Genomic DNA, 230,686 nt, shown 5'->3' on the forward strand with positions numbered 1-230,686 from the left:
AAACCCATTTTCCGCAGCGTTTCTATCTGGAAGTGCAGCGCACCGGCCGCGACGGTGAAGAAAGCTATCTGCACAAAGTGGTGGCACTGGCCGACGGTTCGCAAACGCCGGTGGTCGCGACCAACGATGTCCGCTTTCTCAAAGCCGATGATTTCGAAGCGCATGAGGTGCGGGTTTGCATCAATCAGGGCCGAGTGCTCGATGATCCGCGCCGGCCGCGCGAGTATTCGGCGCAACAATACCTGCGCACGCCAGCCGAAATGGCCGAGCTGTTCAGCGACTTGCCCGAGGCCATTGAAAACACCGTCGAGATCGCCAAGCGCTGCAATGTGACCTTGCAGCTCGGCAAATATTTTTTGCCGGAATTTCCGGTGCCGGATGGCTTCACCATCACCGATTTCTTTGCCCATGCCGCCCGTGAAGGCCTGCAGCAGCGTCTGAACACGGTGCTCACCTATGTCGACACCGGCGAGAAGCGTAAGCAGTATGCCGACCGGCTGGAAATCGAAATCGGCGTAATCAGCAAGATGGGCTTCGAAGGCTACTTCCTGATCGTCGCCGACTTCATCAAATGGGGCAAAAGCAATGGCGTACCGGTCGGCCCCGGCCGGGGTTCCGGTGCCGGTTCGCTGGTTGCGTATTCACTTGGGATTACCGATCTGGATCCGCTGCCTTACGACTTGCTGTTCGAGCGCTTCCTGAATCCGGAGCGGGTGTCGATGCCCGACTTCGACGTCGACTTCTGCATGGAAGGACGCGATCGGGTGATCGACTACGTGGCGCAGAAATACGGTCGCCATGCGGTGTCGCAAATCATCACCTTCGGCACCATGGCGGCGAAAGCGGTGGTCCGCGACGTCGGTCGCGTCATGGGCCAACCCTATGGCATGGTCGACAAGATCGCCAAACTGATTCCGCTCGAACTGGAAATGACGCTGGACAAGGCGTTTGCCCAGGAAGAAGAGCTGCGCAAGCGTTACGAAAACGAAGAAGACGTGCGCGCCATCTGGGACATGGCACTGAAACTCGAAGGTCTGACCCGTAACGCGGGCAAACACGCCGGTGGTGTCGTGATCGCGCCCAGCGATTTGACCGATTTTGCCCCGCTGTATTGCGACGAAGCCGGTCAGGGCCTGGTGGTGCAATTCGACAAGGACGATATCGAACAGGCGGGCCTCGTCAAGTTCGACTTTCTCGGTCTGAAAACGCTGACGGTGGTGGATTGGGCCGTGCAGATGATCAACGAGCGGCGAGCGCGAACGGGCGAAGCGCCGGTCCAGATCGAGCATATCCCACTGACTGACAGCAAAGTCTTTGAGCTCTTGAAAGCAGCCAATACCGGTGCGGTGTTCCAGCTGGAATCGACCGGCATGCGCAAGCTCATTGCCAAGCTGAAACCGAGCCGGTTCGAAGACATCGTCGCGCTGGTGGCGCTGTACCGTCCGGGTCCGCTTGAGTCCGGCATGGTCGATGACTTTATCAAACGGAAACACGGAGAAGAGCCCGTTGCGTATCCGCATCCGGACTATCAGCATGAATGGCTGAAGCCGGTATTGGAGCCCACCTACGGCATCATTCTGTATCAAGAGCAGGTCATGCAGATTGCCCAGGTGCTCGGCGGCTACTCGCTCGGCGGCGCCGACTTGTTGCGCCGGGCAATGGGCAAGAAAAAGCCGGAAGAAATGGCCAAGCAGCGCGAGTTCTTTCAGGACGGCGCGGCCAAGCAGGGCATCGATGCCGATCTGGCGGCGCAGATTTTTGATTTGATGGAAAAATTCGCCGGTTACGGTTTCAACAAATCGCACTCGGCCGCATACGCGCTGGTGTCGTACCAAACGGCGTGGCTGAAGACGCATTACCCGGCCGAGTTTTTTGCCGCGACCATGTCGGCCGACATGCACAACACCGACAAGGTGGTCGGCCTGATTGACGACGCCACCGGCAACGGCATGCGAATCGTGCCGCCGGATGTCAATCACTCGCAGTTCAAGTTCACCGTTGGCGATGCCCGCACCGTCATTTATGGCATCGGCGCGATTCGCGGAGTCGGTGAAAACGCTGTAGAAAACATTATTGTCGAGCGCGAAACCAACGGTGCTTATCAGCACTTGTTTGATTTTTGCGCCCGGGTGGATCTGCGCAAGGTGAACCGGCGAGTGCTGGAAGCGCTGATCAATGCCGGCGCCATGGACAAGCTTGGCCCGAGCCGGGCAGTGATGCTGGCCTCGCTCGATGAAGCGATCAAGGCGGCCGAGCAGGCCGGCCGGGACAAGCAAAGCGGCCAGAATGATTTGTTCGGCGGCGGCTTTGGCGCTGCCAGCGCGGTTGCCGAACCGTTGCCGCCCAACTGGGTTCAGGTGCATTCGACCAGTGAAGAAGATCAGCTGCGGCTGGAAAAGGAAACACTGGGCCTGTATCTGACCGGCCACCCGATTGACCGCTATCTTGGCGAGCTGAAAAATTTCTGTTCCGTGCGGCTCAGTGAAGTGGCACCGACCCGGCGCGGCGAAAATGTCACCGTTGCCGGTTTGCTGATCGGCATTCGGGTGATGCAGAACAAGTCCGGCGCGCGCTGGGCCATTCTGACCCTGGATGACAAAAGCGGTCGGCTGGAAGCCAAAATTTTTTCCGAGCTGTACGAAAAGCACAAACATCAGCTGGTTGAGGACAAGGTGCTGGTACTCGAAGGCGAAGTGTACGAAGACGAGTACCTCGGTCGACCCTCAATGACTGTGCGCGGCTTGCTTGATATCGCCGAGGCCCGCGCCCGCTATGCCCGTCGGCTGGAGCTGGGCTTGAATGGCTCGCGGCTGTCGCCAGACCGACTGATCAGCTTGCTGCGCGATTTCGGCCCCGGCAGTTTTCCGGTGTTGGCCGAGTATCGCAATGGCGAGGCCAGCGTCCGGGTCGTGCTCGGAGACGATTGCAAGGTCTTGCCTCGCGATGAGTTGCTACAACGGTTAAAGCAGTTAGACGGTTGCGAGCGAGTGGAAGTGGTTTATCACTGAAACGGCTGCCGGTTTTTGCAGGTGAACCATCGCTGTTAAGCTTATGCCAAACTTTCCCGCGCTATGCTGGTGGCAAGCGAGGCTGCATCTGAGCCCCATTGGAAATTTGAGCTGCCATGACTGTAATGACTAGCAAACCAAGTATTCGCACCGTCTGGAACCGTCTGCAGTTCTCTCTATCTGTGACCGGCGTCAGCTTGTTTGCCGCCGCGTTCATGGCGGTCGTTGGCAATGCCGCGCTGTGGCAATCGGTGCTGACGCTGATGCCCTTGTCTTTTGCCAATTTCGGCTTCCTGCTGGCCGAGGCGGTTTTTCTGTTGGCGACCATCCATCTGTTTATCGCGCCGTTTGCGCTGCGCTGGCTGCTGAAGCCGGTACTGATCGTGCTGTTTTTCTCGACCGCATCAGCTGCTTATTTCATGGATGCCTACGGCACCATCATTGACAGCTCGATGATCCAGAATGTGGTCGAAACCGATGTCAAGGAAGCGACCGAGCTGCTGACCCTCCGGCTGGTCGTGTATCTGCTGCTGTTCGGTTTGCTGCCATCACTGCTGCTGCTGCGCACGACCATCCGTTTTCCGACCCTGGCCAAGGCGCTACTCGGTCGAGTCATTGCCATCGTGCTGACTGTGGCGGCCATCGCGGGAGCCATCGCCAGTCATTACAAGGATTTCTCCCTGATCGGGCGCGAGCACAAAGAGCTGCGCATGTTGATGAATCCGGTCTATCCGATTTACGCGGTGGGACAATTCCTGTTTGCCAGCGAAGCCGGGCCGGCCGTCATCGAGAAAATTGGCGAGGATGCGACGCGAGCCCGCGCCGCATCGGGTCACGAGCGCAAGATGCTGGTGTTTTTTGTCGTCGGTGAAACCGCCCGCGCGGCCAATTTTTCACTCAATGGCTATGACCGCGAAACCAATCCGGAATTGGCCACGCTGCCGCTGCTGAATTTCAAGACGACCTATTCCTGTGGCACCACGACCGCGATTTCGGTTCGCTGCATGTTCTCCAATCTGGGCCGGGACAATTTCAATCGCGACAAGGCGGATGCCCGCGAAGGTGTGCTCGATGTGCTGCAACGGGCCGGCGTTGCCGTGCTCTGGCGCGACAACAATTCCGGTTGCAAGGGCGCTTGTGATCGGGTTGCCAACGAGGCGCTGGATACCTTGCAGTTGCCGGAGCTTTGTCACGACGGCGAGTGCTTCGATGACGTGTTGCTGCACCAACTGCAGGACAAGCTCGATGCCGCGACCACTGACACCTTCATCGTCATGCACCAGAAAGGCAGTCACGGCCCGGCCTACTACAAACGGACGCCGGCGGAGTTCAAACGCTTCCTGCCCGAATGCACTGATGCCAATGTCCAGAACTGCGATCGGCAGAGCATCATCAATGCCTATGACAATACCCTGCTGTACACCGATCACATTCTGGCCAGCCTGATTGCAGTACTGCAGAAAAATGCCGCGAACTTCGACACGGCTTTTGTCTATGTCTCGGATCACGGCGAGTCGCTCGGGGAAAACAATCTGTATCTGCACGGCTTTCCCTACGCCATTGCGCCGGAAGAGCAGAAGCGGGTACCGCTGCTGATGTGGTTCTCGCCGGGCATTGAAAGCCGGTTGGGCCTGGACCGGGCCTGCCTGCAGAAGCGGGCCGAGCAACCCGCCTCGCACGACAACCTGTTCCATTCCTTCCTGGGTCTGTTCGATGTGCGGACCAGCGTCTACAAGGCCGAGCTGGATCTGTTCGCCGGCTGCCGGACGTCACCCGTACCATAAGCCGGTTGGCGACCGCCGCTGGTGGTGGCGGTGGCTCAGGGCTCGGATCCGTGTCGACAACGAGGTCCTGGCCCGTGCAATTTGCCTGCAGACGGGGCGACCGGCGCCGGTTTCGGTGCCGAATCTGCCGCCAAATTGAGCAAAACCCGGCCAATTCTGCGCCAGATGTGACCGAAACGGCGGCCAGACCGGTGGTCAGATGGTTCCCCCGGACGGCCGCTGGTAGACTACGCGCCTTGTCCGCCAGGTGGCGGGGCCGGATGATCTGATCTGCCATGAGCCTTAACTTTCTCGACTTCGAAAAGCCGATTGCCGAACTGGAAGCCCGTATTGAGGAGCTGCGCCAGCTGGGTGACGACGGCGAAATCAATATCAGCGAAGAAATCGACCGTCTGCGCAAAAAGAGCGTGCAGCTGACCAAGCAGGTGTTCGCCAACCTCGATGCCTGGCAGATCGCCCAAATGGCGCGCCATCCGCAGCGGCCCTACACGCTCGATTACCTGAACGAATTGTTCACCGACTTCGACGAATTCTGCGGCGACCGCGCGTTTGCCAACGATCCGTCCATTGTCGGCGGTACCGCGCGTCTGGCTGGTCGGCCGGTGATGGTGATTGGCCACCAGAAAGGCCGCGACACCAAGGAAAAAATCCGCCGCAATTTCGGTATGCCGCGGCCGGAAGGCTATCGCAAGGCATTGCGGCTGATGCAGCTGGCGGAAAAATTCAAGCTGCCGATCATCACCTTCATCGACACCCCCGGCGCCTACCCGGGCGTGGGTGCCGAAGAGCGCGGCCAATCGGAAGCGATTGCCCGCAACCTGAAAGTGATGTCGGAATTGAAAGTGCCGGTGGTCTGCACCGTGATCGGTGAAGGCGGTTCCGGCGGTGCGCTGGCCATCGGTGTCGGTGATCGGGTCAACATGCTGCAATATTCAACCTACTCGGTGATTTCGCCGGAAGGTTGCGCCTCGATTTTGTGGCGCAGCGCCGAAAAAGCGCCGGAAGCGGCTGCGGCGATGGGCATTACCGCCAAACGCTTGAAAGAGCTGAAGTTAATCGACGCCATCGTCGAAGAGCCACTGGGCGGCGCCCATCGCGAACCGCGCAAAATGGCGCAGACGCTGGCCGAACAACTGCTCGGCGATCTGGCGGCGCTCGACAAGTTGTCGGAAGGGGAATTGTTGAGCCAGCGTTACCAGCGTCTGATGAGCTTCGGCGTTTTTGCTGAGGCGTCGTAAAACCGCGCGCGCTAAAACGGAAGCAGGAACATGAACAACGCCCCGGCTGATGCCTTCGCTTCAGCGCTCGGGGCGTTGTTGTTTCCGGCCTCGGCAACACCGGCCGCCGCGGCATCAATCGTCGCCAGTTCTGCCGCGACAGAGTCTGTCATTACTAAGTCGGCTTTTACTGAATCCGCATTTACTGAACCATCGCCCCGACCCACCGCACTCGTTGTCGCACTCAGCGGCGGCTGTGACTCCATTGTCTTGCTGCAATTGGCTTGGGCCTATGCGCGCCGGCATGAGCTGCCGCTGCGCGCCATTCACGTCAATCATCAGCTGCAGGCCGCGGCAGCCGATTTTGCCCGTCATTGCGAACAGCGTTGCCATGCCTTGCATGTGCCACTGCAGATGTTGACGGTCGAGGTCGTGCGCACCGATAAGGGCCTGGAAGCCGATGCCCGTGCCGCTCGCTATGACGCGTTCGCGCAGTCGCTGCAGGCAGGTGAAGTTCTGCTGCTCGGCCACCATGCCGACGATCAACTGGAAACCCTGATGTTGCAGTTGCTGCGTGGCGCTGGCCCGCATGGTCTGGCCGGCATGCCGGTGCAGGCGCGCTGCGGCGCCGGCTGCTTGTATCGGCCGTTGCTGACGGTGCGCCGCGCGGCCATTCGCGAACTCGCCGCGCAACAGCAATGGCCATGGATTGAGGACCCGAGCAACGCCGATCACAGGCTGGCGCGCAACCGCTTGCGTGCCGAGCTGATGCCAGTCTTGCTGGCGCAGCGTGAGGGTGCTGCCGAGGTGCTGCTGCGCGCGGTGCAATGGCAAGCGGAAAGCGCCACATTGCTGTCGGATCTGGCTGCGCTGGATGCGCGCGCTGTGCAATATCCGAATGGCAATCTGTCGCGCCAGCGGTTGCTGACTTTGGCGCCGGCACGTCAAGCCAATCTGCTGCGTGGCTGGCTGCAACAGCAGCAGTTGTCAGCGCCGAATGCCGACAAGCTGCACAGTTTTCTTAGCCAGTTGCCAACCGCATCGGAGCGGATCCAGCTGCGCTGGGGCGAACACGAGTTGCGCATGGCGGCGGATCAGATTGTCGCGCTGCCGGCGTTACCGATGCCGTCGACCGCGGAATTGGCTTGGCAGGCAGGCGATGCGTTTGCGCAATCGGATGCGCTCGTGCTGCCGATTGGTTTGGGGGTGTTGCGCTGGCAATTGCTGTCTTCACAGCCGCCGTTGCCGATACCGGATCAGACTGAATCCGCACCGGCATTGCCGGCACTGATGTTACGGGCACCGCGCACCGATGAGCGCGTCACTGTGCGTTGGCAAACGCCGGGTTTGAAAGTGGCGCTGCACCGGCGCGCTGGTCGCCGTGAACTGAAAGATATTTTTCAGGAACAACGGGTGCCAGCCTGGTTGCGGCCGTACTGGCCCAAACTCTTTTATAACGACGAGCTGGTGGCCTTTCCCGGTTTGCTGATTACTGAGGCTGGCTGGCCGTCAGATAGCCAGTCACAAGAAAGCCAGCCAACATATTCAATGTCCGGTCAATTGCAATTGCAGGGGCCGCTGTTCACGCTGGCCGCGCGGCTGCAAACGCCGGATGCGGCGCCCCGCTGAGCAGGGCGCCGGCCTGTTCGGCCGGCATCGGCGCACCAAACAAGTAACCCTGACCAAACTCGAAGTTCATCGCCTGCAGCAATTGCAACTGGGCGCTGGTTTCGACGCCTTCTGCAACCAGTTTCAAACCGAGATTGCTGGCCAGCAGCCGGACCCCGCTCAGCAGCTGCAGACTTTTCTGGTTGCTGCTGATCTGCTGAACAAACGAGCGATCGATTTTGACGGTGTTGAGCGGAAACTGGTGCAGATAATTCAGTGACGAGTAGCCGGTGCCGAAGTCATCGAGCAGAATCTCGATGTGCATTTCCTGCAACCGCTGCAGGAAATGCTGGGCCATATCAAAATGCTGAATCAACAGGCTCTCGGTGATTTCCAGCTTCAGGGCCTGCGCTGGCAACTCACTCTCATCGAGAATGTCGTGCACGTGGCTGAGAAAATCGCGCTGCGCCAGTTGCCGTCCCGACAGATTGACGCTGATCGACAGTTCGGTGCCGGTTTGTTGTCGCCAGGCATGTAGCTGGGTGGTGGCATCACGCAGCACCTGCAAGCCCAGATCGTTGATGAGGCCGGTTTCTTCTGCAACCGGAATGAACAATGCCGGTGACAACAGACCTAGCTCCGGATGCTGCCAGCGCGCCAGTGCTTCAAAACCATGAATGCTCTGGCTCAGCAAATCGTAAATGGGTTGGTAATAGACCACGATTTCACCGCGGCCAATGGCGTGGCGCAAATCGGCTTCCAGCTTCAACCGGTTCAGCGCATCCTGGTGCAGGCTCTTGTCAAAGAAGCAATAACGGTTTTTGCCTTGCGCCTTGGCCTGGTACATCGCAGCGTCGGCGTCGCGAATGACCGCGTCAGCCGCGTTGTAACCGACCTGGCTGGTAGTGATGCCGATGCTGGTGCTGGTGTAGAGCCGCTGGCCTTCGAGCAGGTAAGGGGCGGCGATACTGCTCAGAATGCGCTTGGCGATTACCTCGATGTCGGCAATGGTCTGGATGTCGTCGAGCAAAATGCAGAACTCGTCACCGCCGAGCCGGGCGACGGTATCGCCGGCGCGAACGCATTGTTCCAGCCGGTGCGAGACTTCACACAGCAACTTGTCGCCACTCAGATGACCAAGGCTGTCATTGATGATTTTGAACCGATCCAAATCCAGAAACAGCAGGGCATAGCTGAGCTTCTTGCGGCGCAAATTGCGTTGGATAGTGTGACCGAGGCGCTCGTGCAGCAGCGCCCGGTTCGGCAACCCCGTTAGCACGTCATGATGGGCATCGTGCGCCAGCTTTTCATTGATGACCTTGCGCTGTTCCAGCAAGTGTTCCAGCACGCTGTTGGTGTTGGCGAGTGCCTGGGTGCGTTCGGCGATGCGCCGCTCCAGCTCATCGTTGATGGTCTTCAATTCATGATGGGCGGTGCGCAGCGAGTCGGCATCCTGCCGGCGTTGCAAGGCCGTTGCTACATGCGAGGCGACAAACTCCAGCAGATCGGCGTCCTTGGCGGTAAAACGCGCGGACGGATCGTGACTTTGGACAACAATGGCACCGCGCGCCACGCCATCCATGATGAGCGGCACCCCGAGCCAGGCGGCCGGCCCTTTGCCGGCGTCATAAAGCGCCGGTTGGCGCGGCTTCATCTCGGCAGCGGTCAGTATCAGCGGCTTCTGCGTGCGCAGCACTTCGGCAGTAAAAAGTGAGGAGTCATGCATGTCATCCGCGGTCAGCGTGATCACTCCGGGATTTTGCAGGTATTTGTCGACCAGATATGGCAAGGTCAATTCGCTGCGCACCGGATCGTACAGCGCGATGAAAAAATCGCGGGCATTGATTAGCTGGTTGACGATGGTGTGCACCGAGGCATAGAAGCTGTCGAGCGCGGTTGCCGTCTGGCTCTGTTCGGCAATTTCGTAGCAGGCTTCGCGCACCTGCTCGCTGCGCTGGCGCTCCAGCACCTGTTGCTGCAGCTCATCCAGCGTTTGTCGCAACTCGTGGGTGCGCTCTTCGACCTTTGCTTCCAGCGCCCGGTTGCTGTCCGCGAGGCGTTCATCGGCCTGTTTGCGCTGCACGGCAGTCGCGACATGGCCGGAAATGAACATCAGCAACTTGCGATCGCTTTGCCGATAACGCCGGTTGCGATCATAGCTCTGTACAACCATGGCACCGAGCGTGCGATTGCCGACCTTGAGCGGGCAGCCGAGCCATTCAATGCAGTCCGAACCGACATGGCCGATTTCACCGGATGCGTGCAGCGCTTCCATGACCGTCTCATCGGCGAACACCGGTTTGCCCAGGCGAAGCACATAGCCGGTCAGCGTGCCGTGCAACTGCGAGATGGGCACGTTCTGCATGGCGTCCTGATAGCTCTGATCGAGCGAGTCGACCATGTAGGCGAGGCTGAACGTTGAGGCGTCAGCGTCATACAGCGCGATGAAGAAATTTTCGGCGTACATCAGCTGGCGCATGATGTCATGCAGCGACTGGAAGAATTGCGCCATCGGACTGTCGGCGGCGGTGATATCGGCAATGCGGTACAGCGCGGCTTGCAACTGCGCCGAGTAGCGTCGGCGGTCGGCGATGCGCTCCAGCCGTTCGGCCCGGCGACGGACCGTCACCAGTTCCTGGCGAAGCTGTTCGAGCTCGTTGTTGTCGGTCATTGTTTTTGGGTCTGCGAGTCGGGAAAAAGGTGTTGGCTGGGGGGCCTTCGTTTTGGCGTCCTGACCACGCCATCCTTCTGCCGCGTCCTGCGCAGGAGACGCTGAATTCAGCCGGGTTCGACCGGCTCGAAGAAGCGCAGGATGTCATCGCGCTGGCGCATGCCGTCTTCGTAACCCAGCTTGATCAGCTCCTGGGTATAACCGGATTCGAATAGCAGATAGGACAGGATGGTTGAACCGGCGCGGCCGCTGATCCCGACCCGGCGGAAGAAGAAACGGGCCGTGCGTGGCAACTCGCGGGCAAACTTGCCGGACAGCGCCGACAAATCTTCGCTCGGCGAAATCACCAGCGTCTCGACCGGTTTCAGATTGATGCCATTGGCGGCACGGACATCGGCCGGAATTTTCGAAATGGTGTTGTTGATCCGCTGCAGCCGTTCGAGATCGCTGTCGAGCGAATCGATGAACACGCTGTCGAGCACATGACCGGCAATTTCGGCCAGCGTCGGATAATTTTTGGCGACCACCCGGCCACGGCTTTCATCGCGCACCGGGTCCACCCCGACCACCATGACCCGGCTCGCGCCCAGATGCAGGGCCGGGCTGATTGGCGCCAGAAAACGCACGGCGCCGTCACCAAAATATTCGCGATTGATTTTGACTGCCGGAAAGACCAACGGAATGGCGCTCGATGCCATCAGGTGTTGCAGCTGCAGGCGGGTGCGGGCGCCGGCGCGGCGATAGCGGCGCCAGGTTTCCAACTCGGAATGGCCTTCAAAGAAGCTGACCGACTCGCCGGAGTTGTAACCGGAGCAGGTGACCGATACCGCGTACAAGTGGCCGGCGTTGATGGCCGGAGCAATCTCCTGAAACGGCACCACCTTGCTGAGCAGATCACGCAGCGGCGTGTTGTCGAGCAGGCTCAGCGCCGGTACGGTTCGCTGCCGGCCGCGCAGTACCGCGCCCATCCAGCGCAAGGAATTGGCGCTCATGCCGAGAAAATCAGAACGGTAGATATGGTCGGCGTGAAAGTTGGCCCAGACATGTTCCAGCCGGCGCATGCCGATCCGAAACCGGGAGGCGTAACAGGCCAGCACGCTGGCATTGATGGCACCGGCCGAGGTGCCGCAGATAATCGGAAACGGAACGGTCTTGTGGTCGGGCAACAATTCGCTGACTGCTTTCAGCACGCCCACCTGATAGGCGGCCCGGGCGCCACCGCCGGTGAGCACCAAGGCTGTACGATTGGCTTGTTGCGTCATGTTGTTCTGATTTTCCTGAGCCTATGACTAGTGTAGCTGGCGTTGGCAGAACAACAGATCGGATGCGCGGAAAAGCGTGGTGGCTTGACTCAGGGCTGACGTGCGGTGGTTTGTATCGCGGCGGTGCCGGCGGCCAGCGGCGCGCTGACTTTGTGACCTCCGGCGGTGGTGACGGTGCGGCGGTCCTGCACGACAAACCAGTGATTGTAAAACGCGTCCAGCACCCGGCTCGGGTACCAGCCCTGGCCATAGGAGCCGTTGTAACGCGCCAGCGCCGGCGCCAAGCGTTCCCGTTCCTTGGCCAGATAAATTTTCAGGATGGCGCAGCCATAGCGCAGGTTGGTGTCGATATCGAACAGGTTGTCGGTCGGTTCGCCGATTTCCTCGCGCCAGAATGGCATCACCTGCATCAGGCCGCGGGCCCCGGCTTTGGAAATGGCAAAGCGATCAAAGCGGCTCTCGACATCAATGACCGACAGCACCAATTGCGGGTTCAGGCCAAACTCGGTCGCGATGGCATGAACCCGACGCAGCACATGCAGCCGTTCGGTATCGGGAATTTTTGGTGCCCGTTTGTTGAGTCGGCCGGTCATGTCGACCAGCCAGACCTGGGCTTCGTATTTGTCGCTGAAATTATGTTGTTCGGTCAGCGCGGTTTTGATCTGCGCCCGCACCTCGTCGCTCGGACGTTCCTGCTGACCGGCCAGCACCGGCAACGGCATGGCCATGGCAGCGGCCAGCAGCAGACCAGCGACACGGCTGACTACACGGCCGACCCTGCGGCAGCGCGATAAGCGCGACCGCATGGCAGCGGCGGGCACCCGGTTAGCGGGTGCTCGATAACCGGGATCCCGGTTACGGGGCCAGTGCGGTTTTGAGCTGGGCAACAACGCCATCAAGCGCGACATGCTGGGGCTCTTTCTCACGACGGGACTTCAGTTCGACCTTGCCTTCGGCCAGGCCGCGCTCACCAATGACGATACGGTAGGGAATGCCGAGCAGGTCGGCGTCGGCAAACATCACGCCGGCGCGTTCGTTACGGTCATCAAACACCACCTCGATGCCGGCATTCTGCAGCTCCGAGTATAGTTTGTCCGCGGCCGCGCGCACGGTTTCGGAACGGCCGAGGTTCATCGGTGCCAGCACCACCTGCCACGGCGCCAAGGCCACCGGCCAGACGATACCGTTATCGTCGTAGTGCTGCTCAATGGCGGCGGCAACGATGCGCGAGACACCAATGCCGTAACAGCCCATCGGCATCACCACTTGCTTGCCCTGCTCATCGAGCACGGTCGCTTTCATGGCGGCGGAATAGCGGGTGCCCAGCGCGAAGATATGGCCGACTTCGATCCCGCGCTTGATGGTCAGCGTGCCTTTGCCATCCGGCGCAGCATCGCCTTCAACCACGTTGCGGAAATCGCCGACGCTGTGGATGACGGCGTCACGCTCCCAGTTGCTGCCGGTGTAGTGGTAATCCGAATCGTTGGCGCCGCTGATGAAATCGGCGAGCACTGCTGCCTCGCGATCGACCAGGACCGGAATCGTCAGTCCGGAGGGACCAATCGAGCCCGGCTCGCAGCCGAGTTTTTCCTTGATCAGTGCATCCGGTGCCAGCTCGACATCGGCGCCGAGCAGCGGATGCTTGGCGCATTTGATCAGGTTCAGTTCGTGATCGCCGCGCAGGCAGACGGCAACCAGATGGCGGCCTTCGCCTTCGCCGGTGGCTGCGCCTAGCAAAACCATCGTTTTCACGGTTTGTTTGGCATCGACCTTGAAGAACGCTGCCACGTCGCTGATCGATTTGACGTTCGGGGTGTGCACGCGGGTCAGCGCCTGCGTTGCGGCCGGACGGGTTTGCGTCGGTGCCAGCGCGCTGGCGAGCTCGACGTTGGCGGCGTAATCGCTGGCCGACGAAAACGCAATCGCATCTTCACCGCTCGATGCCAGCACATGGAATTCATGCGAGGCGTTGCCGCCAATGGCGCCGGTGTCGGCCTGCACGGCGCGGAAGTCGAGGCCCAACCGGCGGAAAATTGCCGAGTAGGTTTGGTACATCAAATCGTAAGTCTGTTTCAGCGACTCATCGTTGACGTGGAAGGAGTAGGCATCCTTCATCAGGAATTCGCGCGCGCGCATGACGCCAAAACGCGGCCGCACTTCGTCACGGAATTTGGTCTGGATCTGATACAGGTTCAGTGGCAATTGCTTGTAGCTGCGCACTTCGTTGCGCACCAGATCGGTGATCACTTCTTCATGGGTCGGGCCGAGCAGGAAGTCGCCTTGCTTGCGGTCTTTGATCCGCAGCAGTTCCGGGCCGAACTTGGCCCAGCGGCCGGATTCCACCCACAGCTCGGCCGGTTGCACCACCGGCATCAGCACTTCAATCGCGCCCGACTTATTCATTTCCTCGCGGACGATGTTCTCTACCTTGCGCAGTACCCGCAGCCCGGTCGGCAGCCAGTTGTACAGGCCGGAGGCGAGCTTGCGGATAAGGCCGGCGCGCAGCATCAGCTGGTGGCTGATGAGCTCGGCATCGTTCGGGGTTTCACGCAGAGTGCAAAGCGGGTACTGGGACAGGCGCATGGTGGGGGATGAGGTCCGTGGTGGTTATTGTCCGCCGGCGAGGCCGAGGGGCATTGTCAGGAGAATAGCCGGCGATTCTAGCAAGGCGGGCAGGCCGAGGGCAGGTTTGCTGCGCCGCTTTGCGCGTTCTGGCGACTGCGATGGCCGATCCGGCTTGCGCCTGGGTGAAAAAGGCGGATTGGGAACGGTTGAATGCTCGACAAGGTGCCTGACCACGACATCACCGTTCGGGCTGGTAACGGGCGGCAAACGCGATCGCCGATGCCGCGACCGGCAAAATACCGACCGCCGCGCCATCTGAGCACTTTTCATCCATTCCCCACCCCTTTAGAATCCGCGCCCCGACCCCACCTGAAGGGGCAGGCACCGTTGTTGACCAACCGTTCCTGAAACGGGTTCTGGGAAAACAGGTTCTGAGATTAAGAGGTTCTGCCATGCCGATTTATGAGTACCGTTGCACCAGCTGTGGCCACGAACTGGAAAAGCTGCAGAAAATGTCGGATCCGGAACTGACCGATTGCCCGGCCTGCACCACGCCGAACCTGAAGAAGCTGATTTCGGCAGCAGGATTCCAGCTCAAAGGCAATGGCTGGTACGCCACCGACTTCAAGGGCGCGCCGAAAAAGGCCGCCGGCGCCGAAACGGACAAGCCGGCAGCGGCCGGCGGTTGCGGTGCGCCTGCCTGCGCAACGGCCTGTGCGGGCGGTAGCGACAGCGTCAACTGAGTCGCTGGCGACACATTCGCCTGACCCGGCGTAACGTAAAAAAAGAGCGGCCTTTGCAGTCGCTCTTTTTTTTGCGGCGACTTTTTTGGCGGGGGTAAGGTCGGTGACGACAGATGCCATGGCCGCAGGTGCGGGAAATTTCTGCCCCGAAGACGTGTTCCGTTGAGGCTGGCTGCAGTGAGCCTGGCTTCGGCAACTGGAGGCTGAAAGCCGCGCGGGACATCACCGGGCCCGACCTGAATACGAATTCAGCGGCCGGGGATATGAATCTCATGCATATCAGCGCATAAAGTTTCGCTATACCCCTTCATTTAAACAGGAATTCTTGCTATTGCTGCACGGCAACAGCATAAACATCCACTACAGCCGCCCATGCTGTTGCATCGACCCGTGATGGAGACCGGTCATGCAGCTCGACAACGTCGGTAGCGACCAGCGCTACACCCCCCACCAGCAGCCGCTTTACCAGCCGCTCTATAACCCGCGTGACGAACGCGATAACTGTGGCTTCGGCCTGATCGCCGACATGGCCGGCAAAGCCAGCCATGAACTGCTCGCGACCGCGCTGACCGCGCTCGCCAATCTTTCTCACCGTGGCGCTATCGGTGCTGACGGCAAGACCGGCGACGGCTGCGGCATTCTGATGGCGCTGCCGGATGCTTTTTTTCGCCAGCACGCCGCTCAGGCACATCTGCATCTGACCCCGCAATTCGCGGTCGGCATGGTTTTTCTGCCGACCGAGGCCGAAGCAGCCAAGCGCTGCCGTGACGAGCTGACCAAACAGCTGCGTCAGGAGCTGCTGACGGTCGCCGGCTGGCGCGAAGTGCCAACCGATCCGTCGGTGCTCGGTCAGATCGCGCTCGGCAGTCTGCCGCGGATCGAGCAGGTGCTGGTCAACAGCCCGGCCGGTTGGAGCAAGCACGATCTGGAGCGGCGTTTGTACATGGCGCGCCGGCGCAGCGAAAAAGCCTTGGCCGAGCACAAGGCGTTTTACGTCTGCTCGCTGTCGGGTCTGGTCATTGTGTACAAAGCGCTGGCGATGCCGGTCGACCTGACCACCTTCTACCCGGATCTGAAAAATCCGCGACTGACCACCACCATTGCGCTGTTTCACCAGCGGTTTTCCACCAACACCACGCCGCAATGGCGGCTGGCCCAACCGTTCCGGTTTCTCGCCCACAACGGCGAGATCAATACCATCTCCGGCAACCGCGCCTGGGCGCGCGCGCGCGGCGCGAAATTTGTCACGCCACTGATTCCGGATTTGCAGACCGCCGCGCCGTTTGTCTCGGAAGACGGTTCCGACTCCATGTCGCTCGACAACATGCTCGAGGTCTGCCTCGCCGGCGGCATGGACATTTATCGCGCGCTGCGTTTGCTGGTGCCGCCGGCCTGGGAAAACCGCGATGACATGGATCCGGACCTGCGGGCGTTCTACGAATTCAACGCCGGCCACATGGAGCCCTGGGATGGCCCGGCCGGCATCGTGATGACCACCGGCCGACATGTCGCCTGCACGCTCGATCGCAACGGTTTGCGGCCGGCGCGTTACGTGATCACCGACAACGGTTGGTTGACGCTGTCATCGGAAGTCGGCGTCTGGGATTACTCGCCGGAAAGCGTCATCGAAAAAGGTCGGGTCGGCCCCGGCGAAATGCTGGCGCTCGATACCGAAACCGGCGAGCTGTGGCGCTCGGGCGCCATTGATCTGTTGCTGAAAGAGCGGCATCCGTACCGGCACTGGCTGGAACACAACAGCCACGCCGTCAAAATCCCGGATGAAGATCGTTTTGGAGAACCGGCGTTTCAATCTCAGCAATTGAAGCGCTGGCAAAAACTGTTCGGCATCAGCCGCGAAGAACGCGAAAGCGTGCTGCGGGTGCTGGCCGAGCAGGGCCAGGAAGCAGTCGGCTCGATGGGTGACGACACCCCGCTGGCGGTGTTGTCACAGCAATCGCGCTCCATCTTCGACTACTTCCGTCAGCAGTTTGCCCAAGTGACCAATCCGCCGATTGATCCGCTGCGCGAAAGTTATGTCATGACGCTGAACACCCGACTCGGCTCCGAGCACAACGTGTTCTGCGAAGCCACCGGCGAAGCGCAGCGCTATGTGCTGCAGTCACCGATTCTGTCGCACGGCGTGTTTCGTTTTCTGACCAGCGCTACTCGCGCCAAAGGCCGGGTGCTGTCGTTGACCGCAACGCTGGATGAGTCGCTCGACGCGGCGCTCGACCGGTTGGTCACCACCGCCGTGGACGCGGTGCGCAGCGGCACCGTGATGCTGGTGCTGTCGGATCGCGAGCAGCATGCCGAGTTCTATCCGATTCCGGCGGTGCTCGCCTGCGGCGCCATCCACCAGCGGCTGATCGCCGATGGTCTGCGCGTCGATGCCAACCTGATTGTCGAAACCGCCAGCGCACGTGATCCACATCAGTTCGCGGTGCTGATTGGCTGCGGCGCAACCACGGTCTACCCGTGGCTCGCTTACGCCGTCATTTCCGATCTGGCGGAATCCGATCAGGCCGGGTCTTCTCACCGTGAAGCGGCATTGACCAAATACCGCAAAGGCATCGAGAAGGGCTTGCTGAAAATCCTGTCCAAGATGGGCATCAGCGCCATTCAAAGCTATCGCGGTGCCCAGCTGTTTGAAGCAATCGGTTTGCATGCAGAAATCGTCGAGCGCTGCTTCCCGGAAGTTGCCTGCCGGATTCAGGGGGCTACCTTCGCCGATCTGAAAGACGATCTGCTGCGTCTGCACAAGCAAGCCTGGGACGAACGGGTGTCGTTGAATGCCGGCGGTTTGCTGAAGTACCAACACGGCGGCGAATACCACGCCTGGTCGCCAGAGGTGGTGCAGACGCTGCAGCAAGCAGTCAGCAGCGGTGATGAAGAAGCCTATCAGCGTTATGCCGCGCTGGTGAACCAGCGGCCGGTCGCGATGCTGCGGGATTTGTTGCAACTGCGCGAGGACATTGTCAACGCGCCGGTTGATCCGCAAGCGCTTAGCACCGTGCAGAACGAGAGCAGCATCCTGCGCCAGTTCGATTCGGCCGGCATGTCGATTGGCGCGCTTTCACCCGAGGCGCACGAGACGCTGGCCACTGCAATGAACCGGCTCGGCGGCCGTTCTAATTCTGGTGAAGGGGGCGAAGATCCGAAGCGTTACGGCACCGAGCGGGTGTCCAAAATCAAGCAGATCGCCTCGGGCCGTTTTGGCGTGACGCCGGCGTATCTGATGAGCGCTGAGGTGCTGCAGATCAAAATCGCCCAGGGCGCCAAGCCGGGCGAGGGCGGTCAGTTGCCGGGCGATAAAGTCAGTGCCGAAATCGCTGCGCTGCGTCACGCCACGCCAGGTATTACCCTGATCTCGCCGCCGCCGCATCACGACATCTATTCCATTGAAGATTTGGCCCAGCTGATTTTCGATTTGAAATCGATCAATCCGAAAGCACTGGTGTCGGTGAAGTTGGTTGCCGAAGCCGGTATCGGCACCATCGCCTGCGGCGTGGTCAAGTGCGGCGCTGATCTCATCACCATCTCCGGCTACGACGGCGGCACCGGCGCTTCGCCGCTGACCTCGGTCAAATACGCTGGCGGTCCGTGGGAACTGGGGCTGGCCGAAGTGCAACAGGCGCTGGTTGCCAACGGTTTGCGTGATCGGGTGGTGCTGCAGGTCGATGGCGGTTTCAAGACCGGGCTCGATGTGGTCAAGGCGGCGATACTCGGTGCCGACAGTTTTGGTTTTGGCACTGCACCGATGATCGCCATGGGCTGCAAATACCTGCGCATCTGCCATCTGAACAATTGCGCTACCGGTGTGGCCACGCAAAACCTGACGCTGCGCAAACAGCACTTTGTCGGCACCGCCGAGAAAGTGATGAATTTCTTTCGCTTTGTCGCCACTGATACCCGGCAATGGCTGGTACGGATGGGCGCCAGCGATTTGAAATCGCTGCAAGGCCGCACCGATCTGCTCAAGATTGTCGTTGGCCAAACCGACAAGCAGCAGCATCTGGACATGCGGCCGGTGCTGGCGAAAATCGAATCGCCGGTTTACTACCCGAAGCCGGAGCGGCCGCCATTTGCGCCGGAGTCGCTGGATTTGAATGCCCAGATCATCAGCGAGCTGAAACCGCTGCTGGACGGCTCCGAACCGATCCGCCGCCATTACCGCATCCGCAATCGCGATCGCAGTGTCAGCGCCGCGCTCGCCGGCGAACTGGCCAGCCGTTACGGCGATGCCGGCTCACCGTTGCCGATTGCCCTGCAATTTCGCGGCAATGCCGGCCAGAGCTTTGGCGTCTGGAACGCCGCGGGTGTGGAGTTGCATCTGATCGGCGATGCCAACGATTACGTCGGCAAGGGCATGGCCGGTGGCCGCTTGATTTTGCAGCCGCCGGATAACAGCCGTTTCATTGCCGAACAAACGCCGATCATGGGCAACACCTGCTTGTATGGTGCTACAGGCGGCGAACTGTTTGCCCGTGGTCGTGCCGGTGAGCGCTTTGCCGTGCGTAACTCCGGCGCGGTTGCCGTGATCGAAGGCTGCGGCGCCCACGGTTGTGAATACATGACCGGCGGCGTGGTGGTCGTACTCGGCCGCGCGGGCAAAAACTTTGCTGCTGGCATGAGTGGTGGTCTGGCGTTTGTGCTGGATCAGGACGGTGACTTCAACCGCCGGGTCAATGCCGAACTGGTTGAAGTGATCCCGCTGGCGGAAGTGCATATGCCGGGCTTCTCGCAATACCTGCGCGGCCTGCTGGAAACGCACGCCAAGTACACCGGCAGCCGCATCGGCGCTGCGCTGGCGCGCGAATTCGGTAGCGCTGTGCGGCAATTCAAAGTGGTCAAGCCGCGGCAGTTTGCCTTGCATACCCTGCTGCCGGCACAGAGCAATAAAGTGAAACTGGAGGTGGTGGCATGAGTGTGCTCGACTTTCTGGAGAGCCCGCGCACCGAGCCGGGCAAGCTGCCGTTGCTGGAGCGGCAAAACGGTTTTCGCGAAATTTATCGCGCATTTGTCAACGAAGAAGCGGTACAGCAATCGACCCGTTGCCTGTCTTGCGGCAATCCGTATTGCTCGTGGAAATGCCCGGTCCATAACGACATTCCCGGCTGGCTTGATCTGGCGGCCAAAGGCCGTATCTGGGAAGCGGCCGAGCTCGCTCACGAAACCAATTCGCTGCCGGAAATCTGTGGCCGGGTCTGCCCGCAAGATCGCTTGTGTGAAGGCGCCTGCACACTGAACACCGGCTTCGGTGCGGTGACCATCGGCTCAATGGAAAAATGGATTGTCGATAACGCCTTTGCCCAAGGGTGGCGGCCGGATCTGTCGCATGTTCGCAAGACTGGCAAGCGTGTCGCGATTGTCGGTTCCGGCCCGGCTGGCTTGTCCTGTGCTGATGTGCTGGCCCGTCATGGCGTGGAAGCGGTGGTGTTTGACAAGCAGGACGAGATCGGCGGCCTGCTGATGTTCGGCATTCCGGAATTCAAGCTGGAAAAGCGCGTGGTGCGCCAGCGCCGTGAAATTTTCGAAAGCATGGGCATCCGTTTTGAGCTCGGCTGCGAGATTGGTCGCGATGTTGCCATCGAGAAACTGTTGCTGGATTTTGATGCAGTGTTTTTGGGGCTCGGCACCTACAAGTCCGTCAGCGGAGGTTTTCCCGGCGAGCATTCTGCTGAGGTGCATGCGGCGCTGGATTATCTGATTGGCAATATCCGCCATCATCATCAGCTTGCCGCGCAGGACAAAGGCTTTATCGATTTGCGCGGCCAGCACGTGCTGGTGCTTGGCGGCGGTGACACTGCGATGGACTGCGTGCGTACGGCCGTTCGCCAAGGCGCTGCGCAAGTGAGCTGCGTTTACCGCCGCGATGAAGCCAGCATGCCGGGCTCGCGCAAGGAAGTGGCCAACGCGAAAGAAGAGGGCGTGCAGTTTCTATGGAACCGGCAACCGCAAGCCATTCTGACCGATGCCAGTGGCAAGGCCCGCGGCGTCGAAGTGAAAGTGGCGGACACCGGTGCGGTCGAAGCGCTGCAGGCCGACGCCGTGATCATCGCCTTTGGTTACCAGCCAAACCCGCCGGATTGGCTGCGCCCGCTCGGTGTGCAACTGGACGGCAAAGGTCGGGTGCAAGTTGCCAGCCAGCTGCCGTTCCAGACCGCCAACGCGAAAGTATTCGCCGGCGGTGATATGGTGCGCGGCGCCGATCTGGTGGTGAATGCGGTGGCCGAAGGTCGGTCTGCAGCGAAGAGTATTGTTCAGATGCTGGGTGTGTAGGTTTTGGTAGGAGCGAGCTTGCTCGCGATGGCTCGCCGTATCGCGAGCAAGCTCGCCCCTACAAAGCAACCCTAGGATGGGATCTGTTCTCGCACGTCCTGTGCGCCACGGCATTTGTGCATTCCTGCAAGGCAAAGCGCAGCGGGCCCACCATTCCCCACATCTGACTGCGGCGGCTCCGCTACGCTTGAGCCGCCCTACCTCACTCTTTTGATCGAAGTGCTGGCCGGGAAATGTTTTGACATCTGTCGTAAACATATCCCGACCGTTCGGGCTCAGTTCGTGACCCAATACACACCACTAGTTCCTTTATCCCACAAAGCTTCAAGCTCAGGATGTTCGTTTCTAATGGTTTTCACTCTCTCTTGATTCCACTTCACATCAGTCACATAGGTCACCATTAACAGCGATGAACGAACTGACTGAAACTTCAAATAAAGCTTGCCGTCTTGAATTAGAAAGTCCGTTGTCGAGACTGCATCATCCGCCTGTCGCGTCACCACATGCTCCCCAATTTTCAGCGATGTCGGAGAGAGGACGGCCCTGTAAACCTCTACCTCACGACCAATCGGAACGAAAGTCAGGGAAACAAGCAAGAGCGAAAGCATGGTTATGTAGGTGAACTTTGCTTTCATCTAACGTTCCTCATAGCCTGCGTCTCACCACGGCGAAATGCGTCTTTGAAGAAATCAAACATAACTTGGCTATGGGGCCGGCAGTTGCCTGTCGGGCCATATCAGGCCTTAAAGTCGCTGCTCCACGTATCGTGGAAATGTTTGATAGCTCAAACCAACGTAACCAACTCCATTTCCACATCACACTTCACAATCTTCGCACTGTGATGCCAGTCGCCCAAAACAATCCGCTCCGCCGCTTTGCCGCGCAGGGTAAAGCCATGGACCGCCGGCCGGTGGGTGTGGCCGTGTATGCAGTGCCAGACATCGTGCCGGGCCATGTGCAGTTCCAGCGTTTGCGGGTTCACGTCGGTGATGTATTCGGCTTTGTTTTGCTGGCTGTCGTGGCTCTTGCGGCGCAGATCGGCGGCGATGGCTTTGCGTTCGGCCAGCGGTTTGGCGAGAAAAGCCTGCCGCCAGGCCGGTGAGCGGACCATTTCGCGAAAATGCTGGTAGTCCATGTCATCGCTGCAGAGCTGGTCGCCGTGCAGCAGCAGGGTACGTTGGCCGGCGAGTTCAACGACGGTTTCATCAGCCAGCAAACGGCCGCCGCAGCTGTCGGCAAAGCCTTCGCCGAGCAGGAAGTCGCGGTTGCCATGGACAAACGCGAGTTTGCCACCGTGATCGGCAAAAGCGCGGAAAGTGGCCATCACCTTGGCGTTGAAGGCGTCGTCATCATCATCGCCAACCCAGGCTTCAAACAAGTCGCCCAGCACATACAAGGCCTGCGCCTTGCTGGCTTTCTCGTGCATGAAGCGGAAGAAAAGGGCCGTCGAGTCGGTGGCTTCTTCACACAGGTGCAAGTCGGAGATCAGGTAGGTCGTCATGGTTTTCGTCCGCACAAAATAATCGCGCCCACCGAAGTGGGCGCGCCGTACCTTATTCAGTGACAGTGACCTTTTCAATCACCACATCGTCAACCGGCACATCCGAGTGACCACCGCTGCGGCCGGTGGCGACAGTCTTGATCTTGTTGACCACGTCCATGCCGTCCTTGACCTGACCGAATACGCAGTAGCCCCAGCCTTGCACCGATTCCGATTTGAAATCGAGGAAGTCGTTGTCTTTGACGTTGATGAAGAACTGCGCCGAGGCCGAGTGCGGTTCGCTGGTGCGGGCCATGGCGATGGTGCCGGTCTTGTTCGAGACGCCGTTGTTGGCTTCGTTCTTGATGGTGGCCTTGGTCGATTTCTGGTTCATGCCCGGCTCAAAGCCGCCGCCCTGGATCATGAAGCCGTTGATGACGCGATGGAAAATGGTGTTGTTGTAATGGCCCGAGCGGCAGTAGTCGAGGAAATTGGCGACCGTGATCGGGGCCTTGTCGGCGAACAGTTCGAGGGTAATGTCGCCGTGATTGGTGTGCAGCGTGACCATGTTTTCACCTGTTTGGGGTTGGGAGTCCGGTTGGGGCCGGAATGGGGTGCCAGGGTTAGTGGCAGGTTAAAGAAACGCGTCGGGGCTGGGTTGGGACCCGGTGGCCAGCTAGAATGGCCACCCCGCATGGGCGCATATGATAAACCGGGATGGGCGATTCGTCCGCAGTCCGGCCATCATTCGGGCCCGCCGCCGCGGATTTTCATGCCAGCCCCTTAGCCAGGAACCGGACCGATGTTGCAGCTTTTCAATACCCTGACCCGCCAAAAAGAAGACTTCAAACCCATGCAGGCCGGCAAGGTCGGCATGTATGTCTGCGGCGTCACGGTCTATGACTACTGCCATATCGGCCATGGCCGGACCTATGTCAGCTTTGATGTCATCGCTCGTTACCTGCGCTTTTCCGGTTACGACGTGACCGTGGTGCGCAACATCACCGACATCGACGACAAGATCATCAAGCGCGCCAACGAGCGCAGCACCGACTTCTCGGCGGTGGTCGAGGAATTCACCCAGGCGATGCACGATGACTTTGCCGCTCTGGGTATTCCGAAGCCGGATATCGAGCCGCGCGCCACCACCACCATTGCCGAAATCATTGCGATGAACGAGACGCTAATCGCGCGCGGCATGGCCTATTCGACGCCGTCTGGCGATGTCTATTACCGGGTCAACAAGTTTGCCGATTACGGTCGCCTGAGTGGTCAGAGTCTGGACGATCTTCAATCTGGCGCCCGGGTTGAGATTGGCGAAGAAAAAGAAGACCCGCTCGATTTCGCGCTGTGGAAAGCCGCCAAGCCGAACGAGCCGAGCTGGGATTCGCCGTGGGGCAAAGGCCGGCCGGGCTGGCATATCGAATGCTCGGCGATGAGCAAGAAATGCCTTGGAGAACATTTTGACATTCACGGCGGCGGTTCGGATCTGCAGTTCCCGCACCATGAAAACGAAATCGCCCAGAGCGAAGGCGCCAACGGCTGCAAATTCGTCAATTACTGGCTGCACACCGGCATGGTCCAGGTCGATGCGATCAAGATGTCGAAAAGCCTCGGCAATTTTTTCACCATCCGTGAAGTACTGAAAGAATACGAACCGGAAGTCGTGCGTTTCTTCCTGCTGTCCGGCCATTACCGCAGCCAACTCAATTACAGCCAGGAAAATCTCGATGCCGCCGCCGGCGCGTTGGAGCGTTTCTACACCGCGCTGCGCGGTGTGCCGGTGGTGACTGAGCTCGCCGGTGAGGAATACGAGCAGCGCTTCCGCCACTCGATGGACGATGACTTCAACGTCCCGGAAGCCATGGCGGTGCTGTTCGATCTGGTCCGCGAAATCAACCGGTTGAAAACCAGCGACATGGACCTGGCCGCACAACTCGCAGCAATGCTGCGCCGCTTGAGTGGCGTGCTCGGTATCGCCCAGCGCGATCCGGAAGTCTACTTCAAGGCCGGCGCCGGCGATGATGCCGCCCGCATCGAAGCACTGATTCAGGAACGACTCGACGCCCGCAAAGCCAAAAACTTTGCCCGCGCTGATGAGATCCGCAAACAGCTGACAGCAGAAGGCATTGTGCTGGAAGATGGCGCGAATGGGACGAGCTGGAAGCGGGCGTAAGCATCCCTCGCGTTATTCGGACAAAGAGAAGGGTGCGCCACGCGCGCCTTTTCTTTTTCGATACGCGACGAGCATTTCGAGCGAACAAAGTCGGATGGTGCGCATGGCACACCCCACAAGAGATGGCATGGCCAACAATGAGCAAGGAGTAACGCTGATGCAGGAACAACGCCACGACTTTACCGAGCCATTGCGTGCGCCGCTCGCCGCACTGGGGCTGGCGCTGATCATTATCGGAGCCTTTCTGCTGATTTACATCGGCTATCTGGTCTATCAGATCATCAATCATCCGGAAGACGTGCGCATTGTCGCGTTTCTGTTGGAACAGGTCCGGCTGGAAGATAAAGCGATATTCGGCATGGCGGCCGATCAGGCTTTTGAGGTCAACTGGTCGCAATCGCTGCGGACTGTGATGTTTATCTTCATTGGTGTGATGGTATTGAGCGTGCTGGCCAGCATTCTGAAAACCTTGATCGCTGCCGGTGTCCAGATTTTGCGGCTGGCAACTGGTCAATCCGAGCAGGACAAGAAGGCAAATGCCAAGTCGTATCAGAGCGATGCGATCGACCGCGGAAACTGATTCCCCTCCTTTTTAAGGAGTGGCTAGGGGTGGTTGCGGAGGTTGAAAGCGATTTGCTCTGATTAGGGAAGCTCTGATTAAGTCGTCAACTACCGTTCGTGGTGAGCTCGTCCCGCAAGGGGATTTCCTGCGGTCATCGAACCACAGAAAGCCGATATTTCAGCGTAATTCTGTTCACCCTTCGACAAGCTCTGGGCGAACGGAGACTTAATCAGAGTCTCCTTAGCTTGTTGCGGGCTGAGCTCAACCACCCCCAAACCCCTCCTTGACAAGGAGGGGGGTAAAAAGGCGCCATTGGCGCCTTTTTTATTTGTCTTGATTGCTGGTTTTGATAAAGACCGGAATCAAGTCTGGGTCAGCATCAGCTCGATACGACGGTCTTTCTCTTCCCAGATGCCGTTCAGCCAGGCTTGAAAACGGATGCGGTAGTCCTTGTCGTCTTCGTAGTTGCCGAGCAGTTCGCCGGTAATTGGCAAGCTGCGGACATGCACGCGAATATCGGTGACCTTGCCACAGAGAAAATCCCAGAAGCTGTGGCTGGCTTCCGGATAGACGATGGTGACATCGAGAATGCGGTGCAGCTGTTCGCCCATGGCGGTGAGGACAAAACCGGCGCCGCCGGCTTTCGGCTTCAGCAAATGTTTGAACGGCGACTGGGTCTGAGCTTTCTTTTCCGGGGTGAAGCGGGTGCCTTCTACGAAGTTCATGATGGAAACCGGCATGGTGCGGAATTTTTCGCAGGCCTTGCGGGTGGTTTCCATGTCTTTGCCTTTCATCTCCGGGTGCTTGGCCAGATAGCTTTTGCTGTAGCGCTTCATGAACGGAAAATCGAGCGCCCACCAGCCAAGGCCGATCACCGGCACCCAGATCAGCTCCTTCTTCAGAAAGAATTTCATGAATGGAATGTGGCGGTTGAAGATTTTCTGCAGCACCAAAATATCGGCCCAGCTCTGGTGGTTGGAAATCACCAGATACCAGTCATCCAGCTTCAGCGCATCGACGCCCTCAACGTGCCAGCGGATTTTCTTGGTCAGTGCGTGAATGCCGTTATTGATGCTGATCCAGGCCGTGGCCAAGCCGTTCAGCAAGCGATTGCACAGAATCCGGACCGGGTTGAGCGGCAGACATAGCTTGACCAGCGCAATGGTGAACAGCGGGGCACAGATAAGCAGGGTGTTCAGCGAAATCAGTAGCATCGAGACGATGCCTTTGATGGGGCCGGGCAGAAAACGGAGCATGTGCGACTCTAAAAGGGCTGTTGAGTAACTATTTGCAGATAGGAGAATATGGTTCGATTTCCCTTAGCTGCATCATTCGCTTCTTATAATCGATATTCTTTGTGATTCTATCCCATCTCTCATATCCGGTGGAAAATTGTCCTCTCGGAGTAGAAAGAAAGTCGAGCATGGCTGGAATGTCTTCTTGAATAACCAGATTCATATCCAGGCTATCGAGATGATGTAGAACCTCGCGGCATACGGAATTGTCTTCATCCTCTTCGTCATCGACTTCAAGATCGCTTGGCCAATAGCGCATCTCAGCCCATTCATGGACTTCGACGGCCGAGAGATCGCCGCGCCCCCAAGCCGCCAGAATGTCAGCGACGTCCGCTCTTGAGACAAAAATACTCATTTGATTCAGCGGTCGCCCGTTTTCAGCACTTCGCCCACTTTCAGCACCTTCAGTACGTTGGTGCCGCCGCCTTCGCCGATGACATCGCCCTTGGTCAGGATGACCATGTCGCCGTCATCAAGCCAGTGGTGGTCGCGAAGATAATTGATAACGGCGCGATTGACCTCGTCCGGCGCCGACTTGTTGTAATCAAACAAATGCGGGAAGACGCCGCGGTACAGCGCCATGCGGCGGCAGGTCGACAGCCGGCGGCTGACCGCGAAAATCGGAATGCCGGAGCGGATGCGCGACATCCAGATGGGCGTTGCACCGGATTCGGTCAGCGAAATGATGGCCTTGATCGGCATGTGGTTGGCGAGGTACATGCTCGCCATCGCGATGCCTTCCTCGACATTCTTGAACTTGTCATCCATCCGGTGCCGCGACAGCTTGGAGCGCGCTTGCGACTCGGCGCCAAGGCAAACTCGCGCCATCGCTTCGATCACTTTCGGCGGGTTCTTGCCGACCGCGGTTTCCGCTGACAGCATCACGGCATCGGTGCCGTCCAGCACGGCGTTGGCGACGTCGAAGACTTCGGCCCGGGTTGGGATGGGGCTGTCGATCATCGACTCCATCATCTGGGTGGCGACGATGACGCCGCGATCCAGATGGCGGGCCTGGGCAATCATGTGCTTTTGCACGGCCGGCAATTCGGCGTCACCGATTTCGACACCGAGATCGCCGCGCGCCACCATCACGGCATCCGAGGCGCGAATGATTTCGTCGAGATTTTGCAGCGCCTCGACCCGTTCGACTTTCGCGACCACGCCGGCGCGCGAGCCAGCTTCCAGCAGCAGCGAGCGGCATTCGTCGATATCGTCGGCGCTGCGCGGAAAACTCATCGCAACGAAATCGGCTTCCAGTTGCGCCGCCGTCTTGATGTCCTGCTTGTCTTTGTCGGTGATGGCTTTGGCCGACAAGCCGCCGCCCTGACGGTTGATGCCTTTGTTGTTCGACAGCGCGCCACCGGCGACCACCGTGGTGTCGATGCGGGCGCCGTTGACGCTGTCCACCTTTAAGACGATGCGGCCATCATCGAGCAGCAGAATATCGCCGCTGCGGACATCACCGGGTAATTCCTTGTAATCGATACCGACTTGGGTATCGTCACCGTCTTCCTTGCCGAGGCCGGCATCCAGGGCAAAACTCGCGCCTTCAACCAGCGTCACCGATTTGTTCTTGAACCGCGAAACGCGAATCTTCGGCCCTTGCAAATCCACCAGAATCGCGACGAAGCGTTTGGCTTCATCGGCCAGTCGGCGCACCAGATCCACCCGCTTGGCGTGATCCTCAATCGAACCGTGCGACATGTTCATTCGCACCACGTCGACGCCGGCGCGGATCATTTCGCGCAGAACGTCTTCACTGGTGCTGGCAGGGCCAAGGGTGGCGATGATTTTGGTACGGCGTGCGGCAGGGTGGGACATGGTGTGAAAGTCGCTCTTGTTGTTCGCAATGGTGTGGGCCCGAGCCGCTGTTCAAGCGCGGTCATCGGCACACGAAGTGGCGGCAAGCATAGCGGCTGGCTGGTGCGGACAACAATGCGCAAGCGCCGGATTCGTCATGACAATCGTATGCAATGACGAGAGCGCGCTGGCGTGGCGGCAATTGTCAGCGCGGCACGCGACGCGGCGCTGACAACTGGTCCGCTGTGTTGGGTGATGCGCTTATTTGTGCAATTCGACGCAGGCGTGCAGCGTGTTCTGCAGCAGCGTTGCCACTGTCATCGGGCCGACGCCGCCCGGTACCGGCGTGATCCAGCCCGCCCGCTCTACGGCCGTGGCAAATTCGACGTCGCCGCACAGCTTGCCGTTGTCGAGGCGGTTGATGCCGACGTCGATAACGATGGCGCCCGGTTTGATCCATTCTCCTTTGACGAAGTTGGGCCGACCAACGCCAACCACCACCAGATCCGCGCGGCCGACTTCTTCGGCCAGATTCTGGGTCTTGCTGTTGCAAACGGTGACCGTACAGTCGGCCAGCAGCAATTCCAGCAGCATCGGCCGGCCGACGATATTGGAGGCGCCGACCACGCAGGCTTTCAGTCCGCGCAGGTTGACGCCGGTTTCGCGGATCAGCGTCATGCAGCCATAAGGCGTGCACGGGCGCAGCAGCGGCCGCTTTTGCGCCAGCCGGCCAAAGTTGTAGGGGTGGAAGCCGTCAACGTCTTTGTCGGGGCGAATGCGCTCGACCACGGTGTCGGCGTCGATCTGGGCCGGCAGCGGCAGCTGGACCAGAATGCCATCGACGGTCGGGTCGGCATTGAGTTTGTCGATCAGGGCAAGCAGCTCGGTTTGCGGCGTGTCGATGGCGAGGTTGTACTCGAACGAGACAAAGCCGGCTTCTTTGCAGCGTTTGCGCTTGGCGCCGACGTAGACTTGCGAAGCCGGGTTGTCACCGACCAGCACGACGGCCAGTCCGGGGGCCCGTTCACCATGGGCCAGGCGGGCACTGACTTGTTCGGTGATGGTCTGTTGCAGGCGGTCGGCGACGGCTTTGCCGTCTATCAGTTTGGCGGTCATGGGCGATGGGGAGCGGCAAAAAAGGGCGGCCATTGTCGCAATTTTGGCCAAGTTTCCCAAGCGGCAAAGCCGCATTCCGCGGCGGTTCCGGCAAATTGACGGGGGCAGGTCACGCCTGTATCATGCCGCGCTCGCCGAACACGGCGTGGTAAAAATCGCGACGATTTTCGGGGAATAGCGCAGCTTGGTAGCGCACCTGTTTTGGGTACAGGGGGTCGTGGGTTCGAATCCCTCTTCCCCGACCATTATCGCGGTAGTCAGCAGCCGTTACGGCGCTGACAGCCAGCATTTCCGGGCATTCAGGACGACTGAACGTCCGGAACGGTAGTAAAAGGTGTCGAACCGTCCGTTTTGCGCTCGTAGCTCAGTTGGATAGAGCATCGGCCTTCTAAGCCGAGGGTCGCAGGTTCGACTCCTGCCGGGCGCGCCACTTCGCGTGGCTCGGCATGTAACGGTAAGCCGTTCCGTTACAAGCAGTTCTGTAACAAGCAGTTCTGTAATAAGTAGTAGTGCAGTACAAGCCGTACCGTTTGATGGTGGGTGTAGCTCAGTTGGTAGAGCCCCGGATTGTGATTCCGGTTGTCGTGGGTTCAAGTCCCATCACTCACCCCAGTTTCCGAAGATTGGTCCTCGGGCCGGTTTTCCGGGTCGTTAGCTCAGTTGGTAGAGCAGCGGACTCTTAATCCGTAGGTCGAGTGTTCGAGCCACTCACGACCCACCAAAATTAAGAAACCTGACCGTGATCCTGCGGTCAGGGGCAGTACATGCCATCCCATATCCGGTCCCGTGGCGTTTCTGGCCCATGACCGCCAGCAGCGCACAGGTCCGGAAGTGTCGGGTCGCAGCGAAAGTGGCGAAATTGGTAGACGCACTGGATTTAGGTTCCAGCGCCGCAAGGCGTGAGAGTTCGAGTCTCTCCTTTCGCACCATTTTGTGTTGAATACCAAAAGTCTTCTGCATCGCGGCTGCTTCGGCGTTGTGATCAGAGCAACAGCCGGCCCTCGTCCGGCCGTTGGTATTTGTGGTTTTTTTCGCCGTGTGTTGCCGAACAAATTTGGTCCAAGCCAGATCGATGCAACGCACGGGTTCTGAACACTGCGGTCGACCGGGTCGATCGCTGAACGGGGAGTAATACCATGCAAGTTTCCGTGGAAGTACTGAACGGGCTCGAGCGCCGCGTCACCATCGGTGTGCCGGCAGAGTCGATCGAGTCGGAAATCAGCAAGCGCCTGCAACAGCTGTCGCGCAGCCAGCGCCTGCCGGGTTTCCGTCCGGGCAAGCTGCCGATGAACGTGGTCAACCAGCGTTGGGGCGATACCGTGCGTCGCGAAGTCTGGGGCGACACCATGCAGCGGTCGTTCTATGAAGCCGTGATGAAGGAAAAGCTGAATCCGGCTGGCAATCCGCGCATCGAGCCGAAAAAGCTGGAAGCCGGCAAAGATGTCGAATTCGTCGCCACCTTTGAAGTCTACCCGGAGTTCACTGTTGCCGGTCTGGACAAAATCGCGGTGGAAAAACCGATCGCCGATGTCACCGACGCTGACGTCGAGACCATGCTGGAAACGCTGCGCAAGCAACGGTCAAGCTGGGCTGTCGTTGAGCGCGCCGCGAAAGACGGCGACCAAGTGACGATCGATTTCGTTGGTACCGTTGATGGCCAGGCCTTTGAAGGCGGCAGCGCCAACGGCGTCAAGGTTGTGATCGGTTCCAACAGCATGATCCCGGGCTTTGAAGAAGGCCTGGTTGGCGCCAAGGCTGGCGGCAGCGTCGAACTGAACGTGACCTTCCCCGAAGATTATGGCAATGCCGATCTGGCCGGCAAAGCCGCGGTGTTCAAAGTCACCGTCGGCAGCATTTCCGAGCAGAAATTGCCGGAACTGGATGACGCCTTTGTGGCGCTGTTCGGCCTGAGCTCAGGCGGTGTCGATGCGCTGAAAGTCGAGGTGCGCAAGAACATGACCCGCGAACTGCGGCAAGTGATCAAGAACAAGATCAAAGCCCAGGTCATGGACGGTCTGGTCAAGGAAAACAGCATCAGCCTGCCGACCGCGCTGGTGGATCAGGAAATCGAGCGGCTGCGTCAGCAAGCCAACCGCGAACTCGGCATGGCTACCCGCAAGAAAGATTTGCCGGAGCTGCCGGCGTCGCTGTTCTCGGATCAAGCCAAGCGTCGGGTCAGCCTGGGCCTGATTGTTGGCGAAGTGATTCGTGCCAACAAAATCGAGGCGGATGGCAATCGCGTTCGCACCGCAGTCGAAGACATCGCGTCGGCCTATGAAACGCCGTCCGAAGTCGTCAACTGGTATTACGCCAACAAGCGTGAACTGGCCCAGATGGAAGCGCTGGTGCTCGAAGATCAAGTGGTTGACTTCGTGCTGGCCAAAGCCCAAGTCACTGAAAAGCAAGTCTCTTTTGACGAGTTGATGAACAAGCGCCAGTAATCACTGGGCTTTTCATATGCATAAGAACCCCGGCTGCTGGTGACGGCATCCGGGGTTCGCTATCATGGCCTTTAATGTTTGGGGTTCGGCACCATTATCGAGGGCGTCGACCATCGACCTATTCGGTCGACCAGCTCCGCCGCTAGCGGAGCGGCTGACCACAACAAGGAATGCTCATGATTCGCAACGGTATGTCGCAATTGCCCCCTGAAATCGCCCAGCTGGTCCCGATGGTTGTCGAACAGACCGCCCGCGGTGAGCGTGCTTTCGACATTTATTCCCGGTTGCTGAAAGAGCGGATCATTTTTCTGACCGGCCCGGTCGAAGATCACATGGCCAATCTGGTGGTGGCACAGCTCCTGTTCCTTGAAGCGGAAAACCCGGACAAGGACATCAGCCTGTACATCAATTCGCCGGGCGGCGTCATCACGGCCGGCATGTCGATTTACGACACCATGCAGTTCATCAAGCCGGATGTCTCGACCCTGTGTATTGGCCAGGCCTGTTCGATGGGCGCGTTCCTGCTGGCTGGCGGCGCCAAGGGCAAGCGGCACTGTCTGCCGAACGCCCGGGTCATGATTCACCAGCCGTCCGGTGGCGCTCAGGGTCAGGCGACTGACATTGAAATTCACGCCCGGGAAATCCTGAAAATGCGGGAGAATCTGAATCAGCTGATGGCCGAACACACTGGTCGTTCATTGGCGGAAATCCAGCGCGATACCGAACGCGACTACTTTATGAGCGCTGAAGAGGCACTGGAGTACGGTTTGGTGGATTCGGTGCTGAACAAGCGCTGATACCGGCTTCATGTGGCCGGCTCGCCAAGGGCCGGGCCACGGCCGACGGCGGGTTCACAGGCGTCTGGTCCACAGATGCCTGGTCCAATGGTGTCGGGCCCACAGGTGTCTGGTTCACAGGTTTATAAGCTGCTCCGAGCAGGAAACTGCTCAGGCGGGCTAGAATCCAATTATCAGGACGCGCCTCCCGAGCGCGTCCGCCGGATTAGAGGTAGCTATGGCTGAGAAGCGTTCTGGCGGCAAGGATGAAGGCGGCAAGTTGCTGTATTGCTCCTTCTGCGGCAAGAGCCAGCACGAAGTCCGCAAACTGATTGCGGGCCCGTCAGTTTTTATTTGCGACGAGTGCGTCGAGCTGTGCAACGACATCATCCGGGAAGAGGTGCAGGACACGACCTCGAGCTCGGACAAGCCGCGCTTGCCGTCACCGAAAGAAATCAAGAAGACCCTCGACGAATACGTCATCGGCCAGCCGCATGCCAAGAAGGTGCTCGCCGTTGCCGTGTACAACCACTACAAGCGTCTGCAAGGTGGTGGTCACAAGAAAGACGAGGTTGAACTTGGCAAGAGCAACATCTTGCTGGTTGGCCCGACCGGCTCCGGCAAGACGCTGCTGGCCGAAACGCTGGCGCGCTTGCTCAACGTGCCGTTCACCATTGCCGATGCCACCACGCTGACCGAAGCCGGTTACGTTGGTGAAGATGTCGAGAACATTATTCAGAAACTGCTGCAGAAATGCGATTACGACATCGAGAAGGCGCAGCAGGGCATTGTCTACATCGATGAAATCGACAAGATTTCCCGCAAGTCGGAAAACCCGTCGATTACCCGCGATGTGTCCGGTGAAGGCGTTCAGCAGGCGCTGCTGAAACTGATCGAAGGCACGGTGGCTTCGGTGCCGCCGCAAGGTGGTCGCAAGCATCCGCAGCAGGAATTCCTGCAGGTCGACACCAAGAACATTCTGTTCATCTGCGGCGGCGCGTTTGCCGGCTTGGACAAGGTGATTCGGGATCGCTCCGAAAAAGGCGGCATCGGCTTTGGTGCCGAAGTGCGCAGCAAGGACGACAAGAAGAACGTTGGCGAAGTGCTGAAAGCGGTCGAACCGGATGACTTGATCAAGTTTGGTTTGATTCCGGAGTTCGTCGGTCGCTTGCCGATTGTCGCGACGCTGGAAGAGCTCGATGAGCCAGCCCTGATCAAGATTCTGACTGAGCCGAAGAACGCGCTGGTCAAGCAATACCAGAAACTGTTCGACATGGAAGGCGTGCAGCTGGAGTTCCGCGAAGAAGCGCTGGGTTCGGTGGCCCGTCAGGCGATGGCGCGCAAAACCGGTGCCCGCGGCCTGCGTTCGATTCTGGAAGGCACCTTGCTCGACACCATGTTTGATCTGCCGAGCCTGGAAAACGTCTCCAAGGTGGTCATTGATTCGGCGGTCATTGCTGGCGACAGCAAGCCCAAGCTGATTTACAACAATGACAGCCTGCCAAAGGCCGCTTCCGACCAATAAGCTCGCTTTTTAAACAGCGCGGCATATTTACGGTCAGATGTAAGCTCATACTCAAGGCATGGCGTCATGGCTTCAAAGCGCCCGACCGGGGGTCTTCCCGGTCGGGCGTTTGTCCATTTGAGCGCAACGCATCGCGTTGCCGTATAAGGATCTGGCCAAATCGTTCTTGGCCGGGGCGCAATTAGTCCGTATTTACCGTTGAAGGCCATAAAAGCGGCCCCATATACTCGTCACCTGTAGTTAAGTTCAAGGCCGATCTGGCACCCCGCCACGTCGGTTTTCCTGCCCGGAAGCCCAGATGACCGCCAGCAATGAAGTGTTAGAACTGCCAGTCCTGCCTCTGCGCGATGTGGTGGTGTTCCCGCATATGGTGATCCCGCTGTTTGTCGGCCGGGAGAAATCGGTGCAGGCGCTTGAAAGCGCCATGAAGAGCGACAAGCAGATTCTGCTGGTCGCACAGCGCGAAGCCGCGGTCGATTCGCCGGCGGCGAAAGACGTTTACCTGACCGGCTGTGTCGCCACCATTTTGCAGATGCTCAAATTGCCGGATGGGAACGTCAAGGTGCTGGTCGAAGGCGTTCAGCGCGCCCGCGTGCTGCGCTACGTCGATGGCGCCGACATGCTGTCGGCCGAAGCCGAGTACCTGAGCCCGGATCAGCCGAACCCGAAAGAAGAAGAAGCACTGATGCGCTCCACCATCGGCATCTTCGAAAATTACGTCAAGACCGGTCGCAAAGTGCCGCAGGAAATCGTGCAGGCGGTATCGAGCCTGGAAGAGCCGGCCCGACTGGCTGACACCATTGCTGCCCACTTGGCGCTGAAAGTCGCCGACAAGCAAAAAATCCTGGAAATCGATCGGGTCAGCGAGCGGCTTGAGCACTTGATGGCCTTGATGGAAGGCGAAATCGAGCTGATGAATGTCGAGAAGCGCATTCGCGGCCGGGTCAAGCGCCAGATGGAAAAGTCGCAGCGCGAGTACTACCTGAATGAGCAGATGAAAGCCATTCAGAAAGAACTTGGCGACATGGACGATGGCCAGAACGAATTCGAAGAACTCGAGAAAAAGATCGACAAGGCCGGTATGAGCAAAGAAGCGCGTGCCAAGGCCGATGCCGAACTGAAAAAACTCAAGATGATGTCACCGATGTCGGCCGAGGCGACCGTGGTTCGCGGTTACCTCGAATGGATGTTGCAGGTGCCATGGAAAAAACGCAGCAAGGTCTCGCACGATCTGGTGCGGGCGCAGAAAATCCTCGACGAGGATCACTACGGTCTGGAAGACATCAAGGAGCGCATCCTTGAGTATCTTGCCGTGCAACAGCGGGTCAAGAAAGTCAAAGGTCCGGTGCTCTGCTTGGTCGGCCCGCCGGGTGTCGGCAAGACCTCGCTCGGTCAGTCGATTGCGCGCGCCACCGGTCGCGAGTTCATTCGCGTGGCCTTGGGCGGCGTCCGTGACGAAGCCGAGATCCGCGGTCACCGCCGGACCTATATCGGTTCGATGCCGGGCCGGGTCATTCAGAAACTGGCCAAGGTTGGAGTCCGCAATCCGCTGTTCCTGCTCGATGAAATCGACAAGATGGCGATGGATTTTCGTGGTGACCCGGCGTCGGCCTTGCTGGAAGTGCTGGACCCGGAACAGAACCACACCTTCAATGATCATTACCTCGAGGTGGATTTCGATCTGTCCGAGATCATGTTCATCTGCACCGCCAACTCGATGAAAATTCCGGCGCCGCTGCTGGATCGGATGGAAGTCATCCGTATTCCGGGCTACACCGAGGACGAGAAGGTCAATATTGCCGAGCGTTACCTGCTGGCCAAGCAGCGCGATGCGGTCGGCATGAAAGCTGAAGAGTTTGATCTGTCCACGTCGGCGATACGCGACATCATCCGCTTCTACACGCGTGAAGCGGGCGTGCGTAACTTGGAGCGGGAAATCGCCAAGATCTGCCGCAAGGTGGCCAAGCAACTGATCCTGAAGCCGGGCAAAGGCAAGCTGACGGTTAGCGAAAAGCAGCTGGAAAAATACCTCGGCGTGGCTCGTTTTGATTACGGCAAGGCTGGCGAGAAAGATCGAATCGGCGAAGTCACCGGTTTGGCCTGGACCGAAGTTGGCGGCGAACTGCTGTCAATTGAAGCCGTAACCGTCACCGGCAAGGGCAAAACCACATTCACTGGTTCGCTTGGCGATGTCATGCAGGAATCGATCAAGGCCGCGATGACCGTCGTTCGCAGCCGCGCCGATGTGCTGGGGATTGCGCCGGACTTTTACGAGAAGTTCGATGTCCATGTCCACGTGCCGGAAGGCGCTACGCCAAAAGATGGTCCGTCGGCCGGTATTGCCATGTGCACGGCGCTGGTCTCCAGTCTGACCGGTATTCCGGTCAAGGCTGACGTTGCAATGACCGGTGAAATTACCCTGCGCGGCGAGGTATTGCCGATTGGTGGTCTGAAGGAAAAGCTGCTGGCGGCACACCGCGGTGGCATCAAGACAGTGGTCATTCCAAAAGACAACCGTCGCGATCTCAAGGACATACCGAAGCAAGTGTTGAAAGAGCTCGAAGTTCATTGCGTGCAGTGGATTGACGAAGTCTTGACGCTGGCGCTGACGCGGCAACCGGAACCGCGCGTTGCCGTGACCGAAGCGGCAGCAGCAAACAAGGATGCCGCTGCAACCGGTGAGATTCAGGCGCACTAAGTTGTGCGTTGGGTTCAGTTACAGAAACGCCTTCCGAGTTTGAACGTCACGACGCACCGCAACAGCGCTAGCTGTTGCGGTGCGTATTGTTTTTATACCGATTCAGTGCCGATTTTTTCACCAGTGTCACAGCCTTCCGGGTTATTGCTTGACACTGATTTTGGCCAGTTGGTATAAATGCGCCCCCGCAGCGGGCGGCGTGCAGCTCTTGGCTTCAAGAACACGCAGTTTTTCATGACAGGCCAAAACTTGCCCAGTCTGACAACGACACTAGCACCACGCAGATTCAAGAACGCACCCAGACCCGGAACCCGTCCGGCTTTGAGGTTTGCAAGGGGAACGCATGAACAAGACTGAACTGATTGACGCCATCGCCGTTGGCGCCGATATCTCCAAAGCCTCCGCCGCTCGTGCGTTGGACGCCATGCTCGACGCCGTGACCGATGCCCTGCGCAAAGGTGATCAGGTCGCGCTGGTCGGCTTCGGTACCTATGTCGTCAAAGAGCGGGCAGCTCGCACCGGCCGTAATCCGCAAACCGGCGCCGAAATCAACATCGCTGCTGCCAAAGTGCCGGGTTTCAAGCCGGGCAAAGCACTGAAAGACGCTGTCAACGAGTAAATCGTAGCGTTGTGATGTTTTGACCTGACGCAAGTCAGGACTTCTGCCACAGGCATGACCGGTTCGCCGCGTTATGCCGGGGCAGGAGATGCAGTAACCGACCGACCGAGATTTGGGCGTTTAGCTCAGCTGGTAGAGCATCTCCGTCACATGGAGGGGGTCGGGGGTTCGAGTCCCTCAACGCCCACCAAATCTCGCTGTCGTTATGGCTCAAGCCATGACTTCAGCCGGTCCGGTCTGTCATTTCACAGGTATGCCATGCCGCTGCCCGGAAATGTCGTTCGTATCTGGAGCGGTAGTTCAGTTGGTTAGAATACCGGCCTGTCACGCCGGGGGTCGCGGGTTCAAGTCCCGTCCGCTCCGCCAACCTCCTTAAGTTGTCCCAGCCGTCTTCGTTTTCACTACCCCTTCGCTTGTTTGATGAACCTGACTGGCCGATGGCCTTCGTTGGGCGGCTATTGGTCGCTTTGTCGGCTGCGGCCCGAGCCTCCGGCAAAACAGGACGAAAGTTGCCCGTTTGAGCCGCGCAGCCACGGCCTTGTCACGGTGCCGATATCGGCGGTTTTGCTTTAAATCCCCGGGCCTTTGCGCCACAATGCGGCGCTTGTCGCGGCTGGCACGTCGGCCCGATGCTTTGCCGTCAGTTGCAAAACTGGCTTGTAACAACAAGAGAGAACTCCACTCATGATGGATCGATTCCGCGAGGGCCTCGGTGGCCCACTCGCCTGGGCGTTTCTGGTCGTTGTCGTTATCAGTTTCGTGTTTTCCGGGGTCAGCAATTTTCTGGTGTCGTCTGACGGCGACAAATTGGCTGAAGTCGGTGGCGCCAAAATCGGTCGCGCTGAGTTTGATCAGGCCTATCAAAGTGCCCGTGCGCGTTACGGCGAGATGTATGGCCAGCTTTTCAACACCGAAGAAAAAGAACAGGACTTTCGCCGCAATGTGCTGGACCAGCTGATCACCCAGAAAGCGCTGGCGCAATCGCTGGACAAGCTGAATTTCCGGATCAGCAAGAATCGTCTCAAAGATCAGATTCAGTCGATGGCGGCGTTCCAGACTGACGGCAAATACGACGAGACCAAAGCCAAGATGTTGCTGGCGCAAAATGGCTATACGCCGGAGCGTTTCAGCAGCCAAATGGAAAAAGACATGGTCGCCACGCAAATGCTGCGTGGTTTGGCCGACACGGCCTTTTCGCTGAACAGCGAAACCGAGCGTTTCTATCAGCTGGAAAATGAAAGCCTGAGCGGTCGTTTCGCCCGGGTGCCGGTAACCGCTTTTGCGCCGACCGAAGCACCGGCCGATGCCGAGATCGACGCCTATTACAACGGCCATACCGGCGACTTTGCGGTGCCGGAAAAACTCGACCTGCAATACCTTGAGCTAAATGCGAGCGATCTGGCGGGCCTGGTTACGGTGGCCGATGCCGATCTCGAAAGCTATTACCAGGAACACAAGAGTGAGTTCAGCCGTGCTGAGCGACGCAAGCTGGCTCACATTCTGTTCACAGTGCCGGAAGGCGCCGATGCGGCCGCTGAAGCGGCGGTTCGCAGCCAGGCAGAAGCCGTGCTGACGAAAGCGCAGTCCGGTGAGGATTTCGCAGCGCTGGCCAAAGCCAATTCGGCCGACGAAATCAGCAAGAATCAAGGCGGTGAACTGGGCGTGATGGAAAAGGGCGCAATGGATCCGGCGTTTGATGATGCCGCTTTTGCCCTGACCACCGCGCAGCCGGTGTCCAGTCTGGTTCGTACCTCATTCGGTTTCCACATCATCAAATTGCTGGGTATCGAAGGCGGTGAGCAGCAGACGCTGGACAGCGTCCGCGAGCAAGTCCGGACCGCGGTGCATAACCAGAAAGTGGCCGATCTCTTTGCCGAAAAAGAGCAAGCCATGAATGAAAAGGGTTTTGAAGCATCCGACAGCCTCGATGAAGCGGCTGCCGCCACCGGTTTGACCGTGAAAGAAACCGGCATGTTCGAGCGCAGTGCGCCTACCGGTATCGCGGCTCAACATGCGGTGATCGAAGCGGCCGTCAGCGACGATGTGCTGAACCAGCGCCGCAACAGCGCGCTGATCAGCCTTGGCGATCAGCATTCGGTGATGATCCGGGTTAAAGATTATCAAGCGGCCAGCACCAAACCGCTGGCTGATGTGCGCAACCAAATCGTTGCCGTGCTGAACGAGCAACGGGCCAAAGCAGCGGCGAAAGCCTTTGGTGATGAGTTGCTGGCCAAGCTGAAAGCGGGTGAAGAAGTCGGCACCCTGCTGGCCGAAAAAAATGCCAACTGGCAGGGTTTCGAGGCGGTCACCCGTTCGGCGGCGTCACCGGATCCGATCGTTCGCGAGCAATTGTTCAAACTGCCGCGACCGGCTGACAAACCCTCGCTTGCCGGTATCAGTCTGGCTGGTGGTGATTTCCTGTTGGCCGAGCTGCAAAAAGCCAGCTTGCCGGCCCTTGATGGCCTTGATGCGGCCAAGCGCACCCAGTATCAGGAACGGCTCAGCCGCGCCGCTGGCGAAGCTGAGTACATGGCCTATATCAAATGGCTTAAAGCCAATGTCGACATCGACTATTTCGACAGCAAGCTGAAAGCGCCGGACGCAACAAATTAAGCGCGAACGCGCTGCAAAAAAAAAGGACCGCAATGCGGTCCTTTTTTTCAGCCAATGATGACCAAAGCACGCCGCATGACCTTTGTCGGGGCCGTTGGGGTGCCGTGATAGCGTGTCTCCGTGTTGGCGCAGAAGAGTCACCGGTGATGGCTTGCTGACGGATTTTGGGCCGAGCTTTCGGCAAACAAGAAGAGCAGCCAAACCAAGCGAGCCACCAAAGAAAAAGGCGAGCCGAGGCTCGCCTTTATTCTTGCTGGCCTGCGCTTATTCTGCAGATTCCAGTTCCGGCATGCTGATGAAGTGATAGCCGTTGTCGACATGCACCACTTCGCCGGTCACGGCGGCGGACAAATCCGAGCACAGGAAGGCGGTAACGTTACCGACGTCTTCGATGGTGACGTTGCGGCGCAGCGGACAAACCTTCTCGTAGTAGGACAGCATCTTGCGGAAGTTTTTCACGCCCGATGCGGCCAAGGTGCGGATCGGGCCGGCCGACACCGCATTGACGCGAATGCCGCGCGGGCCAAGGCTGGCGGCCATGTAACGGACGTTGGCTTCGAGGCTGGCCTTGGCCACGCCCATGACGTTGTAGTTCGGCAGCGCGCGTTCGGCACCAAGGTAGGTCATGGTGACCATCGAGCCGTTCGGCCGCATCATGTCACGGGCGACTTTGGCAACAGCGGCAAAGCTGTACGAGCTGATGTCGTGGGCAATGCGGAAACCTTCGCGGTTGACGCAATCCAGGTAATCGCCTTCGAGCTGGCCGTTCGGCGCATAGGCGACCGAGTGCACCAGCACATCAAAACCATCCCAATGCTTTTTCAGGTTGGTGAAAAACTCGGTGATGCTTTCATCAGTCGCGACATCACACTGATAGGAAATGCTGGAACCGAATTCTTTGGCGAAGTCATCGACCCGGCCTTTCAGCTTGTCATTCTGGTAACTGAACGCAAGTTCGGCGCCTTCACGGCGCATCGCTTCGGCAATGCCGTAAGCAATGGAACGATCACTGGCAAGGCCGATAATCAGCGCGCGTTTGCCGGCAAGAAAACCCATGACGAAATCCTCAGGATGCAAGGGAAGCACGCAGTGTAACACAGCACCTGGCGCGACCCTTTTCCTGACTGGTCCGAACAGGTTATGCGAGCCTTTGCCGCGCCGCCGGTTTCAGAACGATCGGGCAGCTGGCCGCGCGTTACAGCGCGCCGGTCTTGTGGCAGCTGACCAGCTGTTGATCGAGCCAGCGTGGGGTCGGGCGCTCGCGCCGGCAGCGTTCATCCGCGTGCGGGCAGCGGCGGGCAAACGGGCAACCGATGCCAGCGTCGACGCTGGTGGCAAGTTCACCGCGCAGCGGTGTGACCGGCACCTGCAAGGCCCGCTGCACGACCGGGCTGCTGGCTATCAGGGCGCGGGTATAGGGATGTTGTGGGTGGCGGAAAATGGCCGTGGTTGGCCCGAGCTCCATCACTTCGCCGGCGTACAGCACCAGCACCTGATCGCTGATGGTTTTAACCACGCCCAAGTCGTGCGAGATGAACACGAACGACAGGTTGCGAGCTTCTTGCAGATCCATCAGCAGGTTCAGAATTTGCGCCTGCACCGAGGCATCGAGCGTCGACACCGGCTCATCGGCAATGATGAGTTTGGGTTGCAGCAAAATTGCGCGGGCGATGGCAACCCGCTGACGCTGGCCGCCGGAAAACTGGTGCGGGTAGTGGTGGCGGTGGTCAGCGGGCAAACCGACGCTGGCCAAGGCTTCGTGAATGCGTTCCTGACGCTGACGTGGTCCGAGCTGGGCCAGATGCTGTAAGGCCTGATCGAGCTGGGCGCCGACGGTGACCCGTGGGTTCAATGAGGCAGACGGATTCTGGAACACCATCCGGATATCGCGGCGTAGTTGTCGCAGCGCGTCGTCTTGGCGGCCAACGATGCTGCTGCCATTGAGCAGAATGTCGCCAACGCTGGGTGTTTCCAGTCCGACGAGCTGGCGCGCCAGCGTGGATTTGCCGGAGCCGGACTCGCCGACCACCGCGATGGTCTGGCCGCTCTCCAAGGTGAATGACACGTCGCGCAGCGTGGTTTGCCAAAGCGGTGCGCGCAGCAGGCCGCGGCTGATCGGATAGCGCTTGCCGAGTTCGGTCACCGTCAACAGGCGCGCGGTCATCGCTTGTTCCCCGGTTTGTTGGCGTCCGACGCGTCGTGACTGGCGCCGAGCGGGAACAGGCAGCGGTAACGGTGCTGGGCGTCATCGGACATCGGTACGCTGTGCACACATTCGCGCGCGGCGCGTGGGCAGCGAGGCCCAAAATAGCAACCGACCGGCAGGTTCAGCATGCTTGGCTTGGCGCCGCGCAAAGCCACCAGTCGGCGATGCGGCTGATCGAGTTTGGGCAGACTGTCGAGCAGTGAGTGAGTGTACGGATGCAGCGGTTGCAGAAACACATCGTCGGCATCGCCGCTTTCGACCACCTGACCGCAATACATCACGGTGATGCGCTGGACGTTGCGGGCGAGCAGGGCAATGTCGTGGGTGATCAGCAGCAGACCCATGCCGCGTTCAGCGTTGAGTTTCAGCAGCAGTTCGAGCAGCTGCGCCTGAATGGTGACGTCGAGCCCGGTGGTCGGCTCATCGGCAATGAGCAGCGCCGGTTCGCAGGCCAGCGCTAGCGCGATCATTGCGCGCTGGTTCATGCCGATGGAAAACTGGTGCGGATAACTGGCCAGTGCCGGCGCAATATTGTGAATGCCGACTTGATGCAGCAAATCGGCCGCGCGTTCGCGCCGTTCGGCCCGGCCGCCACCGTGGTGCAGCTTGATGACTTCATCGAGCTGGGCGCCGATGGTGAAACTCGGATTCAAACTGGACTGGGCATCCTGAAAAATCACCGACGCGTATTTGGCTTGCCAGCGCCGGCGTTCACCGGCGGAAACGCGCAGCAAATCCTTGTCGTTCAGACTCAGGTGATCGCAACGCCAGCGGGTCGCGACCGGATCGAGCAGGCCGAGCACGGCCAGCGCTGCCAAACTTTTTCCCGAGCCGGATTCACCGACCAAGCCATGCACTTCGCCCGGCGCCATTTGCAGCGAGAAGTTGTCCACCACCCGGATATCGCCATACAAGCCCGGAAATTCAATGGACAGATTTTCCACCCTGAGCAGACTCATGGATTGGCTCCGCGTGGATTGACGGCGTCACGCAAGGCATCGCCAACCAGATTGGCGCACAACACGGTCAGCAAAATGGCCAGCCCCGGCAGCGTGACCGTCCACGGCGCGACCTGAATGAAATCGTGTGCCGAGGCCAGCAGATTGCCCCATTCCGGAATCGGCGCGGCTGCGCCAAGGCCAAGAAAGCCGAGCGCGGCAATGTCGAGCACCGCAGTGGAAAAAGCCAGCGTGATGCGAACGACAATGGGCGCCGCGATATTCGGCAACAGCGTTTGCAGGTACAGCGAGGTGGCGCCGGCACCGTCGAGTTTGGCAGCGGCGACGTAATCCTTGCCGAGCTCTTCGTGCAGACCGTCATGACTGGCGCGGAAGAAATGCGGCACCAGCGCCACGGCGACCGCGATGACGCTGACGGTCATGCCGCTGCCGAGCACCAGCGCCAGCAGAATGGCCAGCAGCAGCGATGGAAAGGCCAGCAGCACATCCATCAGTCGTTTCAGCAACAGCTCGACCAATCCGCGTGACAACGCGGCAATCGAACCCAGCACCACGCCAATGGCCAGTGCCAGCAACATCGCCAGTGTTGCCGAGCCCATGGTCAGACGCGCGCCGTGCAGCAGGCGCGACAACATGTCACGGCCCAGATCGTCGGTGCCGAGTGGATGCGCCGAGACGCCGCCCGGTTGCCACATCGGCGGCAGCAATTGAGCGTGTGGATCGGCCAGCACCGGGTTGAACGGGCTGAGTGCCTGACCAAGCAGGGCAAACAGCAAAATCACCGCCAGCCCAAACAACGCCGGCAATGCGGCGGGATGGGCCGCGAACCGTTGCAGCAAACGCGTGTTCATCGATGGCCTCCACTGCGTTGCAACGGATTGAGCCAGAGACTGAACAGATCCATGACAAAGTTGATCACGACCAGCACCAGGGCCAGCAACAGACCGCCGGCTTGCACGCTGGCGTAATCGCCACGGGCCAGCGCATCGAGTAACCATTTGCCGACACCGGGCCAGGTGAAAATGGATTCGATCAACATCAGGCCGGTTATCAGTGTCGAAAATTGCAAAGTCAGCACCGCCAATACCGGTTGACTGGCATTGCGCAGGGCATGCACCCAGACAAGCCGCCACTCCGGAATGCCCTGGCCGCGCGCCATTCGAATGTAATCGGTTGCCAGCGCCTCGGTCATGGCGGTGCGGGTGACCCGGGTGATGATCGCCATCGGCAGCAGCGCCAGCACCAGCGTCGGCAGCACAATGTGATGCAGGGCATCGATGAACGCTTCGAACGCGTAGTCATCGCGAGCGAGCCAGGTATCGATCAAGATAAAACCGGTGCGCGGTTCGACATCAAACAGAAAACTGATGCGGCCGGAGACCGGGGTCCAATCCAGCGTCAGTGAAAACCACAGCACCAGTAATAGGCCCCACCAGAATACCGGCACCGAATAGCCAACCAGCGTGAACGCGCCGACCAGGCGATCAAACCAGTCATTGCGCCGGCGCGCGGCCGCAACGCCGGCCGGAATGCCGACGGCCACCGCCAGTACGATGGCGCTGATCAGCAATTCCAGACTGGCCGGCAGCACACTCAGGAAATTCCGCAAAACGGATTCGCCGGTGCTACTAACACCAAAATTACCGTGCAACACCTGCCACAGGTGTTGTGCGAAGCCGGCGAACGACGCCGGGATGCTGCCTGCGACCTGATGGCTCAACAAGTAGCAGCCCAACACCACACCGAGTGCGGTGATAAGCAACGCCAGTATTTGCCGTCCGAGCAAGGCGATCATGGCCGCCGCTCCGCGCGCTGAAAGTAGACGCCGCCGTTGGCGGCCTGACGCAAGCCAATGATGTTTTGTCGGGCCACCAGATATTGTGCGGAGTGGGCAATGGTCAGCCACGGCGACTGTTCCTTGAACAGCCGCTGCGCTTCGGCATACAAGGCGTCGCGTGCGACAGGATCGCGGTTGGCGCGCGCCTCGGCCAGCAGTTGATCGAAGTGTTCGTTGCACCAGAACGCCCGATTGGAACCGAGATGCACCGCGGCGCACGACAGCAACGGCGTCAGAAAATTGTCCGCGTCGTTCAGATCGCCGCTCCAGCCGAGCAGCACGCTATCGTGTTCGCCGAGTCGCAACCGACGCAGAAAATCGCGCCACTCGTAACTGACAATGCGCACGTTGACACCGATCTGTCGCAAGTCGTCCTGAATCAGTTCGGCCATCTTGCGGGCATTCGGGTTGTAGGGGCGGCTAACCGGCATCGCCCAGACATCGAGCGTGAAGCCGTTTTCGTAGCCCGCTTCCCGCAGCAGCGCGCGCGCCCGCTCCGGATCGTGGCGAAAATCCTGCAGCGCCGGATCGTGACCGGGCACGGTCGGTGGCACCGGACTCTTGGCGACTTCGCCGGCACCGAAATACACCGCATCCAGAATCGCCGAGCGATTGACGGCGTAACTCAAGGCCTGACGGACGCGGGGGTCGTTCAGCGGTGGCCGGCGAGTATTGAATGCCCAGTAACTGACATTGAGGCCGGGCTGGCTGTACAGCTTCAGCTTGCTGTTCTGCCGGATCAGCGACAAGTGCGCTGGCGACGGCTGTGCCATCACATCGCATTCGCCGGCGCGCAGTCGTGACAGCCGCAGACTGGTGTCTGGCGTGATGGCAAACACCAGCCGCTTCATCTTGGCGACGCCAGCGTAGTAATCGGGATGCGCCTCATAACGAATGAACGCACCGGGTTCGTAGCGCACCAGCTGGAACGGCCCGGTGCCAACTGGCAGCTGATCGAGCTGTTCCATTTTTCCTTGCTGCTGCAATTGGTCGGCGTATTCCGCCGAAAGAATGGAGGCAAACTCCATCGACAACATGGTCAGGAAGGTGGCGTTGCGTTCGGTCAGCTGGAATTCCACTTCATCGTCGCTGCGCTTGATGACAGCAGCGAGCAAGCGACTTAGTCCGGAATTTTCGAAGTAGGGATATTCGCCGCCGGAAACTGCGTGATAGGGATGATTGCCAAGCCATTGCCGCTCAATGCTGAACAGCACGTCATCGGCATTAAGAAAGCGGGTCGGGTGGAACCAGGGCGTTTGATGAAAGGCGACGTTGGCGCGCAATTTGAACCGCCAGCGAGTGCCATCGCGCGACACCTTCCAACTTTCGGCCAGCGCCGGCTGTGGCTCATTGGTGTCCGGATCGAGCTCGACCAGCCGATCATAAATTGTGTGAGCACTGGCATCGTAAGCGGTGCCTGACGTGGTGACTTGCGGATTGAAGGTATCCGGACTGCCTTCCGAGCAATAGACCAGGCCGGTAGCCCGCACCGATTGCTCGCCACCGGTGCAAGACGCGAGTAGTACGGTCAAGCCCAAGCTTAAACCCAGGTTCAAACCCAAGCGTGCCAGTGATGATCGCTTCGATCCGGGCGGCCATGATTTAAGAATCGTTGACCCGGAAGTTGTCGACTCAACACGTACTGATCGAACCATCAGCCCTCATCCTTCAGCAGCTGGTATTTTTTCAAATAGCCGCGTAATTGATGATAGGTCAGTCCGAGCAGCTCGGCGGCTTTTTTCTGATTGAACTGGCCTTGCTGCAAGGCTCGCTTTATCAAGCCGATCTCGTGTTGTTCGGTGACCTGTTTGAAGTCCAATGGCAGCGCCGTGCCATCACTCGTGCTCGGCGCCGGGCTGTTGCCGGTCGTCATTGCCGCCGGCGGTGTCAGCCGTGGTCGCCACGGCGAGGTGAATGGATCGAAATCCATTTTGCTGACCATGCGATCCGGCGCGCAGCGATAGACATTGCGCTCGACCACGTTCTTCAGTTCGCGGACATTGCCCGGCCAGCTGTAATCCAGCAACTGCTGCTCAGCCGCTTTGCTGAAGCCGGCAAAATAATCGCGACCGAGCTCCTTGGTCATGGCAACGGCGAAATGCTGGGCGAGTTTCAGAATGTCGTCCGGGCGCACCCGAAGTGGCGGCAAGGTGATGACGTCAAACGCCAGACGGTCCAGCAGGTCGTAGCGGAACCGGCCCTGCTGGGCCAGTGCTGGCAAATCTTCGTTGGTCGCGGCGATCAAACGGACATTGGCCTTGATGGACTGGTTGCCGCCCACCCGTTCGAATTCACCGTACTCGATGACGCGCAGCAGCTTTTCCTGGACCCGGGCCGAGGTGTTGGCCAGTTCATCCAGAAAAAAGCTGCCGCCGTCGGCCAATTCAAAGCGGCCGAGATGGCGCTTGGCGGCGCCGGTAAACGAGCCGGCTTCGTGACCGAACAATTCGGTTTCCAGCAGGTTTTCGTTGATGGCGGCGCAATTGAGTTTGAGGAAGGGCTGATCCCAGCGACGGGACAGATAATGCAGACGCGCCGCCACCAGCTCCTTGCCGGTGCCGCGCTCGCCAATCACCAGCACCGGTTTGGCCAGCGGCGCGACCAGCGAAATGTGTTCCAGCATTTCCAGGAACACGGCTGATTCGCCGATCAGGTTGTGCGCCTGCGCACGCTCCGCCATCGAGGCCTAAGTCCTTGTTGGTCGAATTGGCCAAAGGGTGGCGTGTTATACCGCAGCAGCGAATCACTGGCCAGAGTGAGCAGAAAAAATACTCGGCAAAACAACTTGTTAGCTTTTGGCATGCCAGTTGTATAAGAATTGCTGTTTCGGGGATAGCTGAACCCGGCATTCGGCCAGTTGGGTCGATTGGCGAGATGCCGGATTTGACGAATACGCCTGATCTGGCGTCGGGGTCTGAACCGGCCAAACGCAGGCGCAGACTGGCGCGGCGCATTGAACTCGGCGGTTGCTGGTGTTGATGATCGAAAGCGGTAGCGGTTTCATGAGGAAGGCACAATGGGGATTTTTTCCCGCTTCAGCGACATTGTTGGCAGCAACCTGAACAGTTTGCTCGAGCGGTCCAACGATCCGCAGAAGACCATCCGCCTGATCATTCAGGAGATGGAGGACACCTTGGTCGAGGTGCGAACCACATCGGCGCGGACCATTGCCGAGCGCAAGGAACTCGAGCGCCGGTTGCAGCGCGGTCGCGATGACGTGCTCGACTGGGAACAGAAAGCCGAACTGGCGCTGCGCAAGGGCCGCGAAGATCTGGCCAAGGCCGCACTGATGGAGCGAGCTCGCGTCGAAGACAGCCTGAACGAGTGGCGCCAGCGCTTGCCGCTGTACGACGAAACGCTGACCCGCCTGACCACCGAAATTGGTCAGCTGCAGGACAAACTCGACGATGCCCGCGCTCGCCAGGCGGGCCTGACCACGCGGCATCAGGCGGTCGATTCGCGCTGGAAAATTCGCCGTCAGCTCGATCAGGAGCCGGTGACGCAGGAAAATTTCACCGCTTACGAACGCGAAGTCGACCAGAAAGAAGCGCATCTGGAAGCCCATGATTTGGGCCGTCGCAAAACCCTGGCCGAAGAAATCGAAGAGCTGGCCGCGAAAGATCGCATCGATCAACAGCTGGCCGCGTTGAAAGCGCGCATGGCTGGCGAAACCAAAGAGTCCTGATCCGATCTGCAGATCGCGATCACGGCAGGGCTGGACAACCGCGCGGACGTAACCACCGTCGCGCAAACGAAGGCGTAAGGCGCAAAACGCAATGGAAGAATTTTTCGGAGTCGCTCTGGTCGTGCTGTTCGGCACCCTGTTTGGACTGGTGGTGCCGCTGTGGCTGATCTTGCATTACTGGAGCAAGCGGCGGGCACCGGTTGAACCGAGCTTCGATGAACAGGCGCGGTTGCAGCGGCTGAGCCAGATCGCTGAACGTCTGCAGCAACGGGTCAGTGCGCTGGAGGCCATTCTGGATGCGCAATCTCCCGGCTGGCGCGACAGCCATGCCGATGCGTCGCCCCTGCGGGACACCGGCAACCGAGGTGGTCATGGCCGCTAACCGTCCGCGCGAACTGTATCGCGATCCGGCCCATGGCAAAGTCGCCGGGGTCTGCGCCGGCATTGGCCAGTATTTCGGCTGGCCGGTCTGGCCGATTCGTTTTGCGGTTGTGTTATTGGCAGTGTTCACTCAGGTGTTTCCGCTGGTGGCCGCTTATCTGATTGCCTGGTTCATCCTCGACCCGGTCAGCAAGTTCGATGCCCCGGGGTTGCGCGGTCAGGTCGACGGCTGGGTCATGCAGACCAAGCGGCGCTGGGACGAGGGCAGTACCGAACCGGTTCGGCCGCCGACTGACCGCGAGCCACAGGCGTCAGCTGGCGAAGCCGCGGCGCCGTCTGAGGCACAACAAACTGCCCGGCACCAGCCAACCCGGCCCCAAACCGTCCCAAGCGCGCCCAGCACGCTCGTCGGGCTGGAGTTCTACTTTGGCGAGTTGGAGCGTCAGGTTCAGGCCATGGAGCGCCATGTTACCGAGCCGGCCTTTGTGTTGAGACAGCAGTTCAAGTCACTGTAAACCTACCGATGCCGTGGTGCGCCACGTCCACATTCCCGTGGCGCACGGACGAGCATGCCGGCATTTGCTCGTGGTCAGCGCACTGGGTGCGCCGCCACATCCAAATTTCCGATTAGTTCCTTCCATCTGCTCTGACCAGATGGTCGGCGATCGCACAGCTCGGTCTGCAGCTGCTCATTTAATAGCCGGGAATGGGCAATAAGCACAACAGAACCAACGGCCGATGATTGCCATATTGGTGCGTCGCAGCATTCGATCGCCCAACCCGTTCAATCCGTGCAAGCCTGCATCAGTTCTCAGTTTGCGTTACGGAAGCCCGTCACCGCGACCGAGAAGAGCCCCGAAATTGCCCCTTTCCCGCAGCCGCCTGCCGCTCAATAAATGTGCAGACTACCGCAGGAAAACCGGGATTTTTCGCATTGACACACTTTGTAAAAACCTGTTGACCGTCGAAAACCCTTGTAGTTAGTATCGGCCCCGGACAGATCAGGCCGTGTGGCCTGGACCCGCTTCATTCGCATTGGCGAACCATAACGCCGAGCGCATGTTGCTTAGTGAACCCTCACACACCCAGGGAGAACGACATTGAGTACTCTACGTAATAATCCGCTGGCCAAAGCGATTCGCTTTGCGCTCATCGGTGGTGCTGCTGTTGCCGCCATCAGCCCGGTTTTCGCGGCTGACGAAGAAGGCAAAGAAGACGAGCAGCGTATTGAAGTGACCGGTTCGCGCATCAAGCGTTCCGATGTCGAAGGCGCTCTGCCGGTTACTGTTATCGACCGCGAAGCGATAGATATGAGCGGTGATGTTTCTGTTGCGGAAGTTTTGCGTAACAGCACATTCAACTCCTTTGGTTCTTATCGCCCGCAATCGGGTAGCTCATTCGGTAGCGCTGCAACCGTTAGTTTGCGTGGTTTGGGTTCGGACCGTACGTTGGTTCTGGTTGACGGTCGCCGTACTTCGAAGTCGCCGTTGATTGGTTCGTCGTCAGACTTGAACAGTATTCCGCTTGCCGCTGTTGAGCGCATCGAAATCCTGTCGGATGGCGCGTCAGCTGTGTACGGTTCGGATGCCATCGGTGGTGTTGTCAACATCATCACTCGTAAAGATTTCAATGGCGTTGAATTCCGTTTCGGTGAAGGCCGTCCGACTGCTGAGGGCGGTGATACCGAAGAAAGTTCGATGGTGTTTGGCATCTCGGGCGACAAGGGCAACATGATTGCCGGTGTTTCCAAGAACCAACGCGACATCGTATTCCAGCGTGATCGTGAGTGGTCCAAAGGCGGTGCCTCGACTTTCGGTAACAACTGGCGTGAAATTCTGCCGTCGGGTGCCGAAGGCGCATACCGTGGCTCGGTTAACACAATTGCTGAATGTAATGCAATGCCGGGCTTCTCACATAACGAGCAAGTCGGCGATAACTCACGTTGCTTGTATGACTTCACATTCGTTGCTGCTGACGAAGCGGAAGTTGACACCACCGCCGCTTTTGTCAAAGGCCGTTATGAAATCAATGACGACTGGTCGATTTACGCCAATACCAGCGTAACCCGCATCGGCTCGTTCGGTCGTTATGCCCCGGCACCGTCGGTTCTGTTTGTTGAAGCTTCTAACCCGTTCAACCCGTTTGGCCGCGACATGTATGTTCGTCACCGTTACGCCGCTCTGGGCAACCGGGATGACAAGGGCGACGCCAACGTTTACGACCTGCTCGTCGGCGTGGAAGGCACTATTGGTGCTGTCAGCATTGATGCTGGTATTCGTCGTAATGACTTCCAGTCGTACAGCATCGGTAACGGCTATGTTGTCGACAACCTTGCTGCTCAAGCCGTGGCTGCTGGTGACTACAACTTCGTAAACCCATACTCGAACGATGCCGTGACACTTGCTGGCATGAAGGCGACGACGCTGCGCGACAGCTTCTTCAAGACCAACGAAGCCTATGTCAACGCCAGTTTTGATTTGTTCGAAATGGCTGGTGGTACCGCCAGCATGGTGGTCGGCGTGGAAACGCGCAACGAAGACTATCAAGATCGGTACGACTCATTGCAAGAGGGTGGTCAGATTGGTGGTTCGGCTGGTAACTCCGCCGGTAAAGATCGCGATGTTGACGCCGGCTACTTTGAAGTCTTGCTGCCGTTGTTCGACAAGTTTGAGTTGGACATTGCTGGCCGTTATGACAAGTACTCCGACTATGGCAGCGACACCGCGCCGAAAGTCTCGGTCCGTTATCAAGTGCTTGAAGAGCTGACTCTGCGTGCGTCATATGGCGAAGGCTTCCGCGCCCCGTCTCTGCCGCAAATCAGCCAAGCGCGTAGTTACTCTGCTGACTTTGTTAACGACCCAGCTACCTGCGTATTTTCTGGCCTGATTTTCGATTTCAACCAGAACCGCTGCGAAAACAACGCAGGTGTTGCCCAGGCTTTGCAAGTTGATGCGTACAGCGAAGCCAACCCAGAGCTGAGTTCTGAACAGTCCAAGCAGTTCTCGATTGGCGTGGCATGGGAGCCGACCGACTGGCTTAACATGACTGCCGATTATTGGGATATCAAGCTGACTGACCGTATCGCCTCGTTTGATACCGCTGCACTGGTCGATCGTATTCGTGCTGGTCTAGCACTGCCAGCAGGTCTGTCAATCGAGCGTTTGGACGTCCAAGGTTGCGATGTAAACGGCAACCCGGTTGCTACTGGCCCGGATGGCGTTATCAACGACTGTGATCCGATCGTGCAAGGCAACACCGGCTCGGCAAACTCCGGCGACATCCACATGAACGGCTTGGATATTTCGTTGAATACCAAGTTTGACTTCGGTGCTGCTGGTCGTTTGGAGAACTTGCTGAACATCAACTGGTCGAAGACACTGGAAGTTGACGGTGGTGAAAATCTGATTGGTTTTGTCAGCGGTGACACGGCTTATCCGGAATACCGCGGACTGTTGGCCAACCAGTATTACTTCAGTGATTTCATGTTCTCTTGGAACATCAACTACATCTCTGATCTGCCGGGTTTGGGTGATGATGGTGAAGAAACTCAGCCGGACTGGGTCACTCATGACGTTCAAGTTAGCTGGAACGCACCGTGGAATGGCCAAATTGTGGTCGGTGTGACCAACGTTACCGATGAAGAGCCGAACCTGAGCGACAACGCGTCGCGCGGCTTCAACTTCGATCTGTATGATGGTTATGGCAAAGTCACATACTTCCGCTACAGTCAGACTTTCTGATTGATCGGTGTATGTAAAAAAAGGCGGGCGAAAGCCCGCCTTTTTTTTCAATTCTGCATGGATTGAGGTGGAGCAGGCCCGACTTTCAGCAAAGCCGAAATAAGGGAAAATATCGATTGCGAGAGCAGGGCTACTTGACCTCTAAAGATCGTTGACAACTTCCTGAAACTATCAATTAAGGCGTCCAATTCCCAAAATTTTATGGTGACACAAAGATGGAGCACTGGACTAGCTATTGGCAGCATACAGAAAGCCTAAACAGTTTTGAGCATGGCAATCAGGCATGCCAGTATTCCGGGGAAATAAGGCGATATTGGGAAGCTCAAATTTGGCCATTGGCAGATAACTCTACCATTGTTGATATCGGCACTGGTAATGGGGCAATCGCATTCATTGCCGCTGCTGCCGCGGCGGCTAGGCAGGCAAATATAAAAATTTTCGCTATCGATCCAGCAGAGATAGCTCCCAGAGCGCGCGTGGAAAAAAATTTGGAGCTTGGATCCCTGCTAAGTAGCATCAGATTTTTTCCGAAAACCTACGCTGAGTCACTACCATTCAATAATCGCAGTATTGATTTAGTAACTAGCCAATTTGCCTTAGAGTATTCAAGATTGGGTGAGTCGATAGCTGAATGCTCACGCGTGTTAAAACCTTCAGGAAAGATTAGATGTATTACTCACAGTTTAGAGTCTGAAATCGTTCAAAATTCGATAGTTGGTCAGCGAGTATTATCCCATTTGATAGATGAGATCCCCTTTTTTTCCACCGCAGAATATTTACTGGAGTTAATAGGGAGCGCATATGCAGTTGGTGGCGTACAGCGGTTAAAGCACGATAATGCCGCAAATAGGGCACGAAGGGATTTTAATAATCTAATGAAGGACCTTGATGCAAAGTTCCAAACCGATTCAGAGCGTGACTGGCTGGAATCTATCGTGCTAAACGTTTTGCAATTATTGAAACTGTCTGAATCATTTACTTTGTCTGAGAAACTAGATTCATTGAGTAAGATAAAACAAGCGAATGTGTTATGCCTATCACGACTTTCAGAGCAAGTATCTGTTGCAATGAGTGAATCACGATTAAGTGAACTTTTTTCAATATGTTCAGCACACTCATTGGAGATGTGCGAATTTCCCTTTTTTGTCGACGGAATGTTATTCGGGCATGTTATCGAGATCGAAAAGGACAACCGGTGAACGACAGATTGTGTTGAGAGCGTATGCACCCGCCAGTTGGCTGCCAAAAGCGAGGTGGCCATAGAGTCCCTAGTGGGTTATGGTTTGAGTGTCGAAACTCATCTGTAACTGCGAGGCCTCTCAATGACCATCAAACAGAAAGTAGCACGTCGCAAGCTTAGTTTGTTGGAGTTGGCCAACGACCTGCATGTACAGTGATCGCTATCACCTGACACCCATCCTTGGCGGGTGTTTTCATTCAAGTAGCTTTTGGCCGATTGCCCACCTCCGTGATTAGCGGTGATGGCGGTAGGTCTTTTACAAATACCTCTATTCGGCATTTTGTCTTTCCTGTTGCGCCGTTGATGGGGTCGTTCGCGGTTGTAATAAACCACGCAGCCAACTAGATCGCGTTGCATGTCTTCGACCGATTCATACCACTTGCTCGACCCTGAATGCGGAACAGCTCATTAAGCAATGTACGGTGCAGCCGCTCAACAAAGCCGTTGCTTTGCGGTCGCCGGACTTTTGCGATGCGGTTTTCGATGTTTTCCAGTTGCGGAAACAGATCACAGTTATGGTTGGCGGGCCAGCCACATAACTCGCGGCTGTTGTATCCGAGCACGGGTTCGATGCGGGCTTGGTGTTTCTCGAAGACGGGCAGTAGATCAGTGTCCAGCACGTGCACAGCCGTCACGGGCATCTTGCTTGTGTGGAGCCAGCCAAAGGTATCGGCAAGGTGTGGGGTAATTACCCTCGAAAGCACCCGCCAGGGGCGGGTGTCAGGTGAGAACAATTACTTTAGGGGCGTATCAATATTCTGACCAGCTCAGGTGAGCTACCTTGTCACCCATTTGACTCATAATACTGGGCAGCAATATGAAGAGCGGTAAATGCAGCCCTTTCCGCCGTACTTAAATTAGGGTTCCATATGTCAAAAATTAACACGGCTCTTGTTTCGCTACTGTGATTCCATGCTTCGTGCTCAAACGAGTCATCAAAGACTAAGCACTCCCCTTCAGTCCATGTCCTTTGCTCGGTACCGACCCTGATTGCACCGCAATTGAAAGGAACAATAAGTGGAAGATGAACGATTAGTCGCCCATTGACTGCTCCGTGGTGTGCCTTTATTTGAGTTTGAGGCGCTAAAATCGAAAACATAATCTCTGGGCCGTAACCTGAAATTCGCATCAAATCTAGAGATTCTAGTACCTGCCACGTTTTTGGGCATCGTTGAACATTCTCATCTTGTATTTGACCATTTCGGCAAAAATGATAGGTTGACCATGCCCGAGAGTGATTCAGGTCCTTCCATGTGGTTGCTGCCCTGCTTGAGCTTGGATGGTTGATGTACGGCGCGAGGCCGACATCAGCTTGCAAGACCTCGATAAGCTCTGCTTTTATCGTCTTGAATGCACTCTCAAGATGCGCAAGCTGTGGAATTTCATTGCGTTCATAGAACATCTTAGGAGGTAAATTGGGCACATAAAATAGACCCGGAAGCCACATTGGGTGAGAAAATGAAGGTTTTTCCTTACCTACAAAAAAATCGGCGCATTGCCGAATTCGACTTACCGCGGCTCTTCCAAATTCTTCGTATACTGGTTGTAAATGTTTTTCAATGCAAGCATCCAATCCTATTCTCACCTTTGATGATGCGTGCGCTAGCATAGAACGGTTTTCGATAGAAAGGGTTGTGCTATCCCGCGTCTCCGCGAGGCGAAGTGCAGTAATGAAGTCGCGTCGTGATGCCTGCAATCTATTGAGCTTTTCGAGAAGCAATCCTCGGTGCAGGCGAGCTTCCAAATGGTTCGGACGCAGTGAAATAAATTGGTCTAGCTTTACGCACGCTTCCTGCCATCTGGCGCAACCGGAATATGCCATTGCCAGCTTTAGTAATATGTCAGGAGAATTGTTGTTAGTTGCAATCAACTCCAGGAACGCCAACGCTTTAGGGAACTGTTGTCGGTGCATCGCTATTTCTGCAGAAAACAGTAATAGCGAGTGATTTTCCGGGGCAATTCTCTTTAGCTCCAAAAACTTCTTCGCAGCTTCATCGAGTTTGCCTTGCTTCCACAACAGATTTGCTTCTCCTTCGAGCAATGCTTGAGGTTGATTTTTCATTTTCCGGCAAAACCCTTTTTAAGCCCGGTGCCAATTTGTCTAGGCTACCTGACTATTAACAAGAATGACTTTTGTGGTCATTTCGGGAGGTTATAGTTTTGTTTATATTACCATTGAAGAGGTTCTGAAAAGTTTGCTAGTGCCTTGTTTTGCTTAAAACCATGTAGGCTGAATTCAAAGTCCCCACAGGCTGCAATCTGCAGAGTTCACATTGACTTACAAATCGACACCGACTTATATTCGCAGCCCTGCCGCCGGGTTGGGGGACCTGGTGGGGCGGCCTATGGCCTGTCCTGTCTCGGACCTTGTGTCCATCCCCCTCCGTTTTGGTAGTACACCCGCATAGAGGTCAAACCACCCAGGCGGGGACCGGATCTCTTCACAACTGTCGGAAACAAACATGCCTATGCCTATCAAGAGCAGTTGGCTGGCCGTGGCCCTCGTGGCCGGTGCCTCCAGCATCATGAGCGGTGCTCTGCTGGCCGCTGGCCCGCTGGACGCTTCCCTGTCATTGGAGAAGCAAATCAGCCGGGCCGCTGCAGAGAGCCAGAAGACCATTGACAGCCTGGCCGAACAAAAGGCGGACATGGCTGGTGAATACAAAGCCGCCCTGCAGCGTATCGACAGCTTGAAGGCCTACAACGCCCAGCTGCGTGAGCTGGTCAAGAGCCAGGAAACTGAAAAAGGCTCAATGAAGCAGGAAATCATCAGCGTGGACGACACCGAAAAGGGTCTGATTCCGCTGATGTCACAAATGATTGATACGCTCGACCAGTTCGTCCAGCTGGACGTGCCGTTCCTGGCTGAAGAGCGCACCAAGCGCGTTGCCAAGCTGCGCACCAACATGCAGCGTGCCGACATCTCCATCTCGGAGAAATACCGGCAGATCCTTGAGGCCTACCAAATCGAAGCCGACTACGGTGTTGCGGTTAGCACCTACGAAGGCAAGATTGGTTCGGGTGCTGATGAGAAGACCGTCCGCTTCCTGCAAATGGGCCGGGTTGCTTTCCTGTACCAAACCCTTGATGGCAACCAAGCCTTTGTTTGGGACCGGGAAGCCAAGGATTGGGTCCAGTTGGGTGGCGATTATGCCGCTGCCGTGACCCAAGCCATCCGCGTCGCCTCCAAACAGGCCGCACCTGACCTTATCAAGCTCCCGATTTTTGCCGCGGAGGCAGCGCAATGAAGCGTTTTCTGACTACTCTCGCCGCTGGCGCCTTGATGGCCTCCACCGGCGTTTACGCTGCCGCCCCGAAAGCGGTATCGCTTGACCAACTGCTGGACATGGTCCGCAAGGCCCAGTCGGCAGAAAGCGAAGTAAACAAGAAGCGCGAAGCGGAATTCCGCCAAGCGCGTGACCAGCAGGCGGCTTTGCTGAAGTCGGTACAGGGTGATCTGAATGCCCTGGAAAACGAAGGCGACCGTCTGAAAGCCCAGTTCGAAGCCAATGAAAAAGAATTGGCTGTCCTGGAAGAGCAGAAGAACGCCCGTGTCGGTAACCTTGGCGAAATGTTCGGGGTTGTCCGTGAGCGCGCCGGTAACGCCGCCGCCTCGATTGGTCGTTCCTATGTCAGCGCCCAATTCCCGGGTCGTGAGAAGTTCCTGGAAGGCATGGCGCAGTCCAAGGCGCTGCCGAAGCTGGATGACCTGAAGCAACTCTGGCTGGAGTTGACTCAGGAAATGACCCAGCAAGGCAAGGTCGTTCGCTTCAATGCGCCGGTGGTGCTGGGTAATGGCTCGACCGAAGAGCGCGAAGTGGTTCGGGTTGGCGCGTTCAACCTGATTTCGAACGGCGAATACCTGATTTATAGCCCGGAAACCAAGCAAATCACCGAGCTGGCTCGTCAGCCTGCAGGTCGCTTCCTGGATTCTGTTGCTCCGTTTATCAAGACCACCTCGGGCTTCACCGACCTGTATGTTGACCCGTCACGCGGTCCGCTGCTGACCGTCGTTGTGCAAGAGCCGACCTTTAAAGAGCGTCTGGATCAAGGCGGTACGGTGGGTTGGGTCATCATGGTGATTCTGGCTCTCGGTACCCTGCTGATTATCTATCGCATCATTGCGCTGACGTTGGTTGGCAGCAAGATCATGGCTCAGGTCAAGAATCCGACCCCGGGCAATAACCCGCTCGGTCGTATCATGGCGGTGTATGCAGCCAACAAGTCAGCCGATGTGGAAAATCTCGAGCTGAAGCTTGATGAAGCGATCATGAAAGAAGTGCCGAAGCTGGAAGCCGGTATTGGCATCATCAAGGTGTTTGCCGCTCTGGCGCCGCTGCTCGGTCTGCTCGGTACGGTGACCGGTATGATCGACGTGTTCCAGAAGATCACGATGTTCGGTGCAGGCGATCCGAAACTGATGGCCGGTGGTATTTCGACCGCGCTGGTCACCACCGTGCAAGGTATCGTGACCGCAATTCCGTTCGTGTTCATGCACGCGGTGCTGTCGTCGAAGAGCAAGGCCTTGGTGCAAGTGCTCGAAGAGCAAAGCGTCGGCCTGATCGCTCAGCATAACGAAAAGTAAGGAGCCTCCAGCATGTACGCGCTGACGGGGCTGTGGGAAAAAGTCCTTCGTTTCACTGAAACCGGTGGCCCAGTTATCTGGGTCATCGCAGTGGTCCTGTTCCTGATGTGGACAATGATCATCGAGCGTTGGGTTTACCTGCAGTTCATCTATCCGAAAGAAGCGCGCCAGCTGATCGCCCAATGGCACGCGCGCCAGGACACCACGTCCTGGCACGCGCACCGGATCCGCGATGCGTGGTTGAGCCAAGCATCGGTTCGCCTTAATGCCCGGATGACACTGATCAAGACCCTCGTCGCCATCTGCCCGCTGATCGGGCTGCTTGGTACCGTGTACGGGATGATCGGGGTGTTCGAAGCGTTGGCGCAGCAAGGTTCCGGCAACCCGCGTCTGATGGCTGGCGGTATTTTCCGCGCCACCATGCCGACGATGGCGGGTATGGTCGCGGCGATCTCCGGCTTGTTTGTGGTTTCGTATATCGACGGCATGGCACGTAACCGTGCGGACCAGCTGGCCGATAGCATGCCGCATCACTAATCCAACGCTGAGACAGAAGGCATGGCCAGAAAGCAACGCGGGCAGACTGAAGACGCCCAGATCGACATGACGCCGATGCTGGACGTCGTCTTCATCATGCTCATTTTCTTCATCACGACTGCCTCCTTTGTCAAAGAGTCAGGCGTGAACATTCAGCACCCGAAGGCGCGTTCTGCTGAGGCGCGGCCGGAAGCCAACATTTTCGTCGGCATCAGTGCTGAAAACACCATCTGGATCGACAAGCGACCGGTTGAAGCCAACGCCGTGCGCAGTGCGGTCGAACGACTGAAGCAAGAAGTTCCGGTGGGTTCGGTTGTGATTCAGGCAGACAAGCGTTCAAAAGCCGGTGTTGTCGTGCATGTGCTTGACCAGGTTCGAGCAGCCGGCATTGCCGACGTAACAGTCGCGGCGGCGCGGGAGTAAGCGATGAACAGACTGTTGCTAGGACTTTTTGGCGGTGCGGTGGTTGCGTTCGCCTTGCTGTTGATGATGGCGGGTCTGGTTACCTTTGGTGAGTCGACCATTGACCAGAGCCAGCGAGTGGTCGTCGAATTCGGGGTAGTCAAGTCCGAATCGGAGATCAAGGAAAAAGAACGCCGGGTTCCGCGCAAGCCGGAGGCGCCGAAAACGCCGCCGCCGCCGAGCGCTGAGCGGATGCAAAGCAGTGAAAAGCCGGTCGCTACCATGGTTGATCTCAAGCTGGATACTTCGGCGTTGGGCGCGGGCGATGGCCCTGCACTCGGCGGCGTGGTTGGCGGTGCAGTCAATCTGCTTACCGGCACTGGCGGTGTTGGTGCCGGTGATGGCATGGCGATTCCGATTGCTACCTTGGCCCCTCGTTATCCCACTGAGGCGGCACGTGATGGTGTGCAAGGCTATGTCTGTTTCAAGTTCACCATTCAGCCAGATGGCTCGGTAGGTGACTTGGATGTATACGACGCCAAACCCCGTCGGGTGTTTGATCAGGAAGCCCGTCGGGCCATCCAGAAATGGAAATTCCGCCCTGCAATTGTCGACGGCAAACCGGTCGCACAGCCCGGCGCCAAGTACTGCATGGACTTCAAGCTGGATGAAGAAGGCTGATAGTCCAGGAGATATGGCAAATGTTGATTAAAGTAAAAAAAGCTGCCGTCGCCTGCGCACTGCTTGGTCTGTTCGCATTTGCTGGTTCGGCATCGGCAGCTTTGGAAACCCGTTACACCGCCAATTGCAAACCGCTGTCGCCAGAAACGGTGGAGGCCGGCAAGGAAAAGCGCAAGCTCGGTCTGACCGACGAGTACGTCTACAAGCAGATGCAAAAGGCGCAAGACCCGCTCGGTCGTGAAGCCTATGACGAAGCGTTGGCGATTTTGTTGCCATTGATTGAGCGTTCAGAGAATAAACCTTACGAGAGCGCTTGGGTGCGCATGCAGATTTCTTTTGTCTATGCCAACAAGAAGGCGTGGCCGAAAGCGATCGAAATGGCGAAAGCGGCTATTGATAAGCAGGCGCTACAGGAAGCTCAGGAGCTGCAGCTTCGGCAGAACTTGGTGTACTTCTACCTGTCGGCTGAAAATAATGCCAAGGCTCTGGAAGCGGCGCAGGAGTATTTCAAGTACGCGGTGGCGCCAAAGCCGGATATGTATGCGTTGCTGGGTAGCATCTATTTCCAGCTGAATCGGTACCAGGATTCGATTTGCCCAACCTTTCTGGCCGTGACCAAGGCGCCAACTGCCAAAAAGCCTTGGCTGCAGTTGCTTGCCTCAGCCCATATGGAGCTGAAAGATCTCGAAGGAACGGGTATCGTTTTGCGCGATATGCTTGATAAGTTTCCTGATGACAAGAATCTTTGGCTGCAGCTCTCTTCAATCTATTTGCAGCAAGAGAAAGATGCCGATGCACTTGCCATTCTGGATTTGGCATACATGAAAGGGCATGTGGATCAGGAGGGGCACCTGAAAAATCTGGCGGGGCTCTACGCTAATTCAGGGGTGCCGTTCAAAGCTGCGCAGATTCTGGAAAAAGGTATTGCCGCTGGCCATATTCCAGCAAATGAAAAAAATTGGCGTTCGATCGGCCAGAACTTCGGTGCTGCCCGGGATGATGCCAAGGCAATTGCTGCCTATGGTGAAGCCGCGAAGTTTGCTGCTGACGGTACTTATTTCCAATACCAAGGTGAGATTTACTCGCAGAACGAGAAATGGCCGGAAGCGGTTGCTGCGTTTACCAAGGCGCTTGAGAAAGGCGGCCTGAAAGACCCGGGTCGGGTGTATCTGAACCTCGGTATCGCGCAGTACAGTCAAGGTAAAGTGCAACCGGCGTTGGCCAATCTTGAAAAAGCGACCCAGTACGACAAGTCGCGCAGCAATGCGGCTTCTTGGATTGCCTTTATCAACAGCAAGCGCGTAGCCAGCGAGTAAGTTAGTTCTGTAAGCTGTTTCAGTTGTCCGTTTAATAAAAAACCCCGCGCCAGCGGGGTTTTTTATTGGCCGTGCCATACTGGTGTAAAGCAGGATTTACACTGGTGCGAGCATGGCGAAAACGGTCGAAGAGTGGGTGGCGCATATCGCCAAGGCTGAGTTGCCGGCGTTCGGTCAGACGCTTCAACAAATCGCCACCTTGAACGAGTTCATGCTGAGCCATGCGGCGGAACTGACCCGGGTCATTCTGCGTGACCCGACCATGACCGCCAAAATCCTGCGCTTGGCCAATAGTGTGTACTTCAATCCCTCGCAAAAGCGCATCAATACCATCAGCCGGGCGGTCATCGTGCTCGGCTTCCAGACGCTCCGCTCCATCTGTGTTGCCACCCTGTTGCTGGATGAGCTGCTGAGCCGGGATACCGGCCCGCAGCTCGGCAAGGAGGTGGCGGATGCCTTTCACGCCGCCATGCAGGCCCGCGAATTGGCCTTGCTGCGCAAAGAACCTAACGTCGAGGAGATTTTCATTGCGGCGTTGCTGTCGCGCATTGGCGAGATCAGCTTCTGGGCCTGCGGTGGCGATGCTGCCAGCAAAGTGCAGCAGCAGCTGACGGCCGGGGTGGCGCCGGATGAAGCAGAAGACAACGTGCTGGGCTTCCGCTTGCGCCAGTTGACCGTGGCTTTGGCACAGGAGTGGCGGGTCAGCGACACCCTGCTTTCGAGTTTGCGCAGTCGGGATGCCAGCCCCGGCGCACAGTGCGTTGCCAATGCATTCGATGCCATCAAGCTGGTGCCGGCGGTGCTGGACAACAAGGTGAAACCGGAACAGCTGCAGACGTTGATGAGCTTTACCGGCAAAAGCGAGGCCGAGATTCGCCAGCATCTGCAGGCGGCTGGCGAGCGGGCGGCTGATGTGCTGAAGGCCTGCGGGGCAGGTCAGCTGGTGCGTTATGTCCGGGCCGATGCCCAAGCTCAGGAAGAGCCTGTCGATGCTGCAGCGGAGGGTTTTAACGGGGAACCGGACCTGAAACTGCAGTTGGCTATCCTGCGTGAGTTGAACACGCTGGCCAGCAGCAAGACCGACATTAACTTGGTGTTGCAACTGGTGCTGGAAGGCCTGCATCGCGGTGCCGGTTTGCCGCGGGTGTTGATTGCCTTGCTCAATCCGCCGCGCAGCGAATTGCTCGGCAAGTATGTGGTTGAGTGGCCGGTCAGCAATATTTTGGGTCGATTCCGGTTTGTTCTGAATGATGTCCCGGTATTGCAGGCGATTGTTCAGGGCCAGACCCTGTGGGCGTGGCGCGACAGTGATCGGCACGCCTTCACGCTGGTGCTGAAGCAAAGTGGCGCTGCCGATTGTCTGCTCGGTCCGCTGTCGGTCAACGGCAAGGTCATCGGCATTGTTTATGCCGACCGGGGGGAACAGGCCTTGTCGGCCGCGGATCAGGAAGCATTTGAACTGTTTGTCAGCCAGGCGGCGTTGTGTCTGCGGGCGCCCACCAAATAGCGTCGCGACCAGTGGTCCACCGACAAAAAACGCGGCCTCGGCCGCGTTTTTTGTTTCAGTGAAATTAGCCGCCAAAGGCCTCGCTTTGATCAATATAAACCGTCAGTTTCTGGCCCGGCTTCAGTACGCGGTCGTGCGGCCAATTATTCCAGCGGCCCAGATCGGCAATTTTGACGCCGAACTGTTGGGCAATCCGGGCCAGTGAATCGCCGCTACGAACGGTGTAGCGAACCTTGCGATTGCCCAGATTCGGATTGCTGGCCGTGCTGTCTTCGACGCTGGCCACTTTGCTGCTACCCACATTGTTGCTAACCACATTGCTGCTGGCGCGGCTGCCGCTGACTTTCAGCACTTGGCCGACCCGCAGCGATGACTTTGCCGTCAGCTCATTCAATGCCAGCAAATCATTCAGGCTCATTTGATGGCGGCGGCTGATGGACCACAGCGTGTCGCCTTGTTGAACCTGATATTCCGTTGCCCGTTCGGCATGAGCGGCAACCCGGTTCAGTTCAGCTTTCTGGCGCGGATTCAGATTCGCCAGCACCGTGCCCGGTGCTTCGGTCTTGCTGCCGGCTTTCGGGATCAGCAGTTGCTGGCCAACCCGGATATTGTTGCCTTTCAATTTATTGGTTGAGCGCAGCAGATCGGCACTGGTGCGGAATTGCTTGGCGATTTTGCCAACGTTGTCGCCGGCCTTGACGGTGTAGCTGGCCCACTTCACCCGCTCATCGACTGGTGTGTTGCGCAATGCTTCGGCAAAGCGTTCGGCATTGGCGATTGGCACCAGCAATTCATGCGGACCTTTCGGGTCGGTGGCCCAGCGATTGAATTGCGGGTTGAGTTGATAGAGCTCATCTTCTGGCGTGCCGGACAACTCGGCGGCCAGCGCCAGATCGATTTGGCTGTCGACTTTGATGCGCGCGAAATACGGCTCGTTCGGAATCGGCTGAAAGCGCAACGCAAACCGGTCCTGCTCGCGCAGCAACTGGCCCAGTGCCAACATTTTCGGCACGTAGGCGCTGGTTTCCTGACGCAGTTTCAGTGACCAGAAATCGGTCGGTTTGCCGGCGCGGCGATTCTTTTCCACCGCCCGCATGATATTGCCTTCACCGGCGTTGTAGGCCGCCAGCGCCAGCAACCAATCGCCACCAAACATCTTGTTCAGGCGGGTCAGGTAATCGAGCGCGGCGTCGGTGGAACGCAATACATCGCGGCGGCCGTCTTGCCACCAGTTCTGCTCCATGCCGAAACCTTTGCCGGTTTTGGGCATGAACTGCCAGATGCCGGAGGCGCGGCTACGCGAATAGGCGTACGGGTGAAACGCGCTCTCGACGATGGGCAGCAGCGCCAGATCCATCGGCAGGCCGCGGGCATCAATCTGCTCGACGATGTAATGCATGTAACGGCCGGCACGTTGCGAGACCCGATCCATGTATTCCTGGTTGCGTTCAAACCAGGCGCGCTGGGCCAGCACATCATCGTTTTCAACGGTTTCAAATTGCAGGCCGAAGCGGATGCGCTCCCACAGATCGGTGACCGGCACCGGCGTGATGTCAGTGCTTGGCAGCTCGACCACCGCATCGTCAGCGGTGGCAGGGGAAGGGGTGGCGGCGACGTCAGCGACCGGCTCGGAGCTCGGTGCTGGAGTGGTGATACCCGCGACGATACCAGCGGTGCTGGTAGCCGTGTCGGTAGCGAGGTGTTGGCAGCCATTCAGCACAAGCAAGCTGAAGGCGGCCCAGAGGCCTCGGCGCATGTGTCGTCTCCCGTCTATATGAACAGCTTATCGGTTGCGGATGAGCAACTGGCACAGGCGCCCAGCACGATGCTGAGGCGACCGGGCGCTATGGTAGGAAGACGGTCATCAGGCTGTCAAAGTTTTCGCCCTTGGCCGACCGGTCAAAGTTCACAGACTCATGTACCGAAACTGACCGGTGTACTGGAAACTGACCGGTCTACTGAAAGGTAGCAGGGCGTTCACGGTTGCCGTCAGCTGAACCGGTTCTTCCAGGCACGTAGCGCGGTAAAGCAGCTTAGCGCGTCGACCGGCAGCTCTCCTGTCTCGCGGCCGACCGCGGCCTGCAGCGCAGGCTCATGGCAACGCAGGAAGGGGTTGGTCCGGCGCTCTTCGGCCAGCGGTCCCGGCACCGTGGGCTGCTGCTGCGCGCGCAGCGCCAGCACCTGCTGCTCGCGCTCACGCAGGCCGACATGCGTGGGCTCAACGGCGCGGGCGAAGCGCAGGTTGCTGGCGGTGTATTCGTGGCTGCAATAGATGAGTGTTTCCGCGGGCAGCGCAGCCAAGGTCTGCAGGGATTGCCAGAGCTGCTCAACGGTGCCGGTAAAAACCCGGCCGCAGCCGGCCAGAAACAGGGTGTCGCCACAGAACAGCCGGCCCTCGCCATAAAAGGCAATGTGCTCGCGCACGTGCCCAGGCACGGCCAGCACCTGCAGTTCCAGCGCCAGCGCCGGCAGCGTCAGCGTCTCGCCGCCGATGAAGGCATGGTCGCATTCGGGCAGGCGGTCGATGGCTGGTCCGTAAACCGTGGCGCCGGTGATGGCCTTGAGTTCGGCCACGCCGCCGATGTGGTCACGATGGTGGTGAGTGACCAGAATGCTGTCGAGAACCAGCTGATGCTGCTGCAAAAACGCCAACACCGGCGCCGCGTCGCCCGGATCGACAACGGTCACCCGGCGCTCGCCCGGCCGTTGCAGCAGCCAGAGGTAGTTGTCGTGAAATGCCGGAATTCCGGTAACATGCAGCATCGTGATCGTTCTCGTAGCGACTCGCGCAATCATGTTGGCAGAGACGTTGGCAACACACACCGCCGCGCCTTGCGCAGTAGCGCGTGTAATGACGCGCGTAACGACTCGGGTGGTTGGGACCGCTGTGACAGTCTGACACAGGTGCGCAAACCATGAACGCGTCCAGCACGGACCTCAATGCAACAGCTGACTGCCCCTGGCAACAGCTGCCGGCCGGCGCCGAACTCAAGCGCGCGCTGGAAGCCGAGCTCGCTGAGCATTTGCAGTGTGCGTTCGGCTACCACCTGCTCAGCCTTGGTCGCTATGCCAGTACGCTGGATCTGGCGGCCTGTCCGGTTCGGCACCATTGGGCGCTGGAGCGCGATCGGGGCCATCTGCTGGCGCAACCGGAAGCGTTGCCACTGCAGACCGACAGCATCGACGTCGCCCTGTTGCCGCTGACGCTGGAATTCAGCCCCGATCCGCATGCGCTGCTGCGTGAAGTACAACGCGTGCTGATCGGTGATGGCCATTTATTAATCGCCGGCTTCAATCCCTGGAGTCTGTGGGGCGCTCGCCGGTTGCTGTCGGGCCGGCCACTGCCAGCCAAGCACGCGCCGTGGCAGGCCCGTTTTCTGTCGGCAGGCCGGGTGTCGGACTGGTTGCAGTTGCTCGGTTTCGAAATCAACGCGACCTGCCATCACCATTACTTGCCGCCGCTGCGTAGCGAGGCCTGGCAACGACGCTGGCGCTTCATGGACCGAATCGGTCAGCGCGCCTGGACCAATGCCGGCGCCATGTATGTCATCGCGGCGCAAAAACGGGTGTTGCCGTTGACCCCGATACGGCTCGCCAAACGGCGGCTGATGGCGCTACCGGTGGCCGGCGTGGTAACGCCGTCGCCACATCGGGAGCCGGCGCTACGCGTGGTGCGCAAGTAAATTGACATAACGAGAGCTAAAGAAATGCACCGGACAAAATCCGATAACCAACAAGTAGATCAGGAATGCATGTAGAAATTTTCACCGACGGTGCCTGCAAAGGAAATCCCGGGCCCGGCGGTTGGGGTGCCTTGCTGCGTTACGGCAAGCATGAAAAGTCGCTGTGTGGCGGCGAGCTGCTGACCACCAACAATCGCATGGAAATGCTGGCGGCCATTGAAGCGCTGCGGGCCTTGAAGAAACACTGCGACGTCAAGGTCACCACCGACTCGGAATACCTGCGCCGCGGCGTCACCGAGTGGATGGCCGGTTGGCAGCGCAATGGTTGGCGAACCTCGGACAAAAAGCCGGTTAAGAATCAGGACCTCTGGCAACTGTTGGCGGAAGAAATCAAGCGTCACCAGATTGCTTGGCATTGGGTGCGTGGCCATCAGGGTCATGCTGAAAACGAACATGCCGATCAATTGGCCAACCGCGGCGTTGAGCTGGTGCTGGCTGCCGGAGCCAATGTCCCGGTTACCGAGGTGACACTCAACGCGGTTTGATGCTGAGTGTTTCCAAACCGAGTTGGCCCACGCGGAATCGGCCGTTTTATCCAGATTAATCAGAGCACAGTAGATGACCCGACAAATCATTCTCGATACCGAAACCACCGGTCTCGAACCCGACAGTCACCGTATCATCGAAATCGGCTGCATCGAGATCGTCAATCGGCGACCGACCGGCAATCGCTACCACCAATACCTGAATCCGGATCGGGAAATCGATGCCGGCGCCATCGCGGTGCATGGTCTGTCCAACGAATTTCTGGCGGACAAACCACGTTTCAACGACATCGTTGACGATCTGCTGAGCTTCATCAAAGGCGCAGAGCTCATCATCCACAACGCGCCGTTTGACGTCGGCTTTCTCAATGCCGAATTGAAGCGCAGCGGTGAATCCTTCGGTGTGGTGCTGGACCACTGCACGGTACTCGACACGCTGGCGCTTGCGCGCAAGCTGCACCCCGGCCAGAAGAACAGCCTCGACGCCTTGTGCAAACGCTACGACGTCGACAACTCGCATCGTGATCTGCACGGCGCGCTGCTCGATGCCGAGATTCTGCTCGACGTTTATCTGCGGATGACCGGTGGCCAGGGCAAGCTCGCGCTCGGTGGTCAGGATGGCGCCGGAGGCGGCCAGGCCGGTGCTATTCGCCGGCTGCCCAGTACGCGTGCCCGGCTGCCGGTGCTGCAGGCAACCGAACAGGAACTGGCGGCGCATGAAGCGCGGCTGGCGGCGCTCGACAAAGCCTCCGGCGGCAAGACCCTGTGGCGCAAGCTGTAATCCTCACTCGGATATAAAGCGTCTCTTCAACTGACACGGCAAACGGGAAGCGACCAAAAAAGCGGCAGCCAGCCCTGTCTTTTTGCCGTCGCTGCCGACGTCACCATGCTCATGCTTATCTGAAGCTGTTCGAATGCCGGGCTGATCTCCGTAGAACTACGCATGAGATTGCTACCAAGCTGTGGCTTAATACCCTGTGTTCAAGACGAGTTTGTCGGCCGTTGAGACCGCTTGCCGGGTACAGTCACGCACGAAGTTTCACCCGGTCTCCTGACACCATGCGCCACAAACCGAGCACACCACTAAAAAGTCACGCCACGCGCAATAGACAGGAACCACTCCGTGCAGGCAAATGAGCGTCAGTCAGGCATTGCAAAACCGCTACATCCGGTAGTGGTCTCGCTGCTTTTTCTGCTGTTCTATGTTGGCCTTGATGGCATCAGCTATTGGCACCCGATTGCTCCCGTTGCGATCACCCCGTGGAATCCGCCACCGGGTCTCAGTATCTGTCTGCTGCTGCTGTTTGGCATGCGTTATACCGGCCTGCTGTTGCTCGCTGCGCTGTTGGCAGAATGGTGGGTCCGGGATTTGCCGGCGTCGCTGCCAGTTCTGCTGCTGGCCAGTGCCACATTGGCCGGCGGTTATGCGGTCACGGCGCATGTGCTGGCGCGACTGCTGCCGGAGCGTCAATTACTGACCAGTCTGCAACTGACCCGATTCGTATCCGTCGTGGCTCTGGCGAGTTTGTTGATTGGCTGCACGTTCGTTGCGGTCTTTCATGTTGCCGGAGTGTTGAGTACCGAGCAGATCGGCGAGGCCGTCCTGCAGTTCTGGGTCGGCGACGTGATCGGCATTCTGGTGGTGGTGCCGCTGATTCTGAGCTACTGGCAGCGTGAGGAGCGGTCGCACTGGGCGCTGCCGGATCGGCTCTGGTTGCTGATTTTGCTGGCCTTGCTCTGGTATGTCTTTGCGCTCGAGAGTACCGACGAGTTTCGTCATTTCTATTTGCTGTTTGTGCCGCTGATTGCGCTGGCGCTGCGGCAGGGCTTGGCGGGTGCGACCGTGGCCGTTGCCTTGACCCAGGTTGCGCTGATTGTGCTGATGCGACCGCGGGATCCGTCTGCCGAGACCATTCGCGGTTTGCAGCTGTTGTTGATGGCCTATGCCGTCACCGGGCTTTATCTCGGTGTGGCGATCAGCGAGCGCCGTCGGACTCAGCAGTTGCTGTTGCAGCAACAGCTTGCGTTGTCGCGCGCCAACCGCATGGCAGCGGTGAGTGAATTGGCATCGGCGCTGGCCCATGAATTGAATCAGCCGCTATCCGCCATTGCGCTCTATGTTCGGGCGTGTCAGCGCATGCTGGCTGATGCCGCATCGGTTACCGAAGTCGATGCAGTCATGAATCGGATCGGCGCCGAAGTGCAGCGTGCCGGTGCTGTGGTCCATCGCCTGCGTGAGTTCTTTCGCAGCGGCGGCCTGACGCTGACCTCGCAATCGGTCAATGACCTGATCACCCGGGTCGTTGCCGCAGAGCGGCCACGTTGCCAGAGTCTGTCGATCGGTCTTGAGTTGGAACTGGCGGCCGATGTGCCGAATCTGTTGGTCGACGCCATTCATTTGCAGACCGTCATTGATAACTTGCTGCGCAATGCGCTTGATGCGCTGAGCGGTCGCAGCGGAGGTGTGTTGCGGGTGACATCCCGCTACGAGCACGGAATGGTGGACATTGTGGTCGAAGACAATGCGGGCGGCGTGCCGGAACTGTTACGGCCCCATTTGTTTGAAACCCTGACCACCAGCAAACCCGAGGGTCTCGGCCTCGGGCTTGCCATCAGCCGACAATTGATCGAAGCCCATGGTGGCCAACTGCGCTATGAAGCGCTCGCGCAAGGCTCCCGTTTTCGTATCAGTCTGCCGGCAACGCCGGCGGTATGAGCCGTAGCGAAAGCGAATGATGCCGGGAACAACATGAGATTGAGAGCAAACCGATGTCAGTAAAATCCACAATCTATGTCGTTGATGACGATGCCGGTGTGCGCGATGCCTTGTCGCTGCTGCTGACCTTGCATGGTTACGCGGTGCGCAGCTTCGCCAGCGGCCAATTGTTTCTGGAGTCGATGACGGCCAGCAGTCAAGGCATCATCATTCTGGATTTGCGGCTCGGTGACAGCGATGGTTTGGCGATATTGAGTCAACTGCAACAGACCGCGGCGCAGCTGCCGGTGATCATGCTGACCGCCTACGGTGATGTCGCGACTGCCCGCAATGCCTTACGCGGTGGTGCCGCCGATTTTCTGGAAAAGCCGGTTGACGAAGAACAGTTGATCCACAGAATCCAGGAGCTGGAGCTGGAGCAGGGGCAGAACTCGCGTCGTGAACCCCGCCGACGGCATGATGAATTGCGCGGCATCCGGGAACGGCTGACGCCGCGTGAGCTCGACATCCTGAATCATTTGCTTGAAGGCGGCACTGCTCGTGAAATCGCCGCGACGCTCGGCATCAGTGCCCGGACGGTCGAGGCGCATCGTGCGCATATCATGGAAAAATTTGGCGTTTCACGAATTCCCGATTTGCTGCGGCTGTTGTTGCAACCTGGCTCCGGCAACAGCGGCTGACGAGGACCTGCTCGTCACGCCGTATAGGTAGATCTACTCAGGTAATCCATCCGATGCTACCGCGGGCTCGCTTGCGTACGATTACGGCCATGCGAGCTTGCGGTGCGCCGCCGGGCCTGTCACGGCGGTGTTGCCGGCCTCCCTTGCTCGCATTCCTATTCCATCTGAATGTGAACGAGGTCTGCCATGTCTGCGGTCATGGAAGCAGTGCCAACCGGTGTCAGCGGCAAGTTGCTGGACAGCTTTCTGGGCAATGCCCCGCTTTGGTACAAGCAAACCATCCTGGTCTTCCTGGCGGCCAACGTCGGGTTGTTTCTGGCATTTGGTCCGTTGGTGGCGTCATGGGCCGTACTCGCTGAATTCATTTTTACTTTGGCGTTGGCGCTCAAATGCTTCCCCCTGCAGCCCGGTGGTTTGCTGGCTTTGCAGGTGGCCTTGCTCGGCCTGACCACGACCGATGCGGTGTACAAGGAAGTCGAACACGGCTTGCCGGTATTGCTGTTGGTGATCTTCATGGTGGCAGGCGTGCATTTTCTGCGCGACTTGCTGTTCCGGTTGATCAATCACGTGTTGCTTGGTATCCGCTCGCGCATCGTCTTGAACTTTGCGACGGTAAGTTTTGTCGCGGTGTTGTCGGCCTTTTTGGATGCGCTGACCATTTTGGCCGTGCTGATTGCCGTCGCTGCCGGCTTCTACCAGGTCTATCACCGGGTGATCTCGCGCCATGGTGCCGGTGACGACTGGGATCTGGACGATGCCGATGTCGAGCAAAAATTTCAGCAGGATCTCGAGCAATTCCGCGGCATGCTGCGTGCGCTGTTGATGCACGGCGCCATTGGCACCGCCATTGGTGGCGTTTGCACGCTGATCGGCGAGCCGGAAAATATCGTGATTGGCTCGGTAGCTGGTTGGAGTTTTGCCGAATTCTTTGTCCAAGTCGCGCCGGCCACGATGCCAACGTTGCTGGCTGGCCTGCTGACCTGTCTGGTCGTCGAAAAATTCAAGCTGTTTGGCTATGGCGTTGAGTTGCCCGCCAGTGTTCGCGCCATTCTGGCAGAGGAAGATCGCAAGGCTCGTGCCCAGACTACCGCACGTGACCGACTGATGCTGATTGCCCAGGCCGTGATTGCCGTGCTGATGGTGCTGGCGCTGGCGTTGCACGTTGCGGAAATCGGCTTGATTGGTCTGGCGGTCATCGTTCTGGTGACGGCCATTGCCGGCATCACCGAAGAACACAAGCTGGCCGAAGCCTTTTCGCCAGGCTTGCCGTTTGCGGCGTTGCTGCTGGTCTTTTTTGTTCTGGTGGCGATGATCGAAAGTCAGCACATGTTCAAACCCATCATCGACTGGGTGCTGACCTTGGATGGCACCTCCCAGATTGTGATGATTTTTCTGACCAACGGTTTGTTGTCGGCCATCAGCGATAACGTCTTTGTCGCGACCATCTACATGGATCAGCTGATAGTACCGTTCGAGCAGGGCATTACCTCGCGTGAGCTGTTCAATGCCCAGTCCGTTGCGGTGGTGATGGGTACCGGCATTCCGAGCATGTCGACACCGAACGGCCAGGCCGCTTTTCTGTTGTTGTTGACCTCGCAAATTGCACCGCTGATACGGCTCGGTTACGGCCGGATGGTGTGGATGGCGCTACCGTATTTTGTCGTCACCTCAATAGTGGCCGGCATTTCCATGCTGTGGCTTTTATAGGGCAACGCTGCCCGTGTTGGAAACGTCCGCCTTGCGGACAGGAGGTTGTCATCATGAAAACGGCAGTCTTCACCGTGCTTCTGGGCACGCTCGCCGCTGTGCTCGGGTCGTCGCCGGGACTGGCTGAGTCCTGTTCGCCGGCACCGAAAGCAAACTGTGCCGGGGCCGATTTGTCCTTTGCCGATTTACGCGGACGCGATCTGACCGGCATTGATTTGCGCAAGGCCAAACTGGACCATGCCCTGCTCAATGGCGCCATCTTGCGTGACGCCCTGTTGAGCGAAGCTGTGTTGGACTATGCCCAGTTCTCCAATGCCGATCTGCGCGCGGCAAAACTGGATGGCGCGCGTTTAAACGGCGCTCATTTCAACCGCAGCTTGCTGACCGGCGCGGATTTGCGTGGGGCAAGCGGCACCGGGGTCGATTTTGAGTACGCCGACCTGGAGTCGGCGGATCTGCAGCTGGCCGCGCTGCCGCGCGCCGATTTTCTCGGTTCCGATCTGGCGCAGGCCAATATGAAACAAGGCCAGTTTCAGAAAGCCCGGTTTGCCACAGCCAATTTGAAGCTTGCGCAGCTGACCGATGCCGACGTGGCCGGTGCCCAGTTTGCCGGCAGCTTGCTGAAAGCGGCCATCTGGACCAATGGTACCGAATGTGGCGCGCGCAGCATTGGCCGTTGTGACCGGAGCACCGAACCCGCGCTCGTGGCGACCTTGCCATGAGCGAATGCTTGAATGGTCAGGCCAGCCAACTCAGCCGCTAAGGCGTTGGCAGGTCAGGATTGCACTCCGTTTTGGCCCGGCCTCGCCCGGGCCTTTTTCTTGCTGCCGCCATCTTGTTGTGACCGGGTTGTCAGTAACCCCGTCACGGTACTTGTCAAGGGGCTTGCTGCGGCTTGAGCGCCGGTTTGCCCATGGTATAGTTGCGCGGTTTTTTCTCCGTATAACTACGCATAGAAGGGGGCGTAATGGAAGCCGGTAGCGCAATTGATACCGCCAAACACGTGCTCGGCTCGGCCGGCATCATTCTGGCGATTGGCAGCATCTGCGGAGCGTTCGCCAACAAAATCAAAATTCCGGACATCGTTCTGTATCTGTTGATCGGCATGGCAATCGGCCCGGCAGGTTTTGGTTTTATTGATATTTCCGCCGACTCTGCGCTGAACCAAATTATCCTGCTGTTCGGTTCGGCCTATATCCTGTTTGACGGCGGCGCCACCGTGCGCTTGAAAGTCCTGAAAGAGGTCTGGATCACGCTGTTGATCATCGCGACCATCGGTGTGCTGATTACCGCTGCCGTGGTTGGTGTGACCTCCTATTACGTGCTGGACATTCCGGTGATTGCCGCGCTGCTGCTCGGTTGCACCATTGCGTCGACCGACCCGGCGACCTTGGTGCCGGTGTTCAAGCAGGTGCCGGTCAAGGAGCGGGTGGCTCAGACCGTCATGAGCGAGTCGGCGTTCAATGACGCCATGGGTGCGATTGCGGTATTCGCCGTGCTGGCGGTCGCCATGGGCGGCGGTGAGTTCTCGATCAGCAAGAGTCTTGGTGGCCTGCTGTATGAAGCCGGTATCGGAACGATTATCGGCGGCATCCTCGGCTATTTGGCATTGGTTCTGATCGCGCACCAACATTACGCGTTCCTGCGTGAGCATCTGCCACTGGTGACGCTGATGTCGGTGATTGCGGCCTATCTCGGCGCATCTGGCATTCACGCCTCTGGCTATATGGCTGTGTTCATTTTCGGCCTGATGATCGGCAATCGCGAAGTGTTCGGTTTCAAACTGGAGCACCACGAAGAAGAAGGGCTTGAGGACTTCATTGGCACGACGGCGCTGATCATGCGCATGTTTATTTTCGTCCTGCTGGGTTCACAGGTCGACTTCGGTTTGCTGAACCAATATGTGGTTGGTGGTTCGATCGTGGTCGGGGTGTTCATTCTGGTGGCGCGGCCGTTGACCGTGTTCCTGTGTGCCGGTGTTGATCGCCGTGCCAAGTGGAGCATGAATGAGCTGCTGTTCATGTGCTGGACCCGTGAAACCGGAGTCATTCCGGCTGCGTTGGCGGGTTTGCTGGTCGGCATGAAAGCCCCGTACGCCGAGTTGATCGCCGCCGTGACCTTCCTGGCGATTTTGTTCACCATCCTGATTCAGGCGACCACCACGCCGTGGTTGGCGCGCAAGCTGGGCCTGTTGCTGGAACAGCAGAAAGCCTGATGGGTTATCCGTGTTGGTAGCTGCAGCAACGCAGCGAAACAAAAAGCGGCCTGCGGGCCGCTTTTTGTTTGCCGATGATTCCGTCGAGCGACATTCAAGGGTTTGCAGTAGACAGGGGACGGCAAAACCGCAGCAGCGTGTAGCCGGCCACGGCCGCCATCAGCGAGCCCATCAAAATGCCGAGCCGGTCGGTGCCTGGCGCGTGAACGCCGCCCGCCTGAAACGCTAGCGAAGCAATGAACAGGCTCATGGTAAAGCCGATGCCGCACAGCATGCTGACGCCGATCATATGGCCCCAATGACAACCGGCCGGCAGCGGCGCCACGCGCAGCAGTCGCACTACTGCGACCGACAGCAAAACGCCGATGGTTTTGCCAAGTACCAGACCGAGCGTGATGCCGAGCGGGACCGGCGCCAGCAGATCGCGAAAGCCCAAGCCCAGCAGGCTGACACCGGCATTGGCGAAACCAAAAATCGGCACAATCAGATACGCCACATAAGGGTGCAGTTGGTGCTCCAGTTGTTCCAGTGGCGAGCTTTCTGCGGTCGATGGCGCGTTGCTGTCCTTCAGCGGAATGAACAGCGCGGTAATGACCCCGGCCAGCGTGGCGTGCACGCCGGATTTCAGGACAAAAATCCAGAACAGACTGCCGATCAGCAAATAGGGGCCAGTGCGACGCACCCCGGTGATATTCAGGGTCGCCAGCGCAGCGATGCACAGGGTGCTCAGCAGCAGATGCAGCAGCGACAACTGACCGCTGTAGAAAATGGCGATGACGACAATGGCCAGCAGATCATCGATCACCGCCAGCGCCAGCAGGAACAGTTTCAGCGCCGGCGGCACCCGGTTGCCGAGCAGCGACAGCACGCCAAGCGCAAACGCGATATCGGTGGCCGTTGGGATCGCCCAGCCGGCCATGCTGACCGGATCACTGCGATTGATGGCGAGGTAAATCAGTGCCGGAGCAACCATGCCGCCGATTGCCGCCACGCCGGGCAACAACAGCTGCTGCGGCGAGCGCAACTCGCCGACCAGCAATTCCCGTTTGAGCTCAAGGCCGACCAGAAAAAAGAACACCGCCATCAGGCCATCGTTGATCCACAGCAGCAGCGGTTTTTCCAGTTGCAGTGTGCCGAGCCGGATTTCCAGCTCGATTTGCAACAAGCCGTCATAGATTGGCGCTAGCGAGGAGTTGCTGATTGCCAGCGCCAACACCGCGGCGGCCACCAACAGCAAACCCGAGGCCGCTTCGAGCGCAAGAAATTGGCGTATGAGTCGGAGTGGCATGGTGGATTCCTGATTGGCGTTACGCTGGCGATGTTGTCTTGTCCCGACGCCCAGCTCATCGGCGTTTGTGCAGGTCACCGGACCCCGCTCATACGATGGTAGTCGGCAATCGGGTCAGGTGGCGTCGAATTCGGCAGTCGCCTTCATCAGCTTGTGTCGGTGCCTGCTGGCGTCGGCAGCGGTTACGCCACTTGCGCTGCCGCTTTTGTCCGGGTCAACTCGTTTCAAGGCGGGTGATTGCAACCAACGATCAATGCGATTACCGACAATGTCAAACGGTGCCCCGTTCGCAGGTCAACTTTCCGGTGCACCGGGCGTCGCGAAAGCCTGACGGCTACGGCGATGGTGACGGTTACCGCATGGTTGGCGTCAGTGATTATCGCGCCAGCGCGCGCAGCTGACATCGACCACGTCGGCCAGCGTTTTGCCGTTTGCAACCAAGGCACGGATGCGGCGGGAGTCGTTGTCGGTTTGACCGGCCAGTGTTGCCAGCCGGTCCAGATTGGCTTGCGTATCGAGACTTTTGCTACTTGCTTGCAGATTATCCAGCGTGCGCAACAAATCGGTTTTCAAGTCCAGCTTTTCCTGGCTGAACGGATTGACCAGCGTGGCGCGATAGCCATGTCGACAGGCCTGAAACAGATTGTGGCGATGGACCAGTTGCAATGCATCCGGCATGGGCTGCCAGGCTTGTTCAAGCAATTGTTTGGCGAGCGTCTGTGCATAGGCGGCCAGATCGATCGCGCGCTGAATGCTCAGCGGCGTATCCGCGATGCGGATTTCAACGGTGCCGAACTCCGGCTTGGGCCGCACATCCCAATACAAATCCTTGATGCTGCTGGCGACGCCCAAGCGTTGCAGATCAGCGAAGTACTGATTGAACGCCTGCCAGTTGCGCAGTGACGGCATGTGGCCAGCGAGCGGGAAGGTCCAGACTGCCGCGAGTCGGGCGCAATCGAGTCCGGTATCAATGCCAAGGTGGTAGGGCGATGATGCTGCCAGTGCAACAAAGTGCGGAATGTAGCGGAGCAGCTGCTGGCTCAAATACACCGCGGCATCGCCATTGGGTACGCCGATGTGAATGTGCTGACCAAAGACGGTAAAGCGACGGGCGAGGTAACCATAGTCATCAGCCAGCTGGGCAAACCGTTCGCCGGGGTAAATCTCCCGATCAGCCCAGTGCTGGAAGGGGTGGGTGCCGCCGCCGGCGATGCCAATATCGAGGGCGGTACAGTGCTCGACCAGCACATCACGCAAAGCGAACAGCTCGGTTTGCAGGCCGTCAATGTGGCTCTGCTTTGAGCTGTTCAGCTCGATCATCGAGCGGGTGATTTCCGGTTTGAACAAGGCGTGCTGCGGATGGTGCTGCAGCTGGGTCAACAGCTCGGGTGCGGCGGGGGTGAGATCGCGGCTTTGCTTGTCGATGAGCTGCAGTTCCAGTTCGACGCCAAGCGTGAGAGGGGCTGAGGCAGTAAAGGTGAGCATGGGCCCTCCGCGAGGTGAATGTTTGCTGTTATTGGTTCACTTGTTCCAGTCGACGTGAGCAATAATTATATTTGGACAAACTATATTTGTGTCAAGCAAAATGCGGTCCAGCTCGGCTGCTGCGGTGCGGCACGTTGCCAAATAAAGCCCTTTGCGATTCGGCCAAAGCCCGCGAAAATGGCATGCCAGCGCTGGATTTGCCCGCACCATGCCGGAATGCACCATGACCGCCAGTTCTCCCTCCGAAGCCGCCACTTTGACCGCTGTCGACCGCAGCGGCAGCGCCGCCACGGCGTCCGATGCCACCGAAGTGCTCCGTTGTTTTCGGCTCATATTCGGTAATGCCCGGCAGCACTTTCGCTATATCGAAGACAGTTGCGGCCTGGGCGGTGCCCAGATTTGGGCGTTGGGGCTGGTTCGGGCCCGGCCGGGCATCCGGGTCAGCGAACTGGCCGATGCCATGAGCGTGCATCAGACCACGACCAGCAATCTGGTGGCGGGCTTGAGCCGCAAGGGCTTGCTGCGTCGGGAGCGGGCCGAACGCGATCAGCGGGTCGTGCGCCTTTACATTACCGATGCCGCGGCGGCGTTGCTGCTGCGCTCGCCGGGGCCGGTCGAAGGCATTTTGCTGCAGGCCCTGCGGCATATGGATGAATCGAATCTCCAGCAACTCAATGCTGTGCTGCAACAAGTGCTCGCACACATGCAGACCATCAACCCTGCCTTGGCGGATATTCCGCTGACGGAACTCTGAGCCCCAGCCCGGCGCCTTGCTTATCGATTGCTTGCTGAGCCAGCCTTTGTTACTAATAGCGCCGGTCCAACCAGATTGCGGCCTCCCTCCGCTGTAACGCCGTTGCAGCCGCTGGTCCGACAACGAGAACGATTAATCATGAATAAACCTGCGCGTGCCCAGAGTCCGGCAGCCTTCGCTGAGCAGTACATTGTTGAATCCATCTGGCAGGGCAAGTTTGCTCCCGGCACCATTCTTCCGGCCGAGCGCGAGCTGTCGGAATTGATTGGTGTGACACGCACGACCTTGCGCGAAGTGCTGCAACGTTTGGCGCGTGATGGCTGGCTGACCATTCAGCACGGCAAGCCGACCCAGGTGAACGATGTCTGGCATACCGCGGGTCTGAATATCATCGATACCCTGACCCGGCTCGACGATGAAAATTCGCTGCAACTGGTCGATCAATTGCTGGATGCTCGCACCAGTCTGAGCAGCGTTTATATTCGCGCTGCCGCCAAACGCAACAAAGAGGCGGTGTTGCAGTTGCTGGCCGAAGCCGAGCAGGTCAGCGATGACGCCGAAGGCATTACCCAGTTTGACTGGCGTATGCATCACACGCTGTCGCGGCTGTCGATGAATCCGGTTTATACCTTGGTGCTGAACGGTTTCCGCAGCATTTATTATCGGGTCGGTCGCTTTCATTTTCAGCGCGCCGATGCCCGGGAACAGGCGCGAGCTTATTACCGTGCGCTGGCTGAAGTCATTCGCCGTGAAGATCTGAACGGCTTGAATTCGGTGATCTGGGCACACGGCCGCGACAGCGGCCGACTCTGGCAAGAAGTGCGAGCGAAACTGACCTCGGTGCATGATTTGCCGGTGACCGGCAACTGAAGTTTCACGAATAAATAAAAAAGCGGCCATGGGCCGCTTTTTTATTTGGTGGAAAACACGTGCTCAGGCGCTGGCGCGCTCCTTGCTGCTGTGCTCGCTGATCGTGGTCAAGGTCTGGACATTGCCTTTGCTGTCTATGGTGTCAAGGCGCACATCAAAGCCCCAGAGCCGGTGCAGATGGCGCATGACTTCTTCGTAACCTTCCGCCAATGGCACGTCATTGTGCGGGGTGTGGCGCAGGGTCAGGCCGCGGTTGCCACGAACATCGACATTCCAGACCTGGATATTCGGTTCATTCATTGACAGATTGTATTGGTTGGACAACGCCTGCCGGATGGCTTTGTAGCCGGCCTCATCGTGAATGGCCGTAATGCCGAGCTCGGCTTCGGTTTCATCATCAAGCACGGCGAACAGCCGGAACTGTCGCATCAGCCGCGGCGACAGAAACTGGGCGACGAAACTCTCATCCTTGTAATTGCGCATCGCGACATCCAGTGTTTTTTGCCAATCGCTGCCGGCAATATCCGGGAACCAGTGGCGGTCTTCTTCATCCGGATGCTCACAAATGCGCTTGATGTCCATGTACATGGCAAAGCCAAGGGCATAGGGATTGATGCCGGAAAAATACGGACTGTCAAACGGTGGCTGATAAACCACGTTGGTGTGCGAGTGCAGAAACTCCATCATGAAGCCTTCGCTGATCAGGCCTTCATCGTAGAGCCGGTTCATGATGGTGTAATGCCAGAACGTTGCCCAGCCCTCATTCATGACCTGGGTTTGCCGCTGCGGATAAAAATACTGGCCAATCTTGCGGATGATGCGAACGATCTCGCGCTGCCATGGCTCCAGCAAAGGCGCGTTCTTCTCGATGAAGTAGAGAATGTTTTCCTGCGGCTCTTTCGGAAAGCGGACTGCTTCTCTGGCTTCGGCTTTCTCGCGGGCGTGAGGGATGGTGCGCCACAGATCGTTGACCTGCGATTGCAGAAAGGCCTCGCGTTCCTGCTGCCGGCGCTGCTCCTCGCGCAAACTGATCGGGTGCGGCCGTTTGTAGCGATCGACGCCGTGATTCATCAGGGCATGACAGGAGTCGAGCAAGCCTTCGACGGCATCGAGGCCGTAGCGTTCTTCGCAATCGGCGATGTAATTCTTGGCAAACAGCAGGTAGTCGATGATCGCTTCGGCGTCGGTCCAGGTCCGGAACAGATAATTGCCTTTGAAGAACGAGTTGTGACCATAACTGGCGTGGGCGATGACGAGGCATTGCATCATCATCGTGTTTTCTTCCATCAGGTAGGCAATGCAAGGGCTGGAGTTGATGACGATTTCATAAGCCAGCCCCATATGGCCGCGTTTGTATTGCTGCTCGTTGGAAATAAAATGCTTGCCGAACGACCAGTGGCTGTACCCCAGCGGCATGCCGACGCTGGCGTAGGCATCGAGCATCTGTTCGGCGGTGATGATCTCAATCTGGTTGGGGTAGGTGTCGAGGCCGTAGTCGCCGGCAATGCGGGCGATCTCCTTGTGGTAGGCCTCGATGAGGTCAATGCTCCATTCCGAAGCGGTAGTAAGAGGCTGGCGCTTGCCGGAGTGTGCGGGATGGTCGCTCATGGGCTTCAGGCCTTCTGCCGTTTGAACAGCTCGCGGAAGATCGGGTAGATGTCGGTCGCTTCCTTGATTTGCTGCATGGCGAAATTTCGGAACTGCGGCGTCAGCTCGGCGTAGTGCTCCCACAGGCTCTGATGGTTGCGCTGGGTAATCTCGATGTAAGAGAAGTAGCGCACCTGCGGCAGGATGGATTGTGCCAGCAAGTCCTGGCACACCGGCGAGTCATCGCCCCAGTTGTCGCCATCGGAGGCTTGCGCAGCGTAGATATTCCAAAGCTGCGGTGAATACCGGGCCCGGATGATTTCATCCATCAGCTTCAACGCGCTGGACACTACGGTGCCGCCGGTTTCCTGTGAATAGAAAAATTCCTTTTCGTCCACCTCCTTGGCCTGGGTGTGGTGGCGGATAAACACAACCTGGACATTCTTATAGGTCTTGGTCAGAAATAGATACAACAACAGGAAGAACCGTTTGGCCATGTCCTTGGTGGCTTGATCCATCGAGCCGGAAACATCCATCAGGCAAAACATCACCGCCTGCGTGGTTGGTACCGGCTGTTTGACGAAGGCGTTGAAACGCAGGTCAAAGGTATCGATAAAGGGCACTCGTGCGATCCGTTCACGCAATGCCTCGATGCGCGCGCGCAGCGCCCGGGTCTCGCTGTCATCCTCGTCGGCATGTTCCTTGGCTTTTTCTTCCAGCTCGCGAAGTTCGCTGCGGGCTTCGCCGCTCAGCGCCATGCGCCGGGCCAATGCGCCGCGCAAGCTGCGGACGATATTCAGCGTCGCTGGCACGCCATCGGTTTTGTAGCCAGCCCGAACCGTGCGGAACTGCTCGGTCTTTCTCAGTTGGGCGATATCAAGATTCGGCAATTCCAAATCTTCGAACAGCAGATCCAGATATTCGTCGCGCGACAATTCAAATTTGAATTCGTCCTCGCCTTCGCCGGAGTCGCTGGCGCGGCGACCCTGGCCGCGGGCTTCGCCATTCAGCGGCCGCTTGACCCGATCGCCGCTGACAAACTCCTTGTTGCCCGGATAGATGCGCTCACGCACGCCACCCTGGCCGCTACGGAATGTCGGTTCGCGGGTGTCTTTGGACGGGATGGAGACATTTTCACCGGTATCCAGATCGGTGACGCTACGCTTGTTCAGCTGTTCGGAAACCGCTTTCTTGATTTGACTCTTGAAACGACGGATAAAGCGCTGCCGGTTGACAGTGCTTTTGTTCTTGCTCCATTGCCGGCGGTCCACCAGACGTGACACGGTGTTTACCTCGCAGGTTCCGCCTGCGCATCCACGGAAGCGCAGGCGGCCAGACAGGTCTTGCTTACGTCATTGCGCTGGCCAGACTCAGCTGGCCTTTCTGACCCGCAAATACCATTCGCACAGCAGCCGAACTTGTTTCTCGGTGTAGCCTTTCTTGACCATCCGGGAAACAAAGTCCTGATGTTTCTTCTGGTCCTCTTTCGAGGCTTTGGCGTTGAACGAGATGACCGGCAGCAAATCTTCGGTATTCGAGAACATCTTTTTCTCGATAACGGTCCGCAGCTTTTCATAGCTGGTCCAGTTGGGGTTGCGGCCGCCATTGTTAGCGCGGGCGCGCAGCACAAAATTGACCACCTCGTTGCGGAAGTCTTTCGGGTTGCTGATGCCGGCCGGCTTCTCGATTTTCTCCAGCTCTTCGTTCAAGGCGCCGCGATCAAAATTCTCACCGGTTTCCGGATCCCGGTATTCCTGATCCTGAATCCAGAAGTCGGCATAGGTGACATAGCGGTCGAACAGGTTCTGGCCGTACTCGGAATAAGATTCGAGATAGGCCGTCTGGATTTCTTTGCCAATGAACTCGACATACTTCGGCACCAGAAAGCCCTTGATGTGCTCAATGTACTTCTCGTAGGTCTCCTGCGGGAACTGCTCGCGCTCCAACTGGGTTTCCAATACATACAACAGGTGCACCGGGTTGGCTGCGACTTCGCCATGATCGAAATTGAAGACCTTGGACAGGATCTTGAAAGCGAACCGGGTTGACAGGCCGTTCATGCCTTCATCGACACCGGCGTAGTCACGATACTCCTGATAGGACTTGGCTTTCGGGTCGGTGTCTTTCAGTGATTCGCCGTCGTAGACCCGCATCTTGGAATACAGGCTCGAGTTCTCCGGCTCTTTCAATCGCGACAACACCGAGAACTGCGCCATCATCTGCAGGGTACCGGGGGCGCACGGCGCGCTGTCCAGATCGCTGTTGCTAAGCAGCTTTTGGTAAATGCGAACCTCATCGGACACCCGCAGGCAGTACGGCACCTTGACGATGTAGACGCGATCGAGAAACGCCTCGTTGTTTTTGTTGTTGCGGAACGCCTGCCATTCCGATTCATTCGAGTGCGCCAGAATGACGCCGCTGAAGGGCAGGGCAGACAAGCCTTCAGTGCCGTTGTAATTGCCTTCCTGGGTGGCGGTCAGCAAGGGGTGCAATACCTTGATCGGCGCCTTGAACATTTCGACAAATTCCATGATGCCCTGATTGGCGCGACAGAGCGCACCAGAATAGCTGTAGGCATCGGGATCATTCTGGGCGAAACGCTCCAGCATGCGGATATCGACTTTGCCGACCAGCGCCGAGATGTCCTGATTGTTCTCATCGCCCGGCTCGGTTTTGGCAATGGCGATTTGATCGAGCACTGATGGCTTCAGTTTCACGACCCGGAATTTGCTGATATCACCACCGAATTCATGCAGGCGTTTCACCGCCCACGGTGACATGATGGTGCTCAGATAGCGCTTCGGAATGCCGAACTCGTCTTCCAGAATGCGGCCATCTTCTTCCGGATCAAACAGCCCCAGCGGTGATTCATAAACCGGCGAGCCTTTGATGGCATAGATGGGGCAGCGCTCCATCAGTTTCTTGAGCTTTTCTGCCAGCGAGGATTTGCCGCCACCGACCGGGCCGAGCAAATACAGAATCTGTTTCTTTTCTTCCAGACCCTGCGCGGCATGTTTGAAGTAAGACACGATTTGTTCAACCGTATCTTCCATGCCATAGAATTCGTTGAAGGCGGGATAGCGGGCGATGACGCGATTGGAGAACAAACGCGACAAACGAGAGTCGGTCGAGGTGTCGGTCATCTCGGCTTCCCCGACAGCTTTCAACATGCGTTCGGCCGCATTGGCGTAGGCCATGCGATCTTGCTTGCACAGCTCCAGATATTCCTGAAGGCTGTACTCGTCCTCTTTTGCTTCCTCGTAACGTGAGCGGTAATGCTGGAACAGGCTCATGACGACCTCCACGGTGTCGACGCGCCGGGCAGCGCGTGCGTGCCTTGGAACAAGTGTAGTTCGCGCTGGTACTGACGACCGTCATTCGCAACAAAGGTTCATGTTTCGGCCACTTGCGGTGGTTTTCGGGCCGATCGGCGGCAAAGTCTGTTTTGTGTTGCGCTGCAGCATGAAACGAATGAAAAAGCCCGCTTTTCTAACTGGTCAGTGGTCTTGTGAGTGGACGGATGAGCGGTTAGGATTGGCCCAGCTCTCTTGCGCATGCCGCCCTTTACCAAGGCAGTGCTGACGGCACGCATCCTGGATGCAACAACGACAATAGTGGAACAGCCTTACTGGGAGAATTCCATGAATAAACACCTGCTTGGATTGGCTTTGGTCAGCGCGCTCGGATTGGCCGGGTGCGGTGGAGGTGACGGCCCGGCCGACCCGCAGATTCCGTCAACTGATGGAGTTGGCCTCAGTGCGGGAGCCCCGATTATCGAGTTTGAGACGACAGATTCGAATAGTGATGGCTATTTGATCCCGCTGCCCAATGACCTGCTGTTCGCCGGAACCACAGACCTTACGCTGAACATTTCGGGTGTAAGCGATGCGGATATTGGAGGGGCTAATGGCACCAAGAGCATTCAGGCCCAGTTGAACAAGCAAGACGGCTGGTCTGCGACAGCGCCGTTTATCGTCAAGGTGCGCAGTAGTGTTGGCGCCAGCCTTGATGCAAATACGCTGGCCGACAGCGTTCACATCTTTAAGGTGACTTTGCATCGTCCAGGTGCAATCAATCCAGATGCCCCGATCTCTACCACCAATCCGAAAGTTCCGACCGGCCCGGTAACTGCCATCGAGAGTGAGCTCGCGCTGGGGACGGATTTCGCTGTTGGGCTCGCCGCGGAAGATACGAATAACCGGACAATCCGCATTTCGCCATTGAAGCCGTTGACACCGCAAGCCAGTTACATGGTGGTCATTACTAACGCGCTGAAAGACTCCAATGGTAAGACTGCCACGGCTGACGTTACCTATGCCGTGGGCAAGAACACCACGCCGCTACCTGACACGGCCTCGGCCAGACCGCTTCAGATCATGGTGAATGCCCAAGAGGCTGCGGCTGCGGCGGCTGGAATTGACGCTTCGACTATCGCGGTTTCCTACGTGTTTACGGTGCAGTCGGTCAATGAGGAGTTGAGCGCGGTATGGGCTTTCACCAATAACCTGTTCCCGGGTGTCACTAATCCGTTCCCGTATGCCTTGAATTTTACTGGCGCGATCACCGTTCCGGGTACCATGCTGGGCCTGCCAGCCAATCTTGCCACCTTCCGGCAAGCGAGCTTGGCATTGCCCTATTACCTGACGGCCAGTGCCAACGTGGGCAATACCACACCGGTGGCGACTGCTGGTGGTGCAATGAACGTCGACAACGGCGTCTCGCACGACCCGAATGGCATCACCAAGAACTGGAATGCCCCGGCAACAATCAACTTGGGTGGCGGTCCGATACCGAATCCGCTCGGCACCAACCTGTCGTACGCCAATCCGCTGCCAAGCCCGACTGGTCTGGAAACCATTCCTGTTCTTATGTCATTGCCGGGACCGGGCTGCACCAAGCCGGATAGCGGTTGGCCGGTAACCATTTTCCAACACGGTATCACCAGCAACCGCACCAGCATGATCCCGCTCGCGGCCGCGCTGGCAGCGCCGCCGAGCTGTCAGGTCACAGTTGCAATCGACCTGCCGATGCATGGCCTGCGCGCCTCGGGTGATTACCTTGCGGACACGGTCCCGGACAATACGACGGCCAGTCTTGCCGGCGTGTTTTTCGCTGGTCACTCGACGGTTGACAGCAACGGCGCCTTGCGTGAACGGCTGATGGGTATTGATCTGCTGAGCAACACGAGTGGTGCGCCGGGCACGGCACCAGATGGCCGGGTTGACAGTTCAGGCTCCTGGTTCATCAACCTGCAATACCTGCTGGCAACTCGTGACAACTTGCGTCAAGGTGCTGCTGACTTGTTCGGTTTGACCCGGGCGCTGACCACAGCGAACTTGGATATCGACGGCGTTGCCAACGGCACCGATGTCGATGCAGCCAAGATTTCGTTCGCCGGCCAGTCCTTGGGTTCGATCGTCGGTACGACGTTCGCCGGTGTCGATCCGAAGGTGAAGGTTGCAATGCTTTCTGTGCCGGGTGGCGGCTTGGCCAAGCTGCTGGATGGTTCGATGGCCTTTGGTCCGCGCATCCGCGCCGGCTTGGCGGGCGCGGGTACTGTTGCCGGCACGGCGGCCTACGAGCAGTTCTTGTGGTCCGCACAGACCTTGGTCGACAGCGGTGATCCGATCAACACTGCCGCGCGCCTGAATGCCCGTGCGATTCCGGTTCTGGTTCATGAAGTGGTGGGTACGGCAGGTTTGCTGCCTAGCGACCTCGTGGTGCCGAACAATGTGATTGCCGGTACCTATCCGAACCCGGTCACCAGCTCGCCCTATACCATCTATGTCACCGGTCCGCTCGGTGGTACGGATCCGCTGATTGCGACGCTAAGTCTGACCAAGCTGAGTGCCGACACGTCCGATCTCGAAGGCATTCGTGGCTATGTCCGGTTCACCCGCGGTGCTCACTCGTCGCTGCTGGCGAACGACACCACGCTTGATCCGGATGTCGGTACTGGCGCGGCGCCGGTGCGTAAGGAAATGCAGCAGCAAGCGGTGACGTTCATTGCTAGCCAAGGTACCTCGGTACCCGCAACTGAAGGTACCGGTGCGGTCGAGCCGTAAGCGACCTCGACGTAACGGAAAAGCCCCGGTCATCCGGGGCTTTTTTATTGTAGGTATTACCTGCCGGGGCGCCAAGCAGTGGGTTTGGGCGGCAGGAGACTGCTAGCCGAATGTGGCTTTCTTGCTATGATTCGCCACCCCGTCAAGGTGGCGGGAACTCGGAGTCCAGTGTCTTGATGCAGTTCTTCTATGAGTACGGCCTGTTTCTGGCCAAATCCGCGACCATTGTGTTCGCCATCCTGCTGGTTATTGGTGGCATTGTCCGCTCGCGCCAACAACGGCATCAGCCGGCGCCGGGTGAAATTGAGGTTCGCAACCTCAGCGATGAGTACAAGGATTTGACCGACACCATGTATGCCGAGATTCTCGATCTCGACGAGTACAAGGCGCGGCACAAGGCTGAGCTGAAAAAAGAAAAAGAAGAAGCGAAAGCGCGCAAGAAAGCGCTGAAGCAGGCGCAGAAAGACGAGGCCAGGAAAGCAGCTGAACCAGAAGCCGCGACAACCGATTCAGATGCCGACGCAGCGGAAGAGGACGAAGAAGAAGAGCTGGAGCGGAAACCGCGGGTGTTCGTGCTGAACTTTCTCGGCGACATGGAAGCCTCTTCCGTGCATTGCCTGCGGGAAGAAATCACGGCCGTGCTGTCGGTCGCAGAAAAAGATGCGCAGGATGAAGTCATTCTGCGACTGGAAAGCCCCGGCGGTTTGGTCCACAGCTATGGTCATGCCGCCTCGCAATTGCAGCGGATTCGTGATGCCGGTCTGCCGCTGACGGCGGTAGTGGACGAGGTGGCGGCCAGCGGCGGCTACATGATGGCCTGTGTCGCTGACAAAATTGTCGCCGCGCCGTTTGCCGTGATCGGTTCGATTGGTGTGGTCGCGGAATTGCCCAACTTCAATCGTTTGTTGAAGCGCTTTGATATCGATTACGAGCAGCACACCGCCGGTCAGTTCAAACGGACCTTGACCATGTTCGGTGAGAACAGCGACGAAGGCCGGCGCAAATTCCAGGAAGAGCTGGAAGACACGCATAAACTGTTCAAAGCCTACGTCGGCGAGCATCGCAGTCAGGTCGATCTGGAGAAGGTCGCGACCGGTGAGCACTGGTATGGTTCGCAAGCGCTGGAGCTTGGTTTGGTCGACGAGCTGCAAACGTCCGATGCGCTGCTGCAAGAGTTGTATCCGACCCATGACGTGTACGAAGTCAATTATGAATTCCGCAAGACGCTGGCCGATCGGTTGTCGTTGGCGGCATTCATGTCGGTCGACAAACTGTTGATGCGCTGGTGGCAGCGCTCGGCCAGCCGGCACGGTTTCATTCGCTGAACTGAACTGAACTGAACTGAACGGACTGCGGCATGGATATCGAGTTCTGGCAAACCCGTTGGCAACGTGGCGAAACCGGATTCCATTTGCCGCGGCCGCATCCCAAATTGCAGTCGCTGTGGCCGACCTTGTGCCCGGACATGGCGGCGTCGGTGCTGGTTCCGCTCTGTGGCAAATCGCTCGATCTGGTCTGGTTGCTGGCGCGTGGCCATCGGGTGATTGGCGTCGAGATCAGCGAGTTGGCTGTGCGGGCATTTTTCGCCGAACAAGGCTGGCAACCCGAGATCGAAAGGCAGGGCGCTTTCCTCTGTTTTCGTTATCAGCAACTGACAATTTATTGCGGTGATTTTTTTGCCCTGACTCGCGAACAATTGCTGAATTGTCATCATGTCTACGATCGGGCGGCGTTGATTGCTTTGCCGCCCGAACTGCGTGCGGCCTACAGTCAACATTTGTTGGGGCTGGTGCCGTCCGCTGCCGTCATGCTGCTGCTGACTCTGGTCTATCCGCAAACGGAAATGACTGGGCCACCGTTCGCGGTAACGCCTGCCGAGCTTGTCAGCTTGTATCCGCAGACCCAACAGCAGTTGCTGGTTGATCAGGACATTCTCAGCCATGAGCCGCGGTTTTCGGCGAAAGGGGTCAGCTCGCTGCATGAACAGGCGTGGAGCATTCGTTGGTAACGCCCACCCCCATTTCCACGCCCATGCTCTCGGACACGCCCAATCCCATGCCAACGCCTATCCCTTTGCCCGCATCGGCGGTGGTGTCGGCCGCGACCCGGCGCAGCATGCTGCGACACGACGGACGCCATTTGTATTGGCTGGAGCAGAGACCGGAGGAAAACGGTCGTGGTGTACTTATGCGTTGGTCTGCGAGCACTGGCAACGAGGAATTGTTACCGACCTGGTTCAATGTTCGTTCCAAGGTGCATGAATATGGTGGTGGCGAGTTTGCAGTGCGTGATGGCGCGCTGCTGTTTGTCGCGGAGCCGGATCAACAGCTTTGGTTGCGCACGGCAAGCGGTGATTTGCGTGCGTTGACCGAAGTCAGTCAGCCGCCGCGTTCGATTCGTTATGCCGATATGTGCTGGCATCCAGGCGGCGAGTGGTGCTACGCCGTCCGTGAGCGTCATCATGATCAGGATGTGATCAATGAACTGGTCGCAGTCTCGTTGACAGGTGCCATTCAGGTGCTCGCCAGCGGCGCTGATTTCTATGCCACACCTACTGTTTCTCCCGATGGCATGCAACTGGCCTGGTTGCAGTGGTCGCATCCACTCATGCCGTGGGACGGTACGCAGTTGCAGCGCGCAAACCTGCGCCAGCCCGATTCGCTTTTGGATTCAGCCGAGGTGGCTGGCGGGGCAACCGAATCCGTGTTGCAGCCGTTATTTGCCGGCAACAATCAACTGTTTGCCCTCAGCGATCGCAGTGGTTACTGGCAACCCGGGGTGGTTCTGGCGAACGGCTGGCAGCCGCTGCAAATTCAGTCAGCAGAAGCACAGCCAGAGACATCAGCGGATGCCTTTGCTCACAACGAGTTTGCGGTGGCACCGTGGTCACTTGGCACGCGGACCTGGTGTGTAACGGATGGTGGTGATATCTGGTTAATCGGATCGGTCAATGGTTTCCAGCAATTGTGGCGATTGAGCCCTGAGCCGGACGGTACGTATCGCGCTGCGCCACAGCATTTTTCGCAAACCGCTCCGACATCGGAATCCGTTTGCTGTTTGGCGCCGCATTTGGCCGTGGCCGGTGATGCGGTTTTTGTTCTGGCGTCAGCAACCGATCAGCCGGAACGGCTGATGGCGCTGCAACCGGGTCGTGACAGCCAGCAATGCCTCACTGGCACGGTTGCCTGGCCGGCCGATGTGATGATCACGCCTGCCAAGTCCGTGATGACCGAAGTGGCTGGGCGAAAGCTACCGTTTTTCTTCTATCGCCCGGCAGAACGCACGCGTTGTCCGCTGCTGCTGTTTTGTCACAGCGGTCCGACCGGCGCGGCCAGTCCGGCACTGCAGGCGACGATCCAGTTCTGGACCTCTCGCGGTTATGCTGTCGCCGACGTCAATTACCGCGGCAGCGATGGCTTTGGCCGGGACTGGCGCCAGAGTCTGCTGGGGCATTGGGGCGAGTACGATGTTGCCGATTGCCTGGCGGTGGTTGATTCGCTGATCCGCGATGGCGCTGTCGACCCGGACCGGATTTACCTGCGCGGCAATAGCGCCGGCGGGTTGACGGCCCTGCACATGCTGGCCGCATCCGGCCGGATTCGGGCCGCAGCCTTGCGTTATCCGGTGGTAGATCTGGTCCGGCTGGCGGCCATCAGCCACAAGTTTGAAGCGCGCTACCTGCATCGTCTGGTTGGCGCGGGCGGTAGCGATGAACAGCGCCTGCACCAGATGTCGCCTACCAGCATCTTTCCGCTGATAAAAACGCCGGTGCTAGTCCAGCAGGGCGAGCAGGACCCGGTGGTGCCGCTGGCACAGGCTCAACAGCTCGTTGCCAGCCTGCAAGGAGCCGGGGTGGACCATGAGCTCGTTGTCCATACCGGGGAGGGCCACGGCTTTCGCCGGGCCGATACCCTGATGGCGGCGCTGGCTGCCGAGCTGGCCTTTTTCTCCCGTCATGCCTGACCATTGGGCGGTCAACCGGGACCGGCTGTCGCCCAATTTGCCAAACTTGTCGAAGATCTCGCGAAAAGCCCTTGATCCAACAGAATTTTTAGCCCTTGCTCGATTGCCAAGCCGCGACCCTTGGATTAGTCTTAGTCAAATTCGCGTAATAGCGGCGGGCCGACCGTATTTGGCCCCTTTGCCGGGAGCAGGAGTAAGCATGATGAGCGAGTGGCTGAAAAAAGGATGGGCCGTGCTGCTGGCAGCAACGCTGTTGGCGGGCTGTGGTGGCACAGGCACCTCTGACGAGGAAACGGATACCGGAGGCGGCGGTAGCACCGCAACTACAGCCGTAGCCGTGCAAATTCTCGACCCAAGTGGCAATGTCACCACTAATGTCACCCCCTCTTCACCGGGCACGATACGAGCAACGGTAACCAATAACGGCTCTGCTGTTGCCAATACTGTTGTAACTTTCAGCACCACCCTTGGCAGTCTCAACCCGCCGAGCGGGACTGCGCTCACCAACGCTTCGGGTGTGGCAACCATCACGCTGAATGCGGGGACGGTGGCTGGTGCCGGAACGGTGACGGCTTCTGCGACGGCTGGTAATTCAACCGGCCAAGGCACTGCAGCGTTTTCCACAACGATCCCGGCCAACAATGTCACGATGACGGTGACAACTCCTGGTGGGATCGTAAGTGCCGGTGGTACGACAACGGTTACCGCAGCATTTACCAATTCCGATGGTTCTTCATTTACCACAACGGTCCCGGTTACGTTCACATCGGCTTGTGTGACCTCGGGTGGCGCAGTGATTAGTTCTCCTGTGGATTCAGTCGGCGGAGCCGCGACGGCAACCTATCGAGCAACCGGTTGCGTGGGGGCCGATACCGTCAACGTGTCGGCTCAGGTTGGCGGCAATGTGCTGAGCGGGACGGCAGTAGTTACAGTCGGTGCGGCTGCATTGGGTAGTATCGAATTCGTCTCGGCGACTCCTGCAAATATCGCTTTGCAGGGTACCGGCGACTCAAGCCGTCCGGAAACTTCCACTGTAATTTTCCGTGTGCTTGATGCGCAAGGAAACCCGCTTGCGGGAATTCCGGTAACGTTTGCGCTGGATACTACTGTCGGCGGCATCGCTCGCTCTCCAGCTACAGCGCAGACCGATGCTCAAGGTCGTGCGCAGACCGTTGTGAACGCTGGTACGGTGGCCACTTCAGTTCGAGTAAGCGCCACTGCAACACAAGGTGGTACTTCGTTTAGCACCACCTCCAGTCGCTTGGTGGTTTCCACGGGCTTGCCGGATCAGGATTCGATCTCGATCTCTGCTAGCGTGCTGAATCCCGAGTCTTGGGAGTTGGATGGCAAGACGGTTACCGTCACGGCTCGCTTGGCCGATGCCTTCAATAACCCGGTTCCGAACGGCACTGCTGTGCAGTTTCGTGCGGAAGGCGGGGCTATCGATCCTTCTTGTACTACCACAGATGGCGAGTGCACGGTGACATGGCGCTCGCAAGCACCCCGGCCTGTTGGTCAAGGTGATCTGGGCATGGTTTGTGCCACAGTGCCAGAGTTGGTCAATAGTTGTGGCCAGCCCTATGGTGGCCGGGTAACGATCTTGGCGACCGCAATTGGTACCGAAAGCTTCCCGGATATAAACGGCAATGGCCGTTTCGACAGCACGGAAGATGCGACTTTCCAGACAGGCACCGATGTGCAAGGGGGCGATTATGATGTGCCCGAAGCATTCGTCGATAACAATGAAGATGGCGGTTATCGTATCAGTGCTGGCACAGATGATGATGCCGAGACGTTTGTCGATTTCGACAACGATCAAGCCTACGATGCTGACGACAATCTATACAACGGCGTACTTTGCGGCAGTGCGACGACCTGTTCGACACAAAAAACACTTCATGTCCGCGATAGTCTTGTGATCGTGATGTCCTCCAATGACATTTACAATCGGAACATGGATTCGACCGGCACGGTTGAGGACAATACAGCAATCTCGGTGCCGCCAGCGAGCAATGTGAAAACTCGGCAGGTCCTGCTGGCAGACTTCCACAACCAACCGATCCCGGCCGGTTCCACGATCAAGATTGAGACCAGCAATGGATCTATTCTTGGCACCAGTACTTATACGATGCCAAGTACCAACAGCAATGGCGGTAAGTTGTTCGCTTACACGGTGAAAGGTGATACGACCTCCAGTGCCGGCAGTATTACTTTTACAGTCACTACACCATCTGGGGTGGTCAATGTGCTTTCAGGTCCTTCAGTGAATGATTAAAAAAAGCCCGCGAAAGCGGGCTTTTTTTTGCCTCAACGCGGAGGAGCCGAATCTGCCATTTTCAACTAATGAGGGTCAGCGATATCTCAATGTTAGCAGCAGCTGAAGTGCTGAAACGGCTTGCTCGCTTTCGATAAACAGTTGTGGATCAGCCAGATCCGCAGCGGACAACGATTCGCGGTAGTGACGATCAGCCCAGGCATTGAGCGCGGAGAAAGCTTCGTCAGACATCCAAACCTTGGCTGAAACAGTGCTTCGTTGGCTTTCGGTTAACACAATCCTTTGACGCAAACACGCCGGTCCGCCACCATTTCTCATGCTTTGCTTCACGTCGAAGACATGCACTGCCTTGATTGGTGTTTGACGCGTCAACAACTCCTGCAAATACGCCCATACCCGTGGATTGGCCTCGCATTCGCCAGGAACGATCAGTGCCATGCCGCCGGTTGGCAACGATACCAGCTGGCTATTGAACAGATAGGAGCGGACGGCATCTTCGAGTGGCATGGCTTTGCTGCTGACTTCGATGAAATGCAGTTCGTCATCACCGTAGGCGCGGCGGATATCGGCAAGCGCCGTGTCCTTGTCCAGAAACGCCTGCTCGTGAAAGAACAGGACATTGCGATTGCCGACGGCGATCACATCGTTGTGGAAAACGCCTTGATCAATGACCGCCGGATTCTGCTGTACGAACACGACTTTGTCGGCGTGCAATTGGTGCAGTCTGGCAATTGCTTCGGACGCTTCACGCGTCTGCCGGGCGGGAAATTTTTGCGGCGCCGGCTGAGTCGGGTCAAAGGCGTATTTACCGTAAACAAAAATTTGCACGCCGGGCTCGCCGTATTCGCGGCAGAGCCGGGTATGGTTGGCGGCGCCCTCGTCACCAAAATGATCGCCGAGCGGCAGCGGATCGTGATGAGCGAAATGGCTTTCGTCGGCGAAGATCGCGCGCAGCAATTTTGCTGTTTGTGGTCCTTCGATCGAGCGATGGAAGCGATTGGCCAGGTTGGCTGCGGTGAAATGCACCTTGCCATCAAGGCTGTCCGCTGACGGACTCATGGTGCAGGCGTTGGCGGTCCACATGCTGGAAGCCGAGCTGACGCAAGCGAGCAACACCGGCGCCTGTTTTGCGACTTTGTTCAGCACCTGGGCGTCGGTGCCGGTGAATCCTAGCCGACGCAGCGTTGCCAAATCCGGACGCAGCAATGGTGGCAGCACGGCTTGCGGAATGCCGAGCTTGTGCAGCGCGTACATTTTTTGCAGGCCCTGTTTGACCGCCTCGCGCGGATTCGACACCGCTGAACTGTTGCCCATGCTGGCGACGTTGCCGTAGGACAAACCGGCATAGTTGTGGGTCGGGCCGACCAGTCCGTCAAAATTGATTTCGTAGGCTTGGGTCATGTTCGTTTTGCCTTGAGCTGCGGATTACGGTTTTCGTAGGAGCGGCCTTGGTCGCGGTCTTGTTGTATCGAAAGCATCGCGGCCAAGGCCGCTCCTCCAGATTTCTTCAATGCCCGAATTGGCACGCGCCTTAGAGCGTCATGCCGGGTGATAGCTGTGCCGGCAAGGTGCAAGCCGTGCTTTCCATCGACGCGACCGGATAGCTGCAGTAATCGGCTGCGTAATAGGCGCTGGCGCGATGATTGCCGCTGGCGCCGACACCGCCGAATGGCGCCGCCGAACTGGCGCCAGTCAGCTGCTTGTTCCAGTTGACGATGCCAGCACGAATATCGCGATAGAACTGTTCATATTCTGCTTTGTCATCGCTCAGCAAGCCCGCGGCCAAACCAAAGCGGGTGTTGTTCGCCAGCGCAATCGCCTGTTCGAAACTGTCGTAGCGATAGACCGACAGTAGCGGGCCAAAATATTCCTCGTCGGCGATATCTCGCGCTTCCGTCAGATCGACGATGCCAGGTGAGAGCAGCGCCGTGTTGTCTTGTACGCGGCGCATTTTCAGCAGCGGATAGCCGCCCTTGCCAATCAGCTCATCTTGCACTTTCAGCAGCTTGTTGGCGGCCGGAACGCTGATGACAGAGCCCATGAACGGCGCAGGTTCGGCGTTGTAGGTGCCAACCTGAAGTTGCTGCGCCGCATCGACCAATGCCGACAGGAATTTGTAACCGTCATCGGTATTCGGAATCAGCAGGCGACGGGCGCAGGTGCAGCGCTGGCCGGCCGTTATGAAGGCCGATTGCAGCGTGTGAAACACTACAGCTTTCAGATCATTGATTTTGCCGATCACCAGCGCATTGTTGCCGCCCATTTCCAACGCGAGAATTTTGTGCGGCTGGCCAGCCAGTTGCGCGTGCAACGCGAAGCCGGTGCCAGCCGAGCCGGTAAAAAACAGGCCGTCGATGCCAACATGTTGGGCAAGCGCGATGCCGGTGTCGCGCGCACCTTGCAGCAAATTCAGCACGCCTGCCGGCAGGCCGGCGGCTTGCCACAGTTCCATGGTTTTCGCTGCGACGCCGGGGGTCAATTCGCTGGGTTTGAACAGCACGGTATTGCCCGCCAACAGCGCCGGCACGATATGGCCGTTTGGCAAATGGCCCGGAAAATTGTACGGCCCGAATACCGCGACCACGCCATGCGGCTTGTGGCGGGTGGCGGTGGTGGTGTCGCCGGTCGTTGCTTCCTTGACGCCGGTGCGTTCGTGATAGGCACGGATGGAAATATCAATCTTGCCGACCATGGCGGCAACTTCTGTTTTCGCTTCCCACAAGGGCTTGCCGGTTTCCTGACCGATCAAATCGGCCAGCACATCGGTATTCGCTTTCAGCTGGGCTTCAAATGCCTTCAGTACCGCAATGCGTTCGTCGAGCGTGCGGTTACGCCAATGGGCAAACGCGGTGCGGGCGGCATTGATGGCGGCATCGACGTCGTTGCGACTGGCGGCATTGCCTTGCCAGACCGGTTGTTGGGAGACCGGATTGGTCGAATGAAAACGCTCGCCGTGGCCGGCTTGCCAGTTGCCGTTGATGAAAAGTTCGTTGTGAAGACTCATTGTATTTCTCCCGGATGATTGTGCGGACTGCATCAACCACCCCTAGCCCCTCCTTGACAAGGAGGGGGATCAGATCGAGCCATTCCCATGTTGGGGAATCGGAAAAAATCAATACAGTTTGCAGGCGCGCACCGGCTCGCCGGTTCGCAACTCCAGCGCATCGACGACCTTCGCAGGCAGCAACAAATTTCCGGCGTCATCGAACGCCAGCTCGGTCAAGCAGGCGCGGTAATCTACTCGTTTGGTATTGCTGACCAGGTAGGTTTCCGGCTGGGTCGTTGTTCCAGCCGGCGCGATGCTCCATTCGAAGCGGTTGCTTTTGCGGACGGTGCGGATTGAGCGGATATCGGCTTCGATGGTCGGGCCGGCATCGAAAATATCGACGTGGCCGGTGTAGCGAAAACCTTCGGCGATCAGCATGTCATACGCGGGCTGGGTATCCGGATGCACCTTGCCGATCACGGCGCGGGCTTCGTCCGGCAGCATGCACAGATAGATTGGGTAATGCGGCATCAGCTCGGCGATGAACTGGTTGCCGTAAGTGCAGAGCGCATCGGCTTCCGGAAATTCCATCGAAAAAAATTTTTTGCCGAGCGCATCCCAGAATGGCGAGAAACCTTTGTCGTCGGACACGCCGCGCATTTCGGCAATGACCCGTTCATCGAAGCGCTGATCAAATTCAGTCAGGAACAGAAAGCGCGAGCGCGACAGCAATTTGCCGTTGCCACCGCCGCGGTATTCGGCGTCGAGGAACAGCGTGCAAATTTCGGTGCAACCGGTGAAGTCATTGCCGAGATATAGCGTCTGCACCTGATTGTGAATTTTCAGCGCCGGACTGGCGTGGACAACTTTGCCGAGGGTATAGGTGTAGAACGGTTGATTGAGACCAACCGCCGACGCCAGCGCGCTGGTGCCGCAAATGGCGCCGGTCTCGGTGTCTTCCAGTACGAACAAGTAATACTCGTCACCGGGCTTTTCCAGTTCGGTGCTGAACGAGTGTTCAGACAAGGCAATGCGCTCTTTCATCGATTGCTTGTCTTTCGGCAGCGTGGTCAGGCCGATACCGCTGCGCAATGCCAGCGCGTGCAGCTTGTCCAGATCGGCAGCGCGAACCGGGCGTATCCGCATCATGATGAATGACTCTGTTTGTTGGCCGAATGAAACGGCGTGAAATCAATGTCGCCGGCCGCCAACCGCAGCAGCAGCAAAGCCGACAGCTTGGCGCGTTCGGTCAGGCTGTCGAGCAGGGCAAATTCGTCACTGCTGTGGATGTTGCCGCCGCGCACGCCGAGGTTGTCGACATTGGCAAGGCCGGCCGCCGCGAGGTTGTTGCCATCACAGCAGCCACCGGTTGCTTGCCAACGGACATCGAGGTTGATGGCGTTGCCGCAATCGCGCAGCAAGCCGAGCAGGCTTTCGAGTGCCGGTGTCATCAGCTTTGGTGGCCGGTGAAAGCTGCCCAGCAGCGTGGTCTTGAAGCCGTCACGTTGATCGACCGCCGCACAGGCCGCTTGCAGTGCCAGTTCAAATGCGCGCTGTTGCTCGGTATTTGAAACCCGCACGTTCACTTTCAGCAGGCAGTGCTCCGGCACCACATTGACCGAGCCGCCACCGTCGACAAAACCGACGTTGACGGTCATGTCGCCATGCTGGCCATTCAGCGCATCAAGCGTGCTGGCGACATGCGCTGCCGCAACAATCGCATTGCGACCGAGATGATGCTCGCGGCCAGCATGCGCGGCTTTGCCTCGGACATGGACCGAAAAAGTGCCGGTGCCCTTGCGGGTTGACACCAGTTCGCCGGTCGGCAATGACGGCTCGTAGCACAGGCCAATGTGATGACGCCGCGCGGCTTCTGCCAGCAGCGGCGCCGAACCCAGTGAGCCGATTTCTTCATCCGGGTTCAGAATGACTTCCCAGCCCAGATTGTTCTTGTCCGCGCTTTGCTCCAGCGCCTGCAGCGCCGTCAGCATCACCAGCAGGCCGCCTTTCAGATCGGCCGCGCCCGGTGCATTGAGCGTGTTGGCGTCGAGCAGGCGATGGCTCTGAAACGGATGATCGGCCGGGAATACGGTATCGAGATGGCCGACCAGCAACACTTGCCGCGGCGCCTCCGGTCGGCAACGCAAGCGGAGCGCTGGTGCCAGTGGTCGCGCTTCGATCTGGCCGGTCTTGCCAAGTTGCTGCACCGGCGCCAACGCGATGCGCTCCACCGGCACGCCAAGCGGTGCCAGCAGCGGTTGCAGCGCGGTTTGTAGCCGCTCGATACCGGCGACATTCCAGCTGCCACTGTTGATTGCGCACAGCTGCACCAGCTGCTGCTGCAGCCGCGGTGCTTGTGCATCAATCCACTTCATCTGGTCATGCCAGCGGTTCATAGGGCGTCGCCAATACAGGAGTGCAGTAAAAGTTCGGCCCGGACAAGGGCCACGATGGCGCTCAGCATAGGGGCCACTGCCGGCATTAAGCAAAAACGCCGGCGGCATAAATATGCGGCTGAAATACTGGTGTTTTTTGACCAGAGGCGCGATCATTCGCGGCGTTTTTTACCGCCGCCGGAACGCTTCCGGCGCCGTTCGGTTTGGAACCACCAGGAACCGCTACCCGCTACGGTTCCACCTACCACAGAGCAGAGATGATGACTTCGGTAACGCGCGCGACCTTTGATCAAGTAATGGTGCCCACCTATGCCCCGGCGGCGATGCTGCCTGTTCGCGGCGCCGGTTCCAGAATCTGGGACAGCGAAGGTCGGGAATATGTCGATTTTGCGGGTGGTATTGCCGTCAATGCACTCGGTCACTGCCACCCGGTGATGGTCAAGGCCGTTACCGAACAGGCACAGAAAATCTGGCATCTCGCCAATGGTTACACCAATATTCCGGCGCTGGAACTGGCGCAAAAACTGATCGACAACACCTTTGCCGAGCGGGTGTTCTTTGCCAACTCCGGTGGCGAGGCCAATGAGGCGGCGTTCAAACTGGCGCGCGCTTACGCCAAACAGCATGGCGGCCCAAACAAGGTCGAAATCGTTTCCACCTTCAACAGCTTCCACGGTCGCACACTGTTCACCGTCAGTGTTGGTGGTCAGGAAAAATACACCAAGGGTTTCGAACCGTTGCCGCCGGGCATCAAGCATGTGCCGTACAACGATATAGATGCGCTCGACGGCGCTATCAATGAAAACACCTGCGCTGTCGTGCTGGAACCGATGCAAGGTGAGGGTGGTGTCACCCCGGCCGATGCGGCCTATCTGAAAAAAGCCCGTGAGCTCTGCGACAAGCATGGCGCGCTGTTGATATTCGACGAAGTGCAGTGCGGTATGGGCCGCACGGGCTATCTGTACAACTACATGGAATACGGCGTCACCCCGGACATTCTGACCAGCGCCAAAGCGCTCGGTGGTGGCTTCCCGATTGCCGCGATGCTGACCACCGAGAAAGTCGCGAAAGCGCTGGCGGTCGGTTCGCACGGCTCCACTTACGGTGGCAACCCGATGGCTTGCGCAGTCGCCTCGGCGGTGTTCGATGTGATCAATCATCCGGACACGCTCGCTGGCGTCCGTCAGCGCCACGATCAGTTTTTCAATGGTCTGAATGCCATCAAGGACAAGACTGGCGTGTTCTCGCTGGTCCGCGGCAAAGGCCTGCTGATTGGCTGCGTGCTGTCGGAAAAATACGCAGGCAAGTCGAAGGATTTTGTCACCGCTGCGCTGGCAGAGGGTTTGCTGATTCTGCAAGCCGGCCCCGATGTCATTCGTCTGGCGCCGTCACTGATTATTCCGGAAGCGGACATCAAGGAAGGTTTGGCGAAATTTGAACGGGCCATTGCCAAGGTGATGGCTTCGGTTTGAGTAGTTTGTAAAAAAAAGGGCGCCATCGGCGCCCTTTTTTTTCGTCGTAATTTTGGTGCCGATGGCGCTGCCATCGGCACAGTTTGGCATCAAGGTCCTAATGCGGCCGAAATTGCCCGGTTATTGGAAACTGATTCAGCACATCTTCTTCAACCACGCCGGCGCCAATGTTGTGAATAATCAGCGGACGGTCATCGACCCGACGATCGGATACCACTCCGATGTGGGGCAAATTGCCCGGCAACAACCACGTGACCAGATCGCCCGGCTGAAAGTCGGCGGGCATGGTGCCCGGCGAGATTCGCCAGCCTTGACGGGCAAAATAGTGAACAAGATTCGGCACCCGCCGATGGTCGATATTGGCATCGGGTCGACGCAGTCCCCATAACGGCGGGTAGCTGGACCATGCCCGCAGCATGTCTTCATGCACACGTTGCTGCAGATCCGTGCCGAGCACGCGAAAGGCGCGGATGACCACATCGGTACAAACACCGCGTGTCATTGGCACATCGCCGTTGGGATAGGCCAGCGGTTGATAACGGCCATCATAAACGGTGGTAACGCCGATTTGCTGGCGGGCGGCATCCACCAGTGGCTGCGCCTGCACCGGTGTGATGATTGCGGTGGTCATCAGCAGCCACAGCGAAATTCGCGTCCGCCACGGCGACCGAGTGCAAGCGCGCAGGTGGTAACTCATAGCGAATGCAGAAACCGATCCGACCGCGGCAAATAATAATCATCGTAGTCGAATGACAGCACCACGGTTTGCGAGCGGCCGACCAGCTCGGTGCGCGGCACAAAGCCGATGAACCGGCTGTCTGCGCTGTTGTCGCGGTTGTCACCCAGCATCAGATAGTGATCAGCCGGCACCGTCACCGGGCCAAAGGAATGGCTGGCGCTGATCGGGCCGGTCGCGACCCGGACCCGATGCTGGAAGCCGGCGATCTGCTCAGTGGCTATCAGGCTGTCGCCATCCGGCTGCATTTCGCTGTACTGCGCCGGCTCACTGTTGATGAACAATTGATTGTCGTGCAAGGCCACGACGTCGCCGGGCAAGCCAATCAGGCGCTTGACCAGTCGCTTGTTGGCAACTGCGGAATTGAAGACCACGATATCGCCGCGCTGTGGTTCGCTCAGTCGCTGCAGGCTCACATTGGTGAATGGCAGCTTGAAGTCGTACGCCAGCTTGTTGACCAGAATCCGGTCGCCTTCAATGATGGTCGGTTTCATCGAGCCGGTCGGCACACTATTCCAATCCGCGAATGAGCTGCGGAAGGCGAACATCAGAACCAGAAACAACAGAAACGAGCGGTTTTCTTTCAGCAATTTGGTGAGTGTGGCTTTCATGGCGCAGCAGTCCTTGCAGAGCAGGAGAAGGGCGGGTGAAGCGACTGTGACGCGAGCGGGCGAGAGGAGTTCCGGCGGCGGGCCGCGCGTGCGTGTTACGGCATGTTTCCGTCGTCGAATGGCCCGTATTGGTCGTTACTTCCGTTCCTTGAGTTTGGCCACCTGCTGCAATAGCGGCCACATCGCGTCCAGCATTTTTGGTTGGCCGCTGGCATTTGGATGGATGCCGTCGGCTTGCATCAATTCATTGCGGCCGCCGACTTCCCGCAGGAAGAACGGCACCAGCGTTGCGCCGGTTTCCTCAGCAATTTCGCTGTACTGGCCGGTGAACCGTTCGGTGTATTTCTTGCCGTAGTTCGGTGGAATGCGCATTTCCATCAGCAACACCTTGGCGCCGGCCGCTTGCGCTTGCTTGACCAGCGCGATGAGGTTCTGCTTGATGATGGGCAGCTGGGTGCCACGCAAGCCATCGTTGCCACCGAGTTCGATGATGACGATTTGCGGTTGGCTTTGCTTGAGCGACGCCGGCAAGCGTTGCAATCCGTTGCTGGTGGTGTCGCCGCTGATGCTGGCATTGACGACGCTCCAGCCGGGCGCCGTTTTCTGCAGGCGCTGATCCAGCAAGTGCACCCAGCCTTCGCCGTCCTGCAAGCCATAACCGGCGCTGAGGCTGTCGCCAAGCACCAGCACGGTATTGGCCAGCGTTGGCAGTGGCAGCAGCAACAGCGCCAGCAGGGCCAATACGGTCAACGGATTGCATTTGTTCATGATCAATCAAAACGCCGGGTTGGAATGTCGATGATGGTACGCGATTCGCGCCAGTCCGGACGAGCCGGCAGCGGCGCCAACAGCGGTCGTAGTGTTGCAAGATATGACCAGCACGCGTTTCAGTTTCACAATCTCTCCACCGTCGCTGCCTGCTTGCTGTGCAATGCTGGCGCTTACTGTACCGGTCGCAGCAGTGACCGCGTTTTTGCCGCACAGGTTCGGCAGCGCGCATCCACGCAGGTTCCGGAGGTACAGATGAAACAGCAATGGCAGGTGATGGCAAAATGGGCCGTGCTCGCGGCGTTCTGCGCCATGGGTGTCGCGCATGCCGGTGGCGGCAAACCGCATGAGCGTGACGGCGGAGAGGGTCCGCAAGGTGGCCCCGGCGAGGGCTTCCGCGCCAAGGCAATCGCGGCGTGCAGTGGCAAGCAGGCAGGCGATGCGGTCACATTGACCGGACCCGAGGGTCAGAGTATGGCGGCGGTCTGCACGCTGCGCCCGGCCGAGCTGGTCGCAATACCGAAGGCGCATCTGGAACGGATGGAGCAGGCTAGAAACGCTTGCAAAGGCCTGACGGAAGGCGCGTCGGCGGTGCTCAGTGCACCGGATGGTCGCAACCTTGCTGCGCATTGCGAGAGCCGTGACGGCACGCTGGTCGCTGTTCCTGATGAACGACCGGGCCGGCGCGAGCGCAACTAAACTTTGGTCGGTAGCGGGCAATGGCGCCTGGCAAGGTGACTGTACCCGCGCAAGCCAGACCGTTCTTGCCAGCTGCCATGACGGTCGCGTTTCTGCGGTCGTTATGGCAGCACAAACGTGATTGATGCCTTTTCTAAGTTCGTTCGTGCGTGGCAGCAAATTGGGTGGAGCAGGTTCATGCAGCGTCCGTCGCTGACCCTTCGGTTTTTCCTGGCACTGGCAGTATTGGCCTTGGCAATCGTGGTTTTGATGACCGTGGCGATGCGCTGGAGTGTGCGCCACGACATGGTCGACTACGTGCAGCGGCGCGAATTTGCCCGCTTGCAGCCACTGCAGGAGCTGCTGACCGATAGCTATCGGCAACAGGGCGACTGGCAGTTTTTGCGCGGCAAGCCAGACGTGCTGGCGCAACTGATCCAAGCCAGCGGCGTGACCGAACGGCGACGTGAGCGCGGTGCTGGCCGAGGAGCGGATCGCGAACGCCGCGATCGGTTCCCGCTCAGTCAAGTACCACCTGGTGCAGAACAACCAACTCAAGAAAAGCGCAATGCGCGTGACGAGTACGCGCGATCAGTTCCCGAGCCGCCTGCCGATCATGACGCGCCGGGTTTCGCCCCGCCACCACCGCCCGAACATGAGCCCGACCCCGAGTTCGCAAATAGCGTTCGCACCAGCACCGAGCCGGAATTGCAGCCGCCACCGTTCGGCCCGACCCATCCGCCGGGACCAATGCGGTTTGAAATGCCGCCACTGCAGCAACGCATGCAAGTACTCGATGCCGATCACCAGTTGCTGGTTGGGCGACAGCCGCCGACACAACTGGAATCCATCGAGCAGGCGATTCAACTCGATGATCGGATCATCGGCTATCTGCAATTGCAGTTGCCACCGCTGCTCAACGAAGATCTGGAGCAGCGCTTTCTGGCCAGCCAGATGCGTACGTTGCTGCTGATTGCCGGCGGCGCCCTGTTGCTGGCGCTGATCGTTGCCTGGTGGCTCGGCCGCAATCTGGTTCAGCCGATTTTGTCGGTGGCCGGTACCGTCCGGCAGTTGGCCGAAGGCGAGCTCGACACCCGGACCACAGTCAGTCGCGGTGACGAGCTTGGCCAACTGGCGCGTGATGTCGATCAACTGGCGACCACACTGACTGCCAACGAGCGCTTGCGTCGGGAGGTCATGGCCGATGTCTCACATGAGTTCCGGACGCCGCTGGCCCTGCTGCAAAGCAAGATTGAAGCGATGCAGGACGGCGTGCTGCCGAGTGATCAGCAAACGCTCGCGACGTTGCACGATGCGACGCTACGACTCAGCCGGATGGTGGATGATCTGTATCAGGTCGCACTGGCCGATACCGGCGCGCTGCGGCTGCATTGTCAGGATCTAGATTTGCGCCCGCTGATTGATGAGGCCGTGGCCGATGCCGGCGACAAAATCGCGGCCGCTGGCCTGAAAGCCTCGGTAGCCGGTGAGCTCCGTCTTTACTGTCACGGTGATCGGCAACGGCTGCGGCAAGTGCTCGACAATCTGCTGCACAACTCGGTGCGCTACACCGATGCCGGCGGCGAGATCTCGGTCCAGTTGCGCCGCGATGGTGATCACGCCCAATTGACCATCGAAGATACTGCGCCCGGCGTGCCGACCCCGCTGCAGGAAAAATTGTTTGACCGCTTCTTCCGGGTCGAACATTCGCGCAGCCGTGATGCCGGTGGTAGCGGACTCGGCTTGAGTGTGGTCAAGGCGATTGTCCAGGCCCATGCCGGCAGCGTCAGCGCACACCCTTCGCGGCTCGGCGGTCTCGCGATCGTGATTCGGCTGCCGCTCGCAGCCATGTCGGAGCGGCCGGCATGAATCAGCCAACTCAACATCCAATGCATCCGGCGGCAAATACGGTTACCGTCCTGATCGTCGAAGATGAAATCGAATTGGCCGCGGTGTTGGCGGGCTATCTGCGCCGTGAAGGGTTTGCGGTCGAACTGATGCACCGCGGTGATACGGTGGTCAGCGCTGTGCGGCAACAGCCGCCAACCGTGTTGTTGCTGGATCTGATGCTGCCCGGACAGGATGGCTTGAGCATCTGCCGGGAAATTCGCCAGTTCTCCAGCCTGCCCATTCTGATGCTGACGGCGCGGGTGGAAGAGATCGATCGTTTGCTCGGGCTCGAACTCGGTGCCGATGACTACCTGTGCAAACCGTACAGTCCGCGCGAAGTGGTGGCGCGCGTCAAGGCGCTGCTGCGTCGGCTGCAACCGCTTTATGGCCAGACCGCGATTGCGGCGCAGCGGCTACAGTTTGATGACGCGGCACTGAACGCGAAACTGAGCGGCGTCATGCTGGATCTAACCGTGGTCGAGTATCGCTTGCTGCGCCAGTTGGCCAGTCACCCGGGCCGCATTTATTCCCGCCAGCAATTGCTGGATGCCGCCCATGATGAGCACCGAGTGGTGACCGAACGAACCGTGGATTCGCACATCAAAAATGTTCGGCGCAAACTGCGGGATGCGCAGCCGCACAGTGGTGAACTGATTCACTCTGTTTATGGCATAGGCTACAAATTTGACGAACTTGCTGGCGACGCTTGATGCGAGCCCGCTTGTGATGGAGCAGGGGAATGACCGATACCAACGCCGGTGAACTGCCGTTCACGGCCAAATCCAACAATACTCGCCGGCCGATCGGCTGGTGGTTGTTCGGCCTGCTGCTGTGCATTGCCGCCGGCATGTATGTGTTCTGGCCGCATGACGATGCCCAATCGACGTACAAGATCGCGGTGATTGATCGCGGCCCGGTGATTCGGCAGGTGGCGGTAGTCGGCACCTTGAATCCGGCAACAACCGTTGAAGTCGGCGCTCAGGTCTCGGGCCAGATCATCGAACTCGCCGCCGATTACAACTCGGTGGTCAAGAAAGGCCAGATCCTGGCCAAGCTCAATCCGAAGCAGTTCAACGCCAAAATCCAGCAGGCCGATGCCGATCTGGCCATCGCGCGGGCCAATCTCAGTTCAGCTAGGGCGGCCTTGCTTGAAGCAAGCGTCAATGCCAAAGATTCCGAGCGGCAATTGAGCCGGGCCAAGGATTTGTTTGCTCGCAAATTGCTTGCTGAAACCGATGTCGAAGCGGCCACGCTGAAAGCGGAACAGGCCAACGCCCAGCTGGCGACCAAACAGGCACAGGTGGAAGTGGCGCAGGCCAGTATTCGTCAACGCGAGGCCGTGTTGGCCGATGCCAATACCAATCTCGAATACACCATCATCCGTGCACCCGTCGATGGCATGGTGATTCAGCGCAAGGTCAATGTCGGCCAGACGCTGACCTCGAACATGCAGACGCCGGTGCTGTTTGTGTTGGCCGAAGCGCAGCAGGCGATGCAGTTGGAAGCCAGTGTCGATGAAGCAGATATCGGTGTGGTGCAAGTCGGCCAGCCGGTTTCATTTACCGTTGATGCATTTGGTGAGCAGAAATTTTCCGGCTCCGTAGCGTCGGTGCGGATGGTGCCCACCTCGGTGCAAAACGTCGTGACCTATACGGTGATTATTCAGGTCAACAGCGCCAATCAGCGTCTGCTGCCGGGCATGACGGCCAACGCCAATATCGAGATCGCCCGGCTTGATGACACGCTGCGTGTTGCCAATGCGGCGTTGCGCTTCCAACCGGAAGCCGGTGCCGCATCCGAAGGTGCTTCACGGGCCGGCGGTGGCATGGTCGAGCGCTTTGCCAGCCAGCTGCAATTGGATGAGGGGCAAAAGCAGACGCTGCAAAAACGGCTGCAGGAAGCGATGAGCAAACAGAACAGCATGCCGCCATCTCCTCCGGGCGCGCCCGGCAGTGGTGGCAATACTGGCAATCGCGGTGTGGTGCGCGATGTGCTGAAACAGCTTCGCAGCGAGCTGAAGCCAGCGCAGCAGAACCGGCTTGATGAAATGATGGCTGAATTCGGTAGCGGCACTGGAGCTGTCAGCAGAAAGCGGCTGTGGCTGCTGGATGACAACGGTGCCTTGAAAGCGGTGCCGGTCAAACTCGGGGCCAGCGATGAAAGCTACACCGCGATTCTCGACGGCGAGCTGAGCCCGGGCGCCGAGGTGGTGATCGGTCGGGAGCGCACCGTGCCATGAACACGGAGCTGGCTGGCAATTTGGCCGAGCCCGAAAACCCATCCAAACCCGGCACCGCATCGACACCGCTGATCCGGGTCGAACAGCTGCGCAAGATTTATCGCAACGGCGAACAGGAAACGATCGCGCTGGCGGAGGTTACGACCACCATCAACGCCGGCGAATATGTCGCCATTGTCGGTGCGTCCGGTTCCGGCAAATCGACTTTCATGACCTTGCTCGGCCTGCTGGATCAAGCCAGCGCCGGCCGCTATTGGCTCGATGGTCAGGATGTCACCACGCTCGATCTGCAGGCGCTGGCGCGCTTGCGCAATCGCAGCATGGGTTTTGTCTTTCAGTCGTTCCATTTGTTGCCGCGGCTGTCGGCACTCGACAATGTGGCCGTGCCGCTGGTGTATGCCGGGGTGTCGCGCGATGAACGCCGCGAACGAGCCTATCAGGCGCTGGTTGCCGTTGGTCTGGCCGATCGCTGGCGGCATTTTCCCAATCAATTGTCCGGTGGCCAGAATCAGCGGGTGGCGATCGCCCGCGCGCTGGTCAATCAACCGCGCATCGTACTGGCGGACGAACCCACCGGCGCGCTCGATTCGCGTACCGGCAAGGACATTCTGGCGCTGTTCGAGACACTACATGAGCAAGGCATCACGCTCATTCTGGTGACGCACGATCAGCAGGTGGCGGAACGGGCCAGCCGGCAAATCACCTTTTCTGATGGCCTGGTGATAGCGGATAGCCGCGACAGGGCGGAGTTGGCATGAGGTGCTCGTATGAGCAGGTCGCATGAGGAGCTCGCATGAACGACAGTATCCGCACCAGTGATTACCTGCTGATGGCGTTGGCCGCTTTGCGCGGCAATCCGATGCGCAGCTTGCTGACCACGCTCGGTATCGTGTTTGGCGTGGCCTCACTGATTGCGATGATGGCGATCGGCAACGGCGCTACCGCGCGTATCGACAAGCTGATACAGAGTTTCGGCAGCAACACGCTGACAGTGACCTCGGGTTCGGCGCAAACCGGCGGTGTCCGGATGGGCGCGGGCAGCAAACCGACGCTGCGCGCGCGCGACGCCGACGCCATTCTGCGCGAGGCAGAAGGCGTGCTGGCTGTGTCGCCGCAGCTCAACAGCAGTGGTCAATTGATTGCCGGCAATCTGAATTGGTCCAGTCAGGTACAAGGCGTCACGTCCGCGCATCTCGACGTCGCCAATTGGGCTTTGGCCGAGGGCCGCTGGCTGGAGCCGGCTGACGGTCGCGGTGCCGCGCGTGTTGCCGTGCTGGGCCAGACCGTTGCCCGGGAATTGTTTCCGGATCGCAGTCCCATCGGCGAATCGCTACGCATCAACCGCAGCAATTTCACCGTCATTGGTGTTCTGGTAGCCAAGGGCCAGACCTCATTTGGCCGTGATCAGGATGACGTGGTGTTCGTGCCGATCGAAACCGTGCGGCGTCATCTGCTCGGTGATCCGTTGATGGCCGATGCCGTCGGCAGCATGCTGGTCAAGGCCGCCGATGGCGTCAATCTGGATGAACTCCAGCTCAGCCTTGGCGAGATCCTGCGCCAGAGTCACCGACTCAGTGCCAATGCCGATGATGATTTTCAAATCCGCAATTTCGCCCAGACTGTGGCCGCCCGTAGTGAAACCCTGCGCATCATGACCGGCTTTCTGGCCATGGTCGCCGGTATTGCCTTGCTGGTCGGCGGTATTGGCATCATGAACATCATGCTGGTGACGGTCACCGAGCGCACCAAAGAAATCGGTTTGCGGATGGCGGTGGGCGCCGCGCCGCGGGCAATTTTGCTGCAGTTTGTGATCGAGGCCGGCTTGCTGGCGCTCGCCGGTGGTGTGATCGGTGTGCTGCTCGGTGCATTGGCCGCCTGGGCGGCAGGCAAGGCCACCGGCATGGATGTCATTATTGACAGCGGTAGTGTTTTGCTTGGCACTCTGTCGTCCATTGCGACCGGTTTGTTCTTCGGCTATTACCCGGCGCTGCGGGCATCGCGGCTGAGTCCGATGGAAGCGCTGCGCAGCGAATAATGCGGCGCAAGGTTGCCCGCGCGTGGAGGTCTGCTGCGCACTTTTTTGTTTTTTATTTCCGCGAATGGTCGGCGCGTGCAGCGCCAAATTGCTGCACGTTGTCGCACACTTTGTGCGGCAAATGTGAAGTTCAGCGAAATCGCGGGTCACGGCCGCCTCGGCACTGAACCTCAGCGCCAGTGTACGGACAAAGCTCCGGTTTGATATCTCCCGACAGGCAATGCGTACTTGCTGATGTTGCATCAGCGATGGCGGCAGGCGTTTGCCTGAATTTCGAGACGGTGTCAGTGGGCTCTGGATGCGACGAGACATGACAACACAATGAAAAATTCTTTTGGTTTGCTCAGGCAAGCGCGTAGAGGCAGGCGACTTGGCAATGACCTTGGGCCGATGCTTGGACCAATGATTGGGCCGGCGCGGGGAGCGCTGCTTGGAATGGTGCTGATGCTGGCCAGCATGACAGCATCGGCGCAGAAATATCAGGTAATTGATCTGGGCCAGTTGTCGGGTGGTTCGGTGACGGTTTATGACCTCAACTCGGCTGGCATCGCGGTCGGTGCCGCCAGCGGGTCGACGTTTGGCTGGCACGGATTTCGTTGGCAAGACGGGTTGATGACCGATCTTGGCGAGCTCGACGGTGGCAGCAGTTACGCTACTGCCATCAACGCCGACGGCGACATCGTCGGTGCAGCGTATCGGATTACCACCGCGGCGACCGATGACAGTGCTGCGGTGACGCAGTTGCGCGCCGTGCTGCTGCCAAGCGGTATCAGTGAATTCACCGAGCTGCCGAGTCCCGAGCAGACCGTCACGGAAATGAAAGCGCTCGACATCGACGATGCCGGCAATGTGGTCGGTTACGTCTATGCCGACATGGCGGATTCCGGTTATGCCTATCGCGGCTTTGTCTGGCAACCCGATACCGGTTTGACGCAGGTGGCAGGTGTGCTGGAAGACGGTGGCAGCAGCGCGCTGCGCGGTGTCAACGCCGCGCGTTTGCAAGCGGTCGGCTATGCCAGTCAAAGCGGCTATGTGCATGCTGTCCGTATCGACACCAGCAATCCCAACGTGTTGTCGGATTTGGGAACGCTCGGTGGCAACAGCAGTCAGGGCGCGGCGCTCAATGATGCCGGCGTTGTGGTGGGCTGGGCCAGCACGGCGAGTGATGCCAGCACCGAAGGTTTTTATTTGCCGGCTGCCGGCGACATGCAGGGCATTGGTCAGCTCGACAGTACTTTCCAGTACAGCAAGGCGACCGATATCAACAATGCCGGCTTGCTGGTCGGTAGCGCCCAGTCCAACACCGGCACCGTGATTTATCATGCCGTTGTTTACGATACTGCGGCCAACAATCCCGGCCTGCAGGATTTGAACGCGCTGATCGATTGCAACAGTGACAGCAATGAACGCTGGACGCTGACCGAAGCCACCGCCATCAATGATCAAGGCCAGATTGTCGGCTATGGCGCCAAAGCGGGCGTGACGCGTGCGTTTCTGCTCAACCCGGTCAATGACAACAGCGACGTGATCAGTTGTGCCGAAGCCGATGCCGCCTCCTACCAGAATGCTGGCGGTGGTGGTGCGCAGGCACCGGGTGAATGGTTGTTGCTGGCGCTGTTGTTGTTAGCGAAGTTGGGATGGTCGCGATGGGAGCCGATATGGCGGCGTCGTGTTCGGTTGTAGATGTTTGAGCCGTAAACGCCGTCCCGCGATCGGGGGCGCAGGCAAGACGGAGATCATCAAGTTCAATACATCCAGGTGAACTGAAAGCGCGTATCACGGTCAGTACTGCCGTCAAAGTAACCGTCAGTGTCATCTGCAGCAACGCGAGTGCGGCGAGCCGGGCGGCAGGAAGCGGGTAGCAACAGACCCTGTTACAAAGCCGCCGGTGTTGGCAACGTGGGCTCGCCCTATGCTATGGCACGCGGCTGTATCGGCCGTTCTTCGTTTGATCAGGGCACGTCATGGAACCGAACTCGCAACAATCGACTCGCAGCAAAACCGAAGGCCAGGCCAACTCCTTACCGACGCGAGAAGTCGTCCGCTGCGAAGGCGTCAGCCAGCGCGTGCCAACCAGTGAAGGGCCACTCGATATCCTGACCGACATCAATCTGGCGATACAGTCCGGTGAGTCGGTGGCGATTGTCGGCGCCTCGGGCTCTGGCAAATCGACCTTGCTCGGTTTGCTGGCCGGGCTCGATACCCCCAGTCACGGTGATATCTGGCTCGATGGCGAGCCGCTGCGCGCGCTCAATGAAGACAGCCGGGCGGCGCTACGCGCCCGCAAAGTCGGTTTTGTCTTTCAATCCTTTCATTTGTTGCCGGCGCTCAGTGCGCTGGAAAACGTCATGCTGCCGCTGGAGATTGCCGGTGTCAGCGAGGCCGAGGCGACTGCGCGGCAGTGGCTGGATCGGGTCGGGCTTGGCAGTCGCTTGTCGCACTCGCCGCGGCAACTGTCCGGTGGTGAGCAACAACGCGTGGCGATTGCCCGTGCGTTTGCCACCCAGCCTGCGATTCTGTTTGCCGATGAGCCCACCGGCAATCTGGATCGCGCTACCGGTGCTCGCATCATTGAGTTGTTGTTTGCCCTGAACGCCGAACAAGGCACCACGCTGGTGTTGGTCACTCACGATGATGCCCTTGCCCGTCGTTGTCAGCACCGGTTGATGCTGGCTGCCGGACGGCTGGTAACGGAGGTGACAGCGTGAAGCGCGAATCGCCGGAATTGGTAGCGACGGCGGCGCCGGTTCCTGCACCGAAAAAAACGCTGTCATCGAAACGCGGATTGGCCCGACTGGCGTTGACCAGTTTGCGCCGCGAGTGGCGCAGCAGCGAGATTCGGGTGTTGCTGCTGGCGCTGGCGATCGGTATCGGCAGTGTCAGTACCACTGGGTTTCTGAGTGATCGACTGGACCGTGCCATCACGGAACGCGGCGGTGATTTTCTGGGGGCCGATGCCCAGCTGAGCTCACCCAATCCGATCGAACCGGAGCTGCTGAATCCCGGCAGTTTGCAGCACAGTTCCGGCTTGGAATTTGCCAGCATGCTGGCCAAGGGCGATGCCTTTCAGCTGGCCAGCGTTCGCGCCATTGACAGCCATTATCCCTTGCGCGGAAAAGTGGTGATTGCACCCGATGTGGCCGACCCCGGCCAAGTGCAAAAAGCCCAGCCGAACGCGGGAGAAATTTATGTCGATGGCCAGTTGCTGCCGCTGCTGAATGTCGCGGTCGGTGATCGCGTTGAAGTCGGTGCGGCCGAGTTTCGCATCGCTGGCATTATCAAGGATGAGCCGGGCCGCGCTGGTGCCGTATTTGGGCTGGCACCGCGGGTTTTCATGCGTTTTGACGAAGTAGCGAAAACCGAAATCGTGCAGCCGGGCAGCCGGGTCACCTGGCTCTATTATTACGCCGGCGAGCCCGAGGCGATTGCCGCGTTTGTCAACGACAGCAAGCCAAAGCTGACCAGCAGCCAGCGCCTGATTGGCGGCCGGGAAGGTTCCGAAGCGGTCAGCGGCGCATTCGCCCGCACCAGCAAATTTGGTGCGCTCGGCGGCCTCGTGAGCTTGCTGATGGCGACGCTGGCGGTAGCGTTGGCGGCGCGCCGTTATGCGTTGCGCCATTTTGATCAAGCGGCACTGATGCGTTGCTTTGGTCTTGCCAGTGTCGAGCTGCGCAATTTCTACGCCTTGCAATTGTTGTTGCTTGGGCTGCTCGGCTCCGCGCTCGGTTTGCTGATTGGCTATGTCGGCCATTGGGTGCTGCTGCAGTCGTTTGCGCCGGATCTTGCCGAGCAACTGCCACCGGTCAGTCTGGCGCCGGTCATTGCCGGTTTCGGTAGTGGCTTGTTGGCGCTTTCCGGCGCGGCCTTGCCGTCGTTGCTACGACTGGCGCAGGTGCCGCCGTTACGTGTATTGCGCCGGGAATTGACGCCGTTGACCCGTGGTGCCTGGTCGCTGGTGTTGCTCAGTTGCCTGCTGCTCTTAGTGCTCTGCTGGTGGTATGCCGGCAGCGTCAAGATGGTGGCAATTTTTGTCGGCGCGCTGTCGGTATTTGCGCTGCTTTTGTGGGGCATTTCGCTGCTGGCCCTGCAGAGTGGCCAACTGCTGCGGCGGCTGTCACCGGGCGCCTTGCGCTTTGGCATTGCCCAGTTGCTGCGCCATCGTTATGCCGCCAGTGTGCAGCTCGGCGCCTTTGCGCTGGCGCTGCTGTTGATGGGCTCGGTGGCGCTGGTGCGCACGGATCTGATCGACAGTTGGCAGCAGCAATTGCCGGTCGATGCGCCGAATCATTTTCTGGTCAACATCACGCCGGAACAACAGCCGGCGGTGAACGCGTTTCTGACCGAACGCAAGCTGAGCGTGTCGCGTAGCTACGCCATGGTGCGCGGTCGCCTGACCAGCAAGGCGGGCAAACCCATCGAGGAGATGGTGCCGGATGGCGCGCGCGAAGATAACTCGCTGCGGCGTGAACTGAATCTGACCTGGAGCGAGGAGCTGCCGGCCAACAACACCGTCACCGACGGCGTCTGGTTCCGCAGCGCGGTGTCGGCATCGGCGCCGGAAATTTCCATCGAAGACAAGCTGGCGAAACGGCTCGGCGTGCAGCTGGGTGATGCGCTGACCTTTCACATTGCCGACCGCGATATCACCGCCACGGTAACCAGCCTGCGCGAAGTGAAATGGGATTCGATGCAGCCGAATTTCTTCGTGATCTTTTCCCCGGGCGCGCTGGAAAGTTTTCCGGCGAGCTATGTCTCGGCGATGTTCGTGCCGGCGACCGATTTGACCACGCTGCCGGCGTTTGTCCATGCCTTCCCGACGGTCACCGTGATCTCGCTGGACCGGGTCATTCGCGAGGTCCAGCAGGTCATCGCCCAGGTGGTCGTGGCGGTCGAATTGCTGTTGTCCTTCCTGTTACTGTCCGGGGTCGCCGTGCTGATTGCCGCCTTGCTGGCCAGCCTGGATGAGCGCCGGCGGGAGGCCGTGGTGCTGCGGACGCTGGGCGCCAGCCGGGCCTTTTTGCAGCGCAGCCTGCTCGCGGAATTCCTCTTGCTGGGGCTGCTGGCGGGCTTGCTGGCGGCCGGCGGCACCGAAGGCGTCGCAGCCCTGATCAACGACCAAGTCTTTGATTTATCAGCACGTTTCCATCCCTGGCTGTGGTGGGTGTCGCCGCTGATCGGCATGGTCATCGTCGCCAGTGCCGGTACGTTGGCGACCCGCCGGATCCAACAGGTCAGTCCGGCCATTGCTCTGCGCGAAACGGCCTGAGTGAGGCCGGGGCATTGGCGGAACGGCCGCAAACCGCTATGGTAAAAAAAGCACAAGGGTGATCGGGTTGCTTGACCACGGGCAGTCCGACCCCTATAAAGCCCCGCCTGTGGGGTAGTGTTGGCGGCAAGCAGCCGCGCCAGTTTCCAGTGTCTTTCCTGCTGCCGGTTCGATTCCGGCGGCCATATAAAGGAAGGAACTGACCTTTACGCCCGGCCTGATGCCGGGCTTTACGTTACCGGGAAAACCGAAACCGTCATGTCAAAATCGCTGGTCATTGTGGAGTCGCCGGCCAAGGCCAAGACCATCAACAAATACCTCGGCAAGGATTTCATTGTGAAATCCAGCGTCGGCCATGTCCGCGATCTACCCACCGGCGCCAAAACCGAAGAAGAAGTCGCGGAAAAGAAGGCCGCAAAGAAAGCCGCGCCGAAAAGCAAAGCCTTGGCCATCGATCCGAAACTCAAAGAGCGCATCAAACTGTTTGAACGGATGGGCATCAATCCGGAGAAAGGCTGGGATGCCCGTTACCAGATTCTTCCCGGCAAAGAAAAAGTCATCAAGGATCTGAAAGAAGCGGCCGAGAAAGTCGACACCGTTTATCTGGCAACCGACTTGGATCGCGAAGGGGAGGCCATTGCCTGGCATCTGCGCGAGATCATCGGCGGCGAACCCAAGCGCTTCAAGCGCGTGGTGTTCAACGAAATCACCAAGAAAGCCATTCAGGAAGCGTTCGCCGATCCGGGCGAGCTCGACATGAATTACGTCAACGCCCAGCAGGCCCGTCGTTTTCTCGACCGCGTTGTCGGTTACATGGTGTCGCCGCTGCTGTGGAAGAAAGTCGCGCGCGGTTTGTCGGCCGGCCGGGTGCAATCGGTGGCGGTGCGCTTGGTGGCCGAGCGCGAGCGCGAGATCCGCGCCTTCATTCCGGAAGAATATTGGGATGTGCACGCCCGCCTGACTTGTGAAAGCAAGGGTTCGGGCAAAGGCGACGTGACGATGGAAGTCGCCAAAGAAGGCGGCAAGGAATTCCGGCCGACCAACGAAGCCGATACCAAAGTCGCGCTCGGCAAGTTGGAAAAAGCCAGCATTGTCATCAGCAAACGTGAAGACAAACCGAGCAAATCCACACCGAATGCGCCGTTCACCACCTCAACGCTGCAGCAAGCCGCCAGCAACCGGATGGGGTTCACCGTCAAGAAAACCATGACGCTGGCGCAGCGCCTGTACGAAGCTGGCCACATCACTTATATGCGTACCGACAGCACCAATTTGTCGGAAGACGCGCTGCATTCGGTGCGCGAATTCATCCACAAGGAATTCGGCGAAAAATATCTGCCGCCGCGCGCGCATTACTACAGCAGCAAGGAAGGCGCGCAGGAAGCGCACGAAGCCATTCGTCCGACCAACGTCCAGATCAAGCCGGGCGCGCTGTCAGACATGGAAGAAGACGCACAGAAGCTGTATCAGTTGATTTGGCGGCAATTCGTCGCCTGCCAGATGACCAATGCTGAGTACGACACCACCGGCATCTCGGCAATGGCTGGCAACTTTGAATTGCGGGTGCGCGGCCGGGTGCTGCGTTTCGATGGCTGGACCCGGGTGCTGCCGCCGCAGAAGAAGAGCGACGAAGACGTCGAGCTGCCGGATCTGAAGGAAGGCGACAAGCTGACCCTGAACGAATTGTTGCCGAAGCAGCATTTCACCAAACCGACTGCGCGCTTCACCGAAGCCACGTTGGTGCGCGAGCTGGAAAAGCGCGGCATTGGCCGGCCGTCGACCTATGCGGCGATTATCTCGACCATTCAGGATCGCGGTTATGTCTCGCTCAAGCAGCGCCGCTTCTACGCCGAAAAAATGGGCGAGATCGTTACCGATCGCTTGGTTGAATCGTTCAGCAACCTGCTCGATTACAGCTTCACCGCGCAAATGGAAGAGCAGCTTGACGTAGTCGCGCAAGGCGAAGCTGACTGGAAAGGCACGCTCGATACCTTCTACGCCGATTTCGTCAAGAAACTGGAAGCCGCCGAGGGTGACCGCGGTGGCATGCGCTGGTCACAACCGGTCGAAACCAGCATTGCCTGCCCGGATTGCGGCCGCGCGATGGCGATTCGTACCGCCACCACCGGCGTCTTCCTCGGTTGCACCGGCTTCAACCTGCCGCCGAAAGAACGCTGCAAGAAAACCATCAACCTGCTCAGTGCCGACGAAGTTGTCTCGACCGAAGATGACGAGGCCGAAGCGCTGGAGCTGCGCGCCAAGAAGCGCTGCCCGAAATGCGGCACCGCGATGTCGGCCTACATGGTCGATGAAGGCCGCAAGCTGCACGTCTGCGGCAACAATCCGGAATGCGATGGCTATGTCATCGAGCAGGGCTCGTTCCGCCTGAAAGGCTACGAAGGCCCGATCATCCAGTGCGAAAAATGCAGCAGCGACATGCAGCTGAAAGTGGGCCGCTTTGGCAAGTACTTTGGTTGCACCAATGCCAGCTGCGGCAACACCCGCAAGCTGCTGCGCAACGGTCAGGCAGCGCCGCCGCGTGAAGACCCGATACCGATGCCGCATCTCAAATGCGACAAGGCCGATGACCATTATATTTTGCGTGATGGCGCCGCCGGCCTGTTCCTGGCTGCCAGCAAGTTCCCGAAAATCCGGGAAACCCGGCCGCCGAAAATCAGCGAACTGAAAACGGTCAAGGACAAGCTGCACGAGAAATTCCAGTACCTGTTGAAAGCGCCGGAAAGTGATCCGGACGGCAATCCGACCGTGCTGCGGTTCTCGCGCAAGAGTGGCGTCCAGTTTGTTGCCAGTGAAAAAGACGGCAAGCAAACCGGTTGGACCGCGTTCTGTCTGGATGGTAAATGGCAGCAGAAAGCCGCCGATGAAGCCGACGAGGCCAAACCGGTAAAAGCGGCTAAAGCTGATGCAACGGCCGCGCCCAAGGTTGAAGCGAAGGCCAAAGCGCCGGCCAAGCCGAAAGCGGCAACCAAGGCAAAAGCGGTCGCGAAGGAAAATGCGGTGGTGAAGGAGAAAGCGGCCGCCAAACCCAAGAAAGCTGCAGCGAAGACATAGTCGCGACAGCGACTGCGCGGTCAGGGGCGTGCCATGCCGTACACCGTCTCATTGCGTGAAGCCGAGCGCCTTGTCATCGGCAAGGTTGACGAGGTGTTTGAGCTCGGCATGGCGCTGGATTTTGCCGACGCGGTTCGCCGTGAAGCGATCGCGAACCGTTTCGATGTCCTGGTGGATATGCGCGATTGCCAACATGCGATTTCGCTCAATGGCCTGCACAGCCTGCCGGAGCTCATGCTGAAAAGCGCGGATCCCTGGGAGCTGCAGGCCCTCATTCCACACCTGGTGCCGGCTCAAGTTTTGGAGAAATTTGCCTCCTACGAGCAGGTCACCAATCGGGCGGGTTATCGGATGAAGTTTTTTGTTGACGAGGCCGAGGCCATGCAATGGCTCGCCGATCAGCGAGTGCTTCGCGACGGCCCGACCTGAATCAGAATTTTACTTGCCAATTCCGCATCGGGTGTCTTGACCCAGAAGCGGTTGCTTGACGCAAACTCCTGTTAATGATCGCCACCTCGCGTGGCCACTAGTTTGGTGCTTTCATGTACGCCCTTGCTCGCTCTGTTCTGTTCTGCCTTGAAGCCGAAACCGCCCACCATGTTGCACTGAAAGGTTTGCGCACGCTGGAGCGCACGCCGCTGCGTGCTGTGTTTGCCCAGGATATTCCCTCTGATCCGGTTGAACTGTGGGGGCTGAAATTTCCCCATCGGGTTGGTCTGGCTGCCGGTCTCGACAAGAACGGTGATTATCTCGATGCGCTGGCCATGCTGGGGTTTGCGTTCATTGAACTCGGCACCGTGACGCCACGGCCACAACCGGGCAATCCACGGCCACGGATGTTCCGGCTGCCGAAAGCCACCGGCATCATCAACCGGCTGGGGTTCAATAATCAGGGGGTCGATTATCTGCTCGAGAAAATCAGCAAGAGTCGCTATCAAGGTGTGCTCGGCATCAACATCGGCAAAAACTTTGATACACCGGTTGAAAAAGCCAATGACGATTACCTGATTTGCCTGCGTAAAGTTTATCCGTATGCGCATTACATTACCGTGAACATTTCGTCGCCGAATACCCAAGGCCTGCGCAGCCTGCAATTTGGCGAGGCGCTGGATTCGCTGCTTGGCACCCTCAAGGCTGAACAAGCAGTGCTGCAGCAAAAGCATGGCAAATATGTGCCCTTGCTACTGAAGATTGCGCCCGATCTGTCGCACGAGGAAGTCATTCAGGTTGCCGATGCTTTGCGCAGGCACCAGTTCGATGGCGCGATTGCCACCAACACCACGGTTGGCCGCATTGGCGTCGAGGGTCTGGAACACGCCCAGGAAACCGGTGGTTTGTCCGGCGCGCCGGTATTTGCCAAGAGCACCGAGGTGCTGGGTTGGCTGGCAACGGAATTGAAAGGCCAGATGCCGATTATCGGTGTCGGTGGCATCACCAAAGGCGAAGACGCGGCCGCAAAGATCCGCGCCGGCGCGAGTTTGGTGCAGGTGTATTCGGGGTTTATTTATCGCGGGCCGGCGTTGATTCGGGAAGCGGCGATTGCGACGGCGAAATCGCTTTGAGAATTGGTGTGTGCTGATTCAGTCAAGGCGTAATCGAAATGCAGCACGCGTACAAATACGTACTTATCGCCATCTACTTTGTTGCTATTTTTATTGTTTTGGTGAGAGGTAACAAGTTTGATTCCAGCAAGAAAACGTTTTTTCGGCTGGTTCTCGCCGTTCTTGTTGGTTGGGGGCTTCTGCTTTTCTATCGAGTGATCATTGATTTTATTGATGTTCAGCTCGCGGAGACTCAAGCTCAGATAGAAGGTATCTATGCAGGCGACGGAGCCAAAAACCTTTACACATTGTTCTATGGTTGGATTCCATCGCTGATTTTGGTCGTTCTGTACTGGGTTTCAGCTAGAGGCTGGCTTTATTTTTTTAGAAATAAAAAAATCTTGGAAGACTGAGGAGTCGCCGGGTCTCGCCCCGGCGGGCGACCTACTTTTCTTGTTCGTGCAAGAAAAGTAGGCAAAAGAACACGCCCCAGACGCGCCAGTGTCGGTTCAGTTGCTTCGGGTAGTCCGCCCGCCGATCACATGGCATCGGCTTCGGGCACGTGCTGATGCGACATCCTGTCTTATCAGCACTGCGCTGGCGTCCGTGCCAGCGCACCCGGCCGCTGCCACGTGATCGGCGGCTGGCGCGGTGGGGCCCCATTTTCTAGCCAAGTCAGTGGCGTCGGCAAATCCACACCATCTGTCATCCCGGCTTTCGCCGGAATGACAGATGGCTTTTGTTTGCGCGCAGCGTGCTTTTGACGTATGCGCCCGTCTGACGAGCCGAGCAACGCAGTGTAGTTCGGGTTAACAGCCCGGAGCGTAGCGAAGGGGCGAGGCAGGAAGCCGAAGCCTTTTGTGACTGTACAGGGATGTATTGTCACAAAAGCCCCGAACGGAATGGAGTCGCGCAGGGAACCGTCAAAACGTGTTTATGTTTTGGCGGCGAGGAGTCGGGCATGTTTCTTTGGTGACTTTCTTTCGCAAAGAAAGTTACCCGCCCGCCGGGGCGGGACCCGGCAATCTCGCCGGTCAATCCATCGCCGACTTTAACGAGCGGATCGGAGCGGCAATTACCCCCTCCCGGCCTCCCCCTTCACAGGGGGAGGGGCTGTCATGGTAGTCGCCGCAGCGATGCCGGCATCAATCAACGAGACAATCCAAATTACACGAGCCGGCTAACCAGCTAAGATCTGCCCCAACTCAAACTGCATCCCACCCTGCCCGAACGACCGGGCCGGCACTGCGCCGACAAACCACAGGCAAAACCGTGACTCATAAATTCTTCGCGCCCTGCGCGAAAGGCCTCGAATACCTGCTCGTTGACGAGCTCAAGGCGCTCGGCGCGGAGAACGTCCACGAGGCGCTGGCTGGCGTCCATTTCGACGGCTCGCTGGAGACCGGCTACCGGGCAGTGCTGTGGTCGCGGCTGGCCAGTCGGGTGCTGTTGCTGGTGAAAACCGCCATTGTCGACTCGACCGAGGCCATGTACGAGGCGGTGCGGGCGGTCGACTGGCTCGCGCACATGACCAGCGAGGACACGCTGGCGGTCGATTTTGTCGGCCAGAACGAATTCATCAATCACACCCAGTTTGGTGCCCAGAAGGTCAAGGATGGGGTGGTCGACCAATTCCGTGCCCGCGGCAAGGCGCGTCCCAGCGTCGATACCAGCGACCCGGTGCTGCGTATCAATGCCCACCTGCAGCGCGATGAGTTCACGCTCTGTATCGACCTCTCAGGCCATCCGCTGCACGAGCGCGGCTACCGCGAGAAAGCCGGTGTTGCGCCAATCAAGGAAAACCTCGCCGCGGCGATGCTGATCCGCGCCCGCTGGCCGGCCATTGCCGAAGCTGGTGGCGATCTGGTCGACCCGTTCTGTGGCTCCGGTACGCTGCCCATTGAAGCGGTACTGATGGCAGCCCACATCGCGCCCGGCTTGATTCGCAGCGATTTCGGCATGAACCAGGGCTGGCTCGGTCATGACGATGCGCTCTGGCAACGGCTGCGCAAGGACGCGGGCGTGCAGGCCGATGACGGCATCGAGGCGCTGCGTTCGCGAGTGTTCGGTTTTGATGCCGATGGCAAAGTGCTGCAAGTCGCGCAGGAAAATGCCGAGCAGGCCAAGGTTGAAGATCTGATCCAGTTCGAGCGGGTGCCACTGGAGCGCATTCGCAAACCCGCGCGGCTCGAAGGTGCCGGCCCAGGCTTGGTGATTGGCAACCCGCCGTACGGCGAGCGGCTCGGCGATGTCGAATCGCTGAAATACGTTTACCACACGCTCGGTGAGCGCCTGCTCAGCGAGTTCGACGGCTGGCAAGCGGCCATCATCACCAGCGAACCGTTGCTGGCCCGATCGATCGGTGTGCGCTCGCACAAGCAATACGCGCTCTACAACGGCGCGCTGCCCTGCAAGCTGTATCTGTTTGACGTCAACGCCGCCGCCAAGCGTCATGTCAAAGAACTGGAAACGCCGGCAGCGGCGATACCGGCATCGGCATCAACGCCGAGCGATTCGCACAGTGACGTGGGCGCTGAATCCGCAGCCGGGCATTCCGCCAGCACGCCCCAGCCAATCGCGGCAGAAAAACCGATTGAACTCACGGTTGGCGGTCAGGCGGTGCGTAATCGCATCGATAAAAATCGCCGCCATCTGGCCAGTTGGTGCAAGCGCGAAGCGGTCAGTTGCTACCGGGTTTACGACGCCGATTTGCCGGAATACGCCGCCGCCATCGACGTCTACGGCGATCATCTCTATCTGCAGGAGTATCAGGCTCCGTCAACAATTCCGGAAGACATTGCCGAGCGTCGCTTCAATGAACTGGTCGATGCCGTGCGTGATCTGTATCAGCTACCGGACGAGCATCTGCACGTCCGCACCCGCGCCCGTCAACGTGGTCTGGATCAATACGAAAAAGTCGGCGAAGAGCGGGCATTTTTCGTTGCCGAAGAAGGCGGCCTGAAATTCTGGGTCAACCTGACCGATTACCTCGACACCGGTTTGTTCCTTGACCATCGCACCACGCGCTCAATGGTTCGCGAGCGGGTCAAAGGCAAACACTTCCTGAACCTGTTCTCCTATACCGGCAGCGTCAGCGTTTACGCCGCCCACGGTGGTGCCGCGTCGACGGTCAGCGTCGACATGTCGAAAACCTATACTCACTGGGCCTACCGCAACTTCGTGCTCAACGGCTTCGATCGTGGTCCGCATGAATTCGTCCAGGCCGACGCCTTGGAATGGCTCGCCCACTGCCGCGACAAATTCGATGTGATTTTCATTGACCCGCCAACCTTCTCCAATTCCAAACGCATGGACGGCGTGTTCGACGTCCAGCGCGATCACGTCGATATCCTGCTGGTCGCACTGGAATTGCTGAACCCCGGCGGCGAGATCATCTTCTCCAACAACTACCGCCGCTTCAAACTCGATACCGAAGCATTGGCCGGTTGCCAGATCGAGGATTGGAGCAAACGGACCTTGCCGGTTGATTTCGCCCGGAACCCGCGGATTCATCAGTGCTGGCGGATTACGCCGCCGTGACTGAGCCGATTCAGTTCCAGATCGATGCGCAGCTTGCCGCATTGAGTAAAGCAGGGGTAGCTCTCTCTGGAAGCAAGGTTGTGGAGTTGTTCATCGTGGCGCCTACAAAAGCCGTTGCTGATGATCTTCGGCAGCGGTTTTATCACCCTGATGGCAGCATGAATGCAACATGCGATACAGCCGAAAACGGGGATAGCGTGGTCAGGTTGAGGATAGAACTGGAGCTCAAAGCGTCGGTGCTGTGTTCGTATTTATGGTCCTTCTCGAAAATTGCCTCTGAATGTGGCGGTCGACTGGAATCATGGAAGGTGGTGCTGTGAGGATGTTCGCCCGTCTGACGAGCCGAGCAACGGAAAAACCTGATGGTGTTTCGGCGAGGACTGTCTGAGCGCGTAGCGCGAGTTCCGCAGCCGCCATCAGGTTTTGAGTAGCGCAGGGCACCGCGCATTTTTTGCGCGGCAAGGAATCGGGCATGTTTCTTTGGTACCTTTCTTTGCGCCAAAGAAAGGTACTCGCCCGCCGGGGCGAGACCCGGCAATCCATCAGGTTAGGAACTGTAGAATGTCTCGTCCCGTGTTAGTTGTGTTTGCATTCTTTCTGGGAACAATTCTCGGTTGGTACCTGTTGGTAGGTTTCTGCAGCATTCCTGGCATCGCATTTAGCAATGCATGCGGACACAACGCTTATCTGTGGCTACCTATATTTGTTCCAACCGGGATAGCGGCAGTTTGGTTTTTACTAAAGCGGTTGTTCTCGAAGCCTGCTCAAGTAAGACAAAGTGACAAGACGAGCTGAGATTAGCTATCTCGTTTGCCGTTACCCTTCGACAAGCTCAGGGCGAACGGCTTGTTTTGGGCTCGTCGCAAATATGGACGATGATGTTGCTGATCCTGCATTAAAGCACTGGATTCCCGCCTTCGCGGGAATGACGAACAATACGAAGCAAATTGCATTGGAAGTAAACCAAATGCGCAGAGCTGCAATTCCCCCACCCCAGCCCGCCCTGCCACCAACAGAGTTGGTGGCGTTCGAGAGGCAAATTCGTCAACCGTGACGAATTTGAAACCCCTCTCTTACCCCCCTTCATGGGAGGGAGTGGAAAACAAAAAGCCCCGCATTGCGGGGCTTTTTGCTGATACCAAAAACGCCAACCCGATTACGGGGTTTGCGATTCCGGCACCACATCCGCTACCGGAGCAGCGACCGGTGCAACCACCGGAGTAACGACCGGTGCAGCTTCGACCATTTTCGGCTTGCGCGGAGCGCGCGGCTTCTTCGGCTTGGCGGCGACCGGAGCGGCAGCGCCATCGACCGGAGCGGCCTTCTTGGCAGCGGTTTTCTTCGCGGCCGGCTTTTTGGCGGCGGCCTTCTTGGCTACCGGCTTGGCGGCTTTGGCCGGGGCGGCTTTCTTGGCAACCGCTTTCTTGGCGGCCGGCTTGGCAGCGGCTTTTTTCACCGTGGCTTTCTTGGCTACGGCTTTTTTGGCGGCTGGCTTGGCAGCTTTCGCGGCTTTGGCGGCTGGCTTGGCAGTTTTCTTGGCAGCGGCTTTTTTCGGCGCGGCTTTCTTCGCTACGGCTTTCTTGGCAGCTGGCTTGGCGGCTTTCGCGGCTTTGGCCGGAGCGGTTTTTTTGGCGGCAGCTTTCTTCGGCGCGGCTTTCTTGGCTACGGCCTTCTTGGCAGCCGGCTTGGCGGCTTTCGCGGCTTTGGCTGGCGCAGCTTTTTTGGCGGCGGCTTTCTTCGGTGCGGCTTTCTTGGCAGCTGCCTTGGCCGGTTTGGCGGCGGCTTTCTTTACGGCAGCAGCTTTGGTGGTTTTCTTGGCGGCTGCTTTTGCCGGTTTGGCGGCAGCAGCTTTGGCTTTTGCGGGTTTGGCTTTTGCAGCTTTTGCTTTAGCCGGTTTTTTTGCCTTTGCTTCCGAAGCAGCAGCTTCCGGAATCGGTTTCTTCGGTTTTGCCATGGTCGTTATTCCTGTCTTATAGAGGGAGAAGGGGGAACCTCGGATTGCGTCGACTGCAGTGCGCCAATGGGCGGCGCAATCCGAGGCTCCTGCACTTCAGCGCGAAAAATCGTCGAAATCGTCGCCGTTGTCAATTCTTCCTTGCGTCAGTCATCGGTTGCCGGTCGTACGTTTGCGTGCGCCGATTGCAAAAAACACCTCGACGTCATGTTGTTTTTGTTGTTGCAGGATGCGGCTATGCCGGTTTGATGATTTCTGAGCTGCACCGAATTGGCTATGTGATCGCGGCGTTGCAATGCGTGCCGCGACTGTCCGTTAAGCGGTTCTTGTGCTGTCCGACGATACCGGGTTTGGTCATGCCGATGGCGGCAAGGCGATGCGCCAGCGTGTGTGGACCGGATGCGTCGGGCCGGATGACATGAACCGGATGTCATGAGCCGGGTGACATGAACCGGGTGACTTAAACCGGACCGCAGCAACCGAGAATCCGGATCCAGACGTCAGGAACGAGTTTGGTTGGATTCGCGGAGGCGGACTGGCTGGCATTCGCCAGTCGCGATGAGTTGGGGTAATCAGGGTCTGGCCGTCAGAACGCGGTAGTCACAAACTGGCAGTCATAAACCGGCAGTCACATTCCAACGGTTTCTGTTTGGCTGTAGCTGGTTTGGTAGCCATAAAGCACGAATCAAAACCGGTGGTCATAATCTGGACGGTATAAACCGGACGGCTCGAACCAGACACCCCCTCAAGTCTTCAGGTCGAAGTCCGCCGTAATGGGTAGCCGGACCAAGGGCTGAACGAATCGCCACAGGACGTGCGATCTGACGACCGGTTACCATGATCACCTTCGGCAGAAATGAGATGGCGATGCGAAACAATGATGTGCAGGAGCACCTTATGACGTCGGTGAGTCCATCACCTTCATCAGTACAGCTGACGTTGTTCGGAACCTTGGGTTGTCATCTGTGCGAGCAGGCGCAGGACCTGTTACAGCCCATGCTGCAACAGCAGGGCTGGCAATTGTCGCTGTGTGACATCGCCGAGCAGGCCGACAGCGACCAGTTGATCAGCCGTTACGGACTGCGCATTCCGGTGCTGCAGTTCGCGGCAGCCGAGCTGGACTGGCCGTTCACGGCCGAGCAGGTGCAGGCCTGGGTATCACAGGCCGTGGTTTCCCACGGCCAGGCGTCGCAGCAGGCTGGTGGCTAGCACCGAGCAGGCATGCTGCACGGAAGCCCGCCATGACTGGCTCTGACGCACCGCAACAGGCGTTCAGCTTGACTCGAACAAGCGTTTGAACGTATGTTTCAAACACTCGTTTACATCGAAAACGGCCCGTCTGCCTGCCCATGACACTCGCGTCCAGCTCCAACGCGTCCACCCGCGACCGGATTATCGCGGCGGCGGAATACCTGTTCGCCGAGCGCGGCTTCGCCGAAACCTCGCTGCGGCTCATCACCTCCCGCGCCGACGTGAACCTGGCGTCGGTGAACTACCATTTCGGTTCCAAGAAAGATTTGATTCAGGCGGTGTTCGACCGCTTCATGGACCGGCTCACCGCCGAGCTGAAGCTTGAGCTGGCGGCGCTGCGTGAGCAGGGCGGCAAACCGACTGTTGAAGCGGTATTGACGACGTTTTTGCTGCCGCTGCAGGCGCTTGATCAGCTGGAGCCGAATGGCGCTGCCATTTTCATGCGTCTGCTCGGGCGGGCCTATGCCGAGACCCAAGGTCACTTGCGCCGGTTTGTGCTGGAGAAATACGGCCATGTGCTGGCTGAATTCACCCAGTCGCTGATGCAGGCACACCCGGAGTTGCCGCCGAACGAATTGTTCTGGCGGCTGCATTTCATGTTGGGCTCGCTGGTGTTCGCCATTGGCGGCAGCAATGCCCTCGGCGAAATTTCCGCCGCCGATTTCAATGAGGAAGTGGGTCTCAACGATGTTGTGGCCCGCTTGATTCCGTTTCTGGCCGGGGGCTTCAAAGCGCCCTTGGCCGTCGGGCTGGCGCCGTTGCGGCGCTGACTGATCCGATTGGCTGTTTTGCCCGTTTAGCTGTTGGAAGTCTGAGGAGATTGTGATGACGACGCTCATCCATTTGCTGGCCCTGGTAGTGGTCACCAGCACATTGTTATACGTTCGCAGCCGCTGGCTGACCGGCTTTGCCGTGCTCGGCGCCGTGCTGCTGGCTTGCAGCGTGGTGTTTGGTCCGTCCTGGACCAGTTGGGGCATTTACGCCGTGGCCTTGCTGCTGCTGGCGCCGAGCCCGCTGCGCAAATCGCTGATCTCCGGTCCGGCGCTGAAGCTGTTCCGGGTGGTGTTGCCGCCGATGACCACGACCGAACAGGAAGCGCTGGAAGCCGGCGATGTCTGGTGGGATGGTGATCTCTTTCAAGGCAATCCGGACTGGAACAAGCTGCTGGCGATTCCGAAGCCGGCACTGAGCGCAGAAGAGCAGTCCTTTGTCGATAACGAAACCGAGCAGCTGTGCAAGCTGGTCAATGATTTCGATGTCATGAACAAGGATCGCGATCTGACCCCGGAAGCTTGGGAGTACATCAAGAAGGCCGGATTCCTCGGCATGATCATTCCGAAGGAATACGGCGGCAAACAATTCTCGGCGCTGGCGCATTCGACCGTGGTTACCAAACTGGCGACCCGTTCCTGCACCGCCGCTGTCACCGTGATGGTGCCGAACTCACTCGGCCCCGGCGAACTGCTGTTGCATTACGGCACCAAGGAGCAGAAAGACTATTACCTGCCGCGCCTTGCCCGTGGCGAAGAAATTCCGTGCTTTGCCCTGACCTCGCCGGAAGCCGGCTCCGATGCCGGCGCCATTCCGGATAACGGCATCGTTTGCAAAGGCATGCACGACGGCAAAGAAGTCATCGGCATTCGGCTGACCTGGAACAAGCGCTACATCACGCTGGCTCCGGTTGCGACGCTGCTTGGCCTCGCGTTCAAGCTGTATGACCCGGACAAGTTGATTGGCAGCAAAGTCGATTACGGCATTACTTGCGCGCTGATCCCGACCAATCACCCGGGCGTTGAAGTGGGCCGTCGCCACCTGCCGATGGGCCAGGCCTTCATGAACGGCCCGACTACCGGCAAGGACGTGTTCATTCCGCTCGACTGGATCATCGGTGGCGTGCAGTACGCCGGCCAAGGCTGGCGCATGCTGGTCGAATGCCTGAGCGCCGGTCGCGGTATTTCCTTGCCGGCACTCGGCACCGCCACCTCGAAAGTCGCTTACCGGATGACCGGTGCCTATGCTCGCGTGCGCAAGCAATTCAAAACGCCGATCGGCAATTTCGAAGGCATTGAAGAAGCGATGGCGCGCATTGCCGGCCGCACCTACATGCTGGAAGCCGCGCGGCAGATGACCGTTGGTTCACTCGATCTGGGCGTCAAGCCGTCGGTGATCACCGCCATTGCCAAATATCACATGACCGAAATGGGCCGCTCCACCGCAACCGATGCGATGGACGTGCACGCCGGTCGCGGCGTCATCATGGGCCCGAACAATTATCTGGCCGCCGGTTACGTCAGCCAGCCGATTGCCATCACCGTCGAAGGCGCGAATATCCTGACCCGTAACCTGATGATCTTCGGTCAGGGCGCGGTCCGTTGCCATCCGTACGTGTACAAGGAAATGCAGGCGGCTGCGAATCCGAATCTGGCCGAAGGTCTGGCCCAGTTTGATCAGTTGCTGTTCAAGCACATTGCCTATGCTGCCGGCAATTTCGTTCGCACCCTGGTGCTGAGCGTCACCGCTGGTCGTGCTGCCAATGCGCCGACTTCGGGCGAAACCAAGCGTCATTTCGAACAGCTCTCGCGGTTCTCGGCGTCGCTGGCGCTGGTGTCGGATGTGTCGATGATGCTGCTCGGCGGCGATCTGAAGCGCAAAGAGCGCTTGAGCGCGCGGCTCGGTGACGTGCTGTCGAATCTGTACCTGGCCTCGACCGTGCTGAAGTACTACCACGATCAAGGCTGCCCGGCTTCAGATTTGCCGTACGTGCGCTGGTGCGTCCGCAATGCACTGTACGAGTGCGAAACCGCGTTCGTGCTGTTCTTCGCTAACATGCCGCATCGCTTCGCAGCACGCATTCTGAAGCGGGTGGTGTTGCCGTTTGGCAAACGCATTCGCAAGGCCAACGACAAGCTCGATCACCTGCTGGTCGCCGCGATGATGAAAGACAACGAGCTGCGTGATCGCATCACCAATCTGACCTATCTCGGTGACGCCGATCAGCCGATGGCGAAAATGGAAGCGGCCTTCAAAGCCGTGCTGGCCGCTGCCGACGCCGATCGCAAACTGGCCAAAGCGACCCGCAAAGGTGGTCTGAGCCTTGGCGAAGGTCCGAAGACCTACGAGGATCTGCTGCAGGCGGCAACGCAGGCCGGCCTTGTCAGCAGCGCCGAAGCCGAGCTGCTGCGCGAGGCGGAACGGCTGCGCAGCGAAGTGATTCAAGTCGATGCGTTTGCTCGCGGTCACTATGCCGTCAGCGCCATCGGTGGCGGTTCGCGCCGGCAGGATCTGGCGGCCTGATCCGGAAAAGGTTGTAGTGAGCCAAAAAAGGCGGACGCAAGTCCGCCTTTTTGTTTGTAGATGTACGGCTGCAACCGGCGCAAACAAAAGCAGGCCCGGCGAAACGCAAGCCGGGCAGCTGCGTTGACCGTTTGCGCGTAGCGGACCAGCAGTCAGGCTCGTGACGGGCGCCGGTCAGCTATGCTTTCCGGCACTGTTCTTGGCTGTTGACCGGCATGCCTGCATCGACTCCCTCTTATCGCCAGCCCCAGTACTGGCAGCGACTGCTGATTTACACCGTGGCCAATGCCGCGCTGGCGCTGTCCGGGCGTTTGTTGGCCGGGGTCGATGGCAATGTCGCGGCACTGTGGTTACCGGCCGGGCTCGATTTTGCCGTGCTCTGGCAGCTTGGCTGGCAATTCTGGCCGGGGGCGTTCATTGGTCCGCTGATCAACAGTTTGTTGCTCGGTCGCGACCTGCTGACCTCGATCGGTCTGGCGCTGTCGACCATGACCGCATCGCTCTGTGCCTATGGCGTGGCCCGGGTGCTGCTCGGCCGTGAACAACCGTTCAGCAGTCCGCGTCACGCGGTGATGTTTTCCGCATTGGTGGCGACGCTGCCGTATGCACTCGGCGCCGGGCTCGGCATGCTGGTGCTGGCGCTGACCGGCGCGGCGCCTGATGATGTGCTGACGGTGTTTCGCGCCTGGTGGTTGTCCGATATCGCCGCTATGCTGATGCTGGCGCCGCTGCTCATTTCGGTGATGCTGGCCAAAACGCAGTTGCAGCGGGGGCCGGCGCTGCACTGGGAACGCGAGCTGCTGATCGGCATCACCTTGCTGAGCTGCGTCGTGGTGTTTGCTGGCCGGGCCATTTATGAAGGCGACCCTGCCGCCGGGTATCTGCTGTTTCCGCCGGTGATGTGGGCGGCGCTCCGAATGGGCGCGCGGGAAACCTTCTTCACGGTGTTTGCGATCAATCTGGCCAGCATCATTGGCGTGACGTGGTGGTATCCGCAAGCCAGCGCTGAACGCAGCTTGCTGCTGCTCAATGTCCAGATCGCCAATATCGCGCTGGCGATCATTGCGTTGCTGCTGGTCGCGGCGATGCAGGCGCTGCGCGCGTCGCTCGCCGCGCAGCATCAGGCCCAGGACATGTTCCGTGGCGCCATTGAATATGCCGCCAGTGGCGTTGCCATTGTCAGTCTTGGCGGTCGGGTCGTGATGGCCAACCGTGCGCTCTGCGACATGTTCGGCTATGCCGGTCATGAGTTGGTCGGCCGTCGCTACGCCGAGTTGGTCCATCCCGATGAGCGCGAGCAGAGCGTCAGCAACATTGCCCGGATGGCTTCAGGTGAGCTGACGCATTTTCAGGCACGCAAACGTTTTCTGATGCGCGATGGCAAGCCGTTCTGGGTGTTGATCACCGTCACCCTGATGCGCGATGACAGCGGCCAGCCGTTGCATTTCATCGGCCACGTCCAGAACATCGATCAGTTCAAGCAAATGGAAGAAGCGCTGGCCGAAAGCGAAGCCCGTTTTCGTTCATTGGCCGACACCGCGCCGATCGGCATTTACCAGCTCGATCTGCAAGGCAATGCCCTGTACGCCAACCCGCGTTGGTCGGCAATGTCCGGTTATCCGTTTGAAACCTCGAAAGGACTGGCGTGGTTGGACACCCTGCATCCGGAAGATCGGGAACGGGCTCGCGCCCATTTTCGCGCCGCCCGCACCGAAGGTCTGGGGGCGAGCTTTGAGTTTCGTTTTGTTCAGCCGAGTGGTCGCATCGTCTGGTGCATGACCCGGATCAGTCCGCTGTTTGATCGCGACGGCGTGCTGCGTGGCTATGTCGGCAGCAATGAAGATATCACCGAGCGCCGGCTGGCCGAGCAGGCCATCCGCGAACTCAATGAATCGCTGGAGCAGCAGGTGCAGCAGCGCACCGAGCAACTGGCCGCCACCAATCGCGAACTGGAAGCCTTCACCTGGTCGGTGTCACATGACATGCGGGCGCCGCTGCGCGCCATCGACGGTTTTGTCAGTGCATTGAACGAAGAAGAAAACGCCCGGCTCAGCCCGCAAGGCAAACATTATCTGGAGCGCATACGCACCGGTGTCGCCCGTCTCGGTGAACTCATCAATGCTTTCCTGCAGCTGTCGCGCTTGAGTTCCGGCGAGCTGAAAAAAACACCGGTGGACTTGTCGGCGCTGGCAGCAGACATTCTCGCTGAGCTCGCTGCAGCCGAGCCGAGCCGGCAGGTTCACTGCGACATCGAGCCGCATCTGCAGCGACAGGCCGATGCCCAGCAAATGCGCATTCTGCTGACCAATCTGCTCGGCAATGCCTGGAAGTTCACCGGCAAAACCGAGGCTGCCGCCATTCGCTTTTTCGCCAGCGAACAAGACGGTCAAACGGTATTTCACGTGCAGGACAACGGCGCCGGTTTTGCCATGACCGATGCCGACAAACTGTTCACGCCGTTTCAGCGCCTGCACAGCCAGAGTGAGTTCGAAGGCACCGGCATCGGCCTCGCCACCTGCCGGCGCATTGTCCAGCGTCACGGCGGCCAGTTGACTGTCAGCGCTGAGCTCGGGCGGGGCGCGACGTTCTCATTTACCCTGCCGTCATGATGCGTGGCAAGCTGGCATGGCTAGCGAACAGCCGCGTTCACTGAATCCGCGAGTTGTGCTCCGGTTGGTGTCAGCGGCCAACTCAATCCAGCGTCCGTCGGTATTTCTTGACGCCTATCGCCATCACAATCAAGCCGAATATCGCCAGCGCCAACAGCTCCCGACTGACTTCCGGAAGACTGTTGCCTTTCAGCAAGATGCCGCGAACGATGCGCAGGAAATGCGTCAGCGGCAGGACTTCGCCTATCAGTTGCGCCCAGTGCGGCATGCCGCGAAACGGGAACATGAAGCCGGACAGCAGCAGTGAGGGCAGAAAGAAGAAGAACGTCATCTGCATCGCTTGGGTCTGGTTACGTGCGGCCGAGGAAATGGTGATGCCGACTGCCAGATTGGCCAAAATGAACAGCAAGATACAGCCGAGCAGCAGGGTAATGCTGCCAATAATTGGCACCTTAAAAATGAAATGCGCCGCCAGCAAAATCACCACGACCTGGATATAGCCGACAAAAATATACGGCACGATTTTGCCGAGCATCACTTCCAGCGCCTGCAGCGGCATGGCCAACAGCGCTTCCATGGTGCCGCGCTCGGCTTCCTTGGTGATGGCGAGCGAGGTCATCATGATCATGGTCATGGTCAGGATCACGCCCATTAAGCCCGGCACGATGTTGTATTGGGTGATGCCTTCCGGGTTGTAGCGCTTGTGCAGGCGTATGTCGAATGGCGGTGGCGTGGCATTGAGTTTTGCCAGCGGTCCGCGCAGATCATCGCGCAGCACGGTGCTGGTTAGCGCGTTCAGCGCGGCGACGGCATTGCCGGTGGCTGCCGGATCGGTTGCATCAGCGGTAACGAGTAATGCCGGCCTTTCGCCGCGCAGCAGTTGCCGGGAAAAATCGCTCGGGATTTCAATGACGAACTGGACGTCGCCATGCTTGATCAACTCGTCGGCATCGGCCCGCCGGGTGACCGTTTCGGTGATGACAAAATAACGGCTGTTCTGCATCGCCGCGATCATGCTGCGGCTGAACGGGCTGTCATCCTGATTCAGTACGGCGGTTGGCAGATGCTTGGGGTCGGAGTTGATGGCGAAGCCAAACAAGGTCAGCTGGATGATGGGAATGCCGACCATCATCGCGAAGGTCAGCCGATCGCGCCGCATCTGGATAAACTCCTTGCGGATAATGGCGACGAAGCGTGACCAGTTGAACAGTTTCATGTGCGCTCCGTTGGCAGCGTTTGCGATTGTCGCTGTTCTGGCGGTCGCTGTTCCGACTGGCGCTGAAGCGCGATGAAGACATCCTCCAGCCGCGCTTTGGTCAGTTTCAGCGCCAGCGCATGCGTGGTTGCAAACTGGGTGATTGCGGGTTCGGCCAGCGCCGCGTCGGCCGCGCACACATGCAGCAGGTTACCGAACGGCGCGACTTGGCTAACGCCGGGCAGACAACGGATTTCGCTCAGCAGCCGAACGTCAGGTGGCGATTGCATTTCCCAGGTCGGTTGGCCAAAGCGCTGCACCAGTTCTTCTGGTGAACCGTCGGCGAGCAGCACGCCGGCACTGATGTAAGCGAGCCGGTGACAGCGCTCGGCTTCATCCATGTAATGGGTGCTGACCAGCACCGTGATGCCTTCGGCGCTGAGCAGATGGATCTGTTCCCAGAATTCGCGCCGGGCATTCGGGTCCACCGCTGCTGTCGGTTCGTCAAGCAGCAACAGTTCCGGCTGGTGCAGTAGGCAAGCGGCCAGCGCCAGCCGCTGTTTCCAGCCGCCGGAAAGCGTGCCGGCGAGTTGTTTGGCACGGTCAGCGAGGCCGATGCGATGCAGCGTTTCATTGACCCGTTCGCTGATCCGGTCCATGCCGTAAACGTCGGCAACAAATTGCAGATTTTCGGCCACGGTCAGATCTTCATAGAGACTGAAGCGTTGGGTCATGTAACCCACGCGCCGTTTGATTTCAGCGCTTTGCTGGCGGATATCGAATCCCAGGCAACTGCCGACGCCTTCATCTGGCGTCAGCAAGCCACAGAGCATGCGCAGCGTGGTGGTTTTACCGCTGCCGTTTGGGCCGAGAAAACCGAAGATCTCGCCGCGGCGAATATGTAACGACATGGCCTGCACGGCGGTGCGTTCAGCAAAACGTTTTTGCAAACCGCTGACATCGATGACGGTGTCGCCATGTCGGCTCGTTCTGGCGATTGCCGGGCTTGAGGTCATGCGCGTGGTCCGTTGTCGGTGCGGTTCATTGCCAGAGCACGTCAACCGGTTGGCCCGGATGCAGCTCACTGTTTTCTTTCAAGGGCCAGGCTTCGGCGCGGAAGACCAGCTCGGCACGGTTGTCGCGGTTGAACAGCACCGGCGGCGTGTATTCGATTTGATCCGAGACAAAGCGGACTTCGGCGTCGATATCCGCAGCGCAGCCGTCGCAGTGCAGTTTCACTTTGCTGCCGGGGCTTAGTTTGCTGCGCAGCGCCTGCGGCACATAGAAGCGTACTTTCAGTGCGTCAGCCGGTAGCAAGACGATGACCGGCTGGCCGGCGCTGATGTATTCGCCGGGCTCAAACAAGGTGTCCTGAATGCGGCCGGCAACTGGCGCGCTCAGCGACTTCTGCGCCAGTTTCCAGCGCGCCTGCGCTAGCTGCGCGTCGATGGCAGCGGCTTGCGCTTCGGCAGCGCGGATCTCATCACTGCGGGCACCCAGCCGGGCCACGCGCAAACGGGCACTGGCTTCCTGATCGCGGGCCAGATCGCGATCGAGTTGGGTGCGGGCGGCATCGAGTTGATCGGTGCTGGCGAGCTTTTGTTCGGCGAGTTTTTTCGCCCGTTGCCACTGCGCCTGACTCAAGCTGAGCTGGGCTTTCGCCTGCTCGGCCTGCGCGCGCAGCACGGCCACTTCATCCGGTCGTTGTCCGGCGCGCAAATTGGCGACCAGCGCCTGTTGCTGGTTGTGCTGCGCTTCGAGCCGGGCCACGTCGTCGGATTCCGGCGCCGGGTCGAGTGCGAACAGGGTCGTGCCGACACTGACCGACTCGCCGCGTTTGACGTTCAGCTGCTGCAGGCTGCCCGCCACCGGGCTGGCCAGATAGCGGTATTCGGCTTCGGCGTAGCCTTGCAGGGGCGTTGGCGTGCCGGGGCCGCAACCGGTCAGGGCAAGCAGCGGCGGGATTGCCAGCAGCGTCAGCAATCTGACGGAACCGGTGCGGGTCATGGGGCGTCTCCGGAAGGCGTAACGGGGGAAATGGGGCTGGCCGGGGTGTGGGTCTGGTCGAGGGGCTGGTCGCTGGTCTGGTCAAGAGTCCGGTCGTGGACCGGCCCACGGGCCCGGATGGCTTGCAGGCCAGCCAGGCTGAAGGCGCTGATATGACGGGCAAGGCCATCGATATCGACCGGGCTGTACAGGCCGGGAAACAGCCGGCTGAGCGCTGGCTGCGCGAACAGATAAACAAAGCACTGGCCAAGGGTGCTGAGCGTGCATTGCCGTATGCACTCCGGGCTGTGGCCGGGGCCGAGAATCTCGCTGATCAGCGTCGCCATCTGGCCAAATTGCGGCCGGCTGACCGTCTCAACCAACCGGTCCAGCGCCGGGCCCGGGTTGGCCAGCTCCTGGGCCAGCAGGCGGCCGAGCAGGGCGCTTTCTTCGTTGGAGAAAAAGCGGGACAGCATGTGGCGCACCATCAGATACAACCGGTCCTCCTGACTGGCCGGAACCGATGCCGGAGCGGTGAGCGGGAAGCGAGTAACCGCTTCGCCGGCAAGGCGCTCCAATACGGCCAGATAGAGCTCATCCTTGCCGCCGAAGTGGTAGTGGATGGCAGAAATCGGGGTGCCGGCCTCGGCGGCCAGCTCACGCAGTTTGACGGCGCCCTGACCATGGCGGGCAAAGACCCGGGCACCGGCGCGCAGCAGGTTGTCACGGGTGTTTTGGCTACGGGGGTCGGAGGCGGCTGCAGTCATTGGGGTCGCTTGCTTGGAGGCGTACTCGAGATTCGTTTTCGAAAATACATTTCGAAAATAATTTCGAAATGTAGCGAAAGCCTATCACGGCCGCAAAATGGCTACCAGATCGGCTGAAAGAATTTGGCGTCTCTAAAGCGGAGACTTTTAGAATTTGTCTTTATATGTACGATCGTACGGTTCCGGCTCGTCGCCAAGTGCTTGATTTGCCAGCGCCAAACCCCCACCACCCGGTAAAGGGCCTGTCAAAACCTCCCCCTATACTGCTGGCGTGGGGCCAGTCGCCTCGCTCGTTACCAGCATCGGGAACCGTTTTGATGATGTCGCGTCGAAGCTTCCATCGTGCTGGTAATACTTCGGAAGTGTCTCCAGTCGCTAGCTGAGTTGTGTTGCTTACGTTGTGTTCTTTCGCTGCATTTGCAGCATGTTCTGTCCGCAGTGTTGTGCAATGTTTTTTATGCAGTTGTGTTCTCTGTATGTAGGGGTAGTTAAGTAGGGTTAGTGAAGTCTCCTGGTGTGTTGTGCTCCTTAGTAAGTTGTTCTCAGTGTGAGATAAGTCGCCCGGCCTGATCTGTCCAATCCGGGCTTTTTTTTATCTGGCGTTTATGCCCGTCCGGAAAACAGAAAACCCGCCAATCGGCGGGTTTTCTGTTTTATCGGCAATCACTACCGCGGCGAAACCATCAGTGGAAGCTGGGCAGCAAACTGGCCGGCACCAGATCATTGAGTGCGCCGTTGACCAGCCGGGTGGCGGCTTCGATATCGGGCGCGAAATAACGGTCCTTGTCATAGAACGGCACCACGGCGCGCAACCGCGCATGAGCCTTGCCAAGCTCCGCCGAGGTTTTCAGCGGCGCCCGGAAGTCGACACCCTGCGCTGCGGCGAGCAATTCGACGGCGACGATGCCGGCGGTGTTCTGCGACATGTCGTGCAGGCGCCGGGCGGCGAAGGTCGCCATCGAGACGTGATCTTCCTGATTGGCCGAGGTCGGTAAGCTGTCGACCGAGGCCGGATGGGCGTAGGTTTTGTTTTCGCTGGCGAGCGCCGCAGCGGTGACCTGCGCGATCATGAAGCCGCTGTTGACGCCTCCATCCTTAACCAGGAACGGCGGCAGACCGGACAGATGCTTGTCCATCAGCAGGGCAATGCGGCGTTCACTGAGTGCGCCGATCTCAGCAATGACAATTGCCAGCAGGTCGGCAGACATCGCGACCGGCTCAGCGTGGAAATTGCCGCCGGACAGAATGTCGCCATCATCAGCAAACACCAGCGGGTTGTCTGACACGGCATTGGCTTCGGTTAGCAACACCGAGGCAGCAAAACGCAGATGATCGAGCGCGGCACCCATCACTTGCGGTTGGCAGCGCAGCGAGTACGGGTCTTGCACCTTGCTGCAGTCTTCATGCGAGGCGCGAATCGGCGAGTCCTTCAGCAACTGCCGATAGGCCGCCGCGACTTCACGCTGGCCGGCATGCCCACGAACGGCATGAATGCGATCATCAAACGGCACATCGGAACCGAGTGCCGCATCAACCGACAACGCGCCGGCAACGACGGCAGCGGCGAACACATCTTCGGCTTCAAACAAGCCAGCCAGTGCCAGTGCGGTCGAACATTGGGTGCCGTTCAGTAGCGCCAGACCTTCTTTCGGGCCGAGTTCGATCGGTTCCAGACCGGCGATGGCCAAGGCCCGTTCAGCGCTCATCAGTTCGCCTTCGTAACGGACATTGCCGACGCCGATCATCGCGGCGCTCATATGCGCCAGCGGCGCCAAATCACCCGACGCACCGACCGAACCCTTGGCCGGAATGCACGGATAGATCTGTTCATTCAGCATGGCAATCAGCAGATTGATGGTTTCGCGGCGAACGCCGGAATGGCCACGAGCCAGCGACGACAGCTTCAACACCATCAACACGCGCACAACTTCATCACGCAGCAACTCGCCAACGCCAACTGCGTGCGACAGCACCAGCGACTCCTGCAGCAACTTCAGTTTGTCGCTCGGAATGCGGGTCGAGGCGAGCAGACCAAAACCGGTGTTGATGCCGTAGACGGTCTGGTTGTCGCGGATGATTTTGGCAACGGTTTCCGCAGCGGCATCGATGGCCTTGTAGCAAGCCGGGTCGAGCGTGATTTCGTGATGGCCTTTGAACAGCGCGCGCAGATTGGCGAGCGTCAGCTGGCCGGGATGCAGGGTGAATTTCTTGCTCATGGTCTTGCTCTCGGTGCGTATGGTTTTGTAGGAGCGGCCTTGGCCGCGATTGTTGTCGGACAAGAAAGCCATCGCGGCCAAGGCCGCTCCTACAGGGTTCGTTTTTTAGCCGGTGATCATCGGCAGGTTCAGGCCTTTTGCTTTCGCGCAGTTCACGGCGATGTCGTAACCGGCATCGGCGTGGCGCATGACGCCAGTGCCTGGATCGTTCCAGAGCACGCGGCCAACGCGTTTGGCCGCGTCATCACTGCCATCGCAGACAATGACAACACCGCTGTGTTGCGAGAAGCCCATGCCGACACCGCCACCGTGGTGCAGCGACACCCAGGTCGCGCCGCCGGCAGTGTTCAAGAGCGCATTCAGCAGCGGCCAATCCGACACTGCATCGCTGCCATCCTGCATGGCTTCGGTTTCACGGTTTGGTGACGACACCGAACCGGAGTCGAGGTGATCGCGGCCGATGACGATCGGCGCTTTCAGTTCGCCGTTGCGGACCATTTCATTGAACGCCAGGCCGAGCCGATGACGATCACCCAAGCCAACCCAGCAAATGCGCGCCGGCAGGCCCTGGAACGCAATGCGCTCGCGCGCCATGTCGAGCCAGTTGTGCAAGTGCGGATTGTCCGGAATCAGCTCTTTGACTTTCTGATCGGTCTTGTAAATGTCTTCCGGATCGCCCGACAGCGCGACCCAGCGGAACGGACCAATGCCTTCGCAGAACAGTGGACGAATGTAAGCGGGGACAAAGCCGGGGAAATCGAAAGCGTTCTTGACGCCTTCTTCCAGCGCGACCTGACGGATATTGTTGCCGTAGTCGACGGTCGGAATACCTTGCTTGAAGAAATCGAGCATGGCCTGTACTTGCACGGCCATCGATTTCTTTGCTTCGCGAATGACGCGCTGTGGGTCGCTGACGCGCAGATCTTTGGCCTGTGCCAAGCTCCAGCCAATCGGCAGGTAACCGTTCAGCGGATCGTGTGCCGAGGTTTGGTCGGTGACCATGTCCGGTTTGATGCCACGACGAACCAACTCCGGAAACACTTCGGCGGCGTTGCCAAGCAGACCCACCGAAATCGCTGTGCCGTCGGCGCAAGCCTTGTTAATCATTGCCAGCGCTTCATCGAGCGTCTTGGCTTTGAAATCGACATAACGGGTGCGCAAGCGCATGTCGATGCGGGTTTCATCGCACTCGACAGCGAGCATCGAGGCGCCAGCCATGGTCGCGGCGAGCGGCTGTGCGCCGCCCATGCCACCGAGGCCGCCGGTCAGCACCCATTTGCCTTTCAGGCTGCCACCGAAATGCTTCTTGCCCATCGCGACAAAGGTTTCGTAAGTGCCTTGCACGATGCCTTGCGAGCCGATGTAAATCCACGAACCGGCGGTCATCTGGCCGTACATCATCAGGCCTTTTTTATCGAGCTCGTGAAAGTGATTCCAGTTGGCCCAATGCGGCACCAGATTCGAGTTGGCGAGCAGCACGCGAGGGGCGTCTTTGTGAGTCGGGAACACGCCGACCGGTTTGCCGCTCTGGATCAACAGCGTCTGATCGTCGTCGAGGTTTTTCAGGGTTTCGACAATCTTGTCGTAGCACTGCCAGTTGCGCGCGGCGCGGCCAATGCCGCCGTACACCACCAATGCTTGTGGGTTTTCCGCCACATCCGGATCGAGGTTGTTCATCAGCATCCGAAGTGCGGCTTCGGTCAGCCAGCTCTTGCAGGTTTTCTCGCTGCCACGCGGCGCGCGAATCACGCGACTGGCATCAAAACGGGGATCGCTCATACGTGAATCTCCTCGATAGGTAGGGGTGCGGTCGAGCCAGCGCCAATGCGGCCGGCAAGACGATAACGGGTGCCCGGGTGATACAAGGTGGCGTAACTGATCGGTGTGTTGCCGGACCAGGTGGTGCGATGCACGACCAGACAGGCTTCGACTTCCGACAACTGCAGCAGGCGTTTCTGTTTCAGATCCGGCAGATGAGCTTCGATGACGTGTTCAGCGGCGGTCAGCGGCGCGATGCGGGAAAGATAGACGTTGGGCGTTTCGCGGGTGAAATCCTGACGCAAATATTCCGGCACCGCGTTGGGATTGACCCAGCGATCTTCCAGCTGCACCGGCAGCTTGTTTTCCAGATGCAGGATGATCGAGTGGAAGGCGGTGGCTTTTTCTGCCAGGCCGAACAGCGCGGCCACTTTCGGCGGCGGCACTTCCGCCAGCAAGGTCTTGACCACGTTGCCGTAGTGCTGGCCGAGCGCGCGCACCTCGTCGGCGATGTTGCGCACTTCAACAAACGAGGCCTGCATCTTCGGCGGCGAAACAAAGGTGCCCTTGCCCTGGACGCGATAAAGCACGCCGGCTTCGGTCAATTCTTCCAGCGCCCGCCGCGCGGTCATCCGCGACACCGAGCACAACTCGACCAGCTCGTTTTCTGACGGCACTTGGGCATCGACTGGCCAATTACCGGCGGCGATGCCTTCGCTCAGGTACTGAATAACCGACTGATAACGGCGCTGGCTCATGGGTTGGGTCCGCTGGGGCGCTGCGCATCCGGCTCGCCGGCGCTTGTTTGCTTGTATATACAAGATATACTAGCCACCTGTGCGCGGCAATACCCCGCCGTCTGGCCCGACTGGTGTCAGTTCGGGCTGACGCGGCTGGCTCCGGCTAGTACGATCGCGCTAAATCAACCGCAGGCCTGTCCCCACCATGACCGCTACCTACACGCTGACCCAGGGCCGTTTGCCGCTGCTGATTTCGATGCCACACAACGGCCAGCAAATTCCGGCCGACATCGCCGCAACCATGCAGCCATTCGCGACTTCGGTGCCGGATACCGACTGGTTTCTCGACCGCTTGTATGGCTTCTCTGCTGAGCTTGGCGTCAGCGTGCTGAATCCGTTTTACTCGCGCTATGTCATCGATCTGAACCGCGCACCGGACGGTGCCGTACTCTATGCCGGCGCCAACAATACCGAGCTGTGCCCGACCAGCGCGTTTGATCTGCGGCCGTTGTACCGCGAAGGCCAGCAGCCGAACGAAGCCGAAATCGCCCGTCGTATCGAACGTTATTGGCAGCTGTATCATCAGGCGCTGCAGCAGGAGTTGGCGCGGCTCAAAGCCAAACACGGTTACGCGATTCTGTTTGAAGCACACTCGATTCGCTCGCAAGTGCCGCGCTTTTTTGACGGTCAGTTGCCGGACATCAATTTTGGCACTGCCGATGGTGCCAGCTGCGCGAAAGCGGTGGAAGAAGCGATCATGGCAGTACCGACCGGCCGCTACCGGCGCGTGCTCAACGGTCGCTTCAAGGGCGGCTATATCACCCGGCACTACGGTCAACCGGGGCAGGGCGTGCACGCGCTGCAGCTGGAGCTGGCGCAGCTCAATTACGTCGATGAAAATACCTTCATCTGGCGACCGGAACAGGCCGCGCAAATCCAGCCGGTACTGTGGCGGATCTTGGATGCGTTGCTGAATATTGCGCCGGCGGAATTGAGGGGCTGAGCCGACAGCTGCAATGGCGACAGCTAAAGCCAGTAAAGAGCGAGAAAAAGAACCAAAACAGCACACACTGACCGGGACGGTCAGTCCCGAGTCAGATCCGGAGCGGGTCGCGGTGGAGTCGAATCGTTTGATCGCTATTCCCGGTTATCGCATTGTCCGGCCGCTCGGTCAGGGGGGCATGGCGACAGTTTATCTGGCGGTGCAAGAGAGTTTCGAGCGCGAAGTCGCGCTGAAAATCATGGCGCCGGAATTGCTGCAGGCCGATCCGTCATACGCCGAGCGCTTTCTGCGCGAGGCACGCATCGTTGCCAGATTGATCGACCCGCATATCGTCACCGTTCACGATGTTGGCGTCAGCAATGGCTTGCACTATCTGGCCATGGAATACATTCCCGGCGACGATCTGCGCAAGCACCGGCAACACTTGAGTCTCGCGCAGGCGCTCGGCGTGCTGAAACAAATCGCCCAGGCACTCGAACACGCCCATCTTCAGGGCTATGTCCATCGCGATATCAAGCCGGAAAATATTCTGATCCATCGCCAGAGCGGCCGCGCCGTGCTGACCGACTTCGGTATCGCCCGGCCGCTCGGTGCCGACGACGACAGCCAGCAATTCGGCGGCACCATTGGCACGCCGGCCTTCATGAGTCCGGAACAGGCGCTCGGTCAGGTCATCGATCACCGTAGTGATTTGTACAGCCTTGGTGTGGTTTGCTATTTCCTGTTGACTGGCAAAGTACCTTTTGCCGGCGATGCCCCGGCCATTGTCGGCATGAAGCACGCGCTCGATCCGGTGCCGCGCTTGCCGGCGCCGCTTGCGCTGTGCCAACCGCTGATCGACACCGCGCTGGCCAAACATCCCAATCAGCGTTACCAGACCGGCGCCGAATTCGCTGCCGCCATTGATGCGCTGTTATCGCTGTTGCAACCTGAGCACGATCAGTTCTGGCGCGCGACCGCGCTCACCACCGACACCGCCTACGAACGCACCCGACTGGTCGGTGCGCAGGCAACGCAGCTTCCGGTCAGTGATTCCGCTGCGGCCTCTTTGGAAACGAGTTCCGCGCGAGCGCCATTGTCGGCATCGGTAACGACAGTAACGCCGGCAGCGTCAAAACGGAGCGGTTCCGTATCGCAAAACTCTGTAGCGACAGGTACGTCTGCGACAGGCAGGCCGGCTACACATACAACAACCACAGGTAACGCAGCACACGCAGCCAGCATTGCCGAAAAACTGGCGCCGGCGCTTGCCGCGCTGCAGCGTGTAGGCCGCGTGTTATGGCGGTGGCTGGGCATCGCCGCAGCGATGCTCGGGCGGGTATTGCGCCGCGCGGCAGTCATTGCCGTTGCGCTGTGGCGGCGCTGGTTTCCGGTGGTCAGCGCCGCGCTGGTCCGGCTGGCGAGCCGCGGCATGCAACAGCTCCGCCGCCTGGCACAGCATCTGTGGACGCATCGCGCCGACCGCCGCACCCAGTTGCAAACCGGTGCAGTCGTGCTCGCCTTGCTGCTGGGCTTCTGGTTGCTGCACACGCCGGACTGGAGTACTTCAAGTGCGCGCCAAGCCTATCGCGAAGGTGAACTCAGTAAAGCCGAATACGAGGTGATTCTGAAGCAACTGAAAGCCGAGCATCAGGCTCGGTTGGACGCCTTGCGACGTGAGTTTCAGCAGCAGGACCTGACCCGCGAGGAATACCTGCAAAAGGTCAAGGAAGCCAAACAGGATTACACCGGGGTTGAGGATTGTGGCAGTTGGCTCGGCTGTTGAGTCGGTAAGTATTGCCGGCTTGAATGCGGGGCAGTAGATGTATGGTGCAATGCATTGCACCGCATGGTCCGGTAGTTATTTGTCAAGGGGAAGTGAGCATTCGGCGCAACGCATTGCGCCCTACGCTTGCTAGCCATTAAGTGCCGCGATTAACAAATCTCCATGTTTTACTTCTGGAGCAACTCCTGCTAGATGAACCTCTGCCGTCATGCTAATCGGTAGCTCTGATATTTCTCTACGATATGCAATTATTCTTGAGACAGTCAGTTTAAATTCGTGCGTCCATGCACCATCTCTGCTCTTGACTCCAGTAAATTCTTGGCCGGCAAGAACATGTCCACTGCTGCAAACGCCACGTACAATAAGCCCTCCTTTTAGTGGGATGGCTTCGCTTACGAGAAATTCAGTGGTTGCTGCCATGTGGATTCCGTATTAGTTCATGTAGGGCGGAACACCCGCAGGGTTTTCCGCCGAAAGTTGCGTTATCGACGCGCACCGAACGTGTTGCAGAGAGACATGCGGCGGAAACGCTTCGCGGTTCCGCCCTGCGCTGTGCTGATGAGTTGCAGTGATGTGGTTGGGCCCGCTATGAACTCAACGATAACTCTGATACTCGCCACCCGCACAGCGACCGACACAAGGGTTGTCACCAAAACGGTAACTCAATTCGGCCGGGTGGTCGATGGCGAACACGGCGAAGTCGGCGCGTTTGTTCAGTTCGAGTGTGCCGATTTCGGCTGCCATGCCGAGTGCGCGGGCGCCGTTGACGGTGATGCCGCGCAGCGCCTCCAATGGCGTTAGCCGGAACAGAGTGCAGGCCATGTTCAGCATCAGCAGCAGCGAGTGCGTGGGCGAGGTGCCGGGGTTGCTGTCGGTGGCGAGCGCCATCGGGACGCCGTGTTCACGCAAGCTCGCAATCGGCGGCAATTTGGTTTCGCGCAAATAATAAAACGCGCCGGGCAGCAAGACGGCGGCGGTGCCGCTGCCGGTCAAGGCCGGTACGTCGGCCGGGTCGAGGTATTCGATGTGGTCAACCGACAGCGCGCCAAGCGCGGCGGCAAGTCGGGCGCCTTTCAGATCGGATAATTGCTCGGCGTGGATCTTGATGGCGAGGCCGGCGGCTTTGGCCGCGACCAGCATTTTCCGGCTTTGCTCCAGATTGAAGCCGATGCCTTCGCAAAAGACATCCACCGCATCGGCCAGTTGCTCACTGACCACCAGCGGCAACAGCGTTTGACAGAGAAAGTCGATGTAATCATCCGGGCGGCCGGCGAATTCCGGCGGCAGGGCATGGGCGCCGAGGAAAGTGCGTTGCACGGTCAGCGGCAGTTCACGGCCGAGCCGGGTGGCGACCCGCAGCAGTTTCAGTTCGCTGTCTTGATCAAGGCCGTAGCCGGATTTGATCTCGACGGTGGTGACGCCTTCGCGCATCAGGCGGTTGGCGCGCGTGGCGGCGAGCGCAAACAGGCTGTCTTCGCTGGCCGCCCGACTGGCTTTGACGGTGGACATGATGCCGCCACCGGCCTTGGCGATATCGGCGTAGCTGGCGCCGTTCAAGCGCGCTTCAAATTCATTGCCGCGATGGCCGGCGTAAACCAGATGGGTGTGGCAGTCGACCAGTCCGGGTGTGACCAGTGCGCCTTGCAGATCAATGCGATGACTGGAGTTGACTGGGCAGTCGCGACGAGCGCCAATCCAGGCAATGCGATCTTTGCGCACCCAGATGGCGGCATCGGGGATCAGGCCATAGTCGTCGCCTGCCATGGTGCAAACCGTGCAATTGACGAACAGTTGTTCGGTGCTGGTCATCAGAAACTCCACAAGAAAATGTCGCCGTGCGCTCGCCGACTCCGGCATGGTCAGGATTGTAACGCTGGCCATGATGCCGGGTACAATGCCGGCACTGTTGCAATGTGTCGACGAGACGTTGGCGATGTGCCAGCAAAGCGTCGGCTATGTATCTGCAAAGCGGCGCAGGCCGAGGCCAGGAGTCACCATGAAGACGTTGTTTGCCGAGCGGGCCTTGCTAGCTGGCGGCTGGGCGCGTGATGTACAGGTTGCCATTGCCGATGACGGACGTATTGCGAGGGTCGAGACCGGTGTCACGGCGGCCGCGGATGCTGAGCGCCTGCATGGCCCTTTGCTGCCGGGACTGACCAATCTGCATTCGCATGCGTTTCAGCGGGCGATGGCCGGCTTGACCGAATACCGCGCCAACCCCGCCGACAGTTTCTGGACCTGGCGTGATTTGATGTATCGCTTTGCTGCCATGTTGCAGCCGGAGCATTTGCAGGCGGTTGCCGCGCAGCTGTATGTCGAGATGCTGAAGGCGGGCTATACCGGCGTCTGCGAATTTCATTACCTGCATCACGATGTCGATGGCAAACCCTATGCCGATCCGGCGGAGATGTCCTGGCAGATTGTCGCAGCCGCCGAACAAACCGGCATTGCGCTGACCCATTTGCCGGTTTTGTACCGTTACGGCGGCTTTGGTCCGCAACCGGCGAAAGACGGGCAAAAACGATTTTTGCATGACAGCGATGCCTACGCGGCATTGCTGCAGCGCCTGCACAAAAAATTGACCGATCCTCGACACCGGCTGGGCATTGCGCCGCACAGCTTGCGCGCGGTGACGCCAGAACTGCTGACCGAAGCGCTGACCGCCATCCATGCGCTCGACCAGCAGGCGCCGGTGCACATTCACATCGCCGAACAAACGTTGGAAGTCGACGATTGCCTTCGCCACACCGGACAGCGGCCAGTGGCGTATCTGTTTGATCAGTTACCGGTGGATGCACATTGGTGTCTGGTTCATGCCACCCATCTCGATGATCGCGAATTGCAGTTGCTGGCGCAGAGCGGTGCGGTCGCCGGCATTTGCACGACCACCGAAGCCAATCTCGGCGACGGGTTTTTCCGCATGCACGAATATCTGGCCGCCGGCGGTGTGTTCGGAGTGGGGTCCGATAGCCATATTTCGGTGTCGGCGGTCGAAGAATTGCGCTGGCTGGAATACGGCCAGCGTTTGCTCAAGCGCGAGCGCGCCGTGCTAGGTAATGCCGAGGTCAGCGTTGGCCGTCGACTCTACGACGGCGCTTTGCGCGGTGGCGCGCGTGCAGCCGGCCGTCAGGCGGGTGCGATTGCGACCGGCCAGATCGCGGATCTCATTGTCCTGCAAGCGGATGTACGCGATGAGCGACGCGCAGCCATGGGAACCGGTGACGCCGTCCTCGATAGCTGGTTGTTTGCCAGCAACGATAATCGCGTGCGTGACGTGATGGTGCAGGGGCGCTGGTGCATCCGCGATGGCCATCATGCCGCTGAAGAACGCATCGCCAGTGCCTACCAGCAGACCATGCGACAACTGTTGGCCTGAGCTGCAGCCATGAGCGCGTGGACGATTCGTATGGCCGTTCGGGTGTTAACCCGTTGATGGTTGCCGGTTGTCGTTCAGCCAGCGTTGCAGACAGTTGAGCAGGGTTTCGCGGCTGATCGGTTTGGCCAGGTAATCGTCCATGCCGGCGGCAAGGCAGCGTTCGCGATCACCTTCCATGGCGTTGGCGGTCAAGGCCACAACGGTGGTTCGACGGCGATTGTCGAGCTCCAGTCGGCGCAGCCGGCGCGTGGTTTCAAAACCATCGAGCGTGGGCATCTGACAATCCATCAGGATCAGGTCGTAGTCTTGCTGGCTGCAACGCGCCAGTGCCTGTTCACCTTCCGAGGCGGTATCCACGGCAATGCCGAGATGCTGCAACATGCCTTTGATCACGGTTTGATTGACGATGTTGTCTTCGACCAGCAGCACCTTGCCGCTCAGGCTCGGCCGCGCGGTTTCGGTGCTGGGCGCGACGCTTGCGCTACTCGGCAGGCGATAACTGAACGGCAGCAATACCGTGAACACCGAGCCGACGCCCGGCGCACTTTTTACCCGCAGTTCGCCGCGCATCAGCTGCACCAGTTGCTTGCAGATGGACAAGCCCAAACCGGTGCCACCGTGACGACGGGTGGTGGAGCCGTCGGCCTGGGTGAACGCATCGAAAATCAGCGATTGTTTGTCTTCCGGAATGCCGATGCCGGTGTCTTCGACTTGCAGCGTCAACAGCAATTGCTGGGTCGATTCCGTTGCCAGCATGGCTCGCACCCGAACGTGGCCTTGTTCGGTGAACTTGACCGCATTGCCGACCAGATTGACCAAGACCTGGCGCAGCCGGGTCGGGTCGCCGAGCAGCTCGATGCGGCGATCCTCGCCGGCAAATTCCAGCTTCAGTTCAATCTGCTTCAGTCGCACCTCGTTGTGGAACGCGCTGAGGCTGCGCCGGATCAGCTGTTCCGGATCAAACCAGATTTGCTCCAGCGTCAGCTTGCCGTCTTCAATTTTGGAAAAGTCGAGAATGTCGTTGATGACCCGCAGCAGATGCTCGGTCGATTCACTGGCGGTGTTGACGAATTCGCTTTGCTCCTGATTGAGCGGCGTTTCATGCAGCAGTTGCAGCATGCCAAGCGTGCCGTTCATCGGCGTGCGCAGTTCGTGGCTGACATTGGCCAGAAACTGGCTCTTGGCGCGGTTGGCGGCCTCGGCGGCTTCGCGCGCGCGCAGCAGGCCCTGCATGTGTTCCTGCTCGGCGTGGCGGGCGGCAGCGAGACCTTCGGCCATGGCGTTGACGTCGGCTTCCAGCATGCCGATTTCGCCACCGGAGCGCTGTGGTACCCGCACGGCAAAGCTGCCGTCCTTGATCCGGCGCAGCGTTTGCGACAGCCGCTGAATCGGCACGCTGATCGAACGGCTGATGAACAAGGCAATCAGAAATGACACCAGCAGCGCGATGCAACCCAGAATGAAGGCGACTCGCAACACTTCGCGCTGGCGCTGCTGAATCTGTTCATCGGACAAGCCGACGGTGACCGTGCCGATTCGCTCGCGACTGGTGCTGTGGTGATCGCCGGCCAGCGCCAGTGCATCGTCGAGCGTGTCGAGCGGAATTTCCTGCTGGTAGATCGGCGCGTTGAAGGTAAACACTTGCCGCTCGCCGTTGGCGACCGGCTTCTGGCGGAAGATCAGCGTGGTGTTGGCGGTGTTGTCGATGCGGGCGAACAGCACATCGGGTTCGGCCAGCACGGCATCGATGAGATTGGTCAGCTGAGCGCTGTCGCCGACCACCACGCCGTACTCGGCTGCTGGCGCCAACTGCTTGGCCATCAGTTCGCCGCGCCGCTGCAATTGCTGCTCGATGTCGTCGAGCCGGGCCGACACAAAATACGCGGTCAGCAAAATGAATGTTGCCAGCGTGGGCAACACGCCGAGCACGGCGGTGCGGCTGCGGATCGACCATCTATTCACGATCGACTCCGGCTTTTTCGTCGGCCTTGGCCAGATCATGCAGGATGCGCAGCAGCGCCTCGTTGTCCGGCAGATGGATGTTCAGCGAGCGTGCGACATCGGCGTTGACGTTGACGTCGAAATAGCGGGCATAACCGGGCGGCGGCAGCTTCATTACGGTGCTGCTGCGGGTTTCGTTACCACGGGCGTCGTTACTGCGGATGTCGTCGCTGCGCAGCGGTTGCAGCATTTCGCTGACTTGCTGGGCGATGTGCTGGACGCTGCTGAACGTGGTCGCCAGGCTGCCGGCCTTGACGAAGGCCGGTGAACTGCCGATGACGACTTTTTCCTGCCGGTAAGCGGCGGTCAGAATGGTCTTGATGGTGTAACGGTTGTACAGCGCGGCGTTGGCGCTGGCGAGCAGCATGTCGCTCTGGCCAATGACGCTGACCAGTGTTGCTGGCAATTCGGCATCGGCGGCTACCGGCTGGGCCACCAGCTTGACGTTGAGTTTCTCGGCGGTGGCGATCAAGGCTGGCAGTTGGCCGGCTTCGCTGAGTTGATACAGATAACCGACGCTGGTCATGCCCGGCAGCAACAATTCGGCGAGTTCGATTTGCCGGCGCGCCGGCGGGTCCTGATAGATGGCACTGAGTGGGCGGCCACTGCGCTGCAGCGCCGGTTGCAGTTGCTCAAATTGTTGCCGACTCAGCAGTACGCAAAGCATGGCGGCGCGCGGCGGTTTGCCAGCGAGCAGCGCGGTGGAATCGCCGCCGGCGGCGATGATCAGATCGACATCTTGCAGCGAGGCAGGCGGTTCGCCGGTGGTCCAGTTGCGGCTGTCGTGCGGTTCAAGCTTGATGTTTTGGCTGCGCAGCTGCGGCGTCAGCGCTTCGGCGAATTGCTGGAAGACTTCCTGACTGCCGTTGTAGACCAGCGCCACCCGCAGTTCTGCGGCATGAGCCGTGTCAGGGCGCAGCATCAGTGCTGTCAGCACCATCAGGATGGTCAGCAACCGCATGGCGATCAATATCTGCGCGCGCGGCACCTGCGCACGCGGCAACGGCTCACAGACTCCCTGCGCAAGGAACCTATGCGCAAAAAACAACACGCCGAGCCGTCGCAATGGCCAACGCAGCATGGTCAGCATGTCGGTGCCGACAGCGGGAGGAAGTGGGCGGCGCGGGCTTTGATCGACAGCATTCCTTTGCAAGCGCCTCAGTGATGGGTCAACGACAGGTCTGGGAGCCGTTGCCGGCCAATCGGCAGGCGATCAGCGGCGAACGGGCCTACAACAACCAGCTGCCATCTTAATCATGGCTGCCCGGCTTATGCCAGCGCCGGCAGCGCCCAGTCGACCGGCGTTTGGCCGTGGCCGACCAATGCGGCATTGCAGCGGGAAAAATGCTTGCAGCCGAAAAAGCCCCGGTGCGCGGAAAGCGGCGAGGGGTGCGGTGCCGTCAACACGGTGTGGCGCTGGCTGTCGATCATGCCGAGTTTGCTCTGCGCCGGTTTGCCCCAGAGCAGGAAGACCACATGCGGGCAGCGGTCGTTGACTTCACGAATGATGCGGTCGGTGAACGGTTCCCAGCCCTGACCCTGATGCGATTGCGGCTGACCGGCGGCGACGCTGAGCACGGTGTTGAGCAGCAGCACGCCCTGATGGGCCCAGTGCGACAGATCGCCGTGGCGACTGATCGGAATGCCGAGATCGGCCTGCAGTTCCTTGAACATGTTCAGCAGCGACGGTGGTAGCGGCACGCCCGGATTGACCGAAAAGCACAGGCCATTGGCCTGACCCGGACCGTGGTAAGGATCCTGCCCGAGGATGACCACCTTGAGCTGTTCGATCGGGGTGGCTTTGAGCGCGGCAAACAGCCGATCCCGTGGCGGGTAGATGGTGATGCCCTGTTCGCGCTGCTGATCCAGAAACTGCATGACCGCGCGAAAATGCGGGCTGTCTTTTTCGCCCTGCAGTGCGCTGCTCCAGCTGTCATTCATGGTCGGGGTCGGTGCCGGTTATTCAGGCGGCGCACGTTAGCATGGCGGCTCCGGCGCGTCATTCGATGACGCGCCGGAGCCTGCGGTTCAGATGGCGATTGAGCTTGCTGCAGGTGGTTGGGTTGATGCTGAAGTTGATGCTGCGGTTGAAGCGGAGGTCGAGGCACAGGCTGAAGCCCGTGTCGCAATCCGTTCGGAATCCAGCACCGAACTCCGGATGGGCATCGCGCAACCGCTCAGTAATCGTCGTCCGGCAATTCGTCGTGGCTGTCGTGCCAGTCGTCATCCGGCAAGTGCGTGGTACCGGCGTCGGCATCCAGGACAAAGTCTGATTCGCCACCCCGATTCGATGGCGGCGGCGCCATGCTCAGCAACAAATCGCGCCAGCTGTCGCGATCAAGTGCCAGCACATCGCCGTCGGCATATTGGATGTCGATGACACCATCGGCGTCGTCCATCGCGACGACTTCAAACAGGCGTTGTTCGCCGTGATCGCGATACCACTCGCCAACGATGGGTTCGAGTTTGCGGACCATGACCTGTGTCCTTTTCGGGCGGCGCAGCGGCCGTTTGTGGGCTGCTCGCTGCTCGTGCAATGAAACCGGTTTCGGGCGTCGCTTTGATTGGTGTGAGCGCGGCGCGTGATGGCGTCGCAGCGGCCCGGCAGGTGACGGCATCGATGTCCGTTACCTGCCTAGCATAGCCGCTCACACGCGGCCCGGATCACGCATTTGGCTCAGGGCGCCGGCGGTCCGGCAAGCGGTGGCGGCGTCGGCAAGGGGGCTCGGGCGCTATCCGACAGCAGATCAAACACTTGCGCATCCTGGCCAAGCCGTTCGGCATAAATCAGGCTGTAGGCCATGACATTTTTGACGTAATTCTGGGTTTCCTGAAACGGAATGGTTTCAATCCAGATATCCAATGGCAAATCGGCGAATTGCTCGCGCCAGCGGTCGACCCGGCTTTGGCCGGCGTTGTAGGCCGCGGTGGCGTAAACGTAGTTGCCGGCGTTGCGCTGAATCAGCTCGGCCAGATGGGCGACGCCGATTCGGATGTTCTGGTTCGGTCGAATCAGATCGTGACTGCCGTCGTAGTGGATGCGGTATTTGCGGGCGGTTTGCCGCGCGGTTTCCGGCATCAACTGCATCAGACCGAGCGCGCCGGCGCCGGATTTGGCGTCGCTGATGAACATGCTTTCCTGCCGGGTAATTGCGAACGCCCACGTGGGGTGGATCTGCCGGTAGCGCGATTCGCTGGTCAGGGTATCGGCATGGGCCAGCGGAAAGCGCAGCTCCCAGGCGCCGGTCGCCGGGGCTTTGCCGAGCGCGGCGATGGCGCGATCCGGCCAGTTCCAGTCATTGGCGACCACGGCGGCGGCATGCAGCTCGGCCGGGCTCAGGGTCTGGCTCAGGGCATACCATTCGCGCCGGGCGTCCACCTGCCGGTCCAGCGCCAACCATTCCCTGGCCCGCTGCATCGCCGGCAATGCCCGGATGCGGGCGACGGTATCGGCCGATACCGCTAAAGGCGGCGGACTCATCCGGTTGCGCTGGCCGAGCTGGCCGCGTGCCAGAAAACCGTAATAGTCGAGATTGCCAGCTAGCGATTGCCAGATGCCGACGGCACTGTCGCTGCGGTCCTGAGCGGCCAGGCTGCGGCCACTGAAATAACGCCAGCGATTGCTCTGATACTCAGAGGCTGGCAGCTGGTTGAGCCAGTAATCGGTATCGGTCCAATTTAGCCGGCGCATGGCATCGACTACCCGCGCCGCGGCGACGCGCTCGTCGGTCAGCCGGGCTGGAATGGCCGCGAGAAACCGGCTGGCGGCCGGGTGGCCGGCGCCGGCCAGCGCCAGGGCAAAGGTACGGCCGGCCTGTTCGCGCCAGACGATCGGGAACGCCGGATCGCTGGTGACCAGATCCCAAGCGGCCAGCGCCTCGTCGCGGTCCCGCCAGGCCAATCGCTCCAGCGCCCAGGCTTTCAGGCGCCAGATCTCCGGCGAGTTGCTGCGAAACAACTCGGACTTGGTGACATCCAGCGGATGCTTGCGCAGCCGCTGCCAGAGTTCGGTCAGCGGCCGCTCGGCGACCGGCAACAGTGGCCGCAGCGCGCGGATGGTTGCGCCTTCGTCTTCCTCGACGGCCAGTTCCAGCCGCTGCCAAATGCGCTCCGGGGTCCGCTCACCGGCGGCAATCCACAATTTTTCGACGCTGGCACAGGCGCTAGGCAAGGGTTTGGCCGTTAACCAGATTTCAGCGAAGCCGGGCAGCGCGGTCGGATTGCTGCCGCCACTCAGCGCAAAGCGCAGGTAATGACAACGCAGCTCGAGATTGCGGCTCGGCCGGTAATACAACAGAAAGCCGGCCGCATCATTCTTGCCGGCGAGCCGGCGCAACCAGTCTTCCCGCAGCTGTTCGGCAAACGGGGCGCCATCGTGGCGCAGCAAAAAGGCGCCGAGCACGCGCTCATCAACCTTTGGAAACGCCGCGTTCAGGACATCGGCTTCGAGATAGGGCAGCAGCGGATAATCCGCCAGCGCGGTCCGATGCTGATCAAGCAATTCCGGCTGGCTGGCAACGAGCGGCTCCAGCCGACGGAACAATCGGCGGGCGTTTTCGTACGGGTCGGCAGCCGGACCGGTGCCAAGCAACACTGGCGGCTGGTTGTTGTCGACCACCATTTCCGCGGACTTCAGCGGGCTGTTTCCGGTGGCAGCAGTGACAGCGGTCGCCAGCAGTGGCAACAACGTGAATACCAAAAAACGACAATACAGTGGGCGGCTCATGTTCTGCAGTTCAGATTACCCGGGAAACAGGCCGGGCGGACAACGGAAAATCGAATCATCTTGGTCAACATTGTCGATGATTCCCGGCAATTTCGCCACTCATCGTACCGTCAGCCGGCTTTACGCTTGCCTGCTCGGGGGCGGATAATGCGGCCGTTAGCAATCGACGGGCGGCAGTTTCTGCACGCTGGAGTCAGGCATGGCCAAAGGCACCAAATACCTCGCCAAGGAAATGAACGCACATGGCGTCATTCACTGGAGCGATGAAGAAAACGCAATCTGGAATGAGCTGATCACGCGGCAGAAAAAAGCGGTGGTCGGAAAAGCCTGTGATGAGTACATGCACGGCATCGATCTGCTGAATTTGCCTGAGGATCGGGTGCCGCAGCTGGATGAAGTGTCAAAAGTGCTGCGCAAGGAAACCGGCTGGGAAGTGGCCTGGGTGCCGGCGCTGATCAATTTCACCACGTTCTTTTCGCTGCTGCAGGACAAGAAGTTTCCTTGCGCAACGTTTATCCGGACGCGGGAAGAGCTGGACTATCTGCAAGAGCCGGATATTTTCCACGAAATTTTTGGTCATTGCGCGATGCTGACCAATCCCTACTTCGCGGAATTCACTCACACCTACGGCAAACTCGGTTACGCCGCCTCGAAAGAAGATCGGGTGTTTCTGGCCCGACTGTACTGGTTCACCATCGAGTTTGGTTTGCTGCGCTCGGCCACGGGTCGCCGGATCTATGGCGGCGGCATCATTTCGTCGATTGGCGAAACCAAGTACGTCTACAGCGACGTGCCGGAAGTGCGACCGTTCGACGTCGTCGATGTGCTGCGGACACCGTATCGCATCGACATCATGCAACCGGTTTATTTTGAGCTGGATAGCCTGCGTCAGCTGTTTGATGTCGCTCGCGGCGACATCATGGCGCAAGTCGAAGAGGCGAAACGGCTTGGCCTGCATGCGCCGAAATTTCCGCCGAAACCGGATGCTATCGCCAGCTGAGTCGGCATACGGGTAAACGGCGGGCGACCGCCGTTTACGTTTCGTCCGATGGTGTGACGAAATGAGCCGTTGCTAAAAAATTCTTGAAAACGGGCGTCAGCGAAAAGCGCGTGTCACTGACGCCTGAGATTGCACAAAGCCGTTGTAACCACCCATTCATATTGCTTGTTCACCTGCCAGGATGCCTGCCATGACGCAGAACGCTGATTTTGATCCGGTCAATCCCATCGGCACCGACGGCTTCGAGTTCGTTGAATTTACCGCACCGACACCGGCTGGCCTGGAAACCCTGAAAAAGCTGTTCGTTCTGCTCGGGTTTACCGCGGTTGCCAAGCATCGCAGCAAAGATGTCACGGTTTATCAGCAAGGCGATATCCACTTCCTGATCAATGCCGAGCCCTATACCCATTTTGCCCAATTTGCCGACGCCCACGGCCCCTGTGCCTGCGCAATGGCGTTCCGGGTCAAGGATGCGGTCAAGGCCTATGAGTACGCGCTGTCAAAAGGCGCCATTCCGTTCAAGGGTTCATACGGCTTCATGGAGCTGAATATTCCCGCCGTATACGGCATTGGCGGCAGCGTGCTCTATTTTGTCGACCGCTACGGTGAGCGCAATATTTATGACGTCGACTTCCGGCCGATTCCGGGCGCGAAACCGGATCAAAACAGCGTCGGTCTGGCGGTGCTGGATCACCTGACCCACAACGTCAAGCGCGGCAACATGAATGTCTGGTCCGGCTTTTATGAACGCATCGCCAATTTCCGGGAAATCCGTTACTTCGATATCGAAGGCAAGCTGACCGGGCTGCTCAGCCGCGCCATGACCAGTCCGTGCGGCAAAATCCGGATTCCGATCAACGAATCTTCGGATGACAAGTCGCAGATTGAAGAATTCATCAAGCTGTATCGCGGCGAAGGCATCCAGCACATTGCGCTGTCGAGCGAGGATATTTACGCCACGGTCGCCAAGCTGAAGGCCAATGGTGTCAAGTTCCTCGATACCCCGGACACTTATTACGAAGGTGTCGACGCCCGCGTCCCCGGCCATGGCGAAAACCTCGACAAGCTGCGCGAGTTGCGCATTCTGGTCGATGGCGCGCCGGTCAAGGGCGATGGCATTTTGCTGCAGATTTTTACCGATACCGTGATTGGTCCGATCTTCTTCGAGATCATTCAGCGCAAAGGTAACGAAGGTTTTGGCGAAGGCAATTTCCGGGCATTGTTCGAGTCGATTGAGCAGGATCAGATTCGTCGCGGCGTGCTCAGCGACAGCAAAAAGGAAAAAACGAATGCGTAAGTGGATTTCGTTCCCCTGGCGGGAAGGCAAGATCTCGCGGCAGGCTCACGCCGATTTTCCGGAAGAAGGCATTTACGAGCGGGAAGCCGGCCGTAGCGGCTTTTTTGGCCCGACTGCGCATTTTCATCACAAGCGGCCGCCGACCGCATGGACCAGCTGGGAAGGCCCGCTGCGTCCGCGCGCGTTCAATCTGAAAAACCTCGAACTGTCGACCGACAGTCCGTGGCAGGCGCCGTTGTTCCTGCACAATGCCAGCTGCAAGATGCGTTACTGGCACTGCCCGCGCAGCATGGATTATCTGGCCCGCAATGCCGATGGCGACGATCTGTTTTTTGTTCACGCCGGCGACGCCGATTTGTTCACGGATTACGGCTGTCTGCGCATTGGTGAAGGCGACTATGTGGTCATTCCGCGTGGCTGCATGTGGCGGCTGGAAATCCATCAACCGATCACCATGTTGATGGTCGAAGCGACCAATGACTCTTATCAGTTGCCGGACAAGGGCTTGCTCGGCCCGCAGGCGATTTTCGATCCGGCCATGCTGGATGTGCCGGCCATTGATGAAAAATTTCTCGCCCAGCAGGACGATGGCCGTAGCTGGAAGGTCTTGATCAAACGCTTGGATGCCGTGTCGGTGGTCAGCTATCCGCACAGTCCGCTCGATGCGATTGGCTGGCATGGTGATCTGGCGGTGGTCCGCATCAACTGGCGTCATATCCGGCCGCTGATGAGTCACCGTTACCATTTGCCGCCCTCGGCGCACACCACTTGGGTCGCCAGCCGGTTTGTCATTTGCACCTTTGTGCCGCGACCGATCGAGTCCGATCCGGGCGCCTTGAAAGTGCCGTTTTATCACAACAACGATGATTTCGATGAAGTGATTTTCTATCACGCCGGCAATTTCTTCAGCCGTGACAATATCGGCCCGCAGATGATCACATTCCATCCGAGCGGCTTTACTCACGGTCCGCATCCGAAGGCATTTGCTGCCGGTCAGCAGCATACACGCAAGGAAACCGATGAAGTCGCCGTGATGGTCGACACCCGCGATCCGCTGGTGGTTGGCGAAGCGGCGTTTGCGGTGGAAGAAAAAGCGTATGCCGATAGCTGGAAAACCAAGGGCTGAATACCGAGCGCTGAATACCGGTCACCAGGTTGGCTGAACGGTTTTGTCGGTGAGTTTTGAGGGACATTGAATGAAGTTTGCAACATTGAAAAATGGCAGTCGCGATGGTCAGCTGGTGCTGGTCAGCCGGGATTTGCAACACTGCGCTGCCATTCCGGACATCGCACCGACCTTGCAGGCACTGCTGGACCAGTGGGCTGTTCTGGCGCCGAAAGCGCAGGCCCTTTATGCGCAGCTGAATGCCGGCACGCTGGCCGCGAAAGCGTTTGACGAGGCGGTCTGTTTGTCGCCACTGCCGCGAGCCTATCAATGGGCGGATGGCTCGGCCTATGTCAATCACGTCGAGTTGGTACGCAAGGCGCGAGGCGCCGAGATGCCGCCATCGTTCTGGACTGATCCGCTGATGTATCAGGGCGGTTCCGATACCTTTCTGGCACCGCGTGATCCCATCGTCATGGCCAGCGAGGATTTCGGCATCGACATGGAATCCGAAGTGGCGGTCATTACCGGCGATGTGCCAATGGCGGCGTCTGCCGAGCTGGCGGCGAAATCGATCCGTCTGCTCATGCTGGTCAACGATGTCAGTTTGCGCAATCTGATTCCGGCCGAACTCGCCAAGGGTTTCGGTTTCTTCCAGAGCAAGCCGTCGAGTGCGTTTTCGCCGGTGGCGGTAACGCCGGATGAGCTCGGCACCGCTTGGCAGGATGGCAAGGTGCAGCTGCCTCTGCTGACCTGGCGCAATCAGGAGCTGATGGGCAAACCGAACGCTGGTGTCGACATGACGTTCAATTTCCCGGCGTTGGTGGCCCATGCGGCCAAAACCCGGCCGCTGGGCGCCGGCGCGATTATTGGCTCGGGAACGGTCTCGAACCGGGATACCGATGGCGGTGCTGGCAAGCCGGTCGTGGATGGTGGTTTGGGCTACTCCTGTATCGCCGAGGTGCGGACGGTAGAAACGCTGCGCCATGGCGCGGCAAAGACCTCGTTCCTGAAATATGGCGAGCGGGTCCGGATCGAGATGCTTGATGCGTCGGGCCACAGTATTTTCGGCGCCATCGATCAGACGGTACAGCCCTACACGTTGCCGGGTTGAGCCTTGTGCTGAAGCTCTATACCTACTTTCGCTCGTCGGCCGCATACCGGGTTCGGATTGCCCTTAACCTGAAAGGGCTGCCGTACGAGGCACTGCCTGTCCACCTGTTGCGCAACGGCGGTGAGCAGCGCAGCGACGCTTACCGGAGCCGCAACCCGCAGGGGCTGATTCCGTTCCTGGACACGGAGGCAGGCGGAGTTGGTCAAAGTTTGGCCATTCTGGAGTATCTGGAAGAGCTCACGCCCACCCCGGCCTTGCTGCCGTCCGAGCCGCTGAAACGGGCGCAAGTCCGCGCCTTTGCTCAACATATAGCCTGCGACATCCATCCGCTGAACAACTTGCGGGTGTTGCAGTATTTGACCGGTACCCTCGGCATCAGCGAGGATGCCAAGCTTGCCTGGATACGGCACTGGCTCGCGGAAGGTTTCCGCGGGCTGGAAGCCGAGGTCGCACAGCGCAACCCTTCTGGTCCGTATTGCTTCGGGGAACAACTGACGTTCGCCGATGTCTGTCTGGTGCCGCAGTGGTTCAATGCCGAACGATTCCAGTGCGACCTGACACCGTACCCGCGTTTGGCCGCCGCCGTGAAAGCCTGCAACGAGTTGCCCGCTTTCCAGTCTGCGCACCCTTCGCGCCAACCTGATTCCGAATAAGAGAAACGAAATCATCATGCTGTTTCGATTGACTGTAGTGGCGGCAGCGTTGTCTGCGTCTGGTTTGGCATTTGCAGCTGTGGCAAATAAATATGATGTGGTTGAATTGCCTACGCTGTGTGATCCGGCCAATCCAACAAAGTGTGGTGCGTTTAGTTTCGCGTATGGGATCAATAACGCAGGAACTATAGTTGGAACGTCCAACGGACCACTTGTGCCAGACACAGGAGATATTGACGGTGACGGCAATGTCACTGAAGAAATACGAGATTACGTTTATCACGCGTTTAGCTTGCAATCAGGTACCATGGCCGACTTGGGGCATTTGGGTAAGGATGAGAGTTACGCTGTTTCCGTCAATGGGGCTGGCGAAATCGTCGGCCGTGGTAACAAGGTTACTGCCGTTGACGGTACAACCGAAACGGTTCAGATACGTGCTTTTCGTATACCTGTTGGCGGTAGCATGACGGACTTGGGTGTGCCCGTACAAACAGTTGGATTAGTAAGCGCTACTGATGTTTCGGATGATGGATATGTTGTTGGTTATGCAACAGCTCAGGCCATTTCTGGAGATACTGCGTACTACACACGTGGTTTTGTATTTACTCCGGGAGGTGGCCTGACCCTTATTCCGGCACTTCAAGATAAAACCGGCAGTGTGCTTCGTGCAGTAAATGGGGCTGCCGGAAGAGCCGTAGGTTTCTCGGTAAAAGATGGAGTTTCTAGAGCAATTCAGCTGGAGCTTAATACTCCCAATACTTTGCTCGATCTGCAGACCTTAGGAGGGACTTCAGCTGAAGCAAACGACATTAATGCGCTCAGACAGGTAGTTGGTCGCTCCTATACAACAGGTAACTCCAAGATCGAAGCTTTTCTTTATGATGAATCAACAACACCAGTAATGCGTGGTTTAGGGCAGCTGGGCGAGACTTTTCGCTTTAGTCAAGCTAATGCAATCAATTCTGCAGGCGATATAGTTGGTACCGCACAGGCATCCTCTGGACCTACGATCTATCACGCTACTGTATTTGCAAGTGCCACTTCTTCAGCGAAATTGGTGGACCTTAATTTGCGCATTGATTGTGAAGCTTCGCCATCTACACGCTGGACGCTTACTGAGGCGGTTGGTATCAATGACAGCGGCCAAATTATCGGTTACGGCACGAGAGGCACAAATGTTAGGGCTTTCTTACTAACGCCCAATCCAAATGTTGATTCTATTCCAACCCCCTGTTCGCCAGCTGAGCCAGAGTTTGAAAATCAAAGTGGTGGGGGTGTTTTTGCTGCGTTGTTCCTTCCGATATTGCTGTTGGTCCGCACACGTCGTCGCACACGTCGTGTAGTTAAATGAATTGCAGTCAGGAAAATGACTCAGAAGAAGGGGAGCTTTCGCTCCCTTTTTTTGTCGGTGCTGAATCAGATTACATATTTGGATAATTCGGTCCACCAGTCCCTTCCGGCACCACCCAATTGATGTTCTGCTTCGGATCTTTGATGTCGCAGGTTTTGCAGTGCACGCAATTCTGAGCGTTGATCTGCAGGCGTGGTCGGTTGTCGGCTTCGCGAACAATTTCATAGACGCCAGCCGGGCAGTAACGCTGGGCCGGTTCGTCGTACAGGGCAAGGTTGTGGTCAATCGGTATCGAGCTGTCTTTGAGCGTCAGATGACAGGGCTGATCTTCTTCATGGTTGGTGTTGGAAATGAACACCGAACTCAGCCGATCAAAACTCAGCACGCCATCCGGTTTCGGATACTGAATCTTCTTGCTGCGTGATGCCAGCTCCAGTGATTCGTTATCTGGCTGGCTGACCCGCAGCGTGAACGGTAGCTTGCCGCGGAACAACAGTTGATCGACACCGGTGAACAGCACGCCGCCCCAGAGGCCGAATTTGTGGAAGGCCGGGTAGGTGTTGCGGGCGCGGTACAACTCGTCGTGTACCCAGGAGTTGCGGTAAGTCGTTTCAAATGCGCTCAGATTCTCGTGGCCGGCGCTGCCGTTTTTCAGGGCGGCAAATACGGTCTCGGCGCCCAGCATGCCGGATTTCATCGCGGTATGACTGCCTTTGATTTTCGGCAGATTCAGGAAGCCGGCTTCGCAGCCAATGAGCAGGCCGCCGGGGAAAGACAGTTTCGGCACCGATTGCCAGCCGCCTTCGTTAAGCGCCCGGGCACCATAAGAAACACGACGGCCGCCTTTGAGGTATTTGGCAATGGCGGGGTGGGTTTTGAAGCGCTGGAATTCTTCGTACGGACTCAAATACGGGTTGGAATAATTCAGGCCAATGACAAAGCCGATGGCGATCTGGTTGTTTTCCAGGTGATACAGGAACGAGCCGCCGTAAGTGTCGGATTGCAATGGCCAGCCGGCTGAGTGCACCACCAGACCTTGTTGGTGATTTTCCGCCGGCACGTCCCAAAGCTCTTTGATGCCGATGCCGTAATGTTGTGGGTCGCGATCCGTGCGCAGACCGAACTTGGCCATCAGTTGCTTGCCGAGGTGGCCGCGACAACCTTCAGCGAACAGCGTGTATTTGGCGCGCAGTTCATAGCCCGGCTGGTAGGAGCCTTTCTGCTGACCATCTTTGCCGATGCCCATGTCGCCAGTGGCGATACCGGCGACCGAGCCATCGTCGTGATAAAGCACTTCGGCCGCAGCAAAACCGGGGAACAAGTTAACGCCCATGGCTTCAGCCTGCTGACCGAGCCAGCGACACAGGTTGCCCAAGCTGATGATGTAATTGCCATGGTTTTTCTGCTGTGGGATCAGCAGCGAGGTCGGCCACGAGACTGCGCCGGTCTCACTCAGAAACAGGAATTTTTCAGCGCTGACTTCGGTGTTGAGCGGTGCGCCCAGTTCTTTCCAGTTCGGCAGCAGTTCGTTCAGCGCCCGCGGCTCGAATACCGCACCGGACAGGATATGGGCGCCGATTTCCGAGCCTTTTTCGACCAGACAGACGCTGATGTCATGGCCGCTCTCTTGCGCCAGCTGACGCAGCCGAATGGCAGCAGCCAGGCCGGACGGCCCACCACCGACGATGACGACATCAAACTCCATGCTTTCACGTGCCACGAGCTCACTTCCTCTGATCCACGGCCCTGCGGCCGGCTGGCTAAGGGTCATACGACCCGTTGGTGCGTCCGTATCGGTTTTCGGCCGCTGTTTTGCGTTGAATCATTGACCGGAAGCGCGCCAGGTTCCAAGATCGCGCCTCCCGCGCCGGGGCCCCTCTTTGCTCAGTTTCTGAGCAGGGCTGCCCGGCTAGTCGAAAGTGCGGAATTATAGGACCTTAAGGCCCCGTCATGAAAATTCTGGTCGCAATCAAGCGCGTCATCGACGCCAACGTCAAGGTGCGGGTGAAAGCCGACGGCACCGGCGTGGAAACCGCCAACGTCAAAATGGCGATGAACCCGTTCTGTGAAATCGCGGTGGAAGAAGCCGTGCGCCTGAAAGAGAAGGGCGTCGCGACCGAAATCGTCGTGGTCAGCGCCGGCCCGACCCAGACGCAGGAAACCCTGCGTACGGCCTTGGCACTGGGCGCCGATCGCGCCATCCATGTCGAGGAAGCCGCCGAGCTCGAACCGCTGGCCATCGCCAAGCTGCTGAAAGCGGTGGTGGAGCGTGAACAGCCGCAAGTCGTCCTGCTCGGCAAGCAATCGGTCGATGCCGACAACAACCAGACCGGCCAGATGCTGGCGGGCCTGCTCGGTTGGCCGCAAGGCACGTTTTTGTCGAAAGTTGGCGTCAATGGCGGCGAAGTTGAAGTCGTCCGCGAAATCGACGGCGGTCTGGAGACCTTGAAGCTGAAACTGCCGGCAGTGCTGACCACCGATCTGCGTTTGAACGAGCCGCGTTTTGCCAGCTTGCCGAACATCATGAAAGCCAAGCAGAAACCGCTGGCCAAGCTGACCGTCGCCGAACTCGGCGTCAATGTGGCGCCGCGCGTCAAGACCCTGAAAGTCGAGGCGCCGGCGGGCCGCAAAGCCGGTATCAAAGTCGGCTCCGTGCAGGAGCTGGTCGACAAACTGCGTAACGAAGCGAAGGTGATCTGATGGCCATTCTTGTTATTGCCGAGCACGCCAAAGGCAAACTCGCCGGTTCGACGCTGAACACCATTGCCGCTGCTGCAAAGATCGGCGGCGACATCCACGTATTGGTTGCCGGTCATGGCATCGATACGGTTGCCAATGAAGCCGCGCACGTGGCGGGTGTTGCCAAGGTGCTGAAATTGGATGACGCCGGTTTGGCCCATCTCACCGCAGAGAACCTGACGCCAGCCGTGCTGGCGCAGGCCAAGACCTGTTCGCATGTGCTGGCGCCGGCGACCACGTTCGGCAAGAACCTGTTGCCGCGCGTTGCTGCCCTGCTGGATGTGCAGATGGTGTCGGAGATCACCGGCGTTGTCAGCGCCGATACGTTCCAGCGCCCGATTTACGCCGGTAACGCGATTGCCACCGTGCAATCGACCGATGCCATCAAAGTCATCACCGTGCGCAGCACCGGTTTCGATGCCGTTGCTGCCACGGGCGGCAATGCCGCCGTCGAGGCCATCAGCGCCAGCGCGGACAACAGCCTGTCGAGCTTTGTCGGTCAGGAACTGACGGTTTCGGCTCGGCCGGAACTGACCGCCGCCAAAGTGATTGTGTCCGGTGGTCGCGGCATGCAGAGCGGTGACAATTTCCCGATGCTGGAAAAGCTTGCCGATTTGCTCGGCGCTGGTGTCGGTGCGTCGCGCGCCGCCGTGGATGCCGGCTTTGTCCCGAATGACTATCAAGTCGGCCAGACCGGCAAGATTGTCGCGCCGCAGCTGTATATCGCCGTCGGTATTTCCGGCGCCATTCAGCATCTGGCCGGCATGAAGGATTCGAAGGTGATTGTCGCCATCAACAAGGACGAAGAAGCGCCGATTTTCTCGGTGGCCGATTACGGTCTGGTTGGTGATCTCTTTCAGCTGGTGCCGGAGCTGACCGCTGAGGTCGCCAAGCTGAAAGGCTGATAATCAGCACAAGCGCAGCAGAGTTGTCGCCAGCGGCCCGGTTTATCCGGGCCGTTGGCATTTCCGGGGCGCGGTTTCGTTTGGCCGTGCTGCCAGCGCAAATTTAATGGCCCGGGTGAAGGCGAAAACGGCACTCGTTTGCTAGGTTTGAAGGGCGAGTCGTCAAGGTAACGCTTACAACATGAATCTGCGGCTGAAAGCCGGGGAATTGCTGCCCGGCATGTATGTGGTGGAAGTGGTTCGACAGTCTGGCCAAATGCAGGTCACAACGCAGGGCTGGGTGCGCACGGCTGCGGCGATTGCGGCGCTGCGCGAGCGCGGTATCGAAGAGGTTCTGATCGATCCCAGCAAGACGATTACCGGGTCCGAAGCCGCTGCGGTTCAGGCCGCTCAGCTGGCCGCGGCAGCAGCGGCGGCCAGCGAGGCGGCCACGGCGAAAGCGGGCCAATCCGATCCGGTCAGCGCTGTGGTGCAAGCCGCCAAAGTGCCGCTGGAAACCGAACTCAATCGCGCTGCCAAACTGTATGCCGAAGCCAAGGCGCTGCAGCAAAAAGCGTTTGACGACATCAAGGCCGGTCGACCTCTGGCGCTGGAGCCCATGCAGAACATGGCGACGGCCTTTATCGATTCGGTGTTCCGCAATCAGGATGCGTTGCTGTGCATGAGCCGGATCCGGGAGAAGGACGCCTATCTGCTGGAGCATTCGGTCAACGTCTCGATTTTGATGACAGTGCTGGCCCGACAGCTGAAGCTGGAAGAGTCGGTGATCCATGAGCTGGCGACCGGTGCGCTGCTACACGATTTGGGCAAGATTTTGGTGCCCGATCACATACTACAAAAACCCGGCAAGCTGACCGACGAGGAGTTTGTCGAGATGCGCCGGCACGTCGAATACGGCTACGAAGTGGTCAAGCAGATGCCCGGTATTGCACCGCGCAGTCTCGAAGTGTTGATACAGCATCATGAGCGACTGGACGGTCGCGGCTATCCGCACAAATTGCAAGGCGAGCAGATCTCGCGATACGGCCGCATGATTGCCATTGTCGATACCTACGATGCCATCACCGCCAGTCGGGTGTACAAAGACGGCTTTACCTCAACCCATGCGTTCAAGATTTTGCGTGAGGCGGCCGGCACCGGTTACGACAATGAGCTGGTCGCCGAGTTTATTCGCGCCATCGGCGTCTTTCCGGTGGGTTCACTGGTCCGGCTCAAGAGCCAGCGGCTCGGTATCGTCATTCAGTCAGGCAGCGCGGACCCGTTGCGACCGGTGGTCAAGGTGTTTTACCACAGCAAATTCCGTCAGCAGCTGCCGGTTACCGATGTCGACTTGGCCGCCGCGCGCTGCGAAGATGAAATCGAGGCAGCGGTCAAGCCGGAGCAATTCAAGATCGATCTGATCGGGTTTTTGCGGTCCATTGCTGGCGTCAAGTAAGAGCCGTTTTAACTTTGCCGGATGTCTCGGCAACCCATCCTTGCTGGCAAACCGCGCCATAACACGGGGAAGAAAAAAGCGGTAACCAAGATCGGTTACCGAGAACGGTAAAAAGCCGTTAACAAAAATCGTAATGAATGGAGCGACTCATGCAGAAACGGATGCCGGTGGCGAGCTTGAAACCGGGCATGTATGTCGTTGAAATCAGCCAGCAGGCCGGGCAGTTGCAAGTGCGCACCGAGGGATGGTTGAAAGATCAGGCCGCCATTGATGCATTGGCGCAGCTGGGTATCGAGGAAGTCGTTATCGATTTGGCGCGCCGCGACAACAGTAGCGAGCTGATGCCAGCCAAACCGGTACCAGCCAAGCGCCAAAGCGTTGCGACAACATCGGTGGCGACCGCCAGCTTTGAGCGCGAACTGGTCGAGGCCGACGCCATTTACGGCGAAGCCTTGCAGCTATTGGACGCGGCCTTGCTGGCCGCCAAAGACGGCCGGCCACTGCCGACGGAGCCGCTGCGCGCGGTGGTCAAGCAGAGCATGGCGTCCTTGCTGCGCAATCAGAATGCCTTGTTGTGTCTGGCTCATTTGCGCGACAGCAATCGTTACCTGCTCGAACATGCCATCAATACCAGCATTCTGATGACGGTATTTGCCCGCTCGTTGAAATTCTCTGACACCGACATCGAGGCCTTGGCCTTGGGCGCACTCTGGCATGACATCGGCAAGATTCGCATTGCGCCGGCCATCCTGGATAAACCCAGTCGGCTGACGGCAGAAGAAACTCGCGAAATGCAGCGCCATGTCGAATACGGTTTGGCATATGTGCAGGACGTTCCCGGCATAGATGCCATGACGCGCGCAGCGATCAGTGAGCACCACGAGCGGATGGATGGCAATGGCTATCCCGGCAAGCTGCGCGCTGCTGCGATTTCCCGTGCTGGCCGAATGATGGCCATTGTCGACAGCTACGACGCCCTGACCGGCTTGCGCGTTTACCGCGGCGCCGTAACGGCGGTGCGGGCGTTCAAAACCCTGCGCGCCGACAGCTATGCGCTTTACGACGCCGAGTTGGTGATGGACTTCATCAAGGCCATCGGATTCTATCCGGCCGGCAGTCTGGTCAAGCTGCGCAGCCAACGCTTGGCGATGGTCATCTCGGTCAATGCGGGCAAGCCGTATCAGCCGCTGGTCAAGGTGTTCTATCACGGCCGCTTCCGGCAACCGCTGCCAGTGCAGGATGTCGATCTGGCGGCGCCGGATTGTGATGATGATATCGAAGCTGCCGTGCTGCCCGAGCAATTCAAACTGGATTTGCTGCAGTTCTTCCGCACGGTCGTCTTGCCCACCTGATCATCGTCTGCTCTGAAGATGGCCCGGAGGTGCAGTGCTATGCCGAGCTCGGCAAATGCTGCGATGCAGAATTGTAACGGTCTTTTTCCGTCAAAATGCCTCCCTTGTTCCGACCGGCCGGCTGTGTTCTCATCAAGGCCGCTTTTTTTGGGTACCGCGCCGCGGCATCAATGCTTTGCCACAAGCCGATTCAGTAAGTGCGGACCTGTCACTCCCGTTGCCCGTTAAGGAGATTCCATGTTGACGCATTCGCTGCGCCGATCAGCGTTGCCGCTGATTTTGCTGCCGGCTTTGGTCTTGCTCGCCGGCTGTGGTGATGAGCCGGCTGCGACGGCCAAACCGGCACCGTTCGCTTCCACCTACAAACCGCTGCCGAGCAAGCCGACCTTGCTGCGCAACGCCACTGTGTTGATCGGCAACGGCCAGCAACTGGACAACGCCAGCGTGCTGTTGCAAGACGGCAAGATTGTCGCAGTGGGTAGTGATGTGAAGGCGCCGGACGGTGCCGACATTATCGACGCCAGTGGCAAGTGGGTCACCCCGGGCATCATCGATGTCCATTCCCATCTCGGCGTTTACCCGAGCCCGGCGTTGACTGCCTCCGAAGACGGCAACGAAATGGTGGCGCCGGACACCGCCTACGCCTGGGCGGAACATGCGGTCTGGCCGCAGGATCCGCAATTTCCGCTGGCATTGGCCGGCGGTGTGACCAGCATGCAGATTCTGCCGGGTTCGGCCAATCTGTTTGGCGGTCGCTCGGTGACCTTGAAAAATGTGCCGGCGCGCACCGTGCAGCAAATGAAATTCCCGGGTGCGCCGTACGGTTTGAAAATGGCTTGTGGTGAAAATCCCAAACGCGTTTACGGTGAAAAAGGCGGTCCGATGACCCGCATGGGCAACGTCGCCGGTTACCGGAAAAGCTGGATTGAAGCGGCCAAGTATCTGAAAGACTGGAAAGCCTACGAAGACGCGTTGGCCGCTGCCGAAGGCAATGAAGCCGCCGTCGCCGACAAGATGCCGCAACGCGATTTGCGGCTGGAGACCTTGGCCGGTGTGCTGAAAGGCGAAATCCTGGTGCAGAACCATTGTTACCGCGCCGATGAAATGGCCGTCATGATCGATATCGCCAAGGAGTTCGGTTTCAAAATCACCGCCTTCCATCACGCGGTCGAGGCTTACAAAGTGGCTGACTTGCTGGCCGAAAACAATATCTGCGCTGCCGTCTGGGCCGATTGGTGGGGCTTCAAACAAGAAGCGTATGACATGACGCTCGAGAACGCTGCCTTCGTCGACAAGGCGCGCGCGACTGTCACAGTGGATGGCAAGGAACAGCAGCGTGTGGGCTGCGCGATCATTCACTCCGACTCCGCGCTGGGCATTCAACGGCTCAATCAGGAAGCAGCCAAGGCGATGGTGGCTGGTCGTCGTGCCGGGATCGACATCAGCGAAGCGCAAGCCATGCGCTGGCTGACCGAAAACGCGGCCAAGGCGCTCGGCATTGCCGATAAGGTCGGTACGCTGGAGCAAGGCAAGATGGCGGATGTCGTGCTCTGGGATCGCAGTCCGTTCTCGGTCTATGCCCACGCCGAAAAAGTCTTTATCGACGGCGCTCTGATGTACGACCGCAACAACAAGCAGCAGCAAGCGGCAACCGATTTCGAACTCGGCATTGTCAAGCCGGAAGGAGAGCGCCTGTGAAGACGCCAATGACGCAATCGTTTTTTGTTCAATCCCTGCGGCGTACCCTGTTGGCAACGATGCTGCTGGCGCCGTTGGCTCAGGCCGACAATCTGTTTATCCAGAACGGCAAGCTGTATGGCAGCGACAACACCGGCACGCCGATCAGCGGCAATGTGCTGATCCGTGGCAATCGCATTGTCGCGGTCGGTGCCGAGGTGAAACCCGATGCGGACAGCCGCATCATCGACGCCAAAGGGCGTCCGGTCACGGTCGGTTTGATGAACGCTCACACCGGTCTTGGCACGGTCGATATCGATGCCGAAGACAGTACCGCTGATACCGCCACGCCGGATTTGCGTTTCGGCGCAAGTTTTGATTTGACCGACGTCATCAATCCTGACAGCGTGCTGATTCCTTATAACCGGATGATGGGCCTGACGCGCGCCGTCGTCACGCCAGCAGTAGGGCACGATGTGTTTGGCGGCCAGTCCACGCTCATCCGTTTAGCTGGTGATGACGTGGTTGAGCGGCGGCAGGCGGCGGTGATCGCCAACTACGGTGCGCATGCCAATGGCGCCAACGAAGGCTCACGTGCATCGACGTTGCTGGCGATGCGTATGGCATTTGATGACGCCAAAGATTACACCGCCAACAGGGCGGCGTTCCAGCGCGGCGAGCGTCGCGAGTACTCGCTGCCATATCGTGATCTCGATGCCTTGCTGCCGGTACTGGACGGCCGAATTCCGCTGATTGTTGCGGTTGACCGGGCCCAGGATATTCGCGCCATCTTGAAACTGGGCAGCGAATACAAACTGCGGCTGATTCTGCTCGGCGCCAGCGAAGGGCATCGTGTCGCCAAGGACATTGCGGCGGCGAAAGCCGCGGTGATTCTGGCGCCGATGGAAAATCTGCCGGACAGTTTCGATACGCTGTCCGCCTCGCTGAGCAATGCCGCGGAACTGAACCGTGCCGGCGTCAAGATTGCCTTCACCAGCAATGCCGGTGACTCGCCAAGCCACAATGCCCATCTCGCTCGCCAAGGTGCCGGCAATGCCGTCGCCAATGGTTTGCCGGCTGACGCCGCGCTGGCGGCGCTGACCCGCAATCCGGCCGAAATGTTCGGCATTTCCGATCACTACGGCAAGCTGGCCGCCGGCTATGACGCCGATGTCGTGGTCTGGAGCGATGACCCCTTGGAGGTCACCAGCTATCCGGATCACGTGATCCTCGCGGGTACCGAACAATCTTTGGTGTCGCACCAGACCCGGCTGCGTGACCGCTACAAGGAGCCGGCCGATCCGCTGCGTGCTTACAAGCGTTGAGCATGCACGGCTATAAAACGGGTCATAAAAATGGCCATGAAAATCGTAGTGAAGATTTTCATGAAGTAGCCGGGATCCCGTTCGCCGGTGGCGCGCTGGTCAGTGCGCCACCGGCATAGTTTTAAAGGGCAAATTTTGTGGTTCAGATTGGGGAGAGAACAACAATCATGATGCGAATTCTGAAATGGCTCGGCATTCTGCTTGCCAGCGTGTTTGGCTTGCTGCTGATCGCCGCAACCTGGGGCTGGTATGGCCGTTTGCCGTTCGATATGGCGATCAATCGTGCTTTCCTGCAGTTTGTGCTGGAAAGTCCGGAAACGCTGTCGCAGCTGCGCATGCTTGAGAGCATGGGTATTACCTTCCATCAAGATGATCTGGACGACGAGTCAGTTGAAGCCGGCGACCGCATGATCAGCAAAATGAACAAGATGGCGGAAGAGTTCAAAAGCTACGACCGCGACAGTTTGAGCTATCAGCAGCAGCTGACCTACGACATGGGCAACTGGTTTGTCGACAAGATGAAAGATGGTGCCGACAAATGGCGCTATCACAATTATCCGGTCAACCAGCTGTTTGGTGTCCAGAACGGCTTTCCGACCTTTATGGAGTCGGCGCATCAGGTCAACAGTGTCGGCGATGCCGAAGACTACAACAGCCGCTTGTCGAAAATCGGCGTCAAGTTCGGCCAGGTTATCGACGGTCTGAAACTGCGCGAGCAGAAAGGCATCATTCCGCCGACGTTTGTCCTGGAAAAGGTCATTGCCGAGATTGACGGCTTCGTCAATACCCCGGCTGAGCAGAACATCCTGTACAGCTCGTTCGAGAAAAAGCTGACCGAGGCCAAATCCATTGAAGCGGCGGATAAAACCCGTCTGCTTGCCGATGCCAAGCAGCAGATCGAAACCACGGTGTATCCGGCCTACCGCAATCTGATGGCGTTTCTGGTAGAGCAAAAGCCGAAGTCGACCGCCGATGCCGGCGTCTGGAAGCTGCCGGAAGGCGATGCCTTTTACGCCTATGTGCTGGAGATGTTCACCACCAGCACCATGAAGCCGGAAGAAGTGCACCAATTGGGCCTGCAGGAAGTGGAGCGCATTCAAGCGGAAATGCGCGTCATTCTGGCCGAACAAGTCTACGACACGACCCAGCCGGTTGGGGTCCTGATGCGCAAGCTCGGCGAGGAAGAACGTTTCCTGTATGCCGATACGCCGGAAGCGCGTGAGCAAATCCTGAAGGACTACCAGACCATTATCGATCAGGTCTCGGCTGGTCTCGATCCGGTGTTCTCGGTCAAACCGAAGTCGGGCGTCAAAGTGGAGCGGATTCCGGAATTCAAGGAAAAAACCGCACCGGGTGCTTACTACAACCAGCCAGCAATGGACGGTTCACGCCCCGGCATTTTCTACGCCAATCTGTATGACATCAAGGCGACGCCGAAATTTGACATGCGCACGCTGGCCTATCACGAAGCGGTACCGGGCCATCATTTCCAGGTATCGATCGCCCAAGAGAATACCGAACTGCCGTTGTTCCGGCGGATGGCGCCATTTACCGCCTATGTTGAAGGCTGGGCGTTATACGCCGAACGATTGGCGTGGGAAGCCGGCTTCCAGAATGATCCGTTCGACAATCTCGGCCGTTTGCAAGCCGAGTTGTTCCGCGCGGTGCGTCTGGTCGTGGATACTGGTATGCATGCCAAGCGCTGGACACGTGAGCAGGCGATTGATTACATGATCGCCAACACCGGCATGGCCGATTCCGATGTCACCGCGGAAATCGAGCGCTACATCGTCATGCCCGGTCAGGCCTGTGCCTACAAAGTCGGCATGATCGAAATCCTGAAGTTGCGTGAAGAAGCAAAAGCCAAGCTGGGCAGCAAATTTGATATACGTGAGTTCCATAGCGTGGTTTTGAAAAATGGCGCGATGCCATTGTTCCTGCTGCGCAAGGTAGTGGAGGAGTGGGTGGCTGGCCAGCAGTCGGCTTGAACACTGGCGGAACCAGCAGCAATAAAAAAAGCGGCCCTCGTGGCCGCTTTTTTTCTGCGGCAGTTCATGCGGCTGCTAACCCCGGCACTCGGCACTTTTGCCATAATGTCAGCAAGCATTCACCGGATTTGTCATGACCCATCACGCCGACAGCATTGCTCCGCAGGAGGTTTTGCAGCGACTGCTAGTGCGCCAGCCGCACGGCGGCGATGCGCTGCGTGGCTTTCTCGATGTTCGCTCGGAAGCGGAGGCCGACGATGGCGCCATTCCGGGATTTTTCAATGCGCCCATACTGAACAACGCCGAGCGGCACGCGGTTGGCATTTGCTACAAACAGCAAGGTCAGGACGCGGCATTCGCGCTTGGCTATCAATTGACGGCGCCGTATCGCGCCGAGCGCGTTGCAGGTTGGGCCGCGCGGGCCGAGCCGGCGCAGCCGCTGATCGTCAGTTGCTGGCGCGGCGGCGCCCGCTCGCGATTGGCCTGTGAATGGTTGGCAGATGTTGGTATCGAGACGCAGCGGGTTCGCGGTGGCTACAAAGCGATGCGAGCGGTGCTGCGCGCGGCATTGGAACAGCCGCCGCCGTTGCTGGTGTTGTCCGGCGCGACCGGTACTGGCAAAACCCGATTGCTGCGCGAACTCGCGGTGGCCAAAGTCGATCTGGAGGCCTGTGCCAATCATCGCGGCAGTGCTTTTGGCCGGCTCGGACCCCAGCCTTCGCAGCAGAGCTTCGAGAATCGGGTCGGGCTTGGCTTGCTGGCGGCGGCCCGAGAATTTTTGATTGAGGATGAGAGCCGACTGATTGGCGTCAACGAACTGCCGCTGGCATTGAAGACGGCCATGTATTCCGCACCGGCGGTGGTGCTGGATATTCCACTGCCGCAGCGCAGCCTGCTGACGTTTGAAGAATATGTGCTGGAGCCGCTGCGTGCCGGCATCGATCCCGCCGCGTTGCAGCAGCGATTGCAAGCGGGGCTGGATCGCATTCAGCGCAAGCTCGGTCTGCAGCGACATGGTCAGTTGTCACGACTGCTGGCGGAAGCCATGCAGGATCCACTGGATGCCGAGCGTCACCACAGCTGGATCGGCCCGTTGCTTGCCGAGTATTACGATCCGCGTTATCACCATGCGTTTGCGCAGCAGCCCAGAACGGTGTTGTTTCGTGGCGATCACGCTGCCTGCGCGGCCTTCTTGCAGCAGCGCATGACCGCTGCCGTCGGCTGAGTTGCCGGCTTGGCCTGACGTCCGACATAACGCTCTGAACATGACACCTGGCGGTGTCGCAGCGATGGTGTCGGCATCAACTGCTACACTTTCGGCGACCGCTCAATGGCGGCCGTGCCGGAGCTCATGGGCCATGCCGTTTTCCCGTCGCCAATTTCTTTGCGCTGCCGCCGCTGCCGCGATGGCTGCCAGCATGCCAACGAATGCTGCTCGCAAACTGGTGGTCGCTACCTGGCCCAATTATCACGATCCGGAAAATCTGCGCCGCTTCACTGCCAAGACAGGCATACACGTTGAAACCCGAGTCTTCGGTTCCAATGAAGAAATGATGAACTGGTTGCTGAGCGGAAAATCCGGTTTTGATATCGTGGTTGCAACCAACTATGCCGTGAATGCCTACGGCAAAATGGGGCTGCTGCGGCCGCTGCGCCTGGAGCGGTTTCCGCATTATGACCCGGCCAGCCAGCAGCGCCGCTTTGTCGAAGTTGTCACCACCGAGCAGCGATTGTTTGGCCTGCCGAAAAACTGGGGCACCACCGGGTTCGTCTACGACCAAAAGAAAATCAGCAGCGCGCCAACGCGGTGGCGTGATTTCTGGGATCTGGCGACGACGGTGGCGAACCGGCAGACAGTGGTGCATGACTATCAGCTGACCGCCATCGGCAATGCCTTGAAATATTACCGTTACTCATTCAACTCGAATGTCGGCGCCGAGCTCGATGCCGCCGAAGCTTTGCTGCTGAAAACCAAACCGCATCTGCGCGCAGTCAGCAGCCTGGCATATGACCAGATGCGCGCCGGCGCCTGGCTGAGTATGGCCTGGTCCGGCGACGGTACCCTGCTGAACCGGGAGAATCCGGATCTGCGTTATGTCATTGCCGAAGAGGGCGGAGAAATTTGGGCCGATTACTTCACCATCACCCGCGAATGTCAGGACGTAGCCGCTGCCGAGGCGTTTATCGATTTCCTGTTGACGCCGGACAACAACGCCGCAGAAGTGAAAGCGCATGGTTTTCCGCCAATTGATGAGCGGGTGCTCGGTTTGCTGCCAGCGGCGATTCGCAACAATCCGATCATGTTTCCGCCGGCGGCACAGTTGAACAATCTGGAGTTTGGTTCGCGCGAAACACTGACCCACCCGCGCCGGGCCGAGATTCTGGCCAAATTCAAGGCCGCGTGAGCAACCTCCACCAACGCTGAACAACGCAATTTTCCCGGCAGGAGCAACGATGAGTGGTGTCTATGTGGTGACCGGTGCCAATCGCGGGCTCGGCCGTGCGGCAGCCGAGCAGCTGCTGATTCAGGGCAAGCTGGTGGTGCTGGGCTGCCGGGAACCTGAACCCGTGCAAGCGCGCTACAAGAATCGGCCGAATGCCATTGTGTTGCCGCTGGATGTCAGCGATGAACTCAGCACCATGCATTTCGGTCACGTGCTGATCCAGCAGCAGCGAACGGTCGCAGCGCTGATCAACAACGCTGGCGTTTTTCTCGAGCACAGCGAAGACTTTGCCGGTACGCCGAATCTGGCCAATGCCGAAATGGATCTGATCCGGCGGACCATGGAAACCAACGCCTATGGTGCCATCCGGATGTATCAGGCCTTGAATCCGCTGTTCGAGCACGGTGCCCGTATCGTCAATGTCTCTTCGGGCATGGGTCAGCTCAGTGAAATGAACGGTGGGTGGCCGGGATACCGGTTATCGAAAACTGCCGTCAATGCCGTCACCCGGATGCTGGCTGAAGAAACGTCCGATCGCGCGATGATCGTCAGCAGTGTTTGCCCCGGCTGGTGTCAAACCGATATGGGCGGTGCCGCCGCGACCCGAACCGCCGAACAGGGCGCCGACACCATCGTCTGGTTGGCGACCCACAGTGATTTACCGTCGGGAAAATTCTGGCGTGACCGCAAGGAAATCGCTTGGTAAAAATCCAGGCTGCTGGACGGTGCTTATTCGGTGGCATGCGCTGAAAAGAGACGACCTTGTTCTGATGATATCCGCAGGCGCGATATTCGATTTTCAATCAACATTTACTTAACCGGTGACAACGGCATCCGCCGCGACAATCTGATCGCGGCCGTTGGCTTTGGCGTGATACAGGGCCTTGTCGGCCAGCAGCCACATCCGGTTGTTGTCGCCGAAACGATTTGAGACATAACCAAAACTGGCTTTGATGGGAATCGCTTGCTGCTGCCATTGCAGTGGATTGGCGGCGAGCTGCTGATGCAAACGCTCGGCAACCTGACCGGCAACGTGCATTTCGGTTTCTGGCAGCAGCACAATGAATTCCTCGCCGCCGAACCGGCCCAGCACATCAAAGGGTCGCAGCGTTTGCTGCAGCACGCGGCTGACATGACGCAGGGCCTCATCGCCGCCGGCATGACCCAGACTGTCGTTGATGCCCTTGAAATGATCGATATCGAGCAGCAGCAACGAGAAGGCGCCGCCGGAACGGTCGCAGCGGGCGCGTTCGATCTCCAGACGCTGTTCGAAGGCGCGGCGGTTGAACAAACCGGTCAGATAATCCCGTTCGGAGTAATTGCGGATCTTGGTAATCAGCCGCGCCAGCACGCAGCTGAACAGACTGATATTCAGCACCAGTGCGAGCAGCGCGTAACCCCATAGCGCGGCTGGCTTGTCGTGGACCATGCCGGTGCTGGGATCGGTTTGCCAGGGTACGAACCAGAGCACGAGTACGATGCGCAAGGCCATGCTCAGGGCGGCGAGCGCAAACGGCACGGCGATGGCGATGGCGGGAAGCCGGGCAAATTCCTGCCGGGCGGCGCCGAACACGTCGAATGCGATCATGAACAGAATGAGCGTCATGAAGCTGGAGAACAACAGCGCGAAACTGCGCCGCGAACCGGGATCCGGCGGCAGGCTCAGGTAGGCGATGGCCACCACGAGGAAAATCACGGCATTCGAAACCCGCGAGGGCGGCAGCTTGAACAACCAGCGGATGCCGGCACGCAATACCAGCATGGCTGCGATGCCAAACATGCCCGAACCCGGCCACGCCAGGTAACTCGGTTCGGTCGTGCGCAGCATGGTGATGGAAATGCTGGCCAGCATCAGCAGGTTGGCAAGACCGAAATGCAGCGAGGCTTTCGGTGCAATCCGCATCGGCAAGGCGGCCGCCAGCCATGCCAATGACGCTGTCCCCGTGACCAGGCAGATCACCAGCATCAAGGTGGATTGTTCGGTCATCGCTCAGGTTCGTTTGGCCACGGTCCGTCTGAACTATAGACCTTGCGCTCCGTTGTGGTGGCATGCGCCGCATCGGACAGCAAAGACCGCCTAGCGGTCACGTCGTGACGGCGGCATCGGCCTTGCTGCGGGATGTCGGAAAGAAAAATGCTCGCGGAGCGCGGAGCGCAAGGTGCTGGAGCGGGTCCGGATGCAGATTGATCGGCCGAGCGCCAAGTAAAAAAAACGGGCAACAAAAAAGCCGGCATTCGCCGGCTCTTTTGTTTGCTGCCAAGGCTTACTTGCGGCCCTGGGCAACCAGCTGGCGGGCCAGCTCGTCGGCAACCGCATTGGTCGGTTTGCCTTCTTTGGTCGCACGCTCGAACACGTTCATCAGCGTGTTGTAGATGTTTTCGGTTTTCTTCATCGCGGCTTCTTTCGAGTAGTTGTTCTCGAACGACACGTTGATGATGCCACCGGCGTTGATGACGTAATCCGGGGCATACAGAATGCCGCGGTTCATCAGCGCGATACCGTGACGATCTTCGGCCAGCACGTTGTTGGCGGCACCGGCGATGATGCTGCACTTTAGGCGCGGCAGGGTTTCGTCGTTGACGGTGGCACCGAGTGCGCACGGCGCGTAGACATCGACATCCTGGGTATAGATGGCGTTGACGTCGACGGCGGTGGCCTTGAACTCGGCAACCACTTTCTCGATCGATTCTTTGTTGATGTCGGTGACGAACAGCTTGGCGCCTTCATCCGACAGGTGTTTGCACAGGTAGTAGCCGACGTGGCCCAGACCTTGAACAGCGATTTTGACGCCATCCAGCGAATCACGGCCCAGCTTCGACTTCACCGCAGCCTTGATACCTTTGTAAACGCCGTAAGCGGTCATCGGCGACGGGTCGCCCGATTTGCCTTCGAGGCCCAGCACGTACGGGGTTTCTTTGTGGACGATGGCGATATCGGCCGGCGAGGTGCCGACGTCTTCGGCGCTTACATAGCGGCCCGACAGCGAGTGCACGAACTTGCCGAAGGCGCGGAACAGCGCTTCCGATTTCAGGGTTTTCGGGTTGCCGATGATCACCGATTTGCCGCCGCCGAACGGCAGGCCGGCCATGGCGTTTTTGTAGGTCATGCCACGCGACAGACGCAGGGCATCGACCAGCGCGCCTTCATCGGTGTTGTATTCCCACATCCGGCAGCCGCCGACGGCAGGGCCGAGTGCGGTGGAGTGAATGCAGATGATGGCTTTGAGACCCGAGGCTGCATCGCTGCAGAAAACGATTTGTTCGTGGTCGTCATAGGCACGCAGGTTGAACACCGCCATACCAGTTCTCCTGTTGTTTCAGTGTTGTTGCGGTCTTGTTGCAAAAACACGGTTTCAGTCAAAGAGCACGATTCTGCGGTGACAGAAACCGGGCCCGGTCAAGAAAGGGCATCAACAGGGATCAGGCCGTTGTTCAGTGTTGGCTGCAGCCTGATCCGATTCCCGCCGGTAGGGTCGACAAGTTTAGGTGACGTCACAGGTGTACGTTTACGGAAACGTAAACCTCACTGCCGTCAATCAAGGCGCCAGGGCCGGTTATCGTTGGCCTGTCGTCCTGAACCTGTTGTTGTCGTTAGCTACTGTCGGGCTAGGGGCGCCGGTAAAAGGCGGTCCCTGTACTCTTGCGGTCGCGACCGAAGGTCCACGCCGCCATGCGAAGCCCCCTTGGTTTTTGGCTGCCGGAAGCGCGGTATTCGGCGCGGCTGGCAGGGGGGGCTGAGAACTGGCGCGCATTATACGCAGGCAGGGCAAAAAGGCGAGGCTGGCTTATGCTGCACTGCCGCGAGCTGGTCAGGCCTCAGCGCTGGCTTTGGCTGCTGTGGCCGGTCTGGCTGGCCAGCTGCTTGTAATAGATGCTGGTGCTGCGGGGCTCGCCGACCGGGGTTTTGGTATAGCCGGGGATAAGGCCTGCTTCGCAATAGCCGAGCCGGCGATACAGGCTCTCGGCCCGATCACCGGTGCGGGTGTCCAGCACCAGCAATTCGCGGCCGCTGGCCAGTGCCTCGGCTTCCAGCGCTTTCAGCAGGGCACTGGCGACACCCTGACGCCGGAACGCCAGATGCACCAGCAGCTTCTGGACTTCGGCACGGTGCCGGCCATTGGCCCGCTCCGATATCGCGAGCTGCACCGAGCCGACAATGCGGCCACCACTGTGGGCGACCCAAATCCAGCGCTTGCCATGGACCGCTTCGCGCACGGCTTCCTGCCAATACTGGATGGCATGTTCATGACCCAGTGGCGCAAAGAAACCAACCGAGGCGCCATCATGGACACAGCTTTGCAATACATCCGCCAATTCATCAAAGGTACGGTCGGTGCATTGCGGGTGCAGGCGAGTGACGGTAGGCATAGGTGGACTCATTGGTTTGGCAGAGGGTGAGCATGTCGATTGCGGGTGGTGACAGTGCATCGGCTTGACGGGCCAATCCGATGCGGGCAGCGGCTATCCATTTCTCTATTGGTATTGTCACAACCGGAAAACGCAGGGCGGCATCGGAGGAATGATGCTGCCCTGCAAATGCCTGGCACCGAGAGTCCGGCATCGGTCACGACTCATGCTGGCGTCACGCGTGCTGGATCCGCGTGTTAAACCAGCCTGTGCTAACGCAGCGTGCGTTAAATCAACGTGCGCTGAATCAGCACAGTGACCGATGCCAAACCGGATCAGTCCACGTGCTCGCCATGCAGCACGATGTCCAGACCTTCACGCTCTTCTTCTTCGGATACCCGCAGGCCAATCAGCCAGTCAATCAGTTTCAACAGCACCGCCGTGACAACCAGCGAATACGCAATGGTGGCGCCAGTGGCAATCAGCTGCACTTTCAATTGGCTGCCAAGCTCCTGCACCGCACCGCCGGCAATCGCATTGGTGGCAAACACACCGGTCAAGATGGAGCCGAGAATACCGCCGACTCCGTGCACGCCGAAGGCGTCCAGCGAGTCGTCATATTTCAGCGCGCGTTTCAGACTGGTGGCGCCCCAGTAGCAGACCACACCGGCCAACAAACCCAGAATCAAAGCGCTGCTGACGGTGACAAAACCGGAGGCCGGGGTAATGCAAACCAGACCGGCGACGGCACCGGATGCAGCACCGAGCAGTGACGGCTTGCCTTTGAATACCCATTCCGCAGCGACCCAGGACAGTGTTGCCGCAGCAGCAGCAACTTGGGTCACGACCATGGCCATCGCAGCGCGGGCATCGGCGTTCAGCGACGAGCCGGCGTTGAAGCCGAACCAGCCGACCCACAGCATCGAGGCGCCAATGAGCGTCAGCACCAGATTGTGCGGCGCCATCAGCTCCTTGCCGTAGCCGACCCGTTTGCCCAGCATCAGAGCGGCGACCAAACCGGCAATACCGGCATTGATGTGAACCACCGTGCCGCCGGCGTAATCAAGCGCGCCCATCGTGAACAGCCAGCCGGTGCCTTCCCAGACCCAGTGCGCGATCGGTGCGTAGACGACCAGCAACCAGGCGCTGACAAAAACGATCAGGGCCGAGAATTTCATCCGCTCGGCAAACGCACCGGCGATCAGCGCCGGCGTGATGATCGCGAAGGTCATCTGGAACACCATGAACAGCATTTCCGGAATGGTGTAGCCGGGCCACAGCGCATCAAAGGCAACGCCATAGAGCAGCACTTTGTCGAAGCCGCCAATGAAACCGTTACCCGGTGCAAACGCCAGACTGTAGCCAACGAGGACCCACAATACGCTGACCAGTGCGGCAATAAAAAAGCTTTGCATCAACGTGGCGAGCACGTTTTTCTTGCGCACCATGCCGCCGTAAAACAGTGCCAGACCCGGAATGGTCATGAACAGCACCAAGGCTGTCGCCGTCAGCATCCAGGCAGTATTGCCGGCGCTCAAGGTCGGTGCTTCGTCGGCCAGAGCAACACCGCTCAGCAAACTGCCGAGCAAGACGCCGGCCAATCGCATCATCGACGCGGACCACAAATTCAGTCGTTTCATTGTCTCTGTCTCCCTCACAGTGCCGCTTCGTTGGTTTCGCCGGTGCGGATCCGGATGACTTGTTCAAGATCGAACACAAAAATTTTGCCGTCGCCGATTTTGCCGGTGTTGGCCGCCTTGCTGATGGCCTCGACTGTGCGTTCCAGCAGGTCGTCCGGAATGGCGATTTCCAGCTTCACTTTCGGCACGTAATCGACTTCGTATTCGGCACCGCGATAGAGCTCGGTGTGGCCCTTCTGCCGGCCAAAGCCTTTGACTTCGGAGACGGTGACGCCGCTGACGCCGACTTCACTGAGCGCCTCGCGGACATCTTCCAACTTGAACGGTTTGATAATGGCGGTGACGAACTTCATGCTTCCCTCCGCGGTGCCGGAATCCGGCGTGATAGTCATTGATGGTTCGTTTTTTCGAGCGTGACTGGCCTTGGCGTTGCTACCCGATGTCGCCAAACGCGTTGTCTTCGTGCGCTTGTGCAGCGACGGGCAGGGTCAGCAATGCAGCGGTCGTGCCAGCGACAAAAATGGCCGGAATGGACGCAATTACGGGGTGAATTGCGTCGTTGCGGTGCAAGCGCCGCGACTGCGGCGTCCAGTTTGGTGCGCGGGCTGCAGATCTCGCGCCAGCGAGGTGCCCGCTGTGCGTTGGCCGAAACTGCGGCGGCCCGGTCCAGCGATTGGCTGCTTCAACTGGTACGTTTAAACGTGTCATTGTCGATAAACGCTCGGCCAGACACTTGAGTCCGGGGCCATCGTTGACTACACCTTGTCATCGTTCCTGATTGGGGTAGCCCTCATGAAGCGACTGTTGGCAGGTCTTTTACCGTCCGGTTTTTTCCTTGCAGATCATTCTCACTCAGTTCTCTGGCAGGCAGGACGGCGCTGGCTCGGCGCCATAGCGCTACTGTGGATTGGACAGGTGACGGCGGCGGATTGGAGCAGCACCAATATCCAGCTGCTGCGTGGCGACGACTTCATCATTCCGGGGGTGGCGGACAACGTCGAAAAAGACATTGTCACGCTGGAGCACGCCAGTGGCTGGAAATACGGCGACAACTTTTTCTTTGTCGACATCACCAATGGCGAGGGCACCGATACCGAGTTCTACGGTGAATTCAGTCCGCGCCTGAGCTTCGGCAAAATGGCTGACTGGAAGCCGGAAGGTTTCGTCAAAGATGTGCTGCTGGCCGCGCAGTGGAACGTTGGCAAGGACGATGCCGGCAATGTCAGTGCCTACCTGCTCGGCGTCGGTTTTGATTTGGCGGTACCGAAAGCGGCGTTCTTCCAGTTCAATGTCTATCAGCGTGCCGAGCACAATGATCAGGTTTTCGGCAAAACCGATGACAGCACCTGGCAACTGAATATCGCCGGGTTGTTTCCCTTCGATATTGGCAATACGTCCTGGAGCATTGGTGGCTTTGCCGACTATATCGGCGAGATCGACGGCCCGTTTGGCACCAACGAGGCACATCTGCTGTTTGTGCCACAAATCCTGCTCGATGTCGGCGCACTGGCCGGTGCGCCCGGCATGATTCAGGCGGGCATCGAGTACTCCTACTGGAAAAACAAGTTCGGCGTCGATGGTGAGAACGAGCGAGTTGTCCAGCTGATGCTCAAATGGACTTTGTGAGGAAACCCATCATGAAAGCACTGGTGATGTTGTTGTCGCTGCTCGCCAGCACCGTTGTGGTCGCCGATGGCAAGACCTTTACCGTTGGCGTTGAAAACCTGGAATACACCCCGCACTACAGCTATGAAGGCGGTGAATACAAGGGTTTTGCGGCCGATGTACTGAAAGCATTTGCCAAGGAAAAAGGTTATACGCTGCAGTTCAAGGCGTATCCGGTCGCACGCCTGATAGGTGTGTTCGTCGGCGGCGAGGTCGATTTCAAATACCCGGACAATGCCAACTGGGCTGCCGATGCCAAACAAGGCAAAAGCATTGTCTATTCCGATGCCGTTGCGCAGTTCACCGACGGTGCACTGGTGTTGCCGGACATGAAAGGCAAGGTTCAGCTGAAGGCGCTTGGTGCGCCACGCGGTTTCACACCGTGGGTGTACATGGCCGATGTCTCAGCCGGAAAAATCAAATTGCAGGAGCTCGATACGCTCGATGCGGTCATCAAGAGCGTGCAGGCCAAGCGGGTCGATGCCGGTTACGCCAACATCGACGTGGCCGCGCATTACATGAAAACGGTGATGAAAACTCCAGATGCCTTGGTCTATGACAGTGCGCTGCCGCACGACAACGGTACTTATCACTTGTCCACCATCAAACATGCCGCCGTTATCGCTGAATTCAATCAGTTCCTGAAAGACAAAAAAGCCGTGGTCGACGGTCTGCGGTCGCAGAATGGCTTGAAGTAGGCTGGTCAAGCTGACGTCGCGAAAAAGTTATCAGCGCGGCCCGGTGTTCTGCAAGAACGCCGGGCCACACCCGCTTCTGAACAGGCCGACTCAAAACTCGTTGCCGAACAGTTCCGTCTGCCCGCCGAGCTGACCGGGTTCATAGAAGTTGCTCAAGCCGACGCCAACCAGCCGGTATCGGGTATCGGCTGGCAGTTCAACTCGCTGCAGCAAAAGCAGCGCCAGGGCGCTGACTTCATCGACGTTGTTGATGCTGTCGCCGGGCGTAATGCTGCGGGTGTAAATCTTGAATTGATCGGTTTTCAGTTTCAGCACGACGGTACGTGCCAGTCGCTCGGTTTTGCGGGTGGCCTGCCAGGCCTTCTCGGCCAGTTGTCGGATGGCCGGGCCAAGCTCATCGCGAAACCGATCGATATCGAACGTATCTTCCGCTGAAATCGACTGCACCGGCCGGTCCGGTTTGACTTCACTGTGATCGATGCCATGCGCCAATTCATGCAGGCGCAAACCGTAGCGACCGAAGCGCCGCTCCAGCTCAAAAATATCCCAGCTACGCAAATCGCCAACCGAGCGGATGCCATAACGCGCCAGCTTGGCCTCCATGACTTTGCCGACACCGGGAATGCGCGCGACCGATAACGGCGCCAGAAAATCCAGCACCTCGTGCGGCTGGATCACAAACAGGCCGTTCGGCTTTTTCCAGTCGGAGGCGATCTTGGCGAGAAATTTCGCCGGGGCAACGCCGGCCGAGGCGTTCAGTTGGGTTTCGTCGCGGATTTGCTGACGGATGGTTTTGGCGACCCGGGTGGCGGTTGGCAGGCCGGTCTTGTTGCGGGTGACATCGAGATAGGCTTCGTCGAGTGACAGCGGCTCGACCAGGTCGGTATGGCGCAGAAAAATCTCCCGCACCTGGCGCGACACCGCTTTGTAGCGGCCAAAATCCGGCGGCACGAAAACCGCTTCCGGGCACAGCCGTTCGGCGGTGATGGCCGGCATGGCCGAGCGCACGCCAAAGCGGCGCGCCTCGTATGAGGCCGCGCACACCACCGAGCGTTTGCCCCGCCAGGCGACCACCACCGGTCGGCCGCGCAAGCTGGGGTCGTCACGCTGCTCAACCGAGGCGTAAAACGCATCCATGTCGATATGAACGATCTTACGCATGGCAGCGCTGGCCGATGGGACAGGGGGCGAAATGGGCTGGGATCATGGCCGCGGCAGTGTACTACGGCGGGCGGTCACAACTGAGCGATGCTGATCTGCTGCTGCCAGGGTCTTGTCAGCAGGCGGAAAGGCGACCGCGGCGGGTGACAAACCGGGCAAAACCCGGCAGCATTCCGTCCTCTTGCCATGACGCCTACGGACCACGGAGGGCCAGGCCAGCATGAACGAATTTCATTATCACTTCCGGTTGCCGGATGCGGCAGACGAACTGTTTGTGGTCCAGTTGGACAGCACCGAGCCAGCGCAGCCGGAACGCCTGCCGGAGTGGACGCGGCTGGAGTTCCATCAATGTCCGAATTGCCCGCTCGATCGGACCAAGGTCTCGCATTGTCCGATGGCGGTCAGCTTTGTCCGCTTGGTCGAAGTGACGGGCAAATACCATTCGCATGACACCGTGACCGTGGAAGTGGCGACGCCGCAGCGCCGGTTTCTGAAAACCACCTCCTTGCAAAATGCGGTCGGCTCACTGATGGGCTTGCTGTCCGCGACCAGCGGTTGTCCGCGCTCCCAGTTCCTGAAACCGATGGCACAGTTTCATCTGCCGTTTTCGTCGGAAAAGGAAACGATCTATCGGGCAGCTTCCATGTATTTGTTGGCCCAGTATCTGGTCGACAAGCACGGCGGCAAACCGGATTGGGATTTGAAAGCGCTGCACGGTCACTATGATCAGCTGCAGCTGGTCAATGCGGCGATGGTCAAACGGGTCAGTGCCAGCAGTGAGCGTGATGGTCCGTCGAACGCGCTGGTCGTGCTCGATTCGATGGCCAAGCTGCTGCAGTTTTCGATTGATGAAGCGCTGGCGGATATGTGGCCGGTGTTTGAGAGCTATCGAAGCGAATTGGAGCAAAGCTGATGGCAATGATTCAACGGAAAGACGCCAACAGGAAATGCAGACAAAAAACGTCAACAAGGAGTGACAAATGAAGTCGACGGTGCAGACGAGTGTATGGCTAATACTGATGATGGTATCGGCACTGGCCCAGGCAGCCAGCAAGCCAGCAGTCAGTCACCCGATTGGCGGTGGTCTTGCGGTGTCGTTGCCGAAGTCCTGGGTGGTCAAGAACTATCCCATGCCACTTGAAGGCGCGACCAATCTGCGTATTGAAGCCGACGATGTCCGCATTGCCATCACCGGGTTTCCGACGGAAAAAGGCCGGCTTGATAAATCGGCATTGGCGGACATGCTGGCGCAAAGTGCAACCTACTATCTGAGCAAAGCCAAGGACCCGCAATTGCATGCGGAGTACTTCGAAACCGAATCGGCCTTGGGTGCCTATGCGGTGCTGGAGACGGCTAGTGGTAATGAGGAATTCGCGGTGTTTCCTGGTCGCTACTATGCTTGTGTCGCGCCGATTATCATCAGTAGCCAAACCATGGTGTTTTCCATTTCGATCGGCTGCGAAGAGGCCGATGACGACGAGCTGACCGCGGCGTTGAACGCCATCCGTGCCATCGGTGGTGTGGCAGCAAGCAATCAGCCTTAGCTGATCAGCGCTGGCCGATGAGCGCAGGTCAATCTTTCTTGGGCTCAGGCTTACCTGCGTTGTCGCTTGCTTCCGACATAGTGTTGGCTGCATCAGGGGTGCGGTAAGCAGTGCAAGACTTGATGAGGGTGGCCGTGTCGGGGCAAAAGCAGGTCGTGCGTGGTCGCCAGCTCGCATTCCATCTCATCGCGCTGGCCGCGATCACTCCGTTTGGGTTGTCAATGGTCTGGCAGGGCGCGTTGCTGTCCGGTAGCGTGACCTTGCTGGCCTGCGCAGCCATTGCGATCTCCACTTGGCTCATCTGGCGGCAGCGGGCCCTGTTGTTTGCCCATCTGCTTGGTTGTCTGGTGCCATCGCTCGCCGTGCTGTATTTCATTCCGATCATGCCGATATACGCGACCATGTGGAGCTACCCCATGGTTGTCTTCTTCTACCTGTATCTGGAACTGCGATTGGCGATTCTGTTCAATCTATTGTTCGCAGCCGGTTTAGCGGTTTTGGCTTGGTCTGCACTGGCCATGGATTTGTACAGTCGCCTGCTGGTGACGCATTTTGTCGTCGGCGGCATGACGCTGATTTTCGCCCGCACTGTCGCCAAACAGCAGCAAGAATTGCAGCAGGCCGCCAATACCGACAGCCTGACCGGGCTCGCCAATCGCCGGGCGGTGCAGCAAGCGCTGGAAAACTGGCAACGGCAACGCAGTCGTTATGGTGTGCCGGCCACGCTGCTGCTGATCGATCTCGATCACTTCAAATCGGTTAACGATCAAGGCGGTCATCAGGCCGGAGATCAGGTGCTGATGCAGGTGGCGGCAATCTTGCGCCGTCGTGCGCGTGACACCGACATGGCCGGTCGTTGGGGCGGTGAAGAATTTGTTCTGGTATTGCCACACACGCATGGCCGCGATGGTATGGCGGTGGCTGAAACCCTGCGCAGCAGTATTGCCGAGCTACGCCCGGGAGCGCCGACAGTGCCGATGATTACCACGTCGATTGGTGTGGCGGAATTGCTGGCGCATGACACGCCGGAAAGCTGGATCGCCCGCGCTGATGCCGCGCTGTACCAGGCCAAAGCGGCCGGTCGCGACCGGGTGGTCATGGCGGCCGATGATTCGCTGTGACTGAGTTGTGCTGGAAACAAAAAGGGCCGCAGTTGCGGCCCTTTTTGTTCTGCCGTTGCAACGGCAGGTATCAACCCAGACTGATTAACCCAGATTGAATTCGATGCCTTGCGCCAGTGTGGCTTTGTTGCCGTAGAAAATCGTGTTGGTCTGGCGACGCATGTACGATTTCCAGGCATCGGAGCCGGCTTCGCGGCCACCACCGGTTTCTTTCTCGCCACCAAAGGCACCGCCGATTTCGGCGCCCGAGGTGCCGATATTGACGTTGGCGATACCGCAATCCGAACCGAGTGCCGACAGGAAGTATTCGGCGTTTTTCAGATTGTTGGTGAAGATCGACGACGACAGGCCGAAGCGCGAGTCATTGTTCAGGGCAATGGCTTCGTCCAGCGTCTCATAGGTCATCACGTACAGAATCGCGGCGAAGGTTTCGCTTTGTACGGCTTCGAAGCTGTTCTTGGCGCGGATGATGGTCGGCTCGACGAAATGGCCCGGACCAGCGATGCGCTTGCCACCGGCCAGCACTTCGCCACCTTCTTTCTTGGCGAGAGCAATCGCGTTTTCGTACATCTTGACCGCGGCTTCGTCGACCAGCGGGCCCATCAGCGTGTTCTTGTCGATCGGGTTGCCGATCTTCACTTGCTTGTAGGCATCAACAATCGCTTTGACCACTTCGGCTTCGCGCGATTTGTGCACGATCAAACGGCGGGTGGTGGTGCAGCGCTGGCCAGCAGTACCAACGGCGCCAAACACGATCGACGGCACGGCGATTTTCAGATCGGCGGTTTCGTCAACGATGATGGCGTTGTTGCCCGACAGCTCCAGCAGACACTTGCCGAAACGTTCGGCCACTTTCGCGCCGACCAGACGGCCGACTTGCGAGGAACCGGTGAACGACATCTTGGCAACTCGCTTGTCAGCAACAAAGGCTTGCGACAGTTTGTTTTCGGCGTTGTCGATGAACAGCTGGAAAATCGGCGGGCAGTTGTTGCGGGCCAGCACGTCATTGCAGATCTTCTGCACGGCAACGGCGCACAGCGGCGTCTTCGGCGACGGCTTCCAGACAGTGACGTTGCCGCAGATAGCCGCGAGGAAGGCGTTCCAGGCCCAGACCGCAACCGGGAAGTTGAATGCGCTCATCACGCCGACGATACCGATCGGGTGCCACTGTTCTTTCATCGAGTGGTCCGGACGCTCGGAATGCATCGACAGGCCGTACAGCATGCGGGCCTGACCGACCGCGAAATCGGCCATGTCGATCATTTCCTGCACTTCGCCATCGCCTTCGGCTTTGATCTTGCCCATTTCGAGCGTGACCAGGGTGCCGAGCGCGTCTTTGTGCTTGCGCAGTTCTTCGCCCATTTGACGAACGATTTCGCCGCGCTTCGGCGCCGGCACCTTGCGCCATTCGGCGTAGGCGGCCTGCGCGCTCTTTAATACTTTTTCGTAATCGGCGGCGCTGGTGGCGTAGACCTTGCCCAACACTTCGCCGGTGGCCGGGTTGAACGAATCAATGACCCCGGCGCTGCTGTCGGTCGACCACTGATTGATACCAAAACAAGTACCGGACTGGATGCCTTCAAGACCCAGCTGCTTCAACACGTCCATGGAAACCTCTCTCAAAAAATGCGGCTAGCGACCCACCGCGAAGTGGGAAGTGTCGTCAGGGCGTAAAGAACGCCTGCGACCGACCCACAGGGTTGTGGGGCTTGTTGCGAGGCGTGAGGCCACTGCGACCAACCAAAATGGAAAACCGGGCTTGCCCCGCCAACGGGCAATGGGCGCCGAAGCGATGGCGCCAACCGATGGGGCAAAAAACCGGGGCGCAACCTTATCATTTACCCGCTTTTCCTGCTACGTGGCCGGAGCAGCCGCGAATGGGCGTGCAGCGCGGGTTCGCGGAGCGAACTTGCCAGTTATTCAAAGGCTTAATAAGCGCTGTATGGCGTAGGGCTTGGCGCCAGCGGGGGAGTTCCGTAGTCTTGGTGCCGCATTCGGCGCGGCTGGCCGGCTTCATTGGCCTCCCGATTATCGCTTTACCGATATCAGCGTACCGATTCGACGCACAGCCACGAAGCCTTACTTGAATAGAACTTCCAACAAGAGACCTCCCATGACGGCAACCCTTTCCCGAACCGACAGTGTGGCTACCCGTTCCGACCCGGCAAAATCCGACCGCCAGCACCCGGTTCCGCAGCAATGGGACGTGGTGCTGCTGACCCAGCGGGAGTATCTCGCGCCGAATCTGGATGAGCCCTATATCTGTCAGCTGCAGCTGGAAGAGGCTTTGTTGCTGAAGCCGCTGCGCGAGCGCGGTCTGAAGGTTACTCGCATGTCCTGGGACGACAGTCAGCAAGACTGGTCGCGGTGCCGGGCGCTGGTGTTTCGCAGCACTTGGGATTATTTCTTCCGCTATCGCGAGTTTGCGCCCTGGCTCAGTGCGGTCAGCGAGCAAACCCGTCTGTTCAACAATGCGGCCTTGCTGCGCTGGAATATCGACAAACATTATCTGGCGGATTTGCAGGCCGCCGGGGTGCCGATTGTCGAGACCGTGTTCATTGAAAAGGGCTCGGTCGCGCCGCTTGCCACGGTGCTGCGCAAACAAGGCTGGAGCGAAGTGGTGTTCAAACCGGTGGTCTCGGGCAGCGCCCGGCTGACCTATCGGGTCGGCCTGACCAACGCCGTTGCCATGCAGAGCACGTTTGCCGATTGCGTCGCCAAAGAAAGCATGATGGTGCAGCCATTTTTGCGCAATGTGCTGGAGCAGGGCGAGTTCAGTTTCATCGTCATTGATGGTGTTTGTAGCCATGCGGTGCGCAAAGTGCCGAAAGCCGGCGATTTCCGCGTTCAGGACGATCACGGAGGCACGGTGCTCGCGCACGTCGCGACCGCCGAAGAGATGCAGTTTGCCGAGCGGGCAGTGGCCGCCTGTCCGTCGATGCCGCTGTATGCCCGGGTCGATGCGGTCCGCGATGACAGCGGCGCGCTGCGGTTGATGGAGCTGGAGCTGATCGAACCGGAGCTGTTCCTGCGCTTTCATACTCCGGCGGCCCAGCGGCTGGCGGCGGCGATCGCCCGCGAGCTCGCGCTGCGCTAAGCTGACGGCCCGTTTTTACTGAACTGGCTTTTTCCGGAATGCGCGGTTTTTCGAGCAAGCGCTTTTTTCGAGAAAACTCTTTTTCCACAAAGCGCCTTTTGCCAGAAAACATGGTTTTTTCGTTTGGCACATAGTCCAGCGAGAACCGAGAACTGAGAAATTACATGCGTTATGCCTTTGAAGACCGTGTGCCGGAGCTGATCGGCAGCGAGCATTACCTGGCGCCCAGCGCGGCAATCATCGGCTCGGTGCGGCTGCACCATCAGGTCAGCGTCTGGTTCAATGCCGTGATTCGGGCCGACAATGATGTGATCACCATCGGTGAGCGCTCCAACGTTCAGGACGGTGCCGTGCTGCATACCGATCCCGGTCTGCCGCTGACGGTCGGTGCCGGCGTCACCATCGGCCACAAGGTCATGTTGCACGGCTGCACGATTGGCGATGGTGCCCTGATCGGCATGAACGCCGTGGTCCTGAACGGTGCCCGGATTGGCCGCGAGGTCCTGATCGGCGCCAATACCCTGATCGCCGAAGGCAAGGAGATTCCGGACGGCGTGCTGGTACTGGGGTCTCCGGGCCGGGTTGTGCGAGAACTGACCAGCGAGGAACGGGCCAAACTGGCATGGCCGGCGCAGGTCTACGTTGCTAAAATCGCCCGCTACCTGGCTGGTTGCCGACCTCTGTCTGATTGATGGCGGTCGGGCGCCAGCCGTTCTGTTCGATTCTTCCGCTGCCGCTTGCGCAGCGTCGTCACGAGGTTCTGTCATCCATGAGCACGCCCGCCAACGCCATGCCGACTGCGGCTGAAAAAGAGAAATTCAGCCGCGAGTGGAGCCAGGCCGAATACGCTCGGGCCATGCGCCATTTGCTGAATCAAGGCTATGGTGAAACCCGTTTGCTGCAACCGACCAGCCGGGTGTTGCCGCCCTTGGTCGCGGTCTGGCATTTCGAAGTCAAACTCGACGGCAAGCGCAGCAAGCTGTGGGTGGTGTCGGGTGCCGATCTGCCGGTTGATCACGTGGCTGAAACCGCGGCACCGAACGCCCGCGATGCGCTGCGCCATTTTTACCTGACCTGGCAATTGAAAGCGGCGCAACTGGAGCAGCGTTTGGCCGACAACAAGGTCGACGTCGGCAATCCAGCCTTGCAATCCGACTACATGAACTCGCTGCAACGCGGTTCCGAGCGGCTGTTCCAGGTCGTCAACGAAGATCGCCTGTGGCCGGAATTCCAGCAGGCATAAACCGGCGCCGACGCCAACGCTGGGCGATCGCGACGGCGCTTGCTGTCGTCATCGTCGCGGTGCTGGGTGTTGGGCTCGGTGTTGTGCCTGGTCTCGTGCCGGGTGCCGAGCTTGGCTTGCTAGCGCCTTGGTTTGGCAGCGACTTTTCTCCCGCCGATCAGCTGGGACCCGCCCGGACTTATCGTTTGTCCTGGCACGGACAGGCGGTCGGTCGGCAACAGGAAACGCTGCGGCAATTGCCAACCGGTGAATGGCTGGTGGAGCTGACGCTGACCGTCGAAGCCACGGTGCGCGATGCGCCGCTGCGCTATCAGGAAACCGAGCAAATGCAATTTGCCGCGACGCCGCCGTATCGGTTGCTGCGCGGACAATGGCAGCGCCAGCAAAATGCGCTGCTGGCGAAGGTGCAATATGAGAACGGCGCCAACGAGCTGACCGGCAGTCGCACTATCGCCGAGCAGCACAGTGCGCTGCGGCAACCGGCGCTGGATTTCGGCATGGCCGATTATTACGCCGCCAGTGCGCTGGTTCGGCAGGGCGCCGCAGTCGGTAGCCGTCAGGCACTGAAACGACTCAACAGCGAAACCTTGCAGCTATTTGATGACGAAGTGACCGTACTCGAAACCGGTTCACGCTGGTTTGGCACGCCGTATCGTCTGTCGTGGAAACGCGCCGGTGAGCGCTGGCAGGCCGAATGGTTGTTCAGCGCCGGTGGCATGCCACTGGCAATGAATGTCGGCGATGCGATCCGATTGGAGTTGGCGGATGCCGAGGTGGCGCCAGCGCCTCAGGATCTGTATCTCGGCCGCACCATACACGCCGATCGCGCGCTCGGCCGCGCGCGCGAAGTGGTCAGCCTGCAATTGCGTTGGCCGCAAACGGTCAGCCTGCCGCTGACCAGCAGTCCCGGCCAAACGACGCTGCCCGGCTTTGTTCGCACCGACAATCGCCAGCCCGGTCTGCTGGCGCCGCTGCTGGAATGGCAGGCCGCACTGGCGCCGGAGCCGCGTTATTCCCCGGCGGATGAGCGCTTGCAACTGGTTGCCAAACAACTGGTGCAGGGCGCTGCCGATGATCACGACAAGGTGTCGCGCCTGCTCAATTTTGTCAGCCAGCATTTGCGCCAGCAGGATGTGCTGACCGACCAGACCGCCGCTGATATTTTCCGTAGCCGCCGCGGCGACTGCACCGAATTCAGTCAGCTGTTTGTGGCACTGGCGCGCGCCGCCGCGATGCCGGCGCGCGAAGTCTCGGGGCTGGTATATCTCGGAGATGAAGTGCAGGGTTTTGGTGGCCACAGCTGGGCTGAAGTGATCGTTGACGGTCGTTGGCTGGCGGTCGATCCGATGTGGAATTTGCTGCCGGTTTCCGGCACCCATTTGCGCATGGGCAGCGGTGATGAAGGTGCCTTGGCAGCCGCGCTGGCGCGCCGCGATTTGCAGTTTTCAGTCGAACAGATTTCCTACCGCTGACAGCTGGTGCCGGCGATTGACTCGTTGGCAACAGGCGTGAGCGCAGTTTTCGGCGGGACCGATTTCCTGCCGGTACATTTTCAGGGCGGTATGGGCACGGGATGTCGCACAACCGGCCGAGATGGTGATGATGAGCAGACAGCTGTACTCGGTAACCGGCAATAGCCAGAAACTGGATGGTGGCGCGATGTTTGGCAACGCGCCGAAAGCGATGTGGGCGCGCTGGGTCAGTGTGGACGAGCAGAACCGGATTGATCTCGGTTGCCGGGCCTTGCTGGTGCGCGAACAACACGGCGACAGCGTCCGGCACATTTTGTTCGAAGCCGGCATCGGCGCGTTTTTCGAGCCGCGGCTGCGCGAGCGTTACGGGGTCGTCGAAACCGAGCATGTTTTGCTGGCTTCGCTGGCGGCCATTGGCGTGCGCCCGGAACAAATCGACGTGATTGTGTTGTCGCATCTGCATTTTGATCACGCTGGCGGCATTTTGGCCGCGTGGCAGCAAGGCGCGCCGATGCAGCTGGTGTTTCCGAACGCGCATTACGTGGTCGGTCAGGAAGCCTGGCAACGGGCGCTGCAGCCGCACGCCCGCGACAAAGCCTCGTTCATTCCGGGGCTGACCGAGCTGCTGGCGGCCACCGGTCGGCTGGAGCGGGTCAGCAATGCGCATTCGGTCTTGCTCGGTGAGGGCTACCGGTTTCACCACAGCGACGGCCACACGCCCGGCATGTTGCTGGCGGAAATCGATATGCCGGCCGGACCGGTGGTGTTCTGCGCCGATTTGATTCCGGGCACGCCGTGGGTCCATATCCCTATCACCATGGGGTATGACCGCTACCCCGAGCTGCTGATCAACGAGAAACGGGTGCTGCTGGACGACCTTATCCACCGCAATGGCCGCCTGTTCTACACCCATGACCCGAAAGTCGCCTTGTCCGGCCTGAGCCGCGACGAGACCGGCAAATACAGCGCCAGCGCCGCCGCCGCTGAATTGGTGGCGCTGGCCAGCTGAGCGGGCAACGGTCGGGGCTGGTGACTCCCATCGGTCCCGGGCTGGGCCGGATGTCATCAAAGCGTCAGCGAATTGTTCAGCGGGCGCCGGAACTTGCTCGATTCAGCCCAGTCAGAGTTGGCGTCTCCCTTGTGCCACAACAGGGTGTGGTCAGGGCGACGGGGTATTCATCATGGTCTCCTGCTTCAGGGGTTAGGGTTCCGGCGGTCCAATTGGGCGCCGGACTTTCCAATCTGGATAAGGGCTGCTTCGGCAGCCCTTTTTTTTGCCCGGAATAATCGGCTCCGGCCGGTCTGCGGAACTGGCGCAATGCCGCCGGCTGCTGTCACGGTGCGTTCCCGGTTGAGTCGCGCCATGGCCTCGACTACGCTGATACCAGCTCCCGGCGGCAAGGACCTGGCATGTACAAGTCAATGTATGAACATGACGATCTGATCAACCTCAGCGAAGAGATCGTTTTCGAGCAGATCCATCAGGTCATTCAGGACGGTAAACCGGCATTTGCCGCCACCCCGTTGAATATCCAGGATGTGGCCGCCATCGCGCTGAACCAGATGCCGGCGAAATATGTCACCAGCATTCTGGAACGGCACAACCCAAGCGAAGAGCTGCGCGAAGAAGTCGCCGAATTGAAAAAATACGCCCGCCGGCAAGTGTTGAAAGCGATTCGCAAGGTCAACGAGCACCCGCACGAATAAGCGCCATTGCCTTCCCTGCCGCCGCTGACCGATACGGCCGGCCGCGGCATCTACAGTCTCGACGTTCTCTGGTTTTCCCTTTTCAAATTGACCTTGCATGACCTTGCCCCGGCGCAGACCCAAAAGCATGCGCCAGCTGCGCGGCCAGACATTCCGTCATTCCAGCATTCAGGCATTCAGGCATTCCGGTATTCAGGCATTCAGTTCAGTCGACCCAAGCTCTACACTGGCGTCACGTTTTGATGGAGCCAAACCGTGTCCGCTGAATCTGCCAGCTTTGAACCTGCCACCTTGCCCAGCCCTTTCGTGCCGCCCGAGCGGCAATACCGCCTGACGGTCGACGGTCTTGAGATCGCGGTCTGTGAGTGGGGCGCTGCCGATGCGCCGCCGCTGCTGCTGCTGCATGGCTGGCTCGACAACGCCGGCAGTTTCTTTTCGCTGGCGCCACTGTTGGCGGCCGGGCAGGGCGGCCAGCCGTATCGCTGCATCGCCATCGATTTTCTCGGCCACGGTGCCTCGGACCATTTGCCGGCCGGCGCCCAATACCATTTCATCGATGGCGTTTACACCGTGCATGCGCTGCTGAAGCAGTTGGAAATCGAGCGCCTGCCGGTGCTCGGGCATTCCATGGGCGGGGCGCTGGCGTTGCTGTTTGCCGGCGCGTTTCCGGAAGCGGTCAGCCACCTGATCAGCGTTGAGGCCTTCGGACCTTTGACCCGGGTCGAGAGCGACGGCCCGGCGCGCTTGCGCGAAGGCTGTGAAGAGCGGCTGGCCCGGCAAAGCTCGCGCAAGGCGGTCTATCCGACCGTTGCCGATGCGTTGCGGGTGCGGGCGGCGGTGGGCGATGTCCCGGCGCCGCTGCTGGCGCCGATTGTCGAGCGCAATCTGATGCCGGTGCCCGGTGGGGTGACCTGGTGCTCCGACGCGCGCCTGCGCTGGCCGACGCTGCTGCGGATGAGTCCGGCCCAGGTCAGCGCCTTCTTTGGTGCGCTGCGGGCGCCGATGCTGCTAGCTCAGGGTGATCGCGGCATGGCACAGATCACCCCGGCGGTGGCGGCGCATGCGCGGGTGCTGCCGCGTTTTGTCCATCACCTGCTGGCCGGCGGTCACCACGTCCATCTGGAGCAGCCGCATTTTCTGGTGGAAGCTATCGGTGAATTTCTGACCGCGCGCTGACGCGCACGCTTGGAAACTGGAACCGCTGTCAATGACTCAGCAGGCTGAACAGGGCCTGCCGGATGACTTCCGGCGTGAACGGCTTGTCGAGCAATGCCGAAACACCGGACTGTTCAACCTGCGAGATGCGGGCCCGCTCGGTTTCGCTGGTCACCATCAGAATGGGCACCGAGACGCCGTCAGTGCGGCCGCGAATGGCCTCGACCAGCTCGCGGCCATCCATTTCCGGCATGTTGTAGTCGGTCACCACCAGATCGAACAATTGCTCGCCAAAGCAGGTGATGCCGTGTTTGCCATCGACTGCCAGTGTGATGTGGCGGATGCCCAGATCGGTCAGCATGCGTTTGATATGGGCCCTGGCCGTGCTGCTGTCATCGACCACCAACACCCGCAAGTCGCTGACGTCATAGCTTTCCAGTGCCAGTTCTTCCGGCTCGATGTAGCGCAGCGTCGCGCGCAGCGCCCGCTCGATGTCCCGCGGCAAAAAGGGCTTGGGCAGGATGGCCACCACCCCCGCCTGTTTGATTGGGTCGATGGCGCGGAACCGGGTTTCACTGGAAACCAGCATGAAGGCCAGATCCTGCCAGCGTGGATCGGCGCGCAGCGTCAGCAGCACGTCGGTGGCGTCCATGTCCGGCAGATACATGGCACTGATCACCAGATCGGTCGACTGGCTCTGCAGGTAGCTCAGCGCCTCACTTCCGGTGCTGACGGCATCGACCAGATTCACGCCGGCTTCCCGCAGGTGATTCAGCACGATTTTCTGCTGGGTCGGGGAGGGCTCGACCAACAGGATATGCAAGTCCTGAATGGCGAAACTGGGCATGGGGTGGGCCTGCGCTGACTACACTGTCGGCAAGTGTAGTCGGTCCCGGTGCGCCCTGGTCCGCTCGGTGACCGCGGCTCTGGCCGCGGTTTGACCGGTGGCCCGACCATCGGTTACCTTGCGCCCTCTGTTTTCCGACGCCGCCCGTTTTTCGACAGGGCGTCCCGAACGTCGCGGAAAGCAGCGTTCACCCATAATTTGTTCACGCAAGACCGCGCGCATTTTTCGCAAAATCTGCGTTTTTTCGAGAATCGTGGCACTTCTGACCACCGTGCAATCACCGGAGCACAACAAGATGGAAAAAATCTGGCTGCAGCATTACCCACCGGGCGTGCCGCACGAGATCAATCCCGAACAATTCCCGTCCCTGGTTGAACTGTTTGAAGACAGCGTCCGTCGCTTTCGTGATCGGCCGGCGTTCAGCAATCTCGGCATTACCCTGACATTCGCCGAGCTCGACAAAGCGACCCGCGATGCGGCGGCGTTTTTCCAGCAAGAATGGAACCTGGGCAAAGGCGACAAGCTGGCGCTGATGATGCCCAACCTGATCCAGTATCCGGTGCTGTTGTTCGGTGCGTTGCGCGCCGGCATCACTGTGGTCAACGTCAATCCGCAATACACCCCGCGCGAACTGGAACATCAATTGCGCGACAGTGGCGCCACCGCCATTGTCATTCTGGCCAACTTTGCTCACACCCTGGCTGAAGTCCGGCACGAAACGCCGGTCAAGCACATTTGCGTGACCGAGATTGGTGATGCCTGTCCGACCTTGAAACGAATGCTGGTCAACAGCGTCGTGAAGTATGTGAAAAAAATGGTGCCGCCTTATCAACTGCCGGGGGCGATTGGCTATCGCACCATCGTCGGCAAGGGCGCCAGTCTGCCCTTCAAACCGGTAGCGGTCGGGCCGGACGATTATGCCTTCCTGCAATACACCGGCGGCACTACCGGCGTGTCCAAAGGTGCGGTGCTGACCCATCGCAACATGGTTGCCAACGTGCTGCAGGCCTCCGCCTGGCTGAAGCCGTTCCTGGAAGAAGGCAAAGAGATCATCATCACGGCCTTGCCGCTGTATCACATCTTTTCGTTGACGGCGAACTGCATGACTTTCATGCACGTCGGTGGCGAAAACGTTTTGATCACCAACCCGCGCGACATGCCCGGCTTTATTGCCGAGCTGAAAAAATGGAAATTCACTGCGCTGACTGGCGTCAACACGCTGTTCAACGGCTTGCTCAACACGCCCGGATTCAGTGAGTTGAATTTCAGTACCTTCAAGCTGGCGCTGGGCGGTGGCATGGCGGTGCAACCGGCGGTGGCGGAGCGCTGGCAAAGCGTGACCGGCAAGCCCTTGCTGGAAGCGTACGGCCTGACCGAAACGTCGCCGGCGGTCACCATCAATCCGCTCAATCTGAAAAGCTATAACGGCACCATTGGCCTGCCGGTGTCATCGACCGAAATCAGTTTGCGCAACGATGCCAACCAGGAAGTGGAGATGGGCCATCCGGGCGAGCTGTGCGTGCGCGGTCCGCAAGTCATGCTCGGTTATTACAACCGTCCGGACGAAACCGCAAAAGTGCTGGACCCGGATGGTTGGTTGCATACCGGTGACGTCGCCATTTACGACGAAAAAGGCTTCTTCAAGATTGTCGATCGCAAGAAAGACATGATTCTGGTCTCTGGCTTCAACGTCTACCCGAATGAAATCGAGGCGGTGGTATCGGCGCATCCGGGCGTGCTGGAAGTGGCGGCGATTGGTGTGCCGTCAGAGGCGACCGGCGAAGCGGTCAAAGTGTTCATCGTCAAGCGCGATGCCAATCTGACCGAGCAGCAAGTGATCGACTTCTGTCATGACAAACTGACCGGCTACAAACGACCGAAGCAGGTCGAGTTCCGGACCAGCTTGCCAAAGAGCAACGTCGGCAAAATCTTGCGCCGGGAATTGCGCTGAGTTGGCATATCTTGCAGGAGTTGTGCTGAGTTGAATGAAGTAACGGGTACTGATCCGGCGCTTGCGCCACAGCTTTCCGGAGCCACTTCCGGGGTGGCTTCCGGCGTGACTTCCGGATTGACAGAAACAGGCGCGGTCTTGACTGCGCCTGTTGCTTTTCCGGTGGTCACCATCAGCGACGATCTGGCGCTGGCCACCGCCTGCGCACGCTGGCGCACCTGCCCGGCGATCGCGCTGGATACCGAGTTCGAACGGGTCAGGACCTTCTGGCCAAAACTGGCGCTGATCCAGTTGTGCGATGGCGAGTACGTCGCGCTCATCGATCCGCTGACCATCAGCAACTGGACTCCGTTTGCCGAGCTGCTGCGCGACCCTAACGTGGTCAAAGTCATGCACGCTGCCGGTGAAGATCTGGAAGCCTTTCTCGGCGGCTGCGGTGAAGTGCCGGCGCCGTTGTTTGATACCCAGACCGCGCTGGCCCTGATCGGCAAAGGCGTGTCGCTGGGCTATGGCGCCGCCGTGCAATTGTATTTTGGCATCACGCTTGCCAAGGACATGGCACGCACCGATTGGCTGATGCGACCGCTCAGCGATGATCAGCTGCGTTATGCCGTTGCTGACGTGACCTATCTGTTACCGATCTGGCAGGACTGCGCGCAGGCTTTGCAGCAGCGACAGCTGGCCGATTGGCACCGTGAGGACAGCGAGTTTGCTGCCCGCCGACTGCAGCAGCAGGAACCGGCCGAATTTCTTTATCGCAAATTGAAAGCGGCCTTTGTGCTGCGTGGCCAGCAATTGGCGGTGGCGCGCGAGCTTTGTGCCTGGCGCGAAACCGAAGCGCGAAATCACAATATTCCGCGTGGCCATTTGTTGAAAGACGAAAGCCTGCTGCTGGTTGCGCAAAAAATGCCGCGCAACTGGCCGGCGCTGTCAGTGCTGGAAACGCTGCATCCGCGCGCGCTGCGGGTGCACGGTCAGGCCATCCTGAATGCCGTCGAGCGTGGCCTCAATTGCCCGCAAGCGCAGTGGCCGGCACCGGTCCGGCGCCTGCTCGATGTGCCCAACGGCAAAGCTGCGCAAGACGCCATGGTGGCGGCTGTTGCTGCTTTTGCCAGCACGCGCGGCATTCCGGCCGAACTGGTTTTCAGCCGGCGGGTGCTGGAAAACCTGCTGCTGGCAATTGTCGATGGCCAGCCCTATCCGCCGCCGATGTGGCAGGGTTGGCGCCGCGCTGCGGTACAATCTGCACTGGCCAGTGAATTGACCAGCTTCGGGATTGCGTTGCCGGACTGGTGGTAAGCCCTTATCCCTCGCGGTGGTTGTGCCGGCATCGCTCGGGCAAACACCGCTTTTTGCCTGGACATTGATTGTGAAGTGTTACATCTATCGCAGCAGCAAGCAGGACGAAATGTATCTTTACCTGCGTGAGCGGGATCAGTTCGATACCGTTCCTGCGGAGCTCCTGAACCGGTTCGGCAAAGCCGAATGGGTCATGGAACTGGATTTGGCCAGTCGAAGCAAATTGGCCCGGGAAAATATCGATCGGGTTCGCGCAGCGTTGCAGGAACGCGGTTTTTATCTGCAGTTGCCACCGCAAATCGAGGCGCATCTGGATGACGGTGATTAAGCCACGCGGGCCAGTTTTGCCCGGCATCATGATGCTGGCGCTGCTTGCCGGTTGCGCCGGCAAGGCAACGCTGTCGGCGCCGGTTGTTACTCCAACACAGGCAATCCCGCCAGCGCAGGTGGTCACGGCAACACCGGCGGTTGCCAATGCAGTCGCGCCGGATCCAGCCGTCAGCAATGCGGATGCGGCGGCACAAGCCGAGGCGGAAGCGGCTGCATTCGCCGCTGGCTGGCCGGCGTTTCGCGATGAGTTGCGTCAGAGCGCGCTGAGCGCCGGCATTTCCGAACAGACCGTTGCCGCCGTGTTTGCGGATCTGCAGTTGCTGCCACGCGTCGTCAGTCAGGATCGTGCCCAGCCGCACACGGTTCTCAAGCACGAAGACTATCTGCAGAAAGTCATCACCGAGGAAAAAATCCAGCGTGCCCGCGAGCGGTTTCGTGAGCATGCTGACTTGCTCGGCAAGCTGGAAGCCGAATACGGTGTCGAAGGCAAGTTCATCATCGCGCTGTGGGGCGTTGAAAGCAGCTTTGGCCGGGTCATGGGCAAGCACCATATCCCGAGCGCCCTGGCGACCATGGCGTATGAAGGGCGGCGCCGGGAATTTTTCCGCAAGGAGTTTCTGGCCAGCTTGCGCATTCTTGATGACGGTCATATCGAAAGTGCCAACATGCGCGGCTCCTGGGCCGGCGCGATGGGCCAATGCCAGTTCATGCCAACGAGCTTTTTGAATTTTGCGGCAGACGGTGATGGCGATGGCCACAAGGACATCTGGACCAACACCGCCGATGTGTTGGCATCCATCGCCAATTATTTGCACAAGAATGGTTGGCGCCGTGGCGAAACCTGGGGTCGGCAAGTGCGGCTGACGGAGGCGCTGACCTTGACGCCGGCGCAACTGAAAGAAGCGCGGGCATTGTCGGAGTGGCAGGCACTGGGCGTGCGCCGTGACACCGGTGCCGATTTGCCCGAACGTGATCTGCCGGCGCGCTTGTTGCTGCCGGAGAACGACGCCGAGCGAGCCTATCTGGTTTACAACAATTACGATGTGCTGCTGCGCTGGAACCGGTCACGCCATTTCGCGACTTCGGTGGGCTATCTCGCCGAACGTATCGGTTATCCGCCAGTGGTGCCGGAAGCGACGCCGCCGACTGACAGTGCTACTAGCAGCGGCAGCAGTGCAGGTAATCCTGCTGGAGTGACGGAGTCTCCATGACTGAACAAACTTTGCTGAGCTATCGGCATCAGTTTCTCGATGGCCGGATCTGCGAGTTGCCGGTGGGCAAAGCCGTTTGTGTCGGCCGCAATTATGCGCAGCACGCCAAAGAGCTGAACAACCCGGTGCCCGAGCAGCCGCTGCTGTTTCTGAAGCCCAGCACCAGCATGGTGCCCTTGTCGCCGTCGTTTTCGTTGCCGGCCGACGCCGGTGACTGTCATCACGAACTGGAAGTGGCGTTGCTGATTGGTCAGCGTCTGACTGCTGCAACCGCCGAGCAGGCGCGCGCGGCCATCGTCGGCGTATCGCTCGGTTTGGATTTGACCTTGCGTGATCGGCAACAGGCCTTGAAAACGGCCGGCCATCCCTGGGAAATTGCCAAGGCGTTTGATGGCGCCTTGCCGTTGGCGCCGTTTCTGGATCCGACCGCGTTGCCGGATCTGACGGCGCTGGAATTCTCGCTGGAAATCAATGGCGCGCTGCGTCAGCACGGCAGCACGGCCGACATGCTGACGCCGATACTGCCGCTGCTGGTGTACATGACCCGGTTTTTTACCTTGTTGCCCGGTGATGTCGTGATGACCGGCACGCCGGCTGGTGTGGCGGCGCTGCGCGCTGGCGATCAGCTGGTGCTGACGCTGGCGGATCGTGCCCGCTTTGTCACCCGGGTTGCGTGAGCTGCATGACTGACAGCCGCAAAGCCCCGTTTTGGGAAAGCAAAGCCTTAACCGAGTTGACCGCCAAGGAGTGGGAGTCGCTCTGCGACGGTTGTGGCAAATGCTGCACTTACAAATTGGAAGATCATGATACCGGCGAACTGTATCAGACCGAGGTCTGCTGCAAGCTGCTGGATACCCATGGTTGCCAATGCAGCAATTACAAGCATCGCAAACGCTATGTCAGCGATTGCGTGCAGCTGACGCCGGACAATATCCTGACTTTCAACTGGCTGCCGGACACCTGCGGCTATGTTCGCGTTGCCAAGGGCTTGCCGCTACCGGATTGGCATCACCTGATTTCCGGCGATCGCGAGGCGGTGCATCGCGCCGGCATTTCAGTGCGTGACAAGGTGATGTCGGAAGAAGTCGCCGGGCCGCTGGAAAAACACATCATTGCCCGGTTCAAATAGACGCTTCAGGCAGGATATAAAAAAACAAACCCCGCGAATGCGGGGTTTGTTTTTTCGGCGCACGGGATTTAGAAATCCATGCTGAGTGACAAGACAAAGCCGCCGTCGCTGTAGACGATATCAGCAAAGTCATCGTCGCCTTCGTCATCAATATCCGTCTTCTGGTAGCTCAGCTCAGCGTTGATCGAGCCCAGTGTTGTGGCAACGCCAACTTTGTAATGGTTGTAGCTGTCGCCTTCTTCCGGATCATTAACGGTGAATTCGAGGGGAATCGACCAGTCATCATTGATGGCCGCACTGTAAGTGGCCTTGATACGGGAGTTGGACAAGCCCGAGTTGATCACATCATCGGCGTACCAGTATTTCAGGGTCAGGTTCTCTGCAAAGGTGACGCCGAAATAAATTTCGTTGTAGTCAATGTCGTCGCCGCTGGGCAGATACTTGTAGAACACTACGCCGACATCGAACGCCACATCATCGCTACCAAATCCGTACCCGACATACCAGTCGGTTTCGAGATTCGAGTCGGAGCCTTCACCAAAATCGACCGTCGAGGCCCATGCGCCGGCGTACAGGCCTGATTCTGCCGACCAGTCGACGCCACCTTGCAGTGCCGGACCGTTATCAGTTTGGCTGATACCGTCGAACACATAATCCGACACCACGGCGACATTGCCGGTCACTTCTGCCATTACGCTGCCTGAACCCGCCAGAATGGCGGCGGCGACTGCTGTCCGTACCCAGTTTTTATTGATCATGTACTGTCTCCTCGGTTGCGCTTGGTTTGTCTTGCTCTTCTTTAACGTACGTCTTACCAAAGCTACGACGGCTGGCTGCAGCTCTGCCCATACTCGATTCGGTCCTGGGCAGGGAATTCTTGTGCGCTGCCAAAGACTTGCCTGCCTGTGGACTACACTTGATGACACTACTCACTTGTTTAGCGAAAAGCTACACGTGTTTAAATTCTTAGTCCACTGCCTGAACGCCATTGCGGCCATTTTGCCCATGCTGCACCGCAGCGGTTGCACCCTTCTGGTGCTGGCCGCCCTGAGTGTAGCTCCAGTTTGGTCCGCCGAACCGGGTCCGGATGTCCGGGTGGTGGTGGATATCTCCGGCAGCATGAAGAAAAACGATCCCGGCAACCTGCGGGTGCCGGCCGTCAAGCTGCTCAGCAATCTGTTGCCGAGCAATAGTCGTGCCGCAATCTGGACATTCGGTCAGTACGCGACGGAATTGGTCCCGAGTCAGCCGGTCAGCCCGGCTTGGCAGCAGCAAACCCTGTTGGCAGCCGACAAGATCGGTTCGACCAGCATGTTCACCAACATTGGCTTGGCACTGCAGCGTTCGACCAAAGACTGGCAGGCGCCGGCGACCGGGCCGCGTCATGTGATTCTGCTGACTGATGGTGTCGTCGATATTTCCAAGAATGCGACCGACAATCAGGTCGCCCGCGACGAGCTGCTGAACCAGATTCTGCCGGCGCTGAAAGCCACCGGCGCCAAACTGCACACTATTGCACTGAGTGCTGATGCCGACGCGGCGCTGTTGCAACAGCTGGCGCGGGAAACCGATGGCATGTTCGAGCGCGCCAACAATGCCGATGAGCTCAATCGCATTTTTCTGCGTTTGTTCGAGCAGGCCGCGCCGCGCGATGCGCTGCCGCTGTTCGATAACGGCTTTCTCGTTGATGGCAGCATTGATGAAATCACGGTGCTGGTTTTTCGCAAAACTGGCGCTACTGCCGCGTCCTTGCTGGGTCCGGACGGCACCAGTCATAGCCTCGACAAGCATCCTTCCGAATGGCGCTGGCACAGCGATGCTCGCTACGATTTGATCACCGTTGCCAAACCTGCCGCCGGACAATGGCAGATTCAGGCCGAAGTGGATCCGGATAATCGAGTGCTGGTGGTCAGCAAGCTCGGTTTGCACGTCGCGGCGGTACCGACGCTGGCACTGGCGGGCGAAAAAATTCACTTTGATTTGACCCTGACCGAAGATGGCGTGGCGATTACCCGCGCCGATTTTTTGAAACTGGTGGAAGCCAAGGTCAGCATCAAGGCGCCGGAGCCGGCCCCCGGTTATCAGCGCGAGGTGGTGCTTGCCGATGCCGGCGGCGGGCACTTCAAAGCCGATTGGGAAGTGCCGGCGCTCGATGCCAATTACCAACTCGCCGTTGAAGCCAACGCGCCGACTTTTCAACGCGTGCGCAAATTCAATTTGCAGGCCGTGGCGACACCGGTGCAGGCCGTGGTTGCGGTCGATGAGCATGGCGTGGCCACTGCCACATTCGAGGTCTCGCCGGAATTGTTCAAACCCGACAGCATCAGCCTGACCGGCCAGCTCGAATTGCCGGATGCCAGCAAGCAGCCGCAAACCCTGACCGGTTCGGCGCTGGCGTGGCAGGCCGTGATGCCGGGTCAGGCCAACGGCCGCTACCGCCTTCACTGGCGCTTCGATGCGTTGACCGTGGCCGGGCGACCGATTGTCATGGAAGCGGCGGCATTGGAATGGCAAGTCGGCGAGGCCGCTCCGGCCGCACCGGCAGAAAAGCCGGCACATGCCGCCGAGCCCGCGCATGAAGAGCCAGCCACCGAGCACACCGCCGAAGCGGAGCCGGATGCTGCCAGTCATGCCGAAGCGCCAGCCGAGCCTGAGAAAGGCGGCACGCCATGGCTCATCATTGGTATCGCCATCAATCTGGTGTTGGTGGGGATAGGCGTGGCGTTCTGGTGGGTGCGGCGCCGGCACAAGCAAGCCGCCAGTGTCATCGACAGTGCGCTGGCGGACGATGAGGATGCGCCGGCGTGAACAACCCGTTGTTGATGGTGCTGGCGCTGAGTGGTCCGTCGGTTCTGATCGCGATCGTGTTGGCGGTGCTGCTGATCAAACGCAAGGCGCAGGACCGCGCCGGAGTCGAGCGTTTGCTGGCGGCGGTCAAAGCCGCCGAGAACGATTATCGGCAGGCGGTGCAGCTGCGGCTGGTCGACAAACTGAAATTGCCGGACGAACAGGCCGGGCCGGAAGCCGACAAGCTGGTCAAGCAGCGGCGCCAGTATTTCAAGCAATTGTTGTCGGCGCTACTCAATCGCGATCCGGCGGCACTGGGGCAGGTTGAACCGGCGCTGAAAGTGTTCAGCGAAGCGCATCTGAAATTGCTCGCTGAACTGCCAAGCGCCGGCGTAGCCGCGCCCGCTGCGGTGATTGCCTCGCTCATTCCGGCAGCACCACCATCCGACGCCCCGGACATGCAATGGCGCATGGAAAATGATCGGCTGCGTCGAGAAGTCAGCCTGACCCTGTCGACGCTCAACAATATTTTTGCCGAATACGCCTCGATGTTTGGCGATGAAAACACCCGTCGCGACATGAGTCTGGAAGAAATACTGTCCTCCATGCAGAAGTTGGCCGAAGGCGAGCAAAACGCACCGACCGAAGTGGATGCGGCCGGCAACGCGCCGTTGTCTGCGCAACCTGCCGGTGAGGCTGATCTGGCGGCGGACGAGGCGGGGTTGGACTCCGATGTACTTAACGAGTCCGACGATCCGGCGCTACGGTCAATTCAGTCGGACCCGTTCGCGGAGACTGCGTCGCCCGCATCCGCCAATGCGGATGCGTCTGCCAGTGACGAAGCCGGCAGCGAAACTCATAACGACGATCCACCGAGCAGCGAACCCCGGTCGCAATGAGCCCGCGATCACGCCGCCGCCATCATCCGGTTTCGGCCAGCAACGCCCCGACAAGCTCCGCCAGCTGGGTCGGAACTGGCACCAGCATCTAAGCCCAACGGGTAGCCCGAAAACCGTTAGCAACCCCAGCGGTCTGCTCTCCTTCGCTCATGCAAAGCCACGGCTTTCGCTCAGAAATTGAGCGCTGATTGCTGCGAAGTCCCCGGTTTTTCACGCGCTGTGGCAATTCTCGGCTTGGCCCTGATTCCGCGTTGACAGCCCAAGGGCGCCTGCGTATCATGCGCGCCTCGCCTAGGGGCCCCTGCACTGCAGTGGTCGCGAAGCAATCGGTGGAGCGGTAGTTCAGTTGGTTAGAATACCGGCCTGTCACGCCGGGGGTCGCGGGTTCAAGTCCCGTCCGCTCCGCCACTTATTCCTTACAACGCCGTGCTCTGCACGGCGTTGTCGTTTCTGGATTTCGAAAGCCTGTTGCCGGATTTCGAAAGCCTGTTGCCGGATTTCGAAAGCTCGTTTCGGACATTCAAAATCGCGTTTCTGCAAACTGAACACGCGTTTCTGCCAATCGAAAACTCCCTTGTTGCCGTTATTTCCAAGCGCTGTTGTCACCTGGCGTTGATGCGGCGTGTGATGTCTTCCGCCAGCGGCAAAACCGCTTTGCTTGCTTGAATGGCGCCGTTCAGCGCGGCGGATTTGCGTCAGAAAAACAAAAGCCCGGCAATGCCGGGCTTTTGTTTTTACGCCACCAGTCGCGTCAGGCAACTTTTTCCTGACGGGCGGCCTGCGGCGTGCGCAGGAACTGCGCGCGTGGCAGATCGGCCGGATCAAAGTCATCCACTGCAATGATCTTCTGGCGACCATATTCCTGCCGTTGCAGCAGGGTGATCTCGTCTTCGCTGACTTTTTCGGCAGCGATGGCGCGGGCCAGCAAGTCGGCCGGCAACAGCGATTTGGCGTCCGGCAATTCATTGCGCAGCCGCTTCCAGATCGGCTCGGCGGCGACGGTGTCGCGCAGCACTTTATCCAGCACGGCGAAGCTGTTGTGTTCGGTCGGCTGCAGATAAATGCCGCTGACCAATTCGCCGCGGGCCAGACCCGGGTTCAGCAGCAGCCGCGCAACCTGATGACCAAGCTTGTCGCTCGGTGCCCTGAACGAACGGCCATACGGGAACACCAGTCGACGCAGCGCGCGCCCGACGAGCCGGCTCGGGAAGTTGTCAGCCAAGCCGTAAATGGCTTCCTGTGCAGTATGCAGCGAGTGTTCGACGGCCCACTGCACCAACGGCTTGTCGTGCTCCGGACTGCCCTTGTCGTGGAAGAATTTCAGCACGCTGGAGGCAATGTAGAGATGGCTCAGCACATCACCGAGGCGTGCCGACAGTTTCTCTTTGCGCTTCAGTTCGCCACCGAGCACTGCCATGCTCATGTCACTCCACAGCGCCAGCGCCGCCGACAGCCGTGACAACTGCTGGTAATAGCCGGAGCTGAAATCGCTGACCGGCGTGGCGGTCAGTTTGGCCGCGGTCAAACCGAGCCAGAACACCCGCACCTTGTTGGAAATGGCGAAACCGATATGGCCCCATAGCGCGGCATCGAATTCGCGCAAAGCGGCTTTCGGATCCGGGTTTTGTGCTGCCTGCATTTCGGCCAGCACATACGGATGGCAGCGGATCGCGCCCTGACCGTAGATGATCAAATTGCGGGTCAGGATGTTGGCGCCTTCGACGGTGATGCCGATCGGCTGTGACTGATAACCGATGCCGAGATAGTTGTTCGGTCCGAGGCAAATGCCTTTGCCGCCATGCACATCCATGGCATCGGTAATGGCTTTGCGGCCCATCTCGGTGCAGTGGTATTTGACGATGGCACCGGCCACCGACGGTTTCTCGCCGGCATCAACGGCAGCGGTGGTAAAGGTGCGCACGGCATCGGCCGCGTAAGCCATGCCGCCGATGCGGCCGAGCATTTCCTCGACCCCTTCCATGTAACCAATCGGCAATTTGAACTGCTGACGGATGCGGGCGTAAGCGCCGGTGGCGTGTGCCGCAACTTTGGTGCCCGCAGTGCCGGAAGCCGGCAACGAAATGGCGCGACCCGCCGACAAACATTCAACCAGCATGCGCCAGCCCTGACCGGCCATTTTCGGCCCACCGATGATGTAATCGAGCGGCACGAACACATCGGTGCCCTGCGTCGGCCCGTTCATGAACGGGATCGACAGTGGCCAATGCCGGCGACCAATTTTGACGCCCGGCGTGTTGGTTGGGATCAGCGCGCAGGTGATGCCGTAATCGGTTTCGCCGCCGAGCAATTGCTCCGGATCATGCAGCTTGAAGGCAAGGCCGAGCACGGTCGCGACCGGTGCCAGCGTGATGTAGCGCTTGTTCCAGGTCAGCCGCATGCCGAGCACTTCTTTGCCGTTCCACTGGCCTTTGCAGACGATACCGACATCCGGAATCGAGCCGGCATCAGAACCCGCTTCCGGCGAAGTCAGCGCGAAGCAGGGGACTTCTTCGCCTTTGGCCAGACGCGGCAGGTAATGGTTCTTTTGCTCTTCGGTGCCGTAGTGCAGCAGCAGTTCGGCGGGGCCGAGCGAATTGGGCACCGCAACGGTCGAACCCAGCGTTGGGCTCGCCGAATTCAGTGCGATCAAAATTTGCGAGTTGGCGTAGGCCGAGAATTCGCGGCCGCCGTATTTGCGCGGAATAATGAAGGCAAAGAAGCCTTGCTCTTTCAGGTATTGCCAGACTTCCGGTGGCAAGTCGGCGCGCTCATGGCTGACTTCCCAATCGCGGGTCATTGCGCAAACGGTTTGCACCGGGCCATCAAAGAAGGCCTGTTCCTCGGCTGACAGTCGCGGTGCCGGCAGCGCGTGCAATTCTTTCCAGTCCGGTGCGCCGGAGAAAATCTTGGCTTCCCACCAGGTGGTGCCGGCTTCCAGCGCTTCTTTTTCGGTGCGCGACAGGCTCGGCATCACTTTGCGATACAGGCCGAGCAGCGGTGCACTCAGCAGCGCGCGTCGAACCGGGGTCAACAGCATCAAAATCAGCACGCCGGCGATAAACCAGGAAAACAGGCTGATGCCAAAGAAATATTTCCAGATCGCCATGGCCAGCAGCGCGACAAGTGCCGAGCTCACCAAGGCAAAACGGTGGTAGGCACAGAAGCCCAGAAAAAACAGCAGGAGGGTCAAGCCAATCACGGTCGTCATGGTGAATGCCTGTAAGTGGTCGGAGCAGTCCGGGAAAGCTACTCCCGGCTGGCCGGGCTCGTCAAGAGCGGCCGCGGGATCAAAGCGCTGAGTTACAGCATAGCGCGGTCGGGTCGGTGCTATTGCTGATGCTGACAAAAGTCGCCGGCGGTGGCGCCGGAGCTCATAAAATTCCCTGAATCGGTGACGGCTGTGCTTGCTGGCGGCGCGCGCTTTCGCCACCATGCCGGCCTGCGCTGGCGGCACGCGGCAGGCAGCGGCTGTTGTCCCTGCTGGCCGTTTTGCCAGCAGCCATCGCCACTCTGCAGCAAGCAGCGAAAGCCCGCTGCAGTGGCGCACTATTGCCGGCACGGCCGGCAGCCCGCATGGCGAGCGCAGTCATTTGAAACGGCCTCCCGGATCAGGAAAGGAACAGCAGGCAATGGCACACCAACTTGCGATCGCCGTGGTGCACGGCATGGGCAGCGCTGATCAGCATTACTCGGTCGAGCTCAAGCACCGGGTGACCGAGAGCTATGTTCGCGGCGGCAAAGACCGCAACGAAGACGAGCTGGTCTGGCAGGAAATTTACTGGGGTGATCTGGTTCAGGAACGGCACGCGCACACACTGAAAGCGGTCAACTACAAAAATGACTTGGCCTATCCGGGCCTGCGCGAGCTGTTTGTCGATTACCTCGGCACTTCGCTGGCGTACCGGCCGCAATCGGGCTATCCGATGTACCCGGCGCTGCATGCCCGCATCAAGGAGCAGCTGGCCAAGCTGGCGACGCATCGTCGCATCGACCCGCAGCAAACACCGTTGGTGGTGCTGGCGCATTCGTTCGGCTCGGTGATTCTGTCGAATTACATTTACGATCTGCAGATTGAGCAGGCGCGCATCGGCGGCCTGATCAAGGGCTTGAGCGCGTTCGAGCAATTCCACACGCTGGCCGGGTTCATCACCTTTGGCAGCCCGATGGCGGTGTACGCCGATCAACCCGGCGATTTCAACCGGGCGATTCGGGTCAAAGGCGCCGGTCTGACCGAGCCGTTGAAAGAAAAAGTGAAGTGGCTGAACTTTTACGACAAGGACGACATCATCGCCTATCCGCTGAAAGGCATTAACGAGGCCTATTCGCAAGCAGTCAGCGATGACATCGAAATCAATGTTGGCAGTCCGGCTACCTCGTGGAATCCGGGCTGTCACAACGGCTACTGGGAAGATCCGGATTTCTACCGGCCGGTCGCCCAGTATCTGGGCGAGTTGCGCGGCGCGGCCGGGAAATAATTTTCGAAGCGTGAGGCGAGTGCGGTCAGCTTCGCATTCAGTCTTCAGATTACCTCTTCCGTTTTTGTGGAGCAGTACATGTCAGTGGCAACACGTGCCGGCCTTGCGGCACTGGTTTTTTGCAGCATCCATCCAGCGTTCGCCGTCGTCAATATTGAAAACCTGAGCGCGCAGCCAACCCGGCTCGGCTGGAGTGGCAATACCGAAGCGGCGGTTGAACTGAAATCCGGCAACAGCGAACGGGAAGCGGTCAAAATCGGCGCCCGGGCCGACTGGTTCGACGGCGAAGACACGGCGTTTGTCGTGTTCGGTTACGACTACGGCCAGTCAAATGACATCAAAGACGCCGACAGCACGTTCATTCATGGTCGCTATATCGATGCCTACAGCGCCAACACTGCGTTCGAATATTTTGCCCAAGTCGAACAAAATGAATTTCGCCGGCTCAGCAGCCGCGCCATTGCCGGTGGCGGCATCCGCTTTGCGCTGTCGCAACCGGAACAGCGCATGCAGCAGACATTGGCAGCCGGTTTGTTTCACTCCGATGAACAGATCGAAGCGCTGGATCCGTATCCGGCCGAGAGCGAGTCCGGCATCTTCGGCAATTTTTACTGGGTGGTGAAATACGAAATCAATGATCGCAGCGCGCTGGTCAATACCTTGTATTGGCAGCCAGCACTGCATGGTCGTGACGGATTCCGGGCACTCGACCTGTTCAGTTTCCGGGTACAGATTGACGGTCGCCTGAGCCTGAAAGTGAACCTCACCATCGATCACGACAGCCTGCCGCCCGGCGGCATCGAGAAAACCGACAGCAGCCTGCTGACCGGACTCAGTTACGAGTTTTGATCTGCCGCGTCGAGCCTTCCGGTGTGCGCCAGAGCGGCCCGCACCGTGCTGACCAGCTGCTGCGCCATCTCGCCTTTATTCAACAGCCGGAACGCGTTCAGCAGATCGGCCAGCCGGCGGTGTTCGGCGCTGTCATACAAGGTCTGGATGATGACCGGCAGCTGCGGATGGTGCCGGCGCAGTGACTCCAGCAAGGCCATGCCGCTCATACCGGGTAGCGCCAGATCAGTAATCACCACATCGACCGGCTGGTTCTGGCAGAACGCCTCGGCGGCTTCGGCATAAACAAAGTCGCGAATATCGGCAGCCGGGAAAGCCGTTTGCAGAATCTCGATGGCGGTTTGCCGCAGCAGCGGATGATCCTCCACCAGCACCAGACACAGACGGCTCATGCGCAAAGCTCGGCCAGGCTGAGATGCGGCGCAAAACGCGGCACCGGCACGGCGGCTTTGCGGATGCTGTTCAACCGGGCCAACAAGGGCTGCTGCGGTGCACTGATAGCGGTTTGGTCGGCCACCATCAGGGCTTCGTGCCGGCTCAGCCGATGCAGGTCGGCCAGCGGCAGCTGTGAAGCGCGCAGCAGCAGAATCGGTAACTCCGGCTGCAGCTCGCGCAGGCCGGCCACCACCGCCAAGGCACTCATGTCGGGCAAGTCAGCATCAATGACGGCCACCGCCAGCGGGTAATGACCGCCCTGAAACAGTGCTGAGGCGCCGTCGTGAGCTGGCACCGGCAGTGCCGCCGGCCATTCCTGTTGCAGCAGGTGCCGCCAGTCATTGCGGCGACTGCAGTCGGCGGAAACCAGCAGCACCCGACTGGGCGTGCTGGGGAAGCGAGTGGCGGTCATCATGGCGGCGGTCCGTGCGGTTCAGGTACAGGCTCAGGGTAGGCCGCCGGACTGTTGAATGCTGTCGGGAATTCTCAGTGCCGCGGGTTGCTGGGGCAATGCGCGGTGGCGCACCTGCCGGCACCCGGATGGAACCTGAATGGCCCTTGGATAGCCTCTCGACGCTAGCTCAAAATGCCGAGCCGAACCGCCAGCCGGACTAGGCCGGGCACGTCACCGACATCGAGTTTCTGCATCAACCGGCTGCGATAGGTATCGACCGTTTTCGGTGACAGGTGCAGCAGCGTGCCGATCTCGCTGCTGGATTTGCCTTCCACCACCAGTTGCAGCACCTGCCGCTCGCGGCTCGACAGCAGCGCCAGCGGCGACTGCTCGATCCCGCGCTCCAGTTGCAGTTGCACCGCCTCGGCCAGCGACGGTGAGACAAAGGTCTGGCCGCGCGCCGCCTGCCGGATGGCGTGCACGATGTCGCTGGCGCTGCCGCCTTTCAAAACGTAAGCGCTGGCGCCGAGTGCCATCGCTTCGGCTGCCAGTTGCGGATTGTCGTGCATCGACAGCAGCACCACCTTGGTGGTGCGTTTCTGCTCCATCAGCGTCCGCAACACATCCATGCCGCTGATGCCCGGCATGCTGACATCAAGCAGCGCGATATCCGGCTTGAACGCAATGATCGCATTCAAGGCATCGGTACCGGTGCCGGCCTCGCTGATGATCTTGAAATCGCTCTGGCTGGCCAGCAGCAGCCGCAGGCCTTCGCGCATCACGGCATGATCGTCCGCCAACAGTAAGCTAATCATGGTGTCGTCCCTGTCCTGCCGCTATTTCTGTATCGGTTGCAGTCGTACCCGGTTGAGTCACACCGATCCTCGCCGTGTTTGTCCCGTCGTCCTGCATGCGCTGTCCTGCATATTGTGTCGTGCGCGTCGTGTTGCACCGGCGCCCTGTCATCCAGTCTGCAATCGCTACTTGTACGGCACTATTGCACTGCTGCGATCACATGACCGTGCGCGGCAAAATCAGCGTGATTGCGGTGCCACGGCCCGGCCGGCTGCTGATATCGATGTCGGCGCCGAGGCTGCCGGCGCGTTCGCGCATGCCTATCATGCCGAGGTGGCCTTCCTGGCTGCGCGTGTCATCGACGTCAAAGCCGATACCATCGTCCTGCACCGCAATGCGCAGCTGTTGTTGACTGCAATCGGCTTCGATGCGGATGTGCTTGGCTTTGGCGTGGCGCAGAGCATTGTGCAGCGCCTCGCGCACCAGCAAGAACAGGCTGTGTTCGGTGCCCGGATCAAACCGACAGCCATTGCTGTGTTCCTGCCAGACCATGCCGAGCGTGGTGTTGCCGGCACGCTCGCGCATCCGGTCCAGCTCGTAATTGAGCGCTGCCTGCAGGCCCATTTCAATCAGCAGCGGTGGCCGCAACTCTCCGAGCAGGGTGCGGGTTTCCGCCAGTGTCCGTTCCAGCATCTGGGCCAGGTTGCGCAGCCGCTCGGCTGACACCGGCTGGCCCGCATCTGCCCGCATCGCTTCGCCATCCAGACCAATTTTGGCGGCCGCCATCACTTGCGCAATATCGTCGTGCAGCAACTGGGAAATGCGCTTGCGTTCATCCACTTGTGCGGTCAGCAGCTCGCGGGTCAGCTTGAGCCGGTGGGCTTCGAGTGATTCGTGTTTCAGCTGTTGCCGCCAGACATAGAACGCCGCCGGGATCAGCAGCAACAGCAACACGACAAAACTGGTGATGCTGATCAGCAGCAACCATTTGTAGCGGGTCTGCTGCAGCACTTCACTGTCAATCTGATCATGAAGGCGGTTGAGCTGTGGCGACGTCAGATCGCGAATGCTGTCCATCAGGTGTTTGCCGCGACGGGTCATCACCAAGGCTTGGGCGGCTGCAAAGCCTTCGGTGCGCCGCAGCCGAATGGTGGCTTTGGTTTGCTCGAGTTTGGCTTCGGCCAGCAATTGCAGGCGATCAATTTCAGCGGTCTGGCCGGGTAGGGCGCGCGCCAGCTCCGGCAGCACTTTCAGCAGCGCCTCGCTGCCGCTATTGAACGGGTCGAGATAATCCTCGTAACCGGTGATGACAAAACCGCGCTGACCAGTTTCGATATCCTGCAAGGCCGACAGCAAGCGGTTGAATATGCGAATGGCTTCGGTGTGCTGATTGAGTTGCTCGGTCGTGTTGGCGCTGCGGATGCCGACATAGACCGCCAGCATGGCGACCAGCACCAACAGTACCAGACCTGCCTGCAGCAGGCGTCGCAGTGGCTTCAGTCGATGCAAGTCGGCAACCATGACGGGCTTCCTTTTCCGTATCGGCATCCATCAGGGCGGTCGGCGCGAAGGCGGGCAACTGCCGCGCTCTGATACCGCACACAAGCACTTCACATAATGGCCGCAGACAGATCCCGCGTGAACAGGCGTTGCCCATAAGATAGCAGCGAATCGGCGCTGTTGACGACCGTCGGTCTGTGCTGGCGCAGCGGTGCCGCGCCATCATGAACAGCGCCAACGCGGTCACCAGCTGACCCGCCCATTCAGTGCTGCAGAAAGGCCCGCATCAAATCGATGTAGTGGCCGTGATCACGGGCACCGCAACTTTCGCGGGCGCTGTGCATGGCCCACATCGGCACGCCGACATCCAGCGTGCGGATGCCGAGCCGGGCAGCACTGATCGGGCCGATGGTGGTGCCGCACGAGAGATCGGCGCGGTGCACGTATTTTTGCACCGGCACCTGGGCCCGTTCAGCCAGCTGCATGAACAGCGCTTCACCCAGGGCATTGGTGGCGTAGCGCTGACTGCTGTTCATTTTCAGCGCGACCCCGGCATTCACTTTCAGATGGTGCAGACCGTCATAGCAATCCTGATGGCTGGGGTGCCAGGCATGCGCCATGTCAGCCGACATCAGCCAGCTGTTGGCGAGCATTTTGGCGCTGGCATCGGCAGCGCTGGAGGCGCTCTGCGCGATGCGCAGCAACACCTGCTGCAAAAAATCGCCATCGGCGCCGTGGTAGCTGCTGCTGCCGACTTCTTCGTGATCAAACAGCGCAATGACTTGTGTGCTGGCGCCAGCAGACGCCGCCGCTCCTGCGCCTCCTGCGCTCGAACTTTCCTTCGCTACACGCAGCAGCGCATCGAGTGCGGCATGACAGGAGCCGAGATTGTCGAGCTGGCGGCTGGCCAGAAACTCTTCTTCGCGGCCAAAAAAGCTGCCGGGCTGGGCGTCATAGGCCAGCAATTCAAAGCCGAGCAGATCGGCGCGCTGGCAGCCGGCCGCGCTTGCCAGCCAGTCACTGAATTGCTCGCGTGCCGGCAGCGCCTCGTTGAAGCTCGCCAGCAGCAGATTCAAGTCGCGGTGTTTGTGCAGCTTCAAACCGTCTTCGTTGACATTCTTGTTCAGGTGTATCGGCAGATTCGGCAACCGCACCAAGGCGCGCTCGCTGTTGACCAGCGCTGAGCGAACGCCATCACGGCCGCTGCCGTCGCGCACCAGCACCCGACCGGCGAGCGCCAGATCGCGATCAGAAAAAGTTGCCAGAATCGGGCTGCCATACACTTCGCAATTCAGCCGCAAATAGCCGCCGTTATCCTGCGCGCCTTGTGCCTTCACCCGCAGCCCCGGCGAGTCGGTATGGGCGCCAATGATGCGGACGCCAGCCTGAATGCTGTCGCTGCCAAGCACAAAGGCAATCAGCGAGGAGTCGTCACGGATGAGCAGGTACTTGCCGCCGACCGCCAGGCTCCAGCTGTCACGCTCCTGCAGCTCGACAAAACCGGCGGCGAGTAAACGGGCCCGTGCTTCGGCCACGGCATGCCAGGGCGTTGGGCTGTGCTGAATGAAGCCGCGCAAGTCGTCGGCGGCAGCGCGGGCGGGGGTGTGGCTGACAGCGGGATTGGTTGCGGACATGGCAAGGGAGCAGGGACAATGGCGGGAACAATGAGCGGAATGCTAGCGCTCTGCTGTCACCGCCAGCAAGTGAAGTGATTGGCTCTTTGTGCAATGCCGAGCAGGTGTCACGTATTTCTCGGCCAGGGAGGCAACTATCCCCTCCCGGCCTCATCCTTCACCGGGGGAGGAGTAAAGCGAGCCTGCTCGGGCTTCACATCTTGAGCTTTCTTCATTGCCTGTACCTTGATTCTGGTGCTTTGAATCGTGATGCGGTGTTCCTCCCCCTGTGAAAGGGGAGGCTAGGTGGGGGTAGTTGCCGCCTAACAATCGATTGATTTGGCGGCTGAAAAAAAAGCACGCTTTCGTGATATTGAAGAGACTCCGTTGACAGAACTAAACCAATGGCGCGCCGCGCTGCCCACCCTGATGCGCCGCGATCACGATCGGCTGGCGCGCCAGCTCGACAAGCTCGCGCTGCGCATCGAGCGCAAGCAGCCGCACGATCGCGATCTCGCTGCGTTCACGCAGGCGCTCAGCAGTGCGCAGGAGCGCGTCCAGCAGCGCGCCGCGCGTGTGCCCGAGCTGCGCTATGACGAGATCCTGCCCATCGTGCAGGCCCGCGCCGAACTGCGCGAGGCCATCGCCGCGCATCAGGTCGTGGTCATCGCCGGCGAGACCGGTTCCGGCAAAACCACCCAGATCCCGAAAATCTGTCTGGAACTGGGCCGTGGCACTCGCGGCCTTATCGGCCACACCCAGCCGCGCCGGCTGGCGGCAACCTCGGTGGCCCGCCGCATCGCGCAGGAGCTGCAAGTGCCGCTCGGCCAGCAGGTCGGTTACGCCATCCGCTTTGATCAGCAATGCAGTGACGACTCGCTTATCGCCGTGATGACCGATGGCGTGCTGTTGCAAGAGCTGAAAAATGATCCGCTGCTGACCCGCTACGACACCCTGATCATCGACGAGGCGCACGAGCGCAGCCTGAACATCGATTTGCTGCTCGGCTATCTGAAAACCATCCTGCCGCAGCGGCCGGATCTGAAACTCATCATCACCTCGGCGACCATCGATCCGGAATCGTTTGCCCGCTTCTTCGCCATCGACGGTCACGACGCGCCGGTGCATATCGTCAGTGGCCGCACCTATCCGGTCGAAACCCGCTACCGGCCGCTGGTCGGTGAAGTCGAAGACGAACGCACGTTGCCCGAAGGCGTGTTGCACGCACTCGATGAGCTCTGGCAGGAAGGGCCGGGCGATGTGTTGGTCTTTTTGAGCGGCGAAGGCGAGATCCGCGAAGTCACACAGTTTCTGCGCAAACAGCAATTCGCTGGGCCAATGAAGAACGTCGAGTTGCTGCCGCTGTATGCCAGACTCTCAATGGCCGATCAAAACCGCGTGTTCGCCAGCGGCAACAAACCGCGGGTCATTCTCGCCACCAACGTCGCCGAAACCTCGCTGACCGTGCCCGGCATTCGTTACGTGATCGATTCCGGTCTCGCCCGCATCAGCCGCTACAGCCAGTCGAGCCGTGTGCAACGGCTGCCGATTGAAGCCATCTCGCAGGCCAGCGCCAACCAGCGCAGCGGTCGTTGCGGCCGGGTGATGAGTGGCGTTTGCATACGGTTGTACGCCGAAGACGATTTTGTCGGTCGCGATGAGTTCACCTCGCCGGAAATCCTGCGCACCAATTTGTCAGCGCTGATTCTGCACATGCTGAGCCTCGGCCTGCGCGACATCGAGAACTTTCCGTTTGTCGAAGCACCGGACCGCAAGCGCATCAACGACGGTCTGCGCCTGTTGATTGAGCTCGGCGCCGTCACCACCGAGCGCGAACTGACAGTAGCTGGTCGGCAAATGGCGGCACTGCCGCTGCCGCCACAACTGTCACGCATCCTGATCGCCGCGGCAAAAGAGCGCTGTCTCAAGGAAGCGCTGATCATCACCAGCTTCCTGTGCATCCGCGATCCGCGCGAGCGGCCGCAGGAGAAACAAGATCAAGCTGTCGGCCTGCACCGACGCTTCAATGATCCGGAGAGCGATTTCCTCGCCATCCTGAATCTCTGGCACTACGTCCACAAACGCAAGGAAGAACTGTCCAGCTCGGCTTGGCGCAAGGCCTTGAAAGCGGAATTCCTCAACGTACTCGCCATCATCGAATGGGGCCGCATGGTCGCCCATTTGAAACTGCTGGCGCAGGAGTTGTTTGGTGTCGCGGCGCTGCATGCGGAGGCACCGCGAAAGGTCGCAGAAGAAACCGGCGATGCGAAGCGAGCCGATTCAGCTCCCCTCCTTGTCAAGGAGGGGACGGGGGTGGTTAAGCGCCCTCAAGAAAAGGCCAATACCAAGCAAACCCATACCACCCCCAACCCCTCCGTTGAAAGGAGCGGAGCAAATACATCCAGCGCGAAAGCCGTATCGTCGTCTACCGCTACTACCGCCATCCAACTCGACGAAACCGGCAAACCGATCTGGCCGCCGGTCGCCTACGATCCGCTCCACCGCGCGCTCCTGCACGGCTTGCTCCACCAAATCGGTAACCTGACCCGCGATGGCGATTACCAGGGCCCGCGCAATATCCGTTTTGTTCCGCATGGTGGTTCCGGCTTGGGCCGCAAAGGCAAACCTTGGGTAATGGCCGCCGATTTTCTCGACAGCACGCGCTTGTATGGTTTGTATCTGGCGCGCATCGAGCCGGTCTGGCTGGAACAGATCGCCGCGCACCTGACCAAGGTGACGCACAGCGAGCCACATTGGCGTGAGCAGCGCGGCGATGCCGCCATCCATGAATCGGTCAGCTTGTTTGGTTTGGTGCTGGTGCCGCGTCGCGCGGTTGCCCTAGCGAAAATTGATCCGGCCAAAGCGCGCGAGCTGTTTATCCGGCATGTGCTTATCCGCAATGAAAGCGAGCTCAAAGCTGGCTTCCAGCAGCACAACCAGCGACTGTTCAAACAACAGCAGGAGCAGGAAGAAAAAGCTCGTCGCCGTGATCTGCTACTGGCCGAAGACGATCTGCTGCCGCTGTTTGAGGCCCGCTTGCCAAGCAAAGTGCTCGACAAGCACAGCCTGATTCAAGCGCTGAAGCAAGACGGCAAACTCGATACCGCGCTGCGGCTCACCGCCGAAGACGTCGCCAAGGCCGGTGCCATTGGCGCAAACGACTATCCGCCCGAGCTCATCGTTGATGAGTTGCTGTTGCCACTCAAATACAGCTTTGCGCCCGGCGAAGAATACGACGGCGTCACCGCCCGTGTGCCGGTCACCCAACTGGCGGCATTGAGCCCCTTGGCGTTCGAGCGGCTGGTGCCCGGCCTGCTCGAAGCAAAAGTCGAAGCGCTGCTGCGCGGCCTGCCCAAAGACATCCGCAAGCAATTGCAGCCGCTGGCCGAGTCCGCGCACGAGCTCACCGTCGCCGTGCGTGATGACAGCAAACTGAAAGCAATACCCTTGTTCGATGCCTTGTCCGATGCGCTCTACGCCGCCAAACGCATGCGGGTGCCGGCAGCGGAGTGGGGCGCGGTCGAGCTTGAAGCGTTTCTGCGCATGCGGTTTGAGGTGCTCGACAGCAAAGGCAAAGTGCTCGGCAGCGGCCGCGATTTGCTGGCCCTGCAAAAAGAATTTGTTCAAGCCGCCAGCCAGGGCCTGCGCAGCTCAGCCAAGGCACATGAGCAGGAAGGCCTGCGCGAGTTTCCGGCGAGCGCCATTGCCGAACAGCTCAGCTTGAGCAATGGCGTGCTCTATCTGGCGCTGACCGATGCCGGCGACACCGTCGCCGTGCGCGCCTACGCCCGCGCCGACGAAGCTCGCTGGCAACACCGGGCCGGCATCCGTCGTTTGCTGGCGCTGCAACTGGATGTGGATTTCAAAAACTACATCCGCCAAAACAAACCGGTACAGGCAATGCAACTGGCCGCTGCTGCGTTTTCACAATCGCCATCGTCCGCCGATGCGAAGGGAAGTGCTCCGTCGACCCCCCTCCTTGGCAAGGGCGAAGCGGGAAGAACGGACAGTGCCAGTGCACTGTCCGCCCGCGTAGCGCCGGATGCTCTGTCATCCGGCTGGGCGGGGCGAGGGGGGGTTGGCGCAGGCCAGATAACTGTTAGACCACAGCAATCCAGCAAGAATCCATCGTCTTCGGTAGGCGCCTCCGGAACCGCCTTCCTAAGCGACTGGCTCACCGCCGCCATCGACGCTAACTTGCCCGCCAACGCCGACACCATCCGCGATGCCAGCAGCTTTCGCGCGCTGCTGCTCGCCGCACCGGCACGCGTGCGCAGCACACTTGCCGAGTCGCTGCCGTTGCTGGCCGAGACCATGCAAACCGCCGCTGCCGCGCGAGCAAAAGCCAACAAAGAACTCAAAGGCAAATTCCCGGACAGTGTCAAGGATCTCGATGCCGCACTGGCAGAATTGTTCGCGCCGGGCTTTCTGCTGCGCGAAGGGCTGGATCGGCTCCGCCATCTGCGCCGCTATGCCGAGGCCGCCAAACAGCGCCTGGAACGCATGCAGATCAATTATCCGCAAGAAGCCAAGCAACTCGCATTGGTGCAGGTCTGGCAAAGCAAGATCCGCGATGCCCTGAAACCGGCAACGCCATGGACCGAGCTTGCTGCGGCGCAGCTTGAGCTGGCCCGGCTTTGGCAGGAGTATCGGGTGGCTTGTTTTGCTCAGACGCTGGGGACGGATGGGCCGGTGTCGGAGAAGCGCTTGGAAAAGCAATTGGAATTGATCAAGCAGTTGCAGGCTCGATAGATTTTGTAGATCGCCAATACGGCGAAACCGCACGGTTTCGTAAGTAAACTTCGTAACAATTGCCTAACCCATTCAGTCGAGCAAAAAATGCAAGAGTCCATACCATCCGCATCTATTGATAAGTCCATCCCATTTGCCTGGTGGAAGCCGGTCGCAATTGGTGCTGTTTATGGCCTACTGATGCGGCTGCTTTTTATGATCAAGCTACCTTTCATTAATGCATCGTTCGATGTTATGGGGCCGGCGTTTTTGTTTGGCGTGCCGCTGATCGTTGGCGCTTTGACCGTGTTTTGGGCAAAGCCGGACCAGCAACGGTCGTGGCTTTATTGCTTCCTGGTGCCGTGGGCCTCGGTTTCTCTGTTTGTTTGTGGAACAGCGGTGGCCTTAATAGAAGGATCGATCTGTATCGCAATGGCCCTGCCACTTTTTGTCGTACTGGGCTCAGTTGGCGGTCTGCTGATGATGGCTGTGCTGCGGTTTTGGCAACCAGGTTCAGGCGCGATTTCATGCTTGGGTGTGTTGCCCATTCTTTGCGCAATCGGTGAGCAGTTTGTTGGACCGCCGGATGTCGTCGATACCACATCGGCCAGCGTATATATCGAAGCTCCTGCAGCCGTTGTATGGCAGCAATTGAATAATGCGGAAGCCATTCAGCCCAGTGAGGTTGAGTCTGGACTGGCATTCCGCATTGGGGTCCCACTGCCAGTCGAGGGTATTACCGTAACCGAAGCCGACGGCCTGGTCCGAAAGTCGAAGTGGCAGAAGGGCGTTGCTTTTGATGAGCCTATTCTGATCTCAGATGAGCATAAGACTCTAAAGTGGGCGTATCGTTTTGCCAAAGACTCGTTCCCATCGAATGCGCTGGATGAGCACGTGGAAATTGGCGGGCGTTATTTCGATCTGCGGAACACTACGTTTGCGCTGTATCCCGAATCGTCTGGCGTTAGACTTGTAATCCTCACCGAATACCGGATTAGCACCCACTTTAATTGGTATTCCAACTTCTGGGCACAACTGCTGCTGGAGGACTTCTCCGAGGTCATTCTGCAGTATTACAAGCGCCGTAGTGAGCGAACGAGTAACGACAACCCTGTGGTTGCGGGTATGTGAGAGCTCGTAGGTTAGGCTGAGGCACGAAGCCCAACAATTTCTTCGGCTCCCACCATTGCCGGTTCACGCACCGGCGGGCGCCTCACTTTTCTTGCTCGTGCAAGAAAAGTAAGCAAAAGAACACGCCCCAGCGCGCCAGTCCTGGTTTGGTTGCTTCGAAAACATCGCCCGTCGCTTCGGCATTATCGGCTACGGGCACGTGCTGATGCGGCATCCCTGCCTTATCAGCACTGCGCTGGCTGTCCTGCCAGCGCTCCCGGCCGTTAACGCCGAATCGCCGGCTGGCGCGAATGGGGTCCCCGGGTTCTAGCTAGGTTGGGCTGCTTCGGCTTTTCGTGCGATGTTTTTCTTTGTCATCCCCGCGAAGGCGGGGATCCAGTGGCTTTTCCCGATTCGAAGTCTCTGAAATCCCGCTTACGCAACTGCTCCTGCATTGCGTTACCTCCTGCATCCCGGCAGTCGTGCGCGTGAACGACGAGTTCAGCCAAACCTGCAACGGCTAGTCAGATTACTCTACACTCGCTACGCTGTTTCTGAATTGCTTTCCCGTAAAGGACTTGCCTTGACCACCGCTATCAATGCTCCCTCGCTAGCCAGATTCTGGCGACTTGCCCTGCTTGTGGTGCTGGTGGTGGGCTCGTTGCTGTTCATGCTGTCGCGAGCGCCGTTCGCTCAGGATTTGGCCTATCACCAGTTCGCGGATCAGCGCGGCTTTTGGTCGCTTGCCAATGCGCTCAATGTGCTGAGCAATCTGCCGTTTTTGCTGGTCGGGATTGCTGGCCTTAGATTGTGTTGGCGTAACACCGCGCTGCCGCTGCGTTCGGCGTGGCTGACGTTTTTTGCGGGAGTTGCCGCTGTCAGTGTGGGGTCGGGCTATTACCACTTTGCGCCGGATAATCTGACGTTGGTCTGGGATCGCTTGCCGATGACCATCGGTTTCATGGGGCTGTTTATTGCTCTGCTGGCGGAGTATGTCAGCGTCCGTTTCGCGCGGGTGTTGTTGCTGCCGGCATTGCTGGTTGGTGTTGCCAGCGTCTGGTACTGGCACCGGTTTGATGATCTGCGGTTTTACTACTGGGTGCAGCTGATGCCGATGCTGATGGTGCCGGCGCTGATGATGCTGTTCCGGCCGCGCTACAGCCATGGCGGCATGTTGCTGCTCATGTTGGGCTGCTATCTGCTGGCCAAGTATGTTGAATATCACGACGCTGCGGTGTTCAGCCTGACTGGGCAGCTGGTCAGCGGCCACAGCATCAAGCATCTGTTGGCGGCGCTGGCGTGCTATAGCGCACTGCGGATGTTGCAACGGCGCCGGCCATTTTCCTGCTGAGACTGTGAAACGCATCCGTTTGTAGCAAAGACGCTGTGTCTGGACCCGCTACACTGCTAACGGCGGCGCGCCCCTTGCTGTCGTGGCGTAGGTTTGCGAGCTGGCATTGCGATCTTGCGCTACGACGTTGCCGTACGGCCTTGTCACACGATGCTGCATCACTGGGGAGAACGTCCCATGTCTCAAAAATTTCTCATGTCTCAAGAACCGCTCATGCTTCAAGAACGTCCCAAGCCGCATCACGGGCGCGCTTGCTTGCATACCATCGTCGCGGTCCTTGCGACCGTGCTGATGATGCCCAGCGTGAATGCTGATGCGGTTACCGAGTGGAATCGCAAGGCCGGTCAGCTGGTGCTGGAGGCCAGGTTGACGCCGCCGGCAGCCAACCGGATGTTTGCCATGGCGCACACGGCTATTTATGTCGCGAGCAATGCGATCAGTCGCCGGTATCCGACAGCGGGCGTGGTCATTCCAGCAACCAACTCGGCATCGCAAGATGCGGCGATTGCCGCGGCCGGTCATGCCGTGATGCTCCGATTGATGCCGGCGCAACAAGCAGCTATCGATGCGACTTATCAGACAACACTGGCCAGCATCAGCGCGGAAGCGGGGCGAGATGATGGCGTCGCCATCGGTGACGAAGCGGCGGATGCCGTGCTCGCGCAGCGGCTGGATGACGGCGCCAACCTCGGCGAGCTGTATCGACCCTATACCGTGGCCGGCACCTATGTGCCGACCAGCTTGCCGGCGGCGCTGCAATGGCCGCTGCGCAAACCGTGGCTGATGGCGCATGCGGCGCTGTTTCGGCCGGGACCACCCCCGTCGCTGACCAGCGAAACCTGGGCCGCCGATTTCAATGAAGTCAAACTCTACGGCAGTAAAAACAGCACGCGCCGCAGCGCCGAGCAAACCGATATCGCCCGCTTTTGGGAAGCGACCTTGCCATCGGTTTATCATGGCTTGGTGCAGTCCGTGGCCAATCAACCGGGCCGCGATGTGACCCAAAACGCCCGCTTGTTTGCCGCGGTAAGCCAGGCCATGGACGACGCCTTGATCGCGGCATTCGATGCCAAATATTTCTACAATTTCTGGCGACCCATCACCGCGATTCGCAACGCCGATCTCGACGGCAACAACAGCACCGACCGAGATGCGTCCTGGATTCCTTTCATCGAAACGCCGATGCATCCGGAGTATCCCTGCGCGCACTGTGTGGTCGCCGCCGCCGTTGCCACCGTGCTGAAAGCAGAAATCGGCTCCGGCCCGATGCCGGTCCTGACCACCAGTAGCTACACCGCCAATGGCGCCAGCCGAAGCTGGCCCGAACCGGACGCCTTCATGCTGGAAGTGCAGAACGCCCGCGTTTACGACGGCGTGCATTTCCGCAGCTCAACCAAGGCGGGTACCGCGATGGGCAAGCAGATTGGTGAGCTTGCGGTGGCGAAGTGGTTGCGCGCGGCACGGTGAGCGGGCAGCGGGTGGCTACTTTGTTTGAAGGGAAACAGGCGACAATTTCCGGCTGCAGCTTGCACGGAGAGCTAGCCGTTATATGCTTGTTTGTGGCTGTTGCAGTCGAGTAAGGTAGCGCACCTTGGCGCTGTACCGGTTGTGCGGCATTCGGCGACAATAACGGTGTGATTGAACGGCGGCCTTTGGCTGCTTTTCGCGCGAGCTGGGGTTGGCCTGAAGGGTTTGTTCTGCAGGGTTTGCGGATGCAGGCAGCGTCAAGGTCGGTGAATTTTCAAGGCTTAGGCTCCATTTGGCCGCGTCTGAACTGCCATTGTTGGCAACGGCGCAGATCAGAACTGAGCGCTTACGACCATGCGCTGTGAATTGGGCTCACGAAACACTGCGATGGTGAATCGTCAAAGCCGGTGGCCGTCAAACGGCACGATTACTATTTGGAAGTGACAATGACAAGTGATGTAAAGCTGACCGGAAAAAATGCCAAGATTGCGCAGGCAATGTTAGCCAAGGTGTCGCAGTTGCTGCGTGATATGCAGATTACCAGTTGGCTTGATAGTGGCACTCTGCTTGGCATCGTTCGCGAGAACCGTTTGCTGCCATGGGACAATGATGTCGATATCTCGGTGACCAGTGCCGATGCGGCGCGGCTGATTCAGCAGCTGGATTCACTGGAAAAGGCGGGCTTTGTTGTTGAGGTCTGCTATACCAAGGAGTCGCCGGAGCCGCTGCTTGAAGGTCTTCCGCGCATTATCAAGGTATACAACAAGCGGTTTTTCTTTTTCCGGGGTCCCATTTTGTTGGACATATTTGTTCAGCACCGTGTCGGCGACCGTTATTGCTGGGTGTGTCGGCCGAAACGGAAAACAACTATCTATTCCGTGCCAGTCGCATTCTTTGATGAGTTGGCAGAGCTGGCGTTCGACGGCCAGATCTATCGCTGCCCCAAGGACACCGATGGATATTTGACTTATCGCTACGGCAATTGGCGGGTGCCGCGGCAGGACTGGGATATCACCAAGGATGATAATGCCCTGCGCAAGAATCCTTAGAAACGCTTTGCCTGACACTGCCAGCGTGGCGCTGACCTGCTGAATACCTGCAGGGCCGGCTCTCATGTCGGCAATTCGTGTCGCAATTTTCGCTCAGGTTGTATTGGGCTACGGTATTGCATCCAATGACAGAAATTGCATTCGCAACCCGATGGGACGCTGTTCGCGTGCGCAGGCCATTGCTGTGCTATCGGACCGATCAGGCGGGCCCGCCTGTATACTGCCAACCATGAAAATCCCCAAACGCCTGCAGCCGTTGTTCGAAGACGGCATGATCGATGACGTCATCAGCCAGCTGATGAGTGGTAAGGAAGCGCAGGTCTATCTGGTGCGCTGCGGCGAATCGGTTCGCTGTGCCAAAGTCTACAAAGAAGCCAACAAACGCAGTTTCAAGCAGGCGGCGCTGTATCAGGAAGGCCGCACGGTGCGGAACAGCAGGCGCGCCCGCGCCATGGCCAAAGGCACCCGGTTTGGCCAGAAAGAGCGGGAAGAGGAATGGCTCAGTGCGGAAGTCGATGCGCTGTATCGGCTAGCGGATGCCGGGGTGCGGGTACCGACGCCGTATGCGTTCGATCACGGCGTGCTGATCATGGAAATGGTCGCCGATGCCGACGGCCATGCCGCGCCACGGTTGAATGATGTCGTGCTGAGCGAGGTCGACGCGCGCGATTTTCATGGCCGTATAATCGCCGACGTCGTGCGCATGTTATGCGCCGGCCTGGTGCACGGCGATCTGTCCGAGTTCAATATTCTGGTTGGTGCCAGCGGTCCGGTAATCATCGATTTGCCGCAGGCGGTCAATGCGGCTGGCAACAATAAAGCCAAGATGATGCTGGAACGTGACGTCGCCAATATGCGCGACTATTTCGGCCGCAGCGCGCCTGAATTGTTGACGACAGATTACGCCAACGAAATGTGGACGCTGTTCGAGAAGGGCAAGCTGAAACCCGATTCCGTGTTGACCGGACAGTTTGAACAACGCACTGATTTGGCCGATCTAGACAGTATTTTGGCGGTTATCGACGCCGCCCGCGAGGAGGAGCTGGACCGGCGCGCGCGCGAACAGGCCGCAGCCAGCGATTCGGAATAAGCTCTTTCTATATGCTGTCGATTTTTCCAGCGGTCTGCTCCATCTGCGACTTATTTGACCTGTTGATAGATCCGCTGCCAGCTGCCATCTTTCTTCATTACCTGCAAGGCCGCGTCGATAGCCGGCAGCTTGTCCACATACGGTGACGTCTTACCTATCATCAGGTAAATCTCAGCGGTGCCAAATTCCTGCGGCAGGCTGATTAGACGATTGTCCAGTTTCATCCGGCGGATCTGTAATTCGGTGTCGAGGTCGGTTTGAACATAAAAATCGCCGCGGCCAGCCGCGAGCATTCTCAGCACGGTGCCAGGGCTTTCAGACCACTCGATCCTGATGCCAGCCGGCACCAGATGTTTTTTTGCCCAACCATCACCACGATAGGTCAGCGCGACAAAGGGCTGCAAATCTGCCAGCGTTTTGACTTCACGCAACGTCTGCAGTTGTGGGTGCAGACGGCTGGTGAATAGCCGCATCCGATAGGTCAGAACCGGTTCGTTGCTTGAAACCGAATAGCTGGCACGCTCATCGGTGCGAGTACTAAGAAAGGCATCGCGTTCGCCATCTTTCACCATCAGTTGGGCGCGTGGCCAAGGCAATGTCTCGCAACTAAATTCAATACCTAGACGTTTGCTCAGTACCTCCTCCAGCACCTGTGCGGACATGCCCCGGCATTGATCCTGCGAGGCCTCTTCACCGAAGACGAGCCGGAGCGGTGACAATGCTGGAGACGACGCAGTATCTGCGGCCAACGCGGCGTTGAGTGTCAGACAAGCCGTCACCAGCCCGCCGACTACCAAGCTACGGCGAAGGATGCGACAGTGAAAGCGGGTAGAACCAACCATCTGAGTCTCTCAAGCACTCTGCAGGCTAGACCTGTTCAGAACGCGCAAGCCCGAACGTTTGACATCCGGATGCCTTAGAGAATAGCCGACATTTCCCGTCTGGCATCAATCGGGTGGAGGTTCCCGCCATCCGTAGATCCTGCGCCTGAGTGTGCATGAATGCCGATTGTTGGGCGGTTTCCTACAGGTAGTTTGCTGGCTTTTAGCTGTTTGCTTCGGTACACGCGGCTATGCGCGAACAGGCCGCAAACGGTGAGTTGGAGTAGGGTAGGTAGCCTTCGCTACCGGGCTTGCTGATAAATGCGTTCCCAACTGCCGTCTTTTTTCATTGCCAGTATTTGGGCATCAATCTTTGCCAGCATCTTCACGTAAGGCGAGTTTTTGCCAATCATCAGATAGAAGTAAGCTGTTCCGAATTCCTGTGGCAGTTCGATCACGAGTTTGTCGAGATTCATGCGCTTGATTTGCTGACGCGTGTCCCAGTCGGTCTGGAAGAACAAATCACCTCGGCCGGCGGCAATTTTTTTCAACACCGCGCTCGGGCCTTCCGATAGCTCCACCTTGATGCCGGCCGGCAGCAAATTGTTTTTGGCCCAGCCATCGCCACGGTAAGTAAGGACCTGGTAGGGCAGTACATCTGCCAGCGTCTTGATCTCGCGTAGCGCCGCCAGCTTGGGGTGAGTCGCGCTGGTGAACATGACCATGCGGTAGGTCAGCACCGGTTCATTGCCGGCCACGGTATAGCTGGCTCGTTCAGCCGTTTTGGTGGTGACAAATGCGTCGCGCTCGCCACCTTTCACCATCAATTGCGCCCGTTCCCATGGCATGGCCTCGCAATCAAACGCGATGCCGGCACGTTTGCTCAGCGCTTCTTCCAACACCTGCTGCGCCATGCCTTTGCACTGGTCTTGGGTCGCTTCTTCACCAAAGACCACATGTAGCGGTGGTAATGCCTCGATCGCTGCGGCGTTGCTCATCCACAGGACAGCCAACGCAGGTACGAGCACGAGGGCAAGTCTCGGGCGAAAGCGGGGTGGCTGACGACTGAACATGCGGGTTTCCCGGTGCGAGGACCGAACAGGAGCCCAGTCCTACCATGATGGCAACGATCACGGCGGAGAGCTGATTGGCTACAGGATAGCCGACTTTTACGTGCCATCAGTCGAATGAACGGAGTCCGGCGGACCTGCGTGAACCGGTGCGGAGCGCGGTGCTGCAGCTAGGAATGGCGCGTCTGCCGCCATGCCTTTCATCGCCATTATGGCGCGTCCTTGGCTGCAAGGGCTGCACATACTTGCTGCAAAAATGCACGCAAATGCGGAGCAAATGTGATGTCAGGCGCGGCGCACTGAAACGCCGGAACTGACAACCGCGAGTTCTCTCCAAGCAGCGCTGTCGATGACCACGTTGTTCTCTAGCACTTGCCGCACCGGCGCGAGTGCGACCAAAAACATGACAGCTTCGTTTTTTTTCGGTGTTCGTTCACTTTGCGTGCCCACAGAGGTTTTCCATGAACAGGCGTTTCTTTTCCTACGCAATGCTTCTCGCATTGGCTTCATTTTCAATCGTTGGCTGCAAGCTGGAAGATATCAGTGGCAGCGACGACGGTGAGGACTCAAGCACGGCATCCGTGCGACTGGTCAATCTGACCTCGGCGAGCGATCTGCAGTTGACGGTCGATGATGGCGACACCGAAAGCACCATTGCCACGGCCGTTGCCAGTGGCGCGGCCAGCAGTTACAAAACCCTTGATGTCACGAGCTATTCCATCGTGGCCAGTTCGGCCGGTGCCAGCTTGTCCACGTCAAGCACATCCTCACTGAGCCTGACCGAAGACGAGGAATACTCCATCGTTGCCTTTGAGCGTGGTGGCCTGATCAAGTTGTGGAAACTGACCGATGACACGGATGAACCGTCCAGTGGTTATGCCTATTTCACCGTCATCAATGCCGGTTCTGATGCCGGTTCGCTGGACGTTTATGTGGTCGAGCCGGATACCGACATCACCGATCTGACCCCGACTTTCTCCAGCGTGTCAGCCGCAAGCACCAGTTTGACCAATGCCATTTCTGCCGGCACGTACGATATTGTGGTTACTGCCAGCAACAAGCCCAACGACGTGCGCCTGAAGCTGACTTCGGTGAGTCTGGCAAGCACGACGATTCAATCGCTGATGTTGACGCCAACCTCCGGCGGTGCGCTGGTTGATGGCGCGCTGATCGAGCAGGGTGGTGCGGTGGCCTTGCACCGCAATGATACCGCCCGGGTGCGGGTCATCGCGGCATTTCCGGCTGGCGAAACCAGCAACCTGGCGGTGAACGTCACGGTTGGCGACAGCAGCTTGAACAGCGTTACCGCGCCATCCATTGGTGGCTATAGCCTGGTTCCGGCCAATACCAGCTATTACAGCGTTGAGGTCGGTGACACTGCAGTGTCGTCACTGCCTGTCGCCAGTTTCAACAGTGGCGGTGACTATACCGTGCTGGCCTACGGCAACACCGAAAATGACGCAGCGGTAACCGTGCTGACCGACAACAATCAGCTACCCAGTTCCGGGGCCAAAATTCGTCTGGTCAATGGCGCCGTGTCCGCTGCCGGACTGTCGCTGAGCGCCAACTACGCCAATCTCTTTTCGGAAATCAATTTTGGCAAGTCGTCGGTCTATTCTGGCATCACTGCGGGTACCACCCGTCTGGACCTGACCTCTCCCGCCACGGCATTTACCAGCTATACCAGCAACGTCAGCATCCTCAGTGGTGGCGTCTATTCCCTGTTTGTGTTGGGTGATACAGACAGTGCGATTGTTTTGTTGAACAAGGATCGCTGATCGCTTCGGTGCAAACGCATGGTGCTTTTCCATCGCGTGACAAATTGAGTCACTCATCACGCAACCTCTGGCTGGTGCTGGGGGTTGCGTTTTCATTTTGTGCTCTCTGCGTATTGAGGCGATACGCAGCGCGTCGCTGTCCCAGGTGCTGAACGCAAAAAGCCACGCACCGGAACGGCGCGGCTGTTGTGCGGTTTTGTACGGCGCCGAATACACGCCGATACAATGATTCGGCATTTCTTACAGCGCAACCACTGCGCGTCGTTACGCCAAATTTTATTTGCAGCCAAATCAGCGCTTTGCCAAAGCGGCACGAATCTTGTTGCACTTGAGTGCCGCATTGTTGCGGTGCATAAGCAAAGGAGCAGGGTTTATGAAAAAACATAAGGCACTGTTATCGGCATTGCTGCTGGTCGGGGCGTCGGCTTCACAGGCGTCGCTGATCGAAACCGTCAGTGGCTGGGATGGCGAGCATGGAACCTTTCCGTTCGGCCGGCCCAATACCGCGACCATCGGCCAGACCTTTAATACCGGTTCTGACAATTACCTCAGCCAACTGGCGTTTTACCTGAGTGATGATCTGGTCGGTCAGGCGGTTGAGTTCCAGGTCTACCTGGCGCAGTGGGATGGCGAGAAAGCCGTTGCTGGCACCGGCGAGTTTCTGGGGCAGTACAGCTCCGACGGCAGCGGCAGCTATGCCCGTTTTGATCTGTCATCACTGTCGGTCTATCTCAATCAGTTCAGCGATTATATTTTCTTTTTGACCACCAGCTATTCACAGATCGGTCAACCGGATTCGGAAGCCTGGGTCGGCTCTCTGGAGGAAGATGGTTATCTGGCAGGCGATCTGGTTTATCTGAACAACGGCGGCCAGTTTGATGACGTGTATTCGCAAAGCTGGAACTATTGGTATGACGCTGATCTGGCGTTTGAGTTGACGCTCACTGAAGTGCCCGAACCGACTGGCCTTGCCTTGATGGGTTTTGCCGTGCTGGCCTTGGCGGGGCGTCGTCTGCGCCGGGCTTGAACGCGGTCGGATTGCCGAATATCAAGAAAGCTTCAGCAATAACCGAGCGATGTTTCTGCGGCTGGCCCCGTAGCGGCGGTATGAGTTGTGCTCGAACGATGCGACGCCAACAGGATGATGACGTCGACGCATGGATGTGTGGCGCGCTCCTATCGACGTGCGAATGACTCTACGTTTGAGGATGAACCCATGAAACAGAAATTTGTGCTATCAGCCCTGAGCGCAGCGGTACTGCTTGGCAGCGCCTGCCTGCACGCGGCTGATAAACCCCTGCGTTACATGATCCTGGCGCCAAAGGCGCCGGCAACGGTCAGCGGCGCAATGAAGAAGAATGCGCCGGTCGCAGCAAGCGTTGCCGATCTGCAGCGCAAGGCATCCAGCAAGCTGGCTGCGGTTGGTGTCCAGAGTGAAAAGCAGCTGCAAAA

Annotated in this window: 178 protein-coding genes, 8 tRNA genes and 2 pseudogenes (2 of these 188 only partly in view); 120 read left to right on the forward strand and 68 right to left on the reverse strand. The window is 59.0% G+C overall.

The genetic code is table 11. The annotated features are described in order from the left end of the window. The 4 genes from dnaE to tilS all read left to right on the forward strand — a co-directional run. Positions 1–3,008, forward strand: the 3' portion of a protein-coding gene (dnaE, locus tag HPT27_RS16845; protein ID WP_172245945.1) for a DNA polymerase III subunit alpha. 469 nt of this gene lie to the left of the window's left edge; the window shows 3,008 of its 3,477 coding nt (coding positions 470–3,477); the start codon falls outside the window, past its left edge; it ends in the stop codon at positions 3,006–3,008. 116 nt (positions 3,009–3,124) lie between these two features. Then, a complete protein-coding gene (locus HPT27_RS16850) occupies positions 3,125–4,792 on the forward strand; it encodes a phosphoethanolamine transferase (protein ID WP_172245947.1) in 1,668 nt (555 codons plus the stop codon). A 275-nt stretch (positions 4,793–5,067) separates the two neighbouring features. Continuing rightward, complete coding sequence (accA, locus tag HPT27_RS16855; protein WP_172245949.1) at positions 5,068–6,030, forward strand: acetyl-CoA carboxylase carboxyl transferase subunit alpha; 963 nt, start codon at positions 5,068–5,070, stop codon at positions 6,028–6,030. A 30-nt stretch (positions 6,031–6,060) separates the two neighbouring features. Then, the gene (gene tilS / locus HPT27_RS16860) at positions 6,061–7,638 is read left to right on the forward strand and encodes a tRNA lysidine(34) synthetase TilS (protein WP_172245951.1); all 1,578 of its coding nucleotides are present in this window, start codon (positions 6,061–6,063) and stop codon (positions 7,636–7,638) included. On the opposite strand, the gene HPT27_RS16865 is transcribed toward tilS, so the two are convergent. From HPT27_RS16865 to HPT27_RS16880, 4 genes are all read right to left on the reverse strand, one after another. Further along, positions 7,592–10,288, reverse strand: coding sequence for a sensor domain-containing phosphodiesterase (locus HPT27_RS16865; RefSeq protein ID WP_172245953.1), 2,697 nt, complete (start codon positions 10,286–10,288; stop codon positions 7,592–7,594). The genes tilS and HPT27_RS16865 overlap by 47 nt on opposite strands. Positions 10,289–10,395: 107 nt before the next feature. Then, complete coding sequence (locus tag HPT27_RS16870; protein WP_172245954.1) at positions 10,396–11,550, reverse strand: patatin-like phospholipase family protein; 1,155 nt, start codon at positions 11,548–11,550, stop codon at positions 10,396–10,398. Between the two features lie 89 nt (positions 11,551–11,639). Continuing rightward, the gene (locus tag HPT27_RS16875; RefSeq protein WP_211198087.1) at positions 11,640–12,278 is read right to left on the reverse strand and encodes a transglycosylase SLT domain-containing protein; all 639 of its coding nucleotides are present in this window, start codon (positions 12,276–12,278) and stop codon (positions 11,640–11,642) included. A 127-nt stretch (positions 12,279–12,405) separates the two neighbouring features. Next, positions 12,406–14,133 (reverse strand): proline--tRNA ligase, encoded by a 1,728-nt coding sequence (locus HPT27_RS16880; protein ID WP_172245958.1) that lies wholly within the window; start codon positions 14,131–14,133, stop codon positions 12,406–12,408. A 434-nt stretch (positions 14,134–14,567) separates the two neighbouring features. Here HPT27_RS16880 and HPT27_RS16885 point away from each other — a divergent pair, with 434 nt between their 5' ends. From HPT27_RS16885 to HPT27_RS16895, 3 genes are all read left to right on the forward strand, one after another. Beyond that, positions 14,568–14,858 (forward strand): FmdB family zinc ribbon protein, encoded by a 291-nt coding sequence (locus HPT27_RS16885; RefSeq protein ID WP_172245960.1) that lies wholly within the window; start codon positions 14,568–14,570, stop codon positions 14,856–14,858. 406 nt (positions 14,859–15,264) lie between these two features. Further along, positions 15,265–19,782, forward strand: coding sequence for a glutamate synthase large subunit (gene gltB / locus HPT27_RS16890; protein WP_172245962.1), 4,518 nt, complete (start codon positions 15,265–15,267; stop codon positions 19,780–19,782). Continuing rightward, positions 19,779–21,137, forward strand: a complete 1,359-nt coding sequence (locus HPT27_RS16895) for an FAD-dependent oxidoreductase (RefSeq protein ID WP_172245964.1) — start codon at positions 19,779–19,781, stop codon at positions 21,135–21,137. The genes gltB and HPT27_RS16895 overlap by 4 nt, the downstream gene beginning before the upstream one ends. 275 nt (positions 21,138–21,412) lie before the next feature. Here the strand turns inward: HPT27_RS16895 and HPT27_RS16900 are convergent, their stop codons facing one another. The 3 genes from HPT27_RS16900 to ppiB form a co-directional block, all read right to left on the reverse strand. Continuing rightward, positions 21,413–21,772 carry a hypothetical protein gene (locus HPT27_RS16900; RefSeq protein ID WP_172245966.1) on the reverse strand — a complete coding sequence of 120 codons (360 nt, stop codon included), beginning with the start codon at positions 21,770–21,772 and terminating at the stop codon, positions 21,413–21,415. A 149-nt stretch (positions 21,773–21,921) separates the two neighbouring features. Continuing rightward, positions 21,922–22,638 (reverse strand): UDP-2,3-diacylglucosamine diphosphatase, encoded by a 717-nt coding sequence (locus HPT27_RS16905; RefSeq protein WP_172245968.1) that lies wholly within the window; start codon positions 22,636–22,638, stop codon positions 21,922–21,924. 52 nt (positions 22,639–22,690) lie between these two features. Further along, complete coding sequence (gene ppiB / locus HPT27_RS16910) at positions 22,691–23,185, reverse strand: peptidylprolyl isomerase B (protein ID WP_172245970.1); 495 nt, start codon at positions 23,183–23,185, stop codon at positions 22,691–22,693. A gap of 234 nt (positions 23,186–23,419) precedes the next feature. Between ppiB and cysS the strand changes: the two genes are divergently transcribed. Beyond that, positions 23,420–24,793 carry a cysteine--tRNA ligase gene (gene cysS / locus HPT27_RS16915; protein WP_172245973.1) on the forward strand — a complete coding sequence of 458 codons (1,374 nt, stop codon included), beginning with the start codon at positions 23,420–23,422 and terminating at the stop codon, positions 24,791–24,793. Positions 24,794–24,896: 103 nt separating this feature from the next. Beyond that, positions 24,897–25,373: a hypothetical protein gene (locus HPT27_RS16920; RefSeq protein WP_172245975.1), complete on the forward strand. Its 477-nt coding sequence runs from the start codon at positions 24,897–24,899 to the stop codon at positions 25,371–25,373. Between the two features lie 344 nt (positions 25,374–25,717). Here HPT27_RS16920 and HPT27_RS16925 read toward each other — a convergent pair whose 3' ends face one another. The 4 genes from HPT27_RS16925 to folD all read right to left on the reverse strand — a co-directional run bounded on the left by HPT27_RS16925 (position 25,718) and on the right by folD (position 29,566). After that, the gene (locus HPT27_RS16925; RefSeq protein ID WP_172245977.1) at positions 25,718–26,611 is read right to left on the reverse strand and encodes an acyltransferase; all 894 of its coding nucleotides are present in this window, start codon (positions 26,609–26,611) and stop codon (positions 25,718–25,720) included. A gap of 28 nt (positions 26,612–26,639) precedes the next feature. Then, positions 26,640–27,005: a hypothetical protein gene (locus HPT27_RS16930; protein WP_172245979.1), complete on the reverse strand. Its 366-nt coding sequence runs from the start codon at positions 27,003–27,005 to the stop codon at positions 26,640–26,642. Between the two features lie 5 nt (positions 27,006–27,010). After that, a complete protein-coding gene (pyk, locus tag HPT27_RS16935; RefSeq protein WP_172245981.1) occupies positions 27,011–28,471 on the reverse strand; it encodes a pyruvate kinase in 1,461 nt (486 codons plus the stop codon). Between the two features lie 240 nt (positions 28,472–28,711). Further along, complete coding sequence (gene folD / locus HPT27_RS16940; RefSeq protein ID WP_172245983.1) at positions 28,712–29,566, reverse strand: bifunctional methylenetetrahydrofolate dehydrogenase/methenyltetrahydrofolate cyclohydrolase FolD; 855 nt, start codon at positions 29,564–29,566, stop codon at positions 28,712–28,714. Positions 29,567–29,734: 168 nt separating this feature from the next. Here folD and HPT27_RS16945 point away from each other — a divergent pair. The 13 genes from HPT27_RS16945 to HPT27_RS17005 all read left to right on the forward strand — a co-directional run bounded on the left by HPT27_RS16945 (position 29,735) and on the right by HPT27_RS17005 (position 40,238). Then, a tRNA-Pro gene (locus HPT27_RS16945) sits at positions 29,735–29,811 on the forward strand. 108 nt (positions 29,812–29,919) lie between these two features. Next, positions 29,920–29,996: transfer RNA gene (locus HPT27_RS16950), tRNA-Arg, on the forward strand. 106 nt (positions 29,997–30,102) lie between these two features. Further along, positions 30,103–30,178 (forward strand) — tRNA-His (locus tag HPT27_RS16955). Between the two features lie 33 nt (positions 30,179–30,211). Next, positions 30,212–30,287, forward strand: a tRNA-Lys gene (locus tag HPT27_RS16960). Between the two features lie 123 nt (positions 30,288–30,410). Next, positions 30,411–30,495 (forward strand) — tRNA-Leu (locus HPT27_RS16965). A gap of 207 nt (positions 30,496–30,702) precedes the next feature. Beyond that, positions 30,703–32,007 (forward strand): trigger factor, encoded by a 1,305-nt coding sequence (gene tig, locus HPT27_RS16970; RefSeq protein ID WP_172245985.1) that lies wholly within the window; start codon positions 30,703–30,705, stop codon positions 32,005–32,007. 176 nt (positions 32,008–32,183) lie between these two features. Continuing rightward, positions 32,184–32,804 carry an ATP-dependent Clp endopeptidase proteolytic subunit ClpP gene (clpP, locus tag HPT27_RS16975; RefSeq protein ID WP_172245987.1) on the forward strand — a complete coding sequence of 207 codons (621 nt, stop codon included), beginning with the start codon at positions 32,184–32,186 and terminating at the stop codon, positions 32,802–32,804. Between the two features lie 217 nt (positions 32,805–33,021). After that, positions 33,022–34,308: an ATP-dependent Clp protease ATP-binding subunit ClpX gene (gene clpX / locus HPT27_RS16980; RefSeq protein ID WP_172245989.1), complete on the forward strand. Its 1,287-nt coding sequence runs from the start codon at positions 33,022–33,024 to the stop codon at positions 34,306–34,308. A 298-nt stretch (positions 34,309–34,606) separates the two neighbouring features. After that, positions 34,607–37,006 (forward strand): endopeptidase La, encoded by a 2,400-nt coding sequence (lon, locus tag HPT27_RS16985; RefSeq protein WP_172245991.1) that lies wholly within the window; start codon positions 34,607–34,609, stop codon positions 37,004–37,006. A 343-nt stretch (positions 37,007–37,349) separates the two neighbouring features. Continuing rightward, on the forward strand, positions 37,350–37,625 hold the full coding sequence (locus tag HPT27_RS16990) for an HU family DNA-binding protein (RefSeq protein ID WP_172245993.1): 276 nt from the start codon (positions 37,350–37,352) through the stop codon (positions 37,623–37,625). 114 nt (positions 37,626–37,739) lie between these two features. Then, positions 37,740–37,815 (forward strand) — tRNA-Val (locus tag HPT27_RS16995). Positions 37,816–37,914: 99 nt separating this feature from the next. Next, positions 37,915–37,991: transfer RNA gene (locus HPT27_RS17000), tRNA-Asp, on the forward strand. Between the two features lie 318 nt (positions 37,992–38,309). Then, entirely contained in the window at positions 38,310–40,238 is a 1,929-nt protein-coding gene (locus tag HPT27_RS17005; protein ID WP_172245995.1) for a SurA N-terminal domain-containing protein, read from the forward strand. A 264-nt stretch (positions 40,239–40,502) separates the two neighbouring features. On the opposite strand, the gene HPT27_RS17010 is transcribed toward HPT27_RS17005, so the two are convergent. From HPT27_RS17010 to pspF, 7 genes are all read right to left on the reverse strand, one after another. After that, positions 40,503–41,294: an enoyl-ACP reductase FabI gene (locus HPT27_RS17010; RefSeq protein ID WP_172245997.1), complete on the reverse strand. Its 792-nt coding sequence runs from the start codon at positions 41,292–41,294 to the stop codon at positions 40,503–40,505. A gap of 139 nt (positions 41,295–41,433) precedes the next feature. Next, a complete protein-coding gene (locus tag HPT27_RS17015; protein ID WP_172245999.1) occupies positions 41,434–42,402 on the reverse strand; it encodes an oligopeptide/dipeptide ABC transporter ATP-binding protein in 969 nt (322 codons plus the stop codon). Further along, positions 42,399–43,403 (reverse strand): ABC transporter ATP-binding protein, encoded by a 1,005-nt coding sequence (locus tag HPT27_RS17020; RefSeq protein ID WP_172246001.1) that lies wholly within the window; start codon positions 43,401–43,403, stop codon positions 42,399–42,401. The genes HPT27_RS17015 and HPT27_RS17020 overlap by 4 nt, the downstream gene beginning before the upstream one ends. Beyond that, positions 43,400–44,254: an ABC transporter permease subunit gene (locus HPT27_RS17025; protein WP_172246003.1), complete on the reverse strand. Its 855-nt coding sequence runs from the start codon at positions 44,252–44,254 to the stop codon at positions 43,400–43,402. Before HPT27_RS17025 ends, HPT27_RS17020 begins: the two co-directional genes overlap by 4 nt. Beyond that, entirely contained in the window at positions 44,251–45,198 is a 948-nt protein-coding gene (locus HPT27_RS17030) for an ABC transporter permease (protein WP_172246005.1), read from the reverse strand. The genes HPT27_RS17025 and HPT27_RS17030 overlap by 4 nt, the downstream gene beginning before the upstream one ends. Next, positions 45,195–46,772: an ABC transporter substrate-binding protein gene (locus HPT27_RS17035; protein WP_211198089.1), complete on the reverse strand. Its 1,578-nt coding sequence runs from the start codon at positions 46,770–46,772 to the stop codon at positions 45,195–45,197. Before HPT27_RS17035 ends, HPT27_RS17030 begins: the two co-directional genes overlap by 4 nt. A 122-nt stretch (positions 46,773–46,894) precedes the next feature. Then, positions 46,895–47,920: a phage shock protein operon transcriptional activator gene (gene pspF / locus HPT27_RS17040; protein ID WP_172246009.1), complete on the reverse strand. Its 1,026-nt coding sequence runs from the start codon at positions 47,918–47,920 to the stop codon at positions 46,895–46,897. A gap of 336 nt (positions 47,921–48,256) precedes the next feature. Between pspF and pspA the strand changes: the two genes are divergently transcribed. From pspA to HPT27_RS17065, 5 genes are all read left to right on the forward strand, one after another. Beyond that, complete coding sequence (gene pspA, locus HPT27_RS17045) at positions 48,257–48,925, forward strand: phage shock protein PspA (RefSeq protein WP_172246011.1); 669 nt, start codon at positions 48,257–48,259, stop codon at positions 48,923–48,925. Positions 48,926–49,016: 91 nt separating this feature from the next. Then, on the forward strand, positions 49,017–49,307 hold the full coding sequence (pspB, locus tag HPT27_RS17050) for an envelope stress response membrane protein PspB (protein ID WP_172246014.1): 291 nt from the start codon (positions 49,017–49,019) through the stop codon (positions 49,305–49,307). Further along, positions 49,297–49,821, forward strand: a complete 525-nt coding sequence (locus tag HPT27_RS17055) for a PspC domain-containing protein (RefSeq protein WP_172246016.1) — start codon at positions 49,297–49,299, stop codon at positions 49,819–49,821. Before pspB ends, HPT27_RS17055 begins: the two co-directional genes overlap by 11 nt. Positions 49,822–50,406: 585 nt before the next feature. After that, positions 50,407–53,046, forward strand: coding sequence for a TonB-dependent receptor plug domain-containing protein (locus HPT27_RS17060; RefSeq protein WP_172246018.1), 2,640 nt, complete (start codon positions 50,407–50,409; stop codon positions 53,044–53,046). 215 nt (positions 53,047–53,261) lie between these two features. After that, positions 53,262–54,245: a class I SAM-dependent methyltransferase gene (locus HPT27_RS17065; protein ID WP_172246020.1), complete on the forward strand. Its 984-nt coding sequence runs from the start codon at positions 53,262–53,264 to the stop codon at positions 54,243–54,245. Positions 54,246–54,627: 382 nt separating this feature from the next. Here the strand turns inward: HPT27_RS17065 and HPT27_RS17070 are convergent, their stop codons facing one another. Continuing rightward, a complete protein-coding gene (locus tag HPT27_RS17070; protein WP_172246022.1) occupies positions 54,628–54,921 on the reverse strand; it encodes a hypothetical protein in 294 nt (97 codons plus the stop codon). A 149-nt stretch (positions 54,922–55,070) separates the two neighbouring features. Next, positions 55,071–56,348, reverse strand: coding sequence for an aspartyl/asparaginyl beta-hydroxylase domain-containing protein (locus HPT27_RS17075; RefSeq protein WP_172246024.1), 1,278 nt, complete (start codon positions 56,346–56,348; stop codon positions 55,071–55,073). A gap of 400 nt (positions 56,349–56,748) precedes the next feature. On the opposite strand from HPT27_RS17075, the gene HPT27_RS17080 reads away from it, so the two are divergent. The 7 genes from HPT27_RS17080 (at position 56,749) to HPT27_RS17110 (ending at position 63,314) form a co-directional block, all read left to right on the forward strand. After that, positions 56,749–57,534 (forward strand): DUF3450 domain-containing protein, encoded by a 786-nt coding sequence (locus tag HPT27_RS17080; protein ID WP_172246026.1) that lies wholly within the window; start codon positions 56,749–56,751, stop codon positions 57,532–57,534. Next, positions 57,531–58,871 (forward strand): MotA/TolQ/ExbB proton channel family protein, encoded by a 1,341-nt coding sequence (locus HPT27_RS17085; protein WP_172246028.1) that lies wholly within the window; start codon positions 57,531–57,533, stop codon positions 58,869–58,871. Before HPT27_RS17080 ends, HPT27_RS17085 begins: the two co-directional genes overlap by 4 nt. A 12-nt stretch (positions 58,872–58,883) precedes the next feature. Continuing rightward, positions 58,884–59,408, forward strand: a complete 525-nt coding sequence (locus HPT27_RS17090) for a MotA/TolQ/ExbB proton channel family protein (protein WP_172246030.1) — start codon at positions 58,884–58,886, stop codon at positions 59,406–59,408. A 21-nt stretch (positions 59,409–59,429) separates the two neighbouring features. Next, on the forward strand, positions 59,430–59,831 hold the full coding sequence (locus HPT27_RS17095; protein ID WP_172246032.1) for an ExbD/TolR family protein: 402 nt from the start codon (positions 59,430–59,432) through the stop codon (positions 59,829–59,831). A gap of 3 nt (positions 59,832–59,834) precedes the next feature. Then, the gene (locus HPT27_RS17100) at positions 59,835–60,491 is read left to right on the forward strand and encodes an energy transducer TonB (RefSeq protein ID WP_172246034.1); all 657 of its coding nucleotides are present in this window, start codon (positions 59,835–59,837) and stop codon (positions 60,489–60,491) included. Positions 60,492–60,511: 20 nt separating this feature from the next. Then, complete coding sequence (locus HPT27_RS17105) at positions 60,512–61,807, forward strand: tetratricopeptide repeat protein (RefSeq protein WP_172246036.1); 1,296 nt, start codon at positions 60,512–60,514, stop codon at positions 61,805–61,807. Between the two features lie 112 nt (positions 61,808–61,919). Next, positions 61,920–63,314, forward strand: coding sequence for an HDOD domain-containing protein (locus tag HPT27_RS17110; RefSeq protein ID WP_172246038.1), 1,395 nt, complete (start codon positions 61,920–61,922; stop codon positions 63,312–63,314). Positions 63,315–63,378: 64 nt separating this feature from the next. Here HPT27_RS17110 and HPT27_RS17115 read toward each other — a convergent pair whose 3' ends face one another. Together HPT27_RS17115 and gloB are read right to left on the reverse strand one after the other, a co-directional pair. Continuing rightward, complete coding sequence (locus tag HPT27_RS17115) at positions 63,379–65,070, reverse strand: lytic transglycosylase (protein ID WP_172246040.1); 1,692 nt, start codon at positions 65,068–65,070, stop codon at positions 63,379–63,381. Between the two features lie 233 nt (positions 65,071–65,303). Continuing rightward, entirely contained in the window at positions 65,304–66,077 is a 774-nt protein-coding gene (gene gloB / locus HPT27_RS17120; protein WP_172246042.1) for a hydroxyacylglutathione hydrolase, read from the reverse strand. A gap of 152 nt (positions 66,078–66,229) precedes the next feature. On the opposite strand from gloB, the gene HPT27_RS17125 reads away from it, so the two are divergent. The 8 genes from HPT27_RS17125 to HPT27_RS17160 all read left to right on the forward strand — a co-directional run bounded on the left by HPT27_RS17125 (position 66,230) and on the right by HPT27_RS17160 (position 74,860). Continuing rightward, positions 66,230–66,997 carry a methyltransferase domain-containing protein gene (locus tag HPT27_RS17125; protein ID WP_172246044.1) on the forward strand — a complete coding sequence of 256 codons (768 nt, stop codon included), beginning with the start codon at positions 66,230–66,232 and terminating at the stop codon, positions 66,995–66,997. Positions 66,998–67,062: 65 nt separating this feature from the next. Beyond that, positions 67,063–67,542: a ribonuclease HI gene (rnhA, locus tag HPT27_RS17130; protein ID WP_172246046.1), complete on the forward strand. Its 480-nt coding sequence runs from the start codon at positions 67,063–67,065 to the stop codon at positions 67,540–67,542. Positions 67,543–67,615: 73 nt separating this feature from the next. Next, positions 67,616–68,323 (forward strand): DNA polymerase III subunit epsilon, encoded by a 708-nt coding sequence (gene dnaQ / locus HPT27_RS17135; protein ID WP_172246048.1) that lies wholly within the window; start codon positions 67,616–67,618, stop codon positions 68,321–68,323. Between the two features lie 342 nt (positions 68,324–68,665). After that, entirely contained in the window at positions 68,666–70,258 is a 1,593-nt protein-coding gene (locus HPT27_RS17140; RefSeq protein ID WP_172246050.1) for an MASE1 domain-containing protein, read from the forward strand. A 53-nt stretch (positions 70,259–70,311) separates the two neighbouring features. Continuing rightward, positions 70,312–70,938, forward strand: a complete 627-nt coding sequence (locus tag HPT27_RS17145) for a response regulator transcription factor (RefSeq protein ID WP_172246052.1) — start codon at positions 70,312–70,314, stop codon at positions 70,936–70,938. A gap of 186 nt (positions 70,939–71,124) precedes the next feature. Beyond that, on the forward strand, positions 71,125–72,645 hold the full coding sequence (gene nhaB, locus HPT27_RS17150; protein ID WP_235951085.1) for a sodium/proton antiporter NhaB: 1,521 nt from the start codon (positions 71,125–71,127) through the stop codon (positions 72,643–72,645). A 53-nt stretch (positions 72,646–72,698) separates the two neighbouring features. Next, the gene (locus HPT27_RS17155; RefSeq protein WP_172246054.1) at positions 72,699–73,367 is read left to right on the forward strand and encodes a pentapeptide repeat-containing protein; all 669 of its coding nucleotides are present in this window, start codon (positions 72,699–72,701) and stop codon (positions 73,365–73,367) included. Positions 73,368–73,612: 245 nt separating this feature from the next. Further along, positions 73,613–74,860, forward strand: a complete 1,248-nt coding sequence (locus HPT27_RS17160; protein ID WP_172246056.1) for a cation:proton antiporter — start codon at positions 73,613–73,615, stop codon at positions 74,858–74,860. A gap of 94 nt (positions 74,861–74,954) precedes the next feature. On the opposite strand, the gene nhaA is transcribed toward HPT27_RS17160, so the two are convergent. After that, positions 74,955–76,148 carry a Na+/H+ antiporter NhaA gene (nhaA, locus tag HPT27_RS17165; protein ID WP_172246058.1) on the reverse strand — a complete coding sequence of 398 codons (1,194 nt, stop codon included), beginning with the start codon at positions 76,146–76,148 and terminating at the stop codon, positions 74,955–74,957. Between the two features lie 369 nt (positions 76,149–76,517). After that, complete coding sequence (locus HPT27_RS17170) at positions 76,518–77,633, reverse strand: YbdK family carboxylate-amine ligase (RefSeq protein ID WP_172246060.1); 1,116 nt, start codon at positions 77,631–77,633, stop codon at positions 76,518–76,520. Between the two features lie 223 nt (positions 77,634–77,856). Between HPT27_RS17170 and HPT27_RS17175 the strand changes: the two genes are divergently transcribed. Together HPT27_RS17175 and fadR are read left to right on the forward strand one after the other, a co-directional pair. After that, entirely contained in the window at positions 77,857–78,387 is a 531-nt protein-coding gene (locus tag HPT27_RS17175; RefSeq protein ID WP_172246062.1) for a MarR family winged helix-turn-helix transcriptional regulator, read from the forward strand. A 138-nt stretch (positions 78,388–78,525) separates the two neighbouring features. Then, positions 78,526–79,257 carry a fatty acid metabolism transcriptional regulator FadR gene (gene fadR / locus HPT27_RS17180; RefSeq protein ID WP_172246064.1) on the forward strand — a complete coding sequence of 244 codons (732 nt, stop codon included), beginning with the start codon at positions 78,526–78,528 and terminating at the stop codon, positions 79,255–79,257. Positions 79,258–79,368: 111 nt separating this feature from the next. Here the strand turns inward: fadR and HPT27_RS17185 are convergent. From HPT27_RS17185 to HPT27_RS17195, 3 genes and pseudogenes are all read right to left on the reverse strand, one after another. Beyond that, positions 79,369–80,865 (reverse strand): annotated as a pseudogene (locus HPT27_RS17185) (SpoVR family protein); the annotation flags it as partial. Positions 80,866–80,870: 5 nt separating this feature from the next. Next, positions 80,871–82,127: a YeaH/YhbH family protein gene (locus tag HPT27_RS17190; RefSeq protein WP_172246068.1), complete on the reverse strand. Its 1,257-nt coding sequence runs from the start codon at positions 82,125–82,127 to the stop codon at positions 80,871–80,873. An 87-nt stretch (positions 82,128–82,214) separates the two neighbouring features. Continuing rightward, positions 82,215–84,137, reverse strand: coding sequence for a PrkA family serine protein kinase (locus tag HPT27_RS17195; protein ID WP_172246070.1), 1,923 nt, complete (start codon positions 84,135–84,137; stop codon positions 82,215–82,217). A gap of 348 nt (positions 84,138–84,485) precedes the next feature. Here HPT27_RS17195 and HPT27_RS17200 point away from each other — a divergent pair, with 348 nt between their 5' ends. The 5 genes from HPT27_RS17200 to HPT27_RS17220 all read left to right on the forward strand — a co-directional run bounded on the left by HPT27_RS17200 (position 84,486) and on the right by HPT27_RS17220 (position 93,147). Then, complete coding sequence (locus tag HPT27_RS17200) at positions 84,486–86,909, forward strand: hypothetical protein (protein WP_172246072.1); 2,424 nt, start codon at positions 84,486–84,488, stop codon at positions 86,907–86,909. Positions 86,910–87,085: 176 nt separating this feature from the next. Continuing rightward, a complete protein-coding gene (gene sohB, locus HPT27_RS17205; RefSeq protein ID WP_172246074.1) occupies positions 87,086–88,234 on the forward strand; it encodes a protease SohB in 1,149 nt (382 codons plus the stop codon). A gap of 32 nt (positions 88,235–88,266) precedes the next feature. After that, on the forward strand, positions 88,267–88,917 hold the full coding sequence (locus HPT27_RS17210; protein WP_172246076.1) for a thiopurine S-methyltransferase: 651 nt from the start codon (positions 88,267–88,269) through the stop codon (positions 88,915–88,917). A gap of 179 nt (positions 88,918–89,096) precedes the next feature. Next, positions 89,097–90,872: a S9 family peptidase gene (locus HPT27_RS17215; protein WP_172246078.1), complete on the forward strand. Its 1,776-nt coding sequence runs from the start codon at positions 89,097–89,099 to the stop codon at positions 90,870–90,872. A gap of 199 nt (positions 90,873–91,071) precedes the next feature. Continuing rightward, positions 91,072–93,147 (forward strand): Ig-like domain-containing protein, encoded by a 2,076-nt coding sequence (locus HPT27_RS17220; protein WP_172246080.1) that lies wholly within the window; start codon positions 91,072–91,074, stop codon positions 93,145–93,147. A 75-nt stretch (positions 93,148–93,222) separates the two neighbouring features. Here HPT27_RS17220 and astB read toward each other — a convergent pair whose 3' ends face one another. The 4 genes from astB to HPT27_RS17240 form a co-directional block, all read right to left on the reverse strand. Beyond that, on the reverse strand, positions 93,223–94,548 hold the full coding sequence (gene astB / locus HPT27_RS17225; protein WP_172246082.1) for an N-succinylarginine dihydrolase: 1,326 nt from the start codon (positions 94,546–94,548) through the stop codon (positions 93,223–93,225). Between the two features lie 130 nt (positions 94,549–94,678). Then, on the reverse strand, positions 94,679–96,151 hold the full coding sequence (gene astD, locus HPT27_RS17230) for a succinylglutamate-semialdehyde dehydrogenase (RefSeq protein ID WP_172246084.1): 1,473 nt from the start codon (positions 96,149–96,151) through the stop codon (positions 94,679–94,681). Between the two features lie 108 nt (positions 96,152–96,259). Then, a complete protein-coding gene (gene astA, locus HPT27_RS17235; protein ID WP_407951157.1) occupies positions 96,260–97,279 on the reverse strand; it encodes an arginine N-succinyltransferase in 1,020 nt (339 codons plus the stop codon). Then, positions 97,279–98,529: a hydrolase gene (locus tag HPT27_RS17240; protein ID WP_172246088.1), complete on the reverse strand. Its 1,251-nt coding sequence runs from the start codon at positions 98,527–98,529 to the stop codon at positions 97,279–97,281. Before HPT27_RS17240 ends, astA begins: the two co-directional genes overlap by 1 nt. Before the next feature lie 257 nt (positions 98,530–98,786). On the opposite strand from HPT27_RS17240, the gene HPT27_RS17245 reads away from it, so the two are divergent. Further along, on the forward strand, positions 98,787–100,001 hold the full coding sequence (locus tag HPT27_RS17245; RefSeq protein WP_172246090.1) for an aspartate aminotransferase family protein: 1,215 nt from the start codon (positions 98,787–98,789) through the stop codon (positions 99,999–100,001). 97 nt (positions 100,002–100,098) lie between these two features. On the opposite strand, the gene HPT27_RS17250 is transcribed toward HPT27_RS17245, so the two are convergent. The 3 genes from HPT27_RS17250 to HPT27_RS17260 all read right to left on the reverse strand — a co-directional run bounded on the left by HPT27_RS17250 (position 100,099) and on the right by HPT27_RS17260 (position 102,116). Beyond that, positions 100,099–100,632, reverse strand: coding sequence for a DUF1287 domain-containing protein (locus HPT27_RS17250; RefSeq protein WP_172246092.1), 534 nt, complete (start codon positions 100,630–100,632; stop codon positions 100,099–100,101). A gap of 62 nt (positions 100,633–100,694) precedes the next feature. Then, complete coding sequence (gene lepB, locus HPT27_RS17255; RefSeq protein WP_172246094.1) at positions 100,695–101,348, reverse strand: signal peptidase I; 654 nt, start codon at positions 101,346–101,348, stop codon at positions 100,695–100,697. Positions 101,349–101,483: 135 nt separating this feature from the next. Further along, a complete protein-coding gene (locus tag HPT27_RS17260) occupies positions 101,484–102,116 on the reverse strand; it encodes an arylesterase (RefSeq protein ID WP_172246096.1) in 633 nt (210 codons plus the stop codon). A 255-nt stretch (positions 102,117–102,371) separates the two neighbouring features. Here HPT27_RS17260 and HPT27_RS17265 point away from each other — a divergent pair, with 255 nt between their 5' ends. From HPT27_RS17265 to HPT27_RS17335, 15 genes and pseudogenes are all read left to right on the forward strand, one after another. Then, positions 102,372–102,815 (forward strand): hypothetical protein, encoded by a 444-nt coding sequence (locus tag HPT27_RS17265; RefSeq protein WP_172246098.1) that lies wholly within the window; start codon positions 102,372–102,374, stop codon positions 102,813–102,815. Positions 102,816–102,992: 177 nt separating this feature from the next. After that, the gene (locus tag HPT27_RS17270; protein ID WP_172246100.1) at positions 102,993–104,663 is read left to right on the forward strand and encodes an ATP-binding protein; all 1,671 of its coding nucleotides are present in this window, start codon (positions 102,993–102,995) and stop codon (positions 104,661–104,663) included. Beyond that, positions 104,660–105,394, forward strand: a complete 735-nt coding sequence (locus HPT27_RS17275; RefSeq protein ID WP_235951086.1) for a response regulator — start codon at positions 104,660–104,662, stop codon at positions 105,392–105,394. Before HPT27_RS17270 ends, HPT27_RS17275 begins: the two co-directional genes overlap by 4 nt. 29 nt (positions 105,395–105,423) lie before the next feature. Beyond that, positions 105,424–106,923, forward strand: a complete 1,500-nt coding sequence (locus tag HPT27_RS17280) for an efflux RND transporter periplasmic adaptor subunit (protein WP_172246102.1) — start codon at positions 105,424–105,426, stop codon at positions 106,921–106,923. Further along, on the forward strand, positions 106,920–107,681 hold the full coding sequence (locus HPT27_RS17285; RefSeq protein ID WP_235951087.1) for an ABC transporter ATP-binding protein: 762 nt from the start codon (positions 106,920–106,922) through the stop codon (positions 107,679–107,681). The genes HPT27_RS17280 and HPT27_RS17285 overlap by 4 nt, the downstream gene beginning before the upstream one ends. A gap of 35 nt (positions 107,682–107,716) precedes the next feature. Then, entirely contained in the window at positions 107,717–108,958 is a 1,242-nt protein-coding gene (locus tag HPT27_RS17290) for an ABC transporter permease (protein WP_172246104.1), read from the forward strand. A 435-nt stretch (positions 108,959–109,393) separates the two neighbouring features. Further along, positions 109,394–110,641 (forward strand): DUF3466 family protein, encoded by a 1,248-nt coding sequence (locus tag HPT27_RS17295; protein ID WP_172246106.1) that lies wholly within the window; start codon positions 109,394–109,396, stop codon positions 110,639–110,641. Between the two features lie 281 nt (positions 110,642–110,922). Further along, positions 110,923–111,666: an ABC transporter ATP-binding protein gene (locus tag HPT27_RS17300; RefSeq protein WP_172246108.1), complete on the forward strand. Its 744-nt coding sequence runs from the start codon at positions 110,923–110,925 to the stop codon at positions 111,664–111,666. Next, the gene (locus HPT27_RS19665) at positions 111,663–114,224 is read left to right on the forward strand and encodes an ABC transporter permease (protein ID WP_211198090.1); all 2,562 of its coding nucleotides are present in this window, start codon (positions 111,663–111,665) and stop codon (positions 114,222–114,224) included. The genes HPT27_RS17300 and HPT27_RS19665 overlap by 4 nt, the downstream gene beginning before the upstream one ends. 258 nt (positions 114,225–114,482) lie before the next feature. Beyond that, positions 114,483–117,092, forward strand: a pseudogene (gene topA / locus HPT27_RS17310) (type I DNA topoisomerase); the annotation flags it as partial. A 255-nt stretch (positions 117,093–117,347) separates the two neighbouring features. Continuing rightward, entirely contained in the window at positions 117,348–117,725 is a 378-nt protein-coding gene (locus tag HPT27_RS17315) for a hypothetical protein (RefSeq protein WP_172246112.1), read from the forward strand. A gap of 113 nt (positions 117,726–117,838) precedes the next feature. Next, positions 117,839–118,858, forward strand: coding sequence for a quinone-dependent dihydroorotate dehydrogenase (locus HPT27_RS17320; protein ID WP_172246114.1), 1,020 nt, complete (start codon positions 117,839–117,841; stop codon positions 118,856–118,858). Between the two features lie 38 nt (positions 118,859–118,896). Continuing rightward, positions 118,897–119,250, forward strand: a complete 354-nt coding sequence (locus HPT27_RS17325; protein WP_172246116.1) for a hypothetical protein — start codon at positions 118,897–118,899, stop codon at positions 119,248–119,250. A gap of 859 nt (positions 119,251–120,109) precedes the next feature. After that, positions 120,110–122,377 (forward strand): bifunctional 23S rRNA (guanine(2069)-N(7))-methyltransferase RlmK/23S rRNA (guanine(2445)-N(2))-methyltransferase RlmL, encoded by a 2,268-nt coding sequence (gene rlmKL / locus HPT27_RS17330; RefSeq protein ID WP_172246118.1) that lies wholly within the window; start codon positions 120,110–120,112, stop codon positions 122,375–122,377. Next, complete coding sequence (locus HPT27_RS17335) at positions 122,374–122,697, forward strand: hypothetical protein (RefSeq protein ID WP_172246120.1); 324 nt, start codon at positions 122,374–122,376, stop codon at positions 122,695–122,697. The genes rlmKL and HPT27_RS17335 overlap by 4 nt, the downstream gene beginning before the upstream one ends. An 836-nt stretch (positions 122,698–123,533) precedes the next feature. On the opposite strand, the gene HPT27_RS17340 is transcribed toward HPT27_RS17335, so the two are convergent. Next, the gene (locus HPT27_RS17340) at positions 123,534–124,331 is read right to left on the reverse strand and encodes a poly(3-hydroxyalkanoate) granule-associated protein PhaF (protein ID WP_211198091.1); all 798 of its coding nucleotides are present in this window, start codon (positions 124,329–124,331) and stop codon (positions 123,534–123,536) included. Between the two features lie 897 nt (positions 124,332–125,228). Here HPT27_RS17340 and HPT27_RS17345 point away from each other — a divergent pair. From HPT27_RS17345 to HPT27_RS17360, 4 genes are all read left to right on the forward strand, one after another. Continuing rightward, on the forward strand, positions 125,229–125,540 hold the full coding sequence (locus HPT27_RS17345; protein WP_172246122.1) for a glutaredoxin family protein: 312 nt from the start codon (positions 125,229–125,231) through the stop codon (positions 125,538–125,540). A 140-nt stretch (positions 125,541–125,680) separates the two neighbouring features. After that, positions 125,681–126,352: a TetR/AcrR family transcriptional regulator gene (locus HPT27_RS17350; protein WP_172246124.1), complete on the forward strand. Its 672-nt coding sequence runs from the start codon at positions 125,681–125,683 to the stop codon at positions 126,350–126,352. A gap of 55 nt (positions 126,353–126,407) precedes the next feature. After that, positions 126,408–128,876 (forward strand): acyl-CoA dehydrogenase, encoded by a 2,469-nt coding sequence (locus tag HPT27_RS17355; RefSeq protein ID WP_172246126.1) that lies wholly within the window; start codon positions 126,408–126,410, stop codon positions 128,874–128,876. A 215-nt stretch (positions 128,877–129,091) separates the two neighbouring features. Continuing rightward, a complete protein-coding gene (locus HPT27_RS17360; RefSeq protein WP_172246128.1) occupies positions 129,092–131,485 on the forward strand; it encodes a PAS domain S-box protein in 2,394 nt (797 codons plus the stop codon). Positions 131,486–131,567: 82 nt separating this feature from the next. Here the strand turns inward: HPT27_RS17360 and HPT27_RS17365 are convergent, their stop codons facing one another. The 7 genes from HPT27_RS17365 to hutC form a co-directional block, all read right to left on the reverse strand. After that, positions 131,568–132,701, reverse strand: a complete 1,134-nt coding sequence (locus HPT27_RS17365) for an ABC transporter permease (RefSeq protein ID WP_172246130.1) — start codon at positions 132,699–132,701, stop codon at positions 131,568–131,570. After that, positions 132,698–133,696: an ABC transporter ATP-binding protein gene (locus tag HPT27_RS17370; protein ID WP_172246132.1), complete on the reverse strand. Its 999-nt coding sequence runs from the start codon at positions 133,694–133,696 to the stop codon at positions 132,698–132,700. Before HPT27_RS17370 ends, HPT27_RS17365 begins: the two co-directional genes overlap by 4 nt. 25 nt (positions 133,697–133,721) lie before the next feature. Then, the gene (locus tag HPT27_RS17375) at positions 133,722–134,687 is read right to left on the reverse strand and encodes an HlyD family secretion protein (protein WP_172246134.1); all 966 of its coding nucleotides are present in this window, start codon (positions 134,685–134,687) and stop codon (positions 133,722–133,724) included. After that, a complete protein-coding gene (locus HPT27_RS17380) occupies positions 134,684–135,433 on the reverse strand; it encodes a CerR family C-terminal domain-containing protein (protein WP_172246136.1) in 750 nt (249 codons plus the stop codon). Before HPT27_RS17380 ends, HPT27_RS17375 begins: the two co-directional genes overlap by 4 nt. 683 nt (positions 135,434–136,116) lie before the next feature. Further along, positions 136,117–137,649 carry a histidine ammonia-lyase gene (gene hutH, locus HPT27_RS17385; RefSeq protein WP_172246416.1) on the reverse strand — a complete coding sequence of 511 codons (1,533 nt, stop codon included), beginning with the start codon at positions 137,647–137,649 and terminating at the stop codon, positions 136,117–136,119. Between the two features lie 105 nt (positions 137,650–137,754). Next, positions 137,755–139,428 (reverse strand): urocanate hydratase, encoded by a 1,674-nt coding sequence (gene hutU, locus HPT27_RS17390; protein WP_172246138.1) that lies wholly within the window; start codon positions 139,426–139,428, stop codon positions 137,755–137,757. Beyond that, positions 139,425–140,165, reverse strand: coding sequence for a histidine utilization repressor (gene hutC, locus HPT27_RS17395; protein ID WP_235951088.1), 741 nt, complete (start codon positions 140,163–140,165; stop codon positions 139,425–139,427). The genes hutU and hutC overlap by 4 nt, the downstream gene beginning before the upstream one ends. A gap of 187 nt (positions 140,166–140,352) precedes the next feature. On the opposite strand from hutC, the gene hutG reads away from it, so the two are divergent. Further along, complete coding sequence (gene hutG / locus HPT27_RS17400; RefSeq protein WP_172246140.1) at positions 140,353–141,150, forward strand: N-formylglutamate deformylase; 798 nt, start codon at positions 140,353–140,355, stop codon at positions 141,148–141,150. A 13-nt stretch (positions 141,151–141,163) separates the two neighbouring features. Then, complete coding sequence (locus HPT27_RS17405) at positions 141,164–142,915, forward strand: serine/threonine-protein kinase (protein ID WP_172246142.1); 1,752 nt, start codon at positions 141,164–141,166, stop codon at positions 142,913–142,915. 129 nt (positions 142,916–143,044) lie between these two features. Here HPT27_RS17405 and HPT27_RS17410 read toward each other — a convergent pair whose 3' ends face one another. Next, entirely contained in the window at positions 143,045–143,335 is a 291-nt protein-coding gene (locus tag HPT27_RS17410; protein WP_172246144.1) for a hypothetical protein, read from the reverse strand. A gap of 174 nt (positions 143,336–143,509) precedes the next feature. Continuing rightward, positions 143,510–144,724: an imidazolonepropionase gene (gene hutI, locus HPT27_RS17415; protein WP_172246146.1), complete on the reverse strand. Its 1,215-nt coding sequence runs from the start codon at positions 144,722–144,724 to the stop codon at positions 143,510–143,512. Between the two features lie 187 nt (positions 144,725–144,911). Here hutI and HPT27_RS17420 point away from each other — a divergent pair, with 187 nt between their 5' ends. Further along, positions 144,912–146,291, forward strand: coding sequence for a formimidoylglutamate deiminase (locus tag HPT27_RS17420; protein WP_172246148.1), 1,380 nt, complete (start codon positions 144,912–144,914; stop codon positions 146,289–146,291). A 45-nt stretch (positions 146,292–146,336) separates the two neighbouring features. Here the strand turns inward: HPT27_RS17420 and HPT27_RS17425 are convergent, their stop codons facing one another. The 5 genes from HPT27_RS17425 to HPT27_RS17445 all read right to left on the reverse strand — a co-directional run bounded on the left by HPT27_RS17425 (position 146,337) and on the right by HPT27_RS17445 (position 153,018). Next, a complete protein-coding gene (locus HPT27_RS17425; protein ID WP_172246150.1) occupies positions 146,337–148,253 on the reverse strand; it encodes an ATP-binding protein in 1,917 nt (638 codons plus the stop codon). Then, positions 148,246–149,295, reverse strand: coding sequence for an ABC transporter substrate-binding protein (locus HPT27_RS17430; RefSeq protein ID WP_172246152.1), 1,050 nt, complete (start codon positions 149,293–149,295; stop codon positions 148,246–148,248). Before HPT27_RS17430 ends, HPT27_RS17425 begins: the two co-directional genes overlap by 8 nt. A gap of 266 nt (positions 149,296–149,561) precedes the next feature. Next, on the reverse strand, positions 149,562–150,233 hold the full coding sequence (gene ung, locus HPT27_RS17435; protein WP_172246154.1) for a uracil-DNA glycosylase: 672 nt from the start codon (positions 150,231–150,233) through the stop codon (positions 149,562–149,564). A 236-nt stretch (positions 150,234–150,469) separates the two neighbouring features. Then, positions 150,470–150,769, reverse strand: a complete 300-nt coding sequence (locus HPT27_RS17440; RefSeq protein ID WP_172246156.1) for a DUF6763 family protein — start codon at positions 150,767–150,769, stop codon at positions 150,470–150,472. Positions 150,770–150,969: 200 nt separating this feature from the next. After that, positions 150,970–153,018 (reverse strand): lytic transglycosylase domain-containing protein, encoded by a 2,049-nt coding sequence (locus tag HPT27_RS17445; protein ID WP_172246158.1) that lies wholly within the window; start codon positions 153,016–153,018, stop codon positions 150,970–150,972. Positions 153,019–153,217: 199 nt separating this feature from the next. On the opposite strand from HPT27_RS17445, the gene phhA reads away from it, so the two are divergent. The 6 genes from phhA to HPT27_RS17475 all read left to right on the forward strand — a co-directional run bounded on the left by phhA (position 153,218) and on the right by HPT27_RS17475 (position 159,538). Beyond that, complete coding sequence (gene phhA, locus HPT27_RS17450; protein WP_172246160.1) at positions 153,218–154,018, forward strand: phenylalanine 4-monooxygenase; 801 nt, start codon at positions 153,218–153,220, stop codon at positions 154,016–154,018. A gap of 190 nt (positions 154,019–154,208) precedes the next feature. Continuing rightward, on the forward strand, positions 154,209–155,315 hold the full coding sequence (gene hppD, locus HPT27_RS17455) for a 4-hydroxyphenylpyruvate dioxygenase (protein ID WP_172246162.1): 1,107 nt from the start codon (positions 154,209–154,211) through the stop codon (positions 155,313–155,315). Then, the gene (locus tag HPT27_RS17460) at positions 155,308–156,441 is read left to right on the forward strand and encodes a homogentisate 1,2-dioxygenase (protein WP_172246164.1); all 1,134 of its coding nucleotides are present in this window, start codon (positions 155,308–155,310) and stop codon (positions 156,439–156,441) included. The genes hppD and HPT27_RS17460 overlap by 8 nt, the downstream gene beginning before the upstream one ends. Before the next feature lie 70 nt (positions 156,442–156,511). Further along, positions 156,512–157,534, forward strand: coding sequence for a fumarylacetoacetate hydrolase family protein (locus tag HPT27_RS17465; RefSeq protein WP_172246166.1), 1,023 nt, complete (start codon positions 156,512–156,514; stop codon positions 157,532–157,534). 5 nt (positions 157,535–157,539) lie between these two features. Continuing rightward, complete coding sequence (maiA, locus tag HPT27_RS17470; RefSeq protein ID WP_407951151.1) at positions 157,540–158,187, forward strand: maleylacetoacetate isomerase; 648 nt, start codon at positions 157,540–157,542, stop codon at positions 158,185–158,187. Between the two features lie 16 nt (positions 158,188–158,203). Next, positions 158,204–159,538, forward strand: a complete 1,335-nt coding sequence (locus HPT27_RS17475) for a DUF3466 family protein (protein WP_172246168.1) — start codon at positions 158,204–158,206, stop codon at positions 159,536–159,538. 70 nt (positions 159,539–159,608) lie between these two features. Here HPT27_RS17475 and HPT27_RS17480 read toward each other — a convergent pair whose 3' ends face one another. After that, a complete protein-coding gene (locus tag HPT27_RS17480) occupies positions 159,609–161,258 on the reverse strand; it encodes an electron transfer flavoprotein-ubiquinone oxidoreductase (protein WP_328820720.1) in 1,650 nt (549 codons plus the stop codon). A 230-nt stretch (positions 161,259–161,488) separates the two neighbouring features. On the opposite strand from HPT27_RS17480, the gene HPT27_RS17485 reads away from it, so the two are divergent. The 10 genes from HPT27_RS17485 to HPT27_RS17530 all read left to right on the forward strand — a co-directional run bounded on the left by HPT27_RS17485 (position 161,489) and on the right by HPT27_RS17530 (position 174,109). Continuing rightward, entirely contained in the window at positions 161,489–162,238 is a 750-nt protein-coding gene (locus HPT27_RS17485; RefSeq protein WP_172246170.1) for an electron transfer flavoprotein subunit beta/FixA family protein, read from the forward strand. Further along, positions 162,238–163,182, forward strand: coding sequence for an electron transfer flavoprotein subunit alpha/FixB family protein (locus HPT27_RS17490; RefSeq protein ID WP_172246172.1), 945 nt, complete (start codon positions 162,238–162,240; stop codon positions 163,180–163,182). The genes HPT27_RS17485 and HPT27_RS17490 overlap by 1 nt, the downstream gene beginning before the upstream one ends. Positions 163,183–163,363: 181 nt before the next feature. After that, on the forward strand, positions 163,364–164,617 hold the full coding sequence (locus HPT27_RS17495; RefSeq protein ID WP_172246174.1) for an HD-GYP domain-containing protein: 1,254 nt from the start codon (positions 163,364–163,366) through the stop codon (positions 164,615–164,617). Positions 164,618–164,766: 149 nt separating this feature from the next. Then, complete coding sequence (locus tag HPT27_RS17500; RefSeq protein WP_172246176.1) at positions 164,767–165,969, forward strand: HD-GYP domain-containing protein; 1,203 nt, start codon at positions 164,767–164,769, stop codon at positions 165,967–165,969. A 237-nt stretch (positions 165,970–166,206) separates the two neighbouring features. After that, a complete protein-coding gene (locus HPT27_RS17505) occupies positions 166,207–167,667 on the forward strand; it encodes an amidohydrolase (protein WP_172246177.1) in 1,461 nt (486 codons plus the stop codon). Continuing rightward, the gene (locus tag HPT27_RS19670; RefSeq protein ID WP_172246179.1) at positions 167,664–168,971 is read left to right on the forward strand and encodes an amidohydrolase family protein; all 1,308 of its coding nucleotides are present in this window, start codon (positions 167,664–167,666) and stop codon (positions 168,969–168,971) included. Before HPT27_RS17505 ends, HPT27_RS19670 begins: the two co-directional genes overlap by 4 nt. 167 nt (positions 168,972–169,138) lie before the next feature. Continuing rightward, positions 169,139–170,959: a DUF885 domain-containing protein gene (locus tag HPT27_RS17515; RefSeq protein ID WP_172246180.1), complete on the forward strand. Its 1,821-nt coding sequence runs from the start codon at positions 169,139–169,141 to the stop codon at positions 170,957–170,959. A 133-nt stretch (positions 170,960–171,092) separates the two neighbouring features. Next, positions 171,093–172,184, forward strand: a complete 1,092-nt coding sequence (mnmH, locus tag HPT27_RS17520) for a tRNA 2-selenouridine(34) synthase MnmH (RefSeq protein WP_172246181.1) — start codon at positions 171,093–171,095, stop codon at positions 172,182–172,184. A 133-nt stretch (positions 172,185–172,317) separates the two neighbouring features. Further along, positions 172,318–173,364 (forward strand): ABC transporter substrate-binding protein, encoded by a 1,047-nt coding sequence (locus HPT27_RS17525; protein ID WP_172246182.1) that lies wholly within the window; start codon positions 172,318–172,320, stop codon positions 173,362–173,364. A 49-nt stretch (positions 173,365–173,413) separates the two neighbouring features. Next, positions 173,414–174,109, forward strand: coding sequence for an SDR family NAD(P)-dependent oxidoreductase (locus tag HPT27_RS17530; protein ID WP_172246183.1), 696 nt, complete (start codon positions 173,414–173,416; stop codon positions 174,107–174,109). A 108-nt stretch (positions 174,110–174,217) separates the two neighbouring features. Here the strand turns inward: HPT27_RS17530 and HPT27_RS17535 are convergent, their stop codons facing one another. The 5 genes from HPT27_RS17535 to glnK all read right to left on the reverse strand — a co-directional run bounded on the left by HPT27_RS17535 (position 174,218) and on the right by glnK (position 179,743). Continuing rightward, complete coding sequence (locus tag HPT27_RS17535; RefSeq protein ID WP_172246184.1) at positions 174,218–175,390, reverse strand: GGDEF domain-containing protein; 1,173 nt, start codon at positions 175,388–175,390, stop codon at positions 174,218–174,220. Between the two features lie 277 nt (positions 175,391–175,667). Beyond that, a complete protein-coding gene (locus HPT27_RS17540; RefSeq protein WP_172246185.1) occupies positions 175,668–176,702 on the reverse strand; it encodes a Glu/Leu/Phe/Val family dehydrogenase in 1,035 nt (344 codons plus the stop codon). A gap of 517 nt (positions 176,703–177,219) precedes the next feature. Continuing rightward, positions 177,220–177,771, reverse strand: a complete 552-nt coding sequence (locus tag HPT27_RS17545) for a GNAT family N-acetyltransferase (RefSeq protein WP_172246186.1) — start codon at positions 177,769–177,771, stop codon at positions 177,220–177,222. Between the two features lie 314 nt (positions 177,772–178,085). Further along, positions 178,086–179,360 (reverse strand): ammonium transporter, encoded by a 1,275-nt coding sequence (locus HPT27_RS17550; RefSeq protein ID WP_407951158.1) that lies wholly within the window; start codon positions 179,358–179,360, stop codon positions 178,086–178,088. Between the two features lie 44 nt (positions 179,361–179,404). Further along, positions 179,405–179,743, reverse strand: coding sequence for a P-II family nitrogen regulator (gene glnK, locus HPT27_RS17555; RefSeq protein WP_172246187.1), 339 nt, complete (start codon positions 179,741–179,743; stop codon positions 179,405–179,407). A 562-nt stretch (positions 179,744–180,305) separates the two neighbouring features. On the opposite strand from glnK, the gene HPT27_RS17560 reads away from it, so the two are divergent. Together HPT27_RS17560 and HPT27_RS17565 are read left to right on the forward strand one after the other, a co-directional pair. Then, positions 180,306–181,016 carry an outer membrane protein OmpK gene (locus tag HPT27_RS17560; protein ID WP_172246188.1) on the forward strand — a complete coding sequence of 237 codons (711 nt, stop codon included), beginning with the start codon at positions 180,306–180,308 and terminating at the stop codon, positions 181,014–181,016. Between the two features lie 11 nt (positions 181,017–181,027). After that, positions 181,028–181,753 carry a substrate-binding periplasmic protein gene (locus tag HPT27_RS17565; protein ID WP_172246189.1) on the forward strand — a complete coding sequence of 242 codons (726 nt, stop codon included), beginning with the start codon at positions 181,028–181,030 and terminating at the stop codon, positions 181,751–181,753. Positions 181,754–181,843: 90 nt separating this feature from the next. Here the strand turns inward: HPT27_RS17565 and dinB are convergent, their stop codons facing one another. After that, positions 181,844–182,914, reverse strand: a complete 1,071-nt coding sequence (gene dinB / locus HPT27_RS17570) for a DNA polymerase IV (protein ID WP_172246190.1) — start codon at positions 182,912–182,914, stop codon at positions 181,844–181,846. 220 nt (positions 182,915–183,134) lie between these two features. On the opposite strand from dinB, the gene HPT27_RS17575 reads away from it, so the two are divergent. The 3 genes from HPT27_RS17575 (at position 183,135) to HPT27_RS19675 (ending at position 185,579) form a co-directional block, all read left to right on the forward strand. Beyond that, a complete protein-coding gene (locus HPT27_RS17575; protein WP_172246191.1) occupies positions 183,135–183,827 on the forward strand; it encodes a DUF6901 family protein in 693 nt (230 codons plus the stop codon). Positions 183,828–183,894: 67 nt separating this feature from the next. After that, positions 183,895–184,458 carry a hypothetical protein gene (locus tag HPT27_RS17580; protein WP_172246192.1) on the forward strand — a complete coding sequence of 188 codons (564 nt, stop codon included), beginning with the start codon at positions 183,895–183,897 and terminating at the stop codon, positions 184,456–184,458. A 134-nt stretch (positions 184,459–184,592) separates the two neighbouring features. Then, positions 184,593–185,579, forward strand: coding sequence for a GGDEF domain-containing protein (locus HPT27_RS19675; RefSeq protein ID WP_172246193.1), 987 nt, complete (start codon positions 184,593–184,595; stop codon positions 185,577–185,579). Between the two features lie 84 nt (positions 185,580–185,663). On the opposite strand, the gene amaB is transcribed toward HPT27_RS19675, so the two are convergent. Further along, complete coding sequence (gene amaB, locus HPT27_RS17590; RefSeq protein ID WP_172246194.1) at positions 185,664–187,187, reverse strand: L-piperidine-6-carboxylate dehydrogenase; 1,524 nt, start codon at positions 187,185–187,187, stop codon at positions 185,664–185,666. Positions 187,188–187,692: 505 nt separating this feature from the next. Between amaB and HPT27_RS17595 the strand changes: the two genes are divergently transcribed. The 7 genes from HPT27_RS17595 to HPT27_RS17625 all read left to right on the forward strand — a co-directional run bounded on the left by HPT27_RS17595 (position 187,693) and on the right by HPT27_RS17625 (position 194,274). Beyond that, complete coding sequence (locus tag HPT27_RS17595; protein WP_172246195.1) at positions 187,693–188,676, forward strand: ATP-grasp domain-containing protein; 984 nt, start codon at positions 187,693–187,695, stop codon at positions 188,674–188,676. Positions 188,677–188,840: 164 nt separating this feature from the next. Next, positions 188,841–189,368 carry a gamma carbonic anhydrase family protein gene (locus HPT27_RS17600; protein ID WP_172246196.1) on the forward strand — a complete coding sequence of 176 codons (528 nt, stop codon included), beginning with the start codon at positions 188,841–188,843 and terminating at the stop codon, positions 189,366–189,368. A gap of 77 nt (positions 189,369–189,445) precedes the next feature. After that, a complete protein-coding gene (locus HPT27_RS17605) occupies positions 189,446–189,919 on the forward strand; it encodes a DUF4826 family protein (RefSeq protein ID WP_172246197.1) in 474 nt (157 codons plus the stop codon). A 185-nt stretch (positions 189,920–190,104) separates the two neighbouring features. After that, positions 190,105–191,391 (forward strand): transglutaminase-like domain-containing protein, encoded by a 1,287-nt coding sequence (locus tag HPT27_RS17610; RefSeq protein WP_172246198.1) that lies wholly within the window; start codon positions 190,105–190,107, stop codon positions 191,389–191,391. Positions 191,392–191,518: 127 nt separating this feature from the next. Continuing rightward, entirely contained in the window at positions 191,519–192,400 is an 882-nt protein-coding gene (locus HPT27_RS17615; protein ID WP_235951090.1) for an MBL fold metallo-hydrolase, read from the forward strand. A gap of 401 nt (positions 192,401–192,801) precedes the next feature. Continuing rightward, positions 192,802–193,098 (forward strand): late competence development ComFB family protein, encoded by a 297-nt coding sequence (locus HPT27_RS17620; protein ID WP_172246199.1) that lies wholly within the window; start codon positions 192,802–192,804, stop codon positions 193,096–193,098. Between the two features lie 255 nt (positions 193,099–193,353). Continuing rightward, a complete protein-coding gene (locus tag HPT27_RS17625) occupies positions 193,354–194,274 on the forward strand; it encodes an alpha/beta fold hydrolase (protein ID WP_172246201.1) in 921 nt (306 codons plus the stop codon). Positions 194,275–194,302: 28 nt separating this feature from the next. Here the strand turns inward: HPT27_RS17625 and HPT27_RS17630 are convergent, their stop codons facing one another. Continuing rightward, positions 194,303–195,100, reverse strand: coding sequence for a response regulator (locus HPT27_RS17630; RefSeq protein ID WP_172246203.1), 798 nt, complete (start codon positions 195,098–195,100; stop codon positions 194,303–194,305). Positions 195,101–195,395: 295 nt separating this feature from the next. Between HPT27_RS17630 and HPT27_RS17635 the strand changes: the two genes are divergently transcribed. From HPT27_RS17635 to HPT27_RS17660, 6 genes are all read left to right on the forward strand, one after another. Next, positions 195,396–197,051, forward strand: a complete 1,656-nt coding sequence (locus HPT27_RS17635) for an AMP-binding protein (RefSeq protein ID WP_172246426.1) — start codon at positions 195,396–195,398, stop codon at positions 197,049–197,051. A gap of 138 nt (positions 197,052–197,189) precedes the next feature. After that, positions 197,190–198,350: a ribonuclease D gene (gene rnd / locus HPT27_RS17640; protein WP_172246205.1), complete on the forward strand. Its 1,161-nt coding sequence runs from the start codon at positions 197,190–197,192 to the stop codon at positions 198,348–198,350. Between the two features lie 70 nt (positions 198,351–198,420). After that, positions 198,421–198,678, forward strand: a complete 258-nt coding sequence (locus tag HPT27_RS17645) for a YcgL domain-containing protein (protein ID WP_172246207.1) — start codon at positions 198,421–198,423, stop codon at positions 198,676–198,678. After that, the gene (locus HPT27_RS17650) at positions 198,665–199,891 is read left to right on the forward strand and encodes a lytic murein transglycosylase (protein WP_211198096.1); all 1,227 of its coding nucleotides are present in this window, start codon (positions 198,665–198,667) and stop codon (positions 199,889–199,891) included. The genes HPT27_RS17645 and HPT27_RS17650 overlap by 14 nt, the downstream gene beginning before the upstream one ends. 14 nt (positions 199,892–199,905) lie before the next feature. After that, positions 199,906–200,568, forward strand: a complete 663-nt coding sequence (locus tag HPT27_RS17655) for a fumarylacetoacetate hydrolase family protein (RefSeq protein ID WP_172246430.1) — start codon at positions 199,906–199,908, stop codon at positions 200,566–200,568. A 5-nt stretch (positions 200,569–200,573) separates the two neighbouring features. Beyond that, positions 200,574–201,020 carry a YcgN family cysteine cluster protein gene (locus tag HPT27_RS17660; protein ID WP_172246209.1) on the forward strand — a complete coding sequence of 149 codons (447 nt, stop codon included), beginning with the start codon at positions 200,574–200,576 and terminating at the stop codon, positions 201,018–201,020. 68 nt (positions 201,021–201,088) lie between these two features. Here the strand turns inward: HPT27_RS17660 and HPT27_RS17665 are convergent, their stop codons facing one another. Next, on the reverse strand, positions 201,089–201,778 hold the full coding sequence (locus tag HPT27_RS17665; RefSeq protein WP_172246211.1) for a TorF family putative porin: 690 nt from the start codon (positions 201,776–201,778) through the stop codon (positions 201,089–201,091). A 196-nt stretch (positions 201,779–201,974) separates the two neighbouring features. Between HPT27_RS17665 and HPT27_RS17670 the strand changes: the two genes are divergently transcribed. The 3 genes from HPT27_RS17670 to HPT27_RS17680 all read left to right on the forward strand — a co-directional run bounded on the left by HPT27_RS17670 (position 201,975) and on the right by HPT27_RS17680 (position 205,114). Continuing rightward, on the forward strand, positions 201,975–203,828 hold the full coding sequence (locus tag HPT27_RS17670; RefSeq protein ID WP_172246213.1) for a VWA domain-containing protein: 1,854 nt from the start codon (positions 201,975–201,977) through the stop codon (positions 203,826–203,828). Continuing rightward, the gene (locus tag HPT27_RS17675; protein ID WP_172246215.1) at positions 203,825–204,706 is read left to right on the forward strand and encodes a hypothetical protein; all 882 of its coding nucleotides are present in this window, start codon (positions 203,825–203,827) and stop codon (positions 204,704–204,706) included. The genes HPT27_RS17670 and HPT27_RS17675 overlap by 4 nt, the downstream gene beginning before the upstream one ends. A gap of 331 nt (positions 204,707–205,037) precedes the next feature. Continuing rightward, positions 205,038–205,114: transfer RNA gene (locus tag HPT27_RS17680), tRNA-Asp, on the forward strand. 343 nt (positions 205,115–205,457) lie between these two features. Here HPT27_RS17680 and HPT27_RS17685 read toward each other — a convergent pair. Beyond that, positions 205,458–207,914: an acyl-CoA dehydrogenase gene (locus tag HPT27_RS17685; RefSeq protein ID WP_172246217.1), complete on the reverse strand. Its 2,457-nt coding sequence runs from the start codon at positions 207,912–207,914 to the stop codon at positions 205,458–205,460. Between the two features lie 421 nt (positions 207,915–208,335). Here HPT27_RS17685 and HPT27_RS17690 point away from each other — a divergent pair, with 421 nt between their 5' ends. Together HPT27_RS17690 and HPT27_RS17695 are read left to right on the forward strand one after the other, a co-directional pair. Continuing rightward, the gene (locus HPT27_RS17690) at positions 208,336–209,181 is read left to right on the forward strand and encodes a hypothetical protein (protein ID WP_172246219.1); all 846 of its coding nucleotides are present in this window, start codon (positions 208,336–208,338) and stop codon (positions 209,179–209,181) included. A gap of 78 nt (positions 209,182–209,259) precedes the next feature. Then, positions 209,260–210,030 carry a DUF481 domain-containing protein gene (locus HPT27_RS17695; RefSeq protein ID WP_172246221.1) on the forward strand — a complete coding sequence of 257 codons (771 nt, stop codon included), beginning with the start codon at positions 209,260–209,262 and terminating at the stop codon, positions 210,028–210,030. Here HPT27_RS17695 and HPT27_RS17700 read toward each other — a convergent pair. The 5 genes from HPT27_RS17700 to HPT27_RS17720 all read right to left on the reverse strand — a co-directional run bounded on the left by HPT27_RS17700 (position 210,018) and on the right by HPT27_RS17720 (position 214,788). Beyond that, entirely contained in the window at positions 210,018–210,422 is a 405-nt protein-coding gene (locus HPT27_RS17700) for a response regulator (RefSeq protein ID WP_172246223.1), read from the reverse strand. The two genes, HPT27_RS17695 and HPT27_RS17700, sit on opposite strands and share 13 nt — an antisense overlap. Beyond that, complete coding sequence (locus tag HPT27_RS17705; protein ID WP_172246225.1) at positions 210,419–210,880, reverse strand: response regulator; 462 nt, start codon at positions 210,878–210,880, stop codon at positions 210,419–210,421. Before HPT27_RS17705 ends, HPT27_RS17700 begins: the two co-directional genes overlap by 4 nt. Positions 210,881–211,041: 161 nt before the next feature. Further along, positions 211,042–211,674, reverse strand: a complete 633-nt coding sequence (locus HPT27_RS17710) for a response regulator (RefSeq protein WP_172246227.1) — start codon at positions 211,672–211,674, stop codon at positions 211,042–211,044. A 196-nt stretch (positions 211,675–211,870) separates the two neighbouring features. Then, the gene (locus HPT27_RS17715) at positions 211,871–213,175 is read right to left on the reverse strand and encodes a CHASE3 domain-containing protein (RefSeq protein WP_172246229.1); all 1,305 of its coding nucleotides are present in this window, start codon (positions 213,173–213,175) and stop codon (positions 211,871–211,873) included. A 242-nt stretch (positions 213,176–213,417) separates the two neighbouring features. Next, positions 213,418–214,788, reverse strand: coding sequence for a M18 family aminopeptidase (locus tag HPT27_RS17720; protein WP_172246231.1), 1,371 nt, complete (start codon positions 214,786–214,788; stop codon positions 213,418–213,420). A gap of 366 nt (positions 214,789–215,154) precedes the next feature. On the opposite strand from HPT27_RS17720, the gene hrpA reads away from it, so the two are divergent. The 6 genes from hrpA to HPT27_RS17750 all read left to right on the forward strand — a co-directional run bounded on the left by hrpA (position 215,155) and on the right by HPT27_RS17750 (position 225,565). Next, positions 215,155–219,519, forward strand: coding sequence for an ATP-dependent RNA helicase HrpA (gene hrpA / locus HPT27_RS17725; protein WP_172246233.1), 4,365 nt, complete (start codon positions 215,155–215,157; stop codon positions 219,517–219,519). Positions 219,520–219,606: 87 nt separating this feature from the next. Further along, positions 219,607–220,629 (forward strand): hypothetical protein, encoded by a 1,023-nt coding sequence (locus HPT27_RS17730; RefSeq protein WP_172246235.1) that lies wholly within the window; start codon positions 219,607–219,609, stop codon positions 220,627–220,629. Positions 220,630–221,191: 562 nt separating this feature from the next. Further along, positions 221,192–221,959, forward strand: a complete 768-nt coding sequence (locus tag HPT27_RS17735; RefSeq protein WP_172246237.1) for a ceramidase domain-containing protein — start codon at positions 221,192–221,194, stop codon at positions 221,957–221,959. A 213-nt stretch (positions 221,960–222,172) separates the two neighbouring features. Next, positions 222,173–223,426, forward strand: coding sequence for a vanadium-dependent haloperoxidase (locus HPT27_RS17740; protein ID WP_172246239.1), 1,254 nt, complete (start codon positions 222,173–222,175; stop codon positions 223,424–223,426). Between the two features lie 440 nt (positions 223,427–223,866). Continuing rightward, positions 223,867–224,475 carry a LicD family protein gene (locus HPT27_RS17745; RefSeq protein ID WP_328820728.1) on the forward strand — a complete coding sequence of 203 codons (609 nt, stop codon included), beginning with the start codon at positions 223,867–223,869 and terminating at the stop codon, positions 224,473–224,475. A 229-nt stretch (positions 224,476–224,704) separates the two neighbouring features. After that, the gene (locus tag HPT27_RS17750; protein ID WP_172246243.1) at positions 224,705–225,565 is read left to right on the forward strand and encodes a PA4780 family RIO1-like protein kinase; all 861 of its coding nucleotides are present in this window, start codon (positions 224,705–224,707) and stop codon (positions 225,563–225,565) included. A 50-nt stretch (positions 225,566–225,615) separates the two neighbouring features. On the opposite strand, the gene HPT27_RS17755 is transcribed toward HPT27_RS17750, so the two are convergent. The 3 genes from HPT27_RS17755 to HPT27_RS17765 all read right to left on the reverse strand — a co-directional run bounded on the left by HPT27_RS17755 (position 225,616) and on the right by HPT27_RS17765 (position 227,906). Continuing rightward, positions 225,616–226,407: a substrate-binding periplasmic protein gene (locus tag HPT27_RS17755; protein WP_172246245.1), complete on the reverse strand. Its 792-nt coding sequence runs from the start codon at positions 226,405–226,407 to the stop codon at positions 225,616–225,618. A 281-nt stretch (positions 226,408–226,688) separates the two neighbouring features. Beyond that, positions 226,689–227,384: a substrate-binding periplasmic protein gene (locus HPT27_RS17760; RefSeq protein WP_172246247.1), complete on the reverse strand. Its 696-nt coding sequence runs from the start codon at positions 227,382–227,384 to the stop codon at positions 226,689–226,691. A gap of 357 nt (positions 227,385–227,741) precedes the next feature. After that, positions 227,742–227,906, reverse strand: a complete 165-nt coding sequence (locus tag HPT27_RS17765) for a hypothetical protein (RefSeq protein WP_172246249.1) — start codon at positions 227,904–227,906, stop codon at positions 227,742–227,744. Positions 227,907–227,917: 11 nt separating this feature from the next. On the opposite strand from HPT27_RS17765, the gene HPT27_RS17770 reads away from it, so the two are divergent. The 3 genes from HPT27_RS17770 to HPT27_RS17780 form a co-directional block, all read left to right on the forward strand. Continuing rightward, entirely contained in the window at positions 227,918–229,234 is a 1,317-nt protein-coding gene (locus HPT27_RS17770; RefSeq protein WP_172246251.1) for a DUF4397 domain-containing protein, read from the forward strand. Positions 229,235–229,607: 373 nt separating this feature from the next. After that, on the forward strand, positions 229,608–230,261 hold the full coding sequence (locus HPT27_RS17775) for a PEP-CTERM sorting domain-containing protein (RefSeq protein WP_172246253.1): 654 nt from the start codon (positions 229,608–229,610) through the stop codon (positions 230,259–230,261). A 189-nt stretch (positions 230,262–230,450) separates the two neighbouring features. Beyond that, a protein-coding gene (locus HPT27_RS17780; RefSeq protein ID WP_172246255.1) for a S8 family serine peptidase crosses the window boundary here: on the forward strand, positions 230,451–230,686 show its 5' end (the start). Its footprint extends 1,894 nt past the window's final position; 236 of the gene's 2,130 nt are visible here — the first part of the coding sequence; the start codon lies at positions 230,451–230,453; the stop codon falls past the right edge of the window.

Source organism: Permianibacter fluminis (genome assembly GCF_013179735.1).
Lineage (GTDB): Bacteria > Pseudomonadota > Gammaproteobacteria > Enterobacterales > Permianibacteraceae > Permianibacter > Permianibacter fluminis.

What these genes read in the sequence shown, in the direction of transcription:
- nhaA (WP_172246058.1), bottom strand. Translation starts at nt 76,148, where the DNA reads ATGCCACTCCGACTCATACGCCAATTTCTTGCGCTCGAAGCGGCCTCG.
- HPT27_RS17220 (WP_172246080.1), top strand. Translation starts at nt 91,072, where the DNA reads ATGATGAGCGAGTGGCTGAAAAAAGGATGGGCCGTGCTGCTGGCAGCA.
- HPT27_RS17125 (WP_172246044.1), top strand. Translation starts at nt 66,230, where the DNA reads ATGAACGCGTCCAGCACGGACCTCAATGCAACAGCTGACTGCCCCTGG.
- dnaQ (WP_172246048.1), top strand. Translation starts at nt 67,616, where the DNA reads ATGACCCGACAAATCATTCTCGATACCGAAACCACCGGTCTCGAACCC.
- HPT27_RS17325 (WP_172246116.1), top strand. Translation starts at nt 118,897, where the DNA reads ATGCAGCACGCGTACAAATACGTACTTATCGCCATCTACTTTGTTGCT.
- tig (WP_172245985.1), top strand. Translation starts at nt 30,703, where the DNA reads ATGCAAGTTTCCGTGGAAGTACTGAACGGGCTCGAGCGCCGCGTCACC.
- HPT27_RS17755 (WP_172246245.1), bottom strand. Translation starts at nt 226,407, where the DNA reads ATGGTTGGTTCTACCCGCTTTCACTGTCGCATCCTTCGCCGTAGCTTG.
- pspF (WP_172246009.1), bottom strand. Translation starts at nt 47,920, where the DNA reads ATGGCGGAGCGTGCGCAGGCGCACAACCTGATCGGCGAATCAGCCGTG.
- HPT27_RS16905 (WP_172245968.1), bottom strand. Translation starts at nt 22,638, where the DNA reads ATGACGACCTACCTGATCTCCGACTTGCACCTGTGTGAAGAAGCCACC.
- astD (WP_172246084.1), bottom strand. Translation starts at nt 96,151, where the DNA reads ATGAGTCTTCACAACGAACTTTTCATCAACGGCAACTGGCAAGCCGGC.
- HPT27_RS17285 (WP_235951087.1), top strand. Translation starts at nt 106,920, where the DNA reads ATGAACACGGAGCTGGCTGGCAATTTGGCCGAGCCCGAAAACCCATCC.
- HPT27_RS17545 (WP_172246186.1), bottom strand. Translation starts at nt 177,771, where the DNA reads ATGCCTACCGTCACTCGCCTGCACCCGCAATGCACCGACCGTACCTTT.
- hutU (WP_172246138.1), bottom strand. Translation starts at nt 139,428, where the DNA reads ATGAGCGATCCCCGTTTTGATGCCAGTCGCGTGATTCGCGCGCCGCGT.
- HPT27_RS17115 (WP_172246040.1), bottom strand. Translation starts at nt 65,070, where the DNA reads ATGCGCCGAGGCCTCTGGGCCGCCTTCAGCTTGCTTGTGCTGAATGGC.
- phhA (WP_172246160.1), top strand. Translation starts at nt 153,218, where the DNA reads ATGGCCAAAGGCACCAAATACCTCGCCAAGGAAATGAACGCACATGGC.
- HPT27_RS16875 (WP_211198087.1), bottom strand. Translation starts at nt 12,278, where the DNA reads ATGGCCATGCCGTTGCCGGTGCTGGCCGGTCAGCAGGAACGTCCGAGC.
- HPT27_RS16885 (WP_172245960.1), top strand. Translation starts at nt 14,568, where the DNA reads ATGCCGATTTATGAGTACCGTTGCACCAGCTGTGGCCACGAACTGGAA.
- HPT27_RS17440 (WP_172246156.1), bottom strand. Translation starts at nt 150,769, where the DNA reads ATGGTCCGCAAACTCGAACCCATCGTTGGCGAGTGGTATCGCGATCAC.
- HPT27_RS17320 (WP_172246114.1), top strand. Translation starts at nt 117,839, where the DNA reads ATGTACGCCCTTGCTCGCTCTGTTCTGTTCTGCCTTGAAGCCGAAACC.
- HPT27_RS17210 (WP_172246076.1), top strand. Translation starts at nt 88,267, where the DNA reads ATGGATATCGAGTTCTGGCAAACCCGTTGGCAACGTGGCGAAACCGGA.
- HPT27_RS17065 (WP_172246020.1), top strand. Translation starts at nt 53,262, where the DNA reads ATGGAGCACTGGACTAGCTATTGGCAGCATACAGAAAGCCTAAACAGT.
- HPT27_RS17475 (WP_172246168.1), top strand. Translation starts at nt 158,204, where the DNA reads ATGCTGTTTCGATTGACTGTAGTGGCGGCAGCGTTGTCTGCGTCTGGT.
- HPT27_RS16850 (WP_172245947.1), top strand. Translation starts at nt 3,125, where the DNA reads ATGACTGTAATGACTAGCAAACCAAGTATTCGCACCGTCTGGAACCGT.
- HPT27_RS17290 (WP_172246104.1), top strand. Translation starts at nt 107,717, where the DNA reads ATGAACGACAGTATCCGCACCAGTGATTACCTGCTGATGGCGTTGGCC.
- HPT27_RS17720 (WP_172246231.1), bottom strand. Translation starts at nt 214,788, where the DNA reads ATGTCCGCAACCAATCCCGCTGTCAGCCACACCCCCGCCCGCGCTGCC.
- HPT27_RS17280 (WP_172246102.1), top strand. Translation starts at nt 105,424, where the DNA reads ATGACCGATACCAACGCCGGTGAACTGCCGTTCACGGCCAAATCCAAC.
- hutC (WP_235951088.1), bottom strand. Translation starts at nt 140,165, where the DNA reads ATGAGCCAGCGCCGTTATCAGTCGGTTATTCAGTACCTGAGCGAAGGC.
- HPT27_RS17710 (WP_172246227.1), bottom strand. Translation starts at nt 211,674, where the DNA reads ATGATTAGCTTACTGTTGGCGGACGATCATGCCGTGATGCGCGAAGGC.
- accA (WP_172245949.1), top strand. Translation starts at nt 5,068, where the DNA reads ATGAGCCTTAACTTTCTCGACTTCGAAAAGCCGATTGCCGAACTGGAA.
- gltB (WP_172245962.1), top strand. Translation starts at nt 15,265, where the DNA reads ATGCAGCTCGACAACGTCGGTAGCGACCAGCGCTACACCCCCCACCAG.
- HPT27_RS17445 (WP_172246158.1), bottom strand. Translation starts at nt 153,018, where the DNA reads ATGAGCCGCCCACTGTATTGTCGTTTTTTGGTATTCACGTTGTTGCCA.
- HPT27_RS16920 (WP_172245975.1), top strand. Translation starts at nt 24,897, where the DNA reads ATGGCACACCCCACAAGAGATGGCATGGCCAACAATGAGCAAGGAGTA.
- HPT27_RS17525 (WP_172246182.1), top strand. Translation starts at nt 172,318, where the DNA reads ATGCCGTTTTCCCGTCGCCAATTTCTTTGCGCTGCCGCCGCTGCCGCG.
- HPT27_RS17375 (WP_172246134.1), bottom strand. Translation starts at nt 134,687, where the DNA reads ATGACCCGCACCGGTTCCGTCAGATTGCTGACGCTGCTGGCAATCCCG.
- HPT27_RS17695 (WP_172246221.1), top strand. Translation starts at nt 209,260, where the DNA reads ATGTCAGTGGCAACACGTGCCGGCCTTGCGGCACTGGTTTTTTGCAGC.
- HPT27_RS17380 (WP_172246136.1), bottom strand. Translation starts at nt 135,433, where the DNA reads ATGACTGCAGCCGCCTCCGACCCCCGTAGCCAAAACACCCGTGACAAC.
- HPT27_RS17465 (WP_172246166.1), top strand. Translation starts at nt 156,512, where the DNA reads ATGAAGTTTGCAACATTGAAAAATGGCAGTCGCGATGGTCAGCTGGTG.
- HPT27_RS17110 (WP_172246038.1), top strand. Translation starts at nt 61,920, where the DNA reads ATGGCGAAAACGGTCGAAGAGTGGGTGGCGCATATCGCCAAGGCTGAG.
- HPT27_RS17550 (WP_407951158.1), bottom strand. Translation starts at nt 179,360, where the DNA reads ATGATGCGATTGGCCGGCGTCTTGCTCGGCAGTTTGCTGAGCGGTGTT.
- HPT27_RS17270 (WP_172246100.1), top strand. Translation starts at nt 102,993, where the DNA reads ATGCAGCGTCCGTCGCTGACCCTTCGGTTTTTCCTGGCACTGGCAGTA.
- fadR (WP_172246064.1), top strand. Translation starts at nt 78,526, where the DNA reads ATGAATAAACCTGCGCGTGCCCAGAGTCCGGCAGCCTTCGCTGAGCAG.
- HPT27_RS17170 (WP_172246060.1), bottom strand. Translation starts at nt 77,633, where the DNA reads ATGCTCACCTTTACTGCCTCAGCCCCTCTCACGCTTGGCGTCGAACTG.
- HPT27_RS17340 (WP_211198091.1), bottom strand. Translation starts at nt 124,331, where the DNA reads ATGGCAAAACCGAAGAAACCGATTCCGGAAGCTGCTGCTTCGGAAGCA.
- HPT27_RS17010 (WP_172245997.1), bottom strand. Translation starts at nt 41,294, where the DNA reads ATGGGTTTTCTTGCCGGCAAACGCGCGCTGATTATCGGCCTTGCCAGT.
- HPT27_RS16925 (WP_172245977.1), bottom strand. Translation starts at nt 26,611, where the DNA reads ATGCTCCGTTTTCTGCCCGGCCCCATCAAAGGCATCGTCTCGATGCTA.
- HPT27_RS16990 (WP_172245993.1), top strand. Translation starts at nt 37,350, where the DNA reads ATGAACAAGACTGAACTGATTGACGCCATCGCCGTTGGCGCCGATATC.
- HPT27_RS17490 (WP_172246172.1), top strand. Translation starts at nt 162,238, where the DNA reads ATGGCCATTCTTGTTATTGCCGAGCACGCCAAAGGCAAACTCGCCGGT.
- HPT27_RS17730 (WP_172246235.1), top strand. Translation starts at nt 219,607, where the DNA reads ATGCAAGAGTCCATACCATCCGCATCTATTGATAAGTCCATCCCATTT.
- HPT27_RS16870 (WP_172245954.1), bottom strand. Translation starts at nt 11,550, where the DNA reads ATGACGCAACAAGCCAATCGTACAGCCTTGGTGCTCACCGGCGGTGGC.
- HPT27_RS17665 (WP_172246211.1), bottom strand. Translation starts at nt 201,778, where the DNA reads ATGATCAATAAAAACTGGGTACGGACAGCAGTCGCCGCCGCCATTCTG.
- HPT27_RS17775 (WP_172246253.1), top strand. Translation starts at nt 229,608, where the DNA reads ATGAAAAAACATAAGGCACTGTTATCGGCATTGCTGCTGGTCGGGGCG.
- HPT27_RS17605 (WP_172246197.1), top strand. Translation starts at nt 189,446, where the DNA reads ATGAGCACGCCCGCCAACGCCATGCCGACTGCGGCTGAAAAAGAGAAA.
- HPT27_RS17460 (WP_172246164.1), top strand. Translation starts at nt 155,308, where the DNA reads ATGCGTAAGTGGATTTCGTTCCCCTGGCGGGAAGGCAAGATCTCGCGG.
- HPT27_RS17005 (WP_172245995.1), top strand. Translation starts at nt 38,310, where the DNA reads ATGATGGATCGATTCCGCGAGGGCCTCGGTGGCCCACTCGCCTGGGCG.
- pyk (WP_172245981.1), bottom strand. Translation starts at nt 28,471, where the DNA reads ATGTCCCACCCTGCCGCACGCCGTACCAAAATCATCGCCACCCTTGGC.
- HPT27_RS17760 (WP_172246247.1), bottom strand. Translation starts at nt 227,384, where the DNA reads ATGAGCAACGCCGCAGCGATCGAGGCATTACCACCGCTACATGTGGTC.
- HPT27_RS17015 (WP_172245999.1), bottom strand. Translation starts at nt 42,402, where the DNA reads ATGACCGCGCGCCTGTTGACGGTGACCGAACTCGGCAAGCGCTATCCG.
- HPT27_RS17595 (WP_172246195.1), top strand. Translation starts at nt 187,693, where the DNA reads ATGACGGCAACCCTTTCCCGAACCGACAGTGTGGCTACCCGTTCCGAC.
- HPT27_RS17750 (WP_172246243.1), top strand. Translation starts at nt 224,705, where the DNA reads ATGAAAATCCCCAAACGCCTGCAGCCGTTGTTCGAAGACGGCATGATC.
- HPT27_RS17635 (WP_172246426.1), top strand. Translation starts at nt 195,396, where the DNA reads ATGGAAAAAATCTGGCTGCAGCATTACCCACCGGGCGTGCCGCACGAG.
- lon (WP_172245991.1), top strand. Translation starts at nt 34,607, where the DNA reads ATGACCGCCAGCAATGAAGTGTTAGAACTGCCAGTCCTGCCTCTGCGC.
- HPT27_RS17175 (WP_172246062.1), top strand. Translation starts at nt 77,857, where the DNA reads ATGACCGCCAGTTCTCCCTCCGAAGCCGCCACTTTGACCGCTGTCGAC.
- folD (WP_172245983.1), bottom strand. Translation starts at nt 29,566, where the DNA reads ATGACCGCCAAACTGATAGACGGCAAAGCCGTCGCCGACCGCCTGCAA.
- sohB (WP_172246074.1), top strand. Translation starts at nt 87,086, where the DNA reads ATGCAGTTCTTCTATGAGTACGGCCTGTTTCTGGCCAAATCCGCGACC.
- HPT27_RS17260 (WP_172246096.1), bottom strand. Translation starts at nt 102,116, where the DNA reads ATGAACAAATGCAATCCGTTGACCGTATTGGCCCTGCTGGCGCTGTTG.
- HPT27_RS17145 (WP_172246052.1), top strand. Translation starts at nt 70,312, where the DNA reads ATGTCAGTAAAATCCACAATCTATGTCGTTGATGACGATGCCGGTGTG.
- amaB (WP_172246194.1), bottom strand. Translation starts at nt 187,187, where the DNA reads ATGGACGTGTTGAAGCAGCTGGGTCTTGAAGGCATCCAGTCCGGTACT.
- HPT27_RS17075 (WP_172246024.1), bottom strand. Translation starts at nt 56,348, where the DNA reads ATGAAAAATCAACCTCAAGCATTGCTCGAAGGAGAAGCAAATCTGTTG.
- HPT27_RS17410 (WP_172246144.1), bottom strand. Translation starts at nt 143,335, where the DNA reads ATGGCAGCAACCACTGAATTTCTCGTAAGCGAAGCCATCCCACTAAAA.
- HPT27_RS16930 (WP_172245979.1), bottom strand. Translation starts at nt 27,005, where the DNA reads ATGAGTATTTTTGTCTCAAGAGCGGACGTCGCTGACATTCTGGCGGCT.
- rnhA (WP_172246046.1), top strand. Translation starts at nt 67,063, where the DNA reads ATGCATGTAGAAATTTTCACCGACGGTGCCTGCAAAGGAAATCCCGGG.
- HPT27_RS17090 (WP_172246030.1), top strand. Translation starts at nt 58,884, where the DNA reads ATGTACGCGCTGACGGGGCTGTGGGAAAAAGTCCTTCGTTTCACTGAA.
- pspA (WP_172246011.1), top strand. Translation starts at nt 48,257, where the DNA reads ATGGGGATTTTTTCCCGCTTCAGCGACATTGTTGGCAGCAACCTGAAC.
- HPT27_RS17495 (WP_172246174.1), top strand. Translation starts at nt 163,364, where the DNA reads ATGAATCTGCGGCTGAAAGCCGGGGAATTGCTGCCCGGCATGTATGTG.
- HPT27_RS16900 (WP_172245966.1), bottom strand. Translation starts at nt 21,772, where the DNA reads ATGAAAGCAAAGTTCACCTACATAACCATGCTTTCGCTCTTGCTTGTT.
- HPT27_RS16895 (WP_172245964.1), top strand. Translation starts at nt 19,779, where the DNA reads ATGAGTGTGCTCGACTTTCTGGAGAGCCCGCGCACCGAGCCGGGCAAG.
- cysS (WP_172245973.1), top strand. Translation starts at nt 23,420, where the DNA reads ATGTTGCAGCTTTTCAATACCCTGACCCGCCAAAAAGAAGACTTCAAA.
- mnmH (WP_172246181.1), top strand. Translation starts at nt 171,093, where the DNA reads ATGACCCATCACGCCGACAGCATTGCTCCGCAGGAGGTTTTGCAGCGA.
- HPT27_RS17705 (WP_172246225.1), bottom strand. Translation starts at nt 210,880, where the DNA reads ATGATGACCGCCACTCGCTTCCCCAGCACGCCCAGTCGGGTGCTGCTG.
- HPT27_RS17240 (WP_172246088.1), bottom strand. Translation starts at nt 98,529, where the DNA reads ATGAACCGCTGGCATGACCAGATGAAGTGGATTGATGCACAAGCACCG.
- clpX (WP_172245989.1), top strand. Translation starts at nt 33,022, where the DNA reads ATGGCTGAGAAGCGTTCTGGCGGCAAGGATGAAGGCGGCAAGTTGCTG.
- HPT27_RS17100 (WP_172246034.1), top strand. Translation starts at nt 59,835, where the DNA reads ATGAACAGACTGTTGCTAGGACTTTTTGGCGGTGCGGTGGTTGCGTTC.
- HPT27_RS17030 (WP_172246005.1), bottom strand. Translation starts at nt 45,198, where the DNA reads ATGATCGCCTTGCTCGGACGGCAAATACTGGCGTTGCTTATCACCGCA.
- HPT27_RS17580 (WP_172246192.1), top strand. Translation starts at nt 183,895, where the DNA reads ATGAAGTCGACGGTGCAGACGAGTGTATGGCTAATACTGATGATGGTA.
- HPT27_RS17405 (WP_172246142.1), top strand. Translation starts at nt 141,164, where the DNA reads ATGGCGACAGCTAAAGCCAGTAAAGAGCGAGAAAAAGAACCAAAACAG.
- HPT27_RS17515 (WP_172246180.1), top strand. Translation starts at nt 169,139, where the DNA reads ATGATGCGAATTCTGAAATGGCTCGGCATTCTGCTTGCCAGCGTGTTT.
- HPT27_RS17295 (WP_172246106.1), top strand. Translation starts at nt 109,394, where the DNA reads ATGGTGCTGATGCTGGCCAGCATGACAGCATCGGCGCAGAAATATCAG.
- dinB (WP_172246190.1), bottom strand. Translation starts at nt 182,914, where the DNA reads ATGCGTAAGATCGTTCATATCGACATGGATGCGTTTTACGCCTCGGTT.
- HPT27_RS17565 (WP_172246189.1), top strand. Translation starts at nt 181,028, where the DNA reads ATGAAAGCACTGGTGATGTTGTTGTCGCTGCTCGCCAGCACCGTTGTG.
- tilS (WP_172245951.1), top strand. Translation starts at nt 6,061, where the DNA reads ATGAACAACGCCCCGGCTGATGCCTTCGCTTCAGCGCTCGGGGCGTTG.
- hutG (WP_172246140.1), top strand. Translation starts at nt 140,353, where the DNA reads ATGACCGCTACCTACACGCTGACCCAGGGCCGTTTGCCGCTGCTGATT.
- HPT27_RS17245 (WP_172246090.1), top strand. Translation starts at nt 98,787, where the DNA reads ATGATGACTTCGGTAACGCGCGCGACCTTTGATCAAGTAATGGTGCCC.
- HPT27_RS17540 (WP_172246185.1), bottom strand. Translation starts at nt 176,702, where the DNA reads ATGGCGGTGTTCAACCTGCGTGCCTATGACGACCACGAACAAATCGTT.
- hutI (WP_172246146.1), bottom strand. Translation starts at nt 144,724, where the DNA reads ATGACCAGCACCGAACAACTGTTCGTCAATTGCACGGTTTGCACCATG.
- HPT27_RS17485 (WP_172246170.1), top strand. Translation starts at nt 161,489, where the DNA reads ATGAAAATTCTGGTCGCAATCAAGCGCGTCATCGACGCCAACGTCAAG.
- pspB (WP_172246014.1), top strand. Translation starts at nt 49,017, where the DNA reads ATGGAAGAATTTTTCGGAGTCGCTCTGGTCGTGCTGTTCGGCACCCTG.
- hutH (WP_172246416.1), bottom strand. Translation starts at nt 137,649, where the DNA reads ATGAGCAAGAAATTCACCCTGCATCCCGGCCAGCTGACGCTCGCCAAT.
- HPT27_RS17660 (WP_172246209.1), top strand. Translation starts at nt 200,574, where the DNA reads ATGACTGACAGCCGCAAAGCCCCGTTTTGGGAAAGCAAAGCCTTAACC.
- HPT27_RS17690 (WP_172246219.1), top strand. Translation starts at nt 208,336, where the DNA reads ATGGCACACCAACTTGCGATCGCCGTGGTGCACGGCATGGGCAGCGCT.
- HPT27_RS17345 (WP_172246122.1), top strand. Translation starts at nt 125,229, where the DNA reads ATGACGTCGGTGAGTCCATCACCTTCATCAGTACAGCTGACGTTGTTC.
- HPT27_RS17770 (WP_172246251.1), top strand. Translation starts at nt 227,918, where the DNA reads ATGAACAGGCGTTTCTTTTCCTACGCAATGCTTCTCGCATTGGCTTCA.
- HPT27_RS16865 (WP_172245953.1), bottom strand. Translation starts at nt 10,288, where the DNA reads ATGACCGACAACAACGAGCTCGAACAGCTTCGCCAGGAACTGGTGACG.
- HPT27_RS17350 (WP_172246124.1), top strand. Translation starts at nt 125,681, where the DNA reads ATGACACTCGCGTCCAGCTCCAACGCGTCCACCCGCGACCGGATTATC.
- HPT27_RS17355 (WP_172246126.1), top strand. Translation starts at nt 126,408, where the DNA reads ATGACGACGCTCATCCATTTGCTGGCCCTGGTAGTGGTCACCAGCACA.
- HPT27_RS17195 (WP_172246070.1), bottom strand. Translation starts at nt 84,137, where the DNA reads ATGAGCCTGTTCCAGCATTACCGCTCACGTTACGAGGAAGCAAAAGAG.
- HPT27_RS17265 (WP_172246098.1), top strand. Translation starts at nt 102,372, where the DNA reads ATGAAACAGCAATGGCAGGTGATGGCAAAATGGGCCGTGCTCGCGGCG.
- HPT27_RS17535 (WP_172246184.1), bottom strand. Translation starts at nt 175,390, where the DNA reads ATGACCGAACAATCCACCTTGATGCTGGTGATCTGCCTGGTCACGGGG.
- HPT27_RS17160 (WP_172246056.1), top strand. Translation starts at nt 73,613, where the DNA reads ATGGAAGCCGGTAGCGCAATTGATACCGCCAAACACGTGCTCGGCTCG.
- hppD (WP_172246162.1), top strand. Translation starts at nt 154,209, where the DNA reads ATGACGCAGAACGCTGATTTTGATCCGGTCAATCCCATCGGCACCGAC.
- HPT27_RS17500 (WP_172246176.1), top strand. Translation starts at nt 164,767, where the DNA reads ATGCAGAAACGGATGCCGGTGGCGAGCTTGAAACCGGGCATGTATGTC.
- HPT27_RS17370 (WP_172246132.1), bottom strand. Translation starts at nt 133,696, where the DNA reads ATGACCTCAAGCCCGGCAATCGCCAGAACGAGCCGACATGGCGACACC.
- HPT27_RS17530 (WP_172246183.1), top strand. Translation starts at nt 173,414, where the DNA reads ATGAGTGGTGTCTATGTGGTGACCGGTGCCAATCGCGGGCTCGGCCGT.
- HPT27_RS17200 (WP_172246072.1), top strand. Translation starts at nt 84,486, where the DNA reads ATGAATAAACACCTGCTTGGATTGGCTTTGGTCAGCGCGCTCGGATTG.
- HPT27_RS17615 (WP_235951090.1), top strand. Translation starts at nt 191,519, where the DNA reads ATGATGAGCAGACAGCTGTACTCGGTAACCGGCAATAGCCAGAAACTG.
- HPT27_RS17095 (WP_172246032.1), top strand. Translation starts at nt 59,430, where the DNA reads ATGGCCAGAAAGCAACGCGGGCAGACTGAAGACGCCCAGATCGACATG.
- HPT27_RS17105 (WP_172246036.1), top strand. Translation starts at nt 60,512, where the DNA reads ATGTTGATTAAAGTAAAAAAAGCTGCCGTCGCCTGCGCACTGCTTGGT.
- astB (WP_172246082.1), bottom strand. Translation starts at nt 94,548, where the DNA reads ATGACCCAAGCCTACGAAATCAATTTTGACGGACTGGTCGGCCCGACC.
- HPT27_RS17685 (WP_172246217.1), bottom strand. Translation starts at nt 207,914, where the DNA reads ATGACGACCGTGATTGGCTTGACCCTCCTGCTGTTTTTTCTGGGCTTC.
- HPT27_RS17020 (WP_172246001.1), bottom strand. Translation starts at nt 43,403, where the DNA reads ATGAGTCTGCTCAGGGTGGAAAATCTGTCCATTGAATTTCCGGGCTTG.
- HPT27_RS17155 (WP_172246054.1), top strand. Translation starts at nt 72,699, where the DNA reads ATGAAAACGGCAGTCTTCACCGTGCTTCTGGGCACGCTCGCCGCTGTG.
- clpP (WP_172245987.1), top strand. Translation starts at nt 32,184, where the DNA reads ATGATTCGCAACGGTATGTCGCAATTGCCCCCTGAAATCGCCCAGCTG.
- HPT27_RS17250 (WP_172246092.1), bottom strand. Translation starts at nt 100,632, where the DNA reads ATGACCACCGCAATCATCACACCGGTGCAGGCGCAGCCACTGGTGGAT.
- HPT27_RS17505 (WP_172246177.1), top strand. Translation starts at nt 166,207, where the DNA reads ATGTTGACGCATTCGCTGCGCCGATCAGCGTTGCCGCTGATTTTGCTG.
- HPT27_RS17715 (WP_172246229.1), bottom strand. Translation starts at nt 213,175, where the DNA reads ATGGTTGCCGACTTGCATCGACTGAAGCCACTGCGACGCCTGCTGCAG.
- HPT27_RS17365 (WP_172246130.1), bottom strand. Translation starts at nt 132,701, where the DNA reads ATGAAACTGTTCAACTGGTCACGCTTCGTCGCCATTATCCGCAAGGAG.
- HPT27_RS17650 (WP_211198096.1), top strand. Translation starts at nt 198,665, where the DNA reads ATGACGGTGATTAAGCCACGCGGGCCAGTTTTGCCCGGCATCATGATG.
- HPT27_RS17630 (WP_172246203.1), bottom strand. Translation starts at nt 195,100, where the DNA reads ATGCCCAGTTTCGCCATTCAGGACTTGCATATCCTGTTGGTCGAGCCC.
- HPT27_RS17025 (WP_172246003.1), bottom strand. Translation starts at nt 44,254, where the DNA reads ATGAACACGCGTTTGCTGCAACGGTTCGCGGCCCATCCCGCCGCATTG.
- lepB (WP_172246094.1), bottom strand. Translation starts at nt 101,348, where the DNA reads ATGAAAGCCACACTCACCAAATTGCTGAAAGAAAACCGCTCGTTTCTG.
- HPT27_RS17275 (WP_235951086.1), top strand. Translation starts at nt 104,660, where the DNA reads ATGAATCAGCCAACTCAACATCCAATGCATCCGGCGGCAAATACGGTT.
- nhaB (WP_235951085.1), top strand. Translation starts at nt 71,125, where the DNA reads ATGTCTGCGGTCATGGAAGCAGTGCCAACCGGTGTCAGCGGCAAGTTG.
- glnK (WP_172246187.1), bottom strand. Translation starts at nt 179,743, where the DNA reads ATGAAGTTCGTCACCGCCATTATCAAACCGTTCAAGTTGGAAGATGTC.
- HPT27_RS17740 (WP_172246239.1), top strand. Translation starts at nt 222,173, where the DNA reads ATGCTTCAAGAACGTCCCAAGCCGCATCACGGGCGCGCTTGCTTGCAT.
- HPT27_RS17620 (WP_172246199.1), top strand. Translation starts at nt 192,802, where the DNA reads ATGTACAAGTCAATGTATGAACATGACGATCTGATCAACCTCAGCGAA.
- HPT27_RS16880 (WP_172245958.1), bottom strand. Translation starts at nt 14,133, where the DNA reads ATGCGCCTGTCCCAGTACCCGCTTTGCACTCTGCGTGAAACCCCGAAC.
- HPT27_RS17085 (WP_172246028.1), top strand. Translation starts at nt 57,531, where the DNA reads ATGAAGCGTTTTCTGACTACTCTCGCCGCTGGCGCCTTGATGGCCTCC.
- HPT27_RS17215 (WP_172246078.1), top strand. Translation starts at nt 89,097, where the DNA reads ATGCGTTGGTCTGCGAGCACTGGCAACGAGGAATTGTTACCGACCTGG.
- ung (WP_172246154.1), bottom strand. Translation starts at nt 150,233, where the DNA reads ATGAATGACAGCTGGAGCAGCGCACTGCAGGGCGAAAAAGACAGCCCG.
- HPT27_RS17700 (WP_172246223.1), bottom strand. Translation starts at nt 210,422, where the DNA reads ATGAGCCGTCTGTGTCTGGTGCTGGTGGAGGATCATCCGCTGCTGCGG.
- HPT27_RS17360 (WP_172246128.1), top strand. Translation starts at nt 129,092, where the DNA reads ATGCCTGCATCGACTCCCTCTTATCGCCAGCCCCAGTACTGGCAGCGA.
- HPT27_RS17080 (WP_172246026.1), top strand. Translation starts at nt 56,749, where the DNA reads ATGCCTATGCCTATCAAGAGCAGTTGGCTGGCCGTGGCCCTCGTGGCC.
- HPT27_RS17300 (WP_172246108.1), top strand. Translation starts at nt 110,923, where the DNA reads ATGGAACCGAACTCGCAACAATCGACTCGCAGCAAAACCGAAGGCCAG.
- astA (WP_407951157.1), bottom strand. Translation starts at nt 97,279, where the DNA reads ATGCGGATACGCCCGGTTCGCGCTGCCGATCTGGACAAGCTGCACGCG.
- HPT27_RS17575 (WP_172246191.1), top strand. Translation starts at nt 183,135, where the DNA reads ATGAACGAATTTCATTATCACTTCCGGTTGCCGGATGCGGCAGACGAA.
- gloB (WP_172246042.1), bottom strand. Translation starts at nt 66,077, where the DNA reads ATGCTGCATGTTACCGGAATTCCGGCATTTCACGACAACTACCTCTGG.
- HPT27_RS17600 (WP_172246196.1), top strand. Translation starts at nt 188,841, where the DNA reads ATGCGTTATGCCTTTGAAGACCGTGTGCCGGAGCTGATCGGCAGCGAG.
- HPT27_RS17055 (WP_172246016.1), top strand. Translation starts at nt 49,297, where the DNA reads ATGGCCGCTAACCGTCCGCGCGAACTGTATCGCGATCCGGCCCATGGC.
- ppiB (WP_172245970.1), bottom strand. Translation starts at nt 23,185, where the DNA reads ATGGTCACGCTGCACACCAATCACGGCGACATTACCCTCGAACTGTTC.
- HPT27_RS17420 (WP_172246148.1), top strand. Translation starts at nt 144,912, where the DNA reads ATGAAGACGTTGTTTGCCGAGCGGGCCTTGCTAGCTGGCGGCTGGGCG.